This is a genomic window from Geomonas diazotrophica (assembly GCF_019063885.1).
GTDB classification, from domain to species: Bacteria; Desulfobacterota; Desulfuromonadia; order Geobacterales; family Geobacteraceae; genus Geomonas; species Geomonas diazotrophica.
Genome location: NZ_CP077684.1, coordinates 2,825,083 through 3,055,768 on the forward strand (window position 1 = coordinate 2,825,083; position 230,686 = coordinate 3,055,768).

The following is a 230,686-nucleotide window of genomic DNA, read 5'->3' on the forward strand; positions in this document are numbered from 1 at the left end:
AGGGTAAGCCGCTCTTCCCGCGTCGCTTAGTCACCCCCCCTTTGACTTTGGTATCTGTGCAGCAGTTCGGCTCAGGCTTCGCCGAGTTGCGGTACCAGGTCCCGAAGTGTGTCACATAAGGCTCTTCCTTTTACCTCACCACACTCACAGGCAAATGCCGGCTCTGTCACAGGCTGTTCCTGCGCCCATCAGATTCACACTGCCCACAGATTTAGCTTGAACAATAACATCGCATCCATTAAATTGGGCTTACCATCTTACCCAAGCATCCATCTCCCGATTAAGTTGCAGGCATCATGCGCTTACTGCTTACCATCATCTTCCTCTGCCTTGCGGTGCCTGCCCTTGCCGCAAATGATCGCCTGGTAAAGATTGAGACCAGGCCAGGGGTGTTCGTTCCCTTCTATTACATGAAACGCGAAGGAGCCAAGGCGACCGTCCTCTTGTTGACCGGAGGCAGCGGCGGCATCGCGGTAAAGAACGGCATCCCCACCTCCAACAACTTCCTGGTCAGAAGCAGGGACCTCTTCGCGGCCAACGGCTTCAACGTCGTCGTGGTCGGCAAGCCTTCCGACCACGACGATCTTGACGGAACCTTCCGAACCAGCCCGGAGCATGCCGAAGACCTGAGGCGGGTGATCGCCTTCGCGAAAGGCGATGCCGGTTCCCCCGTCTGGGTCATCGGGACCAGCATGGGGACTATTTCAGCCGCGGCACTGGCCACCGTCGCCGGCAAGGACGAGATAAACGGCATCGTGTTGACCTCCAGCGTCACCCGCAAAAAGGTTGGCGCCCTCCCCCAACAAAAGCTCGAACTGATAAAGCAGCCCGTACTGGTCGTGCATCATCAATCCGATGAGTGCAAGATCTGCGTCCCAGGCGACCTCCCCCAGATCATCCAGCAGATGAAAAACGCCCCCATCAAAAAGGAAGTCTACGTAAGCGGCGGCACCACCCCGACCGGGGACCCGTGCCAGGCGCTGCACCGGCATGGCTTCATCGGAGTAGAGAAAGAGGTCGTGGACCTTATTTCCGATTGGATCAAGAATCCAAAACCATAAGAGGCTGCAAAGGGAGTCACCTTATGATACGCCGTGAAGGAATAGCTATGGTGGATGTGAACGCATTCGATGCTGTTCAGGCGGGCTTGAACTGTGACCATCCGGAAGTCTGGCTGTTCCTACTGCGCGCCCTGAGTAAGGGACAGCCCGTCTCCCGTAAGAGCATAGCGGAGGCACTTGCGATGTCCCTACCCGACGTCGAAGTGGCGTTGGGGACTTTTGCAGATACCGTGTACGACGACAACGGAGACATAGTGGCCTGCGGCCTCTCGCTTCTTCCAACGCCGCACTCTTTTAAGGTTTGCGGCAAGGAGTTGTACACCTGGTGCGCCCTGGATGCTCTGATGTATCCCAGGGCACTGGACCAAGTGGTGCAGGTTGAATCGCGCTGCCCCGTCACGGGGAGTCGGGTTTGTTTGACGGTGGGTCCAACCGGAGTGAGCTACGTGTCACCGGCTGAAGTTGTCCTTTCCATGGTGATACCTGGAAAGAAGGGTGGCTGTTGCAATGTCCGTAGCAGTTTTTGCAGCGGGGTTCATTTCATCAGCTCAGAGGAAGCTGCCGCCACCTGGATGTCGCAACATCCTGACGCGTTCATTTTGTCAGTCCCTAAGGCATGGCAACTGGGAAATACAGTAGTGCAGCGAAGATTGGAAGGAGCCGCCGGCGTAACCGGTCACGATTGATTCTAATGCCGGCGAAGCGTTTGGGAATGAGGGGACCGGATGAAACTTAACATCACCACAACAACCATGCTTTGGCCTTTGATTGTTAGTTGCCTCCTCCTCGGCGGTTGCATCACATCCAGGGAAGAGTTCAACAAGGATCTCGACGCCATCGTCGAGAAGCCCGCGTCATTACACCAGTTGGTAACCGGCCCCGATCCCGATGGCGATATGTCAAGGCTCTACCGAGATCTGCTGCTCGATGACGCCGTACGAAAAGCCGTTTATGACGAGGCGGTGAAACAGGGGGTTAATTGGTCGACGGACAGGATGTTGGCTACTAACTGGTACAATACCCTCCATAGCCGCGGTCTCTCAAACTTGCCTCTCGCGCAGAAGCAGGCTATTCTCCGTGAAGTCAGCGGCGTGTTGAAAAGGCTGGACGACAACAGTTGCAACCCCCGCTCGTTTAAAATCGACGTAACGACCCTTCCTCCGGCGGAACGCAGGCGTTTCCTAGATTTTTTTGAATCAGCTATAAAGTTGGGAGCGACTTGCGAGGCACCCATTAAAGAGCCGAGCAAGGCTGAAATGATGGTGGCGATTGTAGCCTTAATTGCAAAGGGAAAAGAAAAGTATTCCGATCACGAGCTAGTTGAGATAATAACCCCCTTGTCAGAGCCGAAAGACGCAGTAAAGGGCGGGAAATGCAAATCCTTTGAGAAAATACTGGAGGCGCTACTTGAGCTGGACCCAAAGTATCAGCAGACTTTACTTGGCTTCATGAAGTAATCCCGCCCGACAGCAGGATCCTCGCTGAAAAGCCAGTCGGGGCCGAGCGGGACGCTGACCAGGTGGGAGAGGAACGGAAAAGCACCCCGATCCAAAGATACACCCGGGTGCCTGGAAGGCGGGTGACGCGTGTAAGATTATAAGACCATGAAAAACTTATATTCTTATGCATGTCCCCTTGGCTTGCGGCTAAAAAATCCAGTCGGGATGACGACAAAACGCCCCCGTCCAGAGATGGACGGGGGCGTCAACGTTTCGCAGCTAAAACTGTTCTTACAGGGACCTGATGCACACCGGCAGGCACCAGGGACCGCGGCCGTTGGAGGAGAGGATGCTGGCACGGATCCAGTACAGCTTGCCGGGCTCCCTGCCGGGAATGGAAATCTTCGAGGCCAGGGGAAAGTCATCTACATCTATCCATGTAGGATTTGTTGTCGGATCCTGATCGGTGATCTGTACCCGGTAGCTCTTGGCACCCGGGTACCTGATGATCTTGCCCAATAAGATCCCCGACTCCTTACCATGGCTAACCGTGAATTCCGGGGAAGGCGGAGGACCGGTAACGGTTTTCTTCACCTGCAGCGGACGAACCTTGAACCCCGCCCTCTGCAGAGCGTTGCGGTCGCTTTCGACAGCAAGTTCGACATACTTGCCGATCCTGGCCATCCGCTTCTTAGCCAACTCGTGAAACTCGTCCCTTTCCTTCACCATCGCCACATCATGGTTTTGCGCTCGGGCTATCGCGGCCTCTAAAAAATCCGCGTCCTCGCCCAACCCTTCGATCGACCTCAACCACGGTGGCCACGGCTTTAGGTTGGGGTGATCATGATTGAGCAGCATGACCTTGACGGTCCGCAGCATCTCCGCCGTCTCCTGGGGAGAAGAGCCGTATTGAGGGGCTAGCACTGTTTGCATAATTCCTCCTGGCTGGTGAAATCTCGTCTCCAGGAGAAGCATACATGAAACGAATCAAATTACAACAAACTAATTTTTTGTTTAGGCTTTCGAACAACATGCCACGCTTCGCTACCGGCCGCTGCAAAAGCCGGCCGGGTATGGATAAGGGCGGGCAATTCGCGCTGAGGCGGTCGGTCTTCTTGACCATCTTTGCCGCCCCCTTATCGGGCCCGCGAAAGAGTTGTGCAAGCATCGGCTATTTCTTTGCAAACATTGCGGATTGTTTCGCAAACTTCCCGCGAAAATTAAACTTTTCAACACACTGAAATAATATGAGTTTTAGGAAGATCGACAAAGGGTTGGTCAAAGTTGACGAATAGTTTGGCAAGGTTTCGGGAAAGTTTAACAAACTTCAGGCGAACCTATTAAAGGGTCCTGCCGAGTGGGCGAAGTCCGGCAGGATCCTTTTCAAACCTTCGCGCAGGCGTGTCGACATCCGCTGGAGGTGTATCAAAATCGGCGAATAGCGTCGCAAAGATCGCCCGCCGGTGTGAAAGGCTTATCGAATCCTGATCAAACTCTGCCCCTCGCTCGTCGACCTTCGGACGGGGTTTGGCAACATCTGCCGAAAGGTGCTCGAGGAATTTCTCCAATAAAGGTCAGCCACTTATCCGCCGAGTTGTGCGGCACCGATGCTGACTGCCCAGTCCACTCCCTCCCAATGTCCGGCCTCCAGCCAGTAAAACGTGAACCTTGCCTGTTTTCCTTCGGTTAGCGACCCGGTCGCCAGATCTGCTGAGTGAATCCCCAGCCCGGTATCGTTGGTTCGTATTTCCTGGGACGTGTTCCACTCATCAGGACTCCAGCGAATGACAGCGGGCGCCAGCGTCTCGATGCGCAGAATCTTGCCGGCTGGCAAGGAATGAATTTTGTGGTTGAAGCGCCACACCAGGCAAAAGGCCTCGGTATTTTCCGTCAGGTAACGGGCCACTGGCTGGGGCGGTATATCGAAGACCCGTCCGTCATTCAGTGAGCGGAGGAGCTTCAGGTATTCGGCGTGTGCCCAAACAAGCGGCATGGCCGAACCGGATGGCCGGCCGAAAAAAAGCTCCCGGTCCGGCAGGTCCGGCGCGTCCCAGATCTGCTCCGATAAAAGCCCGTCAGCGCTGGCAAAGGATTCTAAGGCTGCCTGAAGCCGCTTTGCCTCTTGCACCCGGCCTGCCGCCAGTTCGAAGTGGGCACGTTCGCCGGTCAGAAGCGGCCACACCCGGCCGATCCCGGTGCCATCAAAAGGTTCGCCATCTTCATGTTCGCCGTAGCCGTCACCATTGTACCGGTGCCAGATCGGGCCCTGCGGCGCCTCAACCTTGAGCAGCGCATCTACGACCTTGACCGTGTCCCGAATACGCGGGTCATCTGCTGCACGCAATCCGAATCTAACCAGTGCCAGGGCATCGGGGCTTACCAGGTGGCAGACAGGGCTTTCGGCCTGGTCCGTTGTCACGTTTTTTACAGCTATGCTCTCCAGGAACCGCGAAACACCCTCTTCTTTCACAACCGGCGCGATCCGGACGTAGTACCCAGCGACATCGTACTTGCGACACCAATCGGTGCCGCTCACGAACATCCAGCGATCAATCGATGCATGCCAGACATCGGCGGTCTCGCGCAGGTACCTTGCGATGCCAGGTTCATGGTGCAGATCGGCCAGGTCTGCCGCAGCCAGTAGCGCTGCGATTTCGGCGGCCACCGTGAACGGCGAATAGCCGGGATCTTCCTCCCACCGGTCCTGCGGGCTCACCGGTCCGTTGCGGACCAGGTAGGCGGCAGCCTGTCGCACCATCGGCCAGAACCTGGCCACGTCGGCGGTGTCCAGAGCCTTCTCGCGCCGGGCCAGGTCAACGAGCAGAACCGGCAGGGCTGTCTCGTCCATCTGGATGCCGTTCCAGTAGGGCGAACCGTCCAGCCACATGTTCTGGGCCCAGTGTCCGTCCGCCTCCTGGGTTGCCTGCAGATAGCAGAGCACACGGCGGACCTCCCCATGGGCGCCGGCAGCCAGGAGCCCCCCCGCCGACTCGGCCAAGTCGCGCGGCCAGGCGAGGTGATAGCCGCCCAGATCGTTATCCCCCTTGCTGAATCCCCACGGGATGGAAAGGCTCGCGATTATTCCGCCGGGGAAATTGAAGGCCTCGTGTGCGCGCACGACGGCCGTGCTGGTCCGGTAAAGATTTTGTCCATTATCCGATCGGTTCTTGTCGAGTTGCAGCAGAGTCGCCTGCCACCCGCTCCACTGCCGAACATACTTCGATTGTGCTGCTTCGAAGCCGTCCTGGAGTGTTGCGCGCGCGCGGTTTCCAGCTTCAGCTGCGTTACGCCCAAACCCCAAGGCCAGCACGAATTCTCCTCCGCCAGCTTGCAGGTCGACCTCTGCCGTCAGGTCGACATTGCCGTTTTCGGCCCGCGTGTAGTCCCATGCCATCTGTTGGTGAGAGGTGATGTCCTGCCAGCCGTCTGAGAATCCAACGAAGCCCACGGAGCGCTTCATCCATGGAACTGAACAGGCTAGCGCCAGCGCATTTCCGTCCCGTTCGGCGAACAACATGGGCTGGCCTTTATACTCGCCAATCCAGGCAGTATTGCCGGCACCGTGATTGCCCAGGTGCGGCGCGAGCAGCACATAGAGCCGATAATCGGAGACCTGCCCCTTTTGGGCAACGAATCGGGTTTGTTGCAAGACGGTGTCCCGCTGCGGGTCAGCCAAAATCTTCTTCTCTATCCGGTAGCGACCAAGTCTGCACGTGTTGAACAGATGGAACGCCGGCACCCCCTTGGCCAGCCAGCGGAGCTCGCTGGTAGTGTCGCGCTTTTCCTCGGAAAGGAACTCTGCTCCGTCAGTGACGATCAACCCCATGTCGCGTACACAGGCCTGATCAATGCGAGGGTAATAAATCTCGTTAAAAATCCCGTGGCTCAGGGTAAACCAGACCCGGCTCTTGTCGCTCAGTGCGGTGCCCATACCCGACTTGGCACTGGAGGTCCAGCGCGCTGGAATTCCGGGCCAGCCCGGTGCATGTCCATCTGGCGCATCCATAACGCCTCCTGTTTCTGGGTTTCGTGCCTATTCTATTCCCCGCTAACCGCCCTGGGCGAAGTCGGGATAATCTGTCATGCCCCCATCCACGAAGACCGTGCGACCGGTCACGTAGGAAGCGACGTCGGAGACCAGTACCACCACCATGCGGGCTACTTCCTCCGGATCGCCGAGCCGCCTCAAGGGAATCTTCTTTATCAAGTCATGCAGGTTCGCCGGATCGCTCCAAACGGAGCGGTTGATCGCCGTCTTGACCGCCCCGGGCGCAACCGACAACACCCGTATTCCGTGAGGAGCAGCCTCCTGGGCGAGGGTCTTGGTCAGCATGCTGATGGCAGCCTTACTGGTGGTATAGGCGCTATAGCCGGACCAGGCGATTTCTTCATGCACCGAGCTGATGTTTAGGATGACCCCGCTTTCCTGCGGCACCATCCGCTGCAGGGCTTCGCGCGCGCAATAGAAGGCTCCCATCAGATTCACCTCGATCACTTCTCGCCATGTTTCAATACCGGTCTCCCATCCCAGAGCGCGACCACCATCAATGCCCGCATTATTGACCAGTATATCAATCCCCCCCCAGGCAGCATCGATCCTTTGGAACATTTTCGCGACAGCCTCAGGGTTCGCAACGTCGGCTTTGATCGTAATGGCAACGCCGTGTTGCGACTGTATCCGTTGCGCGAGCGATTGCGCGACTTCGGGATGTGCAACGTAGTTGATCGCAACCCGCGCGCCCGCATCGGCAAGGCATAGTGAAATTGCCTCACCGATGCCGGAATTGCCGCCGGTGACAAGGGCACGCTTGCCGTCAAGCCTGATATTCATGGCACTCCTCCTCTTTGTGCAACGAATCAACCCTTCCAGCGAAAAACCCCGTATCGGTCGTGCCCAAAGTGGTAGAGCTTTGCGACCTCAACCGTGAGCCAAGCCGCCCCGGAAAACCGGTAAAAAGCTACGCCTAGAACAGCACCCAGCAATGGGCCCAACCAGTAAATCCACCAGCCATGCCAAGCGCCGGAGATCACCGCTGGGCCAAGGCTGCGGGCCGGATTAGTGCTAGTGCCGGAGATTGGCGCTTCCATGAAAACCATGGCGGCATACAAAATTGGAAATAAAGCAGGTGTGAAAGGCCGCAGTCGACGACGCCCGAGGAAGAAGAATAGCCCAACAATGAGGGCGCAAGTAGTGGCCACTTCTCCAAGCAATACCCAAAAGGCCCCGTAACCCGCACCGGGCAGGGTAGCACCGAACGCCACGCTGCGTCCCATCTCCCCCCACGCCATTAAGGGTAGCGCCCCGACCACTGCGCCGGTGAGCTGCGACAGTATATAGCCCAAAACATGACGAGCTCTCAGGGTGCCCATTAGCCAGAATGCCAGGGTGACAACCGGGTTGATGTGCGCTCCGCTTTCTTTGCCGAGCGGAGAGAGAGCAATCAGGGCGCCGGTGGTGCCGAACAGAAAGCCTGTGATAAGCCGACGCCAACCTGCGCTCGGAACGAGTTGAACCATGGGGCTATCTTGGCCAAAGGCCAGGATCACAATCGACAACCCAACTGCAACAAGCAACGCCGTGCCTATAAACTCCGCACCGAATAGCAGCCACGGAATAGGTCGATCATGCGTATCCATCCTGTTCCTTCTTTCCAGGCACATAAGGTGCGATATCGCTTTGATCTCATGCCGTCTCTGCTTTCCATCGTTAAACTTGAGTACAGGATAGCACTGGACAGGGCTATGTAAATCCGTTTTGAGACAGGGAGATGAGACAAGACAGTAGGACGGTGAAACTGAGGGGGGGGACTGAGAGGGGTCAGGGCTGCGATGTTGCCGGCGCCGGCTGATTGGCCTTCAACCATGCGACGAAACGCTCCCTGTTCCTTCTCGACAAGATGCGTGAAAACTTCTCCTGGTCGTAGAGATAGAGACAGTGCCTGATCGAGGTGTAGGCGCTGAAGGTCCTCTCCGGGTTTTCCGCGAGCACGTGGTCGCGATACTCCCTGACGACCTTCAGGTTCTCGTTCAGACACCTGTGCAGTTCAGCCTTTTGCAGGGTGCTGTTTTGCTCCAATATGTCCTGGACGAAATCATCCACCTTCTCGTCGTCGAACACGAAGTCACGGAAAAAGTGCCCGGCAATGGGCAAGAAGTTGAAGGCGTTCACCGTCCTCGTGCCTGCGGTAACCGCCTGGCCCGGCGCGTCCGGTTCAATCTGCGTCACCGTCGCCTGCTGCATCAGGTCGGAGGTCGCGTTCCGGATCTCTTTAAACTCACGGTCGGCGAGCTCGAAAAGGGCGGCGAGCACGTTGATCCTGCGCTTCAGATCCACCGGGATCGACTTCTTGTACTTGATCTTGTGGTCCAGCATGCTCCAGGCGTCCTGGATCAGGGACCGAATCTGCACCTCGAAGCAGAGATCAGCCGGCGGCAGGTTCCTGGTGACATAGACCACCTCAGGGTCCAGGGCCAGGTCCATGTGCAGCCCCTTGTAGCCGAAGGAGTCTTCCGTACTCTCCACGGCGGAAGTCTTGTCGGTGACGTTTAGTATCTTGAAGTTGCGCTGCAGCAACTCCGACACCACCGGGACCTCGTCTTCATAGAGGCAGACGATCCGCACGCCTATCAGGTCCGAGATGAAGTCCCTGATTTGGTAAGGCTGCTCGTCGGCCTCGAGTTTCCCTTGGTATTTGCGCTGGAACTTTTTTATGCACTCCTCTTTGTCCTTGACGCGCCCCTCGACCTTGGTGGTCGCCCCCGCTCCAGTCTGACTGACCAGGCTCCTGACGATGTCGACAAATGAGTCCTTCGCCGCAATCAACCGCTTCTCGTTGGTCTCGTAGTATTTCCTGAAAAGTACTTTTTCCCGCTCAAAATCGTGGGATGCCATATTTGAATTCCTTATGCCTCAAGAGCCGGAGTTCCTCCGTAGCCAGGGTTTCAGCGTCTTATCGGCTCTTGTGTATTCGCTCCTGCTCACGAATAGCACAGGCGGGCCTTTTCAAAAAGAGAATTCGCTCGAAAAGGATCGGGATCAGGCCGGGAAATGGACAAACGCTGGCGGGAAAATAAAACTGTCGGCGGAGAATTCGGGGAGCAACCTAAGGAAAAAGGAAGCGACGGGGACACTCGACTAAACGGCTCAAAAATGCCTTTCCTCAACCTCCTCCTGGGCTTTGTGGTGCTTCGCCGGGGGCTTCCAGAAGCTGGCCTGCCAGTTGTCCACCCCGTTTTCCCGCGCCACCCACGGAGGAAGACCGACCTTGAAATGCCGGGAGAGCGCGTTGACGTAGGGCTCGTACATGAGGCGCAACTCGGCAAGGTTCTGTTCCAGGACGTCCCTCTCCTTCAGCGTGTGGCCGCTGCGGCGAAGAATGTCGCAGATTTCGTCCAGCTTCGCCGACGGGAGCCGGTCAGCCCCCAGTTGCCGCGGCTGGGTCTTGAACACGAGCGCCAGATCGACTACCGCATGGCGCGACATGGCAAAGGTGAGCTCCGCCTGGCGGTTGCAGGTTCCCTCCACCCCCGCCATGATCAGGGCGCAGGTGTCCAAAATCGCGGTAAGCGCGGTCAGCCAGGACTGGTTGTCGTGTTGGGAACGGAAATAGGCGAGCACAGGATAGGAAAGATGCCCCTCGAGAAACTCCGCGGACCAGCGCTCCCATTCGTGCAGCAGCTCGCGAAGCGATTCCGCACCTCCGTGATGGCTGTGTCTGCGCAGCATCTCCGAAGCGGTGGGAGGTGAGCCGGCCCGGGCGTCGAGCAGGGAGATGCTCACCTCGCGTCGGGCGAAGGACTGGTTCAGAGCCGGCAGGTAGCTGATGACAAGGGCCAGGAAAGCGAACCCCATTCCCGATTCGACCACCACCAGCAGGCGTCCCAGGCTCGTTTTGGGCACCACGTCGCCGATGCCGAGGGTGAAGAAGGTGGTGCCGCTCAGGTAGAGGTCACTTATCAGTTCGGTGCCGCCGTCGCGATACAAAAGCCAGGAACCGCCCCAGTGGATGAGCGCGAAACCGGCGATCAGCACCGCCGCCCAGAGGCTCAAAAGAAGCAGCAGCGACAGCGGGCCGAAGTAGCTCAACCAGGTTTCCCGGCGCTTGGCCGGAACGAAGTTGTGGATGAGCCACGTCCAGGGACGCCAACTGCTGCGGTAGAAGACCCGCGTGATGCGGAAGCGGCGGGTCACCCGGCGCGGCAGGATGATGGTCTCGAATCCCTCCCAAAGCACCAGGAGCACCAGCACAGCCCCAAGAATCATCGCCACAATCGCCATAACCTTCCTCTCGCCCCACAGTCCGCGCTGCCGTTCACTCTCATAGCAGTATAACCCAGAACCATTGGCCACGGAGAAAATCTGAGGACTTCTGAGAAAAGCGGAAATCAAAAACAAAAAAAGAGGGGTTTCCCCCTCAAAGTGTCGTGCGGTTCTCAGATTTTCTCAGATTATCTCCGTGGCTAAGCGGTTTTTCCGTTTCGGGAGTCTACGCCACACATGCCTCCTGGCTCACCGGCAGCCTTACCTTGAAGATGGTACCGGCGCCGGGGGTACTTTCCACGGCGATCTCGCCGCTGTGCTTCCTGATGATGTCGTAACTGATCGACAGCCCAAGGCCGGTACCCTTGCCAACGTCCTTGGTGGTGAAAAAGGGTTCGAAGATCCGGTTGATGATCTCCTGGGGGATCCCCTTGCCGGTGTCGCTTACCGAGACGAAGACGTCCTCACCGTCGCTCCAGGTTCGGACTACGATCTCCCCGGAACTCTCTATGGCCTGCGAGGCGTTGATCAACAGGTTGAGAAACACCTGGTTGAGCTGCTGCGGGTAACAGCAGACTGGGGGGAGTACCCCGAACTCCCGCCTCAAGGTGGCGACGTACTTGATCTCGTTCCAGGCGATGCTGATGGTGGTTTCGAGACATTCGTTCAGATCGACCTGCGAGTATTGAACCCGGTCTACCCGGGAGAAGTTCTTCAGGCTCTGGACAATGTGCTGCACCCGCCCTCCCCCTTCCAGGGATTCCGCAATCAGTTGTTTGCCGTCATCGAGGATGTGATCGATCTTCAGCTGCTTTCGGGTTTGGGAGAGCGCATCGGAGCCGGCGTCGTCACCTCCTTTCCTGATGGCCTCGTCCTGCGCTGCGATGAATTCCTCCAGGCGTTGCAGGTACTTCCCGAGCGTGGACAGGTTGCTGGTGACGAACCCCATGGGGTTGTTTATCTCGTGGGCTACGCCGGCGGCAAGCTGCCCGATGGAGGCCATCTTCTCCTGCTGGGTGAGGTAGTTGTCCTTCTCCCGGTTCTTCGCCACCTCTTCCTGCACCCTGGACTCCAGGGTCAGATTCAAATCTTCGAGATCCCGGGCACGTTCCTGCAACGCTTCCTTGGCCAGGGTCAGCTCTCTCACCCGTTCCGAGATGGCGCGAGACATCATGTTGAAGGCCGCCCCCAGCCGCCCCACATCGTCTTGCCCCTCCCGCACCGGCGCCGGTGTCAGGTTGCCATTGGCAACCTCCAGGCTCGCCTTGGTGAGGGTGACCAGGTGCCGGGTCAACCAGTACCCGAGCAGGGTCAGTATCACCGTGGAAAGGAGCACCTCGATAATGGCGATGGTCCCGCCCTGCAGCAACAGGAGGTGCCGCGCGGAAACGATCTGCGAGAGATCCAGGCCGAATTGGAGGGTACCCAGGGGCTGCCCCGTCTGGGCAATGGGGACCAGCACGTCGTAGCGCGGAGCCTGGGTCTCCTGGAACAACTCGAACCGTACACTGGGGGGAGGAAGGGCCTGGTCACGCCCCCAGCCGCTGGAGGCGACCCGCCTCCCTGCGCTGTCCAGAATCACGATGTACTTGACCCCGCCGGCACGCCGGCTCTCGTCGATGACGGCCTGGACGGTGGCGAAATCCTGCTGTGCAAGGGGTGCGGTAAGGGCTGCGATGAGGACCGGCGACATCTGGTCGGCCTGCCACAGGGCCTGCTTGGTCATCGCACCGTGCAGAAGCCGTAAGCTGTTGAACACCATCACGAACAACATCAGAATTTCGATGCCGATGGCAAGCATCAACAGGCGCCCCCGCACCGTTGACCAGGGAGCGAGCGCTCTCATCTTTCTTCTTTTTTCAGCAGCCTTTTGACCTCGGCCGCATAGTGGTCCATACCTTCCAGTTCCCCATGGTGGAGCTTTCGGTAGCCGCCGAGCTTGTTGGTGTCGAAATAGCGTTTTCCCTCCGCCGTCTCCGCAAAGGTCCAAAGGGCTGCATTGATCGCCTTTTCACGAGCGGACCAGCGCTGGTTAAGCAGGTAGACCCTGCCGGCAAGGGGAGCGCTTTGGGCGATGATGCGCAACTGCCCTTGCACCTCCGGGCGCAGCTTCTGGAAGTTGGCCAGCGACGTGAAGCCGGCAGCGGCTTCACCGGTCAACAGTAACTGCGCCACGCTGTCCGAGGCGCTGACGAATTTCACCGGCAGCGAGGCAACGTGATTTTCGGCGAGCCAGTGCTCCCCCCAGAGGGTTACCAGCGATGCCGCGCTGAGCCCGAGGACCTTCCTCCCTTTCAGATCCGCCGGCTTGGTTACGTCGCTGTTTCGGGGGACGATGGTGACCGCCTTGAAGTCGGCCTTGTAGGTGAGTTGCGGCAGGTAGCCGGCGTCGACTTGCAGCAGCCGCGCCTGGTGACCGGTGGTGATGGCGAGGTCGTACTTCTGGGCCAAGGCGCGCCGGGCGAATTCGTCGAAGTCGGGTGCGGTAACCACCTCCACCGGCATGTTCAGGCTCTTGCCGAGGTAAAGCCGCAACGGCTGGTACATCTCGAGAATTACCCTGGCACTGGTGTGGGGAGCGACCCCGATCACGAAAGTTCCTTGGGCAGAGGCGACCCCGGGGAAAAGCGCCAGAAACAACACCAAGCCAAACAAACGGATTATGCTCCTCATTACTCCTCCTTGCTAACATGCCCGCTGCTTGTGATTGCCCGTTTGATGCGCCACGAGAGAGACGGGACCCGGCATCTCAAGCAATGCGTAATAGCCGCTTATGTTCTTTGCTACTCGTTGACCGTATCGGTGCAGGCGGCAGAAACTTGAATGGGTTACCGTGGAGGAGGGGGAGGAATGCGGATAGTACAAGACAGTGAACCGCTCTAATGAAAACGCCCGCCGGTCAGCACCAGCGGGCGTTTCTATGCTTTTATCACTTCGGGCTTCACCTAAACTACCTGCGCCCACCATACGGGCCGCGCCCGTAATGGCCGCCATAGTCATCGTAATAATATCCGTGGTGCCCGTAATAACCGTCCACCGGCACGATAATGCAGGCAGAGAGCAGTGAGGATAGCACCACTATTCCAACCAGATACCGGACTCTCGTTTTCATCTCTGTACTCCTTTTCACCGGGGCATGTCGTCTCCCCCTTTGATTATAAAGAGATTGAGGTGAAAAGTGGAAAAAGCCCGTCCGGTAACACCGGCGGGCCTTTCTCTTTGGAAACTCACGGAGCAAATACCTGCGTCAGACACCTGCTTTGCCTTTTGCTATCACCGCTTCCAGGGAGGTGGTCGGCCTGCCGATCAGGGAGCTCAGCTGACGACTGCCGTCGAAGAGGCCGCCCTTGGCGGCGCCGCTGTCGGAGTCGGCCAGAAGCGCTGCGAGGGGTTCAGGAAGTCCGACCGATACGAGGAGTTGTTTGTACTCGAGCTCGGGAAGGTTCACGTAGTTGACCGGCTTGCCATACTGGCGGGATATCTCCGCGGCGAACTCGGTGAGGGTGTAGGTGGTGTCGCCGGCCAGTTCGTAGACCCGCCCCCGATGCCCTTCCGTGGTGAGCACGGCAACGGCCGCTTCCGCGTAATCGGCGCGGGCGGCGGATGCAATCCGGCCATCGCCGGCGGAACCGTAGAAGGAGCCGTGTTCGACGGCTGGAGCAATGCTGGCGGCGTAGTTCTCGGTGTACCAGCCATTACGCAGGATAACGAAGGGGATGCTCGATTCGCGGATCAGCGTTTCGGTGGCGAGATGCTCGGCGGCCAGGCCGAGCGGAGAGCTGTCGGCGCGCAGCAGGCTGGTGTAGGCCAGGAGCTTCACGCCAGCCTTTTTCGCCGCTTCGATAACGGTGCGGTGCTGGCTGACGCGCTGCCCGACTTCGCTGGAGGAGATCAGCAGCAGCTTCTCGGCACCGGCAAGGGCGGATGCCCAGGTCTCGGGGGAGTTGTAGTCGGCCTGGCGCACATGTACCCCAAGAGAGGAGAGGTCCTTGGCCTTGTCGGGGTTGCGCACGGCGGCGACGATGCGGGAAGCGGGAACCTTCTTGAGCAGCGATGCGATGGCGAGGCGTCCTAACTGTCCGGTTGCTCCGGTAATGACGATCATGTGACTATCTCCTTTATGTCTGCGTTGGATCTATGTTACAGGTGGAGCATAGCAACAACGATTACAAAAAGTAAGTACGCACAAAAAGGTAAGTGTCATGAGTGAGCCGGAAGTAGTGAGCCTGTCGGACCAGATGCGCCGCGGGGAGCTGTTCTGCGTGCAGTGTCCGTCCCGGGAAATACTGAAGCATGTGACCAGTCAGTGGGGAGTTCTCGTGCTGGTCGCCCTGATGGAAAAGACGCACCGTTTCAGCGAGTTGCGGCGCAAGGTGGGCGGGGTGAGTGAAAAGATGCTGGCGCAGACGCTCCAATACCTGGAGAGGGACGGCTTTGTCGACCGGGTCTCCTTCCCGGTGGTGCCGCCCCACGTGGAATACTCGCTGACCCCGCTGGGGAGGGCCATCGGCGAGAAAGTCGAGTCGCTGGCCGACTGGATCGAAAGCAACCTGCCGAGCATCATGGCCGTTCAGAAGACAGTGCCCCCGGAAGTCGTCGAATAACAGACGAAGGGGGCTCAGGGGCTTCCGCTTGTGTTTTCACCCCCCCAGGGTGAAGTAGAAGGTGGCACCCTTGCCCACCGTACCTTCGCCCCAGATCCTGCCGCCGTGGCGCTCGACGATCTGGTGCGAGGTGGCAAGCCCTATCCCCATTCCGTCGAATTCGGAGCCGTGCAGCCGCTCGAAGGGCTTGAAAAGCTTGCCCCGGTAGCTCATGTCGAAGCCGGCGCCGTTGTCGGTCACGAAGAAGGCTTCTTCGCCAGAGACGGTGGACTTGCCCACGGCGATCCTCGGGAAAGGGGTCTTGGAGGTGTACTTCCAGGCGTTTCCCAACAGGTTGCCCAAAAGCTGGTTGATCAGGTGGGCGTCTCCATGGACGGTGAGGCCGGGCTCTACCTCCTGGCATACCAGACGATGCGGCTCGGTTTCCTGCAGCATCTGCAGGATGGCGGCCGCGGCGGCACTGAGGTCGACGGGTTCAGGCAGGATGGGTGCCCGCGCCACCTTCGAGAGTTCCAGCAGGTGGTCGATGAGCGCCCCCATCTGGTTGGCGGCGCCCCTCATCCGGTCCAGATAGGTACGGGCCTCGTACGGCAGCGCCTGCCCGTACTCCTCGATGAGGATCGAACTGTAGCTGCTTATGTGCCGCAAGGGCGCCCTGAGGTCGTGCGACACCGAGTAGCTGAAGGACTCGCGCTCCCGGATGGCCGCCTGCAGGTCGGCAGTGCGCTGGCTGACCCGCTGCTCGAGAAACTCGTTGGCCTGTTTCAGCTCCTCCGTCTTGGCGAGCAGCCTGTTCTGCATCTGCTTTTGCTGGGCGACGTCCCAGGTGAGGTCGGCGAAGAGGGTGACGGTACGGACGTCGGCTTCGGTGTAGTCGGTGGCCTTGTTGCCGACGCCGAGGATGGCGACCACCTCCCCGTTCCTTTTGACCGGCATCACCAGGATGCGCACGACCGGGGCGTGCCCGGCGGGGAGCCCTTTGCGGTGGCGGAGCCTTTCGTAGTCGTTGTAGATGGTGGCTTTGCCCAAATGAAGGCAATCGACCCAGACGCCGGCCTGGTCGATACTGTAGTGGCGATCCCGATCCTCGATGCCGCAGAACCTCTGCAAGGTGTTGGTGGACCAGGCTCTCAGTTCCACGCTTTTGCTCGCGGCATCGAAAAGGTGATAGAAGCCGATGCTGCTTTCGGTCAGCCTTTCCACCTCGTCGAGCGCTTCCACCATGAGCTCTTCCAGGGTATGCGCATCGGCGTACTGCATCAGGTTGATGCGGGAGAGATGGATGTCGTTGAGCCGTTTATGGCAGGAGATGTCGTGCATGGTCACGAAGACCTGGTACGGCGAGGACTCCCCGGGGTGGAACATAGGGATGGCGTTCAGGTTGAACCAGCAGAAATGTCTTTTTTGCGGGTTGAAGACGCCGGCTACGAAGTCGAGTACGGGACGGCCGCTTTTGAGGGCGACCATGGAGGGGTGCAGCTCGGGAGGAAGTTCGGACCCGTCCTCCGCGATGACGCGCCAGTCCGGGTTCATCGAGGTCCGCCCCAGGAACTCGTCGCGCGTCAGGCCGGACATCTCCAGGGCGGCCGGGTTGACATCGGTCAGGGCGCCGTCAGCCGACTGGAAGAAGGCGCCCTGGGCCATCCGGTCGAACAGGGCGTGGTACTTGGCTGCATCGTCTCCCATTGCGATCCCTTCCGGATGAGGTTGCCGCGAAACCGGTGCAGGCTATCACATTAACGGGAGATAAAAAAGATTTTTAACGCGGCGTTGGCAAATAACCCGTTTTCAGGGGCGCAGCCCCTCCGCCACGACCTCAGCCAGTTCTTTCACCCTCACCCCGCCCCCCTGCAGGTCCTTCAGGCCGTCCTCCATCATGGTGAGGCAGTAGGGACAGCTGACGCAGATGGTGTCCGGTTTCTGCCGCAGCGCCTCCCTCACCCGGTTCAGGTTTATCCTCTCCCCTTCCTGCTCCTCCTGCCACATCCGCCCCCCTCCCGCCCCGCAGCAGAAGGAGCGTTCCGTGTTGCGGTCGAACTCTGCAGGTGCGGCGCCGGTAACGGCCTGCAGGGCATGCCGGGGGGCGTCGTAGACGTCGTTGTGCCGCCCCAGGTAGCAGGAGTCGTGAAAGAGCAGCCGCCCCAGGTCGGAAACCTGCTTCTTCAGCTGCAACCGCCCAGCGGCGAGGAGTGCGGCTATCAGTTCCGAGTGGTGCACCACTTCCAGTTCGACGCCGTACTGGCGGTAATCGTTCTTGAGCGCGGAGAAGCAGTGAGGGCACTGGGTGACGATTTTCCTCACCCCGCGCTCGGCGAAGAGGCTGACGTTATCGCGCGCGGTCCGGTCGAAGACGTACTCGTTGCCCAGACGGCGCAGGCTGTCGCCGCAGCAGCGCTCATCCTTGCCCAAGGTGCCCCAGGAGACGCCGGCGGCGTCCAGGATCGTGGCCAGGGCAACCGTCACCTGCTTCTGCCGCGCATCGAAGGCTCCCGCGCAGCCGACGTAGAGCAGGTATTCGGTCTTACCCGCTTCGAACGGCCTGACCTCAAGGGCTGAGTGCCACTTGGTCCTCTCGGTGGGGGCGATCCCCCAGGGGTTGCTCCTCGCCTCGATGTTTTCGAAGAAGGTGGCCAACTCCTCCGGGAAGGCGGACTTCATCTGCACCAGGTGGCGGCGCATCTTGACGATCTTGGGCATGTGCTCGATGAGCACCGGGCAGACGTTCATGCAGGCCCCGCAGGTGGTGCAGGCCCAGATGCCCGGTTCGGTAGCGCTCCCCTCCCCTGCCGCTCCGATGAGCGGCAGCGCGGGCTCCTCCCCGGCCCGCAGAGCGGCGCCGTTGGCCAGGAGGTTGGTCTTCACGGCATGGATCACGGCGCGCGGGTTGAGCGACTTTCCCGTTGCGGCAGCGGGGCAGGCCTCCTGGCAGCGGCCGCACTCGGTGCAGGAAAAGGAATCGAAGAGGTCCTTCCAGGTGAACTGGTCCACCCGCCCGACGCCGAAGCTCATCCCCCTGGCGAACTCCTCGCGGGGCTGCGTGTTGGGGCGCTCCCGGCCGGCAAGGAAACAGTTGGGGATGGCGGTCAGGATGTGCATGTGCTTGCTCCGGGGGAGGTAGGCGAGAAAGGAGAGGAGCGCGAGGGCGTGCAGCCACCAGGACCCGGTTGCCAGTGCCGAGGGATCGGCCGCCAGCGCCGCCGGCAGGTGCCACGCGATGAAGGCGGAGACCGGCATGGCGGCGGGATCCTCGCTCCCCATGGCGATCCTCGCTGCGTGCAGGCCGAAGTAGGCCAGCATGAGCAGGGCGATCAGGGAGAGGATCAGGAACGCCTCCGGGCTGCGCGCCTTGACGTAGTCGCTGCTCAGGGAGGGTTCGGGGAAGAAGAGCCTGCGGGCGCAGGCGATGAGGACGCAGGCCAGGCTCAGGAGGGAGACCAGGTCGAAGAGCAGAAGCAGGGCGTGGTGGAGCGGCGCCGGGAGCACGGCGAAGGTTGCCTGCGGCAAAAGGCCGCTGGCCAGGAACTCGGCGTTGGCGAGGGCGAGGACGATGAAGGACCAGAAGATGACGAAGTGGTTAAGGCCGAAGGGTTTGCCCAGCACCCTCTGCTGTCCGAAGGCGAGCCGGAACATCCGTAGGCAGCGCGCACCCGGCGCATCGAGGCGCTCCTCGGGACGCCCGAGGGCCACGAGGCTGAACCGCCGGCAGCAGCCGAGGACGAAGACGGAGGCGGAGAGAAGCAGGAGTACGGCGAAGAGTTTCGGGTTCGGGGACATGGTCAATCCTTTAGATGCACAAAGGCTTTAACGCAAAGGCGCGGAGCCGCAGAGACGCAAGGAAAAAACTTATGAGGGGTAACCCTTTACTTCTTTGCGCCTTCGCGCCTTGGCGCCTTTGCGTTGGGGCTTTTTTGTTTGGTCTTTTAGCCGTTGCTGCAGACGGCCGTTTCCGGCGCCTTCTGCTTCAGGCTCCGCAGCCGCTCGGTGAGGGCCGGGACGACTTCAAACAAATCTCCCACGATGCCGAGATGGGCGACTTCGAAGATGGGGGCCTCGGGGTCACGGTTAATGGCGATGATCACGTCGGAGTCCTGCATCCCGACCAGGTGCTGAATGGCGCCGCTGATGCCGCAGGCGATGTAGATCTTGGGACGCACCGTCTTTCCGGTCTGCCCCACCTGCCGCTCGTGCGGCATCCACCCGGCGTCGACGGCGCTGCGCGAGGCGCCGACCACGCCGCCCAGCTCGTCAGCCAACTCCTGCAGCAGCACGAAGTTCTCCTTCCCCATCATGCCGCGCCCGCCGGAGACGATGAACTCGGCGCCGGCGACATCGACCTGGTCCTTGCTCCGGTCCGAGACAATTTCCAGCACCTTGGTGAGGATCTCTTCTTCCCGCACCTTGCTGCGCACCCTGATCACGGTGCCGCTGCTCCCGGCGACTCGCTCGGGTAGCGCCATGACGTGGGGACGGACTGTCGCCATCTGGGGCCGGAACTTGTCGCACATGATGGTGGCCATGATGTTGCCGCCGAAGGCGGGACGGGTCTGCATGAGGTTGCGGCGCTCGTCGATGCCGAGCCCGGTGCAGTCGGCGGTGAGCCCGGTGCCGACCACGGTCGCCACGGCTCCGGCCAAGTCCCGTCCCAGCCCGGTCGCTCCCATGAGCACGATCTCGGGGCGGTAGCTGTCGATCAGCCGGCAGACCGCCTTCAGGTATGCCTCGGTGCGGTAGTGCCGGAACACCGGCTCGTCGACGAGGTAGGCCTGGTCGGCACCGTAGCAGAAGGATTCGTAACAGAGCTCCTCGACCCGCGAGCCCACCACCACGGCGGAGAGAGGCACCCCCAGGGCGTCGGCCAGCTCCCTTCCCTTCCCTATCAGCTCCCAGGAGACCCGGGCCGGCTCTCCTTCGGTCTGCTCGACGAAGACCCAGACACCGCGATAGGCGGCGAGTCTTTCGGAAAGGGCCCGCGCCTCCGGATCGACTTCCTCCTCGCCTCCGGCGCGTTCCCCGGCCAGTTGCTCCAGGATGCGCCGCTCTCCCGCCGTGAAGACGATCTCCAGCGCCTGGGCCGGGCAGACCTTGACGCACTTCACGCAGCCTATGCAGCTCGCGGCAACGATCTCGGGCTCGCCGCCGTCGGTCATCTCGACGGCGTTGACCGGACAGGCGCTTTGGCAGCGCCCGCCGCAGGCGATACACCTTCCTTCCAAAAGCCGCGCCTTCCCTCGCGGCCTCTTCGTCCCTCCCTGCGCCTCGCTCATCACCTGGGCTCCCTATACGACGAGCAGATCCCTGCTCAAAAGTTTGTCTACCAGCAGGTCGGCGGCTCCTGCCGGGTCGGCGGCGCCATCGCCCACGATCTCCCCTTTCTGCCTTTCCGGGGAGAAGATGCGGCTCACCCAGGTCGGGGAGCCTTTCAGGCCGATCCCTTCCTGGTCCAGCTGCAGCTCCCGGTTGCTCCAGACCTGCACCGTCGCCTCCGCGGACTCCAGCCGCATGGGGACGGTCGGGTAGCGCGGGCGGTTCAGTTCGCGCACCACGGTGAGCAGCACCGGTAATGGTGCCTCCACGGTCTCGTGGCGCCCTTCCAGTTTGCGCCGCACCGTGATCCTCCCCTGCAGGGGATCGAGCTTCTCGATCCGGTCCACCAGGGTGAGCTGGGTGTAGCCGAGCCTGGTGGCGATACCGGGGCCCACCTGGGCCGTGTCGCCGTCGATGGTCTGCTTGCCGCAGATGACGATCCCCACTTTTTCCCGCAGGTTCAGCCTCCCGATCGCCTCGGAGAGCACCCGGCTGGTGGCCAGGGTGTCCGCCCCGCCGAAGACGCGGTCGGAGAGGAGGATGGCCTCATCCACCCCGAGGGCCAGCGCCTTCTTGAGGGTGGCCTCGGCATTTGGGGGCCCCATGGAAAGTGCCGCGACTCTGAAGCCGAAGCGGTCCTTCAGCCTGAGGGCCTCTTCCAGGGCGTGGGCGTCGTAGGGGTTGACGATGAAGGGGATCCCTTCGCGCACCAGGGTGTTGGTCACCGGGTCGATCTGTACCTGGGTTGTGTCCGGCACCTGTTTGATGCAGGCTACGACTAGCATTGCCAGCTCCATTGACGTTGACGTAAAATGCAAAACCTGGTCAAAAAAATTTCTACTTGTTCTTGATCCCCGGCCAGATACGTCCACATCCCCTCTCCCGGAGGGAGAGGGGACTAATGGAAGATCATCGCCTATGAGGAAATAGTTTTGGGTTACACCGGTTTTACCTTGGGAATGAAGATTTGTCCCGGATCGAGCACCTCGTGGATGAAGTGCAGCTCCTCCCTGGTGGGAGGGAGGGTCTCGCCGCTCACCCGCGTGATGTCGAGGTCGAACTGGCACATGTCCCGGATCTGCTCGGGAGAGTTGCCGGCGTGGCAGGTGTCGAGGTAGATCCGGCCGCTCTCGTCGTCGAAACGGAACACCCCGAGCGTGGAGATCACCGCCGAGGGGCCGCCGCGGTAGGCAGCGCCGTAGAGCTCGCGCCGGTGCACCGTCTCGCCTCCCGGCCACTTGCGCACCCGCCACCCGGGGCTCGTGATGTAGCTCACCTGCTCGGTGAAACGGCGCTTCTCGTGCACCATGATGAACACGGTGCGCCTGGCGAAGGAGTTGATGTCGGGGTTGCCGCCGCTGCCGGTCAGGCGCAGTTCGGGGTTCAGGTAGTCGCCGATGCAGGTGGTGTTCACGTTGCCGTACTGGTCCACCTCGGCCCCTCCCAGAAAGCCGAGGTCGACGTAGCCGCGCTGCGCGATGCTGAAGGCGTCGTGCAGCCCCGAGGAGCGCGAGGCGCCCATCTCGCAGCGGGCGTCGCCGACCGAGGTGGGGATCTCGGGGGGGCGGCCGTCGAGCGTCCCCGCCTCGAAGATCAGCTTGAGGTTGGGCGCGTGGGTCTTCTGCGCCAGCATGATGGCCACCATGGGGAGCCCGGTGCCGGCGAAGACGATCTCGTTGTCCTGCACCTCGCGGGAGGCGGCGCAGCAGAGGAGGTCGGCCAGCCCGTATTCTTCCGGTTTTGCGAACTCTTTGTCCATGTCACTGCCCCCTTTTCACGCCGGTGCTGTACTTGAGCGCGGTGTTCGCCTTCAGGTTCAGCATCTTCGGCCAGCCGAGTTTCTCCAGGTAGGCCAGGTGATCCAGGCCATGGATCCACTCCTTGGCGAAGTCGTCGAAACCTTCCTGGGTCCTGGTCCCGGCGTAGAAATCCTTCAAAAACGCGCCGTCCACGTCGTAGCGGCCGAACATGCCGGTTGGGTGTGCGCCGAAGGGGACCTCGAGGATGTGATCCACCTCGAAGCTGGTGATGGTGTTCAGGTCGCTCTCGCGTCGCAGGTACTCCTCCGGAACGATCTCCTCCGCCATGACGATGGTGACGTCGGCCGCCCTGGCCACCTCGGGGTCGGAGTAGAACTGGCCGTTCACCCGCACCGTCCCCTCCTCCCCCACCTGCTGCACGCAGAGGATGGCCACGTCCACCTTGGCCGCCGGGACCAGCACCTGCGCGCCCGCCCCGTAGAAGGGGTCCTCGGTGAAGCGGTACTTGTGGCTCGGGATGCGCTTGCCGTCGCGAAGCCCCGCGTTCCCCAGCGTGTCGTAGGCGGGGTTGTGGATGTCGGTGCCGAGCGAGGTCTGGGTCACGGCGTAGGGGGCGCCCGAGGCGGCCGCGCTGAAGCGGAAGAGCATCTCGGCGTGGCTGTAATCCTCGACCAGGATCTCCTTGTTGCCGACCTTCCTGGAGAGGTTCGCGCCGTACTTGCCGTAGAGCTCGTGGCCGACCCAGCACGACTCCCAGATGTCGACGCAACCGGCGCCGACCAGGAACTCGGTCTGCGGCCCGCCGTTCACCTCGATGAGGTGGAGCCCCTTCCTCCCCTGCCTGATCAGCTCGTAGACGAGCGCGAAGGGGCGCCGCCAGATGGTGAAGCCGGAAAAAGTCAGGCTGGAGCCGTTCTTCACGATCTCGGCCGCCTGCTGCAACGTGATCCGCTTGCCGCTACTCATGCGTCCCTCCTAAAGGCAGATTAAGACTAAGACAGAGATTAAGTTTTGGGGTAAGCAAGGGATCTTCTTAATCTTAATCTCTGTCTCAATCTGATTCGTTCAGCTGAGGTTCTTCAGAATCTCCCGTGCGATGATGAGCCGCTGGATCTCGCTGGTTCCTTCGTAGATCGAGGTGATCCTGACGTCGCGGGCGTATCGCTCGACCGGGAAGTCCGCGGTGTAGCCATACCCTCCCAGCATCTGCACCGCGTCGTAGCAGGCGCGGTTGGCGGCCTCGGTGGCGAAGAGTTTGGCCATGGACGCCTCCTTGGCGAAGGGACGGCCGCTCTCCTTACGGAAGGCGGCGTTCATGAGCAGCAGGCGCGCCGCCTCCAGTTCGGTGTAGCTGTCGGCGATCTTCCACTGGATGGCCTGGAAGCTGCTGATCTTCTGCCCGAACTGCACCCGCTCGGCGCTGTACCTGGTCGCGTAGTCCATGGCTGCGAGGCCGACCCCGAGCGCCAGGGAGCCGATACCGATCCTCCCCCCGCCCAGTTCGGCGACGGCGATCCGGAAACCGTCGTTCAACTTCCCCATCAGCGCGTCCTTCGGGATGCGGCAGTTGTCGAAGACCAGTTCGTTGGTCGCCGAGGCGTGCTGCCCGGTCTTCTCCTCCTGCTTGCCGATCACGAGGCCCGGCGTCCCCTGCTCCACCAGGAAGCAGCTGATCCCCTTCCCTTTGGGGGCCTCCCTGTCGGTCACGGCCCAGACCACGAAGACCCCGGCGTAGGGCGCGCTGGTGATGAATATCTTGGAGCCGTTCAGCACCCAGCTGTCACCGTCGAGGAGCGCGGTAGTGGTCATGCCGGCGGGGTCCGAACCGGCGCCGGTCTCGGTGAGGGCGAAGCTCCCTGCGGCGTAGACACCGGAACAGATGCGCGGGATGTACTTCTCCTTTTGCTCCTGCGATCCGATGGCCTGGATCACCTCGCAAACCATGTTGTTCACCGAGACGGTCACCGCGGTGGAGGCGCAGGCGCGGGCGATCTCGGTCATGGCGACGCTGAAGGCGACCACGCCCGCCTCGGAACCGCCATACTCCCCCTGGACGTTCAGCCCCATGAAGCCAAGCTCCGCCAGCTTCTTCAGGTTGGCGAGGAACGCGGGGCGGTCCCCCTCCCGGTCCAGCTTCGCCGCGAGCGGTTCCAGCTCGGAACGGGCGAAGTTGCGGGCGGTTTCCTGTATCAGCTTCTGCTCTTCGGTAAGATCGAGAAACATCGGTGTCTCCCCTTGGTTACCTGCTTAGGCAGGATCGGTTACTGCTTCATCTCGCGCACTTGGCGGTGAAGGCGGGGACGAACTGCATCACGTCCGCCACCACCAGGACGTCGGCGATCTCGCCGATCGGGGCGTCCTTGTCCTTGTTGATGGCAACGATGAAGTCGGCCTTCTTCATCCCCGCCAGGTGCTGGATGGCGCCGCTGATGCCGCAGGCGACGTAGAGCTTGGGGCTCACCGTCTGCCCGGTGGTTCCCACCTGGTGGCTGTGATCGACCCAGCCGGCGTCGACCACCGGGCGGCTCGCGCCGAGTTCGCCCCCAAGGGCGCTGGCCAGGGCGGCGATGACCGGGACGTTATCCTTCTTGCCCACGCCGCGGCCGGCGCTCACGATGACCTCGGCCTTACTGAGGTCGACCCCCTTCTGTTCGGCGGCCTCGTAGCCCACGAACTCGATGGCGGAGGCGGTCCCCGACAGCTCCAGCCGTTCCGGCTGCGGCGTACCCTGCGGCTCGCCGGACGGGGTGAAGGCACCCGCCTGGATGGTGAGGACGCAGCGGCCGCTTTTGGGCGTCACGGTCCGGCGCAGCTTCGCGTTGCAGGCATTCACCTCGTAGGCACCCTCGTTGAGCGCCACAATCTCGGAGACTTGGCCCGCCTTTAAAGCGACGGCGACGCGCGGGGCGAGGTCCCAACCGTAGGAGGAATGGACGAAGACGATGCAGTCCGGGTTTTCCTTCTCGACGGCCTGCAGCACCAGTTGCTTGTGCTGGTCGGGGTTGTACTCGCCGTATTTGGCGGCATCGGCCAGGTAAAGCTTGCCGTCATATTTCGGGAGTTCGCTATCGCTCCCCACCAGCAGCATCACGCTGTCGGCGCCGAGGCGGTCGGCGAAGGCCTTGAGTTCGTAGGTGGTGTCGAGGAGCTTCCCCTGGCGGTATTCCCCTATCAGTAACGCTTTCATGGTCTCCTCCTATCTGAGCACCGCGGTCTTTTCCTTCAAGATCCCCATGAGCCGGTCCACCTGGGCACCGATCTCCCCTTCCAGCACGAGGCCGCCCCCCTTCTTGGCCGGAGGGTAGATCGCCGCGGTGGCGGTCAACTCGGCCTCCCCGGTGAGCTCGGCCGCCGTCAGGGAGGCGATCTCCTTCTTCTTCGCCTTCATGATGTTGGGGAGCGTCGGGTAGCGCGGGGTGTTGAGCCCCAGTTGGCAGGTGACCAGCGCCGGGAGCTTCAGCTTCGCCACTCCCTTGATCCCACCTTCCAGCTCTCTCTTGACGGTGATGGTGCCGCAGTCGTAGCTGAAGCCGACCAGGGTGGTGGCGCAGGAGACGCCGAGGAGCTCCGCCACGATGACGCCGACCTGGGCCGAACCCCGGTCCTGGGACTGCATCCCGGTGAAGATCAGGTCGAAACCTTCCCCCTTGGCGTAGCTCGCGATCATCGAGGCGATCTGCCAGGGATCTTTCTGGTAGTACCTGTCGTCCCGGATGTGGACGGCGCGGTCCCCACCCATGGCAAGGGCCTTCTTGATCGCCTCCACCGTCCGCTCGGGGCCGATGGAGAGGACCGTGATCTCGGGCTCACCGCCCAGCTGCTCCTTGAGCTGCACCGCCTGCTCCACCGCGTACTCGTCGTATTCGTTCATGCGGAAGGCGAGATCGCTCTCGTCGTACCAGGTCTTTTCACCGTTGGGCCTGAAGCGGGACTCCATGTCCGGCACCTGTTTGATGCATACCAGTATCTTCATAGCTTCCTCCTCTGAATTCTTTGCGGCGTCATGCCGACACGCCTTCCGCAGCCGCCAGCCGCTGCTCTTCCGGCGACGCCGGCTCCTTTCTCCCGGACGCCTCGGCCAGCGAGACCACCGCGGCCAGGCTCACTTCCCTTTCCGGCGTCCCGAAGTTCACCGGCATGGCCAGCCGTTCCACCACGACTTCGGCCAGGTCACGCACCGCCAGCTTCCCTTCGCAGTCGCCTGTCTTGATGCCGTCCTCGAACATGGTCAGGCAGAAGGGACAGTTGGAGACGATCAGCGGCGCACCGGTCGCCTCGGCCATCCGGACCCGCTGCACGTTGATCCGGCTCCCCAGCTTTTCCTCGGCAAGGATCCGGCCGCCGCCGGCGCCGCAGCAGAAACTCTCCAGCCCCGACCTCTGCATCTCGTTGATCCTCCCCCCGGCGACGTGCAGCACGTTGCGCGGCTGCTCCATGATCCCCTGGTAGCGCCCGAGGTAGCAGGAGTCGTGGTAGGTGTAGTCGAACTGGTGCGGAGCAAGGGCGAGCGTCCCTTCCCCGATCAGCCGGTCGATGAAGACGGTGTAGTGTTCGACCTCGATGTCGAGCCCGAGGTCGCGGTAGTCGCGCCCCAGGGTGTTGAGACAGTGCGGGCAGGTGGTGACGATCTTTTTGACCCCGTATCCCTTGATCAGCTCGATGTTCTCCTGCGCGGTCATCTGGTAGAGGTACTCGTTGCCCAGCTTGCGCAGCGGTTCACCGCAGCAGCGCTCCTCCTTGCCCAGGATGCCGACGCTCACCCCGGCCGCGTTGCAGATCTTCACGAAGCTCTTGGCGACCTCCTGGTTTCTCTTGTCGAAGGAGGCGTAGCAGCCAACGAAGTAGAGGATGTCCGCCTCCTCCCCTTCGGAGAGGTGCCGTACCGCGAGACCGTCGGACCATTTGCCGCGCTCGGCGTAGGCCATGCCAAAGGGGTTGCCGTTCACCTCGACGTTGTTGGCCGCGACCATGACCTCCTCGCCGGGGAACTCCCCCTGCATGAGGACCAGGTTGCGCCTCATCTCGATCACCTTGTTGACGTGCTCCACCTGCGCCGGGCAGATCTCCTGGCAGGAGCGGCAGGTGGTGCAGGACCAGAGGGCGTCCCGTCCCACCGTCTCGATCAGGTCCGCCTGCGGCGCAGTACACGCGGTCTCGCCTATCTGCTGCACCATCTGCATGGGCGAGAGCGGCTTCTCGGTGTTGAAGGCGGGACAGCGGTCCTGGCACCTCTTGCAGCTGGTGCAGGCGTCGGCATCGAAGATGTCCTTCCAGGTGAGGTCGGCAACCTTGTCCGCCCCGAAATGCTCCACCCCTTCCGCCTCCAGGTCGATGGTGTCGATGCTCCCCTTTGGCCGGAGATCGACGAAGAGGTAATTGGCGGGGGTGGTGATCAGGTGACGGAACTTGGTCCAGGGGATGGCGGCGATGAAGCCGGTGACCAGCAGGAAGTGGCACCACCACCAGAGCCGGTGCAGCTCCTTGAGGGACTGGAGGTCGAGCGCGGCGAACTGGCCGGCGACCATGAGCCCTATGGGCGAGAAGCGGGCCAGCTCCGGATTCTGGTGCAACTCGGTGGCGGCCATGCGCGCGCCTTCGGCGAAAAAGCCGGTGACGATTATGGCGGAAAGCAGGCCGTGCATCAGGTAATCGTCGCGGGTGATCTTGAGCCCTTCCGGCCGGGCCACGAAGCGACGCAGCGCGAGACCGAAGAGGGTGACGAGCGCGGCCAGCCCGGCCAGGTCCAGCACCAGCGAGTAAGCCTTGTAGAAGGCGCCGGTGAGGATGACGACACCGAAGAGCGGCTGCGAGAAATCGGCCTGGGCCATGACCAGGAGCGTCCCGATGAAGAGGACGGCGAAACCCCAGAAAAAGAGCGCGTGCGGGATCCCCGGGCCGGCGACGCGCAGCACCCTGACCTGGCCGAACAGGTTCGTCGCCGTCAGCGCGATCCGTTCACGGAGGTTGTCCATGCGGTTCAGGGGCCTCCCCTGCCGGTAGACCTCGATCCGCTTCCAGCACCCGTAGGCACAGGCCGCGAAGGCCATAAGGGTGAGCAGGTACATCGGGAGCACCACGCCGTGCCCTACGTTCCAATAGATTTCCCTGGTAGCTTCCATGAAGTCACTCCTGCTTGTTAACCGATCGATGCCGATGCCCCCTCCCGGCCTCCCCCTCGGGGGGAGGAGCAGGCGGGTGTCACGAGACGGCGCCGTTAGGAGAGCAGTATCTTCGAGATGACCACCCGCTGTACCTCGTTGGTCCCCTCGTAGATCTCGGTGATCTTGGCGTCGCGGAACATGCGCTCCACCTCGTAGTCGCAGATGAAGCCGTAGCCGCCGTGGATCTGGATCGCCTCCTTGGTGACGTAGGTTGCCGCCTCGGAAGCGAGCATCTTGCACATGGCCGACTCCGCCGTGTAGTTCTTCTTGGCGTCCTTGAGGCAGGCGGCCTTGTAGGTCATCAGCTTGCTGGTCTCGATGCGGGTGTACATGTCGGCCAGCTTGAACTGGACCGCCTGCAGCTCGCAGATGGGATGGTCGAACTGCTTGCGCTCCTTGGAGTAGGCGAGGGCCCGCTCGAAGGCGCCCTCGGCGATGCCGAGCGCCTGGGAGGCGATGCCGATGCGCCCGCCGTTCAGGGTGTCCATGGCGATCTTGAAACCCTGCCCTTCCTGCCCCAGGAGGTTCTCCGCCGGGATGCGCACGCTGTCCAGCGCGAAGGCGGTGGTGTAGCTGCCGCGAATGCCGAGCTTTTTCTCGTTCTTGAGGATCTCGACCCCGGGTGAGTTGAGGTCGATGATGAAGGCGGAGACGCCCCTGTGCTTGAGGCTCTTGTCGGAGGTGGCGAAGAGGACGCCGGTGCCGCGATAGCCGCCGTTGGTGATGAAGATCTTGGAGCCGTTGATGACGAACTCGTCCCCCTCGCGCCGGTAGGTGGTCGAGATGGCCCCGGCGTCGCTGCCGGCATCCGGCTCGGTGAGGAGGAAGCAGCCGATCACCTTGCCGGTGTTCAGCGCCGGGAGCCATTTCTTCTTCTGGGCCTCGGTGCCGAAGGTGTAGATCGGGCCGCAGGCCAGGGAGGTGTGGGCCGAGATAAGTACGCCGCTGGAGCCGCAGGCCTTGGAGACCTCCTCGACCACGATGGCGTAGGAGAGCATGTCGAGGCCGGCGCCGTCGTACTCCTCGGGGAGGTAGCTCCCCAGAAAGCCCATCTCCGCCATCTTGTTGACCAGCGAGTCCGGGATCATGTGCTCCTCGTCGATCTGCATCGCGATCGGCTTGATCTCCTTCTCCACGAACTCGCGCACCGAATCCCTCAATACCTTGTGGTCCTGGCTCAATTCGAAATCCATCGCATCCTCCCTTTTGGTTACCTGTTTAGAGAACGACTCGTAACGGTTATTCCCCCTCTCCCTCTGGGAGAGGGGCAGGGGTGAGGGATCGCGACCCAGCAATTGCCCTGCAATCAGCAGCGCCCTCACCCGGCCTTCGGCCACCCTCTCCCGGAGGGAGAGGGAACGTGACCGCTCCCCGCTATTTCCCCTGGAACTGCGCCTTGCGCTTCTCCACGAACGCCCCCATCCCTTCCTTCTGGTCCTCGGTGGCGAAGAGAACCCCGAAGAGGGAACTCTCGTAGCGGAAGCCGTCTTCTTTGGTCATGTTGAGCCCGTTGACGATGGCGTTCTTGGCGTACCCGACACCCAAGCTGCCGTTCTTCGCGATCTCCCGCGCCAGCTCCAGGGCCTTCGCCGCAAGCTCGGCCTGGGCGACCACCTCGTTGACCACGCCCCAGGCGAGGGCTTTCTGGGCGTTGATCATCCTGCCGCTATAGACCAGCTCCTTGGCCCGGTTGGGACCGATGAGACGGGAGAGGTTCTGGGTGCCGCCGAAGCCGGGGATGATGCCCAGGGTGACCTCGGGGAAACCGAGCTTGGCGTTGTCGGAGGCGTAGATAACGTCGCAGGCGAGCGCCAGTTCGAGGCCGCCCCCCAGGGCGTAGCCGTTGACCGCTGCGATCACGGGCTTGCTCATCTTCTCCATGAAGAGCATGACCCGCTGCCCCTGGAGGGCGAAACGGTGCCCCTCGAAGGAGGTCATGTCCGCCATTTCCTTGATGTCCGCGCCGGCGACGAAGGCCTTTTCTCCCGCACCGGTGAGGATCACCACCCGCACGGCGGGGTCCTGCTCCAGTTTGTAGAGGGTGCACTCCAACTCGCCAAGGACCTGGCTGTTCAGCGCGTTCAGGCTCGCCGGCCGGTTCACGGTGACCGTCGCCACTCCCTCGACGATCTCGCAGAGGATGTTCTGGTTTTCCATGATGATCGCTCCCCGGGCCTAGCCCTGATAGTCGTAGAATCCCTTCCCCGATTTCTTGCCGAGATACCCGGCGTTCACCATGTTCACGAGGAGCGGGCAGGGACGGTACTTGGGATCCTTGAAGCCGTCGTGCAGGACGTTGCAGATGGCGAGCACGGTGTCGAGGCCGATGAAATCGGCGAGGACCAGCGGCCCCATGGGCTGGTTGGTGCCGAGCTTCATCCCCTTGTCGATGTCCTCCGCCGAGGCAATCCCCTCGTAGAGCGCGAAGATCGCCTCGTTGATCATCGGGATCAGCACCCGGTTGACGATGAAGCCGGGGTAGTCCTTGGCGACCGCCATCTCCTTGCCGAGCCGCGCGACCAGGGCGCCGATGGCCTGGAAGGTCTCCTCGCTGGTACCCAGCCCCCGGATCACCTCGACCAACTGCATGATAGGCACCGGGTTCATGAAGTGCATGCCGATCACCTTGTCCGGCCGCCTGGTGCAGGCCGCGATGCGGGTGATGGAGATGGAGGATGTGTTGGAAGCCAAGATGGCGTTCTCAGCAACGATCTCGTCCAGCTTCTTGAACAGCTCGAACTTGAGGTTCTCGTTCTCCGTCGCAGCCTCCACCACCAGGTCGCAGGGTGCGAAGTCCTTGAGCTCCTTGGTGGCGGTGATGCGGGCCATGATCCCTTCGATGCTGGTGGTGAAGATCACCCCCTTCCTGGCCTGCCGCTCCAGGTTCTGCTCGATCGATTTGAGCGCCTTGTCAAGCTGGGCCTGGGAGATGTCGTAGAGCAGGACCTGATACGCGTGCTGGGCGAAGACGTGGGCGATGCCGCTTCCCATCTGCCCTGCCCCTATGACGCCTACTACCTTGAACATGTGAACCTCCTGTGGAAAGTTTGGATTCTGGAAATGCGGGATCAGACCCTCTCGAACAGTACTGCGACCGCCTCGCCTCCGCCGATGCAGAGCGTTGCCAAGCCGTAGCGGGCCTGGCGCCGGTGCAGCTCGCGGACCAGCGTCGCGGCAAGCCTGCCGCCGCTGGCGCCGATGGGATGGCCGATGGCGCAGGCGCCGCCGTTCACGTTCACCTTTTCCGGGTCGAGGGCGAGGTCCTTGATGGCGATCATGGCCACCGTGGCGAAGGCCTCGTTGATCTCGAAGAGGTCGATGTCGGAGGTCTTCAACCCCGCCTTGGCGCAGGCGACCTCGATGGCGCCCACCGGGGCCTCGGTGTAGCGCTCGGGGTGGAGGCTGCAGGTGGCGTGGGCCACGATGCGCGCCTTAGGCTTCAGGTTCAGGCGCTTCACCGCGTCGACGCCGGCCAGCAGGGAAAACGCCGCGCCGTCGTTGATGGTCGAGGCGTTGGCCGCCGTGATGGTGCCGTCCTTTTTGAAGACCGGCTTCAGGGCGGTGAGCTTGCCGAAGTCGACCTTGAAGGGCTCCTCGTCCTCGGCCACCGTCACCTCGCCGCCGCGAACCTTTTTCAGCACCGGCACGATCTCGTCCCTGAAGATGCCGCCCCGGATCGCCTCCTGTGCCCTTGTGTAGGAGCGGATGGCGAACTGATCCTGGGCTTCGCGGGAGAGTGAGTGGCGGTGAGCGGCCTCCTCGGCAATGTCCCCCATGTGCCGCCCGGAATAGGGATCCTGCAGGCCGTCGTAGATCATCAGATCGATGAGCTCACCGTGCCCCATGCGGTAGCCGTAGCGGGCCTTCTTCAGCACGAAAGGGGCGAGCGACATGTTCTCCATCCCCCCGGCGATGACCACTTCGGAATCGCCCAGCATGATGGAGCCTGCGCCGAGCATGATCGACTTCAAACCGCTGCCGCAGACCTTGTTGATGGTCATCGCGTGGGCTGAGTCGGGGATGCCCGCGTAGCGCATGGCCTGGCGGGCGGGAGCCTGCCCCACCCCGGCGCTGAGCACCTGCCCCGCGATGACTTCGTCGACCTGGGCCGGGTTGAGGCCGGCTCGCTCCAGGAGCGCCTTTATCACGGTGCCCCCCAATACGGGCGCCTCCACCTCCGAGAGGGAGCCGCCAAAGGAGCCAAATGGGGTTCTCAGTGATTCCACAACGAAGACGTCTTGCATGATTTCCCTCCCGCGGTTGTTTGTGTTGTGTAGAACTTTATCTATCGTTTACGTAAAAGTCAAGCAAAAGTATAACAGGATTATAAACAGACGGAATCATTTTAACACATCAACGGCCCTACCGCAGCGAGACGCGGGGCAGACGGGACGTCACATACCATAACCCATCAACAATACACACTTAACGAATAGAGGCCACAAAAAAGGGGCTCGCTTTCACGAGCCCCACATTAAAACAAAAATTGTTTTCGAGCTCACACACAGACGATATCGTCCGCCAGATCGGTCAGTTTCACCCCGCCTTCCCGGGCCACGGCAAACGTGTTTTCGATACCGACCACGCCGAGACCGGGGAGAACGAACTTGGGCTCGATGGCGACGGTCTGCCCCTCCTGCAGCGGCGACTTGAACCCTTGGGCCAGCACCGGGAACTCGTCCAGTTCGAGCCCCACGCCATGCCCCACGAACTTGGCGTTCTCGCCGGGCGCGCCCATGAAGTTGCGCGCAAGCCCCGCGCTCTCGGCAATCCCGGCGGCCTGGGCGAAAAGCTCCTCGCACACCGCGCCTGGCTTCAGGTTCTCGGCCAGGTGCTGCTGGATCTGCAGCGAGGTGGCGAAGGCGCGCTCCAGCTCGGGTGCCAGTCTCCCCACCACGAACATGCGGGTCATGTCGACGATGTAGCCGTTGAAGACCCCGGTGTAGTCCACCAGCACCGGTACGTTCGCCTGGATGGTGTCGGTCGAGGCGCCGTGGGGAGAGGCGTTGGAGAGCCCCCGGCCGGTGACCGCGCCGTCGAAGAAACCGGGATTGCCGGCGCCGGAGCTGACGGCGAGCCCCTGGAACAGTTCCTGGTTGTAGGCGCGCATCCGGACATACCCTTCGCCCCCCGCCTTCCTCAGCCGGTATTCGAACTCGGCGGCGAGGTCCAGCTCGCGCATCCCCTCCTTCAGGAAACCGGGGATCTCTTTGAATACGCCGCAAAGCCGCGTCCCGCTTTCGCGCATCCGCTCCAGCTCCAGTTTCGACTTCACGCTGCGCAGCTCCCGGTTCAGGGAGGAGATGTCAACGAACTCCACCCCGGGCAGGAGCCTGGCGTAGTACTGGTATTGTTGCACCGGCGCCACGTCGAAGGTGAAGCCGATCCGCTTCACCTGGGGGGGAAACAGGGAGGGAAACTCCTTGCTGGAAGGAAAGGGGCGCGTGTCGTCGATGACGCTCTCCCCTTGGGCGCGGAAGTAGCTCTTGCGCACCATCAGGCGCGGCTTTCCCTCGGCGGGAACGAAGAGCACCGAGTTCTGGCGCGTGCCGGAAAAATAATAGATATCGATGGGATAGATAAAGAGGGCGGCATCCACCCCTTTCTCCTTCAGCCCGTCCTGCAGCCTGGCTATCCTTTGCTCCGATTCGGTCCTGGTCAGCATGCCTTCCCCCAGTCGTTGTGATAGGCGATCTCCGCCAGCTCCTTGCGCGGCCGCGCCTTGGGTTCCTGGTCCGGGTAACCCAAGGGCGTCACCCCGACCACCCGCATCCCTGCCGGGATGCCCAGCGACTCCTTCAGGGTCGGTTCGTCGAAGAGCCCCATCCAGCAGGTCCCGAGCCCCAGCCCGTGGGCCGCAAGGCAGATGTGCTCAAACGCTATCGCCGTGTCGGCCACGTAATACTCGATCCCGTTCTCCACCCCGGACTGGGCCGGGTCGGCACAGACCACGATGGTCACCGGCGCCTGTGCCAGTGCCTTCTTGCCCGGGTTGTCATCGGGAAAGGCGTCCAAAAGTGCGTTCCGCTTACCGGCGGCGGAAAGGACCAGAAAGCGCCAGCACTGCATGTTCTTCCAGGAAGGCGCCAGGCGCCCCGCATCGAGCACCTGGCTCACCTTGTCCCACTCGACCGGGGTGTCCCGGTACTTCCTGATGCTTCTTCTGTCGTTTATCGCTTGAAACACGTCCATGTTTTTCTCCTCTTCGTCTCCAACTCGATAGCGAAGGCGCCCCCCTCCCTGCCCCTTCGGGGGAGGGAGACGCCTGAACCGGGCGTGCCATTCGGCCCACATGGTGCGCCGGTGGCCCGGCTCCTCCGCGCCGACCCGGGCACTTCCGCGCTACATGTTGCGCCGGTACTCCCCTCCCACCTCGTAGAGCGCCCTGGTGATCTGCCCCAGCGAGGCGCACTGCACCGTTTCCATCAGCTCGGCGAAGATGTTGCCGCCGGCCACCGCCGCCTCCTGGAGCCGCTTCAGGGCGAGGGGCGCCTCATCCTTGTGCCGTTCCTGGAATGCGCGCAGGTTCCGGATCTGCTGTTCCTTCTCCTCCACGGTGGCGCGGGCCAGCTCCCCGGGGATCTGGTACCCCTCTTCGCCGGCGCGCGGGTTGAGGAAGGTGTTGACCCCGACGATGGGGAGCTCTCCGGAATGCTTCCTGGCCTCGTAGAGCATGGATTCGTCCTGGATCCTGCTGCGCTGGTACTGGGTCTCCATGGCGCCCAGCACCCCGCCGCGCTGGTCGATCCTCTCGAACTCGGCAAGGACCGCCTCCTCCACCAGGTCGGTGAGCTCGTCGATGATGAAAGCGCCCTGGAGCGGGTTCTCGTTCCTGGCGAGCCCGAGCTCCTTGGTGATGATCATCTGCACCGCCATGGCGCGGCGCACCGACGCCTCGGAGGGGGTGGTGACCGCCTCGTCGTAGGCGTTGGTGTGCAGCGAGTTGCAGTTGTCGTAGAGGGCCATCAGTGCCTGCAGCGTGGTGCGGATGTCGTTGAAATCCATCTCCTGGGCGTGCAGCGAGCGGCCGCTGGTCTGGATATGGTACTTGAGCTTTTGACTGCGGTCGTTGGCGCCGTACTTCTCCCGCATCACCACCGCCCAGATGCGCCGCGCCACCCGGCCGATCACCGTGTACTCCGGGTCGAGGCCGTTGCTGAAGAAGTAGGAGAGGTTCGGGGCGAAATCGTCGATATTCATGCCGCGCGAGAGGTAGTACTCGACGTAGGTGAAGCCGTTGGACAGGGTGAAAGCGAGCTGCGAGATCGGGTTCGCCCCGGCCTCGGCGATGTGGTAGCCGCTGATGGAGACCGAGTAGTAGTTACGCACCTGCTGCTCGATGAAGTACTGCTGGATGTCCCCCATCATCCTGAGCGCGAATTCCGTGGAGAAGATGCAGGTGTTCTGCCCCTGGTCCTCCTTGAGGATGTCCGCCTGGACGGTGCCGCGCACGGTCTGCAGGGTGCGGGCTTTCAGCTCGGCATACTCCGCGGGCGACGGCTCGCGCCCCTGCGCGTTTTTGAACTGCTCCAGCTGCTGCCTGATGGCCGCGTTGAAGAAGAAGGCGAGCATGATCGGCGCCGGCCCATTGATAGTGATGGAAACGCTGGTCGAGGGGGCGCAGAGGTCGAAGCCGGCGTAGAGCTTCTCCATGTCCTCGACGGTGCAGATGGAAACCCCGCTCTCCCCTACCTTGCCGTAGATGTCGGGGGGGTAATCCGGGTCCTCGCCGTAGAGGGTTACGCTGTCGAAGGCCGTGGAAAGGCGCTTGGCGCCGTCGTCCTGGCACAGGTAATGGAAGCGCCTGTTGGTCCGCTCCGGGGTCCCCTCCCCGGCGAACTGCCGCTTGGGGTCCTCCTCCACGCGCTTGAAGGGGAACACCCCCGCCGTGTAGGGGAAGAAGCCGGGGAGGTTCTCCTGCATGGACCACTTGACGATCTCCCCCCATTCCTCGTAGTCGGGGAGAGAGACCTTAGGGATCCGGGTCCCGGATAGGGATGTGGTGTAGAGTTCGGTGCGGATCTCCTTGTCGCGTACCTTGGTGACTTGGACGTCCTGGCGGTAGCACTCCTTGAGCCCCTTCCAGCCGTCGATGATGCGGCGCGGCTCTTCCTGCAGCCTGGCGGAGAAAGAACCGATCAGCTGCTCCAGTTCGGCGATGGTCCCCTCACTCTTCACCTCTTTCCTGGCCCCGGAGAGCTGGAACAGGGTCCGTGCCACGGCCGCCTGCTCCTCGACTCCCTTGCGGTAGCCGCGCACGGCCTGGACGATCTCGCCCAGGTAGTGCACCCGGTCCGGCGGGATGATGTACTGCTTCAGGCTCTCGCGCTCGGCGATCTGCAGGCGCGACTGCCATCCGCTCTCCTTCTTCTCGTTGACCCGGTCCAAGAGGGCACGGTACAGCACGTTGGTGCCGGGGTCGTTGAACTGCGAGGCGATGGTGCCGTAGACCGGGATCTCCGTGTCCGGGATGTCGAAGAGGTTCCGGTTGCGGCGGTACTGCTTGCGCACGTTACGCAGCGCGTCCTCGGCCCCCTTGCGCTCGAACTTGTTGAGCGCCACCAGGTCGGCGAAGTCCAGCATGTCGATCTTCTCGAGCTGGGTGGGGGCGCCGAATTCGCAGGTCATCACGTAGAGCGACACGTCGCAGATCTCCACCACCCCGGCGTCCCCCTGCCCGATCCCGGAGGTCTCCACGATGACCAGGTCGAAGCCCGAGGCACGCACCACGTCGATGGCGTCCCGTATCGCCGCCGAGAGTTCGGAGCGGGAATCGCGGGTGGCCAGGGAGCGCATGTAGATCCGGTCGCTGTTGATGGAGTTCATCCTGATCCGGTCCCCCAGGAGCGCGCCGCCTGTGCGCTGCCGCGAGGGGTCCACCGCCAGGATCGCCACGCTCTTCTCCGGAAAATCCCTGACGAAGCGGCGCACCAGCTCGTCGGTGAGCGAGCTCTTCCCGGCGCCGCCGGTCCCGGTGATCCCGACCACGGGGACGTCGCGCCCCATGCCCCGGATCCGCTCCCGTACCGCCCCGTACCCCTCGCTTTGGTCGTGGACCGCCTGCTCGGCGAGTGTGATCAGGGTGTTGACCGCGCGGATGTCCCGCTCCTTGAGCCGATCGATCTCCCGGTCCGTGTCGCGCTCGGGGCTGAAGTCGCACAGCTCCAGCATGTGGTTTATCATCCCCTGCAGCCCCATGCGCCTGCCGTCCTCGGGGGAGAAGATCTTGCTCACCCCGTACTCCTCGATCTCGCGGATCTCCTCCGGGACGATGACCCCGCCCCCCCCTCCGAACACCTTGATGTGGTCGGCGCCGCGCTCCTTGAGCAGGTCGCAGATGTACTTGAAGAACGGGACATGCCCTCCCTGGTAGCAGCTCACCGCGATGCCCTGCGCGTCCTCCTGGATGGCGGCGGTGACGATGACGTCCACGGAGCGGTTGTGTCCCAGGTGGATCACCTCCGCGCCCGAGGACTGGAGCATCCGCCTGATGATGTTGGTGGCGGCATCGTGCCCGTCGAAGAGACTGGTCGCCGTGACGAAACGGATCTTGTGTCTGGAGCGATAAGGCTCCGCAGCGGCTATGTGCATGTCGTTTCTCCTTGTAACGTGGTCTTTACGGCTGCCCGGGGTTCAAGGTGAACTCCCAGGCGCACCAGAACTCATCGGGGTGCGGGTCGGGCGGACAGGCGATGCAGCGGGTCGCGATGCGGGAATCGACGGTCCGGGCGAACTCGGAGTATTCGACGATCCCGACCGATTTGCAGGGGTGGTCCGGGAGTCCCTTGCGCTTTCGGGCCGACTGCACCCGGCAGTCGAGCATCCGGAACACGGCCCGGGAGTCGGTCACCTCGATGCTTTCCTGCAGGTTCAGCCTGGCGTAGAAGCGGTGCTTCAAGCACTCCACCAGGGCGGGGATGCCTCCGCCGGACTTGATGGAGAGCCGCTCCATGATCCTCTTGGCCTCGATGACCGTGAAGAGCCGCCAGGCGTCGGTGTCGATGTCCACCGCCACCTCCATGCCGTACTTCTTCTCCAGGGACTGGAACCAGACCCCGTCGTGGGCGAGCCAGTTCTTGGCGTCGTCGACGATGATCCTCACCAGCTCCTCCTTGCTGAGCGAGTAGAGGAGCCGGACCCCCTCGTCTCCCTCCGGCTGCGAAACGGCCGCGATCTCCTGCAGGTTGTTAACGTGTGTCACGGTTGCACCTCCTTGATGAGTTTGCTCGGCGCCAGTCGCGGCTGTTCCATTACACAACTCGCATGCAAGCGAGTCCTTCCCCCTCCCTGTCCCTCCCCCTCCGGGGGAGGGAACGCTGTGTGGACGCCCCCTCCCCTTGGAAGAGGGAGGGAACGCTGTGGTGGACGCCCCTTCCCCCGGGAGGGGGGAGGCCGGGAGGGGGACAGGTTTGGCAAACGGCTAATGATCGGCGGCGCTGGTGATGCCGATGCCGGTATTCTGGCGCACGTCGATCTCGTCGAACATCTCCTCGGCACGGCGCTCCCGGAACAGGAGACAGCCAAAGACGGCGGCCAGGAAGCCGAGCGGGACCGAGACGATCCCCGGGTTCTTGAGCGGGAAGATCGGGGCGTCCAGGCCGACCATGGACTTGCCGTCCTTGTTCTTCACGTACTCCGTCCGCGATTTCTCCAGGGCCTGCACCTCCTTCTCGGCCAGCACCGTCCCCCCGGCCTGCTTCTTCTCGAGGGTTTCCACCACCTTCTTGGCGTCGGCAGCGATCTTTTTCGGATAGGTCATCACCGGCGAAACCATGACCAGTGTCAGGGCGGAGATGGTACCTACCACCAGGCCGGAAACGATCCCCGCCGTGTTGAACTTGCGCCAGAACAGGGACAACATGATGACCGGGAAGTTGCCGGACGCGGCGACCGCGAAGGCCAGCGCCACCAGGGCCACCACGTTCTCCTTCTCCGCCATGAGCCCCATCACGATGGCCGAGGTTCCCACGAAGAGCGAGGTGATCCGGGCCACCTTCACCTGCAGTTGTTGATCCGCCTTGCCGTCCTTGATGATGTTCACGTAGACGTCGTGGGCGATGGCTGCGGAGGCGGCGAGCACCAGGCCGGAGACCACGGCGAGGATGGTGGCGAAGGCGACCGCGCAGATGAAGGCGAGGAAGATGTCGCCGCCGAGGCTCCCCGCGCCGCCGCCCATATGCTGGGCCAGGAGCAGGGTCGCCATGTTGCCTCCCTTGTCCACGGCGGAGATCGCCTGCGGGGTGAGGTAGAGCGCGGCGCCGAAGCCGATCACGCTGATCATGAAGAAGAAGCTGGAGTTGAGGAACAGGGCCACGATGATGGACTTCCTGGCATCCTTCGCGCTCGGGACCGTGAAGAAGCGCATCAGGATGTGGGGCAGGCCGGCAGCGCCCAGCGCCCAGGCGAGGCCCAGGGAGATCTGGTCCAGGGGGTTCTTCAGGAACAGGCCCGGCTCCAGGAACCGCTGGCCGTAGTCGACCCCGGGTTTGGCGATCACGTCCTTCAACACGTTCATGCGCACGTGCTCCTGGATGGCGCCGTTACTGACCACGTCGGTGAAGAAGCGGACCGGGTTGAAGCCGGCCTTGATGGCAACCAGCAGGCAGAGGACGGTGGTTGCGCCCATCAGCAGGGATGCCTTGATGATCTGCACCCAGGTGGTCGCCTTCATGCCGCCGAAGACCACGTAGGCCACCATCAGCGCGCCGACGCCGATAACGGAGACGCGGTACGGGATGTTCAGCAGCATCTGCATCAGTTTGCCCGCGCCCACCATCTGGGCGATCAGGTAGAAGATGGAGACGGTAACGGTCGACAGCGCGGCGACGCCGCGCACCACCTTGGGCGAACTCCTGAAGCAGAGGATGTCGCCTAATGTGTACTTGCCGGCGTTGCGGCAGGGCTCGGCGATGACCAGGAGGATGGCGATGAAGGAGAACATCGGTCCCACCGCGTACATGAAGCCGTCGATGCCGTAGAGGGAGATGAGCCCCGACATCCCCAGGAACGAGGCGGCCGACATGTAGTCTCCGGCGATGGCCCAGCCGTTCTGGAAGCCGGTGATCCCGCCGCCGGCGGTGTAGAAGTCCGAGGCGGTCTGGGTCTTCTTGGCCGCCCAGATCACGACGCCCATGGTGACGGCGATGATGAGGGCGAACATGCCGATGGTGATGCCGCGGTTGGGGGTGATCTTGGCCGGTGCGGCGCCCCCCTTGGCCGGTGCGACCGCGGCCTTGGCGGCGACACTCGCGGCGGGAGCCGCGACCTGAGAAGCTGCGGCGCTGGCGGGTGCGGCTGCCGGTGAGACTGCGGCGGCGGGTGCGGCGACCTGGGGAGCTGCGGCGGTGGCGGAAGCCTCGGCACACACGGCGGCCGCGCCGAACATCGATAGCGACAGTGCTACGGTTAAAGCGGCGATCCTCTTTTTCATACCTGGTCCCCCTCTTTGTTTGATGGACGCATCTATTGCAAAGCTTCCAGGAGCTGCTTGGTGAGCCGGTCAAAGGTCTTGTTGGCCACGTGGGCGTAATAGATCGCCACCCCGATGGCCATGACGAACTGGGACAGGATGAAAAGGTAGCCGAAGTTGATGGGGCCGATGACCTTGATCCTGAAGGCCTCGGGGAAGTAGCCGGAGATGACCGGGAGCAGGAGGTAGTAGATGGTCGAGATGATCCACCAGGTGAAGAGGAAGTTCCGTTTTTTGCGTTTCAGCTCGATGAACTTGCTGTGGTTGGCGATTGCTTCCCATTGCTGTTTGTCCGACATGGCCGTCACTCCTTCTGTTAGGGTTACCAGCGACTGGAAGCGGGGCCGCCGCTTCCTTGTTCATCCCCCGGCCTGTGCCAAGGGGGCCAATAGCTCCAGGTGAGGGTCGCATTCAGGGGCGGGCGTAGCCGAACCTGGCGGAGAGGAGTTCTGCGCTCAGGCGCAGGGAAGGGATGATCTCCTGCTCCAACCGGTCCCCCAGCAGCCGGAACGAGGGCCCGATCAGCATCAGGGCGCCCACCACCTTGCCGGCGTAGTCACGGACCGCCACCGCCACGGTTACCACCCCGTCCCCCATGCCGCTGCACTCCACGGCGACCCCGTCCTCCCTGATCTGCTCCAGCTCGACCCGCAGGACGGCGAGGTCCGGGTGCTCCCCCCTGCCGCCGCGCCACCTCCGGCCGATCTGCTCCAACAGGTCCCACGAATCGATGGCACGCATCACCTTGCCGGCGGCGTTGGCGAAGAAGGGGAAGCGCCGTCCGACCAGCTCCCCCCGCTCCTGCCGCGAGGGATCCACCATATCCAGCAGCAGCACCTCGTCCCCGTTGGGGATCGCCATGTAGATCGCCTCGTTGTGCCGGCGGGCGAGGGCTTCCAGTACCGGGCGGGCATCTTTCAGGATGGTCACCTTCAGATCGTCGTCGTGCTCGGACAGGAGCGGGCGGACTATCGGGGCGAGCACCCTGCTGTTGCGGGCGTTTTGCAGCAGGGTCCGGGCCAGTTTCCTGGCGCGGCTCTCGTCGTACTTCCCGCTCTGGATCGCACACTGCACCAGCCCCTTGTCCTCCAGAAGCGCCAACAGAAGCCGGGTACGGTACGGCGTGATCCCCGCCTCGCGCGCCAGCGCCGATAACGAATACCCCTTGCCCCGGGCCGCCACTATCTCGAGGAGCTCGACCGCCTTCTGCAACTCGTCACTGGACAGCTCTCCTTTGTCCCTTTGCATCCGTCCACCCTCTCTGGTTCAGCTTAGTTCCAGTTGTCGATCTTCATGGTCCCTTTCTCCGCGAGGTGCTGCTGCATCTTGAACACCTTGAAGAGCAGGTGCGGTTCGTGCCCCACGTTGAGCTCGCAGCACTCGCGCTTGGCCCTTTCGTAGTACTCCTGCATCAGCGGCTTGTAGTCGGGGTGGACGCAGTTGTTGATGATGGTTTTGGCGCGCTCCCGGGGGGAGAGCCCCCGCAGGTCCGCGAGCCCCTGCTCGGTGACCAGGACGTCCAGGTCGTGCTCGGTATGGTCGACATGGGGCGCCATGGGGACCACGCAGGTGATGCCGGTGGGATCGGTCTTCGAGGGGCGCGTCGACGGGGTGTGCATGATGGAGAGGTAGGCGTTTCTCAAAAAGTCGCCGGAGCCGCCGATGCCGTTGATCATCCGGGTCCCGCCGACCAGGGTGGAGTTGGCGTGGCCGTAGATGTCGAACTCGACCGGGGTGTTCATGGCGATCACCCCGAGGCGGCGGATCGGTTCGGGGTTGTTGCTGATCTGCATCGGGCGCAGCACGACCTTCTGGACGTAGAAATCCCAGTTGTCGTAGAGCCGCTTGAAGCCGTTCTCGGAGAGGGAGAGCGAGGTGGAAGAGGCGAAGTCGAGCTTCCCGGAATCGAAGAAGTCCAGCATGGTGTCCTGGATCACCTCGGTCCAGACCTTCACGTTGGAGAAGGGACCTTTGACCATGCCGCCTACCACCGCGTTGGCTATGTTGCCAACGCCCGACTGCAGCGGCAGGAGGTTTTTCGGCAGGCGCCCGGCCTTCACCTCGAACTGGAAGAAGTCGAGGATGTGGGCGGCGATCTGCTCCGAGGTCTCGTCGGGGTCGGAAAGGGCGCGCCCCTTGTCCGGCAGGCGCGACTCCACGATGGCGAGGATCTTGTCCGGGTCGCAGGGGACGTAGGGGGAGCCGATCCGGTCGTCGACCCTGCTGATCAGGTACGGTTTCTTGTAGGGAGGGCGCTCGGTCATGACGATGTCATGGATCCCCTCGAAGGAGGGAATGGCGGTGTTGATCTCGATGATGAGCTTGTCGGAGTGCTGGATCACCTCGGTGGCGCAGCCGATGGAGCCCCCGAGGATGATGCTGCCGTCCTCGGTGATGCCGCTCGCCTCGATGAGACCCAGGTCGAAGCCGCCCCCCCTCTCCTTGGTGTAGAAACCGTAGGCGAGGTCCTGGGCGTAGAGGGAGAGGTGCTTGTCCCCCATGCGCACTGTCCCGTTGTTCACCTGCTTTTGCACCACCTTCCCGGTCTGGTAGGGCCAGCGCTTGTCGGTCATCAAAAGCGACGCCCAGCGGTCCTCGATCTCGGCCCCGATGGAGGCGCCGATGAAGAGGTTGAAGCGCATCTTCCCCTGGAGGTTGTGCTTCTCCACGTAATCGGCCAGGGCGGCCGGCACCACCTTGGGATAGCCGACCGGGGTGAAGCCGGACCAACCGAGGTCCATGCCGTTGCGGAAAAAGGGGATGGTCTCCTCGGCTGTCATGATTCTCGAATGCAGGCTCGTCTTTCGGATCCTCTTGTGCAGCTCGCTCATTTCAACCTCCGTTATTTAATGAAAGAGACACAGGCGATTAGCCAGATTTAGCATTTGCATTAAGAATCGAAATAATTACGCAATTTACCGGACCAGACTAAGCAGAACATTAGTTTGAATCTGTAAATAAGCCCCTGGAAATTCTCGGGAGGTATAACGCGAATGGTGCGCCTCCAAGTGCCACCCAAGGCACGAGCCCACCAAACCAACGACTACCGATTTGACGCCTAGGGCAAATTCACACGAAAGTTGTTTTTCTCAACAGGGGATCAACATCTGCAAGTCGCTATTTTAACGTGACTAAACACCAGGAGGACCGGATTGCGGTAAAAAAGGTACCAGTCGTTTACGTTAATGTCAACGATAAATAAAACGGAATTATACGAAAGTTTATTTTTTGTTCCAGGACGCCCACTTCTGCCCGGTTTCCCGGCTCGGAGTATTGGTTGACAAAACCCGGTGCTTGGCTGAGAATGTGGAAATTTACGTAAAGGTGAAACGGATGACCAACGAGCAGAGAGAAGGCGAGACCATCGTATCTATAAGCGACCTGGCGAAGGATTTGGGGCTGACAACGAGGACCCTGCGCTACTGGGAAGAGGTGGGGATCGTAGAATCGGTGGAGCGGCAGGACGGCGCCACCAGGGGGTACACCCCCTACTATGTCAGAAGAATAAAGTTCATCATGAAGCTCAAAGAGTTGGGGCTGACCATCAAGGAGATGCAGGATCTCTATGCCGCGTACGGCGACGCCAAGCAGACGGAGAAGATGATCCCGCGTCTCATCGAGACCCTCGACCAGCATGTCGCCAAGGTGGATGAAAAAATGGCGCAGCTGGCGTCGCTACGACAGGACATCGTGGGGTATCGGCAGAAGATGATGAAGCAGTTCGCCATATTCAGCGCAGCCGAGCGATAAGGGGAACCCTTCCTACGTGGAAGTAAGACACCGCCACACGTCGCCGCAATCCCCTCCCCCCTGCGAGAGGTCATGGTGAGGGGCTTTGAGCCCCCTCTCCCGGGGCGAGAAGGCGGGACTCCCGCTACCTGTCCTGCAGCGTTTCCTTCAGTTTCCTCCCCAGCGACTGCAGGTCGAACGGCTTCTGGATGAAATGCCTCCCCTCGTCCACCACACCGCGCTGGGCCACGAGATCCCTGGTGTAACCGGACATGAAGAGCACCTTCAGGCCGGGACGGAAAGCCTCGATGGCGTCAACCATCTCCTTGCCGTTCATCCCCGGCATGACGACGTCGGTTAGGATGACGTCGATGCGCGTTCCCCCGTCCCTGCAGATCGTGATGGCCTCGTCGGCGCCGGAGGCATGGATCACCGTGTACCCCAGGTCCCTCAGGGCGCGCAGCGTCATCTTGCGAACCAGGGCATCGTCTTCGACCAGCAGCACCGTCCCGGAGCCGACAAGGGACGCCTCGAATTCCGCGCTCTCCCCGACCGCGGCGGCACCGGCGAACCTGGGGAAGTTGATCTGGAAGATGGTTCCCTGCCCCGGCTCGCTGTACACGTTGATGAAGCCGTTGTGCTGCCGCACGATCCCGTACACCGTGGCAAGCCCAAGCCCCGTCCCCTTCCCCACTTCCTTGGTCGTAAAGAAAGGCTCGAAGATGCGATCGATGGTGTCGCGGTCCATGCCGCAGCCGGTATCGCTCACCGAAAGCTGCACGTAGTCGCCGGGAGAGGCGTCGAGGTGGTACTGGCTGTAACTGCTGTCCACGGTAACGTTGGCCGTCGCCACGGTGAGCACCCCTCCGTTTTCCATGGCGTCGCGGGCGTTGACGGCCAGGTTGACCAGGATCTGGTCCAACTGGGTCGTGTCGGCGTTGACCTGCCAGAGGTCGGCGGCGGGGCTGAAGGTCATCTTGATGTCCTCGCCGATCAGCCGCCCCAGCGTCTTCTGCATCTCGGCGAAGTGCTCGTTTAGGTTCACTTCCCGCGGCGCGATCACCTCGTTGCGCGAGAAGGCCAGCAGTTGGCGGGTGATGTCGCTGGAGCGCTTGGCGGCGTGGATGATCTGGTCCAGGTCCTGCCAGAGGGGGCTCCCTTCCTGTGCGTCGCGCAGCGCCAGCTGGGCGCACCCCAGGATGACGCTCAGCATGTTGTTGAAGTCATGCGCCACGCCGCCCGCAAGACGCCCGATGGACTCCATCTTCTGAGACTGGAACAGCTGGGCTTCCAGCAGCTTGCGCTCGGTGATGTCCTCCTTCACCGCCAGGTAGTGGGTGATGGCGCCGTTTCGGTCCCGGATGGGGGAAATGGTGGCGTGCTCGGAAAAAAGCTCCCCGTTTTTCTTCTTGTTGAGAAACTCCCCCTCCCACACCTTGCCGCTCGTGATGGTCTGCCAGAGCGTCCCGGACTCCTCCGGCGCCGCTTTCCCCGACTTCAGGAAGCGCGGGTTCCTGCCGACGACCTCCTCCAGCGTGTACCCCGTCAACTGGACGAACTTCGGGTTCACGAACTCGATGCGGCCCGAGGTGTCGGTGATGACGATGGAGACCGGGCTCTGCTCGACCACCTGGGAGAGCTTGCGCAGGGAGTCCTCGTCCCGCTTGCGCTCCGTGATGTCCTGCATGATGCCGTCGATGTAGGCGAGCACGCCGCTGTCGTCGAAGGTGGGGCGGGTGCTCAGGTTGACCCAGATCTTGCTGCCGTCGTTGCGGTAGAATTCCACCTCGAAATTCTTCACGTTTTGCCGCTGGATCATCATGGCGTACAGCTCGTCGCGTCGTTTCGGGTCGACGTAGAGCTGCGGCCCGATATCCACCACGTTCTCCAGCACCTCTTCCGGGGTCTGGTAGCCGAGGATGGCGGCGGTTGCGAAGTTGCAGCTGAGAAACTTCCCCTCCGGGGTGGTCTGGAAGATCCCCTCCATGGCGTTTTCGAAGATGCCGCGGTACTTGGCCTCGGCGAGCCGCTCCTGCTCCAGCGCCTTCTTCATGCCGGCATAGTGGATCAGGTTCTCGATGGCCGAGGAGAGAAGCCCCTGCAGGTTGCCGATGCCGAACAGGGCCTCCTCGCTGTCGCTGACCCTGCGGTTGAACTCGGCGTTTTCCTCGGAGTTCCCCACCGCCACGAGGACCGGGGGATCGGACGGGTTCCCCAGCGCACAAAGGAGATACTCGTTCATCAGGAGCTTGGCGCGGTACTCGGAGAGCGCGTGCTGGCGGGAGCGCTCCGTGCAGATGCGGTAGTTTTCCCCGGCGAAGAGCGGGGAGAGGAAGGGGGCCTTCCTGGGGATGCTGAGGGAGCAAACGGCGCGTTCTTCCTCAAGATCGTAGTAGCCGTCGCAGGCGCAGACCGCATAGGCGGCGCCGTCGTCGCTTTTGTGGAAGAAGAGCACCCGCTCGTAGTTGAGGCTGTTGATGACGTAGCCGGCGGCGAGCTCGAAGATGGCGGTCAGCTCGGTGCAGGTGGAAAGCTTGCGGCTCAGGTCGTAGAGCTCGCTGTACTCCTTGACCTGGGCGTCGAGCTTCTCCTGGTAGTCGTAGAGCCTGCTCTCGGCCTTGACCAGCCTTTTCACCTGCTCCGACAGGATCTCGTTCTCCCGGCGCAGCTTCTCCAACTCGGCTTCCGGCGGCATGTCTTTTCCTGGTTCGCTCATACGCTGCGTTCTTTCGGCTTCAGTACACCACGGTGACCACTGAGGTGAAGTTGTGGAAGCAGTTGTACTTCCGGATCGGCCCGATCTCGCCGTAGGTGTAGAACCCGAGCCACGGCACCTTTTCCCCGAGGTCGCGCTGCAGCGACCTGACCAGTTCCATGCGCTCCTGCTCCTTGAACACCACCCTCCCCCGCCCCATGCACTCGAACTGCAGCACGAACTTGGGCGGGTCGCCGCAGAGCTGTTCCTTGATCTGGCGCGGTATGGAGCGCAGCCCGTTCATCATAAGCTCCTTGTCGCGGCGCACGATCCAGAGCTCGGTCCCCTCGCTGACGTCGGACTGGATGGTGACGGAACCCTCGTGCTCGTCCTTGTCCGTTATGTAACGGATGAAGTACTCCTCGTACCCCTGGCGCAGGTGTTCGGGGGTCTTGAAGCCCAGGCAGAGGTTCAGGGTGGCCTTGTTCCACTTGATGGCCCACTCCTCGTCGAGGTATTCCTTGAGGACCTCCAGGGCCGACACACCGTCGATCTCGTAGATGATGTTCCCCTTGCAGCGGGTTATGGTCCGCTTGGTGCCCACCGGGACGCAGCCGTGGTTGATCCCCCAGGCGACCTGCCCCTTGCCCGACATGACCACGCAGCAGGCCCCGTCACTGAGCACCTCGTCGTCGTGGTACTGGTAGGTCTTGCGGGAGGCCCAGTTGTCGGCTGCAAGCCCGCCGAAGATCGGGAGCCGCGCCGACGGGGAGAGGACCCCCTCGAAGGCCGCCACGAAGGGATCGAAGTCGAACCCAAGCCCGTCCGCCAACAGGAAGAAGGCGCGGCTGTCGGAAGCCATGAGCGGTGCGATCTTCGCCGCCAGCCGCTCGCCGGCGAGGTCGCCGGGCTCACCTATCCCCGATATCGAGGCGATCCCGAAGCGGATTTCGTCGGAGGCGACCGCCATGACCCCTACGGCGAAGTTGGTTTCGGCAACCTCCTCCTGTGCGATGATCCCTTCCCCCGAGCATCCGCACAGCGGTGCCCCTGAGGTCGCCTCCCGGATCGCGGCGATCAGCCTCTGCTGGTGGTACCCCACCGTGGCGAAAACCATCACGAAATCCGGCTTGGCGATTCCCGCCCGCTCCAGCGCGGTCCGGGCCGCCTCGTGCCCCGCCTCGACCGGGTTCTTCCGCATGCTGAACCCTATTCCTACCGACGTCCCCATCACATCCTCCTACCGCAGGGGTAAAGGCATAAAACGTTTCAGAACTGGTGCCCCAATCCCAGGTGCAGCGCGACGTCCGGCGATGCGCCGACGATGACGTCCTCGGAAAGGGCGATGTCCAGGGTGGTGCGCGACGAGAGAGCGACGGTCCCGCCGAAGATGAGCTGCATCCCCCCGGAGTTCAACTCCGAGAATTCGCTGTCCCTGTAGAAGGCGCTGTGCCCGGAGAGCTGGGCCTTCAGCGCGAAGCTGTCGGCCGGAGACCAGCCAGAGCCCAGGGTGCCGAAGCCGACCAGGTTCCGCCGCTGCTCCTTCAGCACCTGCCCGTCCGACATGGCGAGGCCGCCGGCGGCCGCGAAGACGGCAGCGTGCCCCCATTTGCCGGGCAGGGCGTAATCGCTGCTGCCGGTGAGCCACAAGGCGAGGTCGGTGCTGCCGCTGCCGGTCAGGCGGGAACTGCTTCCTGTGGGCGCCTTGAGGCTCCCCCGCAGCGCCAGGGCGACCGGGTTCTCGCCACCGTCGTGGTAAAGCTGCCACCCCCCGGTGAACCTCAGGTCGCCGATACCCAAGCCGGCTTGGTCCATCTCCAGGCGCTGGCGACCGTCCTTCGCGTACGCGAAGCGGAGCTGCCCCTTGGGAGCGTTGGGCCTTTGCCCCTGGGGGAGTCCGAAGAACTCGTGCCAGTCCTCGATGAAACCGTCGAAGATCCCGCCATTGTAGGCGACGAACGGCACGTCCACCCCAAGCTCCAGACTCCGGCCGACGCCGTAGCGAAGGGCGAGGGTGATTCGTTCCCCCTCGCCGTCCAGAAGGAGCGCCTCACGTGTCGTCTCCCGCTTCAGGTAGCTGTTCGCCACATCGACGGCAACCAGCGTCCAGCCCTTTCCCGACGGTTGAACCACGGCGCTTTCGGCAGCCGGAAGCCCGTAGATCTGGACCAGGGGACTCTGGTTGAAGGTATGGAAAGGGGTGATCGCCAACGGCTCTGCACGGCAGGGGCGACCGGCAAAAGCCACCAGTACCACCACGGTGAACAACATGGTCCTTATCGACAGCTCTCTGGTCAGGGAGAAGAGTCGGCTAGTCATAGAGAGTCCAGTGAACAGCTTGATATGTATGCAGTGCAACAGATGGTACATGAGCTTTGGGGCAATGGCAAACTAATGTGTCACAGCTCTACCGTCCCCGTCAACCGTTGCGGTTTCTGCCAATGCCCGCCCCTGAGACGCAAAAAGGCTGTCCGCTGCCGGACAGCCCTTCTCGATACTCACCCGCGCCAGGCACGGGGATTAGTGATACTGCTCCCTTTCCTCAATATTTGACGACAACTCCGACACTTTTCCCTCGGCGTAGTCGCGCCCCTTGGCTAGGTTCCTGTTCAGTTTGTCCTGGACTTCCTCGGTCAGCCCTTTCATCTTGGCGATGGCATCGCCGGTCACGTCGGAAACCTTCTCCCTCATATCGTGCCCGGTCTTCGGGGCGTAGAGCAGGGCAAGCCCGGCACCTACCAATGCCCCGGCAGAAAAGCTGACCACCTCGGCCGTCGTGCTCGCATGTCTTCTCATGATGTCCTCCTTTGCCACGGTCTGCTAGACCCTGCGGGTCTTGTGGGTGTACCAGTAGCTCCCCAGAGCCGCCCCGAGGCTCGTTGCCAACCCGCGCCAGGCGACCTTGCCCCCTTCCCTGGGGGTGCCGCCTTTTTCCGAGGCCCTTTTGCCCCCCAAGAACGCCTTGGCGGCAGTCGCTGCCAACGCCCACCCCGACACCGGCGTGCTCTCCGCACTTACTTTCCCGCCGCCGAACCTGCGCATCAATAGCCATAACGCGCTCGCCCCGGCCGCCCGGGCCACAGCCGCGCCCGGGTGCACCTCGATGGCCGGTTTGCGCGCCGTCCTCACGGTTACCCGCTCGCGCACCCGCCTGCTCCCCAACAACATCAGCAGCGCGCCCCCACCGACCAGCGAAACCTGCACCGAGGTCCGCTGGGCCAGATCGAGGGCCTTGGCGATTCCCTGCCAGGCGAACAGCTTCGCCTTACGCATCCCCTGGCGCTTCAGGTAGCGGGGGGAGAGTCTTTGCTCGAGGGTCTGCACCGTGTGCGTTATATCGCTTTCCGTATGCCGGATTTGCTCGCGGATCCTCTCCGGCGACTGCTCGTCAACCTTAACGTTTTCGCCCATTGTACCGCCTCCTTCAAAGCCCCCACCGTCTGTTCGGGCTTGGCATCCATCTCCCTGACGTCCTTGCCGCCTTTCAGGACCAGGACCGCTCCGATGGCGATCAAGCCTGCAGCCACCAAAAGCGCCGCCCCCCAGGCGGGCATCACGGTGGCAAGCCCCAGCACAACGGCCGCCAGGAGCACCAGGAACCCCGTGTAGATGAGCACCCCGCCTACCCCTATCGCGGCGGTGTCCTTGGCAACCTCCACCACCTTCTCTTTCATTTCCACCGTGAACAGGTCCAATTCCTGCCGGAAAAGCAGACGCACTTCCCCGGCCAGCTCGGACACCAGTTCGCCAATAGTCCTTTCACCCTTATCCGCCATGGCAGCCTCCTTTCGCCGCAGGAAGATCCTCGGGGTTCCCCCCAACACGCAAATCTTTGTACAAATTAATGTTAAGGAGTTTACCCTTTAATTGCAAGGTTATTGGCGGGAAGGCGCGGGGGTGCAAGAAGGCCCGAGGAGAAAGGGATCGGGGCGCTCCCTGAGGGGAGTGCGACGCACAACCGGCCAGAAGGATGGACTGTCCGGGGCAGCGGTCATGGTAATGGTAGCAATGGAAAAAGGGGGCGCACTGTGTTACTGTCGCCCCCCGTCAGCCGTATACACAATTTGCTGGAATATTTTCTCCAACTGGTTCACAATTAGAAAAACTCAATCAACACCACTGTCACAACTTTCATTGTTATGCAAGGAGAAGGAGCGTGTCATGAGTACCAAAAGAGAGTTTACAGCCTATACCCCCGACGAGTTGAGGGAGCTATATAAGGAGAATCCCGCCATGTTCGACGAACTGGCGGATGAAGCTTTGAAGAAAGCGTGCCGGGCGAGGACCCCGGAGAAGACCCTGAAGCTCCAGCAGATGCAGTGGTCGATGACCATGCAGATGCGCAGGGCAAGCAGCAACCTCGGGCGGATGCACGTCATGGAAAACATCTTTTACACCCAGGTCTACGGCAAGAACGGCCAGCTTGAGAAACTGGTCGACAGCTGCAACACCCTGCTGCGCGCCATAGGCAAGAAGCAGCAGATCATGGGAAAGGAAGAGGAGAGCGTCAAGCTGCGCAGGGTTTGACGGTGCTCTAACCCCGCCAAAAAAAGGAGCCGCAAAGCCTCAATATCCAGAGGCTCTTGCGGCTCCTTGTCTTTCCCCCTCCCCGCTCACCCCGGCTGTTGCGGCAGTAGTCCCGGCAGTTGCCCCCCCCCAAGCCTCAGGCAGGGTCCGCCGCCGCATTACCTGCCGGCGCAGCAGTCGGCGAAGAAGCAATCCAAAGCGGCGATCCAGCCCTCCCTGGTCTCATCGGCTACAAAGCTCGCCTCGAAGCTGTTGCGCGCCAAGAGGTACGCCTCCCTCGCACCGAGTTCGGGGAGCGCCGCGAAGGTCGCCGTGAAATTGTCGTTGAGATACCCCCCGAAGTAGGCGGGATCGTCCGAGTTGATGGTGGCGACGATCCCCTCTGCCAGAAGCCTGCCGAGGTTGTGCAGGCCCAGCTCCGGAAACACCGCCAGCTTGACGTTCGAAAGCGGGCACACCGTCAGCGCGACCCGCTCCGCCGCGAGCCGGGCGACCAGCTCCGGGTCCTCCAGGCAGCGCACGCCGTGGTCGATCCTTTCCGCATGCAACAGGTCGAGGGCGTCGCGAATGTACTGTGCCGGCCCCTCCTCGCCGGCGTGGGCCACCAGCCGGAGCCCCAGTTCGCGGCAGCGGCCGAAAACTGCGGCGAATTTCTCCGGGGGATTGCCGCGCTCGCCGCTGTCCAGTCCGACGCCGATGAACTTGTCCCGAAACGGCAGCGCCTGCTCGAGGGTGGCAAGGGCGTCCTCCTCGCTTAGGTGGCGCAAAAAGCAGAGGATCAGGGAGGCGGAAAGGCCAAGTTCCTCGCGCCCCCGCTGGACCGCGCGGTAAAGGCCGTTGACGACCGTTGCCATGGGCACGCCCCTGGCCGTGTGGGTCTGGGGGTCGAAGAAGATCTCGGTGTGAACCACGTTGTCAGCCTTGGCCCGGGCGAGGTAGTTCCAGGCCATGTCGAAGAAATCCTCTTCCGTCTGCAGCACGCCGGCGCCGGCGTAGTAGATGTCGAGAAAATTCTGCAGGTCGGTGAAGGCATATGCCGCGCGCAGCGCCTCGACCGACGGATAGGGGAGCTCGATGCCGTTTTTTTGGGCCAATCGGAAGATCAGCTCCGGTTCCAGGGAGCCTTCGATGTGGATGTGCAGCTCCGCCTTAGGCATGCGGCGCAGGATGGAGGCCAGCTCCTGACGTGGGATCGAATCCAGGTTCATACTCACTCCGTATCGGTTCTTTTTGTTACGCCCGAAGGCGCGGACCGGAGATATTGCCACAACCGTACATGCACGACAAACACCTTTCGCGCCTTGCGCAATTATAAAAAATCAACCGCTCCACCTGCAATGAAATGCCGAGCCTCTGGCACCCCCATTACTGGACCAGGAAGACGGTGTTTTGGGGGTTATCGTCCTTTGACATGCATTTTAAACTATTATACATTGCCGGTTAATTTGGTAAGGTCCATTCACAACCGTCTCAGGCGCGAAATGCATCTCGCGTTCCAGGAAACACGGAGTTGCCCCGCTTGACATCCTTCAGGTTGCAGCGGATCCGCGAGGGCCGCCGCTTCACTTAACCCTTTTTTAACCATAGTGGCAACGCGGTGAGATCGCCTCGCCGGTGCCCGAGGGGCCTGGAGACGGGCACCTCGCCGTTCCTCTCTCAAGAATCGCGCCGTTGTGCCGAAACTATCCATACGGGCGCGTTTTTTCACCTGTCGCCCCTGGTTCCGACAATGGGACCGCACGGGAAGCGGAGTTGCCTCCCCATGGAGAAAGCGATGTCCAGGGTTTTCTTTCTTAGCAGCCTGCTATGCATGCTGGTCGGCGTCTGCCTGCTGGGCACCGTGACAGGTGCCACCTGCGCCGAGACGCCCCTCGGGAAGAAAATCCTGATCCTCAATTCCTACCATTCGGGGTACAAGGGATCCGACGACGCCGTGGAAGGGTTTCGCGCGACGCTGCTAAAGGCACTGCCGGACACCGAGATTCAGGTCGAGTACCTGGACTCGAAAAACAACAGCGGCAAGGAATTCGACGCCAAAGTCATCGATCTGCTCAGGTTCAAATATCAAAAACGCCACTTCGACCTGATTTTCTCCACCGACGACTATGCCTTCAACATCATCGAACGGCACAGGGAAGACCTCTTCGGCGCCACCCCGGTGGTCTTTTGCGGCACCAACTCATTCGACCGCTCCAGGCTTTCCGGCCGGCACGGCATCATCGGCATCGACGAGCGCCCAAGCTTCAAGGCCACCCTCGACCTCATCTTCGACCTTCATCCCGCGACCAAGGAGATCGTCGTCATCCGCGACGACTCCGTTACCGGCCAGTTGAACGACATGGAGTTCCGCAAGGCCGCGGAGCAGTTGCAGGATAAAGCCACCTTCTCCGACTGGGCCGGGCTGCGACTGGACCAATTCATCAGTCGGGTCAAGCAGCTGCACCCCGGCAGCGTCATCCTCTATTTCGCTTCCTTTGTGCAAGACGAAAATGGCGACCGGGTCTCCAGCAACGAGGCTCTGCGCAGAATCTCCACCGTCAGTCCGGTCCCGGTGTACGGCGGCTGGGAATTCAACCTGGGCGAAGGAATCGTCGGCGGGCGGTTATTGAACCTTCACGAACACGGTGCCGCAGCGGCGGCGTTGGCCGTGCGGGTGCTTAAGGGCGAGTCCATAGACGCCCTCCCCCCCGTCACGCCGAGCCCAAACAAGGACATGTTCGACTATAACGAGCTGCGGCGCTTCGGGATCGCACAGGGGAAACTGCCGACCGACAGCATCATCGTCAACCAGCCCCCGGGCTACCTCTACAGTCACCGGGTCGAGATACTCTCCACCATATCGGTTCTGCTTCTGCTGGCCCTCACCATGAGCTTCACCAAGCTGATCAACAGCCGGAAGAACCTCCAAATCCACAGGGACGCCCTGGTGCAGCGCAACGAGGAACTGGAACAGGCCCTGTCCAAGGTGAAGGTGCTGGAGGGAATCATTCCCGTCTGCATGTACTGCAAGAAGGTAAGAAAGGACGAAAAAAGCTGGCAGCAGATGGAGTCCTACATATCCCAGCATACCGAAGCCCAGTTCAGCCACGGCATCTGCCCGACCTGCTTCGACGACAATTTCTCCGGCAAAAAGCCCAAGCAGTTGTAGGGACGGCGACCTCACCGGTGGTCAGTACGGTGAGTCGCGAGCGTCCCCCTCCCCCCTGAAGAGAACACTTCCCAAAAGCCCCGCGAGCAGGGCATTTCTTCGTACCCCCGTCCCCCAAAGGAGCCATCGCATCATCGGCAAACGGCTTGATGGAAACGTTCTCGATATTTCGGACGGAGCCGGCAGGGATGCGTCAAGATACCAAGAATTCCCTCTCACGAAACAGAGAAAAGGAGGATGTACTTGCCGCGCAACCAGCGCGGAAAAGACTATGAAGCATGTACTTTGATATGATATACGAATCGGTAACCACTGGGCATGCCAAAGATTGGATCAATCGCGCCCGCGACCCGATTGATCGGCGCCTGGTAAGCAAGGGCAGTCGATGCTGTATCAGAAGGAGAGTTTATGTTGTCGCGGCTCCGAAAAGGTCGCTGGTTTTCTATCGGCACGGGAAGCATCCTGATACTGGCGTCGTGGCTCACGGACAGCTTTCTCGATGCGGTGGTGTTTTCCGAAGGCAGCTTCGTTCAGCAGCTTCTGCACCCCGAGGCGCAGGAACTGACCTACCGCCTCCAAACCATCCTGTTTCTGCTGATTTTCATGACCTGTGCCTGGCGCAAGTCAAGAAGCGAGCAGGAAGCCACCTCGGCACTGGAAGATACCGTGGCCAAGCTGGCCCTGGAAAAAAGCCGCACGGAAGCCATCCTCGCCAGTGTGCCTGACGCGGTGACGGTCCAGGACCGGGACTTCAGGATCCTATACCAGAACCCCCCGGCCAGACAGTTCAAGGGAGAGCACCTGGGACAGCCCTGCTACAGCGCCTACCACGACCGCGATACCGTCTGCCCCGGCTGCGTCGTCAACGAATGCTTCCTCGACGGGCTGCCACACCGGCAGGAGTCAACCCATGTCATCGACGGTCAGACACGTCACATCGAGACGGCGGCCGCCCCGCTGATGGATGCCACCGGTGCCGTCACCGCTGCCATCGAACTCGTACGCGACGTCACCGAGCGAAAGACCAAAGAGATCATGCAGAAGCAGCACTCAGCTGCCATAGAAGCATCCATCGACGGCATCGCCTTGTTGAACCCTGACGGCGAATACCTCTACCTGAACAAGGCGCACGCGGCCATCTACGGCTACCCGTCGCAGCAGGAACTGATCGGCCGTACCTGGAAGAAGCTGTACACCGACGAGGAGCGCCAACGGCTGGAGCCGCTCATCTATGGTGCATTCCAGAAAGGGGACGGCTGGCGCGGCCAGGCGACCGGGCTCAAGAAGGACGGGTCCCTGTTCCCTCAGGAGATATCCCTTTCGCGTCTGGAGGATGGAGGCATCATCTGCGTGGTGCGGGACACCTCCGAGCGCCAGGAATCGGAGGAGGCGATCCGGAAATTGAACGGGAGCCTGCGTCAGCAGACCCTCGAGCTGCAGGCCACCAACCGAGAGCTGGAGGCTTTCAGTTATTCGCTGTCGCACGACCTGCGCACGCCGCTTACCACCGTCTACGGGGCCGGACAGGCCCTTGCCGACATCTACCGCGACCAACTGGACGAAACCGGCCAATGCCTCTTGAACGCCATCCATACCGGATGCGAGAACATGGAGGAGTTCATCGAGGCGATGCTGGTGCTGTTTCGGGTAACAAGGACGGAACTGAGTTGCGAGGAGGTGGACCTGGGCCGCATGGCGGATGACATTATCGCAGAACTGCGGTTGTACGACGTGGGACGCTCACTGAAATGGCAAAACGCTGCAGGTATGACCGCTTGGTGCGACCCCCATCTTGCCCGCGTTCTGTTGCAAAACCTGCTGGGCAACGCCTGGAAGTACACCTCCAGGAACGAACACACCTGCATCGAGTTCGGGCAGAGGATGCGCGACGGGGTGCGCGAGTTCTTCGTGCGCGACAACGGCATCGGCTTCGAGATGAGCGAAGCCGACAAGATCTTCAAGCCTTTCCAGCGCCTGCGCCCCTCAAGCGACTATCCCGGCACGGGGGTCGGGCTCGCCACCGTGTTCCGGATCGTCGACCGGCACGGCGGTGAGGTGCGCGCGGAGGGCGAGGTTGGCAAGGGCGCCTGCTTCTACTTCACCCTGCCAGGGCAGCAGCATCACATCTGAAAAGGTCGCATCCGCACACAACCGCCCGCGACCTCCCTCTTCCGCCTGGGGGACTCATGCCTTCTGCCAACCGGGGCAAAGATCGCCGCGTCTTTTGGGTCAGGCGTATCTTTCTACTCTCCTCGCAAATCATTCTTTACCGATTTGATGTATTTGCCGAAGTCTCGATCTTTCTTTCTCTTTTCAGCATATGACATCTGGTAGAACTCGGACTCCGCTTTCAGTTTTGTATAGTTCTTGTAGTGCTCTTCATCGACTTCACCGGCACTCAGCGCATCCAGGACCGCACAGCCCGGCTCGCTCGTGTGGGTGCAGTCGCGGTAGCGGCAACTGGATGCAAGGGCCTCTATGTCGACAAAGCTTCTACCTATGCCATTTTCCACACCAATGATGCCAAACTCCCGCATCCCCGGGTTATCGATTACCAGCGCACCGTTTCCCAGAAGTATCAGTTCCCGGCGTACCGTCGTATGTTTTCCTTCGCCGGTGGCGCTCAAGCCTTGAGTTTCCAGGCTACCCCCGCCGATCAGTTCGTTGATGATGGTGCTTTTGCCGACTCCGGACGACCCTACGAAGCAGTACGTCATGCCCGGCAACAAATTTCGCTTCAGCTCGTCGATCCCTTCTCCGGTCATATTGCTCAGGGGCAGCACCGGCGCGGTGATACCGGCAGCACGTATCTGAGAAAGTTGGGCCGTCAGCACGTCAGGTTCAACGAGGTCTGTTTTGGTAAGAAGCACGCAAGGGGTTGCGCCACCTTCCATAATCATAACCAGGTAGCGTTCCAACCGATTCAGATTGAAATCATAGTGACAGGACTGGACGACGATCACGTAATCGATATTTGCCGCGATCATCTGCGATTCGTTGACCCCGCCGACGGCTTTGCGGCACAGACTGGTTCTGCGGTCCAGCACGGTGTGAATAAGCCCGAAGTCATCATTGAGTCCCTTCTCGACGCAGACCCAGTCTCCCACGCACGGCAACTCTTCCGGCCGCCGGTGATGGTGCAGGTAACTGCCGGACAGCTTGGCCCGGAAGGTCCCCGTGTCGTTCAGGAGCAAGAGTTGATCGCGGTCCACCGCCGCCACGCGGGCCACCGTCTCAATCGACTCCCCCTGCAGTGCCGCGAGCCGCTCGAACCTTTCGTTCCACCCCAACTTTTCAAGTTCCGATTGCTTGTTTGACATTTCTTTCACCTTGAGAACAGCCATCGCTGAACAAGTCTCGTATAGCGAGGCATCACCACGTAGACCATAAGGAAAACGACCAGTCCGGTTACGGCCAATGTAGCCAATAAACGGTTATCTTGAATGCCAAGGTAGTGCAGAGTTGGATGAACGACCAATGGCATACCTAACGCCAGAGGGAAAATGGCTGACCATGTAACCAGAAACTGTTTCCAGCGCACCGGTATCCTGGCTTTCGCGCCCACCGGGGTAAACCAGAAATCCAGCCCGCTACTGATAAAAAAATCGTCGCCGGTTACTAACAGAGGCCGAACCTTTTCTATCAAACGGACGCGAGTCGGGGATTCCATCCATTCACGCAAATGCGCCTCAGTATCGAACCGAATGATGACGGTATAAGTTTCTGTCAACCCTGGTATCGGACGAACAATGTGCCAGTCCAAATGCCCCTGTGAAGCCTTGCAAAGAGGCGCAATTTCCTCAAGCCACTTTTCGTAATCTGTCTGCTTGTTTTCGCGCAACCTGTGAGTAATAACTACCGTCGCGCCCTCGTTGTTTTTTGTATCAGCAGTTGGCATTGTGCTCATGGTATTGCCCTCTCGTCGTTACTACTCCCAACGTGCCAAGACACAGCAGCGGCGCGAAGTTTTTCGCGCCGACGGTGTGCCACCGCGAGTTGGTGCTCATGCTATTTAGATTAATCCTTGGCGAAAATACCGACATCAACCTTACCGGCATCAATCATCTGCCAGAGTTCGATGGAGCTGTCAATAAAGCCCCTTAAAACAATTGATTTGTCGATAGCAACAATTCTTCCATGCCAGTAAAAAAACAGGTCTTCGCCTGTTGAATCAAGAACAATCCCATTCAACGGTGACTTAATTGCACTTATTGATAATTCATTGACCGGACTTCTTGTCAAACAGGCGCGAAGCTGGTGTGCTTCATCATGTCTATTCACGTAATTTATATTGGTGAGTGGATTACGATGTGTATGTACGCATTTCAGGGTTTCCGACAACCCCTTGCCGGAAACCTCGTCAATTATGGAAAACACAGGAAGCCACTTCGGGAGTTCCGGCCTAAGATGAATCACTGTCTGCCATGTCCCGAACCGACCGGTGGGAAGAACGAGAGTAAATATGGTTACGAAAAAATTTCCGTATTTCCCGCTATAGATTTCTCCAATTGTCGGGGAGTTGAATCGCGATCCGTCGAACATGGATTGCAGGCACGAGCAAGATGTTGCATTCAAATAACGCCCAAACTGATTCAGACTAATCCTCTTAAGTCCACATTCTGAAACTGCTTTTTCAATATTACTAGCTGACTTGGGTGCCAAGAAAATAATAGCCGTGGTAAAGGTGGCTAGAATCAGCATACCACTTGCAAATGGATTTAGATCCTTCAGCCAGTCCATCAAAGTTCCTCAAAATTTCTTTTCATCACGACAACGCATCACCGCGGCATCAGCGCAAACACGCCCCAGCCCAGGTATTCACGCGTGTAAGCGGCGTAGCGCTCGGGTCCCGAGGTCAGTTGGGCCCGGACCTCTTTGACTAACTCGTCTTCGGGATTTGCCTCAAGCCATCGGCGCATGGTGAGCCATTTGGCCGCCTCGTATCTGTCCCAGCTGTCTTGGTCAGCCAGGACCATTTCAACGACGTCGTAGCCAAGGTGGCCGAAAGACGCGAGAAGTTCCGGAAGCAGGAGAAAGTCGGAGATCGAGTTGGCAAGACACCCCTTGGCGACATCTTCCGTTGGCGGTAACTGCCGCCAGTAGGGCTCGCCGACGAGGATGATCCCTCCGGTGCGCAGGCTCCGCGCCAGAAGCTCGATAGTGCCGGCGACACCACCGGCGATCCAAGTGGCACCGACACAGGCTGCCACACTGACCTTCTCGTCAGAGACATAACCGGCAGCATCGCCATGGATGAACCTGACTCGATCGGCAACGCCGAGTTCTACAGCACGAAGTTTCGCTTGCTCAGTGAACAACTGGCTCATGTCGATGCCGGTACCGATGACGCCGTGATCGCGTGCCCAGGTGCACAGCATCTCCCCCGAACCACTGCCGAGGTCGAGCACTCGAGCCCCCGCTTCCAGACGCAGCGCTGCGCCAAGAGTGGTAAGCTTTTCGGGTGTGATCGGGTTGTGGATGCGGTGAGCACTCTCAGTGATATTGAATATCCGTGGAATGTCCATTGTGGGAAACGTCCTTTCTAGTCGGAATAGATTTGACACGTCCCTAGTCTCAAGGCGTCAGCGGAGGCAGCTGTCGCCGCTGGCTGCGTGTCACTCTTTATAATCAGCTGGCTTGCAGGATGGCACTACGTCATAGCCAAGATAGTAATATTCGTGCCACTGCCTTTTCGACTTTAGGTCCTCTCCAGCCCACACAGTCAAATGCAGCCCTTCATTGCTGGTGCATGAACGGAAAGACTCAGCGGCTCCATCACCGTCGAGATCAACTCTGACCTTATCTTTTACAATCTTGAAGCCGTCACTGAACCCGACAACTGCAATTGATGGCTCAAAATATTCACCTTCTGCCGCTGGGAACGAGTAAAACGATGCGCCTGCTGGGGGATCGGGATTTCTTGAACAGCTTGCCTTGAGTTTCTTGAGAATCTTCTTCTCCACAACCTTCTGCTGATTTCCGGCAATCACCAGCTTTATCTTCTGGTTTTCTCGTATGTACGGATTGCGTATGGTCAGACATCCGCCACTTGTCGGAGTGACCTCAGCGACGCCAATTTGAGAGCTGTAGTTGAAATTTTTCTTTTTCTCACCTGCAAGCGCTGAGGTGTTCACGGTGAATAGAGCGACTGCGACAAGCGATGCAACTTTTCGCATCATGTTTGTCTCCATTTCGTTGTTCAACGGGACCGGACTTTACCGGCGGCGTCAGCCGTCTGATGACGAAAAAACAGACCATATATCAGGAAGAGGTGCTTGGGTCTTAGGTATGAGCGTGCGAGAGTTGCAAAGCCTGCCCCCCCGTTTTTCCCTTGGAACTTCACTTCGGCGTTTTGATGGTTGGTGGGTTGCCTCTCTGTTTTCTTCGACGTTCAAATTTGACGTAATTGCTACAAACTTATTTACGTGCATCTTTAATGTACATGGCGGTTCCGTCTTTTCTCATTTCCACATCAAATAATTCGCATGCTCTTATTAAGTCGCCAAGTTTCTTATAGCCGTAGTTTATAGATGAGAACGAGCTGTTGTTTGATATGTAGTGGCCTACTCTGCTCAAATGAGCCCATCCATCATCCTCTGATGTTTGCTCAACAGCAGTTCTGAGCAACTTTACTAATGCAGTATCGTTTCTGAGTTCATTTCGATTTTTTTTAACTGGCTGTTTATGATTTTCCGATATTTCTTCCTTCTGAGCTACGAGATTTTCTGTGTAAATAAATGTAGAACAGGCATCTACAAATGGCTGAGGAGTCTTTGTTTCACCAAAACCATAAACCGGTAAACCGCTTTCCAGTATTCTCAACACTAAAGGAGTAAAATCACTGTCGCTAGTCATTAACGCAAATGCATCGACATTTTTACTGTAAAGGAGATCCATTGCATCAATAATCATTGCAGCATCAGTTGCATTTTTCCCTTTTGTATACGCGAACTGTTGCATAGGTCTAATTGCATGAGGGTGCAATCTATCTATCCAACCAGATAAGGACTGGTTTTTCCAGTCTCCATGCGCATGACGGACATTAACCATGCCGTGTTTTGCGAGTTCTTCTAATACACCTTCTATTGAATTATGGCTGACATTGTCGCAATCGATAAGAAGAGCAATTCTTTTCCGTTCAGGCACGTTTCCCTCCTAAATTCACAACGTCTCCAATCAGCCTCCACGGTGCCAGGTATTAAAAAACCACATTTTTCATACACAACCTTATAATTCTAGACCTGGCACACCCCCTCCCTCAATTGGACCATCTTATTCTTCCATATACTGCTCCAGCGCCTCCGGCGAAAACCCCCTCATTGTCTTGCTTCCGACGATTATCAGTGGAACGCCACTGCCGGGGTATTTTTCCGCCCGCTCTTTGGCCGCGCTGTCTTTTTGGACATCGTACTTCACGTAAGGGTAATTCTTCTTTTTCATATAACTCTCGGCATCTCTGCAGACAGGGCAATAGGACGCCCAATAGATCTCAATGGTGCCAGTGAAGCGCTTTGGTCCCGCTTGCGCCTGTTGTTTACCTCCCGACTTCCGGACAGATGCAGCGGGCGAGGATGATCCCATCACGCTGACTGCAGGAGCGTCATCCAAGCGTACCACCTTGGAGCGGTACTTTTTGGGCACTTTACCCAAATCGTCGACATAGGCGGGCACCCCCTTTGAATCCCTGTAGCTAAAGATTTCGCAGCGGGAAACATCGGGTGTAGTCGACAGCAGCAGTGCCAACAATATCCATAACAGGGGCCGCATTCCGAAAACCATTCTTACATTCATGTTTTCCCTCCAGACATTACATCAAAGCTGAGACGCACCAGCGAGGAAGCGTCCGTGGGCCGCCGAGTGGATACTGTGTAAGGCCCCCCTTGGGCATACTTCTTAGTGTATGCTCAGCTTTGCGAGAACCAATTCCAAAGGGAATCCAAAGGGGGCCTTACGCATGCGATTTTACACGAAATCACACAAGCACTACTGTGGAATCGACCTCCACGCAAAAAAAACGTTCGTTTGCATTCTCAATGCGGAAGGAGCAGTAGTTCTACACCGCAACATCAGCACGTCACCAGAAGATTTCCTCAGGGTTATCGCCCCGTTTCGAGAAGATCTTGTGGTAGGCGTGGAGTGCATGTTCGCCTGGTACTGGCTTGCCGACCTCTGCAGCCGCGAAAAGATCGAATTCGTCCTTGGCCATGCTCTGTACATGAAAGCAGTGCACGGTGGCAAGGTGAAGAACGACAAGATCGATTCTCAGAAGATTGCCGTCCTTCTGCGGGGAGGAATGTTCCCCATGGCTTATGTCTATCCACCAGAAATGCGGGCGACCCGTGACCTGTTACGGCGGCGCTGCTTTCTGGTCCGCCGCAGGGCCGACCTTTTCGGCCATGTACACAGTACCGCCATCCAATACAATCTGCCGGAGATCCCGGTCCGCCTATATAACGAAGGACCACGCAGCACAGTTCCCGATCACTTTCCAGATCCCGAGGTGCGAAAGATCGTGCAGATCGATCTGGCGATGATTGATGCCTACGACGACGTCATTGGTGCACTGGAATGGGAACTGGAGAAAACCTCCCGTCGACAGGACCGGCGCACGCTCATGCTCCTCAGTTCAATCCACGGCATCGGCAAGACCCTGTCAATGGTGTTCCTCTATGAGATCCACGACATCAACCGTTTCGAGTCGGTGCAGGACTTTGTCTCATACTGCCGCCTGGTAAAATGCCCCCATGAGTCGGCTGGCAAGAAAAAGGGAACCGGCGGCGCCAAGATCGGCAACGCCCATCTGAAGTGGGCTTTCTCAGAGGCGGCCGTATCGTTTCTGCGCCACAATCACCAAGGCAAACAACTGGTGGAAAAGCTGGCCCAAAAGCATGGGAAGGGTAAAGCCCTCTCTATTCTGGCCCACAAATTGGCTCGGGCCATCTACTACATGCTGAAAAACGGCGTGCCGTTCAACTTGGCAAAATTTACGGCAACGGCGTAGAGCTGGAGGGAACGGGAGCAGCCCGAATTCCAACTAGGGCCGACATGGGTGAGCATGACCTGCGACCGGCAATCTAACAGTGCGCCGAATCGAGCGCGGCGCGGTCGCTATGCCGATACTCCGGGAACTGAGGCGTTGATTGGGAGCCCCGTTCCGCTCCTTACATAGACGAATCGACTGCCTTCAATTTCATATGGTTCTGCCCCTCGCCGAGCCCGGAACCAACTGCGCCGTGCGCAAGTACGAGCCCGATCTTTGAATGGGACGGCATGAGGGTACGATATAGTTTCCAGGTCGCGCGGGTGATGCCCGCGCAACCGTTGCCAGTGTAAAAGCGCAGCGGTGTGAACCTCGATAAGTGTTTGGTGCAGGCCTTTTTCTTAAGAGAAAAACCTGATGCCGGGATGAGAAATACGAGTCGGGACCGAGAAACTGGAGCAGCGATTTACTTGATAAAGCGACCTCAAAATCGTCCGGGCACCATATTGCCTATTGACGGACGGGGGCCTTATAAGTGTTGGTGTTTTTACCTGCCTTTAATGACTTTTACTACAGGCTGATTCAACACCAGCTTTTTACCTTTATAAACTTCGATCTCTCCGGGCGGAGTGTCCGCGTCTCCGATCACCCATACAAAGCATCGATAGAGTACATCGCCACTCTTAAAATCATAATGGTGGTTCCCACCACTCCCGTCGAATATCAAAGTACCATTTCGTAGAACCAAGTCCGGCATTTCTGAGGTTTTCTTCCGAACCGGCCAAACGGCATATCTGAATTTATCGTCAGTGATTTGATCTATGCGAATTCGATACTTGGCAGTTTCCCACTCCAGGACAGGTCGTTTAAAATCACGCAGGCTGCCATGCAATTGTTTTTTGTCAGCTTCGATTAAATCAGCACGCTTACGTTTTCCCTTTTCTGTCTGATAATTGATTGCCGTTATTCTTCCGTCCTCGTCAAGCCACAACGAGCCGTTTTGAAACATAAAGCCTCTCCCCCCCATTTCTGACCAGTCGGCTGAAGCTCTAGAGGTTGAGATCGCTTTCAATATATTTTCGTCAAGGATTTCGTCGTAAGCGTCCAGAAATTGTTTCGGGCTGTCTATGCTTGGAAGGGGAACCCTCCGCTGTAGCGGGTACGAAACTGAATTAGCTAAAGCCTTTCGATCCTTACTGGCTACAACTTGTATGAATTTTTTGACCGTACTTTCAAAACTCGGTTCAGCACTCCAAAGAGGGCAGGAAAAGGAAAGGGTTATTGCACACGCGAAAATTGCTGCTGTAATCAATTTCATTCTTATCCTCACCAACGGCCGGCGGGGGAGCGGCGGAGCCGTTTCACTCTTTCCGGCTTTCACGAACTCTCATCAACCGCAGAGACCGTCTCCGCCTGTTATGGTTGGCATCCTTACCTGAATATCGGCATCTGGGGACCTTGGGAACCTGGGGACGCCCATGATTTCATGCTTTTCTTCTGAGGGCATGGCAATTTCATGGGCGTCCCCCTGCCCTTTACTTTACATTCTCCAGGTAGTGGTCTATCGCCTGTGCGGAAAAGCCCGAGATCTTGTTGGAGCCAATAATGATGAGCGGCACGCCGCGGCCTCCCAGCTCCTTGTGTCGCCGGTCGGCGGCGGCGTCTTTCTCGATGTCATACGCGACGTAAGGAACGCCCTTACTGTCCAGGTAAGCACGGGCCTTTTTGCAGTAACCGCACCATGAGGTGACGTACAATTCGACGGTGCCGTTGAACTGCTGCTTCGGCGGGGTCTGCTTTTCCGAAGGGACGGAAGCGGTCTTGCGCGGAGGGGTCTTGGCGGCCGGCTGCTGAGTTGGCGCAGGGTCGAAATCGGCGTCGGTGTAAGTTTTAACTTTTTTCTTCTTTTTCGATGCCGGCGGAGGAGTGTCCTTAAACGTCACGGCGCCGGTATCGTCGATCCATTTGTACATCTCCGCATGAATGACGAGAGGGAACGCAAGCAACACTGCAAACATGGCAACTAATGACCGCATCATCATTTTTTCTCCTGTTATAACGGGGTGCCCAGTTGACCCGGCGCATTTATCGCGACCGGGTCAACTGGCCTTGTTGGAGCTTCCTTTTCTGTCCTTTGTTCGCCTCTCCATGCCAAGCCAGTGTCCACACACGTGTTAGGGATTTGGCCGACTCTTGTCTAAAAATGGTGGGATTTGATCCTTATTTCTACCCTAACGCTAGCAAAAAATTTAAACCACCAAAGGTGAGAACGGTTGCCAACATCGCAATAAAGCCCTGAATGAACCAGAAACGAAAAGGATGTGCGGAGCGCGCAACCACTAACCCTCCAAATTTGTCACGGATTTCTCCAGTACTAAAATTCCATGCCACTGCTAGCCACAGAATGCTGGCAGTGCTTATCAGTGCCGAACCAATAGCGAGCTTTTGGAATTTCCCGCCTGTAACAAATATTGCAACAAACGAGAATGCTAATAAAATTACTGCCACTACAACGAGCATTGCTCTCAAATTTGAACGGTGAAACATCTTAATCTCCAGCTACTTATTGGCAATCACTTAGGATGCCGCCCCTAGTCACATTTGCCTGTCCATTTGTATCTCATGGTACCTTCATTTTCAGGAGCGTAACCCCAAAAACATCCTGATATCTGGGTAATTTGAGATTTCTTGCTTTGGACCCTATCTCCGATTAGATGGTATTCGTCCCAATTATTTCGCGTAGGTATCATTAGGGGCACTGGCACAGGGAAAAATACAGCTATGTATGGCATAACTCCAGTCCAGCCTAGTCCATTGTTATAAAAATATACTTCTTCGGTTTCTGCAATTTTTTCAATTTTAGTCGGTGTTCCGTGCCGGCGTAAAAGATCATCCTTGGTAAGGTAAGAGGTTTGATCGGTGAGAACGGTTTTTGAGCTAAACACTCCAACACCTGCTCCATAACAACCATTTAAAAGCAGACATACGACAATAATGAGTAACAATTTCATCGATTCCTCTTCCTGCGCCAACGGGGCGCCCGGTTGACCCGCAAGCCCGGCATTCATGGGCTGGCGGCGTCAAACCGGTTGATTGGGACGTTACTAATTTCCCATATTCAAGGGCAGACCTTTTAGCTTCTCCATGGTGCAATGAACCAGCCCGTTGACAAGGTGTGTAACCGACGTACAGTCGGTAACATGCAACCGCAAACGTACAGCTCGATATGGAGGTAAACCATGCGCTGGTCAGGTTCGGGTATTGTCATTACTGTCTTGGCACTGATAGCAGGCGGCTGTGGCAGCAACAACTTTCTCGTGTATAAGGATGGCAGCAACTTTTTCATCACCAGAAACTGCGAGGCACGGCAACGCCTGCTCTGCGATTCCGGCGATATCGGGCGCATCGTTGCCGGGTCAGCGCTTCCCCAATCGCTGCAAGACCGGATCAAAGAGGCGATATGTGCGCCAGGCGTGACGAAGACCAACATGCACGAAATCCTGGCTGAAATGACCGAAGAGCAGCTTTCCTCACTCAAACAGTCCTTCCGCGACAACAGCTACGAAATTAACAAACCGATCGATGCATGAGCGTAAGGGCCTGGTGTCCGGGTGACGCCAACGGAGCGTGGCAGTGGCGAAGCGCCAGCGGAGACCGGCTGCCGCCGCGTGGTTAGACGTTTTTCAATTATTTTCGGAGATCAGTGTCTTTGCGCCTTTAAGGTCGTTCTTCTTTGCTTTAGGCTGCATGCTAGGATTACCAGGGTATTTCTTGCCATTAAACCGCATCATTACTTGCCCTGCTTTAGCGCCACCACCGGCAACAAATACAGACAGCGTGTGCCATCCTTTTTTCTTTTCTGTCAGCAGAAGAATCGGTTCTCTAGTAATGGTGCTTGAGGAGACAAGCTTGAACCCACCGGCCACTCCTTGGAAAATCACAAAAGAGCATCCTCCTGATCCGCAGTACTGGTTATCGGTAATGAGGACTACTGCATCATCGATTCCATCATCGTTCAGATCGGCAAAGGCATGTTTGAAGGTCGGAGCCGTAGATTCCTCCGTCCATGCTTTTATTGCCTTTTCCAGTGCAGGGACATCGCCAGCGAGCGCAGGCGTTGCTGACACAAAAAGAAGTGCCCCCAAAAGGTAGGGCGTCATTTTTCTCATTTTTGTTTTTTCTCCTTCATGTCTAACGGGTCGCGGCGTGACCTGCGCAGCGGTTTCTTGCCGCGCCAGCGTCTACGCCGGTGTTGGCTGTCTCAATCGTAACATTTCATTGCCGCCCTTTTGAAACTCGTAGGCTACCCGCTCGACGCGCACCTCATACCCTTCAGATGCCAGTATGGATACCGCTGCATCGACATGCCGAGACCGCACGGATCCGAGTTCCATGATCGGGAAAACCCTCGCCTCACGCGCAACACGACAAAGCTCGCGCAGGGACAGAAGGTGAAACGTGAGATCAAGGTGCTCACTGTAGAGGAACAGGAAGTGGGAGCAGAGGGCAAGATCAAACGCATCGTCAGCAAAGGGGAGTGTCGGGAGCGCCCCGTTGATATACCTCCCATCTACTGTTCCTGCCAAATAGCCCGCAAGGAAATCGTTCATCGCACTTGTTCGGATGCGTCCCAGTTCTTCTACCGAGGCAATGCGCTGCCAGACAAATTCATGCCGGTTCTGTCGGGTCTGTTCCATCACGGTATCGTAGGTTTCGGCTATGCGATGGGCAATATCATCTGCCGTGAACTGGTAGATCGGGTCTACAGAAACAACAGAACCACCTCTTTTAGTAAGGACGCAATTAAAGCTTGCCGGTCCGTCGCCACAGCCGACGATCTTCTTTGCAAGGTCTTCGTCGCTTAGTGCAAACATGGTGACGTATTCGTTAAATGAACGCCCCCATGGCACCACATTTTGGAGACTGAAACTCATGTAATTCCTTTGGGTTAAGTTTACGCAGCCAACAGGACTTGGGTTCACCGGTGCCGCGTCTTTGCGGCAGAGTGAAACCCATGGTTGGCATTTTCAGTTTTCCACTTTCAAGGGCTGACCCCTCTTTCTTGCCTCAGAGTCAGCGATCGAAAAACCCGTTACAACATGCGGGCGAAGAGGTGCGCAAACCACTCACGCATCCTCGAGGCCCATGGCCTCTTTTCCCATTCTTCCTCTTTGATCGGGTCGGATTCGGCGAGGTCCCGGGTGAACATTTTCTCCATTTCAGTCGCGAAATCGCTGCTCACGATGACAGTATTTATCTCGAAGTTGTTGTAAAAGCTCAAAAAATCAAGATTGGTAGAGCCGACGGTCGCCCAGACGCCGTCGATAACCGCGGTTTTTGCATGCAGGATGGCGTTGCGCCGTTCATAGAGTTTAACGCCCGCCTCCAGCAGTTCGTCGTAATAGTATCGCCCTGCATAGAGGGCCATGCTCTGGTCGCTGGTTTTCGGCAGGAGGATCTTGACGTCCACGCCGCTTCGCGCGGCATCGCGGAGAGCCTCGATCATCTGCCGATCGGGGATGAAATACGAGGACGTCAGGTGGATCGATTTTTCGGCGAAGGCGACGGCGGAGACATACATGATGAAGGTGGTCCTCCCCGCTTCGCCGGGCCTGCTCTTGATGACCTGCACCAGGTTCTTCCCCGCTTCCTTCTGCTCAGGGAAGTACTCCTTTTCGTTCAGCGCCGGCCCCTTCTGTGCTTCCCAGGCATGGAGAAATATCTTCTGGAATTCGGAAACGGCCGGGCCTTCTACCAGAATGTCCGTGTCGCGCCAGGGGATGGCGAGCGGTCCCTTTCCTTCGCCGGAAAACTTGCTCGAATAAACCTGGCTGATGTTGACGCCGCCGGTAATCGCCAGCTTGCCGTCCACGACAAGTATCTTGCGGTGGTCCCGCAGGATCAGCCGCCATTTCTTGGCTGTTTTCAGCGGATTCACCGGGTTGAATTCTACGACGTTGACCCCCTTGTCCCTCAGACGCTTGAAAAAAGAGGCGGGCGTTTGCATGCTGCCAACGCTATCGTAGATGAGATTCACCCGGACCCCTTCCTCCCGCTTCCGAATCAGCAGGTCCGCTAGCCTGCGCCCCATTTCGTCGTCCTCGAAAATAAATGTTTCCATGTTTACCGAATGCCGGGCGCCCCCTATCGCCCTGAACATGGCGTCAATCGTGGCAGGCCCGTCAACGAGGAGATTTACACTGTTCCCCTTGATGAGGGGGCTGCCGCTCACCGCTTCGTTCACCGCGACCTGGCGCTCCAGGATTTCCGTCGGACCGGCCGCACGCTTCAGGCGGTCCATGATGTCGCTGCTCTGCTTCGGGGAGAGCACGCCATGGATCGAGGCTATCCGCGGGGGGGTGCCGTCGGATGGGACCCTGTCCATGAATACGGACGCCTTGGGGAGGGCTGCGCATCCGGATGCGAATATGACGCAAGCTATCAAAATGAACGATACGGCCAGTCGCATAGTGGGTCACGATTAAAACGGTAGTCGCTGAATTTCGTCAACGGTGGTGAGGCGCACCGGCGAAGCGTAGCGAAGTCCGAGTGCCGCCGAGTTGTTGAGCCTCATACGATCTTTTTCAATCACTGGTATTAAAATTGGCGATACCTATACTGAATCCTGAAGCAATAACAACCCTTAACTTGCCGAATCGGTCCAGATCATTAAATCTTGTCTTAACTTTATTGAGGACTTCCTGCCGAATTCGTTCCTTTTCCATTTTGTTTTCATAAGTGGCTAATGGAACATAGATAACAACAGCCAACGATACAGCCTTTCCATTAAAGATATTGGTTCTGACTTGAGGAACGTCATACTCCACTTCTAGTGACTTTTGAATTTCAGTCAACTTTGCCATGTCTCCTGAAAGACCGGACGTAAACTTCAATAAGCCCCAGATGCAAGCTCCAGCAAAAAAACAAGACCCTACGCTTAAGATGACCATGGCGCGCTTCACCTTAGCGGAATCCTCCATTTGGTCCAATGCCTCATTGTCAAAGCAATCCTTGTAGACGACCACGCTGTCAGCGGCTATATCATGCAAGCCACGTTTTAGAGGGTGGAGCGGGATCATCAGGAAACAAGCAAAGAAGGACCAGATAATTACTAAAAGATACACTGACCCTACTGCCATCATCGTGGACTGCGGAAGGTGATTGATGAGGCTGCCATATAGCCCGTTGTAAAATATGAATGAAACGACCAAATATCGTAGGAATGATTTCCCGAAACTCAAATACTGTCCGTCTCGACGCAGGACCTGAATACCAAGTAAACGTTTTCCGGGGGTCTGACCGCCTCCAAGGCGGGTATGCATAAGTCCGTAATAAAGGAAACTGCAGACCAGTCCAATCCATATGGCATGCATTCCCATAGCGCTAAATGTGTATCGGAATAGATATCCGATACCGTAACCAGGGATTCCCAAGATTAGTGCGTCCAGAAAGTCCGCAAAGAATCGTCGCCAAAAACCGACGACTATTTTGGAAGATTTTGTCATCTTTGTGTTCTCCCTTTTGGGCCAACGCCGTAAGGTGACCATCCCCCCTTCTCCTCCCTGCAGAGAGACGTCGGACCACCTATAATAACTTTCATTTGTCGAAACAAATCAATCGCAATATATAGAGATCCTGCATACATGTCAAAGGCGAAGTGATGAATGGTTGTGTAGGCGCCGAAGGCCCCTGGACTTGACCGCTCGACGGGGCATGCTGTTGGTCGTGTTTTGGGATTTGGCGGGCGTTTTTCCGATTCTACGTCGTACTTTGCGAATGTAGGGTCCTACTTTGCGAAAGTAGGGTCGTACTTTGCGAAAGTAGGGTCGTACTTTGCGAAAGTAGGGTCGTACTTTGCGAAAGTAAGGTCCTACTTTGCGAAAGTAAGGTCCTACTTTACGAAAGTAAGGTCCTACTTTGCGAAAGTAAGGTCCTACTTTGCGAAAGTAAGGTCCTACTTTGCGAAAGTAAGGTCCTACTTTGCGAAAGTAGTGACGTACTTTGCGAAAGTAAGGTCGTACTTTGCGAAAGTAGGTGCGTACTTTGCGAAAGTACGGTGGCACTTCGCGGTTTCGTAGTTACGTTTTGCAATTTTACCGGGACGTTTTTCGGATCTTGCAGGGAGGGTCTCGTTCACCCTTTTACCGGCTACTTCTCGATCCGTTGTCCAGGGGGGGAGATTGGGAGGGAGTGCCACCACCGGCACGGAACCGGACCGGACGGCGGTGGCACTTAGAGATGATCTAGATCGCCATCATGCTCACGAAGTTGGAGAAAGGCCCTGCGTCAACGGCACCCACGGCCCTGATCCTGAAGTAGTAGAGCCTGCCAGGGGTCAGACCGGTTATTTCGATCCGGTTGACTCGGCCTGAGGTCGTGAGGTGCCTCCAACTGGCCTCCGAGAGCGGATCGCCTTCACAAACCCATATTTCGTAACTTCTGGCCCCCTTTACGGCGGACGCGCGGGCGACGATGCTGTGCCCCTCGTATGCCATCCTGAAATTCCCCGGCACCAAGAGCCCCGCAGCCGAAAGACGCTTGCCGACGATCTGCTGAACGAGGCCCAGTTTCTGCGGAATGGTCGGGTCGTGTTTGCCGGTAAGGTGCGCCATACCGTTCACAAGGCTTATCTTTGTGGTTAAGTCGTTTCGGGCCGCCTCCAGTTCACCCTCCTTGTCATGGGCACCGTCCAGGACCTGGTAGAAGGCGTTGCGGTGCCGGTCATAGGCGCCCTGTATCTTCTCCAGGTTGGGCAACAGGGCATAGATGCTTTGCATGATGGAGGGATCCTTGATCAAGTTGGTGAGGAGGTCGCCGGTTGCGCGGATGAGATCCTCATCCTTTTCCCCGCCGTTACGATTTTTCCCCATGTCTTTGGCCTCCGCTTGTTAAATTAAAAAACACCAATACGTTAACACGCAGATCGGCCATTGCAAGAGCAAATGTTCAAGGGGCGAACCAAAATGTAATGTTTTTTTGGGTGCTCGGGTTGGGACGTCCAGGGAGGCTGATGCGCTGCCCGTACCGCTGCAAATGCGGTCGCCGTGGTGATGTCCCACCACCGGCCCGAGAATGCGGGATACTATTTAGAGGCGAAACATCGCTAGCTCCCGGATTCCGGGATCAGCGACGAAAAAAGCGGGGGACGAGTCTTCGACTCGCCCCCCGCCTTCCTTCGTGGGTGATGGAAATGGTGCCGGCAGGCCTAGAGCTTGAACTTGCCGACGATGCGCTGCAGTTCGGCTGACAACTCGGAGAGCCTTGAGGCGGACTGGGCCGAATCCTGGGCGCCGCTGGCGGTCTCCTGCACCACGGCGGTCACCTGCTGGATGTTGTTGGTGATCTCGCCGGTTGTGGCACCCTGCTCCTCGGCGGCGGTGGCGATCTGGCTCACCTGGGCCGTCACGTCGTTCACCTGCTCCAGGATCCGGTGCAAAGCACCCTCGAGCTGCTCCGCCTCGGCAGCTCCCTGTTCGGTGCCGCGCACCCCTTCCTCCATCGAGGTCATGGCGCCCTTGGTCTCCTGCTGGATCGCCTTGATCATGTCGCTGATCTCCTTTGTGGCGCGGGTGGTACGCTCCGCCAGGGCGCGCACCTCGTCCGCGACCACGGCAAAGCCGCGTCCCTGCTCGCCGGCCCGGGCGGCCTCGATGGCCGCGTTCAGCGCCAGCAGGTTGGTCTGGTCCGCGATGTCCTCGATGGTCGCCACGATGGCCCCGATCTGCTCGGAGCGCTCGCCCAGGGATGAGATCCGGTCGGCATTCTGGCGCGTCATCCGGCCGCGATGGCGGATCCCTTCCACGGTGCTGGTCACCACCTTGAAGCCGTCCTCGGTGGTGTCGGCGGCGCGCTGGGCGCTCTCCGCGGCGCGGTGGCAGTTGTTGGCGATGTCGGCGGCGGTGGCGGCCATCTCCTCGCTGGCGGTGGCCACGGTGGCGGTCTGCCCGGCTACCGACTCGGCGCCGACCGAGATGGACATGGAGGTGGAGGTGAGCGTATTGGACTCGGAGGCGAGAGACCTGGAGGCGGAGGCGATCTGGGAGATGATGCTCCCCATGTTCTCCACGAAAGTGTTCAGCTTTTCGGCCAAAAGACCGATCTCGTCGCTGCGGCTCCCGACGTCGACCCGCTTGGTCAGGTCCCCCTCCCCTTCCGCAAGGTCGGCTACGCGGTGACAGAGCACGCCCAGCGGGCTCAACAGCCTTCTCACGATGAAGAAGATCACCGCGATTCCCGCAGCCAGGAAGATGGCGCCGATGGCCAGCAGCGTCCGTACCTGCCTGTTGACCGGGGCGAAGACATCGGCCTTGTCGGCGGTGACGCAGAGGTACCAGTCCGCAGCGGGGATGCGAGCGTAGGAGGCTATCTTGGCGACATCCCCCATCTTGTATTCGAGGCTGCCGCTAGGAGTCGCGGCAATCCTGGCGCTCAGGTCGTCCATCCCGGAGGTGACCTCCTGGAACTTCTTCTTGAGCACGAGTTCCTTTTTCGGGTGCACCAGGATCTTGCCGCTCTTGTCCATGATGAAGGCGTACCCCGTGCTGCCGACCTTCACGTTCAGGACCTGCTTGATCACATCGTCGAGCATGATGTCGGAACTGAGCACGCCGGTGAAGCTCCCGCCGGCCGTGATCGGCGCGATGAAGGAAATGATGGTCTTGCCGGTCTGCGCGTCCACGTACGGCTCGGTCTGGGACACCTTCATCTCGGACTTCGCCTTCTCGTACCAGGGCCTCTTGCGGTGGTCCCAGCCGGCGTCGGGAACCCAGCCGTCCGATGAGACGAACAAGCCGTTCTCGTATCCGGGATAGACGGTGGAGAAGCCGCCGGCGGAGGCGAGGAGCCTCGCCAGGTTGCCCAGGTACTCCTTGGACTGCCCCGACTCCTTGGAAAGCTCCTTGGCGCCCGCGGCGATGATGGCCTGCTTGCCCAGCAGCCAGGAGTTGACGCTGGCGGCGTTGTCGCCGGCAAGCGACAGTTGGGAGGTGTTAACCATGCTCCCCATGATCTTGCGTGAACTGGTGGCGGCAGTGACGATCAGGGCAACGATCGCGATGGCAAATGCTATCACGACTGTCAGATTGACCTTGTTTCTCAGATTCATAAGGCACCTCTCATAGTCTCCCAGAAGGGATGTTTCATTCATATTGTTTCGGCGCAAAGTGAAATGTGCTTGAGTACTTTAAGGGACATGCATCAAGACATTAGTTTAAAATAATGTGCCAACAGACGTCTTATCATGCCGACCGCGTCGGATGGTCTTGCAACGCGCGAATTTGATGGATAAGCTGCATCCATGCCATCAGCGAGCGACAGTCACCGCCCAAATAACCGCATCCGACACCTCCCCCTTCTCTTCGCCGCCCTCCTCTCGCTCTGCGCCCTTTGCTGCGCAACACCGGCTCAAGCCGCCGATGCCGCGTCCTCACTGGTCATCGTCGGCGGCGACCGCAGCTACCCCCCCTATGAATTCCTGGACAAGGACGACAGGCCAAGCGGCTACAACGTGGAGCTGACCCGCGCCGTGGCCCGGGTGATGGGGCTGAAGGTCGAAATCCGCCTGGGGGCGTGGTCGGAACGGCGCCAGGACCTGGTCAGGGGGGACGTCGACCTCCTGGAGGGGATGTCCTACTCGGACGAGCGCGCCAAAAGCGTCGACTTCTCTCCGCCGCACACCATCGTGCACCACTCGATCTTCGCCCGCAAAGGGGGGAACAGGCACCCGACCCTGGCGGACCTGCGCGGCAAGGAAGTCCTGGTGCTGAACGACGGGATCATGCAGGAGTTTCTCGCGGCGCAGCGCACCGGCGCCAAGGTGGTGCCGGTCCCGACCCACGCCGACGTGCTGCGCGCGCTCGCCTCGGGCAAGCACGATTACGCGGTCATGGCCAAGCTCCCCGGCCTCTACCTGATCCGGGAACTGGGGCTCTCCAACCTGGAGGCGGTCGGGGACCCGGTATCGGCGCAGCAGTACTGCTTCGCGGTGAAAAAGGGGAACGCGGCGCTTCTGGCCCGCTTCAACGAGGGGCTCGCCATCTTGAAGAACACGGGTGAGTACCAGAAGATCTACAACCGGTGGCTGGGCGTCCTGGAACCGCCCGGGCTATCCTGGAGCGAGGTCTTCAGGTACGGCGCCGTCGTGGTGCTGCCGCTCATCCTGCTGGCCGGGGGGGCCGTACTCTGGTCGCGCACCCTGGGGCGCGAGGTGGCGGCACGCACGGCGGAGCTGACCCGCGAGGTGGAGGAGCGCCGCCATGCCGAGGAGGAGCTCAGAAACCGGCAGCAGCAGCTGGTCCAGGCGGACAAGATGGCGGCACTGGGGATCCTGGTGTCCGGGGTCGCGCACGAGATCAACAACCCCAACGGCCTGATCCTGCTGAACCTGCCGGTGGTGATGGAGGCATTTAGGGACGCGGAACCGATCCTGGAGGAGTACTACGAGAAGAACGGCGATTTCGAGTTCGGGGGACTCTCCTACTCGCGGATGCGCGAGGCGCTCCCCAAACTGATGCAGCAGATGCAGGAGGGGTCCCGGCGGGTGAAGCTGATCGTCGAGGACCTGAAGGATTTCGCCAGGCAGCAGGAACCGGGGCAGACGGCGGAGTTCGACCTGAACGAGACGGTGCAGGCGGCGCTGCGCCTGTTGGCGAACCTGGTCGAGAAGAGCACGGAACATTTCAGCGTGAGCCTCGGGGCCGGGATTCCGAGGCTCAACGGCAGCGCCCAGCGCATCGAACAGGTGGTGGTGAACCTCCTGGTGAACGCCTGCCAGGCGCTTCCCTCCCCGGAGCGGGGGATCGAGCTGGCGACCTGGTTCGACGCGGAGCACAGGCAGGTGGTCATGGAGGTGCGGGACCAGGGGACGGGGATCGCACCGGAACACCTGCCGCATCTCACCGATCCCTTCTTCACCACCAAGCGCGAGAGCGGCGGCACCGGCCTGGGGCTCTCGGTATCGAGCGGCATCGTCAAGGAGCACGGCGGCGAGCTCTCCTTCAGCTCCGCCCCGGGCGCCGGTACCACTGCGCGCCTCACCTTCGCCCTGCCCGACAAGGAGTCTCTATCATGACCACGACCCTCTACCCGGCCTTCGGCATCCTGCTGGTGGACGACGAACCGGACTGGCTCTATTCGATGAGCATCACCCTGGAGCGCGCCGGGCTCACCAACATCCTCACCTGCTCGGACAGCCGGGAGGCTCTCGGGATGATGACGGAGCAGACGGTGGGTGTGGTGCTGCTCGATCTCACCATGCCGCACCTCTCTGGGGAAGAGCTCCTGGAGCGGATCGCCGAGGAGCACCCCGAGGTGACGGTGATCATCATAAGCGGCCTGAACCAGCTGGAGACCGCGGTGAACTGCATGAGGAGCGGCGCCTTCGACTACTACGTGAAGACCTCGGAGGAGGGGCGCATCGTCAAGGGGGTGAAGCGGGCGGTCCGGGAGAAGGAGCTGCAGCTGGAGAACCGGGAACTGAGAAACCGGTTCCTCTACGACCGGCTGGAGCACCCGGAGGCGTTCCGGGAGATCGTGACCGGCGACAAGGGGATGCGCTCCATCTTCCAGTACGTCGAGGCGGTGGCGCTCTCCTCGCAACCCATCCTGGTGACCGGGGAGAGCGGCGTCGGCAAGGAGCTGATCGTCGCCGCCCTGCACCGGCTCTCGGGGCGCAAGGGTGAGCTGGTGGCGGTGAACGTGGCGGGGCTCGACGACGCCATGGTGTCGGACACCCTCTTCGGGCACCTAAAGGGTGCCTACACCGGCGCGGGGGAGGCGAGGAAGGGAATGATCGAGCAGGCCGCCGACGGGACCCTTTTCCTGGACGAGATCGGGGACCTGAGTCTGGGCTCCCAGGTGAAGCTCTTGCGGCTTTTGCAGGAGGGTGAATACTACCCGATCGGCAGCGACCGACCCCGGCGCATCCGGGCGCGGGTGGTGGTGGCGACGCACCAGGACCTGGCCGCGCGGCAGGCGGCGGGGGAGTTCAGGAAGGACCTCTACTACCGGCTGCGGGCGCACCACCTGCATATCCCCCCCTTGAGGAAACGAAAGGAGGACATACCGCTTTTGCTGGATCACTTCCTGGAGCTGGCGGCGAGGGAATTCGGCAAGAAGAAGCCTACCCTCCCCAAGGAACTCGCCGTGCTCCTCGCCACCTACGACTTCCCCGGCAACGTGCGGGAACTGAAGGCTATGGTCTACGACGCGGTGAGCCTGCACCAGGGGGGGGTGCTCTCCATGGAGGCGTTCGTGCGCGCCATAGGGGAGCGGCCGGTGCTGCTCGCTGCCGAACAGCCGGCGGAGCCTTCGGACAACCCCTTCTTCGGCATGGACCGGCTCCCGGGGTTCACCGAGGCGATCGATCTTCTGGTGGCCGAGGCGGTCAGGCGGGCCGAGGGGAACCAGTCCATCGCGGCGCGGCTTTTGGGGGTGTCGCAGCCGACCCTGAGTAAACGGCTGAAGCAGCAGCGGTCGTAAATGAACTGACGCCCCTGGACCAGGCGAAGCTGCTGCTTCAGCTCCCCTCCCCCGGAGGGGAGGAGAGGGCTTTTCAGGATAGCGAGGCGGGAGGCGCCCCCCTTCTCGCGAGACGAACGGGTTGCCTGTGGCACCCCGGTAGTGCTAGGATGACCGCCTTAAGGAGAGTGACCGATGGCGCACGACCACCAGAGCTTGACCGCTTCGACACCCCCGCACCGGATGAAACCGCTGCCGGCCGCGCTCGTTTTCTTCCTGCTCGCGCTATCCCTCCTCGGCTGCGCCACCACGTCCTCTTCCCCCCTCCGTGGGGAGGAGAAGGACGCCCGGCACTTTCCCGCCATAACCATCTACACCGGCAGCGGCTGAAGCTACTGCGCCGCGGTGGAAAGTTATTTCACCGAGAAGGGGATCCCTTATACCACCCGCGACATCCGGACGGACCACGCGGCGCACCAGGAATGGCGCGAGCGCTACCATGGCGACATCGTCCCGCTCATCGTCTTCGACAACGGCAAGAAGATCGTCGACGGGTGCGACGTCCGCGCCATCGAACGGGCGCTGCGTGAGCTTGAGGACGGGGGGGCGCCGGTCGGACGGGAGTAAACAAGGCAGATCTCCAAACAATCCAAGGCAAATCCCCGTACGTCCATTTCCCCTCTCCCCCAGGGAGAGGGTCAGGGTGAGGGAGTTGCTGAAGGCAGCATGACGGCACCAGCGCTCCACCCGCCCTTCTAGCCCCGTCTCCCGGGGGAGAGGGGACTAGAGTCAGACCATCGCTCGAAGGGGTATGCCCCAGGGCATAGTATGACGTTCGGCATAGTCCCACCTAACTCACCGTATCTACGCAAATCCCCGCGCCTTCCCCACTCCCCCCATAACCTGCGGCATACCCCCCGCCAACAAGAGCCACGCCCCCATTACGGCATAAGCTACCGATCCCACGACGATTAACGACATAACCGCCCCTTGGCATCGCCGATGCTATGTACCGGTCATGGGCGCAAAGGCCCGACCATCTCAGAGGGGAGAAACATCATGTTCTGGCTAGAGTTCGTAGTGGTACTGGCAGCTATCTTCGTCGGAGCCCGGCTGGGCGGCATCGGCCTCGGGGTGATGGGGGGGCTCGGCCTCGCCGTCCTCACCTTCCTGTTCCACCTGCAACCGACCGCTCCCCCCATCGACGTGATGCTGATGATCGCCGCAGTGGTCACCGCCGCGGGCGTCCTGCAGGCGGCCGGCGGGCTCGACTACCTGGTCTCCCTCGCGGAAAGGATCCTCAGGAACAACCCGGACCGAATCACCTTCCTGGGGCCGATGGTCACCTACTTCTTCACCCTCTTCGCGGGGACCGGCCACGTCGCCTACTCGGTCCTCCCGGTGATCGCGGAGGTGGCGCGCGAAACCGGCGTCCGCCCCGAGCGCCCCATGTCCATCTCGGTCATCGCCTCGCAACAGGCCATCACCGCGAGCCCCATCGCCGCCGCTACCGTGGCGCTTCTGGGCCTTTTGGGAGGTTCGGCCGCGAAGCTCGGCTTCAACGTGGAACTGATCGACATCCTCAAGGTCTGTATCCCCTCCACCCTCGTCGGCGTCATCATCGCCGCCTTCGTCTCCAACAAGCTCGGCAAGGACCTGGACAAGGATCCGGAATACCAGAAGCGCCTGCAGGAAGGGGTGGTGCCTGCGCCGCGCAACGCCGGCGCGGACAGCGTCAAGGTGAACGAGGCGATCAGGAACACGCCTGCCGGCGCCAAGGTGTCGGTGGCCCTGTTCCTCGTGGGGACCATCCTGGTGGTCCTGTTCGGTTCCTTCCCGCAGATGCGCCCCGAGTGGAGCGTGGGGAGCGACACCAGGATCAGCCACATCGTGGTGAAGAGCGAGACCGAGGCGAAGCAGGTGCTGGCCCAGATAAAATCGGGCGGCAATTTCTCCGACGTCGCGAAACAATGCTCCATCGACGCCGCCGCGGCGACCGGCGGCGACCTCGGCTGGCAGGCCAAGGGTAAGATGATCCCCGAGTTCGAGAAGGCCTGCGCCAAGCTGAAGAAGCCGGGCGACCTGACCGAGGTGATCAAGACCCCCTTCGGCTACCACATCGTGAAGTTCGACGACAAGCGTCCCGCCCAGAACAAGGAGAAGATGGGGATGCCGCACGTCATCGAGATCGTCATGCTGACCATCGCGGCGCTCATGCTCCTTATTTGCAAGGTGAAGGTCTCCCGCGTGGCCGAGGGGAGCGTCTTCATCGCCGGCATCCAGGCGGTCATCGCCATCTTCGGCATCGCCTGGATGGGGGACACCTTCTTCCAGGGGAACATGGAGTTTCTGAGCGGCTCCATCAAGGGGATGGTCACCACCGCCCCCTGGCTCTTCGCCTTCGCGCTGTTCGCCCTCTCCATCCTGCTCTACAGCCAGGCGGCCACGGTAAGGGCGCTCATGCCGCTCGGGATCAGCCTTGGCATCCCGGCACCGTTTTTGATCGCCATGTTCCCGGCGGTGAACGGCTACTTCTTCATCCCGAACTACCCGACCGTGGTCGCAGCCATCAACTTCGACCGCACCGGCACCACCGGCATCGGCCGCTACGTATTGAACCACAGCTTCATGATCCCGGGGCTCGTCGCCACCTCCTCGTCCATCGGGATCGGGTTTTTGCTGGTGAAGCTGATGTTCTAGGGTGAAAACTGACGGCAAACCTGTAGGGGCGAATGATCATTCGCCCGCCTTTACCGCATCTGTCACCTCGGCGTCTCTCGCCATCGGCAGTGATCGGGCAATGGTGCTGGGCAAATAATTATTTGCCCCTACAACAGCTCACCACCACAGGAAATACACAAGTGGCGAACAACCATTCGCCCGCCTTCAAAGGGAGCAACGAACAATGAAAACGAACACCGCAGAGTTCAAGAGACTGAGTGCCGCAACCATGGAGAACCGGGGCTGGCTCACGGAACAGTTCCCCCCGTACTTCTTCATCGCCATGAAGGACGAGCCCCGTGCGATGGCCTTGCTGGAGCGCGAGATGGGAAGCCTCGCCGACAACCGCCGGCTGGTGCTCTCCGACCGGGAGAAGTGTCTGATCCAGGCGCTCCCCAACATGCCGGGATCCCTCTACGACACGCTGCGCCGCATCCCGGAGCGGGAAATCTCCTACGCCATGATCGCCCACTCGGAGAGCCCCCTCCCCGGCAGCGACCGCACCCTCGAGATCCAGCGCTTCGAGTTCGACCGGAAGAACAACAAGGAGATCCAGGAAGGTGGCGACGTCGTCATCCCGCCGGGCATCCGCGCCAAGATCGTTTCGTCGCTGCGCCGGAGCTACCCCGACTTCGTCATGGGCGAACTGGACCGCCTGCTGCGCATGCTCTGGCTCAACAACGAGAAGTACGTCCGCATGGCCTGGCCGGAACGGGTGGCCCAGGTGCTCAACCTGTACCAGAAGGGGGGCAAGGCCGGGGGGCTCTACCTGGACGTCGAGGAGATGGAAGGGGGGAGGGAATCCCGCATCCATTTCGCGGTCGGCAACCCGCCGCAGCACGACTTCCTGCTCCAGGTGATGGAGGTATTCAACCGCCTCGACCTCGGGGTGAACCGCGCCTACTGCCTCACCATCTCCAACGGGACCCACCCCTACTTCCTGGGGACCTTCTACGTGCGCCGCCGCGACGGCGAGGTGCTCTCCCGCGGCAGCGAGCTCTTCAGCCGCTTGAAGGACGAGCTCTGCAACACCCAGATCCTCGCCACCACCTCGATCGCCTACCGCGACTTCGTCACCAAGGGGACCTTCAGCGGCAGGGAAGGGTCGCTCATAAACGCCTTCATCGCCTTTTGCCACACGAACCTGGCCCACAACCAGCCGGACCGCTTCGGCCTGGACGACGTGAAGAGCGCCTTCTTCTCGCACCCCGAGATCGCCCTGCAGCTGGCCGAGCTCTTCGCGGTCCGCTTCGATCCCGCCGTCGCCGAGCGCGAGCTCCGCTATGCGGCCAAGCTCGAGGAAACCGAGCGGATGGTCGGCGACTACAACACCGGCCACCGCTACCTGGACGAGGTGCGCCGCGCCATCTTCCGCTGCTGCCTCATCTTCATCAAGCACACGCTGAAGAGCAACTTCTACGTCCTCGAGAAGCAGGCGCTCGCCTTCCGGCTGGACCCCTCCTACCTCGCCGAGCTCGGGGCCGAGTTCACCTCCGACCTCCCCTGCGCCCTCCCCTTCCGGGTCACCTTCTTCTTCAGCCGCTTCGGCTTTGGCTACCACATCGGCTTCTCCGACATCGCCCGGGGCGGCTGGCGCACCGTCATCGCCCGCAACGGCGACGACTTCATCACCAACGCCAACACGATCTTCCGTGAGAACTTCGTCCTCGCCCACACCCAGCACCTGAAGAACAAGGACATCTACGAGGGGGGTTCCAAGCTGGTCCTTATCCTGGACGCGGGGGACCTGCAAAGAAGCGGCGAGCGCGACCAGGAGGTGCTGCGCCTGTACAAGCTGCAGTACGGGGTGGCCAACGCCTTCCTGGACATCTTCGTGACCGAGAACGGGGTGGCCAGGCTCCCGGCGGTGGTGGACTACTACCGCGAGGACGAGCCGATCGAGCTCGGGCCGGACGAGAACATGCACGACTCGATGATCGAGAGCATCGCCCGGATATCCAAGGCGCGCGGCTACCTCCTGGGGATCGGCATCATGTCGAGCAAGAAGGTCGGGATCAACCACAAGGAGTTCGGGGTCACCTCGACCGGCGTGGTCCGCTTCGCGGAGATCACCATGGCGGACCTCGGCATCGACATGGTCAACGACCCCTTCAGCGTGAAGTTCACCGGCGGCCCCAACGGGGACGTGGCCGGCAACGCCATGCGCATCATGCTGGAGCGCTACCCGAGGATGCAGATCCGCCTCATCCTGGACGGCACCGCGGCGCTCTACGATCCGCAGGGGGCGCGCCACGGCGAGCTGTCGCGCATGCTCCTCAGGGAGGACCTGGACGGCTTCAACCCGCAGGCGCTGCACGAAGGGGGCTTCATGCTCTTTAGAAGCGGCAGCAGGACCGAGGGGCTCAAAACCCTGTACCGCAAGGTGACCATGGGCGCCTCCGGGGTCTGCGAGCAGTGGATCTCCATCGACGAGTTCTCCCGCGAGTTCGGGGACCTGGTCTTCACCACCGAGGCAGACCTCTTCATCCCCGGCGGCGGTCGCCCGGAGACCATCGACGCCGGCAACTGGGAGCGCTTCTTCCTCCCCGACGGCACCCCCTCCGCCCGGGCCATCATCGAGGGGGCCAACTCCTTCATCACCCCGGAGGCGCGCACCCGGCTGCAAAAGCGCGGCGTCATCATCATGCGCGACGCCTCCGCCAACAAGTGCGGCGTGATCTCCTCCTCCTACGAGATCATCGCCAACCTGCTCATGAAGGACAGCGAGTTCCTGGCCGAGAAGAAGGAGTACGTGGCCGGGGTGATTTCCATCCTGGAAAAACGGGCGGCCGACGAGGCACGGCTCATCCTCAAGCGCCACCGCGAGAGCCCGACGCTTCCCTGCACCGAGATCTCCGACGCCATCAGCACCGAGATCAACGGATACTACGCGCGCCTGTTCCGCTTCTTCCAGGGGCGCCCGGAGCTCTTGGGGCAGCCCCCGTTCCGCCGGGTGATCCTGGCCCACCTCCCGGCCCTGGTGGCCGAAAAGGCGCTCTACCGCCGCAGGATCGGCTCCCTCCCCCAGAAGTACCTCTGCGCCATCCTGGCGGCGGAACTGGGCTCCTCCATGGTGTACCGCGGCGACCAGGAGACCGAATTCGAGGACATCCTGAGGCTGCACATAGACCGCAACTTCGCCTTCTGACACCCCCCTCCCCCTTCCCTCCCCTCCCCCTCCGGAGAGGGGCGGGGGCGAGGGAAGGGCGTCAAGTCAAAATGGGAAAACGAACGAGCCCGCCGGCAACGGCGGGCTCGTTCGTTTGAGGAAGACGATTTTGCTGCTACTATCATTAAGCTGGCCCGCCCCGGAACGAACCGGAATTCAACATTTGCGCCCCATTGCCGATGAGGAACACATCGTCACGCATCCTGTCGGAGGAAGTAGTGTCTTACCTCAAAGGTCAACATCAGCATCCACGCAACCGCTCCGCGGCAGTGCGCTACAGCGCCATCCTGTTCGCCGCCTTCCTGGTGGTGTTCGGGCTGATCGTGTGGTTTACCGAAGGGAACAACTTCAGGGCGAAGCAAAACGACCTGGCCAGCAGGACCAGGACCTTCAGCGGATCGCTGCAGCTCACCCTGGAAGGGGACGTCAGCTACCTGGAGCTGCTGGCGCTCGACCGCGCCTCGGGCAAACTCACCGCGCACCTTTTCCAGGAGCGTGCCGGCCAGTACGTGCAGGCGCACCCCCAGCTGATCAACATCACCTGGGTCGACGCGGACTTCCGTATCACCGACGTGGCGCCGCTGGCGCCGAACCGGCAGATCGTCGGGCTCCAGTTGAACCTGCCTGAACCGAAGCGGGTCTCCGCCCTGGCCCGTGAACGGCGCAAGCCGGTCTACACCCGCCCCTTCGAGGCGATCCAGGGTAGGCCCTCCTTCGAGGTCTGGGTCCCGGTATTCCGCGGGGACACCTTCCTCGGCCTCTTCGGAGGCGTCTACTCCTGCGACAAACTCCTGCAGCAGCTCGTCGCGCATACCCAGCCGCGCCTGTACCACCTGAGCCTCACCGACAGCAGCGGCAGCCTGCTGGCCACGATACCGCCCACGGGCCCCCTGGACCGGCAGTGCAGCAAAGAGATGGCCGTCACCGGCCCGGAGAGCGGGGTGATGCTGCGGGTCACCCGCTACCAGGGGCGCAGCGACTGGCGCCTGCACCTTTTGAAGGCGATCTCGCTTTTACTGATCTTGGGGATGTCCTATACGCTTTGGAACCTGAAGATGGAGATAGACGAGCGCAAGCGTGCCGAGGAGGAGATCAAGAAACAGGCCGCGCTTTTGGAGGAGGAGATCACCGAGCGCCAGGCGGCCCAGGAATCGCTGCAGGAACAGGCGACCCTTCTGGAGGAAGAGGTCTCCGAGCGCTGGCAGGCAGAGGAGGCCCTCAGGGAGAGCGAGGAACGGCTGCGCCTTCTGCTCGATTCCACCGGCGAGGCGATCTACGGCATAGACATCGAAGGCAACTGCACCTTCTGCAACCGCGCCTGCCTGAGAATGCTCGGCTACCAAAGCGACGCCGACCTTTTGGGAAAGAACATCCACGACATCATGCACCACAGCTACCCCGACGGCAGGCCCATGCCACAGGAAGAGTGCGGCGCCCACAACACCATGCTGCAGGGGAAGGGGAGCCACGTGGCAGACGAGGTGTTCTGGCGCGCGGACGGCAGCAGCTTCCCGGTGGAGTACTGGTCCTATCCCCAGGTGAAGGACGGCAAGGTGGTGGGTGCGGTGGTGGCCTTCATCAACACGACCGAGCGCAGGCACCTGGAGGAGCAGTTCCGCCAGTCGCAGAAGATGGAGTCGATCGGCCGGCTCGCCGGCGGCGTGGCGCACGACTTCAACAACATGCTGAGCGTCATCTCCGGCGCGGCCGAGCTGTCCAAGCGCAAGCTTGAGGACGGCGAGCCGATCGGACAGTACCTCGAGCTGATCATCAACGCCGCCCGGCGCTCAAGCGACATCACCCGCCAGCTGCTCGCCTTCTCCCGCAAGGAAGTGGTGTCACCAAAGCAGGTGCAGTTGAACGCTCTCATCGAGGACTCCCTGAAGATCCTGGCCCGGCTGATCAGCGAGGACGTGAAACTCTCCTTCCGACCCGCACCGGAACTCTGGAGCGTCATGATCGCCCCCTCGCAGGTGGACCAGATCCTGATGAACCTCGCGGTCAACGCCCGGGACGCCATGCCCGATGGCGGCAACCTCACCATCGAAACGGCCAACGTCCAGATCCCCAGCCACTACGCCTACCTCCACCCCGACGCGAGACCGGGGGACTACGTGCAGCTCTCGGTGAGCGATACCGGCCACGGCATGGACAAGACGGTCGCCGCCCACATCTTCGAGCCCTTCTTCACCACCAAGGGGCAGGGAAAGGGGACCGGCCTGGGCCTCTCCACCGTGTACGGCATCGTCACCCAAAACGGCGGCTTCATCAACGTCTACAGCGAACCGGGCGAGGGGGCGGTGTTCAGGATCTACCTGCCCCGCCTCCAGCAGAGCGACGCGCCGCCGCAGGGGAACCTCCCGGCGGAGCAGCGGATTTCCGGGACGGTCCTGCTGGTGGAGGACGAGGAGATGCTGCTCTGGCTCACCACGAGGCTCCTGGAGGAGATGGGGCTGAAGGTGATCCAGGCGCAGGACCCCCTGGAGGCCCTGGAGATCAGCCGGCAGCGGGGAGCGGAGATCGACCTGGTCCTGACCGACGTGGTGATGCCGGAGATGAACGGCAGGGAGCTCGCGGAGCGGATCCGGGAGAGCCGGCCGGACGCGAAGGTGCTCTTCATGTCGGGGCACACCTCGGACAACGTGATTCAGCGCGGCGTCATCGAAGCCGGCATGCACTACATCCAGAAGCCGCTGGAGATGGAGAAGCTCAACAGGAAGATCGCGGAGATGCTGGCGGAGCGGCAAAAGGGTTGAGGCAGATGGAGATGGCACCCAACGCGGCAGGAGCGGCATGAAGATCGAGAAATATCAAAACGGTGAGCGGGTCACCATCGCACCGGGGGAGTTCTACGTCACCGGCAAGCCCGGCGTGATCACCACCCTGCTCGGTTCCTGCATCGCCGCCTGCCTGTACGACCCGACCCGACGCCTGATCGGGATGAACCACTTCATGCTGAGCAACCCGCGCTACTCCAAGGAACTGCCGCTCAACATCACCGACGCGGGGCGCTACGGCATCCATGCCATGGACCTTTTGATCAACGCCATGATGGCCCAGGGAACCGACCGGTCCCGGATCAGGGCCAAGATCTTCGGGGGAGCCACCATCATCAACGCCGACGGCAACACGGACAACTTCTTCTGCGTGGGGCAGGTCAACTGCAGGTTCATCCTGCAGTACCTGGAGCAGGAGCGGATCCCGATCGATGCCATGGACATAGGGGGCGATTTCGGGAGGGTGATCCACTTCTCCAACGGCGACTTCGCGGTGCACCGCAGAAAGGTGGACTCAAGCCGCAGCAGCAAGCTGGCCCAGCGGGACCGCTACTGCTGGCAAAAGGCGATCGAGCAGCAGCAGGCGGCACTCCCCGAGGTCGATCTCTGGTGACGGAAAAGGCGGGTTGGCAATGAAGATGCACCTATTGAAGCAGGAACAACTGATGCCGCTGTCGCTGGAACAGGCCTGGGAGTTCTTCGTGCACCCGGGCAACCTGCCGCGCATCACCCCCCCCGACCTGGGCTTCAGGATCACGGGGGATCTCCCCGAGAAGATGCACGCCGGGATGATCGTGAGCTACACGGTGACCCCGTTCCTCGGGGTTGCGGTCAATTGGGTCACCGAGATCACCCACATGCGGGAACCGTACTTCTTCGTGGACGAACAGCGCTTCGGCCCGTACCGGTTGTGGCATCACCAGCACATCTTCGAGGAGACGCCGCGGGGGACGCTGATGACGGACCTGGTGCACTACGTCCTTCCTTTCGGCCCCTTCGGTGAAGTCGCCGCCCCCTTCGTGGCGCGCCGGGTGCGCAGCATCTTCGAGTACCGCCGGCAGGCGCTGGCCGGCGAGCTCGGGTTCACCCTCTAGTCGAGGTGCAGGAGCGGGTAGCGCTGCAGGAGCCTGCCCCCTGCACCTTTTTTAGGCAAAAAGGTAAAAAACCATGATCTTTGAGGAGAAACCGGCCCGATCCCGAAAGTTATCCACAGTGTTTTCCACGAAACTGTGTACAGCGAATCCGCGCCCAGCAGGGAGATAGCTTCAGTGGGCGGTTTTTTATGCACTTTCCCGGCATTTCGGGAAGCCGCGACACCGTATTGACGAAATATAACGCGACGTACTAACGGTTGTTGCCCCAGAGCGGGTCATCGAAGTACTGGCGCCTGAGACGTTCGTCCGGGTTCTGCTCGTAGAATTCGTCCTCCGCGAAGCAAAAGCGGTAGTCGGAGAGGTAGTCGAGCAGCACCCGGTAGGCGGCGTTCACCTTCCTCATCTCCTCGCTGTCTGCCGGCGCCCCCAGGTCGGGATGGTGTCTTTTCACCAGTTCCCGGTGCCGGCTCTTGATCTGCCTCAGACTGGCCCGCTCTTCGAGGCCGAAGACTGCCAGCGCCAGTTGCAACTCCCTGTAGGTCATAGCCTCCTCCCGGCCTCAACCGGGCGCCCCCATGCCATCCGGGGGCGCCGCCTCACCTTCCCGCCAACTGCAGGGCGAGCCTGCAGAGGTTCGCCACGGTGAAGCCGTACTCTTCGAGGACCCGGTCTCCCGGCGCGGAGGCGCCGTACCCCTCGACGCCGAGGACCACCCCGGCATCCCCCACGTAACGGTGCCATCCCTGGGGGCTCCCCGCCTCGACCGCCACCCTGAGCGGAACGTCCCGCGGGAGCACCGCCTCGCGGTACTCCCGTGGCTGCTCGTCGAAGAGCTCCCAACTCGGGAGCGAGACCACGCGCACCGCGAGCCCCTCCTCCTTAAGCCTCAGGCGCGCCTTCAACGCCAGGGGAACCTCGGAGCCGGTGGCGATCAGGATGAGGCGCGTCCCGTCCCCCTCGAAGTCGGCCAGCACGTACCCCCCCTGCAAAAGCCCTTGTGCCGGCGCGTAGCGTTCCCGGTCCAGGGTGGGGACGGCCTGGCGCGACAGCACCAGGGCGACCGGTCGGTTTCGTATGGAGAGCGCGGCACGCCAGGCAAAGGCGCTCTCGTTGGCGTCGCCGGGGCGCAGCACGATGAGGCGCGGTATGGCACGCAGGGAGGCGAGGTGCTCCACCGGCTGGTGGGTCGGCCCGTCCTCGCCGAGGGCGATGGAGTCGTGGGTGAAGACGTGGACCACCTTCAAATCCGAGAGTGCCGCCAGGCGCAGCGACGGCCGCAGGTAGTCGGAGAAGGTGAGGAAGGTGGCCCCGAAGGGGATGGTGCCGCCGTGGGCGGCCATGCCGTTCAGGATCGCGGCCATGCCGTGCTCGCGCACGCCGAAGTGGACGTTGGCGCCCCCCGCTCCCCACTCCCCTCCCACCGCCCCCTGGCGGTCCTCAGGCTGCCAGGACTCGCTCTGGAAGTCCCCCTTCCCGGCGAGCGCGGTGACGGTGGACGGGTTCAGGTCCGCCGAGCCGCCAAAGAGCTGCGGCAGGCGCCCCGCCAGCGCGTTAAGGACCTTCCCGGAGGCGGCGCGGGTCGCCATCCCCTTCTCGTCCGCGGGGAACTCCGGCAGGGCCTCCTGCCACCCCGCGGGGAGTTCCCCCGAGAGGGCAAGCTCGAGCTCGGCAGCCGGTTCGGGATACTCGACGGCGTAGCGGGCGCGCAACGCCTCCCACTCCCGCTGCGCGGCGCCCCCCTGCTCCAGCGCCCGCCGGAAATGTCCCAGCGCGGGCTGCGGAATGAGGAACTCCGGCTCGGGGGGCCACCCCAGCCGCTTTTTGCTGCGCAGCACCTCGTCCGCGCCCAGCGGCGCCCCGTGCGCCTCGAAACTGTCCTGCTTGCCGGAGCCGAAACCGATGCGGGTGCGCACCATGATCAGGCTGGGGCGTCGGGACTCGGCACGCGCCTCATCGAGCGCGCCCGCGATGGCCGCCAGGTCGTTGCCGTCCTCGACTTCCAGTACCTGCCAGCCGAAGGCGGCGAACCTCGCGGCGCGGTCCTCGGAAAAGCTCAGGGAGGTCGAGGCGGCCAGCGTGATGCGGTTGTCGTCGTAGAGGCAGATCAGCTTCCCCAGTCGCAGGTGCCCCGCCAGGGAGGCGGCCTCCGAGACCACCCCCTCCATCAGGTCCCCGTCGCCGGCGATCAGGTAGCTGTAGTGGTCGATGAGGCGAAAGCCGGGGCGGTTGAAGCGGGCCGCCAGGTGCGCCTCGGCCATGGCCATACCGACCGCGTTACCGAACCCCTGTCCCAGCGGCCCGGTGCTCACCTCCACGCCGGGGGTGAGGCCGCGCTCGGGGTGCCCGGGGGTGCGGCTCCCCCACTGCCGGAAGCGCATGATCTCCTCCAGCGGGAGGTCGTAACCGGTCAGATGCAGGAGGGAGTACAGCAGCATGGAGCCGTGCCCCGCGGAGAGCACGAAGCGGTCCCGGTCGAACCACCCCGGATCGGCCGGGTTGTGCTTCAGGAATCGGGTCCAGAGCTGGTACGCCATGGCAGCGGCCCCCATCGGCATGCCGGGGTGGCCGCTGTTGGCCTTTTGAATGGCGTCGACAGCCAGAAAACGCAGGGTGTTGATGCAGAGCTGGTCCAGGTCGGCGGCGGGGTCGGTAACGGGATGCGTGGTCATGGCGCTGCTCCTTCAGGTATGAGGTCCGGGAGCATCGCACCGTTTCCGCCACGCTTCTTTCATCGATCTCCGAGAAGCTTCTGAAGGAACTGTGGCAGGAAAAGCGCGATGCAGCCTGCCATGACTATAACAAGTGATAGGGCAAATAGGAACTGTGTCTGCCGACTCTATGACTTGGCGACGCTTTCCTGATACAGTTTTGCTCCCGGACTGTTTCCTTTCAGGGGCCGCCTACTCCGGGCCGTCGACGAAACGCAGCGCCGCCTCGGGGGAGCGCGCCCCCGCCACCCGGAAGCCGGAGACGGACTTGTCGAGGGTGCACCAGACGTCGTCGCACAGTTTCAGCCCCACGGACTGCGCATTCTCCTCCAGGTAGCGCAGGTGCCTTGTCCCCGGGATCGGGACGATGTCGCTGCCACGGCGCAGCAGCCAGGCGAGCGCCACCTGTGCCGGGGTGGCGTCGTGGGCGCAGGCGAGCTCGTTGACCATGGAGACCAGGGTGAAGTTGTGGCGCAGGTTCTCGGCGAGAAAGCGCGGGTTCTTGCGGCGCCAGTCGCAGGGCTCCAGGTCGTCCGGCGTGCGGATCTTCCCCGCCAGGAAACCCCTCCCCATCGGGCTGTAGGCCACGAAGCCGACGCCCAGTTCGCGCAGCACCGGCAGGAGCTTGTCCTCCACCCCCCTCTCCCACAGCGAGTACTCCGACTGCACCGCGGAAAGCGGGTGCACGGCGTGGGCCCGACGCACGATGCCCGGCCCCGCCTCGGAAAGGCCTATGTAACGCACCTTACCCTCCCGCACCAGCTCCGACAGGGCGCCCACCGTATCCTCGACCGGGACCGCGGGGTCCAGGCGGTGCTGGTAGTAGAGGTCGATGTAATCCGTCCCCAGGCGCTTCAAGGAGCCGTCGATCGACCGGCGTACCTGCGCCGGGCTGCTGTCGAGCCCGATCTGCCTGCCGTGCGGGCCGAAGCGCCAGGCGAACTTGGTCGCCAGCACCAGTTTCTGGCGCGGGACCTCCTTCAAGATGCGTCCCAGGAGCTCCTCGTTGCAGAAGGGGCCGTAGACCTCGGCCGTATCCCAGAAGGTGATGCCCAGTTCGATGGCGCGGCGCAGCACCCGGATCGACTCGGAGAGGTCGCCGCTACCGTAGCAGTAGGTCAGCCCCCGACAGCCAAGCCCAAGCGCCGACACCTCCAGCCCCTGTTGCCCCAGTTTTCGTTTGTGCATGGAAACCTCCCGCAAAACAGGCTCTATGTTCTTCGTTCTACGTTCCACGTTCTACGTGTCCACCATCCGGGTTGAATTAAACGTGGAACCTGGAACCGCCTGAAAACGCCGGCAACAAAAATAGCCCATATAGGATATGGGCTATTTTTGCGGCAGCACTGGTTAGGGTTGCCGAAGGCCAGGGTGCTGAAGGCGAGCGCTGGTGCCCTGGCCGCTCATGGCTACTTGTTGACGACGCAGTCGATGATGGCGTTGATCCTGCGGTTTTTCTGCCGCCCTTCCGCGGTGTTGTTGTAGGCGACGGGGCGGGTCGAGCCGAACCCCTTGGCGGAGAGACGGGAGCGCTCGATGCCGAAGTTCTTCACCATGTAGTCGACCACGTTCTGGGCGCGCTGCTGGGACAGCTTCATGTTGTGGGCGGCGTCGCCGGTGTTGTCGGTGTGACCTTCGATGACGGCGGTCGTTGTAGTGTAGCGTTTCATGTAGTCGGCCACCTTGGCGATCTCGTCGCGGTACTGCGGCTTGATCTCGGCCTTGCCCGGGTCGAAGTCAACCACGAGGGACATGCAGAGCCGCTCCGGCGGGGTGACCTGCTGCACGTCGAAGGCGCAGTCGATGATCGCCTCGATGCGGCGGTTCTTCTGCTTCCCTTCATCGGTCGCGTTGTCGGCGATGGGGCGGGTGAAGCCGTACCCCTTGGCGGCGAGGCGCGAGCGCTCGATGCCGTACTGCTCGGTCAGGACATCGACCACGGCCTGGGCGCGGCGCTGGGAGAGGTCCATGTTGTGGTTGTAGGAACCGACGTTGTCGGTGTGCCCCTCGATGACTGCCGTGGTGGTCGGATACTTCTTCATGAAGTTGCCGACCTGTGCGATCTGGTCGCGCAGTTCCTTGCGCACGATGGCCTTGTCGATGTCGAACTCGCCCTGCAGGGTGATGCAGTACTTGTAGTGCCCCGGGGTCGGCTCGGCGGCTGTCGGCTGCGGTTCGGGTGCCGGCGCAGGCGCAGGCGCCGGGGCCGGGGGCGGGGCTACGGTGCCACCGGGCTCGGCAGCGGCGGCCTTGGCAGGAGCGGCCTTCATGGTCCGGCCGCCCATCACGAAGGTGAGGCCGAGGCTGTATTCCCAGTTCCTGGCGATGTTTTCCCGGACGTGGTCGCTCTGGAAGTCGATGATGCGGCGGCCGTCGGCCCTGAGGGCGATGTTGTCGTTCAGGAAAATCTTGAAGCCGGCGCCGCCGTTGGCCGTGCCGTCATGGGAATTGGCGTGCTTGTACCTGATGGTGGTCCCGCCCCCCCCCAGGGCGAGGTAGGGGACGATGACGGACCTGGGCATGAAGTTCCAGATCAGGTCGAGACGGTAGGAGTACATGCCGTGTTCATCGTCGGTGGCGGCGTCTTCCACCTTGAGGTAGGTCCCCACCAGCTCGGTCGCGAAGTTGTCGGTCCAGTCGTAGCCGAGCCTCAAGCCGCCCAGCAGACGGTCCTGGGTGTAGTTGCGCTGCGGCAGCTTCGAGTCGTCAAAGATGTACCCGCCGACGAAGGGGGAGATGGAGAACGCCCCCGCACGTTCTCCGGCGTGCGCCGTGGCGGCCAGCGCCATCACGGCCAGGACCATGATGCAGATAAAGCCGGTGATCTTTTTCATCGTGGTAGCCTCCTTGTTGAGGAGGATCCCTCTCCGGGATCCTCCCGCTAATTTTTTCGAGCCGGCCTCTGTCCGGCCCATCCAGTCCCGGCCCTAGCCGGCGTGAAAGATCCCGCTAACTCCCTGATTCAGTACCCGCAGCGCCTCGTCTGCCACTGCCGGAAAAATTAACGTTTACCAATATAGCGTCATTCATCTGGCTGTCAACCCGCCCAAAACCGCGCTGGGAGCCGCTGCGCAAAGCATGCACAGTTTGCGGCTCACTCGCCCCGGGAGCGGGTCATGTCGCGGGCCGCCTTGACCTCCTCTGCCGGAAGCCCCGCCTCGAGGTACCCGGACACCCCTCCCTCGAGCGCCCGCGCCCGGACACCGTTGTCACCGAGGAAGGCGGCCAGCTCCAGGGCAGGCTCGTCGGTCGGCGCGGCCGAACAGACCACCACCAGGCGGTCGCGCGGCAGTTCCTGGAGGTGCCGCCTGGCGTCGTCGAAGTTGACCCGCAGCGCCCCCCGGACCCTCTGGACGGCGAAGTCGGCGTCGCCCGGGTGCCGCAACTCGACAAAAAAAAGCGGCTCCCCCTCCTTGATCCGCTCCCATACCCAATCCGTTGAAACCGCCAGATCGCGCTGCATGATCCCTCCGTGGTCAGTCCTCCCCCTCGTCGCCGGCCTTCTGGTCCACGTGTTTGCCGTCGACCTTCCTCCTCAAGGTGAGGTACACGAAGAGGGCGATGGCCAGTATGATGAAGAGGGTGACGCTCAGGGCGAAGGTTGCGAAGGAATGCTGCTTCACCGCCGGGGCGGGAACGGTCGACGGCGCCTGGGTTTGCGATTGCACAGTGGCCATGGCCTCCTCCTTTTGCCGGTCATCCCGCTGTTACCCGGCGGGCGGCACCCATCAAAAATAACTTAGTGCATTTTAATGTCAATACGACAATCTTTGTTTTTTACGGTGACTGGAGCAGAAGCAGGTAGCAGAGCACCCGGCGCAATCGTCAAGTCGACAGGGTACAACCGGGGGAAAGGATGCGGAGACGCCAGAGAGGAGTCGAAGAACAACGCTGCACTCAAGAGGGAGGGCAATGACTATCGGGGCGCGCCGGGTAGGCTGGCGAACGTCCCTGCGGGCGATGATCTGCCGCAATGATAATGAAATAAAAATCACTGGGCTTTATGCAGAAAAACAACTACCATTCAGTTAGTTCCCGCATACACACCTACAACGAGCAAAGAGCCGGAGATATGAACATCACCGATAAAATAGAGCAGGCCAAGCCTGCAATTCCCGTAGAGGGAAGGATGGATACCGCGCCGCGGACCCGGGCGCAGCAATCGGGCCGCCGCCCGGAACGCCAGCAAGACCTGGTTGAGCTTTCCACGTCCCTGTCCGAGATCTCCACCAAGGAGCTGGACCAGCAGCAGGCGCGGCGCGTAGCCGCCATCAAGGCGCAGATCCAATCGGGAGAGTATCGGGTGGATTCCCGGCAGGTGGCAGAGAAGATGCTCTCGGCAGAGACCGGCGTCTGAGCGGCAGCCTCCCTTGAAACGCCAAACGGCGCGTCACCCAACCGGTGACGCGCCGTTGTCATTTTGTACTTTCTTGCCGATGCAGCCCTTCCGCGCCCGGCGGGGCTAGGCGGCCCCGGAGAGCCGGAACCAGGCCGCCATACCGGAAAGTTCCTCCGCTATCTGCCGCAGTTCCACCGAGGCACGCCTGACCTCGCCGGTTGACTGCTCGGCGCGCCTGGTGATATCGGCCATGCCATCCACGTTGGCCGAGATTTCCACCATGGCGGTCGACTGCTGCTCGGCCGCCGCCGCGATCCGCTCCGCCATCTCGGCACCACGGGTCGAAACGGTGAGGATCTGCTCCAAGGAGCGGCTCGCCTCACCGGCGCAGCGCACCCCGTCGGAGACGTTCTGGGTGCCCGCCTCCATGGCGCGCACCGTGCGCGTGGTCCCCTCCTGGATCTCCCGGATCATGGCGCCGATCTCGGAGGTGGCCTCTGTGGTGCGGGAGGCGAGCTTGCGGACCTCGTCGGCAACCACCGCGAACCCCATCCCCATCTCGCCTGCACGGGCGGCCTCGATGGAGGCGTTCAGAGCCAGAAGCGAGGTCTGGTCCGCGATGTCGTTTATGATCCCCACGATGGAACCGACCTGTTCCGATCTCTCCCCGAGGCTGTGCACCTGGGCCGCTGCCTCCCGCACCGAGGCGGTGATCTGCTCCATCCCCCGGGCCGTGGTGGCAACCACCTCCCCACCCTGCCCCGCGGTTAACAGCACCTGCTGGCTGGCCTCCGAGGCCTGGGCCGCGCTCCCCGCCACCTCGTTGATGCTCTGCGACATCTGCCCCACTGCGTCGGCGGACTGTTCCGTCGCGATGGCCTGCTCACGCGCCCCCTGTGCCAGTTCCTCCGCGGTCACCGAGAGGTGGCGGGAGTGTTCCGCCAGTTTGGCGATGGCGCGGCTTAGCGCGCCGGTGATCTCGCCGAGTTTGACCGTGGTCTGGTTGAAGTGCCGTGCCACCTCGCCGAACTCGTCCTTACGCCGGGCGTCCAGTTGCGCGCTGAAATCGCCGTTGCCAAACCCGGTGGCCAGGACGATCAGTTCCCGGACCGGCGTCGTGATGGAGCGCGCCAGCAGGACGCTGGTGACCAGGCCGAAGATCATCATGGCCGCCCCCAGAAGGGACACCGCCACCACGAAGCTTCGCACCATGCGGTTCACCGAGGCGACCGCCTTCTCCTGTTCCCCCTGCGCCGCGGTGACCCCCTTTTTCCCCTGCTCGTTCTGCTGGGCCACCAACTCCTTGAGCTTCAGGTTCAGCGCGGCGGCCTGCGCGCGGACCTGCACCACCAGCTGCAGCTTGTCGATCACCCCGTCCCTGTTCATCAACTGCGACTTGATGGCCGCGAGCTTGGCCGCCACCCCGCGCAGGACCCCCGCCTCGGCCGTGTTCCTGGAACCGAGCGCGGCCGCCATGCGCCCCTCGATTCCTTCGGCGGTGGTGAATTTCTGCCGCAGCTCGCCGCTCACCTGGGCGATCTCCTCCCTGGTGCGGGCCGCGAAGAGCTCCTTGATGCCGCTTTTTATGTCCAGACCGAGCGACATCAGGGTCCCGTTCATGGCCAGGATGTCCCCCGCCATGTTCGAACCCTTCAAGGAATCGTCGTGGCTGCGGCTTTCCTGGTTGTACTTGCCCGTCGCCAGTGTCACCGACTGCTCGATCTCGATCACCGCTCCCGAAAGCTTGGCGGCCACGTTCTGCGCCATCTGTTCGTACTCGGGGGAAGGCTCTCCCCCCTTGGCCAGTACCCCCCCCTTCAGCTCGAGGAGTCCCTGCGGGCCGTTCACCAGCTTGCGCGCGTCGGCCGCCAGTTCCACCGGGGCCTTCACGCTGGGGTCCCCGGCGGTGACCAGCCGGTTCTTCCCGAACTCGTTGAGGGCCGCGTCCAGCTTGCCGCGGGCGATGATCACCCCTTTCTTGCCCGTCGCCTTGAGCAGCTCGGCAAGGGCAAAATTGGCGTCCTTGAGGAAGTCCCTCGCGGTGGTCAGGTTCATCAGCTTCTGGGTGATCTCGCTGGCGGAACCGCTGGAGACTGAGAGCTGGCGCGCCGAAGATTTCTGACGCTTCTGGATGGAAACATCCAGCTCGGAGAGTTTCCGGGTGATCTCGGTCAGTTCCGATTTCATGGCCAGGTCGGCCTGGCGCGCCCCCTCCTCGGCCTTGAGCCTTCCCTGGGTAGTGTCGAACATCTCCCGGGTCAGCCGCTCAAGACGCTCCACCTCCTCCACGTCGGCGGCGGCCCCCTCGTTCCCCTTCAGTGCCGCAAGCTCCCCCCCCGCCTTGTGCAGCTCCGACAGGGTGCGCTCCGCGTTGCTGCGGGCCGCGGCGAGGGAGTTGACGTTGGCAGCGACGGCGACCTCGGACAGGTTCGCGGTGTGCTCCTGCAGGGAGCGCTGCATCTCTATGGTCTTCAACTGGAACGGCGTGGAACGTTCGGTCAGTATGAAGAGCTTGCCCTGAACGAATTTCATGCCCAGGAGGCTCACCCCGCCGATGACGGCGATACCGGCAAGGGTGAGCAGGGCGTTGCAGATCAGCTTGGTCTTTATCGTCATAATGGCACCAGTTCAGGTTCGCGTCGTCGCGGTTACTTCTTCACGTACTTGTCGCCATCGCCCTTGATGTAATCGAGCACCTTCTGGAGCTTGGCCGACGGCTTGCCCTGGGTCACCACCAGGATCGGGCTGATGAGCGCCGGGGCCTCCACGACCTTCACCGAGGCGTCGGCCATGCCGAAGGGGTCGATGCCGATCGCCTCGGGGGTGGCGGACACACCTTCCTTGATCTTGGCGTAGTTGGTGGTGTCCAGGATGTCCTTGGTCACCCCGGCCCCGTCCAGGATCTCCTTCTGGAACTGGGCGTTCTGACCCGGGGTTCCCTTGCCCCATACCACGATGATGTCCTTGTCGTCGCCGCCCACCTCCTTCCAGTTGCCGATCTTCCCGGTGAAGATCCCCTTCAACTGTTCCTTGGAGAGCTTGGCGACCTTGTTGGAGGGATGCACGAAGATGGCGGTCCGGTTCTCTGCGATCTGCTGCACCACCAGGGCATCGCGGTTCACCTTGACCCCCTCCTTCTCCGCGCCCGATGCCATGGACTCGAAGGGGACCGCGCCGGTTGCCATCTCGACCTTCCCTTTGACCAGGTCGATCAGGCCGTCCTTGGGCGAGGACTGCAGGATGATCAGGGTGTCGCCGGTCGCCTTTTCGAAGGGGGCTTTTATCGGGTTGAACACCGCACTGATGGAGGCGCCACCGCCACCGACCTTGATATCCTCCCCGTAGGCTGTTGCCGATGCCAGCACCACGAGACCACAAACTGCCAGTTTCACCATCGCTTTCATTAAGTACCTCCGGGAATTTTTTTCTATGTATCGGTGCTGTTGATAAAACCATTAGAGATAAAAAAGCCGCATACGTATACGGCATCGGGCAGCTGGCGCTCGGTCGGTTGCGGCGACGGCATCGAGGTTGGAAGGGACGGGAGTCGAAGGCGAGAGCGACTGCGGGTGGTCTTGGTGCGGCAGAGGAGCAGAAGAGACGGGGAGAACTGAAATGGGCCTGTCATTCCTGGGTGTTGGGCCGCAACGGGAGAGGGGCATGGTGAGCGTTGGCATGGGGCAAATACCAGCAGCCGGCAGAGCCCTCGCCCGCCCCCCGGGCACCCTCTCCCAGAGGGAGAGGGACGAGCGGAACACCATGGTTAATCAAAAATAATGGGTCGACTCGACCGCTACGGCCCGGAAAGGAGCCTGCCGAGGTCGTATTCGAGGTGCTGGTAATCGGGGAAGCGCCAGCTCCCCCCCCAGGTGAAGCCGCGCTGGCGGAAGGGGGCGAGCATCGGGTCCCCCGGCTGGAGCATGCCGGGGCGCTGCTGCTGCCGGTCGAGGTGGTCGGCGGAAGCGGCGGGGAGCACGCGGCACAGGGCGGGGTTCCCCAGACAGAACTCGCGGGCGGCAGCGCCCCCCGTGATCCCTGCCGTCTGCGGCCGGGCCCCCTCCTCCAGCATCAGGTACGGGTTCTGCCGCGGGTTGATGTCGATGGCGGCGCCGTAGCTGTGCCTGGAGAAGACGCCGGGCCTGCCGGGAACCTCGCGGCAGTTGAAGGCCGAGCTGTTGTTGGCCGCCATGGAACGGAAGTCGTCGGCATCGTAGGCGTCGATGAGCTCCATCCTCTCGATCGGGAAACGGCCGTTGTAGGCGTGGTGCAGGGAGTCCATGAAGAAGGCGGAGAGTGCCTGGTGCACCACCAGTTCGCCGTAGTGCGGCTTGCCGTCGAAGCCCCAGAAGGAGGTGACCAGGTAGGCGAGCTGGTCCAGGGGGACCGGGCACTCCGGGCGCCAGGAGTTCTTCTCCTGCATCCGCCGTCCGACGCTTTCCGGCAGCGACACGGCGGCGGCGAAGAACCCCCCGGTGCCGTGACGCAGCGCGAGGAGGCGCCCCCCCTCGGCGAGCCTCCCCTTAAGCCCTGCCGGCAGGTCGGCCGGCAGCTGTCCCGCGATGCCGGCGGAAGCGGCCGCGACGGCGGAGGCGGTGCCGATCACCACCTGCGGGCGCTGCTCCGGGTCGAGCCACCCCATAAGCTGCACCAGCTCCTTTTCCGGCAGCGAGACGCAGCCGGCGGTGCCGGTCTCCGGCCCGCGCTCGACGTGGATGAAGATGGCGCTCCCCAGGTCGCGCACCACCGGTTCGCTGTTGTAGTCGAGCACCAGGGCGTACCGGTAGAGCGGGTCGGGACGCAGGAGCTCCTCGAAGGAGGCGGCCCTGGTCTCGCCGCGCCAGACCCAGCGGTTGTAGTCGGGGGATTGCGGGTCGTCCACCCAGAGGTCCTGGGTGTCGACCTGGCGGTAGGAGAACTTGCCGGGAAAGGTGGCCGGATAGCCAAAGGCGGTGCGCAGCGGGAAGATCCCGGCCGGGGTGCGCCCGTCCCCTTCCCGCTTCTCGAAGGGGGGCGCCACGCCGTTGCGCCCAAGGTTGACCGCGACCGGCGGGAAGGCGAGTTCCCACCCCAAAAGCGAGCGCCGCACCGGGTAGAGGGTCGCCTGCTGCAGCCCGGGGGTGCCGGGGTCGACGTAGAGGAACTGGCCGCTTTCGGAGTTGCGGGCGAGGCCGTCCAGGCTCTCGCCGATGCGCCGCGGCAGCTCCCCCCCGGAGCTGCACCCCATAACGAGGCCGACGGTTAAGAACACACAGCCGCCGAAGATGGATCGCCAAGTCCTTTTCATGCGCCGCTCCTGGTGGATAGATTAGAGACGTCTTTACGATGTTGGAGCGGGAAAGGCAAGGAAAAGTTCCTAAAAATGCAGCACCCCCACGATCCTCCTCAAGAGCACCAGGAGGTCCCCCACGTCGATGACACCGTCCGGCCGGGGCACCCCGTTCACCAGCGGGGCCAGGTCCCCGTGGGCCAGTGCCGCGGCGGTCGCCGGCTCCGCCCCCAGCGAGATCCTCAATAGCTGCAAGGCATCCCGGATATCGACGCTGCCGTTGCCGTCGAGGTCGCCGCCGATCAGCCCGATCCGCACCAGGTTCCTGTGCGCCACGCTGGTCGTCCCGTCGGCGGAGCTGGCCCGTACCGTGATCCGGTTTTCCCCCAGGGCAAGCGGCAGCTGTTGCTGGAAGAGTCCGGCGGCCACCTCGGGGGCGAACACGGCCCCTCCCGCCTCTATCTGCACCCTTCCCGCCGCCGCGCTCCCCGCCGTGCCGCGGATGGTGACCGACTCCGCCTCGGTCCTCAGGTCCTGCACCGGGTCGTTCACGGAGAGCGCCGGGGCTGCCGGGTTGAAGGTGACGCTCCGCTTGACCCTCGCGCTGCGTCCATCCAGTTCCGCGTTCAGCTCGATGGTGTTCACCCCTTCGGCGAGGAGGGCACTTCCCGTGAATCCCCCGCCGCCGACCTGGAGGAGCTGCAGGGCTGCGCCGTTCACCGCCATGCTCACGGTGCTCCCCGGGGGTGCGGTCCCCGTGACGGCGCAGCTCACGGCATCGGTGACGCTGTTGTCCGCGGGGACGCTCACCGCCAGGACCGGCGCCAGCGCGTCCAGCGTGACGCTGAAGGTGTGCGTGGTCGCGTTTCCGGCTCCGTCCCGGGCGGTCACCACGATGGAGTTTTCCCCGTCGGCCAACATGACGGCGGAACTGAAGAGCGCCGCGTCGGCGCTGCGTTCGCTGCCGGCCACCCTGAGGCTCGCGATGCCCGAGACGTCCGCGGCACTCCCCATGATGTTGAGAACCGGGTTGGCGGTGCTCGCCCCCGCGTTGAGGGTGGAGAGGGAGAGCTGCGGCGGGGTTCCCTCCTGGGCCACGGCGAGCGTCCTCGAAACCGGCAAGGCGGGGAGGTAATTGCCGCTTCCCTCCTGCAGCGCGCTGATGACCGTGGTGCCGGCGCCGACGACGGTCACCGTGCTCCCCTCCACCGTAGCCACGGCGGGGTCGGAACTGCGGTAGCTGAGCGGGAGCCCGCTGCTCGCGCTCCCCTCAAGGTCGAAGGGTGGGTCCCCCACCACCTTCTGGGCCGGCGAGGTGAAGCTCACCTGCTGTCCGCTTCTGTGCACCACGAAAGGCTGCGATTTCTCCGGGGCCGTTTCCAGGTCGCCGCCCCCCCCCTGTGAAGCGGTGATTACCGCGCTCCCCGCGCCGGTGATGGTGATGACGTCGCCGTCCACGCGGGCCACATCCGGGTTGGAACTGCGGAAGCCGAGCGGGAGCCCGCTGCAGGCGGAGGCGACGATCTGGAAGGGGGGATCGCCGAAGGTCCGTTCCGGGATGGCGGGGAAGGTGATTTCCTGGCACGACCTGTACACGGTCAGCGTGCCGTTCACCGGCACCAGCTGGTAGTTCGCCGCCTGCAGCGTGCCGGCGCCGGCCACGATGGAGTAGCTCCCGGCCGGGCTCGACAGGCTGGCGAGGGTTGCTAGCGCAGGGGCGCCGGTCAGGACGGAGTTCCCCTCCCCGTTCACGAACCCGAGGTAGGCTGCGGTCAGTTCGGGGTTCGGGGTGAGGTAGGCGCGGGACTTGTCCTCGGCCACCACCCGCAGGGGGGCCTTGGCGACGGCCAGGGTCACCGGGACCTCGGGGGCCGGATCCCAGAAACCGTCCCCCCCCTGGGAGGCGGTGATCACGGTGCTCCCCGCGCTGGTGATGCGGATCTCCCCGCCGACCACGACGGCGGCGGCCGGGTTGGAGCTGACGTAGCTCACGGGGAGCCCGCTGCCGGCGCTCCCCCCGGCTGCGAAGGGGGGGGCACCGTAGACCTTCGGGGGAGGTTGCGCGAAGGTGATGCTCTGGGGGCGCCCGGCGACGGTGAAGCTGCCGTCGGCGAAGCTGTAGCGGTAGTTTGCGCTGGTGATGTTCCCCAGCTCGGCGTGGATGGGGTAGCTCCCCCTGGGGGTGGCGGCATCGACCGCCGTGGTGATGAGCGGAGCTCCCCCGAGGCTGGCCGCGCTATCCCAGGGGGCGAGTCCGGAAAAGGTTGCTGTGAGCGGGGGATTGGCGAAGCCGGCGGTCTTTGCCTGGTCGTCGGCCTTCACCAGCAGCGGGGCCTGGGTGATGGTGAGGCTGGCGCCGTTGAAGACGAGGTCGTAGCCGCTTCCCAGGGCGAGGGTCCCCCGGGTGATGGCGTGGCTCCCGACGTTTTCGCCGGAGACCCGGGAGAGTTCCCCGCTGATCCGGTCGGCGCCGTTTAGTGGAGGGGCGAAGCTGTAGGTGAGCGGTGGGTCGGCCGCGCCGTAGATCTTTTCCTTTGCGTGGGCCGTGACGGTGACGGTGACCTTCTGGGGCCTGAGACGGTAAAGCCGCACCGACTCCACCAGGTCCCCGGCACTCCCCGCTTCCCCCGCCACCACCCCCCTGGCGCGCAGGTAGCGGTTTACGTCCGTGCCCAGCGAGGGAAGGTCGAGGCGGTCGAGCTGCCATCCCCCGGGAATGCGGTGCGCCTGCCCCAGCGGTATCCAGACCGGGGCGGCCGCGTCGGGGTTCTCGCTGTAGTCGAAGCTCACCCGCCAGAGCTCGGGTGCGCTCCCGGACCTGAGCCAGGTAACCGTGTCCCCGGCGGGGGAGACCGAGAGTTCCTCGGAGCTCCAGCCGTTGGCAAAGCGGGCCAGCTTGTTCCTTCCCCCCACCCCGACGAAATCGCCGGCCACCAGCATCTTGCCGTCGGGCTGCAGGGTCACGCTGTTCACGAGCCCCCCCGGCCCCCACCCCGGGACCGGTATGGCCAGGTCGAGGGAGGGGTCCAGGCGCCCCTCGGCGGTGACCCGAGCCAGGCAGGAGCGGTCGAGCACGGTCCCGAAGCCGTCGTAGAGCCGGTCGAAGATGCCGTAGACCAGCATGCCGCCGTCGGCCTGGAGGGTTACGTTGGTGATGAGGGAGGGGTAGACCGGGTTGCTGGAGCGGGCCTCGAACACGAACCCCTCGTCGACCGCCCCGTCGCCGCCCAGGCGCACCAGGTTCCTCCAGAGCGGCACCGGCAGGCCGGTGACGGGGTCGGTGACGCTGCCGGGGTATTTCAGGTTCCCCGCAACCAGGATCCCCCCGTCGGGCAGTTCCAAAAGGGTGTCCACCTCCCCCGGGAACTGCACCGGTGTGCCGCCGTTCCAGGCGGGGTCAAGGGAGCCGTCGGGCAGCAGCCGCAGCACCTTGCCGGTGTCGGTGCCGACCAGGAGCAGGTTGCCACGCTGGATGGCCAGGAAGGTCACCACCCCGTCCAGCTCGGCGGGGGGAACGAAGCTCTCGTCGCGCTCCCCCGACCCCTTGAACCGGGACAGGCAGCGCCAGGTCGAGACGGCATCGGAGTACCCCCCGACGTAGACCATGCCGTCCTCGGCGAGGGTGCCGTCGGCCGGCTGGACCAGCGCCGATATCCACCCCCACCCCGCGTCGAGGCGGGAATCGACCGCCGTGTTGAACGAGGCCGGCCCAGGCACCCCCGCCCGGTCCACCTGTACCAGCTCGCGCTGGGGGACGCCATTGACCGTCAGGAACTCGCCCGCAAGGAGCATCCCCCTGTCGGGGAGCTGCGCGATGCTGAAGACGCGCTGCTCTAACTCCAGCGGCCCGAAAGAGCGGTCCAGGGACCAATCCTGCTTAAGCCTTGCGTTGTAGGGAGCCGCATTCCCCATGAGCGTCGTGAACGTACCGGCAAGGTAGGTGCTGCCGTCGGTCCCAAGCGACGTCCTGACCACCATCTCCCACGGGTCGTCCACCAACTGGGGGAGGTCGTCGTCCAGCGCCCCCTGCTCGGGATAGAAACGCGCCAGCGAGGTGCGCGGGACCGCGCCGATGTTGGCGAAGTCGCCGCCGGCCAGGATCTTGCCGTCCCCCTGCCTGGCCAGCGCCCGGATCGCCCCGTCCGCCGGGGGGAAGGTCACCGCGGAGAGCGAGCCGTCCAGGTTCAGGCGGGCCAGGTTCCTGCGTTGGGCCAGGGGAGGTCCCACGGCGAACTCCCCCGCCACCAGGATCTTCCCGTCGGGCTGCGGCAGCAGCGAGGAGACCCGGGCGCCGGCTGCCTGGATAAAGCCGGCATCGAAGCCGTCGTCCCGGGTGCCGTCCTCCTTGAGCCGCGCCAGGTAGTCGCGGGCGAGGAGCCCTCCCGAGAAATCGCCCCCCACGAGGATATAGCGGTCCTCCTGCACGGCCAGGGCGCGCACCCCCCCTCCCGGCGCGGGAGGCCTGAAGCCGGCGTCGTACTCCCCGGAGGCGGAGAACCTGGCGATGTTGGCCGACCAAGGGGTGGCGAACTCCCCGCCGACCAGCACCGACCCGTCCTGCAGCGCCAGGGCGTGCACCGCCACGTTCCCCGCGTCGTTTCCGAGCCCGCCGAGATAGCTCCAGCTGAGCTCCCCGCTGGCCGCCCCCGCCACCGACACCCCGGCGAGGTTGCGGGTCGCTACACCGGCCTTGATCTCGGCGAAGGTCCCCCCCACCAGGATGCCGCTCCCTCCCGGCAGCAGGAGCATGGCGTTGACGCTCACCGGTGCCGGGGTGGTGACCGGGTCGAAGCCCGGGTCGAGGGAACCGTCGCCCCCCGACAGCCTCGCCACCCCCTTGCGGGAGGTGGCGCCGGCCGTGGTGAAGCCGCCGCCGATCAGCACGAGGTCCGGGTTGGCTGAGCTGACCGGGTCGGGCTGGAGCGCCAGGGCATGCACCGGGCCGTCCAGAAGGGGAGGAACGAAGGAGGTGTCCAGGGTGCCGTCGGGGTTGATCCTCGCGATATTCCTGCGGGTCTGGGCGGCGCCGGCGAGGGTGAAGTCGCCACCGATCACGATCTTCCCGTCCTGGCGCTGCTGCGCGATGGCGTGCACGGAGCCGCTGATGGCGACGCTGCCGCCGTTGTAGATGCCGAAACCGTCCAGGCCGGGCGAGATGGCAAGGGAGGGGGACGCCGTCAACGCCAGCAACAGCGATAACAGCACGATCGCAACGAGTGACCTCCTCGTCTCGCGGCCGGGCCCACGGGGCATCTCCCGCGCGTCCGGCACCGGGGCTCTTCTTGCCGCAGCCACCTCTCGCATAGCTAGCGCTCCTGGATGTGGATGATCTTTTTCAGAGGCTTCAGGCCGCTGTTGGTGACCAGCCGCGGCTTGAGCGCCTTGCCCGGCAGCGGGGCGCTGCGCCGCTTGCCCCGGTCGCCGAGGCTCCCCACGTCGATCTCGGCGCTGCTGCCGTTGGCGAGCGGGACCAAGGCCTGGGCCGAGACTAAGGGGATGCCGGCGCCCGAGCTGTAGTGCACCCCCCACAGGTAGGAGACCCCCTCCAGGCAGGGGTCCAGGGGGGGCTTGAAGGTCGGGAAGAAGACGGCGCCGCCGGTGACCGAGGCGGGGCTGTCCACGACGCGCTCGCTCCCGAGGGCGCCGGAGGCGGGGTCGAGGAGGATGCGCCACCCCTGGTAGCCGCTCCCCTGGTTCCGGGGGAGAACGGCGTTGGCGACGTCGCTTACGTCGTTGAGGTCGGACGGCTTGAGGGTGGGGGTGCTGCAGTCCCCCCGCAGGGTGTTGTCGCCGGCGTAGCAGGGCTCGCTCACGCCGTAGAGCGCGCGCTGCGGGTAGAGGTCGTCCTGGGTGTTGAAGTACCTCCCCCCCCCGAAGTAGAGCCAGAGCCTCTTGTACTGGCGGTCCTGGAGCTTGGCCACCGCACCGGTCACCGGCCCCACGTCGTCGATCACCCGGCTTGTCTTCCAGTTGCCCGGGTCCGGGTCATGCCCGGTGAAAAGGCGCAGCACCCCTCCGGTCCACCCCCCTCCCGCGGCGAGCCGGGTGTAGCCCAGGTAGAGGGCATCGTCCTCGTACTGCCCTACCTTGGCGGGGGAGCTGTCCCACTTGTCGGCATCGATCCCCGCGCCCGCCATGCTGCCGCCGAAGGCGTTGGCTATGCCGGTGTCGATGACCCAGAAGTTGCGCCCCTGGGTGAGCGGCGGTACGGCGTTCAGGTCGACCACGAAGAGCTTCAGGTTCTGGTCCGAGGTGCCGGTGAAGCTCCGGCTCTCCCTCTCGACCGCACCGGTTGGGCCCGAGGCGAAGACGGCGAACCAGCGCCCGTTCTTGTCGGGGTCGTGGACCAGGTCGGTTCCTTTCAGGGTGCGCGCCTTGATGCGCAGGACCGCCGCGCCGGAGGTCGCGAAACCGAGCTCCGGGTGGGAAAACTCCCAGAGGAGCCGCGGCGTGCCGCTGCCGTCCCCCCCCTGCCCGGTCACGTCCAGGGCGAAATAGCTGGAGAGCCCCCCAACGCCCGCCGCCGGGGCCTTGACGCAGGTGGCGGAGCTCCCCTGGTCGCTGCAGGAGGCCCCTGCCGGCCTGCTCGCCCCTCCCAGCCCCATCCCCCCGATCAGGACGGTACGCCAGCTCCCCCCGCCCTCCCTGAGGCAGTTCCAGTAGTCGTCGCGGCTGCAGCGCTCGGGATCGCCTATGCAGGCGTCGACGAGCGCCGTGGGGCCGTCCACGAAGTACAGATGCGGGTAGAGCGGCTCCTTCAGGTACCGGAGGTAGGGGAGCGCGTTTTTGGGGACGAAGGCCCACTCCTCCTCCCCCACCCCGCTGCCGAGCAGTACCGCCTTGCGATCTGCCGGCCAGGTCTCGGACCTGCCGGGACGTACCTTGAGCATCCCCAGCCGGAAGGCGTGCAGCATGCCGTCGTTGGCGCCGACGTAGACCGTGCCCCGGTTGGCGTAGGTCCCCTCGGGGTCGATGAACTGCAGATAGGAGCCGTCCCCGTAGCCGCGCGGGGGGGGAAGGTGGTAGCTCCCGAGGGGGACCGAGGTCTGCAGCACCGGCGCGGAGGAGACGATGTCCCCGAGCTTCCAGACCTTCTTGCCGCTGCCGCCGTAGGCCGCCACGCTGCGGTCCCTCGTGGGCGCCCCGCTCCTCCCTTCACTGTCGTCGATCCCCCGCACGAAGGCGACGATCTGCTCCGCCTCGGCCTGGTCCCGGGCCAGCAGCAACTGCCGGTTTCCCGCCACCGAGCCGTCCAGGAAGGGAACCAGGGAGGCGCCGTCGGTCTGCGTGTAGATGGTCCGGTCCGAAGCCCCCTTCTCCCGGAGCTGCCGCCCGGCGCGCCAAAGGCTCTGCACCGCCTCGGGCGCCACCTCCAGCGGGTAGCCGGCCGGCTGTCCCGGGTCGACGACCCCGTCGCCGTCGGCGTCCAGGTAGAGCCTGGCCCGGGCCTCGCCCAGCGCCGGGTCCGAGACGAACCGGACCGCCCGGTCCCGCTTCAGGTCGAGCGTCTTGTCGCCGTCGGTGTCCTCCCTGATGCCGCTCGCGGCGCCGCTGCTCCCCACGAAGGGGTCGATGTAGTACCAAAGAGCCTGCAGCTCCCCGATCCAGGCGGCCGAGCTCTGCCCCCCGTCGAAGCTCTTGTTCGGGTAGAACTGGGGCTGCAGGAACAGGGCGCCGTTTCCCTCCCCGGTTGCCAGTATCGAGCTGCTGGTCCCGGCGTTTGGGCCGCCGATCACCTGCTGGAACACCCCTTTCAGCGCGTTTTGCAAGCCGGCGGGATCCTGCACCGTCTTGATGCTCCCCCCTCCCTTGGCGGCGGTGAGCTGCATCATCTTCTCGGGGACCCCTTCGTCGCCGGTCGCGCAGCTGCCGTCCGCGTTGTACCCGGTCCCGGTCCCGGGGTCGCCGCAGGGGGGCCCGGTGTAGACCACGTGCGTGGTGATGTACTGCCTCTGCAGCTCGATGGGCTGAGCCGGGTCGATGATGTTGCGGTGCCGTGCGATCCAGGCGAGGTCGTCCAGGTTGTAGCTCCCCGCGTTTTCCGGGGCGGCCGTCGCCGCCGTGCCGGAGCCGGTGACCTGGCTCGCGGGCATGGGATCGCCCCCGCCCCCCCACCTCGCCACCGCCGCCTCCACGAAGCCGTTCGTGGCGGCAGCGCGGTCCGCCGTGGACATGCCGTCGCTCAGGATGAGGACGTTGTTCCTCTGGCAGCCGTACTTCGACGGCGGGTACGCCGTGTCGTAGTCCTCCGGCTGGAACCTGAAGGAGGGGTTGCCGGCGAAATAGCCGATGGCCTCGTAGAAGGTCTCGGCCAGCGGCGTCCAGGAGGTCCCCCTGACGGCGTCGATGGCCGCCACCAGCCCGCTGGAGTGATCCCCCAGCGGCGACAGGTTGAGGTAGGAGATGACCCTCCCCCCGTCTTTGCGGGGATCCGGGCGGCAGACGCCGGAGTTCGGGATAGCGCCGTCGCAGTCCACGTTGAAGTTGCATTCGCTGTGTGGCACGGGGTCGTTGGCGTTACTGCAGTGGCTCAAGCAGCCGATGGCGCCGCCGCACTCGGAACCGGCCCCGTCGTCGTTGAATACCATGGCGCCGAAATTGATGTCGGAGGCGAACTGCTGCACGAGCCCTGCGGGCGCCGCATCCGGGGCGAGGCGAACCTGGGCGGTCAGCGCCACGGCGCCGAGGCTCGTGATACCCGCGTCGAGGATGAAGGAGGGGAGGCTCGCCCTGCTCCCGGCCTGGTTCGCGTTGGCCGACGGGTCGGCCAGCCACGGGTCGGTGAGGTCGCTGCAGAAGTCCTCGATCACGTAGGGCGCGCACTGCGGGAGCCAGCCGCCGGTACCCATCTTGTAGCACTGCCCCAGGTACCCGAAGCTGAAAGTGATCCCCTCGTGGTTCCGCAGGTCGTGGAAGATCCCCCTGGCGCAGACGTCGTCGCCGGTGTTCTTGACGATCTTCATGAGGTTGGATCCGTACACCTTCAGGTAGCGGGTCGCGCAGTCCGCCTGCAGCAGGGTCACTTCGCCGGGAAGGATCGGGGCCCCCGCCCGATGGGAGTAACAAAGGCTCAGGGCCTGGGTGAAGATCTTGCCCGGCGTCGGCACGTTGTTGGCGTCGTACAGCGGCCCCAGGCACCTGCCGGCGGAATCGGCGAGGTCGGTCGCGCCGGCGCCCTCCTGCCATTTCCGCACCGCCGCGAGGCAGTCGTCCTTGTTGTACCTGGCCGGGTAGATGTCGATCCGGGTCGGGCCGCCGTGGCTGGACTGGGAAACGTACCCCGACTCGGAGGGGATCGGTCCGCGCACCCCGAAGGTCACCGGAAGCGGCACGCCGTTGCCGTCGTTGACTATCTTCACGTACCGTTTCCCCTGGCAGCCGCGCGACTCCGCCTGAAGCCTGCCGGTGGCCGGGTCGTACTTCCCCCCGGTGAGGGCCAGCTTTTCCAGGTCCAGCTTGCTCATGGCGAGCCAGTTCAGGAACTTACCGGTGGCGAGGAAGCGGTCCGCCTTCTTCTTGGCATCCACGTTGACGCAGAAAAAGGTGGTGCCGGCCAGGTTGCAGCTGCTCCCGTCGATGCCGGTGCCGGTGGCGACGGCGAAGCTGTCGCTGGCGACGACGTAGCGGTAGAGCTTGTCCTGCTGGAAATAGCCGGGGTAGTTGTGGGCAGGATCGAAGCTGTCATCCAGGCAGAAGGTGCCGGGGTCGGTGTAGGCGAGATCGTACATGCTGGCGGAGTTGTCGATCAAAAGGAGCAGGTTCGGCTTGATGCCCAGGCCGGGCAAGGGGGGGACGCTGCAATAGGCCGGCATCGAGACCGCGGCATCCTCTCCCCACGCCTGCAGCGGCAGCCAAAGCAGCACCTGCACCACAAAGCATACGACAGCCGGGGCGATCACCCGGGCGACCAGTACCCTACCCTTTCCCATCTCGGCCACCTCTCCCATTAAAGGCTCGCGTCGGGATGCCGGACGCGCCTCTTTTATTAGAAATTTTCAATCAGAGAAGTATAGCGTCGAGAGTGCGAAAAAAAAGTCCCCACACCTTTTAAGGAGTTCCGGCCGGGGAACCGGCCAAACCTCTAATTGACATCGTTTTTTATAGCGTTAATCTTTTCCTCGTGTTCATTGGAACATTCGACGGCACTCCCATCGGCCCTGGCGGTTCTCGCACCTGCCTTCCCCAGCGGGAAGGAAGCGGAGTTGGAGAACGGATATGAAAGATCCCGTGGAAGGCGGTTGGTCGCGCGGCGAGACCTTCGAGGAGTTTCTGTCGCGGCGCGGCGTCAGCAGGCGCGAGTTTCTCACCTTTTGCGGCAGGATGGCGGCGTGCTTCGCCGCCGCCGCGGCGCTCCCGGGGGGCTCCCATGCCCTGGCCGAGGAGATGGCGCAGAGGCTCTCGGGTGCCAGACGCCCAAGCGTCATCTACCTGCAGTTGCAGGAATGCACCGGCTGCCTGGAGAGCCTGCTCCGCTCGGGGAGCAGCCCCATCGACCGGCTGGTCCTGGAACAGGTCTCCCTGGATTACAACGAACTGCTGATGGCCCCTTCGGGAAGCGCCGCCGAAGAGGTCCTGCGTGAGGCGGCTGCGAAGCCGCACCTGCTCCTGGTGAACGGGTCGGTTCCCCTGGGATACGACGGGGCCTGCTGCACCATCGGCGGCGATTCGGCCGCCAATATCCTGCGCCGCGCGGCGCAGAAGGCTGACGCCATCATGGCCGTGGGCGCCTGCGCCGAGTACGGTTGCGTCCAGGCCGCCTCCCCCAACCTCACCGGCGCCGTCGGAGTCTCAGACGTCATCACCGACCGCCCCGTGGTCAACATCAGCGGCTGTCCCCCCATCGCCGAAACCATCACCGCCACCCTCACCTACTACCTCGCCTACGGACACCCCCCGCCCCTGGACGGCATGGGGCGCCCGCTCTTCGCCTACGGCCAGAGGATCCACGACAAGTGCCCGCGCCGGGCCAGCTTCGATGCCGGGCAGTTCGCCGAGCGCTTCGACGACGAGAACGCCCGTCGGGGACACTGCCTGTACCGCCTCGGGTGCAAAGGTCCCGCCACCTTCGCCCCCTGCGCGACGCTTGAGTGGAACCTGGGACAGAGCTTCCCGATCAAGGCGGGACATCCCTGCCTGGGCTGCACCGAGCGCCACTTCTACGACCGGATGACCCCCTTCTACCGCAGGCTCCCCGGTTTCGTGGTCCCCGGCCTGGGGGTCGAGGCAACCGCCAACACCATCGGCGCCGCCGCCGTGGTCGCCTCGGTGGGCGGCGTGATGGTCCATTCGGCCGCCACCGTGATCGCGAAGAAGAGGGCGAAGAAAGCCCAGCCGGAGACCCTGCCGCTCGCGGTACTCGGGGACAAGGAGAAGACGGAAGAAGAGGGAGACAAAAGGGCGTAACAGCTTTTAGAGCTGATATTCGGCGTCTTTGGTTTTGAACACCAAAAGGAGGTCGCGATGGCCCGCGAGCGTATCGTCATCGATCCCATCACCCGAATCGAGGGGCACCTGCGCATCGAGCTGGAGAGCGAGGGGGGGAGGATCGGCAACGCCTGGGCCTGCGCGACCCAGTTCAGGGGGATCGAAAGGGTGTTGCAGGGGCGCGACCCGCGCGACGCCTGGGCCTTCGCGCAGCGCATCTGCGGCGTCTGCACCGGCGTGCACGCCATCGCGTCGGTCCGCGCCGTCGAGGACGCCATCAAGTGCAAGATCCCCCCCTGCGCGGAACTGATCCGCAGCCTGGTCTCCGGGATGGCCACCCTGCAGGACCACGTGATGCACTTCTACCACCTGCACGCCCTGGACTGGGTCGACGTGATGAGCGCGCTCAAGGCCGACCCCGCCGCCACCTCCCGCCTGGCAGCCTCGCTCTCCCCCTGGCCCAACAACTCGGCAACCTGGTTCCGGGAGGTGCAAAAGCGGGTGGCTGATTCGGCCGGCGGGGGGCTCGGCATCTTCGCAGGGGGGTACTGGGGACACCCCGCCTACCGCCTCCCCGCCGAGGCGAACCTGATGGCGCTCGCCCATTACCTGGAGGCGCTCTCCTGGCAACGCGAGATCATCCGCCTGCACACCATCTTCGCCGGCAAGAACCCGCACCCGAACTACCTGGTGGGGGGCATGGCCTGTTCCATCAACCTCGACAACCAGATCGCCATCAACCGGGTGCGCCTGGACGAGATCGCCGGGATGATCGACCAGGCCAGGCGCTTCGTGCTCGAGGTCTACTACCCGGACGTCCTCGCCATCGCCTCCTTCTACCCGGAGTACGCGGCCATCGGCGTCTCCTCCCCCACCCTCCTCGCCACCGGGGAGAGCGCCTACTCCTGCTCGGGCGCCCCGGCGGGAGGGGTGGTCCCGGCCGGGCTGGTCTTGGACGGCGATTACGGCACGCCCCACCCCTTCGATCCCAAGAAGATCGCCGAGTTCATCTCCTCGGCCTGGTACAGCCAGCCCGAGGGGGACCGGCAGGGGCTCCATCCCTGGCAGGGGCGCACCGAGCCGAACTACACCGGCCCGAAGCCCCCCTTCAAAGAGCTCTCCGACCACCCCAAGTACACCTGGTGCAAGGCGCCGCGCTACGATGGGCGCGCCGTGCAGGTGGGACCAAACGCCCGCATCATGGTCGCCTGCGCGCAGGGACACGCCGAGACGGTCGGGCTCGCCGGCGAGGGGCTCGCCAGGCTCGGCGGCGGCGTCGCCGCGCTCAATTCCACCCTGGGACGGACCTACTGCCGGGCGCTGGAGTCGGTGCTCCTGGCCCGGCGCATGGACCAGTGGTTCGCCCAGTTGAACGAGAGGATCCGGTCCGGTGACGTGGCCACCTTCAACCCGGAACTCTGGGAGCCCTCGAGCTGGCCCCGCCAGGCCCAGGGAACGGGTTTCATGGAGGCGGCCCGCGGCACCCTGTCGCACTGGATCGAGATCGAAAACGGGCGCATCTCGCGCTACCAGGCAGTGGTCCCCAGCACCTGGAACAGCTCCGGCCGCGACCCCGGCGGCCAGATGGGGCCCTTCGAGCAGGCCCTGGCCGGCGACGGCAAGCACCCGCTCTCCGACCCCAAGCGCCCCATCGAGGTGCTGCGCACCATCCACTCTTTCGACCCGTGCGAGTCCTGCGCCGTGCACCTTCTGGTACCCGGTGGCGGCGGCGTGGAGGTAAAGGTGCAATGAGCCTCTACCAGATACCGGAATCCGAAATCCGCATCGAGCTTGGTGACCCGGTCCCCTTTGCCGGGAGGAAGCGGCGCGACCTGCTCATCGCCGCAGCCCTTGGGGCTCCCTTCGGGACCGCGGACCCGGTCGACCTGGCGCTTTTGAGCGCCGCCTCCAAGAAGGAGGACCTGCGTCACTACGAGCAGGCCGGCTTCACCCCGCTGGAGCCGCAACTGGCCCGGAGCGTGGCCCGGGTGCGGCGGGTGGATTCCGGCGAGGAGGCGCTCATCGCCCGCGGCGAGGTGGACACCATCCTCTACCTCTGCCACCCGGACGAGGCGACCCGCTACCGCGCGGAGCTCCAGGCGGAGATGCAGATGACGCACGGCTTCCGCGCGCTTGGCGTTGGGAGAGGGAGCATTGCCGCCGACGGCACAGAGCGGTGGGAATTCCTCGGCTACATCCCGGTGCGGGCCACCAGGCAGAAGAGCCGGCGCAGCGAGGAGCCTCGGGATTTCTACTACGTCCCGGTGTGGGACTGGCAGCTGCGCGTGCTGCACTGGCTGTCCGTGTTGTTGATCGTCATCCTCTCCCTGACCGGCCTGCTGATGGGGAGCAGCCGGTTCGTCTACGGGGTGACCGACGGCTACTCCAACTATCTGAGCTGGTTGCGGCTGACCCACTTCGTGGCGGGGTGGCTCCTTCTGTGCGCCGCCATCCTGCGCATCGCCGGGCTCTTCCTCGCCTCCAACCGGTTCCAGCGCTGGTACGCCCTGTTCCCGGTGCGGCTGCGCGACCTGAAGAACCTGCTCCAGGTGGCGCAGAACTACCTCTTCTGCCGCTTCGATCGTCCCCCGCACTACATCGGTCACAACCCGCTGCAGCAGGTCGCCTACACCGCCATCTTCGGGGTCGGGCTGCTGGCGCTTTTCACCGGGTTCGCCCTGTACGCGCTCTACTCCCCCGACAACTGGTTCTTCGGTTACCTGGTCCGGTTCGACAACCTGGTCGGGGTGCAGTATCTGCGCCTGGCCCACCAGCTGATCATGTGGATCTTCCTCGCCTTCATTCCCATCCACGTCTACCTTTCGGTCCGCGCCGACACGGTCGAGCGCGAAGGCGCCCTCTCCTCGATCGTGAGCGGCGGCCGCTGGTGCCGCAAGGGGACCAGGTTCGAAGACGCGGATGCAATTGACGATTGACGATGGACAATGGACAACGACAAGCGCCCGAGAAGCAGGTCCGCAGCATCCCCTCTCCCCACGGAGTCGGGGTGAGGGGTAACTAAAAAGGCCGCACCCCTTGGGGGTGCGGCCTTTTGGCTGCGTCCTTTGCTATCGGGGCATCAGCGCCAATGAATGCAGCTCACCGGGCAGACGTCGATGGCGTCACGTTGGATCTCGTCCTCGGAAGCGCCGGCCGGGTCATAGGCCTCTGCCTTGCCGTTGTCGGCAAACCGGAACACTTCCGGTACGTTGTCGGTGCAAAGACCACAGCTGATGCAGACGTCTTGGTCGACCCAGGGTTCTTTTGCCATGGTGATACCTCCTGTTGTTTGATTGTGAAGACCCCGCTAGATGCTATCCTCAAGCCTTTTCCTCTGCTCTTCCAGTTTCTCCTGTGCCTTTTCCAGCGCCGTCAGCAACATCTTCTTGGATTCCTTGGTCAGGCTTTCCTTCTCCTTCAGGAAATCCGCGGCGCGGTCGCTGGCACGCTCCACGAAGTCCGAAATCGTCTCCGCGAAGTCGCTCACCGCATCGTTGGCCTTGCCCCCGACGTCTTCGGCCAGGGAAGCGAGGTACTTCCGCGTCTTCTTGCCGGCCTGGGGAGCGAGTAACAGCGCGAGCCCGGCTCCGATCAGTCCCCCCACCACGAGCTTCACCATGCACCCTCCTTCGCAGCACTCTTTGTGTCCCATACCGTCTCCTCCGTCCGCTGGTTTTGACAACAGCCGTAATACTACCAACAAAATTAACTTCGTCCAACCGGGCTGCCAATTTCCCCTTCCACCTTCTCATGAATCTGTGTAAGATATCGTTTCGGCTCGAACTTCAGATGCAGGAAGGTGGCAAAGCCATGAACGTGGAACAGATGAAGATCGTGGTGAAGGAGATCCTCTCCAAGACCGACCTCACCCCCTGTGTGGTGGGACACCGCGGGGTGGGCAAGAGTGCGGGGATCCTCCAGGCCTGCCGCGAGCTGGACCGGCGCTACGTCTCGCTGCGCCTGGGGCAGATGGAAGTGGGCGACCTGGTCGGCATCCCGTTTCGAAGCGGCGACGTGATGCAGTGGTCGCGCCCGTCGTGGCTGCCGGGGGACGAGGAGCTCCCGACCGTGATCCACTGCGACGAGCTGAACCGGGCCCAGCAGGAGGACACCCTGCAGGCCATCTTCCAGTTCGTCGAGCCCCCCGGCGAGGGGATGCTGCGCGCCATCCACACCCATACCCTTTCGCGCCGCCACAAGGTGGTGGTCAGCATCAACCCTCCCGACGGGAGCTACCAGGTGGCGACCCTTGACCGCGCGCTCATCGACCGCATGGTGATGCTCTTCGTGGAGACCGACTACCAGTGCTGGGCACGCTACGCCCAGAGGCGGGAGTTCGCCGGCGAGGTGCGCCAGTTCCTCGCGGGAAACCACGGCTTCCTCGCCAAGCAGGGGATGCCGATGGATATGCAGGTGGAGCCGAGCGAGCGCGCCTGGGAGATGGTGAGCGTGCTCAAGAAGAACTGCCGCTTCCCGGCCGAACTGGAGATGGAGGTCTACTCCGGGATCGTCGGCAAGGAGGCCGCCATCGCCTTCATGCGCTGGCTTTCCGACCGCAAGGGAAGGCCGGTGACGGCGGACGAGGTGCTAAACGACTGGGCGGGCGTGGCCGGGCGGGCCGAGGCGCAGCGCGACGACGTGCAGGCGGCCACCATCAACGACCTCTCCGCACTGCTCCAGGTCTCCGACGGGCTAAGCGAAGAACAGGAGGAAAACCTGGTCTCGTACATCGCCGTTTTGCCGCGCGACCTCCGTTTCGGCTTCGTGAAGTCGCTGCTGAAGATCCCCGCGGTCGCGCTTTTGCTGGTGAAGGACAAGCACGACGCCGTCATCTTCGACGCCATGCAGGCGATCAGCGAACAGGCGGGGTAACCGGTGTCACCCGGCACGCTGCAAAACGCCGTGGTGCGGCTTTTGAAGGAGCGCCCCTTCTACGGCCACTTCCTGCTCAACCTGCGCCGCGAGGAACGCCCGCTCAACGGGAAGGCCGCCGGGGTCACCATCCGCAACGGCACCCCGACGCTCGCCGTCGATCCCGCCCCCTTCTCCCTCCTCAGCGCAACCCAGCAGCAGGCGCTGCTCGAGCACCTGGTGAAGCACCTTCTGCACCTGCACATGCTGCGCGGCAAGGGGAGGAACTCGCACGACTGGGACCTCTGCTGCGACTTGGCCATCAACCCGGACACCCCGGGACTCCCCGAAGACGCGATCTACCCGAACCAGTTCGACCTTCCCGACGGCCTCGCCGCCGAGGAGTACTACCGGCTGCTGGTGCGCCCCTTCGACGTCGGCAACCTCTCGGGAAGCGGTTTCGGCGACGAGGCGCAGGAGGTCGAGGGGGCCTCGGGGGCGGGCAGGGATCCCGCTGGGGCCTCGACGCTGGACGATCACGCCATCTGGAGCGACGCCGACAGCACGCCGCTGCCGCTGGCCGAGGAGATGCTGCGCGCGGTGACCCGGGAGAGCCTGCGCGGCAGCGACGGCGAGGCCCCGGCCGAGGTGAGGGGGGTGGTGGAGGCGATCCTGCGCCCCTCCCCCATCCCCTGGCGCCAGGTGCTCCGGCAGTTCGTCGCCACCGCGGGGAGGATCGGCAGGAAGAGCACCTGGATGCGCGAGCACCGCCGCTTCGAGCACGACACCCCCGGTTCGCGCAAGCGGCACCGCCTGACGCTCCTGGTCGGCATCGACGTGAGCGACTCCACCGACATCGTCGAGCTCAGGGAGGCGTTCGCCACGGAGCTGCTGCAGATCGCCCGCGGCCGCGACGCCGCCATCACCGTGCTCTACGCCAACAGCAGGATCCAGCAGGTGGAGGCGTTCAAGGGGAGCGCCTTCGTGCCGGAGCGCTACGACGGCGGCGGCTTCACCGACCTGCGCCCCGTCTTCGAGTACGCGAAGACCATGCATCCCCTCCCCGCCGCGGTGATCTACCTCACCGACGGCATCGGCCCGGTACCGGAGCAGATGGAGCTCCCGACCCTGTGGGTCCTGACCGCGGAGGGGGAGAAACCGGCCCCGTGGGGCATCGAACTGAGACTGGAGGTGTGACGGATATGGAAGAAACGACGCCGGTGCCGATGACCGCCGAATCGGTCGGAGAGATCCTGAGGGAGGCGGGCGCCCAGGTCATGGTGCGCTCCGGGCGCAGCGAGAACTACAGCGCCCCCAGGGAATTCTCCTTCGAGGTGAAGGCGATTTTCGAGAACGGAATGGGACTGCACGTGGTGGCGCGCCAGTTCAACTACCGCGACCCGTGGGAAGCCGAGGGAAGGATCAACGAGCTGGTCGACGTGATGCTCTTGCGCGACGGCGCGCTCACCCCGCTCCCCAAGGGGTACCCCTATTTCCAGGGGATCGACGAGGAGTGCGGGCTGGACGAGACGATGCTGCGCGAGGTGATCGACTGCGTGCGCAAGGTGAATCCCAAGCTGTACCTGTTGCAGGAGATGACCGGGGATCTGTAATAATGGCAGTGCACCGGTTTGATTACTCTGCCCGCGGTGTTAAACTGTGTCAATGATTCGTGACTCTGTCATAAAAAAGTCCTTTTGACTTTCCAGGGCATACAGATCTGCATCAGAAACAATCGGAATTTGCAGGAGGTACGCGATGAAGCTGGCCGCAGTCCTAGCTGCTCTTATCTCTACTCTTTGCGTTGCTGACGTTACAGCATCGTCAGCCGAACCGCTGAAGTTCGGCGTCGCGGCCATGATCTCGCCGCAGGAAACGGTGAAATACTACCGGCAGATCATCGAATACGTGGGCAAGCGACTGGGACGACCGGTCGAGATGGTGCAAAAGCAAAATTACGACGAGACGGACAGGCTGCTGGAAAAAGGCGAGCTGAAAATGGCCTTCGTCTGCTCGGGGCCTTACGTGATGGACAAGGAGAAGTTCGGCGTCGAGCTCCTCGTGGCGCCGCAATCGTACGGGGAGCCCTTTTACTACGCCTACATCATCGCGCACAAAAGCAGCAACGTCACCGACCTGGCGCAGCTCAAAGGAAAGAGCTTCGCCTTCACCGACCCCAAATCGAACACCGGCAAGATCGTCCCCACCTACATGATCGGCAAGAGATTCAACCTCCCCCCCGAGAAGTTTTTCGGCAGGATCATCTATACCAAGACCCACGACAAGGCCATCGAAGCCGTAGCGAAGAAAATCGTCGACGGCGCCAGCGTGGACAGCCTGATCTACAACTACGCCGCCAGCAAGGACCCGCGTTTCACCAGCCAGACCAAGATCATCGCGAGGTCACCCCGCTACGGCATCCCTCCCATCGTCACCCGCAAGGACATCGACCCCGCCTTGAAGGCGCGCGTCAGGGACATCTTCCTGAACATGCATAAGGACCCGGAGGGGAAAGCGATTCTCTCGGCCATCAAGATCGACAGGTTCATCGTCCCCAGGGATGCCGACTACGACTCGGTTCGCGAGATGGAGAAGTGGCTCAGGATGAACATCAAGTAGGTATCCGCCCACAAGGGAGCCCGCTTCGGAAACCGCAGGGGGCGCCGCCAGGGGAAGGCAGGTATTCATGGGGTGGTGGCAGATCAACAATCTGAGTCTGCGGCGAAGGTTTTTCCTCCTTTCCTTCAGCATCATCCTCGTTTTTTCAGTGGCCGTGGCGGCAACCCTGTTCGCCGCCCAGAAGAACAAGCTGGAGCGCTCGCTTGAGAACAAGGGGAGAGGGCTCGCGAGGTATGTCTCGTCGGTCTGCACCGACGCGCTCATCCTGAAAGACACCCTGCAGCTGGATGCCCTGGTCGCCGAACTGCACGACGACGAGATCATCTACACCGTGATCGAGGACGAACAGGGAAACGCCCTCACCACCGCAATCGCCAGCCTGAACAGCTCACGCGCCAAGCTCAAGCCCTACCTGGACAGGCTCCCCCCCGACGCTCCCATCGGCACCATCATCGCGGCACTGAAAAAGGACCTGGACGTCGTGGAGTTGTCCCAAACGATCATGGTCGATTCATCGGTGCAGGGGGCGGTGCGGATCGGGCTCAGCAAGCACAACATTCAGGCGCAACTGCTGCGGCAGACCGCCATCATCCTGGTGGGAATGCTCTTCATGTCGCTCACCCTCGCCATCGCCCTGAACGTTGCCGCGAACCGGCTGGTGCTGCGCCCGGTCAGCGAACTGGCCCGGGTCGCCGACCAGCTCACGGCGGGGAACATGGCGGCCAGGGTGACCTCCTCCTCGGTCGGCGAAATCGAAACGGTTTGCAGAAGTTTCAACCTGATGGCGCAGCGGCTGGAGGGCGACATCGCCGAGCTCAAGCGCGCCGAGGCGAGCGTGCGTCTCGCCCAGGAGTCTCAGGAAGCCATCCTGAACTCGATGCCGGACCTCATGTTCCGGACCGACCGGGACGGGGTGATAAAGGAGTTCCACTCATCGGCCATGAACCTCCTTTACCTCCCGCCGGAGCAGTTCATGGGGAGGAGCATCCCGGACATACTGCCGGAAGAACCGGCCCGGATCATCATGGCGGCCTTGGCGGAGGCGGAGAAAAACGGCTCTCACAGAGGGGCCGTATATTCCCTCGCCTTGCCGCAGGGGGAGATGTGGTTCGAACTTTCGGTCACCGCGATGGGGACCCCCTGCACCGGCTTCATAATGCTGGCCCGCGACGTCACCGAGCGCAGGCGCATGGTCGAAGAACAGCAGCAGCTGGAGAAACAGCTCCTGCATTCCCAGAAGCTGGAAAGCCTTGGGGTGCTGGCCGGAGGGATCGCCCATGATTTCAACAACATCCTCATGGCCATCATGGGCAACGCCGAACTTGCCCTCATGCGGACCAACAAGGAGTCGCCGGCCATAGGCAACCTGCGCAGCATAGAGCAGGCCTCGGCCCGCGCCGCCGACCTGGCGGCCCAGATGCTGGCCTACTCCGGCAAAGGCAAGTTCATCATCGAACATCTCGACTTGAACCGCCTCCTGCAGGAGATGCTGCACATGCTCGAGGTTTCCATCTCGAAGAAGGCGGTGCTGCAATTCGATCTCGCCGAGTCGCTTCCTCATATCGAAGCCGATACGACACAGATCCGCCAGGTCATCATGAACCTGGTCATCAACGCATCCGAAGCCATCGGGGAAAGAAACGGGACCATCTCGGTGAAAACCGGCAGCATCGAGTGCGACCGCAGCTACCTGAGGAACGTGTGGCAAAACGAGGAACTTCCGGAGGGGCTCTACGTATATTTCGAGATAACGGACACGGGCTGCGGCATGGATGACGACACCCTGGCCAAGCTGTTCGATCCCTTCTTCACCACCAAGTTCACCGGTCGCGGCCTGGGGATGGCGGCAGTCCTGGGGATTGTCAGGGGGCACAAGGGGGCCATCGTGGTTTACAGCGAGCCCGACCTCGGGACCACCATCAAGGTGCTCATACCGGCCAGCGACCAGCGGGCAGAGCCCGCAAGGCCCCAGCCCACCGCTTCCGTGCCGTGGCAAGGGGCCGGGAACGTCCTTCTGGTCGACGACGAGGAGACCGTGCGCAACATCGGGTCGGAGATGCTCAAAGAACTGGGCTTTTCCCCGATAACGGCCAACGACGGTAAGGAAGCGCTCGAGGCGTACCAGGCCACCCCCGACATCCGGTTGGTCATCCTGGACCTGACCATGCCCAACATGGACGGCGACCAGTGCCTGAACGAACTGAAAAAGATCGCCCCCGGCGTGAAGGTCGTCATGTCAAGCGGCTTCAGCGAGGTCGAGCTGAAACAGAAATTCCTGGGCAAGGAGGTCGCCGGGTTCATCCAGAAACCCTACAAGCTCTCGGAACTGAGGGAGATCCTGAGAAACGTCAGTCCAGGCACCTGAACACGCCGGAACTCCAGAGGCAGCTGCCGCAGGGCTCGGTGTTGACGTAGCAATCCTGGTCGAAACGCTCTGCCTGCACCAGGTCGCAGGGGGAGGTGTTGCACTCGGCGCAGGAAGGGTAGTCGTGACGCACGACGTTCTCGCGGTAGCCGCGGAACCTGGGGCTGTTCCAGATCTCCATCACGCCGCGTTCCTTCACGTTGCCGAACACCCAGGGGTGCACCGGGTGCTGCCAGCCGTTGGCGTAGGAACTGCAGTGGTGCCACAGGTGGTAGCAGGGGTGCATGCCGCCGTCCCAGGATATGAAGGCGCTCCCCTTCTCTATGAAGCTGCAGCCGCGCTTCTCGCGCCGGGCTATCTCCGGCAGCCGCAGGTCGATCCCGGTCCTGCGCGCAACTTGCGCCGCCTCCTCGAAGATATCCTGGCTGTGGTGGATCTTCGGCATATCCAGCGTAAAAAGCCTCTTCAGGTCCAGCGTGATCCCCCGCTGCTGGGCATCGGACTTCATGGCCGCCACGAAATCGATGATCTGCCTGTCCTTGTCGGTCTTGCGGTAATTCCAGAGAACCTCGAAATAACGGCGGATATCGACCCCCTTTAGGTCGGCCTTGCTCTTCCAGCTCTGGAACAGGGTGATCGCCTCGTCGGTGCAGATGTCGTAGCTGCACTGCTGCAGGTGCGGTTCGTCGAAGGGGTGCAGGTGGGAGACCAGCGCGAAGCTGACGCCGAACTCGGCCGCCCAGGAGAGCGCCGCGGGAAGCTGCCCCAGGTTGTCGCGCATCACCACGAACTCGACGCCGATCTCCATGTCGGGACGGCGGCAGGCGGTCTTGGCGGCGCCCAGGGCGTTGAGGGCGTGCTCCAGGTCGACCAGCTGGCTCCCCGAGCGGATGGAGCTGAAGGTGTTGGCGTCGACACCGTCCATCGAGAGGCAGATCCGGTCCACGCCGGCGTTCAGAAGCGACACGGCGCGCAGGTGCGACAAAAGCAGCCCGTTACTCTGGAAACCGATCCAGCTTCCTGCCGGCATGAGCTTCTTGGCGCGGCTTATGAAGTGCTCCAGGCGCGTGTTCAGTAGCGGCTCGCCCACGCCGTTCAAGACCAGCGATTCCAGGTTGGGGAGCGCCGGTTCCAGTTCGCTGAAGGTGGCGAGGTCGAGGTCGCCGTCCCTGTCCCGGCTGCCGTCACCGTTCTGCTTCATGCACATCACGCAGTTCAGGTTGCAGCGGCTGGTGGTTTCCACGAACAGCTTGGAAGGGTATTCCCGGAAGGCCGGCTCGTTGGCCGGCATGAATTCTGACAGCGCCGCTGCGTTGGTCTGCATCTATCGATCCTCGTCTTAGTCGCGTGTGTGCCTTCCCAGGTACGGGAGGAGGTTCGACTACCCCCTCGCCCCCCGGGAGACGACCGGACCGGGGAGGTGCCGCCCCAATCAAGACGTCCCGTCCGGCCGTTCCCGGGAGGCGAAGAGTTCGTGTGGAGCCGGTTGTCGCTGTTTTTGTTCCAGCCCGCCCCCCTAGCCCCTGCTTATCCCTAACCCAGGATTTTTCCTTAGGCTTTAAGCCCCTCGGCCACCAGCTCCGCGATGTCCTTCACGTTGGTGCCGCCGTTGGAGCGATCCTTCAGGCCGTCTTCCATCATGGTCATGCAGTAGGGGCAGGTGGTGCAGATGGTGCTCGGCTTGCCCGCCAGCGCCTCGTTGACCCGGTTCAGGTTGATCCTCTCGCCGAGATGCTCCTCCATCCACATGCGACCGCCGCCGGCCCCGCAGCAGAAGGAATTCTCGCGGTTTCTCTCCATCTCGGCCGGCGCGCTCCCGGTGGCCTGCGCGATCACCGTGCGGGGCGCCTCGTAGACCCCGTTGTGGCGGCCGAGGTAGCAGGAATCGTGAAAAACGATGTTGCCACCCTTCTTCTCGTGGTGGTCGAGCTTCAGTTTCCCCTGGGCCAGAAGCGACTCGATGAACTCGGCGTGCGGGATCACCTCCAGCTCCAGCCCGTACTGCCGGTAATCGTTCTTGAGCGTCGTGAAGCAGTGGGGGCATTGGGTGACCACCTTGGTCACACCCTTTTCCTGGAACTGCGCCACGTTCTCCCTGGCCATCTTGTCGAAGAGGTACTCGTTCCCCAGCCGGCGCAGGCTGTCGCCGCAGCACTTCTCCTCCTTGCCGAGGATGCCGAAGGAGACACCGGCCGCCTCCATGATCCGGGTCATGGCGAGGGTAACCTGCTTGCTGCGCGAGTCGAAGGATCCCGCGCACCCCACGAAGTAGAGGTACTCGGTCTTGCCCGCCTCGAACTGCTGCACGTCGCGGCCGCCGGCCCACTTGCCGCGCTCGCCGGGGGCGATCCCCCACGGGTTCGAGCGCTGCTCCATGTTCTCGAAGAGGTTCAGGAGCTCTTCCGGGAAATCGGCTTCCATCTGCACCAGGTGCCGGCGCATCTTGGTGATCTTGGGCATCTGCTCGATGAAGACCGGGCAGGCCGCCAGGCAGGCGCCGCAGCTGGTGCAGGACCAGAGAGCGTCGGGCTTGATGCTCCCCTCGGCGTCGCCGATCACCGGCACGGTGGGCTCGCCGCCGCGCTGCAACAGATCGCCGTTGGCCAGAAGGTTCACCTTGATGTCGTGCATCACCAGCCGCGGGTTGAGCGGCTTGCCGGTGCTGGCGGCCGGGCAGGATTTCTCGCAGCGGCCGCACTCGGTGCAGGAGAAGGAGTCGAAGAGATCCTTCCAGGTGAAGCGGTCGATGCTCCCGGCGCCGTACACGTTCCCCTCGACGAACTCCTCGCGCGGTTGCGTGTTGGGGGCATCGAGCCCCTTGAAGAAGCAGTTGGGGATCGCGGCCAGGATGTGCATGTGCTTGCTGTAGGGAAGGTAGTTCAGGAAGAACAGGAGCACGCCTGCGTGCAGCCACCAGGAAACCTGGGCCACACTCTTCAGCGTCTCACCCCCCTCCCCCGAAAGAAGCGAGGAGAGCGCCAGGGAGACCGGCATGGACTGGGCGGAGCCTTCCGCGCCCAGGGCGATCTCCGCCGCGTGGAGCCCGAAGTAGGCGAGCATCAGCGTGCCGATCATGGAGAGGATGCCGAAGGCCTCGCCAGTGCGGGCTCCCTCGTAGGGAGGCGCCACCGCCCTCCTCACCAGCGCGATCGCCACGGCGGTAAGGGCGCAGAGCGAGACCATGTCGAACACGAAGACCAGCGGCAGGTAGAGCGCCTGCGGCAGAACTGCCGAAAGCCTGGCCGCAGGAAATACCCCCGCCACCAGGAACTCCGTGTTGGCAACGGCCAGGATCAGGAACGACCAGAAGATGAAGAGATGGTTGACGCCGAAGGGACGGCTCACCACCCTCTTCTGGAGGAAGGCGAACTCGAACATCCCCTGCAGCCTTTCCGGGAGGCTCGAGAAACGGTCTTCGGCGGCGCCGACGGCGACGAGGCTGAAACGGCGGTAGCAGCTCCAGGCGAAGATCGCGCAGGCTGCGGCCAGAAGCGGTGTGAAGATGACAGGATCAGGTTGCATATGCGTGTCCTTGTAAGTGTGATGGTAAGCGGTGGCGGTCGCTTGCTCCATTCTCCCGAGGTCCACTCAGCCCTCGCCCCCCGGGCTCGCCCACCGTAGCGCGCCGTCCGGAGGTGGGAGAGGGTCAGGGTGAGGGGGATGCCTCAACCCCACGTCGACGCATTACCACGGCAAGCGGTCCCCTCACCCCTCCCCTCTCCCGCTTTGCGGGTCGAAACCCTACGGCGGGCGGAGGCCCGAAGGGCGAGGGAGAGTTCCTGTAAGCCGGCTGCGACGGGAGAAGCCGTCCGCTACGCCGCTTTGCTGTCCTTGACCTCGACGCTCCCCTTGCTCGCCTTCATCTCGCGCAGGGCGGCGACAAGGGCCGGGACCACGTCGAACAGGTCGCCCACGATGCCGTAATTGGCCACCTCGAAGATGGGGGCTTCCTTGTCGCGGTTGATGGCGACGATCAGGTCGGAGTCCTGCATACCCACCAGGTGCTGAATCGCGCCGGAGATGCCGCAGGCGATGTAGATCTTGGGGCGCACCGTCTTCCCGGTCTGCCCGACCTGGCGGTCGCCCGGCATCCATCCCGCGTCGACTGCGCTGCGCGAGGCGCCTACCACGCCCCCCAACTCGTCGGCCAGCTCCTGCAGGATGGCGAAGTTCTCCTTGGCCATCATGCCGCGCCCCCCCGAGACGATGAACTCCGCGCCGGCGATGTCGACGTCACCCGCCTTCTTGTCGCGGATCACCTCGAGCACCTTGGTGAAGATGTCCGCCTCGGAGATAGGGAGGGTGGCCGGTACGATCTTGCCGCTGCGACCCGGCATCTGCGCCGGCATCGGCATCACGTGGGAGCGCACCGTCGCCATCTGGGGACGGAAGCGGTCGCACATGATGGTCGCCATGATGTTGCCGCCGAAGGCCGGGCGGGTCTGCATGAGGTTGCGCTTGGCGTCGATGTCCAGGCCGGTGCAGTCGGCGGTGAGGCCGGTCTTGACCCGGGTCGCCACGGCGCCGGCCAGGTCGCGTCCCATGCCGGTCGCGCCCATGAGGACGATCTCCGGCTTGAACTTGTCGATCAGGTGGCACAGGGCGTCCAGGTACGGGTAGGTGCGGTAGTGCTTGAGCACCGGCTGGTCCATGAGGTAGGCCTTGTCCGCGCCGTAGCTGAAGGACTCGTGGCACAGGTGCTCCACCTGGTCCCCCATGACCACCGCGCAGAGCTCGACCCCCAGCTTGGCGGCGAGTTCCTTGCCCTTGCCCATGAGCTCCCAGGAAACGCGGGCCGCCTCCCCCTCGGTCTGCTCCACGAAGACCCAGACCCCGCGGTAGGCCGCCACCAGCTCGCGGCGCGCCAGCTCCTCCGGGTCCGCATCCTCTTCGGCCAGCTCCTGCTGCCCGGCGAGCTGCGCCAGGATCTCCAGTTCCTCGGGGGAGTAGAAGATCTCCAGGGCCGACCCCGGGCATGCCTTCACGCACTTCAGGCAGCCGATGCACTTGGAGAGCTCGATCTGCGGCTCGCCCCCCTCGCTCATCTGGATGCCGTCCACCGGACAGCTGCTCTGGCAGCGCGCGCCGCAGGCGATGCACTTCCCCTCGATCAGGCGAACCTTGCCCCGCGGCTTCTTCAGTTTGGTTTTGGCTTCAGCCATCAGCTCAGTCCTCTCGTTAATAAATTACACAGCGCCGACAGGTCCTCGTACCCTTCCCCGATGGGGAGGTTTTTTGGGGGGGAGCTCCTGCTCCGGTCGGCCTGGCGATTACACCGCCAGCATGTCGCTCGCCACCAGCTTCTCCAGCAGCAACCGGGCGGTCCCCGCCGGGTCGCCCATGCCGTCGCCGATGATCTCGCCCGCGGCACGCTGCGGCGAGAAGATCCTGCTCACCCAGGTGGGAGACCCCTTCAGGCCGACGCTGTTCGGGTCCAGCTTGAGTTCGTTGTTGTCCCAGACCTTCACCTCGGCCTTGGCCGCCTTGAGCCGCATGGGGACTGTCGGGTAGCGCGGGCGATTCAGCTCGCGCACCACGGTGATCATGGCCGGGAGCTTCGCCTCCACGATCTCGTAGCGCCCTTCCAGCTTGCGCCGGACCCTTATTTTCTTGGACAGGAAGTCCAGGTGCTCGATCCGGTCCACCAGCGTGAGCTGCGAGAACCCGAGGCGTATGGCGATACCCGGGCCCACCTGGGCCGTGTCGCCGTCGATGGTCTGCTTGCCGCAGAACACGATCCCCACCTCGTCCTCCTGGGCCAGCTTCCTGATCGCCGCGGCCAGCACGTTGCTGGTTGAAAGGGTGTCCGCCCCGCCGAAGGCCCGGTCCGAGCAGAGGATCGCCTCGTCGACGCCCAAAGCCAGCGCCTTTCTCAGCGTCGCCTCGGTGTTGGGCGGCCCCATCGAGAGAGCGGCGGCCTTGAAACCGTAGCGGGCCTTCATGCGCAGGCTTTCCTCGAGGGCATGGGTGTCGTAAGGGTTGACGATGAAGGGAATGCCATCGCGCACCAGCGTGTTGGTGACCGGGTCAATCTGCACCTGGGTCGTATCCGGCACCTGTTTGATGCAAGCAACTACGTACATGCGAACTCCTCTCCTTCACAAACAAACATTGACCGAAAAGCTTCCACCGACTTTCAGCCACAGTTCATCGGCTCCACCAGGTCCATTGCGTCCGCCGGGTCCATCAGGGTTCCGGTGGCAGTTCGGCGCGAGGCACTGGTGGCTGGCGGCTTACGCCTCCATCCGCCGGGAAAGTTCCCACTGCTCACGGAACAGAGCGAACGCCTCGCGCATGATGAAGGAAGCCTTCTTCCCCCTCTTGTCCATCAGCTTCTGGATTGCGTCCCGCTCGTCGTCGCTCATACGGATCGAGATGATGTTCACTTTTTTCTGGCTTCTGTCCTTCATGACTTCTCCCCTTCTTTAGACATCCTGAAAATATGCTGCGCTTAAAGCAGCTCGATCTTGTCGTCGGGGCGCACCACCCCGCCGCTTACCACCGTGGCAAAGACACCTTCCTTGGGCATGACGCAGTCGCCGGCCTGGTAGTAGATGGCGCAGCGGGTGTGGCAGACCTTCCCGATCTGGGAGATCTCCAGCACCACCGGCCCGATGCCGAGCCGCGCGCCGATCGGGAGGTGCATCAGGTCGATCCCCCGCGTGGTGATGTTTTCCGCGAAGTCCCCGGCGCCCACCGAAAGCCCCAGTTGCACCATCTTGTCGATGCTCTCCTGGGCGAGGAGGCTCACCTGGCGATGCCAATCCCCCGCGTGACCGTCACCGATGATGCCGAAGTTCTCCCGCAGGTGCACCTCCGGCGCCGCCTTCTTTCTCTCGCCCTTGTTGCGGCTTATGTTGACCGCCACTACCGATGCGCTCATAGCTTCCTCCATGTGAGCCGGGTAGTCAGGGGGACAGGCACCTGCGGAGCCAGTCCCCTGTACCCCGTTTTTTCGCTAGTCCCTGGCCCCTAGTCCCTAGCCCCTGCCTTTACCCGCCGATCCTCGACATGTTCACCACTGACTGCTCGGCCCCTTCTTCCGCGATATGGTGCCTTCCCGGCTTCTGGGTCACGATGCGACGCAGGGTCTGCTCAAGCGCTTCGGGGTCCCCGGAGGCCAGCAGCGGCTTAAGCTCCGTCCCCTGGTCCGAGAAGAGGCAGCCGCGCACCCGGCCGGTCGCCGTGATCCTGATCCGGTTGCAGCTCTCGCAGAAGTGGCCGGAGACCGGGGTGATGATCCCGATGGCGCCCGACGCCCCCTGTATCTTGTAGTTCCTCGCCGGTCCCGCCATCTCCGAGCTGACCAGCGGCAGGAGCGGATAGCGCTCGCCGATGGCTGCGAGGATCTCGCTTCCCGGCATGCTCTGGGCACCCCACCCCTCGTCCTTCAAGGTCGGCATGTACTCTATGAAACGGACCGTGAACGGCTTTTCCAGGGTGAGCGCCGCGAAGTCCAGGATCTCCTGGTCGTTCACGCCGCGCATCACCACCATGTTGATCTTGAGCGGGCCGAACCCCGCCTGCTCCGCCGCTTCGATCCCGGCCAGCACCCGGTTCAGGTCGGCGCCCCGGGTGATCCTGGCGAAGGTTTCCGGCTGCAAGGAGTCGAGGCTGATGTTGAGCCTTGCCACCCCGGCCTCTTTAAGCGGGCGGGCCAGCTCCTCGAGCAGCAGCCCGTTGGTGGTCAGCACCAGTTCCTTCAACCCCGGCAGCGCCGACAGGCGCCCCAGGAAATCGACCAGCCCCCTGCGCACCAGCGGTTCCCCGCCGGTCACCCTTATCTTCTCTATCCCCTGTGCCACGCAGGCAGCGGAGACGCGATAGAGCTCTTCGTAGCTCAGCATCTCTTTATGCTCGAGCTTCGCCACCCCCTGTGCCGGCATGCAGTAACAGCAGCGCATGTTGCAGCGGTCGGTGACCGAGAGTCTTAAGTAGTTGATCCGCCTGCCGTAGGTATCGATCAGTGCCATGCCTTACTCCCTCCGGAAACACGCCTCGCCGTATACAAAGGCAATATCGATACCAATTGTCCCGATTCGGAGCAAAAAGCGGGATCCGGCGCTAATGAGGGAGGAACTAAGCTGGTGAATACATGGGAAACGAACCGATTTTTGTCTTTTTGAATTCAACACGCGGGCGGGGAGTGCGAGCCTGGTCGGCGGATCAAAACGGCCGTTCCACAAAAGAGCAAATGTTCCATTGTGGAACGTCGCAACTGTTCGATTTGAGGACGCAACTTTGGAGGGGGCTAGCCGGGAGGTAAACAGAGCGATCGTTAAGTATACGGTATCCTGTGAATATTATTCAGTATCCCGAAAAATTGTGTTTACGGCAAATTCTGGTACGCCCCTTGCGATAGTGTAGAAAACCGTTTTAGGAAAGTGTATGCAACACCGCACCACCTTCTTAAAAACAAAAAGAACCGGGTCATCCCGGAAAAACAACAGGGGGAAATGAAAATGGCATTAGGAGAGCAGACTTACGGTTTCTTCATTCCGACGGTATCGCTGATGGGCGTTGGTTCCGCTAAGGAAACCGGCGAGCAGGTCAAGGCACTGGGCGCATCCAAGGCGCTGATCGTCACCGACAAAGGCCTCTCGGCCATGGGCGTTGCCGACAAGATCAAGGAGCAGGTGGAAGCTGCCGGCGTTAAAGCTGTCATCTTCGACGGCGCCGAGCCGAACCCGACCGACATCAACGTGCACGACGGCGTGAAGGCATACCAGGAAAACGGTTGCGACGCGATCATCTCCCTGGGCGGCGGCTCCTCCCACGACTGTGGTAAGGGCATCGGCCTGGTCATCGGCAACGGCGGCCACATCCGCGACTTCGAAGGCGTGAACAAGTCCACCAAATCCATGCCGGCATTCGTCGCTATCAACACCACCGCCGGTACCGCTTCCGAAATGACCCGCTTCTGCATCATCACCAACACCGACACCCACGTAAAGATGGCCATCGTCGACTGGCGCTGCACTCCGAACATCGCCATCAACGACCCGCTGCTCATGGTCGGCAAGCCGGCAGCTCTGACCGCTGCCACCGGCATGGACGCCCTGACCCACGCGGTTGAGGCATACGTCTCCACCATCGCCACCCCGATCACCGACGCCTGTGCCATCAAAGCCATCGAGCTGATCGCCGAGTACCTCTCCAAGGCTGTCGCCAACGGCGAAGACCTCGAGGCACGCGACAGGATGGCTTACGCCGAGTACCTGGCCGGCATGGCGTTCAACAACGCGTCGCTTGGCTACGTTCACTCCATGGCTCACCAGCTGGGCGGCTTCTACAACCTGCCGCACGGCGTCTGCAACGCCATCCTGCTGCCGGCCGTCAGCCAGTACAACCTGATCGCCTGCCCGAAGCGTTTCGCTGACATCGCCAAGGCTCTGGGCGAGAACGTCGACGGCCTCTCCGTGACCGAAGCCGGCCAGAAAGCGATCGACAGGATCCGCACCCTCTCCGCTTCCATCGGCATCCCGACCGGCCTCAAGGCCCTCAATGTCAAGGAAGAGGACCTGGCCATCATGGCAGAGAACGCAAAGAAGGACGCTTGCCAGTTCACCAACCCGCGCAAAGCGACCCTCGAGCAGGTCATCCAGATCTTCAAGGACGCAATGTAGTAGGCACTTGCCCCAACGTCCCTCCCCCTTGCGGGGGGGGGACAGGGTGAGGGGGAAGGCGCCACCGGCATCACTGATGGCACCCACCCCTCCAGGGGGAGCCAAAAGATCGCCTGCTGGCGGTCCGGCGGCAGATACCTGAACACCTGTAGGGGCGAATACTCATTCGCCCCGCTTCAAACCGCCTGCGGGCCCAACCGGCGCGCAGGCCCGAACACATGCAAGAGATGCGTAAGCGGTGTCGGGTCAGTCACGCATCAAAAAATCTCCGAGCCGTCGCAGCCTAAAAGGGCACGTCCCTCATGGCTCCAGGCCAACGGGTTTCGCTGGAAACGGCGGAGCCTCCCTCTTGGAAAGGAGTCCCGGCCGTCGGGTACCGCCGGTAGAACTAAATAAAAACAGGGAGCTTGAAAAGCATGGATAAGATTTTTCGCGTCAACATGACCGACCTCACCACCAAGATCGAAGAAGTCCCGGCAGCATGGGCAGGCCTGGGTGGCCGTGGTCTCACCTCCACCATCGTGGCCGCCGAAGTGCCGCCGACCTGCCACGCGCTTTCCGCCGATAACAAGCTGGTCTTCGCACCGGGTCTTCTGACCGGCACCCCGGCTGCCAACTCCGGCCGCCTCTCCGCAGGCGCCAAGAGCCCGCTCACCGGCGGCATCAAGGAGAGCAACGCAGGCGGCACCGCGGCCCAGATGCTGGCCAAACTCGGCATCAAGGCCCTGATCATCGAAGGCGCTCCGAAAACCGGCGCATGGTACAACCTGGCCGTGGGCGTAAACGGCGTCACCATCAGCGAGGAGAAGGAACTGCTCGGTCTTGGTAACTTCGCCGTCATCGACGCGGTCGAGGCGCGCCTGGGCAAGAAAACCGGCGTTCTCACCATCGGCCCGGCCGGCGAACTGAAGATGACCGCCGCCAACATCTCCGTCAAGGACCCGGACAGCAAGATCCGCAGCCACGGCCGTGGCGGCCTGGGCGCAGTCATGGGCTCCAAGCAGATCAAGTTCATCTCCATCGACGGCGAAGGCGCCCCGGGCGTGAAGATCGCCGATCCCGAGAAATTCAAGGGCGCAGCCAAGGTGTTCGCCAAGGCGCTCCTCGACCACCCGGTTTCCGGCGAGGGCCTGCCGACCTACGGCACCAACGTCCTGGTCAACATCCTCAACGAGGCCGGCGGCCTGCCGACCAAGAACTTCACCGTCGGCCAGTTCGAAGGCCACGACAAGATCTCCGGCGAGACCATGCACGACACCATCGCGGCGCGCGGCGGGAAGGTCAAGCACGGCTGCCACGCCGGCTGCATCATCCAGTGCTCGCAGGTCTACAACGACAAGGACGGCAAGTACGTCACCTCCGGTTTCGAGTACGAGACCATCTGGGGCCTGGGCGCCGACTGCTGCATCGACAACCTGGACGACATCGCCCGCGCCGACAACCTGATGGACGACATCGGGATCGACTCCATCGAGACCGCGGTCATGTTCGGCGTGGCCATGGAGGCCGGCATCCTTAACTGGGGCGACTCCAAGGAGATGCTCCGCCTGCTGACCGAGGAAATCGCCAAGGGGACCGCGCTGGGCCGCGTCCTGGGCGGCGGCGCCGGTTCTGTCGGCCGCACCTACGGCGTAACCCGCGTACCGGTGGTCAAGAACCAGGGCATCCCGGCCTACGATCCGCGCTCCGTCAAGGGGATCGGCATCACCTACGCCACCTCCACCATGGGCGCCGACCACACCTCCGGCTACACCATCGCCACCAACATCCTGAACGTCGGCGGCTACGTCGATCCGCTCAAGAAGGACGGCCAGGTCGAGCTCTCCCGTAACCTGCAGATCGCTACCGCAGCGGTCGACTCGACCGGTATGTGCATCTTCGTCGCCTTCCCGGCGCTGGACATCCCGGAGTGCCTGCCGGCCCTGATCGACATGATCAACGCCCGCTTCGGCATCGCCCTCACCGGCGACGACGTCACCAACCTGGGCAAGCACATCCTGAAACTGGAGCGTGACTTCAACCAGAAAGCCGGCCTCACCAGCGTCCACGACCGCCTGCCGGACTTCTTCAAGACCGAGCCGGTCGCACCGCACAACGCGGTGTGGGACTTCACCGATGCGGAAATCGACGAGTTCTGGAACTTCTAGGAACCACCATTACCCGGCGTGACGGAAGTCACGCCGGGTTTTTCCGTTTGAGCCAACAAGCAGGTGCCGCATGAAGATAACACTCAAGCTTTTCGCCACGTTCAGAAACGGCAGGTTCAAGGTCGCCGAGCAGGAATTACCCGAGGGGACCGACGTGCGCCAAGTAGTGCTGGGGCTGGGACTCACCGAGGAAGAGATCGGCATCGTGATGCTGAACGGCCGGCACGGTGAACTGGACAGCACGTTGAGCCACGGCGATACCCTCTCGCTCTTTCCCTTGGTCGGAGGAGGCTGATATGCGCAAGGTCATCACTTTTCTGAAAGAGCAGACCAATGACGGCCTGCTCCCCTGGAGTGCCCAGGACGCAACCGCAAAGCGCTTCAGCCTGAGCCACGCCGCGGTCGAACTGCTCGCCCTGCAAAACGGGATCTTCCCGGCCCGCTACCAGCGCAACAAGAACATGATCCAGATCGAAGAGCAGCTGCGCCTGTTCCAAAGCCGCGTTGCGGTGATCGGCTGCGGCGGCCTGGGCGGCTACATCCTGGAAGAGCTGGCGCGCCTGGGGGTGGGACAGATCGTAGCCATCGACCCGGACATATTCGAGGAACACAACCTGAACCGGCAGATCCTCTCCTCCCCCGCCAACCTGGGACAGCCCAAGGTGGCGGCAGCGGCCGAGCGGCTGGCACAGGTCAATCCCGCCGTCACAGTCACCGCCATCCAGGACGCCTTCTGCCTGGCCAACGGTTTCGAACTGCTGGCGGGAACGCACGTGGCGGTTGATGCCCTGGACAGCATCTCGTATCGGCTGCAGCTGGCCGAATTCTGCAACCTGGCCGGCATCCCCATGGTGCACGGCGCCATCGGCGGCTGGTACGGCCACGTCGCCTCCCAATTCCCCGGCGAGACCACCGTGCAGCAGATCTACCGCCACTGGGTCGCCGGCAAGGGAATCGAACAGCAACTCGGCAACCCCGCATTCACCCCGGCCGTCGTGGCAAGCCTCGAGGTAGCTGAGGTCTGCAAGATTCTCCTCGGCAAGGGTGAGCCGCTCCGAAACCGCAAGCTCTCCATCGACCTGCTGGAAATGGAGATGCAGGAAATCTCCTACGCTCCGGCCCCGGTCACCCTGGTGGACGCCGCCTGACAGTCCCGCTTCCCTCCTCGCCGTCAGGGCCTTCGTCCGCCGCGGACTCCGGTCCTCAGGCGGAATGGGGACTGGGGTAAGGGATACGCTTCAAAGCGGCAACGCTGCCGCTAAAAAAACAAGCGACGCCGTCGACGACGCCGCATAGAGCACTGAGGTGCATCATGCCAAGCTTTGAAGAAGCGCGAGGCATCATACTGGCCCACGTCGCCCCGCTGGGAGAAGAAAACGTACCGCTGTCCGACGCCCTGGGGCGCGTGGTGAGCAGGGACATCATCGCCCCGTGGGACCTGCCGCAGTACGACAATTCGGCCATGGACGGCTATGCCGTACACGCCGCCGACTGCACCTCGGTCCCCACCCGACTCATGATTACCGGCTTCCTCCCGGCCGGCGGCGAGGAATGCCCCGCCGTGACCGTCGGTTGCGCGGTGCGGATCATGACCGGCGCCCCCATCCCCCCCGGTTGCAACGCCGTGGTCCCGATCGAGGAAACAGAGCAGGCTGGGGACCAGGTTGTCATCAACCAGAAGGTGCTCCCCAAACAGCACGTCCGGATCAAGGGAAGCGACGTCGCCTCCGGCACCCAGGTCCTCCCGGCCGGCAGCCAGGTCCGTCCCGCCGAGATCGGCATGCTGGCGGCCATGGGGCAGGCGCTGGTGCCGGTGTACCGCAAGGCACGGGTAGCCATCCTCTCCACCGGAGACGAGCTCATCGAGCTGGGCGAAAGCCCGAGGTCCGGCAAGGTGATCAACTCCAACGCCCTGTCGCTCGCCGCCGCTGTGCGCGAGGCGGGGGCGGAACCGGTGCTGCTCGGAATCGCGCGTGACAACCTGGAAAGCCACAGCGACAAGATGCAGGAGGGGCTTTGCTGCGATGCCCTGATCACCTCGGCAGGCGTCTCCGCCGGTGACCGCGACCTGGTCCGGGAGGTTGCCGCAAGCCTCGGCGCCGAGGAGCAGTTCTGGAAGATAGGGATGAAGCCGGGCGGCCCCACCGCCTTCTCGGTATGGCAGGGAAAGCCGATCTTCTCGCTCCCCGGCAACCCGGTATCGACCATGGTGACCTTCGAGCTGTTGGTGAAGCCCGCCCTTCTGAAGATGATGGGACACAAAAGGGTGCTTCCCCCCTTCGTGAAGGGGATACTCGCCGAGGACGCCCACAAAAAACCCGGCAAGCTGCACTTCATCAGGGTGACGGTCAAGAAACGGCATGGCAGGCACGTCGCCTATTGCGCCGGCGAGCAACACACCGCCATCCTGAGCACCATGACCAGGTGCGATGCCCTGGCCGCCCTCCCCTGTGACGCCACCTTCATCCCGGCCGGGAGTGAAGTGGACTTGGCGCTGTTGAGGGAGGTGGACCTTTTGAGCGAGGCTGAAGTCGGCATAAGGTGCTGTGCCTGAAGCAGAACCAAAGCTGAACGGGTGATAATAATAATTAATTTGGTATATTTTCCTTCCCGAATATGCGATAAAGCGGATGGTAGGATTCGGGAGGTGAAATATGCAAGAGATGTTGATTTTAGGTGGGATCGTTGTGGGGTGGATCGTGTTGCAGCGCTTCATCCTGCCCCGCATGGGGATCGAGACTTGAATGTCTCCCGCATGCTCCGGGGACCGGGGTAAGAAGAAGGAAGAAGAGAAAGAGCAGGAAGGATAAGAAAGGGCGCCGCTAAAAGCAGGCGCCCTTTCTTTTTGTTGTGATGATATTTCCCCTCGCACCAACCGTAGGGGCGAATAATCATTCGCCCCCCTTACCGCACCTGCGCCTCTTTCACCATCGGCAGAGGTCGGGGCACCGACGGCTGGGCAAATAATTATTTGCCCCTACAAGGCCGTCACCTCATTCGCCCCCGCTGCGGTTGATGCCGGCAATGCCGCCACGTAGAACGTTGAACGTCCGTTGCCTTTTAATACCTGTAATGCTCCGACTTGTACGGTCCTTCCTTCTTGACGCCGATGTAGGCGGCCTGGGCGTCGGTCAGCTCGGTGAGCATGGCGCCGAGGGTCTTCAGCTGCAGGCGCGCCACCTTCTCGTCCAGCTCCTTCGGAAGGATGTAGACGCCGACGGGATATTTGCCCGGGTTGCAGAAGATCTCCATCTGCGCCAGGGTCTGGTTGGCGAAGGAGGAGGACATGACGTAGGAGGGGTGGCCGGTGGCGCAGCCCAGGTTCACCAGGCGCCCTTCGGCGAGGAGGATGATGCGCTTGCCGTCCGGGAAGATGACGTGGTCGACCTGCGGCTTGATGTTTTCCCACTTGTACTGCTTGAGCTTGGCCACCTCGATCTCGTTGTCGAAATGCCCGATGTTGCAGACGATGGCGTTGTGCTTCATCGCCTTCATGTGGTCGTGGGTGATGACGTCGATGTTGCCGGTGGTGGTGACAAAGATGTCGGCCTTGTCGGCCGCCCACTCCATGGTGACCACCTTGTACCCTTCCATGGCCGCCTGCAGCGCGCAGATCGGGTCGACCTCGGTGACCCAGACCTGGGCCTGCAGCCCGCGCATCGCCTGGGCGCAACCCTTGCCCACGTCGCCGTAACCGCAGATGACCGCCACCTTGCCGGCCACCATGACGTCGGTGGCGCGCTTGATGCCGTCCATGAGGGACTCGCGGCAGCCGTAGATGTTGTCGAACTTGGACTTGGTGACCGAGTCGTTCACGTTGATGGCCGGGAACTTCAGGGTGCCCTTCTCGTACATCTGGTACAGGCGGTGCACACCGGTGGTGGTCTCCTCGGTGACACCCTTGATGCAGGCCGCGGTCTTGGAGTACCAGCCAGGCTGCTCGGCAAGCCGCTTCTTGATGGCCGCGAAGAGGAACTGCTCCTCCTCGCAGGTCGGGTTGGCGATCACGGAAGGATCCTTCTCAGCGTCGCTCCCCAGGTGCAGCAGCAGGGTGGCGTCGCCGCCGTCGTCGAGGATCATGTTCGGGGAGCCGCCGTCGTGCCATTCGAAGATCTTGTGGGTGTAGTCCCAGTATTCGGCCAGCGTCTCACCCTTGTGCGCGAAGACCGGGATGCCTGCGGCGGCGATGGCCGCGGCGGCGTGGTCCTGGGTGGAGAAAATGTTGCAGGAGGCCCAGCGCACCTCGGCGCCCAGCGCGGTCAGCGTCTCGATGAGCATGGCGGTCTGGATGGTCATGTGCAGCGAGCCGGCGATGCGCGCCCCCTTGAGCGGCTGGGCGGCGGCGTACTCCTCGCGGATCGCCATGAGCCCCGGCATCTCGGTTTCTGCGATGATCATCTCCTTGCGGCCCCAATCGGCCAGCGACATATCCTTTACGATGTAGTCCTTGGTCACGTTACTTCTCCTTTCGATGGATTAGCTTCTGCGCTTCGTTTTGTACTTAGAGACTACCCTCGCCCTCCGGGAGAGGGGCAGGGGTGAGGGAGCTGCAATCTGCGCCATCCGTTGCAATAATGCCATCACCCGCCCTATCGGGCACCCTCCCCCAGGGGAGAGGGGCTACTTTTTCACCGCCCTCACCAGCAGCACGTCCTCGGCACCGTTTGCGGCGGCGACACGCTGCACGGCGATCTCGGAAAGCCCGGCCCCTGCCAGCCATGCCTTGAGCTCCTCCTCCTCGAAGCCCAGCCACTGGTCGGCCAACTGCTCCCGGGCCCACTCGCGCTCATGGCGCGCCAGATCGGCCAACACCACGATTCCCTGCGGCTGGAGCACCCGCGCCATCTCCGCCAGCACCGCCTGCGGGTCGGGGGCATGATGCAGCACCATGTTGGCTATCACGCACCCCACGCCCCCATTTGCGATGGGAAGATGGGTCATCTCGCCGAGCCGGAGTTCGGCTCCCGGGACACCGTCCTGGACCAGGCGCCGCCGCGCCTCCACCAGCATGGCAGGGGAATGATCCACACCGATCACCTGCTTTGCCTTGCGGGCCAGTTCAGCCATCAGGGTCCCGGTGCCAACACCGATCTCCAGCAGCACGGGGACCTCGGGAACCAGCGCGAGCAGCCCCTCCTGGTACTCCGGCACCGGCAGCAGGGTACGCGACAGTTCGTCCCACTGGGCGGCGTGCCGGTCGAAGAATTCGAGGCTCCGCTTGCGGCGTGCCTCCAGCGCCTGCGCCACGGCGGCAAGATCGTTGCGGCGTTCGGGAAGCTGTTCCAGCGCGCGCTCGAACTCGGGTCTTATGGCGCTGAAAAATGGGTTCTGTTCCCCTGCGCGGTAGTAGCTCCAAGTCCCCTGGCGCTTCACCGATAGCACACCCGCCTCCGCCAAAATCTTCAGGTGCCGGGAGATGCGCGACTGCCCCATCCCCATGATCTGGGTCAGTTCCTGGACGGTGAGTTCCGACTTGAGCAGCAGGGCCACCAGGCGTAGCCGGCACGGATCGGCCAGTGCTTTGAAAAGTTCCAGCATAGGGTATATCAACCTTGGCGATTATCTTAAATCAAATTTTCTTGATATACCACGACGCACTGCTGCTGGCAAGGCGAAAACCATATTATTTACCGCTCATTGGCCGGACGACTCCGCCGATGGGGTTTGCCCCCCTCGCCCGCCGGGAGAGGGGTCGGGGGTGAGGGGCGCCGCAAGGCAAGGGCGCAGGAGGCGCCATCGCCCCCCCCCTTCGGGCACCCTCTCCCAGGGGGAGAGGGGACGCTCCGACCTGTCGGCGATCCAGATTCGTTTTTTGCCCTTCTCAGACGTCCTCAGGGCTCCCCCTCGGGCCATGGTTCGGTTGGTGTTAAACGAAAAATCCCCCTGCAGCGTGAAGCTACAGGGGGATTGTCGACATTTCGGTGTAGGTTCCGTCAGGCGGCTTGGTCCTCGGCGACGGCGGCTACCTCGGCGAAGAGCTCGTCGAAGATCTCCTGGACCGTCTCCATGCGGGTTGCTTTCCAGGCGTTGGTGCCGCAGAAGATGAGGCCCGAGTCGACCTCGCCGCGCTGGGCGCGGTCCAGCGACTTGACGATGCAGAAACGCTCGCCGCTCTCCTTGAAGGAGCACTTCTTGAGACAGCCATACGAGCAGGCCGAGGCGTGGTCGCGGTCGTAGGCCATGATCCCTTCCTGGTTGGTGAGGATGGCGCGGCCGGGCAGACCGGCGGGGCTCATGATCAGGCCGATGTCCTCTTTCTTGCAGTCGAGGTAGGCCTGCTTGAAGGCATCCTCGGCATCGCACTCGACGGTGGTGACGAAACGGCTGGCCATCTGCACCCCATCGGCCCCTTCGGCCAAGGCGTGGAGCAGGTCGGCGCGGTCCCAGATGCCGCCGGCCGCGATGATCGGGATGTCCAGGCCGTACTCGCTGAGGAAGAACGCCTTAACGCCGCGCACGGTCTCGTACTGGTCGTATTCGCCGGTTCCGATGTTCTCCATCTTCTCGCCCAGGTGTCCGCCGGCGGTGTCCGGGTCCTCGACGACGACGGCATCCGGGAGGCGGTTGTAGGCCTTGTCCCACTTCTTGGCGATCAACTGGGCGGCACGTACGGAAGAGACGATGGGAACCAGCGCCACATCAGGCGCGTGTGCGGTCAGTCCGGGCAGGGTCATGGGCAGCCCGGCGCCGCAGACCAAGACCTTGGCTCCCGCCTCGACGGAAGCCGCCACAAGTTCCTCGAAGTCGGAAAGGGCGACCATGACGTTGACACCGATGATGCCGTCCGGGGCTATCTCGTAGGCTTTGCGGATCTCTTCTTTCAGGGCCAGACAGTTGCTTTTCAGGTAGTTCTTGCCGTTGAAAAACTCGCTATTCAAGGTTATGCCGGGGGATGCCACCAGCCCGACCCCGCCGCACTTGGCGACGTGCCCTGCCAGAGATCCTGCGGAGATCCTGACCCCCATGCCGCCCTGGATCAGCGGGTAACGTGCCTCGTGTTTGCCAATGCGCAACGGTTTGAACATATGCTTCCTCCTGACTGTCTGACTGCACCGTAAACACATTAACAGAGAACCTCAAATTCTTTTGTAATAGTACTGTAAAACAAAGGAGCCTCTCCCCCCACAGATACCCCTTGCAAAAAGCCGGCAGCGATGCTACCAGTGGGGCATGAAAATGAACCGGAAACTGTCCAACCCGTTGATTGCACTGATAGGGATCCAGCTGATCTGGGTGGTGATGGTCATCTCCTGGATCTACTGGTTCATCGGCAGGAGCAAAGAGTTCCGCAACCTGGCCTTGCGCTACAAACCGGAACTGCTGACCCAGGGGATGGAGTGGATCGTCCTGGTCGAGGGGCTCCTGATGGCGATCGCCATCTTGGCCGGGGTCTATATCATCTTTCTCTACTGGCGCCGCCAGGCCAAGCTCTACCTCCAGCAGCGCAGCTACATCTCCCAGTTGACCCACGAACTCAAGTCGCCGCTCGCCTCCATCCAGTTGCACCTGGAGACGGTGAAGATGAGGGACCTCCCCAAGGAAAAGCTGGACGGTTTCATCGACACCATGCTCGCCGATACCGAACGACTCAACGTGCTGACCAGCAACCTGCTCATGGCGACCAGGATCGAATTCCGCCAACTGAGCGACAAGGCGAAGAAGATCGACTTCTCCGAGTTCGTCACCAACTACCTGCAGGGCAAGAGCAGCGACCTCCCCGAGGGAGGAAAGCTCACCCTGGAAGTGGAACCCAACATCAACGCCACCATCGACGTCGAAGGAATGGAGATGGCGCTCAGGAACCTCTTCGAGAATGCGCTGCTCTACTCGCCGGTTTCCCCGGAGATCAGGGTTTCGCTCAAGCGCAGCGTAAGCGGCAGGCAGTGCCTGATCGAGTTCCAGGACAACGGCAAGGGGCTCAAGAAGAACGAACTGGAGAAGATCTTCGACATGTTCTACCGGGTGCGCACCCCCGGTGAGAACATCAGGGGGACCGGCCTGGGGCTCTATATCGTGAGATCCGTGGTGAACGCCCACGGTGGCAGGATCTCGGTCGAGAGCCCGGGGCTCGGCAAAGGGTGCACCTTCCACATCACCCTGCCGCTTCATGGCAGGCAGCAAAGAGGTTAGGCATGTCCGGCGAAAAACCGCACATACTGCTTGTCGAGGACGAGATGCACCTCGCGCGCGGCATCACCTTCAACCTGGAACAGGAAGGTTACCTGGTGAGCCACGTGGAGAGCGGCGAGGAGGCGCTCGAGAAGGTCACCATGGAGAAGTTCGACCTGATCATCCTGGACGTTATGCTCCCTGGCATCGGCGGTTTCGATGTTTGCCAGCAGATCCGGGGGCTCGATTCGAGGGTGCCGGTGCTGATGCTCACCGCGCGCTCCGCCGAGAGCGACCGGATCTCGGGCCTCGCCGCCGGCGCCGACGATTACCTGGTCAAACCATTCAACCTGAAGGAGTTCCTGCTAAGGGTTTCCGGGATGCTGCGGCGCAGCGCCTGGTATCGGCCGGAGCCGGTGGAGGAAGGGTACCGCTTCGGGGACAACGAGGTGTTCCTGCTTTCCTACCGGGCCAGGACCAGGCAGGGGGAGATCGATCTCACCGACCTCGAAGTGCGCATGCTGTCGCTGTTCTTCCATCGTGAAGGGGAAGCCATACCGCGCGGCGAGATCCTGGAAAACGTCTGGGGATATGCCACCGACGCCGAGACCAGGACCCTGGACAACTTCATCGTGCGGCTCAGGAAGTATTTCGAGCCCGAGCCCTCGCGTCCCGTGTTCTTCCAGACCGTGCGCGGCGTGGGGTATCGGTTCAGCAGGAAGAGCTAGAAACCGTCCTACGTTCTATGTTCTACGTTCTAAGTTCTAGGTTCTACCTTCTACGTTCTACGTTGAAATACTAACGGCAGCCTACGCAAAAGGCCCTCCGGAATCCGGAAGGCCTTTTGCTTTTTAAACGTAGAACGTAGAACTTAGAACCTGTTTTATTGAACCGGTTTTAGAGTCCCGCCTTCTCCCTGATGAGGGCGGCCTTGTCGGTGCGCTCCCAGGTGAACTCGGGGAGCTCGCGGCCGAAGTGGCCGTAGGCTGCGGTCTTCTTGTAGATCGGACGCAGCAGGTCGAGCTGCTCGATGATGGCACGCGGACGGAGGTCGAACACCTCGCGCACGATCTCGGAGATGCGCTTGCTCGGGATCTTCCCGGTGCCGTTGCAGTCAACCATGACGGAAACCGGCTCGGCGACGCCGATGGCGTAGGCCACCTGCACTTCGCAACGCTCGCAGACGCCGGAAGCCACCAGGTTCTTGGCGACGTAGCGCCCCATGTAGGCTGCGGAACGGTCCACCTTGGAGGGGTCTTTGCCCGAGAACGCGCCGCCGCCGTGGGCGCCGTGCCCGCCGTAGCTGTCCACGATGATCTTGCGGCCGGTGAGACCGCAGTCGCCCATCGGACCGCCGATGACGAAACGGCCGGTCGGGTTGATCAGGAACTTGGTGTTGGCGTCCATCAGGTTGGCCGGGATGATCTTCTTGACGACCTCCTCGATGATCCCTTCCTTGATCATCTCGTAGGAGACCTCGGGGGAGTGCTGCGAGGAGATGACCACGGTGTCGACGTGAACCGGCTTGTCATCGATGTACTGGATGGAAACCTGGGACTTGGAGTCCGGACGGAGGAAGTCGAGCACGCCGGTCTTCCTGACGTCGGCAAGCCTGGAAACCAGCTTGTGCGCCATGAGGATCGACATCGGCATCAGCTCAGGGGTCTCGTTGCAGGCGAAGCCGAACATGAGCCCCTGGTCGCCGGCGCCCTGCTCCTTGAACATCCCCTCGCCTTCGGTGACGCCCTGGGCGATGTCGGGGGACTGCTTGTCGATGGAGGTGAGCACCGCGCAGGTCTCCCAGTCGAAGCCCATGGCGGAATCGTTGTAGCCTATCTCGCGGATGGTCTCGCGGACGATCTTGGGGTAGTCGATTATAGCGTTGGTGGTGATTTCACCGGCGATGACCGCCATACCGGTGGTCACCAGCGTTTCACAGGCCACGCGAGACTTGGGATCCTGGGCCAGGATCGCATCGAGGATCGCGTCGGATACCTGGTCGGCAACCTTGTCCGGATGCCCTTCCGAAACAGACTCGGACGTAAAGATAAAGTCCTTCATTTCCATAAGGTAAAACCCCCTAACGAAGTGTGTAGCAGGTAGCTGTAAAGCTTGCAGATTGTATAGTTGGCGATTACCTTTGTCAATAATTGAATGCGACCAATATCAATCAGTTCCACGGCCCCGCACCCCGATACCAGACAACGTCGCTTATAATTAGTTGATTCCAATAAAACTCCCGATACAATCTTTTCCGTTGAGCCTGGCTGGCGCTGATTGCCCTATTCATGCGTCACCTTTGGCAGAATCGATGCTTCCGGAGGAGGATCAGATGAGAGTGCTTTGGCTGGCGATGCTGTGTCTGCTCCTTGGGGCTTGCGGCGGTGGCTCCGGCTCGAACGGCGCCTCCGGGGACGACGGCAACGTGCTGACACCGGAGCCCGCGGCCGGTACGGCGCGCCTCACCGTCGGCACGCTGGGACCTGCCGCTGATTCGGTCTTTTATGCCGCGCAATTCACCCTGCGCCTCCCCGCCGGAGCCTCGCTCCCGACCGCTGACGGCAGCAGTCTGCTCCCTGACGGGGTGCTGGCCCCTGCCGTCAGCGGCAGTTACGCCGGCGCCAGCTTCCTGCAGCCCGCCGGAGCGGGATCGGGCCCGCTGCTGCTGGTGAACGTGGCCCATCCCGGCGGGCTCACCGTCGGCCCCCTGGCGACCCTCACCTGCCAGGTCGCCGCGGGCGCGCCCCCCACGGCCGACGCCTTCACGCTGGAGAGCTTTTCCGCACGCGACGGCAACGGCGTCGTCATCCCCGGAATCACCGCGAGATTGACCCTGCAAACGCAATGAGCGGCTGACGGATTTCCGCCAGCCGCTCACCTCTTCGTCTTCCCCCGTGGGGGAGCCCGTTCCTTCCCTACTCGGCCAGCTTGAGGGAGTTGATGAAGACCGGCTCCACCGGCACGTCCTGGTGGCCTGCCTTGTTGCCGGTTTTCACTTCGCGAATGGCGTCGACCACATCCATCCCCTCGATCACCTGCCCGAAAACTGCATAGCCGAAACGATCCGGGGTCTTGCCGGCGTGGTCGAGGAACGCGTTGTCCACGACGTTGATGAAGAACTGGGAGGTGGCGCTGTCGACTACGGAGGTACGGGCCATGGCCAGGGTGCCGCGCACGTTCTTCAGGCCGTTGGTGGCCTCGTTCTTGATGGCGAACTTGGTCTTCTTAGGCTGCATGTTCTCGTCCAGCCCGCCTCCCTGGACCATGAAGCTCTTGATCACGCGGTGGAAGATGGTGCCGTCGTAGTAGGCGTCTTTCACGTAGGAAAGGAAGTTGCGCACGGAGATGGGAGCCTTGTCCTTGAAGAGCTCGATCTTAACGGTGCCCATCGAGGTCTCCATGACGACTACGGGATTTTTTTCTTCAGTCATTATGTTGCTCCTTTATAGTGGTTTGGATACATCTATTACGGGTTGCAGCGGTCTTGAATACCATACAACGGGCTGCCTGGGAAGTTTTTACTGGTTGGAGCGCTGTAGCTACGGTATCATGTACAGTCAGTGATTGTACCAGAACCAGTCTTGCAATGCAGCTTACGGCATTAAAATATTCACAGGAGCGGTCCGAATGAAACTCTCAACCATCACACTCTTGGCGGCACTGACACTCTCACTTTTCACCAGCGCGCTGCCCGCAGCCGCCGTAGATGACCTGCAGCAGGTCGCCAAGGTCGGCGACCCGGCTCCCAACTTCAGGCTGGACGCGTGGGTCGGCACCACCGCCGGCAAGGAGTTCAAGCAGATCTCCCTCGACGACTACCGCGGCAAGTGGGTGCTCCTCTTCTTCTACCCCATGGACTTCACCTTCGTCTGCCCCACCGAGATCAAGGGGTTCAACCAGGCGCTCCCCGAGTTCGAGAAACTGAACACCGTGGTCCTCGGCGCCTCGACCGACAGCAAGTACTCCCACCTGGCCTGGGTGCAGCGCGGCGACCTGGGCAACCTGCAGTACCCCCTGCTTTCCGACATCAAGAAGGAGGTCGCGCAGAAGTACGGCTGCCTGGACGATAAGGAAGGCGTCGCCCTGCGCGCCCTGTTCATCATCGACCCGGACGGCGTGCTCCAGTACCAGGTGGTGCACAACCTCGACGTGGGCAGGAGCGTGGAGGAGACCCTGCGCGTCCTCGAGGCGCTGCAGACCGGCTCGCTCTGCCCCCTGGGGTGGAAGCCGGGCCAGAAGACCCTTGGCAAGCCCCACCCCTAGCCCTCTCCGACGGGGGCGGGCTCCCGCCCCCTACCCCATCATGGCCCTCATCTTGGCGAAGAAATCCTCTGCGCTCTTCTCCGCCTCCTCCGGCGCCACTTCCTTGGCCACCCCGCTTTGCTGCACGTTCAGCACCGTGGCCGGGATCTCCTCCAGAAAGCGCGAGGGGACCCGCTCCTCGAGCTTGCCGTACTTCTTCCGGAAAAGCGTGCGCGTCATCACCAGCTGCTGCCGCGCGCGCGTGATGCCGACGTAGCACAGGCGGCGCTCCTCGTCGATGCTGTCGTCCTCGTAGATCGCCCTTCTGTGGGGCAGGATCTCGTCCTCCATCCCCACCAGGAACACGAAGGGGAACTCAAGCCCTTTGCTGGAGTGCAGCGACATGAGCGTCACCGCGTCCTTGCCGTGGTCCTTCTTGTCCTTGCCCGAGAAGCGGTCTTCGTCCATGAGCGACACCTTCTCGATGAAACCGCCCAGGGTCGCCTGCGGCACCCGCTCCTCGTAGGCGGCCATGGAGTTGATTATCTGCTCCACGTTCTCCACCTTGCGGCGCGCGGCCTTTTGGTCGTCGATGGTGCGGAAGATCTCCTCTTCGATCTTCAGTTTCTCGAAGAGGGTCTTCCCCTTCTCGGCCAGCCCCCCTTCCACCCGGAAGGAGTCGGCGGCTTCGAGCAGCGTCTGGTGAAAGCCGAGCACCTTGTCCCTGATCGCATCCGAGATCCCCTCGATCTCCCCCACCCGGCTGAACGCCTCGAAAAGCGGGATCTCCTTTTCCAGCGACCACTGGTTGATGCGGATCACGGTGCTGTCGCCGATGCCGCGCCTGGGGAAGTTGACGATGCGCAAAAGCGCCACCTCGTCCAGAGGATTCGCGATCACCTTCAGGTAGGAGAGGGAGTCCTTGACCTCCTTCCTTTCGAAGAACTGGGTCCCCCCCACCAGCACGTAGGGGATGTCCTCGAAGCGGAGCTGCTCCTCGAAGGCGCGGCTCTGGGCGTTGGTGCGGTACAAGATGGCGAAGTCGCTGTAGGGGATGTCCTTCTTGAAGCGCTCCAGCTGGATCCGCTCCACCACGCTGGTCGCCTCCTCCTCGTCGTCCTGCACGATGCAGAGGTCGATGAGCGCCCCCTGCCCCGAGGCGGTCCAGAGGCGCTTGGCCTTTCTCACCTTGTTGTTGCCGATCACGCTGTTGGCGGCTTCGAGGATGTTCCCGGTGGAGCGGTAGTTCTGCTCCAGCTTTATGGTGCGGCACCCCTTGAAATCCTTCTCGAAGTCGAGGATGTTGCCGACGTCGGCGCCGCGCCAGCCGTAGATGGACTGGTCGTCGTCCCCCACCACGCAGAGGTTGTTGCAGCCGGCGGCCAGGAGGTTCACCAGGAGGTACTGGGAGGAGTTGGTGTCCTGGTACTCGTCCACCATGATGTAGCTGAAGCGCTCCTGCCAGTGTTTGAGAACCGGCGGGTGGTGCTGCAAAAGTTCCGCCGTCAGCATGATGATGTCGTCGAAGTCGATGGCGTTGAACGCCTTCAGCGCGGACTGGTAGCGCGGGTAGACCAGCGCGGCCATCATGTCCACGTCGTCGACCGGGTTCGGCGCATAGCGGTCGGGAGGGATCAGCTTGTTCTTGGCGCCGGAGATGCGCCAGATGATGCTCTCCGCGTCGTATTTCTTGCTGTCGGTGTTCACCTCGCGCACGATCTGGCGCACCAGCCCCACCTGGTCGGCCGTGGAGTAGATGGAGAAGTTCTTCTTGTACCCGAGCCGCTCGATGTCCCTCTTCAAGACCCGGACGCCCAGGGAGTGGAAGGTGGAAAGCACGATCCCCTTGGATTCCTTGCGCCCCACCAGGTGCTCCACCCGCTCCTTCATCTCCTTCGCCGCCTTGTTGGTGAAGGTCACGGCGAGGATGCGGTCCGGCGGCACCAGCTTGTTCAGGACCAGGTGCGCGATGCGATAGGTGATCACCCCGGTCTTGCCGGACCCGGCGCCGGCAAGCACCAGCAGGGCCCCTTCCGTATGCTTCACGGCGGCGAGTTGTTCGGGATTGAGACGGGACAGGTCGAGCATGAAATCCTCATGAAGCGGATACTTACGCCAGAGCGGCGGCGCGTGTTTTTCCGCTGCGGGCCAAAAAAGAGCCGCCACCGGAAAGGTGCGGCCGGATATTGTTACCAGAAGCAAAAGGGCAATGCAAGGCGCTATATCCATGCCAGTTCCAAACTGCCGCGCGGTGTGATATAAAGCACCGTTCAAGACAAACCGCCACGAGGTTCACCATGGAAGCACAAGCCGCCGCCCAGCGCATCGCCTGGCTCTCGAAGGAGATCGAGCGCCACAACCGCCTTTACTACGAGCAGGACATGCCGGAGGTCACGGACGCCGAATACGACGCGCTGTTCCGCGAACTCCAGGGGCTGGAGAAAGAATTCCCGGAACTCGCCCTCCCCGATTCTCCCACCGGAAGGGTCGGCGGCCGGCCGCTCGCGAAATTCACCCAGGTGCGCCACAGCATGCCGATGCTCTCCCTGGAGAACGCCTTCACCGAAGAGGACATGGTCGACTTCGACGACCGGGTGAAGCGCTTTCTGGGGCTTGCCGCCGACACCTTGATTCCCTACGTCTGCGAGCCCAAGATGGACGGCGTCGCAGTGGAGCTCGTCTACCGCGAGGGGCTTCTGGCAATCGGCTCCACCCGCGGCGACGGCGTCGTGGGCGAGGACGTGACCCAGAACCTGAAGACCATCAAGGACGTGCCGCTGCGGCTGGAAACGATGGAGCCGCCGGAGCTCCTCACCGTGCGCGGCGAGGTCTATCTCCCCCTGGCCCCCTTTCGCAAGTTCAACCAGGAGCGGGAGGAGGCGGGCGAGGCACCCTTTGCCAATCCCCGCAACGCGGCGGCAGGCTCCCTGCGTCAGCTCGACTCACGGATCACCGCCAAGCGTCCCTTGAGCATCTTCTGCTACGCGCCCGGCGAGTTGGGCGGGGTGGAATTCTCGTCACAGAGCCATTTCCTCAGGACGATCCCCGAGTGGCGCCTGCCGGTCAACCCGCTGACCCGCGTGGTGAACGGCATAGCGGAGATGCTCGCCTACTACCAGGAGATGATGGAGAAGCGTGACGATCTTCCCTACGAGATCGACGGGGTCGTGGTGAAGGTGGATTCCTTCCAGATGCAAAGGGAGTTGGGGGAGAAAAGCCGCTCCCCGCGCTGGGCCATCGCCTGGAAGTTCCCGCCGCGCCAGGCGACCACCATCGTGGAGAAGATCTTCCACTCGGTCGGGCGCACCGGGGTGATCACGCCGGTCGCCTTCCTGAAGCCGGTGAACGTGTCCGGCGTCATGGTGTCCCGCGCCACGCTGCACAACTGGGAAGAGCTGGAGAGAAAGGACATCCGCGAGGGGGACACCGTCGTGGTCGAGCGTGCCGGCGACGTCATCCCGGCCGTGGTGCAGGCCCTCCTCGACCAGCGTCCGGAGGGTGCGGTCAAGCCGCAGGTGCCGGAGGTCTGCCCGGTCTGCGGCGGCGAAGTCGTGCGCCTGCCGGACGAGGTGGCGGTGCGCTGCGTGGGTCTTGCCTGCCCGGCGCAGCTTTTGGAGCGGGTGAAGCACTTCGCCTCCCGGCGCGCCATGGACATCGAGGGGCTGGGCGACAAGTTCATCGAGCAGCTTTTGAGCCTGAAGCTGATCCATGACGTGGCCGACATCTACTCGCTCAAGGAAGAAGACTTCATGCGGTTCGAGCGCATGGGGAAAAAGCTCGCGGAGAACCTGCTGAACGCGATCCAGGCGAGCAAGGAGCGCGACCTGTCGCGGCTCATCTTCGCGCTCGGCATCAGGCACGTCGGCGAGCACACCGCGAAGCTTCTGGCCGGCGCCTTCGGCAGCATCGAGAACCTGGCGCAGGCGAGCGAGGAGGAACTGACCAGCATCCGTGAAGTCGGTCCGCAGGTTGCGACCAGCATAGCCGACTTCTTCAGAAACGAAGAGAACCTGAAGGTGCTGGATCGGCTGAAGGAAGCCGGGGTCAGTCCCAAGGTCGAGGAGAAGCGGGTTGGCGGCAGGTTCACCGGCAAGACCTTCGTCTTCACCGGAGCGCTGGAGAAGTTCACCCGCGACGAGGCCAAGAAGATGGTTGAGCAGGAAGGGGCCCACGCCGCCGGGAGCGTCTCGAAGAAGACCGACTACGTGGTAGCCGGCGCCGACGCCGGCAGCAAGCTGGAGAAGGCGCGCCAGTTGGGCGTGCGGGTCTTGACCGAAGAGGAGTTTTTGGAGTTGATGCAGTAGAAGCTGCCGGCAGAAAAACCGGCAACAGATGAGCCTATACGGCAAGGGGCGCGGCAACCGCACGGTTGCCGCGCCTTTTTTGGGTCAGCGGTGGTACTCCGGTCCTTACTTCGCCAGCTTGGCGGTCAGCGCGGGCACGAACTGCATCACGTCGGCCACCACCAAGACGTCGGCTACCTCGCCGATGGGGGCGTCCTTGTCCTTGTTGATGGCCACGATGAAACCCGACTTCTTCATTCCGGCCAGATGCTGAATGGCACCGCTGATGCCACAGGCGACGTAGAGCTTCGGACTCACGGTCTGCCCGGTCACCCCAACCTGCGCCCCCGCCTCCATCCAGCCGCTGTCCACGACCGGGCGGCTCGCCCCAACCTCGCCGCCCAACACCCTGGCGAGTTCGGCGATCACCGGCAGGTTCTCCTTCTTCCCGACACCACGCCCGGCACTGACAATGATCTCCGCCCTGGTCAGGTCGACTCCCTTGCGGACCGCCGCCTCGTACCCCAGGAACTCACTCCTTGCCTCACCTTCCGCCTCCAGCGGCTGCTTCTGCGGCATCCCCCCCGGCACCAGCGCCGGGAAGGCCCCTCCCTGCAGGGTGACAACCACGGGAGCGCCCACCGGCTTCACGACCTGCCTCATCTTTTGACTGCAGCAGGGACGCTCGAAACCTCCCTCCGCCAGGGCAACCACCTCGGACACCTGCGGTGCCTTGAGCAGGGCCGCGACCCGCGGTGCGAGGTCCCAGCCGTAGGAGGTGTGCATGAAGACCACGTAGTCCGGCTTTTCCCGCTCCACCGCCGCCTGCACCAGCAGCTTGTGCAGGTCGGGGTTGTACTCCCCGTACTTGGCTGCGTCGGCCAGGTAGACGGTCCCCCCGTAGCTTGGCAGCGCCCCTTCGTTGCCGACCAGCACCATGGCGGTCTCGGCTCCCAATTGCGAGGCGAAACCGAACAGTTCATAGCTGTGCTCCAGCAGTCTTCCATCCCGGCATTCGCCGACGAGTAACGTTTTCATGGTGCCCCCCTTAACGCAACACGGCCGTCTTGTCCTTGAGTATCCCGATCAGCCGGTCGACCTGGTCCGCAACGTCTCCTTCCAGGACCACCCCGCCCCCCTTCTTGGCCGGAGCCCGGAACTGGGCCATCACCAGTCTGGCATCCTGCTGCAGCAACTGCTCCACGGGGATGACGCTCACCTCTTTCTTCTTCGCCTTCATGATGTTGGGAAGCGTCGGGTAGCGCGGCTGGTTTAGGCCAAGCTGGCAGGTCACCAGGGCCGGGGTCTTGAGCCGTACCGTCCCTTTCACCCCTCCCTCGAGTTCACGCTTCACGGTCACGGTACCGTCGGCGTACTCGAAACCGACCACGGTCGTGGCGCAGGGGTAGCCCAGCATCTCGGCGATGCCCACCCCCACCTGGCTCGAGCCGCGATCCAGGGACTGCATGCCGGTGAAGATGAGATCGAACCCCTCTCCCTTGGCATATGCAGCGATGATCGAGGCGATCTGGAAGGGATCCTTCAGATGGGAGGCCTGGTCCCGCACGTGCACGGCGCGGTCCGCCCCCATGGCAAGCCCCTTCTTGATCGCTTCCACCACGCGGTCCGGGCCCACGCAGAGCAGGGTTATCTCCGGTTCACCCCCCAACTGCTCCTTGAGCAGCACCGCCTGCTCTATGGCGTACTCATCGTACTCGTTGACGCGAAAGGCGAGGTCGGTCTCCGCATACCAGACGCCGTCCGCATCCGGCCGGAAACGCGATTCCATGTCAGGCACCTGCTTGACGCATACCAGGATCTTCATAATGAACCTCCTCCGGCGTTAAGGGCTGCTGCGTGCTTCGACACGCGTCGCCGGGAATGATATCGCTTACTTAGAGAATATAGGAGGAAGCAGAGGTGTCAAATTTTTTCATGAAAAGGCGAGGCCGCGATGGCAGGGGCAAACGCTTTCGCTGAGTTTTTTCGGGAGTTACGGGTGGGCGGCAAGGGAGCTAGAGCCAGTAGGCCAACTCCTCACGGCCGCCCCCCGGCATCCCTTTGTTCTTGAGCCCCAGCTCCAACTCGCACAACAACTGGGTGAGCTGGCGAAAGAGCAGGTTCTTCTCGGCGATATCTTCGGTCTTGTCAAGCCTTGCCAGCAGCTTCAGGTAGTTGGCATAAGCCTCGTCAAAGGTGTCCATACCAGTTCCTCCCGTATTGGCGCCTCGGGCGCAAAAAAACAGGAGGTTACCTTTACCCTTAAATTAAATTTTTTTCAAGTTATTTTCTTAAAAAAAATTAACATCCGTAAAGAGGGTGTCAGAGCGGCATGGTCTCCACCCTGTTGCGGCCGTTCTGCTTGGCGCGGTAGAGCGCCTCGTCGGCTTGGCGGAACAGAGAGTCGATGTTGTCGACGTGAGGGGACGGGTAGGTGGATACCCCGGCGCTGATGGTGACCGTGAGGTCTTGCAGGGGTGGCGGGAAGGTGAAATCGAGCACGGCCTGCCGCAGGCGGTCGGCGGCAACCACCCCACCCTCGAGCGAGGTGCCGGGGTAGACGACGACGAACTCTTCGCCGCCGTAGCGCGCGGCGCTATCGTAGGCGCGCATCTGCTGCTGCACCACGTTGGCCACGGAAGCAAGGACTATGTCGCCGTTTTGGTGGCCATAGGTGTCGTTGACCTGCTTGAAGAAGTCGATGTCTACGATGACCAGGGAAAGGTTTTCGCGGTTGCGTCTGGCCCTGAAGAACTCCGCCTCCAGCACCTCGGCCAGGTAGCGCCGGTTGAAGAGCCCGGTGAGGTGGTCGACGTTGGTGAGACGCTTGAGCTGCTCATTGGCCTTTTTGAGCTCGTCCTGCAGGGACTTGATCTTGAGCTGCACCTTGACGCGCGCCACCAGTTCGCCGGCGTCGAAGGGCTTGGTGAGGTAGTCGCTGGCGCCCTGTTCGAGACCCTTGATCTTGGAGTTGAAGTCCTGCTTGCCGGTCAGCATGATGATGGGAAGACCCTGCAGGTCGGGGCGCGAGGCTACCAGTTGCAGGAACTTGTACCCGTCCATGCGCGGCATCTCGACGTCGCAGATCACCAGGTCGGCCTTGGAGTCGATGAGGGTCTTGAAACCTTCCATCCCGTCCTTCGCTTCCCGGTACTCTTCGAAAAGCCCGACATCCTGCAGGGTCCGTATCACCTGCTCACGAATAGCGGCCGAGTCATCGATCACGAGTGCGCAACTGGACATGAGGTCTCCCATCGGTATAACTCAAACGGCTGCCGGCAGTGCCAACCACGCGCATCGGTCGCCCCGGCGCCGGCGCCGCCGGCAGGGGTGATGAGGTGGCAGCAACCGTGCGGCTTTCCGCGTCATGAATTGCGGAATGGCTTGATGAAAAAGTAGATGATCAGCAGGAACGGAACGGAAGAAAAAGCCGCCTCAAGGTTCCCTTTGAAAAGCTGCCAGGTGCCGAAACTTATCACTGCGATGGTAAATATAAAAAGCAATACTGCTGCGGTCTTTTTCATAGCGGGATAGTTACTAAAGTTTCAGGTGCTTGTCCAGTCATTTCAGATCGGCAGTTGCACAAGCGGGTTCTGCCGTGACTGCTGGTCAGGGCGTGTTCCAGTCCCAGCAGAATTTGAGTTCGTCCTCGGTTACGAAGAGTTCGCAGCAGGTCTTCTGGAAGGCGGCCTGGTTGGCTGCGCTATCCACCTCCTCCTGCACGGTCGCCTCGATCACGGAGTCGGGAAGATCGAGGTTCTTCTCGAACGCCCCTTCCACGAGCCCCGGGCGCCACCCCGCCTCCTTGAGCCGGATCTTGAACAACCCGATGTGAATGCTGTTGTTGACGCCGTAATCGACCAGCAGGAGCACATTCTTGGCCATGTCACACCCCCCTTTATGAGCCAGCGGCTTTGCCAGAGAGTCCGCGAACCGTTCTAGATTACCACAAAAGCTCCCTATCAGACTGGAACTCCAGCAATTCCCCGCTGACGGGATCCCTGAAGCGCAGCCGATGTGCCAGAAGTTGCAACGGCCTTTCGAAGTCATCCGGCTGCCGCGGCTGCAGTTGAGGGTAGAGCCTGTCGTTAAGGATCGGCACGCCCTGCGAGCTCAGGTGCACCCGCAGTTGGTGGGTCTTCCCGGTGAGCGGGCTAAGCCAGAACAGGGAGCGGCCCTCCCGCTCCTCGAGCAGCCGGATCTGCGAGCGCGCGTTGGGAACACCCGGTTCGGTGCCCATCACGAACCAGGGATCCCCCGGCACCAGCCTGCTCTCCACGAGCCAACTCTCCCTGCCGTCGGGCACCCGCCCCATGCCGACCGCCCGGTACTCCTTCTCGATGCGGCCGTCCCTGAACAGCCCGCAGTAGCGGCCGCGCGTCTTCGGGTTCACCGAGAAGAGCACGAGTCCGGCCGTTTCCCGGTCGATCCGGTGCAGCGGCACCAGATGGTGGATGCCGGTCCGCTCCCGGAGTCGGTGCAAGAGGCTTTGGTTCAGGTAGGCACCACCGGGGGTAACCGGCAGGAAATGAGGCTTGCACGCGACCAGCAGTTCGTCGTTTTGAAACAGGATCCGTTCCGGGAAAGGAATCACCCTCTCCTCGTCCATCTCCCTGAAGTAGAAGACCCGCTTCTGGGGAGCGTATGGCGTGCTGCTGTCGACTGGCGCCCCGTCCTCGCCAAGCACCTTTCCCTGGGCGACGCGCGCCTCCCACACCTCCCGGGGAATCCTCGGGAAACGGTCCACCAGAAACGCCAGCACGGTGGGATAAGGCTCTTCGAGCCTGGGCATGGTCACCTTGGCCGGGTACAGCGAGATCGACATGGCGGGCCTTTCGAAAGGGGTGGCAGGCGTTGCGAGAGGCAACGGGCTGTGGCCGAGAAACCGGCACCGACGGCAGGATAGCACGGACCGGCCGTGCAGGCAATCGCGCCGCCCACCCGCCGCGGACGTAGGGGATGCGGCGGCGGGGACAAAAAAAGAGGGGCAACCCGTCGATTGCCCCTAGTGTTGGACGGCCGGCAGAAAGGGCCGATCACAAACCGGTGCAGGCGCTCAAGCGCCTGTTGCTGCTGTGAGCACATGTTTTATTCTCGACCCACCTAACGAACACAAGCTCACGCTTTGGATGCTGCGAGGGACCGCCGAGCCCCCGGCAGTCGTCCGTTGTCCGACACATCTTCTCTGCTGCTGCCTCATTTGATACACCAAAAACAGTGTTTTGTAAACGAGCATTTTATATGACCGGCTTTTCACTCTCGCGGGGGTCCCCTGCCGGAAAGCGATTGACACTCAGAACGCCATGTTCTAGATTAGCTGGGAATTTATCTACCACCGAGAGGTTTTCATGGACATGATCAAGGACGGCGAAGAGATAACCTCGATCGGGGACGTCGCCGCTGCGCTTGGCCTCACCACCAGGACCATCCGCTATTGGGAGGAAGTCGGCATCATCGAAAGCGTCCCGAGAAGCGACGGCGCTACGCGCGGCTTCACCCCGTACTACGTGCGCCGCATCAAGTTCATCATCAAGCTCAAGGAACTGGGGCTCACCATCAAGGAGATGCAGGACCTCTACGCTGCGTACGGCGAGGCCAAGCAGACCGAACGCATGGTGCCGCGGCTGGTGGAAATCCTGGACGAGCACATCGAGAAGATCGACGAAAAGATGGCCAAGCTCGCCTCGCTGCGCAGCGAAATCGTCAGCTACCGGCAGCACATGGTCAACAAGTTCGGCGCCTCCCAAGCCAGCGGCGCCTGACGGCGCCGCCCCTTCGACCCTTTGCGCCCCTCACCGACGGCGCAAGGCGCACCCTTGAGCGCACACCCCACATGAGATTCACAGCAGACCTGCACATCCACTCCCGTTTCTCCAGGGCGACCAGCCGCGACCTGAATCTCGACCAACTCTGGCGCTGGGCGCAGTTGAAGGGGATCCGGGTGGTCGGCACCGGCGACTGCACCCACCCCGGCTGGCTCGCCGAACTGGAGCAGGAGCTGGTCCCCGCCGAGAACGGGTTACTGCGCCTGCGCCGTGAGCCTCCCGACGGCCAGGTGCCGGATAGCTGCCGCGCCCCGGTTTCCTTCCTGCTCAGCGGCGAAATCAGCTGCATCTACCGCAAGGGTGGACGCACCAGGAAGGTACACTGCCTGGTACTGCTCCCCGACTTCGAAGCGGCGCACCGGCTGAACCTGGCACTCTCCCGCGTCGGCACCCTTGCCTCCGACGGCAGGCCGATCCTGAAGCTCGACGCCAAGGACCTCCTGGCCATGGTGCTCCAGGCCTCCCCCCGCGCGCTCCTCGTTCCCGCCCACGCCTGGACCCCCCACTTCTCCATCTTCGGCGCCTGTTCCGGTTTCGAGTCCCTGCAGGAGTGCTTCGAGGAGCTCGCCCCCGAGGTCCACGCTATCGAGACCGGCCTCTCCTCCGATCCGGCCATGAACTGGCGGCTGTCGGTCCTGGACGGCATCACGCTCATCTCCAACTCGGACGCGCACTCGGCCAGTAAGCTCGGACGCGAGGCGACCCTTTTCGACGCGGGGCTTTGCTACCAGGGGATCTACCAGGCCATAGTCGGCGGGAAGGGAGTGGCGGGCACCATCGAATTTTTCCCGGAACAGGGGAAGTATCACGCCGACGGCCACAGATGCTGCGGGGTGAGGCTCTCGCCTGAGCAGACCATCGCGCACGGGTACCGCTGTCCTACCTGCGGCGGAAAGCTCACGGTGGGGGTGCTGCACCGGGTGGAACTGCTGGCGGACCGCGCGGCAGGGGCCAGACCTGAGCAGGCCCCCCCCTTCTGGTCGGTGATACCGCTCATCGATCTGATCGGGGGGGCGCTACGGGTGGGGAGTTCCAGCAAGAAGGCAGAGACGCTCTACTTCGAGCTCCTCGAGCGGTTGGGGAACGAGTTCCACATCCTGCTCGATGCATCCTTGAACGAAATAGCCGCCAGGTCGACGGCGACTCTGGCGGCGGGTATCGGCAGGATGCGTGCGGGTGAGGTGGAGATCGAACCGGGTTATGACGGCAAGTTCGGCACCGTCTCGGTCTCCGCTTCGGAAGAGGATACTACTTGAGCAGCTCGTCCAGGCGGTTCACGTCGGCGCCCACCACCATCTGGCCGTTGATGAAAAAGGTGGGGGTTCCGGTGACGCCGGCCTTCTTGGCCAGCTCCATGTGCTCCTGGGCCAGCCGCTTGATCTCAGGGGAGGCGGGCTTGGCGTTGGCCGGGATCTCCTGCCCCAGCATCATGGCGTCGTAGGCCTGGACCTTGTTCTCGGCCGAGAGGATGTACTCGATCTTGGTGATCGCCCCCGGATGGGCCAGCGGCGCGAAGAAGATGTACTGCGTCACGTCGGTCCTCTTGGTGAAATACTCGGCGCCCCTGCGGCAGAAGGGGCAGTCCGGGTCGGTGAACTCGATGACCACCTTCTTGCCGTCGCCTATCTTGAGCGCCTTGTCCAGCGGCAGGTCCTTTGCCACCTTGGCCATCATGGCCCCTTTGCGCTCGGCGGTGCGGCTCTTCAAGTCCTTGCCCACGATCTCGCCGGTCAGCACCAGCTCCTTGTCCGGGTAGTAGTAAAAGATGCGCTGCCCGGTGACGACTTCGTACAGCCCGGGGATCTCCGTCGGCGTCATGCTGTCGAAGGGAACCTGGGGGAATGCGTTGCGGAAAGACTCCTCCGGTTTGACCGGGGGTGCGGCGAACGAGGTGACCGCCAGGGCGAGCAGAACGCACGCGGTGAAAAGAGCTGTGTAAATCCTTCTAAACGACATGGGCGCCTCCAGAGATCAGTTTGAAGCCCCGCCCTGCGGGACAGCGGTAACTATAGCATAGGTTCGCCGCAAACGGCGCCTGAATAATGAGAGTTTGTTCTAAAAAACGGTGCCGAAGGCGGCCACCGCCGCACCAAGGACTCCGGCGTCGTCCCCCAGTTCCCCCGGCGCGACATGCACCCGGCCGCCCGAAAAGGAAAAGGTCCGTGAAACCAGTTCCCGGCGCAGGGCGGGCGCCAGCAGGTCGAAGCTCTGCGCCACCCCGCCGCACAGGATGACCGCCTCCAGGTTCAACAAATTCACCACGCCCGCCGCGGCGATGCCGAGATAACGACCCGCTTCGGCAAAAGCCGCCAGCGCCGCGGCATCCCCCAGCCGTGCCCGGCGGGCAACCGCGGCGGCATCCTCCCCATCCCGGGCGATGGCCCCAGCGGAGGCGTACTGTTCCAGGCAGCCCCGGCTGCCGCAGCCGCAGGGCCGCCCCTCCGGTTCCACCGGGATGTGACCGAACTCCCCCGCCGCACCGTCGACCCCGGTCCAGAGTTTACCGTCCAGGATCAGCCCTGAGCCGACCCCCGTCCCTATGGTGAGGGCGATGAGGGAGCGGTAGCCCCGTCCCGCGCCGTAGCCCTGTTCTCCCAGGGCGCAGGCGTTGGCATCGTTGAGCACCGCGACCGGCATCCCGGTCGCCACGGAAAGCTCCCGGGCCAGGGGCACCCCCTCGAGAGCCGGGACGTTGACGCTGGCGCGGACCACACCGTCGCTGCAGACCAGACCGGGAACCCCGACGGCGAGTGCGGCGAGGGGGGCCCCGATGCGGGCGGCCTCCTCCTGCAACCGCTCGACCCGCGACAAAAGCCGACGGAGCAGGGAGTCGAGCCCGGCCGCCGGCAGGGTCGGCTCCGCGCTGCGCGCCAGCACCCTCCCCTGCCGGTCCACCAGGGCAAACCTCAGGTTGCTCCCGCCGAGATCCACGCCGATACACAGTTCGCGCCTCACGCCCCCTCCGCTTTGGGGAAGAAGGGGAGCAGCCGGTCGTAGGTCACCAGCAGGGCCTCGGGAAGCACCCGAAGATCCGCCACCACCGACATGAAGTTGCTGTCGCCGTTCCAGCGCGGCACCACGTGCAGGTGGAGGTGGTCGATGACGCCTGCTCCGGCCGCCTTGCCCAGGTTCAGCCCGACATTGAAGCCGTCGGGACGGCTGGCGCGGGTCAGCACCTCCTTGCACAGGGCCACGGTACGGAAGAGCTCCTGCATCTCTTCGCCGGAAAGCTCGTTCAGCTCCGCGGTGTGACGGTGCAGGGAAACCAGCAGGTGGCCGTTGCAGTACGGGTAGCGGTTCAGCATGACGCGGGCCAGCGGGGTCCGGTGGATGATCAGAAGCTCCCGGTCGTCCCCCTCGGTGCAGAAGATGCAGCCCGGCGCCGGCGGCTGCGTCAGGTACTCCATCCTCCAGGGCGCCCAAAGCCTGTCCATGACATCCTCCCCACTCGTTTCCTGTTATAGCCGCGAAGATTATCAACCAGATTGTCTCAATTTACAACCACGACCTGACATTGCAAGAAAGGAGCAGCGGCTTGGGCAGGAAATGAGATCGATCTGGCAGCAAGGCCGGAGATTGATCAGGCGAGGCGACATGCTATAATTTCGCATCCCCTTCTACAACTTCCGTTTTCTGACGAACCTCGATGTGGCAGCACTGTTTCCATCTTTTGCACGCACATGTCGCTCCAGCCGTATTTCCAGTCCGATAGCTCGCCGTCACCACCTGTTTCGAGGAGGAAATCATGACGAAGAAGATAGACGCGCTCGAATATCACGCCAGCGGCCGCAAGGGAAAGATCGAAGTGGTCTCCTCCAAGCCCTGCCTGACCTCCCTCGACCTGTCCCTCGCCTACACGCCGGGAGTCGCCGAGCCCTGCCTCGCCATCGAGCAGAGGCCCTCGGACGCATATCTCTACACGGCCAAGGGGAACCTGGTCGCGGTCGTTTCCAACGGCACGGCCGTACTGGGGCTGGGCAACATCGGGGCCCTGGCCGGCAAGCCGGTCATGGAGGGGAAAGGGGTCCTCTTCAAGCGCTTCGCCGACGTCGACGTCTTCGACCTCGAGGTGAAGTCGGAGGACCCGGACGACGTGATCAAGGTGGTGCAGCTTCTGGAGCCGACCTTCGGCGGCATCAACCTCGAGGACATCAAGGCGCCGGAATGCTTCTACATCGAGGAAAAACTGAAAGAAACCATGAACATCCCGGTGTTCCACGACGACCAGCACGGCACGGCCATCATCTGCTCGGCGGCGCTCATAAACGCGCTGCAGCTGGTGGGAAAGAGAATCGAGCAGGCGCGCATCGTGGTGAACGGGGCCGGCGCCGCCGGCGTCGCCTGCGCCAACCTGGCCATATCGCTCGGGGCGAATCCGGAAAACCTCTGCATGTGCGACACCAAGGGGGTGATCTACAAGGGAAGGAGCGAGGGGATGAACCCCTACAAGGAGCGCCTCGCGCTGGACACGGATCTGCGCACCCTGGAGGAGGCGATGCGCGGCGCCGACGTCTTCATCGGCGTCTCGGCCAAGGGGGCGGTGACCCCGCAGATGGTGCGGGAGATGGCCAAGGATCCCATCATCATGGCCATGGCCAACCCGGACCCGGAGATCACCCCGGAAGAGGCGCTCTCGGTCCGCTCCGACGTGATCATGGCCACCGGCAGGAGCGACTACCCGAACCAGGTGAACAACGTGCTCGGCTTCCCCTTCATCTTCAGGGGCGCCCTCGACGTCAGGGCCAGCACCATCAACGAGGAGATGAAGAAGGCGGCAGTGTTCGCCCTGGCGCAGCTGGCGCAGGAGGAGTGCCCGGACTCGGTCTGCCGCGCCTACGGCAACGAGAGTTTCTCCTTCGGGCGCAACTACATCATCCCCAAGCCGTTCGACCCGCGTGCCCTTTTGCGGGTGGCACCGGCCGTGGCCAGGGCGGCCATGAAAAGCGGCGTGGCCCGCACCCCCATCGAGGACATGGACCGCTACGTCGAGTGGCTGGAGACGCTGCAGGGGCGCGCCAAGGAGACCATGCGCGCCATCATCAACAAGGCCAAGTGCGATCCGAAGAAAATCGTCTTCCCCGAGGGGGACAACGAGAAGATCCTCAAGGCGGCCTACCACCTGGTGGAGGAAGGGATCGCCAAGCCGATACTGATCGGCAACCGGAACAAGGTGCTGGAGAAGATGTCCGAGTTGGGAATGGAGCTGAACGTCACCATCGTCGATCCTGAGGACTCCGAGCTCACCGAAGCCTACGCCCAGGAACTGTACCGCCTGAGGCAGCGCAAGGGGATCACGCTCTCCGAGGCGCAGCGCATCGTGCGCCGCAAGTCGCGCAACCACTTCGGCTCCATGATGGTGCACATGGGGGACGCCGACGCCCTCCTGGGAGGTATCGACACCCACTACCCGGACACCATCAGGCCGGCGCTGGAGGTGATCGGCAGGCAGCCGCAGCTGTCCGGCGTGCACGGCATGTACATGATGGTATTCAAGAAGGGGATCTACTTCATGGCCGACACCACGGTGGAGATCGAGCCGACCGCGGAGGAACTGGCGGAGACCGCACTCCTGGCGGCGGAAAAGGTGCAGTTGCTGGACATCGTGCCGAGGATCGCCATGCTCTCCTTCGCCAACTTCGGGTCGGTGAATCACGCGCTGACCCAGAAGGTGAAGCGTGCGGTGGAGATCGTGAAGGAAAGGGCGCCCGAGCTGGAGATAGACGGGGAGATGCAGGCGGACACGGCGGTGACGCCGGAGCTTCTCGCCAACTACACCTTCTCCACCCTGACCGGCCCCGCCAACATCCTGATCTTCCCGGACCTGAACTCGGGGAACATCTGCTACAAGCTGTTGCACCGCTTGGGAGGCGCCGAGGCGATCGGGCCGCTGTTAATGGGGATGAAGAAACCGGTGCACGTGCTGCAAAGAGGCGACGACGTCGCCACCATCGTCAACATGGCCGCCATCGCCGTGGTGGATGCCCAGAGCATGTAGCGGGACAGCACCGGGTTGCCGGCCAGAGCTCCCCCTTCCTTGACGGGGGGGAGTGTTGCGAACGAACACAAAAGGGACCTTTCCGGGTCCCTTTGCTTTTTCCGTAAACGTCTTTCTTTGGTTGCCAGGGCCGTCGCTAATTTGCTATACATGACGGACACTAACCACGCGGCACGCCCCGCTTTCGGGGCCGGAGAAGGACGGGCAACAGACATGCAAGACGCGTTAGATCCGCTCGAGGAAGAGGAATACCCCACCAGCCTCAACAGGCAGTTGCTCACCGGGCTCACGGTCTCGCTGGTTTTGCACCTGGTCTGCGCCGCGCTCCTTCTGGGCATCCCGGGAGGGGGTGAGCCGGCGCGCCCCGCCGTGACCTACGTCGACCTCAACACCATCCCCGCACCCGTCCCGGCCGCCCCCGCGGTCCAGCCCCAGCCTCAGCCAGAACCCGACCCGGAACAGGCCGAGGAAGAGGCTGAGCCGCTGCCGCCAACCCCTCCGCCACAGCAGGTGCAGGCCGCGCAGCCCGCCGCCCCCGCGCCGCAGCCCGCGAAAACCCAGACGGCCGCCGAGGAACGCTCCCACACCACCTTCGGGATGGGGCTCACCAAGGGATACTTCAGGACGCTAAGCGACGGCGAGACGCTCCGCCCGGAGATCAAGGAGTACTACATCAGGCTGCTGCAGGGGGTCAACGAGAAGTGGTGGTTGGAACAAAAGGATCAGAAGGTGGCGCCGATCGTGGTGAACATCACCATCACCCGTAGCGGCGAGATCATCGGCAGCACCATTTTGGAAAGTTCGGGAAACATCGTCTACGACCGGGCCGTGCAGAAGACGCTGGAATCGGCCGGTCCGCTTCCCCCGGTCCCCCCCGACTACATCGGGGACTTCTTCCAGGCGCCGGTTCGCCTGGTCCCACCGCTCAACCTCTTATCTTGGTAGGGGTCAGGCCCCCTCTTCCAGCTCCAGGTCGATGATGTCCGGGACCTCCTCGCCCGAGAGGGCGGAGAGCCTGCTGGAAGCATCCTGGTAGGCGGGATTGGCGCGCATCACCTCCCGGTACAGCTCGATCGCCTTTTCCACCGCGCCGCTTCCCTCCGCAAGCACGGCCAGCTCGTAGTTGAGACAGGTCCGCTCGTCCTTGGAGATCACGTCCAGGTCCAGCCCGCGCCGCAAGAGTTCCTCGGCCTTGGCCGGCTCCCCCTTGTCGCGGTAGCAGATCGCCTGCAGGGTGAGGCAGTCGAAACGGCGCTGCGGGTTCGCCGCGGCGATCTCGAACTCCTTGATGGCACCGGCGTACATCCCCATCTCCTTGTAGCCGATCCCCAGATCGTAATGCGACTCCAGCTCCTCGAGGTCGAGGTCGGCGGCGCCGGCCTCCGCTTGCGGGAAGATCTCCTCCCAGCCGCGCGGCTGGACCTGCTCCGGGGCGGTTAACGCTTCCGCCCCCGGAGACGTCTCCGCCTCCAGATCAATCTCAGCGACCGGCTCCAGCTCCAGCTCGACCTCCTCGATCTCGGTCGGTTCCGCGGCTTGCTCGGGTTCGGCGGGCTCTTGCGGCAGTTCCGCCTCTTCTTCCCAGGAGAATTCGCCGATGGGGGCTTCCTGGTCCGGCAGGGTCAACTCCAGCTCCCCTCCCTGCTCCAGGTCGAGCTCGACCACCGAAGCGGTGGCCTCTTCCGGCTCGGCCTCCTCCAGTTTCTCCTCGACCTCGTCGAAGTTCAGCTCCAGCGAGAAATCGAGCGGGAGCTCCACCTCGGCCGCTGGCGGGGCTGCGGGCTCCGGCGACGGCTGGGGAGCCTCGACGACGGCCGCCGCTTCGGGAGCCGGTGCCGCTTCGAAGAGATCATCGTCCAGGTCGAGTTCGATTTCCTCTTCCCAGGCTATGGAGCCCGCCGTCTCGGCGTCTTCCTCTTCGGTGTCCCACGGGGCAGGGGCCTCGTAGGAGGCCGGGGATGCCTCCACGGGTGCGGGTTCGGGGTGCGGCGTCGCGGCGGGCGCCGCGAAGGGGTCGGGGAGCTCAGCCGCGGGAGCGTCCCAGTCCGGGAGCACCGGCTCCTCGACGGGAGCCTCCCAGTGGGCCGCCGGCGCCTGTACTCCGGGCACCTCCTCACCTGACTCAAAGCCGGTCAGGGAAAGCCCTTCATTTTCAGACAGAGGTGCCGGCTGGGCCTCTTCCTGTTCCGGGAAGAGCTCGTGGGCACGCGCGGCGACCGAGGCTGCCTGGTCCGCAAGGCCGCGGCTGCGCAATCCGGCAGCCAGAGCGGCAAAGGCCTCCCTGGACTGCTCCTGTGCACCGGTCGCATAGAGCAGTTCCGCATACTTCAGCTTGGTGGCGGCGTGCTCGGCGTCTACGCCCAGCATCTTTTCCACCACTTTGAGAACCTCTTTCAAGGCTCCTTCTTTCTCGTACTGCGCCGCCACCTGACTGTATTCGGCCATCGCGTTGCCGATCAGCCCCTGCTGGTGATTGAGGTGGGCGATGGTGAGCGCGGTGGCGAGATTGCCGGGGTTGAGACGCTGGATCTGCTTGTAGATGGCGATCGCCTTGAGGAAATAGCCGTTGTCGGCGTAGTGCTTGCCGATGTCCTCGTACTGCTGGATCGCCTCATCCTTGCGGTTGTCGCGCACGAGGAGCTCGGCCAGGCGCTGGCGATAGCGGATGTCGTTGGGCTCCATGGCCACCACCTGCTGGTAGTCCTTGATTGCCTTGTCGATCTGCCCCTTCAGCACGAACCGCTGTGCACTTTCCAGAATTTTTTCTTTTTTGGAAGCCAAGTTATCGCCTCGTAACCCCTGAAAATACGGAAAGCTAAAACTAAATCAAAGCCGGTCCCGTGTCAAGGACGATCCTGGGATGCTTCCCGGACGATTTCCTCGAGTTCTGCCGCCTCGGCGCGGCTCAGGGGACGGTCGCGGTAGACGGCGGAGCCGTACACGGCGACGAACCGGGCCAGGTGCCGGTCGTGCAGCCGGGCGGAGAGCTCGAAGAGCCCTTCGTTCCCGCTTATCTCGCCGGGATAGCGCTTGGCCAGCAGGCGGAGCATGCGCCGTAAAAGACGCGCCTCGACGGTGGGGGGGCGCCGCCTGCGCCAGAAAACCCAAAGCAGCAGCGACGCCAGCGCCGCCAGGGCCAGGAGCATCCCCCTCCCTAACCAGGGAGGCAACCGCAGGTTGCGGGCCTTGCTCCCGGCATTTCGCACCAAGGCCATCTGTTTGTCAAGGTCATAGGTGACCACGGCCTTGTCCCAGTAGAACCCGACCATGTCGAGGTACATGGCAACGCCCCGCGCCTGCGTGCTCCGCACCGTCCCCAGGGCCCAGGCGCTCGGGTCCACCGTCCGCCACCCCACCCCGTCCAGGTAGGCCTCCACCCAGACGTGCGCCATGTCCTCGGTGACCAGGTAGTACCCCCCCATGGCGTTGTAGGTCCCGCCGCGGTACCCCCCGACCAGGCGCGAGGGAACCCCGGCCAGGCGCAGCAGTATGGCGTAGCAGGAGGCGAAGTACTCGCAGTTGCCGCGCTTCTTCTTGAAGAGGAAGGAGTCGAGCGGGTCCCCCCCCACCGGGAGGCCGGTATTGGCGTAGGTGATGCGCTGCCTCCGGAAAAATGCCTCCAGGGTCCTCATCTTGTCGACGGCGCTGCGCCCGGACTGCGCCACGTCCCGCCCCTGCGAGCGGATGCGCTCGGAGATGTGTACCGGAAGCCTCAGGTAGAACTCGCGGTCGATGCGCGGCACCGTGACGGTGTCGGCGAGAGCGGAGTCGGCCAGGTACCTGACCTTCTGGTCCAAGGGGCGGCGCGCCTGGAAGACGCCGTCACTGGCGGGCTCGTTGCGAAGCCCGGTGATGGAGCGCGTCACGTTGAGAGCCGGGAGGTAGGGGTTGTCGGAGCGCTCCGGGTAGATCTCCTGGAGCACCACTTCCCCCCTGACCCGCGCCGGGGCATCCTGCGGCACGGGCTCCCGCACCCACGCCTCACCCTTGAAGGCGTTCAGCACCACCGCGCGCCAGTAGAGCCTCTGCTCCGGCACCCTCGGGGTGACCGCGCGCAGCACGACCCCTTTCACCTCCGCGACTGCGGGGGCGGTCCCCGGCTGCACCGTGTCGGAGAAGCCGGTCTTCTTGCCGACCGGGGGGTTCATGAAGTTCCAGATCGGGAACTGGGTCCTGGGGAGAAAGAAGAAGAACAAGAGGAGCAGCGGCAGCGAGGCAACCGGGATGAGCGCGGCGACGCCCAGCACCCTCTTCGCCTCTTTTCGGGAGAGGACGCTGGCCGGGTCGTCGGCATGGAAGGTCAGAAGCACCAGGGCCACCGCCAGCAGGAGCAGCAGGGAGAAGAGGTAGGCCAGGAACAGGGCGGAGATCTCGTAGAGCGAGGAGGCGGACAGGCAGAACAGCGCCAGCGCGAAGGCCTGCAGGTAGTTGCGCCCGGTCCGCTCGCCGAGGAGCCTCACGCCGAGAAAGACCACCAAGAGGTCTGCGGTCACCGGGACCAGGCGGCTCAGGGAAAACCCCGAGGCGAGGTACGCAAAGAGCAGTATCGACGCCGGCGTCAGCACCCGCGGCGGCAGGGCGCGCCCCCGCACCTGGAGGAAGGCGGCCAGGGCGAGAGCCGCCGGGAAGAAAAAGCGCGCGAAGGGATCGAGGTAGGCCTGCAGCGGCAGGTATCCGATCAGCGCGACGCAGGCGGTGAGCCCGCTCAACAGGAGGTCAATCTTTACCATAGCCGGCAAGCTCCGTGAGCAGTCTGAGCCGATGGGCCCTCGTATTGGCCGGGGAGATCACACGCGCCCCAAGCTTCAGGCCGACCGGGCGCCCACCCTTGATGAGGCGGTTCACCAGGAAACTGCAGAAGGAAAGGCGCTGTTCCAGGTCGCGCCCCGGGATCAGGTCCAGGTCGAGTAGCAGCGGCTCGGCGGCCGTCGCCGTCAGTTCCTTTACCTTGAGCACCTCGTGCTTGGCGGAGAGGCGCCAGTGGATCAGCTTCAGGGGCTCTCCGCCACGGTAGTCGGAGATCTTGGCCAGCTCCCCGTCGTAACCGGCGACAGCCACGGAAGCGGCCTCCCCGGCGTCCGGCTTCCCGCCGGGAGCCGGCACCGTCAGCGCACGCGGCGCGGGGAACACGGTGCAACGCTCGGCAACGGGGAGCGCGGCGGCACGGACGAAGAAGTTCACCGGAAAGGGGGAACTCACCGATGCCGTAAGCGGCTGCAGGGGGCCACGCACCGGGAAGCAAAGCAGCAGCGAACCCGACTGCGGCCGATCTTTCTCGATCAGCAGGAAGGTGGTGGAACTCCCCGAGAGGGTGACCCGGATCAGGAAGGAAGGGAGGAACTTCTTGGCGTTGGCCAGGGTGACGGAGACGAAGGTTTCGCCGCCGGCATATACCTCGTCGGGCAGATGCACGCTGAGTGCGAGCCCACGGATGTTGAGCCACCCCAGGACCCCCGTGGTCGCCATGAAAGCGAGCATGGCGGCGACGATGAGAAAGAGGAGGTTGTTGCCGGTGTTGACCGCGGACACCCCCAAGAGCAGCGTCGAGGCGACGTACAGCCCGCCCCCCTTGGTGAGCCTTATGTGAGCGGGAGAGGGATCTCCTTTAAGATCGCGTTTAATACGTGCTCCTTGTCCACCCCTTCGTGCTCAGGGCGGAAGATGAGGCGATGCGGGCAGACGGCATGGACCACGTCCCTGACGTCCTCGGGCGCCACGAAGTCGCGGCCGTGCAGGTAGGCGGCCGCCTTGGCGGCATCCACCATGCCGATGCCGCCGCGGGTGGAGAGACCTGCCTGGATCAGCGGGTGGTTGCGGGTCGCCTTGATGATGGCGTAGACGTAGTCGGTCACCTTCTCGCCGACGTACACCTCGCTCTTGACGGTCCTTATGGCGGTCACCAAGTCGTCGATCCGTACCAGAGCCGGAATCTGCAGGATCTCGTCGCGTATGCTCCCCTGCCTCAGGATCCCCTTCTCGATCTCCTCGGGGGGGTAGCCGATGCCGGTGCGGATCAGGAAGCGGTCCATCTGCGACTCGGGGAGCGGGTAGGTCCCGACCTGCTCCACCGGGTTCTGGGTCGCCAGCACCAGGAACGGCTCGGGGAGCTGGTAGGTGACCCCCTCCACCGTGACGCGGCGCTCCTCCATCGCCTCCAGGAGCGCGCTCTGGGTCTTGGGCATGGCGCGGTTGATCTCGTCGATCAGGACGATGTTGTTGAAGATGGGGCCCCGGATGAAGTTGAAGCGTCCTTCGGTGCGGTCGAAGACGGAGAGGCCGGTGATATCGGAGGGGAGCAGGTCGCTGGTGCACTGGACCCGGCCGAAGGAGAGCCCGAGGGCGCTGGCAAAGGCAAGGGCCATGGTGGTCTTGCCCAATCCCGGGATGTCCTCAAGGAGGATATGGCCGCCGGTCAAAAGGGCCATGAGGCTCAGGCGCAAGGCCCTCACCTTTCCCTTCAGGTGCTGGCTGGAGAGCTCTTCCAACACCGCGTTCATCTCGTCTACCTTGGCTAGCCTCTGCACGTGGGAAACCTCCTGGGGGGATGCCACAGCCACTCATTATAACGGCCACCCCGTGAAAAGGAAAGGGCGCCCGGAACGGGCGCCCTTAACTTCTGTCGTTATGTTCCTGTCGTCATGCTCCCCTCTCCCCCCGGGAGAGGGTGGCCGCAGGCCGGGTGAGGGAAGTGACCGCGGGAAGAGCTGCGACAATCGGGAATCGGAGCAGCAGCGCCTCCGCCCCTCTCCCGAAGGTGGAGGGAGGCCGGAGGAGTACCGGCCGGGGATGGCTACAGCTGCCCCATAAACTTGTGGGTCTGCGGGATGACCCGCACCTCGCTGAGCGAGGAGCAGAGTTCCTGGAGTTCCAGGGTCCGCAGGGCATCGATGCCGATGCTCCCGTCGGCGCGGGTCATCGGCTGCAGGATGAGCGGGATGGACGGATCCACCGCGGCGATCATGGCGCAGGAGCGCTGGATCTCCCAGTCCTCGGTACCCTGGTCCACCACGATCTTGACGAAGACTTCCTTCATGGCCGCCAGCTCCAGAAAGGCGTGGTGCTGATCCCACAGCTCGGGGCAGCCGGACGAAGAGGGAAGCTTGATGTCCATGCCGATGCTGTCCAAGTGCGGGATGAGCGGCGCCAGCGCCTCGGGGAGGGTGCCGTTGGTCTCCAGGTAGATCGGAAGGAGCCTTTTCAAGACCGGCAACCATTCCTCGAGCAGCGTGCCGAAGAGAAGCGGCTCGCCCCCCGTGATGCTGATGGAGTGGTGAATCCCCGGCCAGGCGGCGGTCCAGCTTTCGATCAGCGTGGCGACGCGCTCCAGCGGGACCGGGTTGGGCACCTTGAAGAAATCGCGCCGTCCCGGGGTCAGCTCCAGCAGGCAGTCGTCGGGAACGGCGCTCATGCCGGGGGTGTCGCAGAAGCTGCAGTTCAGGTTGCAGCCGGAGAAGCGGAGGAAGACCTGGCGCAGGCCGACCAGCACCCCTTCCCCCTGGATGGAGGAAAAACATTCGACCAGGGGCGCCTGCAGTTTACTCATAGTAGCTCGCCGCCGCGAAGTCCGATTCCCAGACGGTGACCATCTCCACCTTGACCTTTTCCGAGCCGAAGATCTTGGTCAGCTCATGGTAGAGGTACCGGGCGATGTTCTCGGAGGAAGGGGAAACATCGGCGAAGGGGGCCAATTCGTTGAGGTACTTGTGGTCCAGCGTCTTCAGGAGATCGTTGGTCTCCCGCTTGAGGATCTTGAAGTCGATGCCCAGGCCCGCCTTGTCCAGCTCGTTGGTGGTGATGGAGACTTCGACTTTCCAGTTGTGGCCGTGCAGGTTTTCGCAGTCACCCTGGTAATTGATCAGATTGTGGGCCGCGGCAAACGCAGTGTGAATGGTGAGACGGAACATGCCACCCTCCCTTTTCATTATTTTCATTCCGGCCAATATATCATGAAAACCAGGCCGAGGTTAAGGTTAAGGTTTAGGGGAACCGAAAAAACCGGATCTCGACCTGAACCTCGACCTGCTTCTAGATGTTGATGCTCTCTCCCGGCGGAAGGGCCGGAGGGGGTGGCGAGGTGATCCAGGTGTAGGTGAAGACGAAGAAGAGGACGACCAGGGAGAAGAGGAGGAGGAGACTTGGAAAAAGGCGCACCCGCGGCTGTGCCACACCGCTTTGCAAAAGCCCCAGGGCGGCAACCAGCACCCCGAAGCCCCCGAGCATCCCCGACAGGAAGAAACCGAGGAAGGTGAGGCGTGCCTCCCCCTCGATGCCGAGCCTCAACAGGGCGGAGAGCTCGCTATGAAAGAAGGTGGCGACGATCAGGGCGACGATGCCGGCGCAGATGGCTCTGATGCCGCGGCGTACCGTGGTTTTACGCATGGGACATAACCTCGGGTCGGGACGGTCCTATTCGCACCAGCTCACGTCCCCGACGCCCTTTCTGAGCACTTCGGGACTGTCGCCGATCAGGCTGACCACGGAGCTCACGTCGGCGGAAAGATCGCCGCCATCAACCACCAGGTCGAGCTGCTTCCCGAGTTCGTGTTCGACGGCCCAGGGGTTGCCGATGGGATCCTCACCGGAGAGGTTGGCGCTGGTGGTCACGATGGGAGCACCGAGTTCCCTCACGATGGCGAGGCAGATCTCGTTGTCCGGGATACGGATGCCAACCGTCTTCTGCTTGGTCTGCAACAGGTCAGGGACCACCGTGGCCGCCTCCAGGACGAAGGTGTACGGCCCGGGAAGCAGGCGGCGCAGCTGTTTGAAGGCGTAGTTGGAGACGCGCGCGTAGCGTGCGATCTCGGACATGTCGGTGCAGATGAAGGAGAAGGGCTTCTTGCGGTCGCGCTGCTTGATCTGGTAGATCCGCTCGATCCCCTTCTTGCTGAAGATGGAGCAGCCGATGCCGTAGGTGGTGTCGGTGGGATAGGCCACGACGCCGCCGTTTTTCAGGATCTCCACCACCTTGGCGACGAGCCGTGGTTGCGGGTTATGGGGATTGATCTCAAGCAGCATGTCTAATCACCCGGGTTTAGTCCCAGAAGCGGCTCGTGCACGAAGCGGCCGTCCTTCTGGATCAGGATGTCGTCGAACCACAGTTCACCGTCTCCGGCCAGGATCTTCACCATGTCCCAGTGCACGGCGGAGCGGTTGCCGTTGTCGCACTCGTCGTAGGCCTGCCCGGGGGTGAAGTGGATGGAGCCGAAGATCTTCTCGTCGAAGAGGATGTTGCGCATCGGCACCCGGATCTTGGGGTTCACGCCGACGGCGAACTCCCCCACGTAGCGCGCCCCCTCGTCGGTGTCGAGGATGCGGTTCAGCTCCGCGTCCATGCCGGGCGAGGTGGCCTTGACGATGCGCCCCTTCTCGAACTCCAGGCGGATGTTGTTGAATTCCTTTCCCTGGTACACGGTGGGACAGTTGTAGGTGATGTACCCTTCCACCGAGTCGCGCACCGGCGCGGTGAAGACCTCGCCGTCGGGGATGTTCAGGCGCCCGTCGCACTTGATGCCGGGGAGCCCCTTGATGCTGAAGGAGAGGTCCGTGTCCGAGGCCTTGATGCGCACCCGGTCGGCGGCGTCGACGCACGCCTTCAGCGCGTCCTGCTTCCTCGACTCCTCCTCCCAGTCCATGCAGCAGGCGGCGAAGAGGTAATCCTCGTACTCGTCCAGGCTCATGCGCGCTTCCTGCGCGGCGCCGTGGGTCGGGTAGCGGGTGACCACCCAGCGGGTCCCCTTGACGCGCTGGTCGATGATGGGGCGCACCACCTTGGACCAGGCGATCATGCTCTGCTGGTTCGCCTTGGCCATCACCATGGAGTTGTCCGCGGCGGAGAGGCCGAAGTAGACGTCCACCTCTTTCATGAAGTCGAGTTTGTGCTGCGGGAAGTAGGAGAGCTGGTCGGGGTTGGCGAGGTTGTAGAAGTAGCGTCCGATGTCCGGGATGCTGAACTCGTACTCGACGTACTTGGCCCCCTTCTCCAGGCACAGGGCGTAGAGCTCCTTGACCAGCGGCGCACCTTCCAGGCCGGCGCAGGAGATCAGCACCACGTCGCCCGGCTGAACGCGGGCCGAGTAGTTGACCAGGACTTCGGCGAATTGTCTGACGCGAGGATCTTTCATATGCGTGCCCCCGTAAGGTGGTTTCAGGATGGGTGACGCGGCTGCCCGGCTTAAGGTGGCCGGCAAGCGATGACCGATTCTGTAGGGGCGAATAATCATTCGCCCTAATCAGCAAGAGCCACCTCACCCGCCCCTTTCCCCCAGGAGAGGGGGGACGGTCAGGGCGAATATTTATTCGCCCCTACAGTGGACATCTTATCTGCCGGTGTGCCCGAACCCGCCTGCGCCGCGGCCGGTTTCGCCCAGCTCGTCCACCTCGATGAACTCGGCGCGCTCGCAGCGGGCGAAGACCATCTGGGCGATGCGCTCCCCGTTTTTGATGGCGAAGGGTTCGTTGCCGTGGTTGATAACTATGACGCCGATCTCGCCGCGGTAGTCGGCGTCGATGGTGCCGGGCGAGTTGACCAGGGCGATGCCGTGCCTGAGCGCGAGCCCGCTTCTGGGGCGCACCTGCGCCTCGAACCCGGCAGGGATCTCGACGGCGATCCCGGTGGGCACCAGGGCCCGCTCGCCAGGATGCAGCACGAAATCCTCATCGAGCGCGGCGTGCAGGTCGACGCCCGCCGCCTGCTCGGTCATGTAGCAGGGGAGAGGGGCTGACCGCAGGCGCTTTATCCGTATCGGGATCGTTTTCATCAGACGTTTATGTCGGAATTCGAGAAGGCGGGCGTGCCGATCCGGCCCAGCATGACCAGGGTCAGCGCGGAGTTGTCCAGGATCTCGTTGGCGAGTTGCTGGATGCTTTCGGAGGTGACACGGTCGAAACCTTCCATGATCTCGGAGAGCGGCAGCGGCGTGCCGAAGTAGATCTCGTTCTTGGCCAGGCGGGACATCCTGTTGTCGCTGGACTCAAGCGACAGGAGGAGGTTCCCCTTCAGTTGCTCCCGGGCAGCCTCGAGCTGGTCGACGGGGACGGGCTCGTTCTTGAAGCGCCCGATCTCGCGCAGCATGATCTCGAGGAGCTCCTTGGAGTTTTCCGGGCTGGCGCCGGCGTAGACCACCAGGGAACCGGCGTCGGCATGTGAGGCGATGTAGGAGTAGACCGAGTAGGCAAGCCCGCTCTTCTCGCGCACCTCCTGGAACAGGCGCGAGCTCATGGAGCCACCGAGGATGGCGTTCATGATGAAGGCGTCGTAGCGCTGAGGGTGGCTCTGCTGCACCCCCTTGAGGCCGAGGCAGACGTGGATCTGCTCCAGGTCCTTCTCGACCAGCTCGATCCTGCGCTCGTAGACCGGAGGAGTCGATTCGCTCCTGCCGTGTCCCGGTTCCACCCCCTGCAGGAACTCCTCCAAAAGGACGGTCAGTTTCTCGTGGGTGACGTTGCCGGCGGCGGTGACGATGACGTCGTCGGCGCGGTACATCCGCTCCTTGTAGGCGATGATTGCGTCGCGGGAGAGCCCGGTGACGCTCTCGGCATCACCCAGGATGGACATCCCCAGCGGATGCCCCTTCCAGAAGTGCTGGTGGAACAGGTCGTGGATCAGGTCGTCCGGGGTGTCCTCCATCATGTTGATCTCCTGGAGCACCACACGGCGCTCCTTTTCGATCTCTTCGCTGTCGAAGGTGGAATGGAGGAAGATGTCGGTCAGAAGGTCGACCGCCCGGGGGAGGAACTTGTCCAGGACCTTGGCGTAGTAGCAGACGTATTCGCGGCTGGTGAAGGCGTTCAGGACGCCGCCCACGGAGTCGATCTCGCGGGCGATATCCAATGAAGAGCGGCGTTGCGTCCCTTTAAAGAGGAGATGTTCGATGAAGTGGGCGACGCCGTTCGACTCCCGCCGTTCGTGGCGGGAGCCGTTGGCGACCCATATGCCGATGGAAACTGAGCTGGCATACGGTATCCGCTCGGTGATGACGCGGATACCGTTATTTAGCGTGGTCTTTTTAATCATGGCTAGAACTATACCGGGAAAGCCGAAAATTGCCAGCTCTCACATGAGAGATGTTATTCGGTGAAGGTCTGGCCCAGAGCCTCTTTGCGGGAGAGCTTGATCTTGCCCTGCTTGTCGATGCCGATGCACTTCACCAGCACCTTGTCCCCTTCCTTGAGGATGTCGCTCACGTTCTTCACGCGCTCGGTGTCGAGCTCGGAGACGTGCACCAGACCGTCGGTTCCCGGGAAGATCTCGACGAACGCGCCGAACTCCATGATCTTCTTGACGGTGCCCATGTAGAGCTTCCCTTCCTCGGCCTCGGCGGTGAGGTTGCGGATCATCTTGATGGCGAGGTCGCATGCTTCCTTGTTGTTGGAGGCGATGTTGATCTTGCCGGTGTCCTCGATGTCGATGGCCACGCCCGTCGCCTCGGTGACGCTCCTGATGTTCTTGCCGCCGCTACCGATGACGTCGCGGATCTTGTCGACCTTGACCCAGATGGTGGTGATGCGCGGTGCGAAGGAGGAGAGGTCGCCGCGCGGGGTCGCGAGGGTTTTGGCCATTTCACCCAGGATGTGGACGCGGCCTGCCTTTGCCTGTGCCAGCGCGGCACCCATGATCTCGCGGGTCACGCCGCCTATCTTGATGTCCATCTGCAGCGCGGTGACGCCTTCGGCGGTACCGGCCACTTTGAAGTCCATGTCGCCCAGGTGGTCTTCGTCACCCAGGATGTCGGAGAGGATGGCGTACTCGTCGCCTTCCTTGATGAGGCCCATGGCGATACCAGCGACCGGTGCCTTGATCGGGATGCCTGCGTCCATCATGGACATGGAGCCGCCGCAAACGGTGGCCATGGAGGAGGAGCCGTTGCTCTCGGTGATGTCCGAGACGATGCGGATGGTGTAGGGGAAGTCGTCGTGTTTCGGGAGCACCTGCTGCAGCGCGCGCTCGGCGAGCATGCCGTGGCCGATTTCGCGGCGGCCCGGGGCGAGGCGGAAGCTGGTCTCACCGACGGAGTACGGCGGGAAGTTGTAGTGCAGGAGGAACTTCTTCCTGGAATCGCCGTAGAGCGAGTCGATGCGCTGCTCGTCGACCGAGGTGCCCAGGGTGGCGGCCACGATGGACTGGGTCTCGCCGCGGGTGAACAGGGCGGAACCGTGGGCGCGCGGCAGGAAGCCGACCTCGGTGGCGATGTTACGGATGGTCTTGGTGTCGCGGCCGTCGATCCTGGAGCCGTCCTTGATGATGTGCTCGCGCACCAGGTTGTACTCGAGGTCTTCGATGAAGGCCTTGACCTCTTTCTCGGAGCCTTCGAACTCCTCGGCCAGTGCCGCCACGGTCTTCTCGGTGATGGCGTCGATGGCGTCGTGACGCTCGCCTTTGGCCTTGATGCGAACCGCAGCCTTCATCTCTTCCTTGGCGAGCGCGTCGACGCGGGCTTTCAGGGCCTCGTTCACTACCGGCGCCGGGACGTCGCGCTTCACGACGCCGACCTTGGCAGCCAGTTCTTCCTGCGCTGCCAGGATACCCTGCACCGCTTCCTTGCCGAAGAAGATCGCTTCGAGGAGGTCGTCCTCGGAGACCTCGGAGGCGCTCCCTTCCACCATCAGGATCGCGTCCTTGGAGGCTGCGATCACGATCTCCATGTCGCTCTGCTCTTCCTGCTCGGCGCTCGGGTTGGCGATGAACTTGCCGTCCACGCGGCCGACCTTGACGCCGGCGATCGGGCCCGCGAAGGGCGCGTCGGATACCATGAGCGCCGCGGAGGCGCCGATCATGGCGAGGATGCCGGGATCGTGGTCCTTGTCGGCCGACATGACGGTGGCCATGATCTGGGTGTCGTTAAGGAACCCTTCCGGGAACAGCGGACGGATGGGACGGTCGATGAGACGGCAGGTCAGGGTTTCGCTGTCGGAGGGACGCCCTTCGCGCTTGAAGAAGGAGCCGGGGATGCGGCCGCCCGCGTACGCTTTCTCCTGGTAGTTGACGGTGAGCGGGAAGAAGCCCTGCCCTTCCTTGGCGGTTTTCATGGCGACGGCGGTGACGAGCACCATGGTGTCGCCGCTTTTGATCATGACCGCGCCGCTTGCCTGCTTGGCGATCTTGCCTGTTTCGATAGTGATAGTTTTGCCACAGCACTCTGCTTGTACAGTGTGTACCATTGTTACGGCCTCCATTTGGCTTTGTTCTGGTTGGTGTTGGGGCCGCCGAGAAAAGCGCCTTGCGGGCGTAAAGGTGCGCCGCAGGGCAGTTTTATCCACGCCCCCAACAAAGAAAAGGGCACGAGGCCCTTACATGATAAAAAAGAGGAAAGGCAATATACCCCAGTGAGGTATACTGCCTTTTCTTACCTTCTGATGCCGAGTTTAGCGATGATCGCTTTGTACCTTTCGACGTCTTTCTTCTTCAGGTAGTCAAGCAGACCCCTTCTCTGACCGACGATCTTCAGCAGACCGCGACGGCTGTGATGATCCTTCTTGTGAGTCTTGAAGTGCTCAGTCAGATAGGTGATACGCTCCGAAAGAATTGCAATCTGCACTTCCGGCGAACCCGTGTCGGAATCGTGCAGCTTATGAGCTGTGATGATTTCCTGCTTCTTTTCCGTTTGCAGCATGTGGTTACACCCCCTTCCGCTTCCTAGTTATTTTACTTATTTATACCTGCCCGCTAAGCTTGTCGCCGCGGAATAGATCAAGACCTTTAACTCTTATCACAAAAGCAAGTACGTGTAAAGAAGGAATACTAATTGAATACGCGTGCCAGACGCAGCCCTTTGAGCTTGTCGTACTCCGCTACTGCAGCGAAACGCTCCCCCAGATAGAGCCGCACCTGTTCCCCTTGGGCCAGTTCACCCGGAGCTTCAATGAAATCATGGGGCTGCGGTACCACGCCGTTCAACACCTTCCTCCCACCTGCCTCGGTGAGAAAAAGCGCCTTGAGGTGCTCGAGCGCACGGTCGAGGGGCATGAGTAGCGCCTGCTGGTCAGCGGCTCCGGCCAGCGTCTCGATGCTGATGGCGTCGGCCTCCCTGAAGAGCCCGCTCCTGGTGCGCCGCAGCTCCAGGAGATGCGCGCCGCAGCCGAGCGCCTCGCCGATGTCGCAGGCGAGCGTCCTCACGTAGGTGCCGCGCGAGCAGCGCACGGTGAAGCAGGCTTCGGGGAGACGGATCCATTCGAAGACGAGCGAGTGGATCTCCACCTCGCGCGCCTCGCGCTCGACCTCGATTCCCTTCCGGGCCAGCTTGTAGAGCGGCACGCCCCCCTGTTTGATGGCGGAGAACATGGGAGGAAGCTGTTTCTGGAGCCCCAGGAACTGCGGCACCAGCCGCTCCAGGTCGGCAGGGGCGAGGTGCGACCACTCCCGCTCTGCGATCACCTCTCCGGTGAGATCCTGGGTATCTGTGGCGACCCCCAGCCGCAGGACGGCCCGGTATTCCTTCTCCGCTTCGTCCAGGAACTGGATCGCCTTGGTCCCCTCCCCCACCGCGACCGGCAAGACGCCGGTGGCGAAGGGATCGAGGGTCCCGGTGTGCCCGACCTTCTTCTGATTGATGGCGCGACGGACCTTCGACACGATGTCATGCGAGGTGACACCGGCCGGCTTGTCGATCACGAAAAAGCCGTTCAGCATCAGCGCATCTGCTCCAGCCGGTCGAAGACCTGCGCCTTCACCTCGGCGAGGGTCCCGCGCACCATGCAGCCGGCGGCGTTGTGGTGCCCGCCGCCGCCGAAGGAGGCGGAGACGGCCGAGACGTCCACCTTACCCTTGGACCGGAAGCCGACCTTGAAGAGCCCCTCCTCCACCTGGCGGAAGAAGAGCGCCACCTGCACCCCCTTGATGGAACGCGGGTAGTTGATGAAGCGGTCGGTGTCCTGGGCGGTGGCGCCGGTCTTTTGGTACATGTCCAGGGTCACCGTCACCGAGGCGTACTCGCCCGAGGGGGAGACGGTCAGGTCCGAGAGTGCCAGCGCGAGGAGCGCGATCCTCTGCAGAGGCTCGCTCTCGTAGAGGTTCTCGTTGACGCTCCACGCGTTCACCCCCTTGCCGATCATCTCGCCGGCAATGGCGAAGGACTCTGGGTCGGAGTTGGAATAGTGGAAGCTCCCGGTGTCGGAAAGGATGGCGGTGTAGATGCAGAGCGCGGTGGGAAAATCCACCTCGTCGCCGGCGGCCCTGATGATCCGGTAGATGAGGGCGGCGGTGGCGCTCGCCTTGGGGTCGATCAGGTTGCAGACGCCGAAGTTCTCACACCCCAGGTGATGGTCGATGTTGATGAAGCGGCCGATCCGCATGTTTTCGGTGACCGCCTTGCCGGCGCGCCGGAACTCGCCGACGTCGAGCACGAAGCAGACGTCGAAGTCGCGGTCCGGCATCTCGCCGTAGACCTGATCCGCCATGGGGAGGAAGGAGCAGTTGTCCGGGACGGGGTCGCTCAGGTAGACGGTGACGTCCTTGCCGCGCGCGGTGAGGTAGTTGGCCAAAGCCAGGGAAGAACCGACCGCGTCGGGGTCGGGGCTCTCGTGGCTGGTTACCAGGAAGCTCTGCGCCTGGTCGATCTCCGCCACTATCCGCTTAATCTCAGCTGTTGTCGCCGTCATCCGTAGCCCCAATCTCCTTCAGAATCGATTCGATATGCTGGCCGTAGTCCAACGAGGTGTCGTACTTGAAGGTCACCTCGGGGGTGAAACGCAACTTGAGGGCCTGACCGATCTCTTTGCGGATGAAGCCCTTGGCGGAGTTGAGTCCCGCCTCACTGTTCTTCTTGGCGGCATCGTCGCCGTGCACCGTGAAGTAGACGGTCGCCTGCCTAAGATCGGCGGTGACCTTGACTCCGGTGATGGTGAGAAAGCCTATGCGGGGGTCCTTGAGACCCTTTATCAGGAGTTCCGAGATGATCTTGTGGATCTCTTCGGCAACCTTGTCGGAACGCTTTACCATGATTGTTTCTCTCTTGTCAGTCGGGGAAGTGCCATTGTCATGGACCACTCACCCGTAGGGGCGAATAATCATTCGCCCTGCCTTGCCCGCCCACCTTGCTCCGGGCGGAAAACGGGCTGAATCATAAAACGATAAGGGGAGAGGGCCTACCGCGGCCGGGATGCCGGACGCGGGACGCCGCTCCCCCCGTGTGTTCGTCGGTTACAGTTTGCCGGCCACCTTCTCCATTTCGAAGCACTCGAAGATGTCGCCGACCTTGATGTCGTTGTAGTTCTCGAGGCTCATGCCGCACTCGTAGCCGGTAGCGACTTCCTTCACGTCGTCCTTGAAGCGGCGCAGGCTCCCCAGTTTTCCTTCGAAGACCACCACGTTGTCACGCAGCAGGCGGACCTGGGCGTTCCTGATGATCTTGCCGTCGGTGACGTAGGAACCGGCGACCATGCCCGCCTTGGGCACCGAGAAGACTTCCCTGATCTCGGCACGGCCAAGGTATTTCTCCTTGAAGGTCGGCTCGAGGAGGCCTTCCATCGCCTTCTTGATGTCGTCCACCGCGTCGTAGATGATGTTGTACAGCCTGACGTCGACCCCTTCCTTCTCGGCGAGCGCCGCCGCCTTGACCTCGGGGCGGACGTTGAAGCCGAGGATGATGGCGTTGGAGGCGCTGGCCAGGTTGACGTCGGTCTCGGTGATGGCACCAACGGAGGCGTGCAGCACGTTGAGACGGATGGCGTCGGTGGTGAGCTTCCTGAGGGACTCGGCCACGGCCTCGACGGAACCCTGCACATCGCCCTTGACGATGGTGTTGAGGTCCTTGACCTCGCCCTTCTGGATCTTCTCGTAGAGCTGCTCCAGGGAGAGCTTGCTGTGCTTGGCCAGTTCGGATTCGCGCAGCTTCATCTGGCGGTGGTTCGCGATCTCCTTGGCCTGCTTCTCGTCGGTCATGGCCACGAAGATGTCGCCCGCGTCGGGCACTCCGTTGAAGCCGATGACCTCGACCGGCATGGCCGGTCCGGCGGCGTTCACCTTCTCGCCGCGGTCGTTCTGCATGGCGCGTACGCGGCCGAAGTGGATGCCGGCCACGAAGTAGTCGCCTGCCCTGAGGGTACCCTCCTGGACCAGGACGGTCGCAACCGGGCCGCGCCCCTTGTCCAGTTTGGCCTCGACCACGGTGCCGCGTGCGGTCTTGTCCGGGTTGGCCTTGAGCTCGAGGACGTCGGCCTGCAGGAGAACCATCTCGAGCAGCGACTCGAGGTTGATCCGCTTCTTGGCGGAAACCTCGACGAAGATGGTCTCGCCGCCCCATTCCTCGGAAACCAGGCCGAACTCCATCAGTTCCTGCTTCACCTTGCTCGGGTTGGCCTCCGGCTTATCGATCTTGTTGATCGCCACGATGATCGGGACGCCCGCAGCCTTCGAGTGGTTTACCGCCTCGCGGGTCTGCGGCATGACGCCGTCATCGGCCGCGACCACCAGGATGACGATGTCGGTGACCTTGGCACCCCTGGCGCGCATCGCGGTGAACGCCTCGTGGCCCGGGGTGTCGAGGAAGGTGATCTTCTGACCCTTGAGTTCCACGTCGTAAGCGCCGATGTGCTGGGTGATGCCGCCGGCCTCGCCGGCGATGACGTTGGCCTGACGGATGGCGTCCAGGAGCGAGGTCTTGCCGTGGTCGACGTGACCCATGATGGTGACGACCGGCGGACGCTTCTGCATTGCCTCCGGCGCATCGGGCTCCGCCTCGAGCAGTTCGTCCACGTCCAGCGCCACGTTCTCGATCTCGTAGCCGAAATCGGTTGCGAGGAGGGTTGCGGTGTCGAAGTCCAGCGGATGGTTGATGGTCGCCATCACCCCGAGCTTCATGAGGGCGCGGATCAGGTCGGTGGCCTTGATGCCCATGCGCTTGGCCAGTTCGCCAACGGTGATGGACTCGCTGATCTTGATGATCCTCTTGATGGCCTTCGGGACCGTGATCTCGGTCTTCCTGCCGACCTGGACCTTCTCGACGTACTTGCCCTTCTTCCCCTTGGAGCGGGGACCGGGCTCAAAGACCCGCTCGCGCTTGTCGAGCATGTCCTTGAAGCTGTCCTTTTTCCCCTTGCCGGCAACTGCGGCGCCCTTCTTGCCGTTCTTGCCGAAGTCGGTGCCGCCTGCGGGGGCAGCCTTTCTCCCCTTGCGGCCGCGATCGTCCAACAGCGGCGGCGGCTCGATCGGGGTCAGCGGTGCCGGACGGTCGGGGCGCGGCCCGGTGGGGCGCTCGCCGGGACGGCCTGCACCCGGGCGGGGTGCCGGACGCTCGGTGCCGGGGCGCTCGACGCCGCGGGGCATCCCTGGGCGCGGCGCGGGGCGCTCACCCTGCGCGGGACGCTGGTACTCGCGACGCTCGGCCGGGCGCTGGGTCGGGATCGGGATCTCGACACGGCCGAGGATCCTGGCGCGGGTCGCGGTCGGCTTGTCCGGTTCGGGCTCAGGCTTGGCTGCAGCGGCCTCGGGCGCCTTGGCCGGTGCGGCCTCGACAGGCTTCTCAGCTGCCGCGGGTTTGGCGGTCTCCGGCGCTGCGGGAGCGGCCTCTGCTTTCGGCGCTTCCGGGGCGGGTTTCTCGAGCACGGCCGGGGCCTCCGGGGCGGGCTTCTCGGCTGCCGCGGGCTTCTCTTCCTTCACGGCCGGGGCCGGGGTGGCCTGCACCTCGGGCTTTGCCTCCGGCTTGGGAGCCGGAGCCGCCTCGATGATCCTGGCGCGGACCGGTTCCGGTCGCTTGGGAACCTCTTCCACCGGAGGCGCCTTCTCGACCGCCACGGGCTGCGCGGCCTCTGCCTTCTCCGGCTCGGCCGGCTCGGCTGCCGCTGCCGGGGCTTCCGGCTCGACCGCCTTGGCGCGACGGCGGATCAGGGTCGGTTTCACCCTCACTTCTTCCTGGGACACTTCTTTGTGGGGGGTCTGCGCAGGGGCGGATACCGCCTTGATATCCGAATCCTCAAGGACAGCCATATGGTTCTTGACCTGCACGCCTGCCTCGGCCAATCTTGCCATAAGCTCCTTATTGTCGATCCCCATCTGCTGCGCCAGCTCATATACGCGGGTTTTGCTCATCTACTCACGCTCCTCCTCAAAGAAGTTCCTGTACTTTTCCATTTCCAATCCAATCGATCCCACGAAGCCGCTTTCCATAACAATCAGGACGCTTCTGAGTTCCTTTCCCAGCAATTCCCCAAGACGCTCCTTGGTGAACAGGGAGATGCAGGGGACCTCCTTGAGCTGCGCCAGCCCCCTGAACTTGTCGCCGATATCGGGCGAGATGTCGGTGGCGACGAACAACAGGCCGGCACCCCCCTTTTTCAACTTTTCCTGAACCTGGTCGGAGCCCGACACCACCTTGCCCGCCTTGTTGGCCAGGCTGATGTAGGAGGCGATGCGCTCCTCGAGCTTGCGGACCACCTGCTGCACCAGCCCCTCGGGGTCGGCGCCCAGCACCTCCCCCTTGAAGCCGCGGGAGAACTGCTTTTTCTGGGCCGCCTGCCTCAGGCAGGAGGCTTTCAGGCAGGTGTACGCCCCGCGTCCGGGGAGCTTGCTTTGCAGGTCGGGGACCAGGGTCCGGTCCGGGGCCAGCACGAAGCGAAGCAGTTCCCCCTTGTCCTTGGTCTCGCGGCAGGCAAGGCAGCTTCTCTGTGGTGTGGCCTTGGGCATCTTAATCCTCTTCGGTCGCCTCTACTACTGCTGCCGGCTCGGCGGCCTCGACGGGCTCGGCGGCCTCCTCTTCGACCTCGGTGCCGTCGTAGGAGGCGAACTGCTGCAGCTCGGCCTCGGCCATGCGGGTCTCGCTCTTGATGTCGATCTTCCAGCCGGTCAGCTTGGCGGCGAGACGCACGTTCTGGCCGCGCTTGCCGATGGCGAGCGAAAGCTGGTCGTCCGCCACGATGACTTCCATGGCGTAGTCCTCCTCGTCCACGTACACCTTGGTCACCACGGCCGGGGCGAGGGCGTTGCAGGCGAAGCGGGCGATGTCCTCGCTCCAGGGGATGATGTCGATCTTCTCGCCGCGCAGCTCGGACACCACGTTCTGGACGCGGGAACCGCGCATGCCGACGCAGGCGCCGACCGGGTCGACGTCGCCGTCGTGCGAGTAGACGGCGATCTTGGCGCGTCCGCCCGGCTCGCGCACGACGCTCTTGATCTCGACGATACCTTCCGCGATCTCCGGCACCTCGGCCTCGAACAGCTTGGCCAGCATGGTGGGATGGGTGCGGGAGAGCATGATCTGCGGCCCCTTGGTGGTCATGCGGATCTCGGTGATCAGGGCCTTGACGCGGTCGCCCTGGCGGTAGACCTCGCGCGGGGCCTGCTCCTTGTGCGGCAAGAGCGCCTCGGCACGTCCCAGGTCCACGATCAGGTCACCCTTCTCGAAACGGCGCACCACGCCGTTCACGATCTCGCCCTGGCGCTCCTGGAACTCGTTGAAGATGGTCTCGCGCTCGGCCTCGCGCACACGCTGGATGATCACCTGCTTTGCGGTCTGGGCGGCGATCCTGGAGAAGCCGGAGGCGTCCATCTTCATGCCGATGGAGTCGCCGATCTCGACCTCGGGGTCTTCCTCGCGCGCCTCCTCCAGCTCGATCTCGCGGTAGGAATCCTCCACCTCGTCTACGACAGTAACGAACTCGAACAGCTCAACCTCGCCGATCTCGGGGTTGTAGTGCGCCTCCAGATCACGGGTATTGCGAAATTTCTTGTTGGCAGCGGTGAGAACGGCCTGTTCCAGCGCCTCTACCACAATACTTTTATCGATGCCCTTCTCTTTTACGATCTGGTCGATCGTGTGCTTGAGGTTAAAGCTCGTTTCCACGTGACTGTCTCCTTCTGCTTGCTGATAATTGCAAAGTAAAATTTAGAATTCGAATTCGAGGTTGGCCTTGGCCACCTTGTCCAGCGGGATCGAGGCGTGCTGTCCCTCGGTGAGGTCGATGCCGATCACCCCGTCCTTGACCCCGACCAGTTTCCCGGTGAAGGTCTTGCGCTTGTTCCCCGCGTCGTCGGTGAGCGTGTCGAAGGTCTTCACCTTCACCAGATGCCCCTGGAAGCGCTCGTAATCGGCGAGCTTCTTGAGCGGGCGGCAGATCCCCGGCGAGGAGACCTCCAGGTTGTAGTGATCCGGCATGAAGTCTTCCACGTCCAGGATGTCGGAGAGCTGCCGGCTCACGTCGGCGCAGTCATCCAGGGTGATGCCCCCTTCCTTCTCCAGGAAGACCCGCAGCACCATGTCGCGCCCCTCGCGCTTGTATTCCAGATCCACCAGGCCGATACCGAGCGGTCCCCCGATCTCGGCGACAATTTCCGTGACTCTCTCTACTACATCAACCTTGGCCATCTCTAGGTTTTCCCATAAAAAAAAGCGAGCCGGAGGAGCTCACTTTTGAGTGAACGTTAACATGTGACCCATTATGTAGCATGGAAGAGTTGTTTATGCAAGCGCTTTTTTTGCGAAAGTAAGCCGTTTTTCAAGCATTCACGCCGGTTACCCCCCTGCTTCAGAGGCTGATTTTCTTCTCTCCCTAGGACAGCAAAACAACTCCGCTCCGCTGCCGCATTGGGGCAATTTAACAGCACCGCGTTTATTTTCCTGCCAGGGGCAAATTTTATCCTGCCAATGGAGCGGCGGACGGTGCAGGCAAATGCTCCTGGTTCAAGCAGAGTCCCAGCATTCTCTTCACTTTTGCAGCATTAGCTGCTATATATTGGCGTTGCAGCAATGACATCGAAAACAGCACCAGGAAAGAGAACTGACATGAAATACATAAGCACCAGGGGAAACATCGCGCCGATCGGGTTCAAGGAAGCAGTGATGATGGGACTTGCCACCGACGGCGGCCTGATCCTCCCGGAGAGCATCCCGCAGATCGCCCCTGAAACCCTTGCCGCCTGGGCCAGGCTCCCCTACCGCGAGCTCGCCTTCAATATCATTTCCCTCTTCGCCACCGACATCCCGTCGGCCGACCTCAAGGCGCTCATCGACCGCTCCTACGGCAGCTTCGAGCACCAGGAGACCACGCCGCTGGTGAAAAAGGACGGCGTCTATATCCTGGAGCTGTTCCACGGCCCCACCCTCGCCTTCAAGGACGTGGCGCTGCAGCTTCTGGGCAACCTCTTCGAGTACCTCCTGAAGGAGCGCGGCGAGAAGATGAACATCCTGGGCGCCACCTCCGGCGACACCGGCAGCGCCGCCATCGCCGGCGTGCGCGGCAAGGAGAACATCAACATCTTCATCCTGCACCCGCACCTGAAGACCTCGCCCATCCAGGCGCTGCAGATGACCAGCGTGCTCGACGCCAACGTGCACAACGTCGCCATCGAGGGGACCTTCGACGACTGCCAGAACATCGTCAAGACCCTGTTCAACGACCTGGAGTTCAAGAAGGAGTACGCGCTGGGCGCCGTGAACTCGATCAACTGGGCGCGCGTGCTGGCGCAGGTGGTCTACTACTTCTACGCCTGGGGGCGGCTCCCCGAGCAGGGCAAGGTGGTCTTCTCCGTACCGACCGGCAACTTCGGCGACATCTTCGCGGGATACCTCGCGAAGAGGATGGGGCTCCCGATCGAGAAACTGCTGCTCGCAACCAACGAGAACAACATCCTCTCCCGCTTCGTGCAAAACGGCGACTACTCGCTGGGCCAGGTGGTGCAGACGGTCTCCCCGTCCATGGACATCCAGCTTGCCTCCAACCTGGAGCGCTACCTGTACTACCTCTTCAACCAGAGCCCGGAGCGGGTGAGAAGCGCCTTCGCCGAACTGCAGCAGACCGGGAAGATCGTCTTCACTGCCGAAGAGGTGCAGCGCGTGCAGAGCGAGTTTTTGAGCTGCACCGTCAACGAAGAGATGACCCTGGAGACCATCGCCTCCTTCAACAGGGAGACCGGCTACCTGCTCGATCCGCACACCGCGGTAGGCGTGCGCGGGGCCCTGGAGTGCGTCAAGGGGCATCCCGCCGTGGTCTGCCTGGCCACCGCCCACCCCGCCAAGTTCGGCGAGGCGGTCGAGCGCGCCATCGGTGCTCCCGCGCCGCTGCCGCCCCAGCTGGCCGCCCTGCAGGGAAAAGAAACCCGCTGCGAGATCATGGCCGCGGACAAAGACAAGGTGAAGCAGTTCGTGATAGCAAAAGCAAAGGCTTAGTCCGACGTCGGACCTGTCGGGCTAGTCAGACTAGTCGGGCAGGTCCGCCCCAAAAGAGACCCCTTCAATGCCTCTCCCCCCCCTGAAAGTAGACTGGACCCTCATCGACACCGTCCACCTCGACATGGACGGCACCCTGCTCGACCGGCACTTCGACGACCACTTCTGGCTGGAACACGTCCCCAGGCGCTACGCGGAAAAGAACGGCATCAGCGAGCACGCCGCCCAGGAGAAGCTGTACCGCATGTTCCGCTCCCAGGAGCAGACCCTCAACTGGACCGACCTCGACTACTGGTCGGCACAGCTCGGTCTCGACATCCCCGTGCTCAAGGAAGAGGTGAACCACCTGATCGCGGTGCACCCCTTCGTGATCGAGTTCCTCCTCTTCCTGCGCCAGCATGGCAAGAAGATCTACCTGGTGACCAACGCCCACAGCAAGACCCTTAACATCAAGCTGCGCCTGACCAGGATAGGGAGCTACTTCGACGGGATCATTTCAGCCCACGATCTGGGACTGCCTAAGGAGGATCCGCTTTTCTGGGGGAAGCTGCAGCAGAAGGTGCCCTACGATCCGGAGCGGACCATGCTGGGAGAGGACAGCGAGACCAACCTCGAGACCGCGCGCCGCTTCGGCATCCGCTACCTGATCCACGTCGGACGCTTCAGCTCGACGGCGACGCCGGCCCAATCGGAGAGTTTCCACTCCATACATTACTTCGGTGAACTGATCCCGCGCGACGGGGGCATGAGCGTCGAACTCGCCCCTAGCCGCGGGATTTGACCCGGCACAGTCCGTACTTCTTGGCCAGATCGTAGAGCGCGGGGCGGCTCACGCCGAGCACCTCGGCCGCCTTGCTCATGTTCCCACCCGAAGCCTCGATGGCATCGTGCACCATGTGGCGCTCCACCCTGTCCCGGGCTTCCCTGAGCGTCAGTTGACCGGAAACGAAGCCCGCCATACCGCAGACCGTCTCGCCGCCTGGTGCGAGCTGCCCCCCGGACAAGGTCATGTCGTTTCGGTACGAGAAAAGTCGCTGCAACACCACGCATTGAGCCCCCGGCCACCCGACAGGGTGGGACTCGTTGCCACCCCCCGAAGGGAGCCGGCAACCCGCATCTTCAACTACCCGACGCTTTTTCATGACGTCCATCCTCGCCTGCTAGCGGTTGACCAAGGAACCACTCGCGGAAGCGGAGCATTCGCTTCCCACCCGGAAGAACAGTCGGCGGCTAACCCTTTGCATAATTATATTTTTTTAACATTTGCTAGTTCTATCGCACCCCCCCTGGTTGTCAAGGCGAGTTGAGAGGCCGATCTGTGCCGGGCATAGCCCTTGCGGGCATCCCCCTTCCTTGACACCATGCACCCCATGCATTACTATCGGTTCCATTCATATGAAATCATTGAATAATCCATAGCTTCGAGGAGGAGCAATGAGCAGCGACCTCAATTGGGACACCACACCACTTTACCCTTCCCCTTCCGCTCCCGAACTGACCAAAGCCTTCGAGGACGCCACCACGCAGGTAGCCGAATTCAGGGAACGCTACCGCGGCAAGGTCGCCGGACTTTCCGCGGCAGAGCTACTCGAGGCGCTGAAAAGCTATGAGAAATTGCAGGAGGAGCTGGCGGTGCCACAGCTTTACTCCCACCTTCTCTTCGCCGCCGACAGCGAGAGCGACCTGCACAAGCGCCTCTCCCAGAAGTCCCAGGAGTTCGGCAACGCCATGGGGCGCGAACTGCTCTTCTTCGATCTCGAAATAATCCAGATGGATGAGGAGCCATTCCAGCAGCTGATGCAGGCCAGCCTCCTCGACAACTACCGCCACTTTCTGACGGTGCTGCGCAAATTCAAGAAGCACACGCTATCCGAGCGCGAGGAAAGCCTCCTCACCCAGAAAAGCCTCACCGGTGTCCAGGCCTTCTGCCGCCTGTTCGACGAGGTCTCCGCCTCCCTGCGCTATACGCTGGAGATGGACGGCGAGACCCGGGAGATGACCGGAGAGGAACTCCTGTCCCTGCTGCACCACCCCGACGCTGAGCTGAGGGAGCGGGCGTTCGGCACCTTCCTCAAAAAGCACGAGGAGCACAGCATCCTCTACTCGGCGGTGTTCAACAACGTGGCGCTGGATCACTCCCAGGAAATGGAGCTCAGAAACTACAGCCACCCGATGGAGCCGACCAACCTGGGCAACGAGATTCCCAACGAGGTGGTGGAGAGCCTGATGCAGGTCTCCGAAAAGAACTACCCGCTGGCCCAGGAATACTTCCGCCTCAAGGCCAAGCTGCTCGGCATCCCCAAGTTGAAGAACACCGACGTGTACGCGCCGCTCACCGAGAGCGACCGCAAGTATAGCTTCGAAGAGGCGCGTGCCATGACCGTCGAGGCCTACCGCGGCTTCTCTGAGGAGTTCGCGGAGCTTGCCGACTCCTTCTTCACCGGCAAGCGCGTCGACGTCATGCCTCGCCCCGGCAAGAGCGGCGGCGCTTTCTGCATGGGGATGACCCCGACGCTCCCGCCGTACCTGCTGTTGAATTTCACCGGCAACCTGCGCGACGTCGCCACCATCGCCCACGAAGTCGGCCACGGCATCCATTACCAGCTGGCCCAGCGCCAGACCATGCTGAACTACCACCCGCCGCTCCCCTTGGCGGAGACCGCGTCGGTGTTCGGCGAGATGCTGCTGACCCGCCAGCTCCTGGAGCGGGAGACCGATGTCGAGGTGAAGAAGTCGCTTCTGTGCGCGAAGATCGAGGACATCATCGCCACCACCTTCCGGCAGAACGTGCTGACCAGGTTCGAGGAGCGGATGCACCTGGAGCGGGTGAAGGGGCTTTTGACGGCGAGCGAGCTCGCCGAGCTTTGGTGGCAGGAGAACGCGAAGCTCTACGGCGACTCGGTCGACATGATCGAGCCCTACCGCTACGGATGGAGCTACATCTCGCACTTCATCCACGCCCGGTTCTACTGCTACTCCTACACCTGCGCAGAATTGGTGGTGCTGTCGCTGTTCCAGCGCTACCTGAAGGAGCGGGAGAGCTTCGTCCCCATCTACCGCGACATCCTCGCCGACGGCGGGTCCAAGTCCCCCGGCGACACACTCGCACCGGCCGGCATCGTCTTCAGCGATCCCGGCTTCTGGCAGGGAGGGTACGACCTCTTGGCCGACCTGATCGCAGAGCTGAAGGCGCTGCTGTAGGTCCGACTCAGACCATGTCTGACATGTAACCGCAAAAAGGCCCGCCGGTTTCCCGGCGGGCCTTTTTGTCGTGCTGCCTTATGCTGCCAGTCCGATTACATCTCGTCGAACTGGAGGTACTTGTACACGTTGGCCTTGTTCGGCTCGACCTTCTCCTTGTACACGGCCAGGTACTCGGCCGGGGTCGGGAGCTTGCCCAGGTTCACGGTGACGGCACCGAGCTCTGCGGAGCCCAGGAACACCTTGGCGCCATTGCCGATCCTGTCGTCGAAGTTACGGGTCGAGGTGGAGAACATGTTCACACCGTCGGGCACGCGTGCCTGGTTACCCATGCAGAGCGAGCAGCCGGCGATCTCGACGCGTGCGCCCATGGCGCTGTAGACGGAGAAGTAAGCCTCGTCTTTGAGCTTAGCCTGATCCATGCGGGTCGGCGGGCAGATCCAGGTGCGGACGTTGGGGTTGAACTTCTGCCCCCTCCAGATCTCGCCGGCAGCGCGGAAGTGACCGATGTTGGTCATACAGGAACCGAGGAACACGTCCTGGATCGGGGTGCCGGCAACCTCGGAGAGGAGCTTGACGTCGTCCGGATCGTTCGGGCAGGCGAGGATCGGCTCGGTGATCTCGGCGAGATCGATCTCGATGACCGCGGCGTACTCGGCGTTGGCGTCGGCTTCGAGGAGCTTCGGTGCCTTCAGCCACTCGTTGGCGGCATCGATCCTGTTCTGCAGGGTCTGCGCATCCTGGTACCCCTCGGCGATCATCTGCTTCATGAGGGCCACGTTGGAACGGAGGTAGGTGGCTACCGACTGCTCGGAGAGCTTGATGCAGCCGGCGGCGGCGCTACGCTCGGCGGCGGCGTCGGTCAGCTCGAAGGCCTGCTCGACGGAGAGCTCCGGAAGGCCTTCCATCTCGAGGATGCGGCCGTTGAAGATGTTGACCTTGTTCTTCTTGGGCACGGTGAGGAGCCCCTGCTTGATGGCCCAGTACGGGATCGCGTTCACCGCGTCGCGCAGGGTGATGCCCGGGTTGAACTTGCCCTTGAAGCGGACCAGTACCGACTCAGGCATGTCCAGCGGCATGAAGCCGAGGGCGCCCGCGAAGGCGACCAGGCCGGAACCCGCCGGGAAGGAGATGCCGATCGGGAAACGGGTGTGGGAGTCGCCGCCGGTACCGACGGTGTCCGGCACGAGGAGACGGTTAAGCCAGGAGTGGATGACGCCGTCGCCCGGCTTCAGGGGCACGCCGCCGCGCTCGATGATGAACTGCGGCAGGGTCTTGTGCATCTTGACGTCGGCCGGCTTCGGATAGGCTGCGGTGTGGCAGAAGGACTGCATGAACATCGGCGCCTGGAACTTCAGGCAGGCGAGTTCTTTCAGTTCGTCGGCGGTCATGGGGCCGGTGGTGTCCTGGGAACCGACAGTGGTCATCTTCGGCTCGCAAGCGGTGCCCGGCAGGACGCCGGTGACGCCGCAGGCCTGACCGACCATCTTCTGTGCCAGGGAGTACCCCTGGCCCGGCTTGGCAACCGGGTTGACCGGCAGGGTGAAGACGTCGGTCGGCGCGAGGCCGAGGGCCTTCCTGGCGCGGTCGGTGAGGGCGCGGCCGATGATCAGCGGGATGCGGCCGCCGGCGCGGAACTCGTCGAACAGGGTGTTCGGGGCCACGGTGAAGGTGGAGAGGACCTCGCCCCCCTCGGTGGTGATCTCGCCCTTCTTGGAGTTGATCACGATGACGTCGCCGGTCTTCATCTTGGTCACGTCGGTCTTGATCGGGAACGCGCCGGAGTCCTGCGCGGTGTTGAAGAAGATCGGGGCGATGACGCCGCCGATGATGATGCCGTCGCGACGCTTGTTGGGAACGGCCGGGATGTCCTGGCCGATGTGCCAGAGCACGCTGTTGCAGGCGGATTTACGGGAGGAACCGGTACCGACGACGTCGCCCACGAAAGCGACCTGGAACCCTTCGGCCCTGAACTTGGCGATGGTGGCGTTGCCGTCGGGGAAGCGGGTCTTGCCCATGGCGAGCGCATGCAGCGGGATGTCCGGACGGCTCCAGGCGTCGCCCGCCGGGGAGAAGTCGTCGGTGTTGATCTCGCCCTCGACCTTGTAGACCTTAACCTTCACGGTCTCCGGCAGGCCCGGCTTGGAGGTGAACCACTCGGCGTTGGCCCAGGAATCGAGGACCTTCTTGGCGCCGGCGTTAGTCTTGGAGAGCGCGAGGACGTCATCGAAGGCGTCGTACACGAGGGTGGTGCCGCAGAGAGCCTTGACGGCCTCGTCGGCAACTTCGGCGTCCTTCAGGGCTGCCACCAGCGGGGCCACGTTGTAGCCGCCCAGCATGGTGCCCAGGATCTGGACCGCGTCTTTCTTGGAGACCAGCGGGGACTTCTTCGCACCGGAGAGGATGGCGGCCAGGAAGCCTGCCTTCACCTCGGCGGCCGGGTCGACGCCCGGGGAAACCCTTTCCTTCAGGAGGTGGAGCAGGAACTCCTCCTTGCCTGCCGGCGGCGCTTCCAACAGTTTGCAAAGATCCGCGGTCTGCTCAGGGTCGAGCGGCTTCGCAGGAATCCCAAGTGCCTTTCTTTCTGCCTCTTGCTTCAAGTACGCTTCGATCATGATTCCTCCTAGATAATGTGCAGCTATTTACGGAAGTTATCAAAATTCTTCTGTCAGCCGGTGCTTCATTTGAACGGATACTGTATACAATTTTTACCCTGTTTTGTCAATTGTTGAAAGCACCAATAAAATGGGGCAGTTTCTCCCGGAAAGAGCTGTTACTGTGGCGTTTTATCTGCAGTCAGTGGAGGTGGTCGACTGTGACAAAGGGGGGGATATTAAGGAAATAAAATGTATTCCTGGTGAGTGTAGGCGGTGAACCTGGTCCCGCGCAGGTAACCGACCAGGGTAATGCCGGCCTCCTCGCAGATGCGGATGGCCATATCGGTGGGCGAGGTGCGGGAAACGATGACAGCGACGCCAAGCTGCGCCGCCTTTGTGGCCATCTCTGCGGAAACGCGTCCCGAGGTGGCCATGGTGGTGCCGGAGAGAGGCATCTCCCTGAGCAAGGCCTCTCCCGCCAGGCGATCGACCGTGTTGTGCCTGCCGATGTCCTCGGCGTGCAAGAGCAACCTGCCAGCGGCATCGCCGACGGCCGCGGAGTGGACGCCGCCGTGGCTTTTATACTTGGTCGAGCAAAGCGCCAGTTGCTTCATCAGCTCGAAGATCGCCGCGACCGGAACCTGCTCACGCACGGCAGCAGGCAGCTTGCCGCCGGCTTGCGGCAGGGAAAACGTGATGCCGGTGCCGCATCCGGAGGTGAGCACCGGCTTCAGTTCCTGTGGCACCTCTCCCTTGATGCGGACGTTGGCGATGCCGTAATCGTTGCAAACGCTCAGCACCAGGAAATCGTCGGCACGGGAGACGAACCCCTGGAGCCGCAGGAAACCGGCCACCAAAAAGCGCAGGTCGTGAGGCGAGGCGACCAGGGTCACGATCTCCCGGTCGTTGACCCGCAGTACCAGGGGGAATTCCCGCACCACGTCGACCTCGCCGCGCAGCACCTTTCCGTCGTTGTAGGTGGTGACTTCTGTCATGGTCTATCTGCTTATCCTCTCTGCCCAGCGATCATCGGTCCCCTGCCCGGTCAAAAGCGGGCGAATGACTATTCGCCCCTACGTTATACCGCCGATGCAAAGGTACTTCACTTCCAGGAACTCATCGATGCCGTACTTGGAACCTTCCCGGCCGACGCCGGACTCCTTCATGCCGCCAAAGGGAGCAACCGCGGTGGAGATGAGGCCGGTGTTGATGCCGACGATGCCGTACTCCACCGCTTCGGCCACCCTCCAGACCCGCGCCATGTCGCGGCTGTAGAAGTAGGCGGCCAGGCCGAACTCCGTGGCGTTCGCCAGTTGGATCACCTCCTCCTCGGTATGGAACCGAAACAGCGGTGCCACAGGACCGAAGGTCTCTTCCCTGGCGAGCAGCATGTCGGGCGTCACGCCGGTGAGCACGGTCGGCTCGAAGAAGGAACCTCCCAGCGCATGCCGCTTGCCGCCGATAACGACCCGCGCCCCCTTGGCAACGGCGTCAGCGATGTGCTCCTCGACTTTCTCCACCGCAGCCATGTCGATGAGCGGCCCCTGCTGGGTCTCACCCTTCAGCCCGTCCCCCACCTTCAACCCGGCGACGGCCTGCGTAAGCCTTTCGGCGAAGCGGTCATGGATGCCGTCCTGCACCAGGAACCGGTTCGAGCAGACACAGGTCTGACCGGCGTTGCGATACTTGGAAATGACCGCACCCTCGACGGCGGCATCCAGGTCGGCGTCGTCGAAGACGATGAAGGGTGCGTTGCCGCCGAGTTCAAGAGACACCTTCTTGACCGTCCCCGCGCACTGCGCCATCAGCTTCTTGCCGACGTCGGTGGAGCCGGTAAAGGTGAGCTTGCGGACCAGCGGGTTGGCGGTCATCTCCCCGCCGATGCTGGCAGCGGAGCCGGTGATCACCGAGAACACCCCCGCCGGCACTCCCGCTCGCCGCGCCAACTCGGCCAGGGCCAGCGCCGAATATGGGGTCGCGGTGGCAGGCTTCACCACCATGGTACAGCCTGCGGCAAGCGCGGGTGCAGCCTTCCTGGTGATCATTGCGGAGGGGAAATTCCAGGGGGTGATGGCGACGCAGACACCAACCGGCTCCTTGAGGACCACGATGCGCTTGTCATTTTGATGCGAAGGGATGACATCACCGTAGATCCTCTTCCCCTCCTCGGCGAACCATTCCAGGAACGAGGCGGCGTACACCGTCTCGCCGCGGGCCTCGGCAAGCGGCTTTCCCTGCTCCGCGGTCATCAGCACGGCGAGGTCGTCCTGATGCTCCAGAAGCAGTTCGGACCACCGCCTTACGATCACAGAGCGTTCCTGGGCAGTCCTGGCGCGCCAGGCCGGCAACGCGGCATGGGCCGCCTCGATGGCGCGGCGGGTCTCGGCGCCTCCCATCTTGGGAACGGTGCCCAGCTTTTCTCCGGTGGCCGGGTTGATGACGTCGACGGTATCGCCGCTATCGGCCCCGCCCCAGGCGCCGTTGATAAAGCAAAGCTGCTGGAAAAGACTTTTGTCCTTGAGAATCAGCATATGCTCCTCCCGTCAAAAGTTATCCAATCCGCGGCAGACGTTGTGTATACCCCATAGCCACCTCTGCAGCAACAGAAACCTGCCCTCCCCTCCCCCTCCCCTCCCCCTCCGCGCCCCGGGAGGGAACTACCTATGACAATGCCCCCCCCGACTGTACGTCGAGGAGGGCACCTCGCCGCTCACAGTGGCCATCATGGTACAGCGCTCAAGGCACCTGCAGCCCGGTCCGCACCAGGTAGTTGACGGCATAGATGTAGTCGTCTACGTAATCGCGGCGACCGTCTTTGTTGAGATCGAAGCGCGGGCGGGACGGCGTTCCCCGATCCTTCAGGAAACGCTCGAAATCTGCCTCCTTCACCGGCCGCGTCATCCCGGACACCAATGACGCCCTCGGGGCCACCGCCAACGGCATCTGTTGCCGCAGCCCGCCGTAGAGCATCGTGATGTCGGCCTTTACCACATCACGCTTCGGCCGGGCTTGAATCTCCCAGCCGGCCTCGGTCCGTCGGTGCGCGACGTAGGTGCATCCGCTGAAGGTGAAGCTGGGAGTCGCCTCGCCGGTCACCGTGCCGATCACCAGCGTCACCGTTGCCTTGCCGTCGGCAAGGGCGACCGGCGGGAGTTGCCGGAAGGGAACGGGGGCGTCCTGGCGAAACAGGGCGATCAGGTTTGCCGGGGTGCGCTCCCCCTGGAAAGCCTTGAAACGGTCGAGGACGCTGGTGACGGCAACCGGCTGGGTCACCTGGGGCCGCGGCGCGCTGGCCTCGGCTGCCGGAGTCTCCTGCTCTGGAGGAGGCGGGGTCTCTCCCCGGTCCAGCGGCGCCTCCTCCCCTTCCAGTTGCGCATTTTTGGTGCGCAGCCGCTTCTTCACGGCCGGCACCCCCTCCTGGGACAAGGGAGCATCGATCCGCGCGGGGGTCTCTTTGGCCGGCACGTCCGCCTGGCCGGTTGCGGTCTCCTGGCCGGGCATGGTCACGGTCCCCCCGACCGGCAACGGGCGCGGCACCGCGATCGGAAGCGCGGTACCTCCCGAAGGGGTGCCACTTCTTGCCTCTTCCCCGGGCTGCGCTGCGCCGGTGCCGCCGTCGGCTGCGCCGACCACGGCCGAGGGGTTGACGATGACGGGCTGCGCCATGGCGACCTTCTTGCCTCCGGCATCGATAAGCGTGCCGGCGACCAGGGTGATGACGCCGGGTGAGTTGCCGGTCCGGTCGAAGGCGACGCTGGCGATGATGCCGCTGCCGGCGAGCCCGCGCGTGCCGACGATGGCCAACCTGATGGGGTTTCCGGGGTTGGCTGCGCTCATCATCCCCTGCACCATATTCCCCATGGTGACCCGCGGGTTGGAGAGCGTGGCGGAATCGTAGCCGATGCTGAGGTCGAGACCTGCGACGCCGTCCATCTGGTCGCCGCGTAGGAGGAAGACGCCATCGGATCCGGGCGAGGATATGGAAAGAGTGGGCAAGGCAAAGGCGGTAGCCGGCAGGACCAGCAAGAGGAAAAAAAGCAGCCTATACCAGGGACAGTGACTCTGCCTGATCATGATGACCTCTATGCCTGGGGGATAAAACAGCAGGAACGGACCGGTTTACTTTACTGACCCCCCCGGGGGCTGTCAAGCAAGCCCCCCGTGACAAGGTCGACCTGTAAAAGGAAAAGGGGTGGCCGCCCGGCCACCCCTCCCCTTTACTGTTCCGCACGAAAACCCGCCTCCCTTAGGAGGGGAGTTTTCCCATGCTCTTCAGGATGTCCCACCCCTTGAGGAGGTCGAGAGCGCGCAGCACCTGCGAGTCGCTCTTGATCATCTCGTCGGTCTTGTAGGGAGCCGGCTTCGCCTTCTTCTCGTCCTGCTCGTCCTTCTTGTCCCCTTCGAAATGGTTCTCGAGGTCCTTCTCGCGGATGTGCATCCCTTCGCGCTTTTCGCTTGTCGCGGCGATCTCCACGCGCTCGGCCACGATGTCCGGGGTGATCCCCTTGGCCTGGATGGAGCGGCCGCTCGGGGTGAAGTAGCGGGCGGTGGTGAGCCTCAGGCCCGAGTTGTCGGAGAGCGGGATGATGGTCTGCACGCTACCCTTGCCAAAGCTCTGGGTGCCCATGATGACCGCGCGCTTGTGGTCCTGCAGGCAGCCGGCCACGATCTCGGAGGCGGAGGCCGAACCGCTGTTGATCAGCACCACGATGGGGTATTCGCCCTGCTTGTGGCTCTTCCTCGAGGTGAAACGCATCTGGGAGTCCTTCTCGCGCCCCTCGGTGTAAACGATCAGCTTCCCTTCGGGGACGAAGTGCTCGCAGACGCGGACCGCCTGATCGAGAAGCCCGCCGGGATCGTTCCTGAGGTCCAGCACCAGCCCCCTGAGCTGCTTCTTGTCGGCCTGCAGGCCCTGCAGCGCCTTCTCCAGGTCGTCGTCGGTCTTCTCCTGGAACTGGGCGATTCGGACGTAACCGTAACCGTCGTCGAGGACCTTGTACTTCACGCTCTTGACCTGGATTATGTCGCGCTCCAGGACGAAGTCCTTGGTCTTATCGAACCCTTCGCGCATGATGGTCAGGGTGACCTTGGTCCCCTTCACGCCGCGCATCCTCTTCACCGCGTCGGTTATGGTGAGGTCCTTGGTGAACTTGTCGTCGATCTTCAGGATCTGGTCGCCCGCCTTGATACCCGCACGGAAGGCCGGGGTGTCCTCGATCGGGGAGATGACGGTCAGGATCCCTTCCTTGACGGTGATCTCGATGCCGAGGCCGCCGAAGGCGCCCTTGGTGTCGATCTTCATCTCCTTGTAGGTCTCGGGGGGCATGAAGGAACTGTGCGGGTCGAGCGAGGTGAGCATGCCGTTGATGGCGCCGTAGACGAGCTTCTTGGTGTCCACTTCCTCGACGTAACTCTTCTTCACTATGGCGAGCACGTCGGTGAACAGCTCGATGGACTGGTAGTCGCTGCCGCCCCCCTGGGCGGCACATCTGCGTTGCACGCCGAACGCTATGACGAGCGTCAGCAGTGAAACGGTAGTGACAAACAGGGTTGTCTTCTTGAACTTGCTACCCTTGAACATTTTGCCTCCCTGGATTTTTCTTGCGATGCCCTGCTTATCTGAACCAGGGGGAAGGATCTACCGGTTTCCCCTGGTATCTGATCTCGAAATAGAGCATGGGTCCTTTAGTCGAGTCGACATCGCCCACGCTGGCAAGTACGTCGTTTTTGGACACCTTCGAACCGACCCTTTTGGCTATGGACGAAGCGTGGGCGTAGAGACTGAAGAACCCGTCGCCATGATCGACGATGATCATATTACCATAGCCTTTGAAATAGTCGGCAAAAATCACTTCGCCGTCATATATTGCATGGATGGCGCTACCGGCGGGGGCTGCCACTGAGATCCCGTTACTGACAGTAAAGGAATCAAACTCTGGGTGCTTATGCCTTCCGAAACGGTCGATGACGTTGCCTCGTACCGGCAGCGAGAGCCGCCCTTTCTGGGCACCCAGCCCCTGGTTGGGAACCGGGGTGGCCTTGGCGGTCACGCCGGGGCGGGCCGGTTCGCTCCCCTTGCCGGGACGACCCTTGGAACTATACGCTTTTCTACTTTTGGCTTCAAGCCTTTGAATCATGCTTTGCAGGCGGCTGGCGTTGGCCTGCAGCTCTTTGAGCGAGGCGAGGTAGCTTTGCTTGTCCTGGCGCACCTTGACCAGGTAGGTCGCCTTGCGGCTCTTTTCCTGCTCGATCTCGCGCTTCTTCGCCTCGATGGAACGCCGCAGCCCCTCCTTCTTGACCGCCTCCTGCTCCAGGCGTTCCTTGAGCCGGTTCAGCCGCTCCAGGTTTTCGTTGTACTGCTGGAACAGCTTCTTGTCGTTGGCGAGGATGCTGCGCATGTAGCGCAGGTTCTCGCTCATCTGCGGGAAGGACTCCGAGGAGAAGAAGACGCGCAGGTTGCCGGTGTCGCCCCCCTTGTAGAGCGCGGCCACGCGGCGGTTGATCTGCGCCTTCTTGCGCTCGGCCTCCTGCCGCTCGCGCTCGATGTCGTCGTGGGTCTGGTCGATCCCCTTCTCGACGCCGGCGAGGTCGCGCCCCAGGGCGGCCAGGTTTGACTGCTTTTCGGCAAGCGACTTCTGGATCTGCACCAACTCCCCCGAGACCTTGGTCTCCACCTTCTGGGTCTTGGAGATGAGCCGGTTCTTCTCCTTGATCTGCTTCTTGATGTTCTGCAGCTCCTCATTGGCGCCGGCGCGGCAAAGCGCGGGTGCCAGGAGGGCGAGGACGAGCAGGATTGTGGCGGTAAGATGGCGCATGCTAGACGTTTATGAACCTCTTGAGCGAGGTCGCGCTGCCGATGAACCCGAGCAGCACCCCCCCGAGGACCACCCCGGCCAGGTGCGTGGCGGGGAGGAAGGAGAGCCCCGCCGAAGCCGGGTTGATGCCGAGGAAGTCGCCGGCGTTTTTCAGGAAGGCGAAGTAGCACCCCAAAAGCGCCAGAAGCGAAATCACCGCCCCGGCGGCCCCCTGCAGGACCCCCTCGATCAGGAAGGGTGCCTTGATGAAGAAGCGGGTCGCTCCGACCAGCCCCAGGAGTTCCAGTTCGTCCTTCCTGGCGTAGATGGTCAGCTTTATGGTGTTGGAGACGATGAAGAGCACGGTGATGGTCAGGAAGCTCCCCAGGAGCGCCCCCATGAGCCGGAACAGGTTCATGAAGGAGTTGAAGCGCTTCACCCACTCCTCGCCGTACTGCACCTCGCTGATCCCCTGGATCTGCTTCAGCTTCTTCACGTAGGCGGCCACGGAGTCGGTGTCGCGGTGTTCGCGGTCCAGCCTGATCTCCAGCGAGGCGGGGAGGACGTCCGGCGTGATCCCCTCGAGAAGCGACTCCTGGCCCTTCAGGCGGCTTCTCAGCCTCTTCTCGGCCTCGGCCTGGCTCACGAAGAGCACCTTGGAAGTGCCGGGAATCGCCTGCACCCTCCCCTTCAGCGCGGCGACCGCGAGCGGCGCCGGTTCCTGGTCGAAATAGGCGGTCACCTGCACCTTGTCGCTCCACCCCTCCGCCATCCCATCCAGGTTCACGTAGACCAGGAGAAAAAGCGAGGCGATCAGAAGCGCCAGCGCGATGGTTCCCACCGTAACGGCGCTGACGAAGACGTTCTGGCGCAGGTTCGCGAAGGCGCGGCTGGTGAAATAGGAGAGCCTGCCGAAGAAACCTTCCTGCTCAAGCTTGGGGCGAACCGCACCCTTGTTATTCTTGGACATCGGGCACCTCCAGCATGGTGGCCTCGGTTGCCGCCTGCCCCACGAAAAGATCGGGCGTATCGACGATGGCCCCCTTGTCGAGCCTGATCACCCTGCGGTGTGAGTTCTCGATCACGCGGCGGTCGTGGGTCGCCACCACCACGGTGGTGCCGCGGTTGTTGGCCTCCTTGAAGATGGAGAGGATCGCCTCCTTGTTCTCGTCGTCCAGGTTGCCGGTCGGCTCGTCCGCCACCAGGATCTTCGGATCGTTCACGAGGGCGCGCGCCAGCGCCACTCGCTGCTGCTCGCCGCCGGAAAGTCTCAGAGGCGTCGCGTTGATCTTGTCCTCGATCCCCATCCTTTTCAGGATGTGGTAGACCTTCTTGCCGATGTCGCGCTTGCCCCATCCCAGCACTTCCAGGGTGATGGCCACGTTCTCCAGCACGGTCCGGTTCGGGAGCAGCTTGTAGTCCTGGAACACCACCCCGATGGAGCGACGCAGCAGGGGAACCTGCGAGCGGGAGAGCCGGGTCAGGTTGACCCCGTCGATCAGCACCTGCCCCCGGGTGGGGGTCAGGTCAGCGTAGATCAGTTTAAGGAGCGTGGACTTCCCCGCCCCCGACTGCCCGGTCAAAAAAACAAAATCCCCTTTGGGGATCTTGAGGTTTATGTCGGACAGCGCGCTCGACTCCGGCTGGTACGACAAGAAAACGTTATGCATTTGGATCATGGGTTTGTAAGCCTCGTAACTACCATTCGTTGTACGGCTTGCCGTCGCTGCCGACCAGCGCGGAACCGCTGTGCACGTCGTAGACCCCGCCGGTCGCCCCCTCGGAGGGGGTGTCGGTAGCGGGAGGCGCGGTGACTACCCAGGTGTCCTTGGACTTGGTGAAGGGATCCTTGGGTATCTCCCTGAGGTACCTGTTCTTGTTGTCGACGAGTTCCTGCAGCGTCTCGGGGTACTTCCCCTGGTCCGCGTAGTACTGGTCGATGGTGGAGCGCATGGTGTACAGGTCTTCCCGCAGCACCGCCTCGCGGGCCCTGATGATGCCCCACTGGTAATTGGGAGCGCTGATCGCCGCGAGAATGCCGATGATGGTCACCACTATCATCAGCTCTATCAGCGTAAACCCCCGCTGACTCTTCACTATCCTCTTCAACATGAGGTTCACCAGTCCTTGTATTTCGTACCGTCTATGGCGACGCCGTCGCTCAGGGAATGGACGTCGAAGACGTCCTCGCCTCCCCACTTGGTGCTGTCGAACTCGTCGGCATGGGAACGCAGCCCCCACCCGGTATTGTCATCCCCTTCGCCCTTGAAGAAGGGGTCCTTGGGAATGCGGCGCAGGAACTTCTTCTTTTCCTTGACCAGCCCGCCGAAATCATCTCCCTCCACCAGCACTCCCAGCTTCTTGGGGTAACCGGTGGCGTTGAGCACCTGCACCGTTTTCTGGTCCGACAGCGCCTTGTCGTAGTTTTTCTTGTATTCGTCTATGGCGGTCCTGATCTCGCGCAGGTTCCTTCTGAGCTCGAGCTCCTTGGTCCGCTTGGCGGCCATCTGGGCCGACGGGACGATCAGCGAGGCGAGCAGGGTGAGGATGACCATGGTCACCACCATCTCGATCAGGCTGAGCCCCCGTTTATCTCTAAGGATCTTCCACATCGCGGCGACAGCCCGGAGGGGCTACTTTACCTCCACTACTGACTTGAATGGGGTCACGGCGATCTGCTCGCCCCCTTTCTTCGTGAAGCTGGTGTTGGAGAAGGAAAGGGGCGTGCTCCCCTGCCCGATCGCCTTGAAGGTGACCTGGGCCAGCACGCCGTTGGCGAGTCCCCCCTCGCTCCTGCTGCCGGACATCCAGAGCTCCCCCTTCTTCTTGTCGGCGAAGGCTTGGAAGGTCGACGGCTTTCCGGTCTCCTTGAGGAGCGGCCCTTCGGTCTGTGCCACCACCTCGAGGATCTTGGGATCGTAACTCAGCACGAACACCGCCTTCTCAAGGTCCATTATCCCGGAAACGTTTATCTGCACCGCGAACTGGTCGTTCAGCTTCACCGAAGAAGGGAGGCTGAGGGCGAGCAGGGCCTTCTCCAGAGGGACCGGCGAGACGGTGGGCTTGGGCGGTTCCTTGGCCGCGGCAGCGGCGGCGGCAGCGGCGGCAGCGTTTGCGGCAGCTCCCAACTCAGCGGGTGACGGGCCCTGAGCCGGGATGGCGGTTGCGGCAGCTTCCGCGCCTTGTTCAGCGGGAACTTCGACAGCGGCTTCGCCCCCGGCGGCGCTTGCCGGTGCCGGGGCACCCGGTGCGATCCCATCCTCTGCGCCAGGAGCGGCAGCGACCGGAGCGGCAGCGACCGGAGCCGGGGCGACCGGAGCCGGGGCGACCGGAGCCGGGGCGATCCTTTTAGCCGGAGCCGCCTTGGCGGGCGCTGCCTTGGCCGGAGCAGCGGTATCGGCAAACTCGGGCTCGATGAAGGACTGGTACGGCTTGTTGGTGGAGGGCTCGTCCTCGCGACCGGACCAGAAGGCCGCCACATCGCTGTCGGGCACCGTCACGCCACGCACGATCCTCGGCGTGATGGCCAGCAACAGTTCGCTCTTGTCATTCGACTTGCCGGTGTTGGAGAAGAGGTTGCCGAGCACGGGGATGTCTCCCAGCAGGAACACCTTTTTCTTGCTGTCGGTGTCGTTCTTTTGCATCAAGCCGCCGATGATGCTGGTCTCGCCGTCCTTCAAGGACAGGACCGTGTCGAGGTTTCTGGTCCCGATGGTGACCACCGTGGTGGCCTGGTCGGTGCCAACCTTCTCCCGACCGAGGATGGAGCTCACCTCGAGGCCGAGCTTGATGGAGACCTCGTTGTTCAACTGTATGGTCGGCTCAGCGTTCACCTTCACCCCGACGTCCACGTACTGGACGTTGACGCTCGTGCCGGTGGAGGTGGAAGAGGTGGTCGTGATCGGCACCCTGGTGCCGACGTTGAACTTCGCCTTCTCGCGGTTCTTCACCCTGATCTTCGGATTGGAAAGCGTCTCGCCGTTAGAGAGCGTCTTACCGAAGTTGAAGGTGGCGTTGGGCACGGTGAGGTAGCCGTTGTACCCCCTCATCTTGAAAACGTTGAGCAGGTTGCTGACGTCGGCGGCCGTGGTGGTGGTGCCAGAGGTGGTCGACGTTGTCGTGGTGGTGCTCAGGGCATCGGAGAGGAACTTACCCTGGGGCCCGGTCACCCCGAGGGAGGCGGCATAGCTGGAGAGGGCAAGGCCAAAGGTCTCGGTACCCGCCTTGGAAAGCTCGAAGACCTCGACATCGAGGAGCACCTCAGCATCGGGAACGTCGTTGGCCTCCAGGATCTTGCGCGCGACCTCCACCACTTCGGGGGTGTCACGGATCACCAGGGCGTTGGCTTCCTCGTTCACGTAGATCTTCTTCACCTGGAGCATGGTGCGCACCAGGTTCACCGCCTTCTTGGCATCGAGCTTGTTCAGGTAGAAGGTCTGGACGAAGAGTTCCTCGTACTGCTTGATCTTGTCCGGGGTCTTGGGATAGATGATGATGGTGCTCTCGTTCAGCACCTTCTTGTCCAACTTCTGCATCCCGGTCAGGAGTTCCATGGCCTGCTGGAAGCTCCCGTTTTCCAGGTGCAGCGAGACGTTGACGTCCTTTACCCCGTCATCGAAGACGAAGTTGATCCCGGAAAGCTGGGTCAGTATGTTGAAGATGTCCTTGAGCTTGGCGTCCTTGAACTTCAGCGTGATCGGCTTGGTCGACTTCAGGTTCAGCTCGAAGCCGTCCAGCTTCTGCTTCTTGCCGGCCAGGATGCGGTCCAGCCCCTCCCTGGCCGCCTTGTTGGAGGGCTCGAACTGGAGCACGTGCTGGTAGGAGGTCATCGCCTCGCGCAGCTTGTGGTCCCTCTCGAAGTCCGCCCCCTCCTGGAGGTAGGTCTGGGCGTTTCTCAGCTTGAGCGTATGGTCCGCACGGCTCTTCGCCTCGACGTAGGTCGGGTCCATGGCGTAGGCGGTCTGGAACTCCCTTAAGGCCTCGTCGTAATTCTTCTTCTCGAAGAACGCCTCACCCTTCTTGAAATGCACCTTGCCGGCCGCCTGGGTGATGTTCAGAAGCTTCACCCGGTATTCCCCTACCTCGGGGTGCTTGGCCGCGACCTCGGCATACTTCACCAGCGCGGCGTCCAGGTTCCCCTCGCGCTCGAGCTGCTCTGCCTTACTAAAAGCGGTGCGCCCGGCCGCGCAGCCGGAAAGGGCCAGGGTCAGCAGCATCAGGGTTGAGATCGATCTTAGTCTATGCATGAAGTTGCTCCTTAAGGCCTGGGACTGGTACTGGTGCGGCGCATGCTGAGCGACCTGTTTTCTACCAGCGGAATCACCAGCTGCCGGTCGGTCTGGATCGACTTGATGGTGATGGCATCATCGGTCACGTTTGAGACCTGGAACCTCGGGCCCACCTGGCCTCCCTTCTTGGCGAGGAAGATCTCGCCTCCCTTGGAGAGGAACACGGTCCTCTCGGCCCCCTTCTTGAGGAAGCCCAGGAACACGAACTTGCCGAGTTCGGCATCATCCAACTGCTCCTGGGTCGGCGGAGGAGGAGGGGGAGGAGTTACCTGCGCCGTCGGCAGCGGTTGCGGGAGGGGGGGCAGTTTCTTGGGTGGCGGTGGCGGCGGCGGCAGCTTGAGAGCCATCTGCTTGCTCTCGTCTTTGTAAAGCGGCGAGAAGATGTTGCGCCTGAAGCCGCCGGACGCCGGCATTTCGCGCTGCAGCTGGTCGAGGTGCACCACGCCCGTGGCGGACGGAGCGGCCGCCTTGGGTGCAGCGGGGCTCTGTTTCCGGAGCACGGTCGCCCTGGCACCCGGCTGGTTCTTCAGGGTGACCACCTGCTGCTGCCTGGGGGAGCGTACCACCGCGTAGACGATGGCCCCTGTCAGCACGACCAGCAGCAGAAAAAGTGCAAGTTTCTGGCGGTTCATGCCCCCTCCGTAAGCAGGTAGACCGTGGTCTGAATCTTCAGGTTCACGCTCTCCTGGGTCATGCTCTGGTTACTGAGGGAGATGCTGTCGACGGTCACCATATCCGGGTAGCGCACGAGGTCGGCCAGAAAGCTCTTCACCGCCGAGTACTTGCCCGCCACGGTGAAGGAGACGTCGTAGGTCATGATCTGGGTTGCCTTGTTCTTCTTGCCCGGCTTGTAGGTGATCCCCTGCAGGGCCAGGGAATTGCTCTTGGCGGTATCGTACAGCCGGCTCAGCACCCTGGCGAAGTCCTTCTTGGGGATGAAGCGCTTCTTGAATTCGTCCAGGTCGCGCACACCGCGCTGGTACCTGGTGGCGTCGGCCTCCGTCTCCCCCCTGGCCATGGCGCCGCGCTTGGCGAACCACTCCGTCTGGACCTGCTCCAGTTGGGGCCGCTGGTACCCGGAGAGGTAGAGTTGGATCCCCAGGGCAAGCAGCGCCAGGAACCCCAGGAAGGTGAACGATTTGCGCCTGGCGGCGAACATGTCGAGTAGCGTCTGGAAGTTCATCGATAGCTCACCTTGCACGAGAGGGTGAAGCTGTACCCCTGCTGGGTGGTGCCCACCTTGCGATCGCTCTGGCTCAAGAGGTACACCTCCGAGAAGCTGGGGGACCTCTCCATGTTCTCCAGCAGGACGCGCAGGTTGTCGAAGTTGAGGGCCATGCCGGTAAGCTTGATCACCTGGGGGTCCTGCGCCGTCGGTTCGACCTGGTTCAGCGCCACACCTGCCGGCACCACCTGTTCGAGCTTGTCCAGCAGGGAGATCCAGTTGACGGTCTTGCGGTCGATCAGGGCGTTGGCGAAGGCGATCTTGCCGTCCAGCTCCCGCATCTGCTCCGCCGGGACGGGAGGGGCGTCGGCGGGACCGCGGCTCGCCGCGGCGCTCTGGCTCTTGATCTTGTTGATCTCGACCTGGTTGTTGGCCACCTCGCGCACCAGGTACACAAGGAACAGCGCCATGATCGCGAAACATGCGGTCAGCACGGTGTTGAGCTGGCGCAGGTTTACGTAGCGCTTGGTGGCCAGGTTGATGGTCAGTTTCATATCACAGGCTCCTCAGCGCGGCGCCGACGGCGCCGGCCAACGCGTGCAGCCCAGGCCGGTCCAGTCCCAGCGTGGAGCCCTGCCGGAGCAGGCGCTCCGGGTCGAGCAGCACCGGCTCCAGACCGCTCGCCTCCGCCACCAAGGCGCGGAAGGACTCGGCATCGCCGGGAGAGGCGGCACAGAAGACCTCGCCCACGTTCTGGCCGGGGTTCTGGTCCCGGTAGACCAGGAAGGAGCTGTTCACCTCGCGGAACAGGTTCTGCACGTCCGCCACACCCTCCTTGGTGCGGTAGAAGCCGAGCACGCCGCCGTTGAAGATCAGCACCGTCATCGCCCCCTGGTAGAAGGTGACGAAGGCGCCGTCCTCGGAGAGTTCGAGCCTGGGGGCGAACAGGCGGTACAGGTTGAAGGAGGTGAAATCGATCAGCTTGGGCTCCAGCCCCGCCTCGTTGATGAGGTCCTCGTACTGTTGCACCACCGGACGGGAGATCAGCGACACCAGAAGCGACACGGCGCCGTTTTCCTTCTCCTCCAGGGTCTGGTAGTCCAGATGAACCGCGCCGATCTCGAAGGGGAGGCTTTTCTTGAGCTTCCAGCGGATCACGTCCAGCCCCTCTTCGCGGTTCTTGAAGCGCGCCTCCAGGTCGAGGAGCACCACGCGCCCCACCGCGTCCGGCAGGGAAACGCAGACGCTGCGCTCCTTGGTCAATAGGCGCAGGTGCGCCTCCCTGAGCGCGGCCACGAAGGCCTTCGCATCGGTGACGTTGGGGTCTCGGCGCGAGAGGGCCAAAAGCCCCGGCGCAAACGGCAGCGACAGCCCCGCCTCGACCCGGGGGGTCTTGCCGCCGCCGACCAGGGCGAAACTGAACCCGGCGGCGGAGAGTTCCAGTCCGAGACTTTTCCTGGACATTAGCATATCTGGCACCTACTCCACAAAGGTGACACGGTTGATTTCCTTAAGCGTCGTCTCGCCGGCCAGCACCTTGGCCACGGCCGATTCCCTGAGGAACATGGTCCCCGCCGCCTTGGCCGCCTTCTTGAGGGCGGCGATCGGGGCCTTGGAGATGATCAGCTCCCGTATCTCGTCGTTGAGATCGAGGAGTTCCACGATGGCGGAACGCCCCCGGTAGCCGGTACCGTTGCAGTCGTCGCAGCCGCGGGCCTCGTACAGGGTCAGGCCGCGGGCGCGCTCCGGGTCGATGGCGCACTCGCGCAGCTCGTCGTCGGAGACGGCAACCGTCTTCTTGCAGGAGGGGCAGATCTTGCGGACCAGGCGCTGCGCCATGACGCAGTTGAGGCAGGCGACGAAGTTGTACGGGTCGATCCCCATGTGCGTGAAGCGCCCGATCACGTCGAAGACGTTGTTGGCGTGCACGGTCGTGAACACCAGGTGACCGGTGAGAGCAGACTGCACGGCGATCTGGGCGGTTTCCGAGTCGCGGATCTCGCCGACCATGATCTTGTCCGGGTCGTGGCGCAGGATCGAGCGCAGGCCGCGGGCGAAGGTGAGCCCCTTCTTCTCGTTGACCGGGATCTGCGTGATGCCGGAGAGGACGTACTCGACCGGGTCCTCGATGGTGATGATCTTCTCGAGGCCGGTGTGGATCTCGGTGAGCGCGCCGTAGAGCGTGGTGGTCTTGCCGGAACCGGTGGGGCCGGTCACCAGCACCATGCCGTAGGGTTCCTTGATCATCTTGCGGAAGCGCTTGATCTCGTGGGACGCCATGCCGAGCGTCTCCAGGGTGAGCCCCCTGAGGTCGCTGGCGATGCTCTCCTTGTCGAGGATACGGATGACGGCATCCTCGCCGAAGGCGCTGGGCATGATCGAGACGCGGAAGTCGATGGACTTGGCGCCGATCCTGACCTTGAACCTGCCGTCCTGCGGGATGCGCCGCTCCGAGATGTCCAGTTCGCTCATGACCTTGAGCCTGGAGATGAGCGGACCCTGGAAATGGTTGTCGATCGGGTCGGTTGCCTTGTAGAGCACGCCGTCGATGCGGTACTTGATGACGACCCCTTCCTGGGCGGTCTCGATGTGGATATCGGAGGCGCGCCGGGTCAGGGCGTCGAGGATGGTGGAGTTGACCAGCTTGATGATCGGGCTGGTGTCGGCGGAGACGTTCTCGACGGAGAGGACCTCCTCCCCCTTCTCGGTCTCGGTCACCAGCTGCAGCATGAAGTCTTCGGAGACCTCTTTGAGCACCCGGCTGGTCCCCTCGCCCCGCTTCAGGTGCTGGGCGATCTCCGAGTCCGCCGCCACCTTGTATGTAAGCGGCCGCTCCAGGAGCAGGGCCATCTCGTCCAGCTGCAGCACGGCGGTCGGGTCGGAAATGGCCACCACCAGGAGGTCTCCCTGCAGTTCCAGGGGGACGAAGTGGTAGCGGAACATCACCTCGGGCGGGACGATGTTGAACAGCGACTCGTCCGGGCGCACCCCTTTCAGGTCGACGAATTCCAGCCCGAACTGCTGCGCCAGGGCCTGCGCCAGGGCGACGTCAGTGATCAGCCCGTCGGCGAGGCAGATGACGCCCAGGCGCTCCTTGGTGCTCTGCTGCTTGTCCAGAGCATAGGCGAGCTGGTCGTTGGTAAGTTCACCCTGCTCCAGGAGGATGTCGCCCAGCCTTTGTCTTTTGAACGGCTTCAGCATGTTCCCTCTAGGTAACGGTGCTGGCGATCTTGAAGATCGGCAGGTACATGGTGATGATGATGGTGCCGATGACCACCCCCATGACGATCATGATGGCGGGTTCGATCGCGGTGGTCAGCACCTGGAGACTCCTCTCGATCTCGTCCTCGAAGTAGTCCGAGATGTCCCCGAGCATCTCCTCGAGGGCGCCGGTGGTCTCGCCCACCGAGAGCATGCGCAGCGCCAGGGGGGGGAGGAGCTTCATGTTCTCCAGCGCCGTGGAAAGCTTGCTCCCCTCCTCGACCCGGTGCACGGCCATGAGCAGGCCGCGCTCCAGCACCTTGTTGTTCAAGGTCCCAACCGACATCCGCATCGCCTCCACGATCGGGATACCGGAGCCGAGGACCGTGGCGAGGGTCCGGGTGAAGCCGGCCAGCGCGTAGCGAACGACCACAGTCCCGACCAAAGGGGTTTTGATTTTCATGCCGTCCACGGTGTAGCGCCCGGACTCGCTCTCCTTCCAACGTTTGAAGATGGTCACCGCACCGAAGATGAGCGCCACGAAAACGAGCAGGTAATGGCGCAGGAACACGGTGAAGTTGATCAGCATCTGGGTCGGCACCGGCAGTGCGTTGCCGGAATCGGCGTAGATCGTGCTGAAGGTCGGCACAACGTAGATCAGGAGCACGGTGATGGCCACGAAGGCGACCGAAACGAGAATGGCCGGGTAGAACATGGCGCCGATGATCTTGCCGCGGAACCCCTCGGTCCTCTTCAGGAAGGCGATGTAGCGCCTGATGGTCTGCGGCAGATCGCCGGTACGCTCGCCGGCACGGATCGAGGCGATGTAGAGCTGCGGGAAGACCCTCGGGTACTTCTCGAGGGCGGCTGACAGCGCGAGTCCTCCCTTGATGTCCTCCCTGACGGCGTTAAGGATCTCGTTCAGCTTCCCGGTCCCGGACTCGAGGATGGTGTCGAGGGCCTGGATGATGGGAAGACCCGCCTTCAGGAGCACCAGGAGTTCCTGGTTGAAGAGCAGCAGTTCCTTGTTGCCGATCTTCTTCCGGCCGATACCGGACTCCAGCAGGAACTGGAACGGCTTCTTGCGGACCTCGAATACCGCATACCCCTGTTCCTCCAGACTCTGACGCAGCAGAGCCTCACTGACAGAATCCAGTTCCTTGGTGAGGATTCGGCCGTCGGAAGATCCTATTTTACAGGTATAAAGGGGCATAAGACACTATGAGTACCACAAATATGAGAGAATTAAAACTCTAAAAGGGGAGCAGATACTGTCTACGACGGCGTCAGGCCTGCATCATGCCGAGGATCCAGACGACGAAGAACAGAAGCACCCCTGCCCCCCACCTGAGGGCCGCTTTCCCCTCGAAACGGTCCCGGGCCGGAAAGGCGCGCAGGATGAAGAAAACGGTGCAGATCACGAAGCCCCAGATCCCGCTTACGCAGACGATCGACCATAGCGTCGAGGCCATCAGTCCCTCCCCTTGGGGAGCACCGCGCGCAGCAGCGACCCCAGCTTGAGTTTCCAGACCATGAGCACCGCCTCGCGCACGATCTTTTTGGACATCTTCGAGGTGCCGGCATGACGGTCGATGAAGATGATGGGGACCTCGCTGATGCGGAACCCCTTCTCCTTGCAGCGGTAGTTCATCTCGATCTGGAAGGAGTAGCCGTCCGAGCGGATGTTGGTGAGGTCGATGGCCTTGAGCGTCTCGGCGCGGAAGCACTTGAAACCGCTGGTGCAGTCGGAGATGGTGAGCCCGGTGATCACCCTGGTATAGACGCTGGCGAAGTAGCTCAGCATGAGCCGGCGCAGCGGCCAGTTCACCACGCTCACCCCGTTCAGGTAGCGCGAACCGATCACCAGGTCGGCATTGCGGGTTTCCTCGAAGAAGTAGGGGATCATGGCCGGGTCGTGGGAGAAATCCGCGTCCATCTGCACCACGAGGTCGGCCCCCATGGCAAGCGCCTTGGCGAACCCCTGGCGATAAGCGGAGCCAAGGCCGAGCTTGCCGCTGCGGTGCAAAACGGAGACCCGCCCCGTTTCCGCGGCCAGGCGCTCGGCGAGCTCGCCGGTGCCGTCGGGGGAGTTGTCGTCCACCACCAAGAGCTCCAGCGCGGGGTTCAGGGCCAGAACCTGCCCGACCAGTTTTTCCAGGTTGTCTCTTTCGTTGTAGGTGGGGATCACCACGATAGGCTTGATGGGTTTCAAGGGGGGCTCGCTTTCCGTTTACATTGAACGGCTAAAACCGCAAAATCAGGGCCGCTTGGGGAGTTGAACGTCCCGAAAGTGGACCTCGCAGAGGATAAATGATTTTCATCGGGCAAGTCAAGCTAAAGGGATCGCGGCAAAGGCGGGAGGTGCGGCGGGAGCCCCCCCCCGACCAAGGGCGCGGAATGAAAAAAGGAAAGGCCGCCTGACTTGGCGGCCTTTCCTTTTGATGGCGGGGTTGACGGGGCTCGAACCCGCGACTTCCAGCGTGACAGGCTGGCACTCTAACCAACTGAGCTACAACCCCCAACTTATAAACCGGTTGAGAATCGGTTCTACGTTCTAAGTTCTACGTTTAAACCAGCACTAAGACGTAGAACTTAGAACCTAGAACGTAGAACTTGTCTTGTGGTGGGTGAAGAGGGGATCGAACCCCCGACATCCAGCTTGTAAGGCTGGCGCTCTCCCAGCTGAGCTATTCACCCATTAAATTTTATATGGCGGGGTTGACGGGGCTCGAACCCGCGACTTCCAGCGTGACAGGCTGGCACTCTAACCAACTGAGCTACAACCCCGCATCTACTGATCCCGGAGACCGGGACCTTGTTAAGCGTTGATCAGTTCCTTCAGGGTGTTGCCCGGCTTGAATTTCGGAGCGGTGGAAGCCGCGATCTCGATCTTCTTACCGGTCTGCGGGTTCTGACCGGTGCGGGCGGCGCGCTCGGCGACGCTGAAGGTGCCGAAGCCGACCAGGGTGAGCTTGTCGCCGGCGGCGAGGCAGTTGGTGAGTGCATCAAGAATCCCAGTGAGAGCCTTGTCAGCATCAACCTTCGTCAACTGTGCTTCTTCGGCAATGGCGCTTACCAATTCTGCCTTGTTCATTAGCTCCTCCTAGGTATGCATCGCAAAAGTGAAGACACTATATACCAGAGCATCGTTCGGGGTGTCAACCTTTTTTCTAATTTTTTTTCTAGTGCGGAACCACCGACGCCTCGGTTCCTTTTTGCGCCGCATCGGCGTAGAGAGCGGCGGCAGGGATGCCGACCGGGGCCAGCAGTGCGTGGCCGAGCACTTCGTCCATGTGGGCAACCGGGTGCACGGTGAGCCCGGCCAGGATCTCCTTGGGAACCTCGGCCAGGTCCTTTTCGTTCTCCTTCGGTATCAGCACGGTGCGGATACCGCCCCGCCCCGCTGCGAGGAGCTTCTCCTTCAGCCCCCCTATGGGGAGCACGGTGCCGCGCAGGGTGACCTCGCCGGTCATGGCGATGTCGCGCCGCACCGGCCTCCTGGTGAGCGCAGAGGTGAGCGCGCAGGCCATGGCGATACCGGCCGAGGGGCCGTCCTTCGGGATCGCCCCTTCCGGGACGTGGATGTGGATGTCGAGGTGCTGGTAGAAGTCCTTGGCGAACCCCAGGAGCTCCCCGCGCGAGCGGACATAGGTCATGGCGGCCTGGGCCGACTCTTGCATCACCTCGCCCAGCTTGCCGGTCACGGTGAGCTTACCCTTGCCCGGCAGCGAGACCACCTCGATATTGAGGAGTTCCCCCCCCACCTCGGTCCAGGCCAGGCCGGTCACGAGGCCGATGGCGTCCTCCTGCGCGATCTCCCCGTACTTGTAGCGGGGAGGCCCGAGGTAGCCGGCGATCTGCTTGGGCTGCACGGTACGGCGCAGCTTCCCCCCTTCGGCCAGTGCGAAGGCGATCTTGCGGCAGACCGAGCCGATCTCGCGCTCCAGGTTCCTCACCCCCGCCTCGCGGGTGTAACGGCGCACCAGTTCCAGGAGGGACTGGTCGGTGAAGGTGACCCCCTTGCCGGCCAAGCCGTTGGCCTCGGCCTGTTTCGGGATCAGGTACTCGCGGGCGATGGCGAGCTTCTCGTGCTCGGTGTAGCCGTCCAGCCGCACCACCTCCATGCGGTCCAGAAGCGGCCGCGGGATGGAGTGGCTGGAGTTGGCCGTGGTGATGAACATGACCTTGGAGAGGTCGTAGTCGAGGTCGAGAAAATGGTCGTTGAAGCAGGCGTTCTGCTCCGGGTCGAGCACCTCGAGGAGCGCAGAGGCGGGATCCCCACGGAAATCGGAACTCATCTTGTCGATCTCGTCCAAAAGGAATACGGGGTTGGACGAGCCGCACTTCTTGAGCGACTGGATGATGCGTCCCGGCATGGCACCGACGTAGGTGCGCCTGTGCCCGCGAATCTCGGCCTCATCGCGCACCCCCCCCAGCGAGATCTTCACGAAGTCGCGTCCGGTCGCCTTGGCCACCGAGCGCGCCAGCGAGGTCTTGCCGACGCCGGGAGGGCCGACCAGGCAGAGGATGGGCCCCTTCATGCCCGGCACGAGGGCATTCACCGCCAGGAACTCCAGGATCCTCTGCTTCACCTTCTCAAGGCCGTAGTGGTCGCCGTCCAGGCGGGCGCGCGCCTGCCGGATGTCGCGGTTTTCCTCGGCGTAGGCGCCCCAGGGGAGCGCCAGGAGCCAGTCCACGTAGTTTCTCACCACAGCCGCCTCGGCGGACATGGGTGACATAAACTTCAGCTTCTTGATCTCGCCCTGGACCTTCTGCTTGGCCTCGGCCGACAGCGGCAGCTTGGCGGCCTTCGCCTCCAGGTTCCTCAGCTCCTGCTTGAACTCGTCCTTGCCCCCCAGTTCCTTCTGTATGGCGCGGATCTGCTCGTTCAGGTAGTAATCCTTCTGGGTCTTCTCCATCTGCTTCTTGACCCGGGCGTGGATCTTCTTCTCGATCTGCAGGATCTCGATCTCGGCCCCCATCAGCGACAGCAGGCGCTCCATGCGCCGGGCCGGCTGCACCGCCGCCAGAAGCTCCTGCTTCTGGGCCACCTTCAGGTTCAGGTGCGGAGCGATGGTGTCGGCCATGCGGGAGGCATCGGCGATCACCTGCACCGACTGCAGGATCTCGGCCGGCACCGAGCTGTTCAGCTCGACGTAGCTCTCGAAGGAGGCGAGCACGCCGCGCTTCAGGGCCTCTACCTCGGTCACGTTGGAGCTCTTCTCGGCGAGGGTCTCCACCTCGACCTCGAAGTAATCGGTCCGGTCGCTGAAGGCGACGATGGAGCCGCGCCTTTTCCCCTCCACCAGCACCTTGACCGTGCCGTCAGGGAGCTTGAGGAGCTGGATCACCTGGCAGAGCGTACCGACCGTGTAGATGTCGGCAGGCTCGGGATCCTCGGTCTTGGCGTTTTTCTGGGTGGCGAGCAGGATCAGCTTGTCGTTCTGGGCCATGGCGGCCTCCAGGGCGAGCACCGACTTCTCGCGCCCCACGAACAGAGGTATCACCATGTGCGGGAAGATCACTATGTCCCGTAAAGGAAAGAGAGGGAACCTTTCCGGATTCCCTCTCTTTTTGCGTCTGCTGCTGGTTTCTTCAGTCATATGTCCCTGTTAGGCGCTTTCGGCCACGTTCTCGTAGACGATGATCGGTTTTTCCTTGCTGTAGATCACCTCTTCGCTGATCACCACTTCTTTGACCATGCTCTGGGACGGGATCTCGTACATGATGTCGAGCATCGCGTTTTCCAGGATGGAGCGCAGGCCGCGGGCGCCGGTCTTTCTCTTCAGCGCCTCGCGGGCGATGGCGATCAGGGAGCCGTCGGTGAACTTGAGCTTCACGTGCTCCATCTCGAACAGCTTCTGGTACTGCTTGATCAGCGCGTTCTTGGGTTCCTTGAGGATCTGCACCATGGCCTCCTCGTCCAGCTCGGAAAGCGAGGCCAGCATGGGGAGACGCCCGACGAACTCGGGGATGAAGCCGAACTTCAAGAGGTCTTCGGGGGTGACGCCGGCCAGGAGCTCCCCGGCCCTCTTCTCCACCTTCTTCTTGACGTCGGCGCCGAAGCCCAGGGTCTTCACCCCGATCCTCTGCTGGATGATGTTGTCCAGCCCCGGGAAGGCACCGCCGCAGATGAAGAGGATGTTGGTGGTGTCGACCTTCAGGAACTCCTGCTGCGGGTGCTTGCGCCCCCCCTTGGGAGGAACGCTCGCGATGGTCCCCTCGATGATCTTCAGAAGGGCCTGCTGCACCCCTTCACCGGAAACGTCCCGGGTGATGGAGGGGGAATCGGACTTCCTGGCGATCTTGTCGATCTCGTCGATGTAGATGATACCCTTTTGCGCCTTCTCCACGTCGTAGTCGGCCGCCTGCAGCAGGGTCAGGATGATGTTCTCGACGTCCTCGCCGACGTAGCCCGCCTCGGTGAGGTTGGTGGCGTCCGCCATGGCGAAGGGAACCTTGAGGATGCGGGCCAGGGTCTGGGCCAGGAGCGTCTTCCCCGAGCCGGTGGGGCCGAGTAGCAGGATGTTGCTCTTCTGCATCTCGACGTCGCCGGGCTTGGCGGGCGCCTCGACGCGCTTGTAGTGGTTGTACACCGCAACGGCCAGGACCTTCTTGGCGCGGGACTGCCCGATGACGTACTCGTCAAGGACCTCCTTGATCTCTTGCGGCTTGGGGAGCTTGCGGACGTCCGGTCCGGAGGTGTCCTCGAGTTTGGACTCCTCCGCGATGATGTCGTTGCAAAGTTCGATGCACTCGTCGCAGATGTAGACCGTAGGCCCCGCAATAAGCTTCTTCACCTCTTCCTGGCTCTTCCCGCAAAAGGAACAGATCAGCGTATCGGAACGGTCATCTCTTCTGCTCAATTGGCACCTCCGGTGACGACGTTTCTAGTCACAATGGCATCTATAATACCATATGTCTTCGCCTCTTCGCCCGACATAAAATAGTCGCGCTCAGTATCGGCAGCCACTTTCTCGACATTCTGACCGGTGTGCTCGGCCAAAAGTTCGTTCAGCTGGTCCTTCATGCGCAGGATCTCCTTGGCGTGGATATGGATATCCGTCGCCTGCCCCTGGAACCCTCCCAGCGGCTGGTGGATCATGATGCGCGAGTTGGCGAGGGAAAAGCGCTTTCCCTTCTCCCCGCCCGACAGCAGGAAGGCGCCCATGGAGGCCGCCTGCCCGATGCAGATGGTCGACACCGGGGCCTTGATGTAGCGCATGGTGTCGTAGATCGCCATCCCGGCGGTGACCACACCGCCGGGAGAGTTGATGTAGAGATGGATATCCTTGTCGGGATCCTCGGCCTCCAGGAAGAGGAGCTGCGCGATCACCAGGTTGGCGACGTTGTCGTCGATGCCACCCCCCAGGAAGATGATCCTGTCCTTCAGAAGGCGCGAGTAGATGTCGTACGACCTCTCGCCCCTGCCAGTCTGCTCCACTACTATCGGTACCAGCATGGAATCTCCTATTTAGCTTTCCGCCTTGGGAACCTCGGTCACCTTGGCGCGATCGATGATGAACTGCACCGCCTTGTCTTCCCGCATCTGGGCCATCAGGCTGTCCTTGGCGCGCTCGTTGGTCTTGTACAGCTGCGCCACCTTCTCCAGCGGCTGACCGGTCTGGCCGGAGATCTGGGCGATCTGCCCCTGGAACTCCTCCTCGGTCACCTCGATGGATTCCTTCTCGGCCACGGCGTCCACGATCACGGACCCTTTTACCTGGTCGCGGGCCACGTCGCGGAACTGGGCCTTGTAGCTGTCGTCGGTCATCCCCATCATCTCAAGGGACATCCGCTGGGAGGCGAGACGCTGCTTGGTGTTCTCCAGCATCATGGTGACCTGGCGGTCGACCAGGGCCTCGGGGACCTCGACCGGGTTCTTCTCGATCAGCGCCTTGAAGACGTTCGCGCGCAGGTCGTTGTTGATGCGGGACTCTTCCTGGGCCTGGTTGATCTCGGCCAGTTTCGCCTTCAGCAGGTCGAGGGTCTCGAACTCCTCGCCGAACTCCTTGGCGAACTCGTCGTTCAGCTCGGGGAGCTCCTTGATCTTGATCTCCTTGACGGTGATCTCGAAGTCGGCGGGCTTGCCGGCCAGCTCCGCGGAACCGTAGTTCTCAGGGAAGGTCACCTTGATGGTGCCGCTGGTCCCCACGGTCATGCCGACCATCTGGTCCTCGAAGCCCGGGATGAAGCGACCGGAGCCGAGTTCGAGCTGGAAGTCCTCGGCGGCACCCCCCTCGAACGGAACGCCGTCGATGGAGCCCTTGAAGTCGAAGGTGACGAAATCGCCCAGTGCCGCGGCATGCCCTTCCGGAGCCGGCGCGAGCTGCGCCATGCGCTCCTGCATCTCCTTGAGGCGGGCGTCGACCGCTGCAGGGTCGAGCACCAGCTGTTCCTTGGTCACCTCGAGACCGAGGTATTCCTTCAGTTCGACTTCGGGGAAGACTTCGATGGTCGCCGAGTACTTGAACGGCTCCCCCTTCTTGAGCAGCTCGCTTTCGATCATCGGGTAGGATACCGGGTTGAGGCCCTGCTCGGTGACGGCCTTGAAGTAGGTATCGTTAACGAGGCTCTTGGTCACATCCTCGGCCATCTTCTCGCCGTAGTGCTTCTCGATCAGGCTCATCGGGACCTTGCCCTTGCGGAACCCTTTGATGGCGGCATGCTTCCTTATTTCGGCATAGGCCTTGTCAACTTCAGCGGAAACTTTGTCTGCCGGAATTTCGAAGTTCAACTTCTTCTTGATGCTGTTGACCGATTCAACACTAATCTGCATGGAAAGTCCTCTCTTTGTTCACTTTATATGGCAGGCTCTCTGCCGTAATGCCTCGTGCATGATTGTCTGGGCGGGGGTTGTGGTGACGGGTCTGTCGGGGCATCCGCTAGTAAAAGCTGCCTCCCGGGAAGGGCTATGGCACCGGCGCTGTTCGCTTAGGGCGCGCGACAAGAGGGTAAAGTAGCAAAGAGGAAGGGAACTTGTCAATATAGAATTGGTTTCGCTTTAATCGCTTACGGCCGCGGCGGCCGGTCGGCGGCGGCGCCCGGAAACGAAAAAGCCGCCCCCCGGGTGGGGGGCGGCGGCAGGCAAGGGCAGACTAGTACGCCTCGTGGTCGGCGGCCACCGCCTCGGCGGTAACCCTCCCCCTGAAGAGCCGGTACACCCAGATCTTGTACAGGATCACGACCGGCACGAAGGTGAAGGCGACCCCGGTCATGATCTGCAGGGTGTACTCCGAGGAGGAGCTGTTGTAGATGGTGAGGCTGTACAGGGAGTCCATGCTCGAGGGGATCAGGTTGGGAAACAGCCCGATCACGCCGGTCCCCACCACGCCCAGGATGGTGACGCAGGAGGAGGCAAAGGCGGCGAGGGTGTTGCCCATGCCCAAAAGCGTGCGCACACCGACCAGGGCCGCCACGGCCAGAAGCGGCACCACCAGGAATACCGGAGCCTTCAGGTAGTTGTCGTAGAGCTTGGTCGCGAAGTTCGTGTAGCCCAGGAAGACCACAGCCACCACGAGGAGCGGGATCCACAGGGTGCGGGCCAGGGATTCGGCGCGCCGGCTCAGGTCGCCGGTACTCTTCACCGCCACGTAGAGGGCTCCGTGCTCCAGGAAGAGCATCACGAAGAGCAGGCCGCTCACGATGCCGTAAGGGTTCAACAGGGCGACGAGTGAGCCGTGGTACCCCGCCTGGTCCATGGGGAGACCGGAGAAGATGTTGCCGAAGGCGACGCCGAAGAGAAGCGCCGGCACAAAGCTCGAGATCACGATGGCCCAGTCCCAGCAGCCGCGCCAGGTGGCCCCCTCCTCCTTGCTGCGGAACTCGAAGGAGACCCCGCGCACGATCAGCGCGAAGAGAAGGAGGAGAAGCGGCGTGTACAGGTAGCTGAACATGAGGGCGTAGGTGGTCGGGAAGGCGGCGAACGTGGCGCCCCCGGCGGTGATCAGCCAGACCTCGTTACCGTCCCAGACCGGGCCGAAGCTGTTGATGACAACGCGCCGGTCGAGGTCGTTTTGGCCCAGCACGCGGTGCAGCATCCCCGCCCCGAGGACGAAACCGTCCAGCATGAAATAGACCGCCCAGAGAACACCCCAAAGTACAAACCATACGATATGCAGATCCATTGTCCCCCCCTAGTTTCTGAAGGCGTTGGTAGCGCCGACGTGAGTTTCTTCAGGCCCTTTGCGGGCAAATTTGGCCAACAGGTAGATGTCCACGAAGCCCAGCAGGCCGTAGAGAAGCGTGAAGCCGAGCAGCGAACCGATTACCTGGGACAGTTCCAGGGATTTGGAGACGGCGTCCGAGGTCTTCATGATGCCGTAGACGATCCAGGGCTGGCGGCCCACTTCGGAGACCAGCCAGCCAAGTTGGTTGGCGATGTAGGGGAGCGGAATGCAGAGTACCAGCAGCTTCAGGAACAGGGGGTACTTCTCAAGCAGGCCGTTTTTGGAGAGAAAGAGGCCGGCCGCCGAGAGGATGATGAACAGGGTGCCCAGCCCGACCATCAGGCGGAAGCTCAAAAAGACCGGGAGCACCGGCGGACGCTCGTCCTTCGGGAAGGAGGTGATGCCGCGGATCTGGGCGTTGGTGTCGTGGAAAGCAAGGAAGCTTAAAAGGCCGGGTACCGGGAGCGCGGAAACCAGGTTGCACTCGTTTTTCTCGTCGGGGAAGGCGATCAGGTGCATGGGAGCGTTGTTGCAGGAGTTCCAGACCGCCTCCATGGCGGCGAACTTGGCGGGCTGGGTCTTCGCCACGTCGGCTGCATGGAAGTCGCCGATGACGCCGACCATGATGGAGGCAACCAGCGCGAAGACGGCGGCCATGCCGAAGGAGGCCCTGAAGAATTCGCGGTTACGCGCCTTGAGCAGGTGGTAGGCGGAGATCCCCATCACGAAGAAGCCGGCCACCGTGTAGCCGGAGACGATCTGGTGCCCGAATTTCAGGAGCCCGAAGGGGTTAGTGACCAGCGCCATGAAGTCCACCATCTCGGCGCGCCCGTTGCGAAGCACGTACCCCACAGGGTGCTGCATCCAGCCGTTGGCCAACAGAATCCAAAGCCCCGAGAGGTTGGTCGCCAGCGCCACCAGCCAGATGGAGACGGCGTGGAACCGTTTGCTGACCTTGTCCCAGCCAAAGGCCCAGACCCCGATGAACACGGACTCCATGAAGAAGGCCACGGTTGCCTCGATGGCAAGAGGCGCTCCGAAGATGTCGCCGACGTAGCGCGAGTACTCGGCCCAGTTCATGCCGAACTGGAACTCCATGGTGATACCGGTCACCACGCCGAGGGCGAAGTTGATCAGGAACAGCTTGCCCCAGAACTTCGCCATCCTCTTGTACATCTCGTTGCCGCTCAGCACGTAGCGGGTCTCCATCATGGCCACCAGGACCGACAGCCCCAGGGTCAGCGGGACGAAGATGAAGTGGAACATGCTGGTGATGGCAAACTGCAGCCTGCTCAGGGTTAGTACATCCATTGTTTCGCTCCTTGAATAGAATTGAACAGTTGGCCCTCCCGGGCCCTTCTCGACGGTACTTGATATTAGCGGTCACAAAAGACTAACAGGACCTTCTTTATCTTAATTATGGGCAAATTTTTTTTGCTGGCTCAGGAATCCTGGTTGCGGGCCAGTGTGTCGATAGTGACGCCGTCGAGGATATGGACCACCTCGGTCTGTACCTGTTTCCAGACAGCGTGCACGCGGCAGGGGCCTCCCCTGTCGCAGGCGCTGCCCAGAAGGCAGCGGTTGGGGAGAATCGGTCCCTCTACAGCCTCGACCACCTCACGCAAGGTGATGGCGGACGCAGGGCGCGCCAGGACGAAGCCCCCGCCGGTACCGCGGGAGGAGGTGACCAGGCCCAGCTTGGCGAAGCTTTGGAAGATCTTGGCCAGGAAGGTCTGCGGCACCTCGGCAGCAGCGGCGATCTCGCTGATAAGCGAAACACGTCCCGGTGGTTGCTGGGCCAGGTAGATGATGCCACGGATTGCGTATTCGCCCTTGCGGGTCAGTTCCATCATAAAAACACCTTTAGGACCAATTTGATCCCCTTTATAACCGACCCCCCGGATGGTGTCAAGACAAAATCTGATATCCACAACTTTCTGTAGAGGCGGTGGCAGTTCGAGGTTCGAGTCAGACCGCTGGGCAGACCGCTGGGCAGACCGCTGGGCAGACCGCTGGGCAGACCGCTGGGCAGACCGCTGGGCAGACCGCAGGGCAGACCGCTTGGGCAGACCGCTTGGGCAGACCGCTGGGCGTGCGCAGGACGGGCGGGCAGTACAAGGAATGGGTAAGCACGGGACATAAAAGGGGGGGGCCGGAGACGCCCCCCCCTTCGAATCGGTCTGTGATTTGGATCAACCCAGGAGGCTGTTGAAGTTCCTTGCTCTGTTGGCGAGGATGGTGGGATCGAGCACCTCGCCGCAGCAGGTGCATTTCCAGGCGTCGAACGATCTCACGAAGTCGTAATATTTTTCCGCAAACATCCTGCCTTTGCATTTAGGGCATTTCATAAGCCGTACCTCCCAACAAAAAGTTGATTAAAGAACTTCATGTGGGATCGTATAATTCACCGAACATGCCAACGGGGACAACATGAGGAAGTTGTAATCTCACACACGCTCCTTTTCGAAGCAACCTTCGCAAAAAAGCCCCCTTAGCGACCATTAGAAAAATTTTCGAATCACGGCAAGTTTCCCCTCGCCGATGCCCGGCACCCGCAGCAGTCCCTCCACCGATCCAAAAGCGCCATTTTCCTGACGGTCAGCAACGATGCGTCGGGAAAGTGCGGCTCCGATGCCTGGGAGGAGGCTCCACTCGGCCTCATCGAGCAGGTCGGGATGCAGCGGTATCTTCAGGAGCATCCGCTCCTTGGCAGTCATCTTAGTGATAGAAATCAATGCGTTGCCGTTAGCATCCTCGGTCACGCAGACCACGTCGCCGCTGGCCAGTCGTCGAGTGTCGGGTCCCCTGACACTCGACGTGCCCCCCACGCCAGGGAGCGTCATTTTAATGGCGGCGCCGGCCACGGCCCCCTCCGGCAGGCGGTAAACGCCGGGATAGCGCACCTTTCCGGTCACCCGCACGGTGATCCCCCGCCCCGTGAAATTGGAAAAGGCCGCCCCCCCGCCTTTTTCAGCGGGAGTGCGGCCTTTCATGTACAGCGAGAGGGTGAGGAGCAGGGCGAGACACCAGAGGGCGAGTCGCCGGCTCCTGGGGATCATTTCTTGGGTGCCGCCGTCTCCTCATCCTTGTGCAGCTTGAACTCGATGGCGTCGACCAGGGCCTGGTAGGAGGCCTCGATGACGTTGCTGGAGACCCCGACGGTGCCCCAGCGTGCTTCCTTGTCGCCGCTTTCGATGAGAACGCGGATGGAGGAAGCGGTCCCCTGCCCCGCCGGGAGCACGCGGACCTTGTAGTCGTGCAGCTTGACGTCCTTGAGCTTCGGGTAGAACTTCTCCAGCGCCTTTCTGAGGGCGTTGTCCAGGGCGTTTACCGGGCCGTGCCCCTCGGACGCGGTGTGTTCGATCTTCCCCCCCACCTTGACCTTGATGGTCGCCTCGGAGATGGGCTGATCGTCCTCGGTGCGTTTCTCGTCGATGACGCGGAAGCCAATCACCGAGAAGAACTTGCGGTGCGTGCCCAGAGCGCGCTTCATGAGGAGCTCGAAGGAAGCCTCCGCCCCCTCGAACTGGTAGCCGCGGTTCTCCATCGACTTGATGTCTTCCAGGATCTCGAGGGTGACCGGGTCCTTGCTGTCCAGGTTGATGTTGAACTCGGTCGCCTTGGCCAGGATGTTGGCCCGCCCGGAAAGGTCGGAGACCAGCACGCGGGTGGTGTTGCCCACCAGTTCCGGCCTCATGTGCTCGTAGGTCTCCGGGTGGCGCTGGATCGCAGAGACGTGCACCCCCCCCTTGTGGGCGAAGGCGGAGTTGCCGACGTAAGGCTGGTGCTTGTTGGGAGCGAGGTTCGCAAGCTCGTAGACGTAGCGGGAGAGTTCCCTCAGCGTCCGCATCTGCGCGTCCGAGATGCAGTCGCGCTTCATCTTCGCCTTGAGGGCCGGGATGATGGAGCAGAGGTTCGCGTTGCCGCAGCGCTCGCCGAAGCCGTTGATGGTCCCCTGTACGTGCACGATCCCCTGCTGCACCGAGATGATGGAGTTGGCCACGGCGCACTCACCGTCGTTGTGGGCGTGGATGCCGAGCGGGGTAGTGATCGATTTCTTCACCTCGTCCACGATCGCGGCGATCTCGTAGGGCATGGACCCGCCGTTGGTGTCGCATAGGATGATGCAGTCGGCACCGGCCTGCTGGGCGGCCTGCAGCGTCTTGATAGCATACTCGGGGTTGGACTTGTAGCCGTCGAAGAAGTGCTCGGCGTCGTAGAACACCTCGGGCATGTTCTTCTTGAGGAATTCCAGCGAGTCGAAGATCATCTCGAGGTTCTCTTCGAGCGGGATCCTGAGCGCCTCGTGCACCTGGAAGTCCCAGCTCTTGCCGAAGATGGTGGCGGCGTCGGCCTTGGAGTCGACCAGGGTACGCAGGTTCTGGTCCTTGTCCGGGGTGATCTTGGCGCGGCGGGTGGAGCCGAAGGCGGCGATCTTCGCCTGGGAGAGCGGCTCCTTCTTGATATCCTTGAAGAAGGCGACGTCCTTGGGGTTGGAGCCGGGCCATCCCCCCTCGATGTAGTGAATGCCGCACTCGTCCAGCTTGTGCGCGATGCGGATCTTGTCCTCGACCAGGAAAGAGATGTCCTCCGCCTGCGTTCCGTCCCTAAGCGTCGTATCGTAAAGTTTGACCAGGCTCATATCACCACCTTAAAGGCTGTTCTACGTTCTATGTTCTAGGTTCTACGTTAACTGCAAAAGCTAACCAGAACTGCCTGCAGTCAACCGCCAGTCGCTCCGTTCCACGTTCCACGCCCCACGCAACCCCCAAAGGTTTCAACGTAGGACATAGAACGTAGAACTTAGAACGTGTCCCTTATTTCCCGGCCAGCCCGAAGGCGTCGTGCAGCACGCGGACGGCGAGCTCGGTGTACTTGGCATCGACCACGACGGAGATCTTGATCTCGGAGGTGGAGATCATCTGGATGTTGATACCCTCCTTGGCGAGGGCCTGGAACATGGTGGTCGCCACGCCGGCGTGGCTCCTCATCCCGAGACCGACGATGGAGACCTTGGTGACGTTCTCGTCGGAGAGGACTTCCTTGGCGTGGATCGCCTCGGCGGTCTCCTTGGTGATGGAGAGCGCCTTCTTGAAGTCGGCCTGCGGCACGGTGAAGGTGAAGTCGGTGGAACCGGCTTCGCTCACGTTCTGGACGATCATGTCGACGGAGATGTTGGCGTCGGAAAGCGGCGACAGGATCTGGGCTGCGATCCCGGGCTTGTCCGGCACCTGCATGACGGCGATTTTCACTTCATCCTTGGCGTAGGCGATACCCGAGACGAGCACTGCTTCCATTTCTTTATCCTCCTTGGTAACCATGGTTCCGAGATTTTCGTTGAAACTCGAGCGGACGTGGACGTCCACGTTGTACTTGCTGGCGAACTCCACGGAGCGAATCTGCAGCACCTTGGCTCCGAGGCTGGCCAACTCCAGCATCTCCTCGTAGGAGATGCGCTCGATCTTCTTGGCGTCCTTGCAGATGTTGGGGTCGGTGGTGTAGACGCCGTCCACGTCGGTAAAGATCTCGCAGACGTCTGCCTTAAGCGCCGCGGCGAGGGCGACCGCCGAGGTGTCGGAGCCGCCGCGCCCCAAGGTGGTGACGCTGCCGAACTCGTCGACGCCCTGGAAACCGGCAACGATCAGGATGGTCCCTTCCTTCAGGTCGGCACGCATCTTCTTGTCGTCGATGCTCTCGATCCTGGCCTTGCTGTAGGAGGTATCGGTGAGGATGGGAACCTGGAACCCGAGGTAGGACTTCGCCTTGTACCCCATGGCTTTCAGGCACATGGCCAGCAGTGCGATGGAGACCTGCTCCCCAGCCGCAACAAGCACGTCGTATTCACGGTTGTCCGGGAACTCGCACACCTCGTTGGCAAGCGCGACCAGCTTGTTGGTTTCGCCTGCCATGGCGGAGACAACCACCACCATGTCGTTGCCGGCGTCATAGGTTTTTGCCACCCTCTTGGCGACGTTGCGAATTCGTTCGACGGACCCCATCGAGGTGCCGCCGTACTTTTGGACCACCAAAGCCATGTCAGTCCTCCTTGTACTCTACTGATTGATCCACCCGAACCGCGATCCGGGCGGTAGGAACCACTTTATTAGCACATTAGCGTGTACGGTCAAAACATTTTTTTAAGTAATCACGGCCAAGACTGCCTATTCCTTCATTTTTCCGGCCCGACCTGTTTACAGTATAAAAAAACGCCCCTTCTCATGCAGAGAGAGGGGCGTTTGGTACTTGCCGGGTCGCCATCGGGGGGAGCCGGCAACCCGCTGTTTGATATGGCGCCGGCGCTATGCCGGTCGCTGTGCCAGAAGGGCATCGGCGAGGGAACGCCCCCTCGGCCCGGCGGCCTCGAAACAGACGGAGCGCTCGTCGACCCCGGCGTGGTTGAGGGTAACGGTGAGGAGGTCGGCGGGAAGCTCATCCTCGAGGCGCTCGGCCCACTCCACGACGCAGGCGCCGTCTCCGGAGAAGTACTCCTCGAACCCCAACGCCTCAACGTCCTGCGCCCCCTCCAGCCGGTACAGGTCGAAATGGTACAGCGGGATGCGTCCCTCGTAGATGTTGAGGATGGTGTAGGTCGGGCTCGTGACCGGGGTCTCCGGGTCCACCTCCAGCCCGAGGGCGATTCCCTTGGCGAACTGGGTCTTGCCTGCCCCAAGCTCCCCCACCAGGGCGACGAAGTCCCCCGGCCGCAAAAGGCGCCCAAGCCTCGCTCCTAGTTGCACCGTCTCTTCCTGGCTCTTGGTCCGCACGCAGGACATCGGGCCGCCTAGGCTATCATGGTGCGCACCATGTCGATGCGCCCGATGATGCCGACCACGCGGCGCCCTTCCACCACGGGAACGGCCTGGACCTTCCTCTCGGTCATGATCTCGGCCACCTCGGAGACCGGCGCATCCGGCCCCACGCTGGCAACCTCCTCTGAGTAGATGTCGCGGACGGTCTGGCCGGTCATCTTCTGCAGTTCCTTCTCGAAGCGCTTGTCGCTCTCGAGGTAGATGACCCAGTCGAAGATGGAGATGACGGTCGGGATGTGCAGCGGCTTGTCCCGCTCGATCAGGTCGCTTTCCGAGACGATGCCGATCAGGAGCCCCTCGTCGTCCACGACGGGGACGCTGGAGATGCGGCGTTCGGCGAAGAGCTTGGCGAGATCCCTGACGGTGGTGTCGCGGCGCACGGTGATGACGTCTGTGGTCATGATCTCTTTTGCTTTCATCATGGTCATTCTCCCTGTTGGTTGTTCGTTGCGGTGGTTCGGGACGCGGCCAGGCTGGCAAGTGCCGCGGGGAGCTTCTCCTGCACGTCGGTGGCGCTCATCCCCTGGGTGCCGAGCCTTTCCGCCAGCAGGTCGGCGGCGTGGCCATGCACGAAGGCGCCCAGCCGGCAGGCGGTGAAGGGATGGTACCCCTGCCCCAGGAAGGCGGCGACCACCCCGGTCAGGACATCGCCCATACCGCCGCTGGCCATACCCGGATTGCCGCTGCCGTTGATGGCGATGGTTCCGTCTGGCGCGGCGATGACGCTGCGTGCCCCTTTGAGGATCAGGTGCACCCCGTACTGCATGGCGAAGGCGCGGGCGCAGCCGATGCGGTCGGCCTCCACCTCCGGTACCGAGCACCCCGCCAGGCGCGCCATCTCCCCCGGGTGCGGGGTGAGCACGGTGACGTGGTCCTTCCTGGCCAGCAGGAGTTCGGGCTTAAGCGCCACGGCGTTCAGGCCGTCTGCATCCAGCACCAGCGGCCTGGCGAGCACGGCAAGCAGCGAATGCACCAGGTAGACCGTGGAGGGGGCGGTGCCGATGCCCGGTCCCAGGGCGACCACATCGCGGGCCGCCGCGGCGGCAACGAGGGCGGCGAGGGCTCCGGCCTTCAGATGCCCGGCCTGGTCCGGCCCCATCGGGATGGTCATGGCCTCGGTCGTCTTCTGTTCCAGTATCGGGTTCAGAGCGGCGGGCACGGCGAGGGTGACGAGCCCCGCGCCGCTGCGCTGCGCGCTGTTGGCCGCCATGGCCGCGGCGCCGGTCTTCCCGGTGCTCCCGGCGACGATGAGGCAGTGGCCGCCACTTCCCTTGTGGGCGGTGGCGCAGCGGGGACGGAACAGCCCGGCAGCGCAGGCGAGGTCGACGAATTCCACCCCCTCGGCCTCGGCAACCACCGCGTCGGGCATGCCGATATCGGCCACGACCAGCCGCCCGCAGAGCCCGGCGCCCGGGTAGAGGACGTTTCCCAGCTTGGCCAGTGCGAAGGTGACCGTGATGTCGGCGCGCACCGCCCGCCCCAGCACCTTCCCGGTGGCGGCGTCGACGCCGGAAGGGATGTCGACGGAAACGACCGGTGCCCCGGCCGCGTTGATGAGATCGATGGCCTCGCCGTAGACCCCGGTGACCTCGCTGTTCATGCCGGTGCCGAGCAGCGCGTCCACGATGACCGTGGCGCCTTCAAGCAGCACCTCTTCCCCGGAAAGCCCCTGCGGCACGCTCTTCACCGTCGCGGGGTCCAGGCGCGCAAGGTTGGCAGCCGCATCCCCCGCCACCGCCTCCGGCGCAGCCAGAAGCAGCACCGGCGCCTCCCAGCCACGCTCCGACAGAAGCCTCGCGATCACGAAGCCGTCGCCGCCGTTGTTCCCCTTGCCCGCCACGATGACCGCGCGGCGCCCGGTTCCTTCCCCGAAGGCCTCCAGGATCGCGTCGGCGCAGCCGCGCCCGGCGCGCTCCATGAGCTCCACCCCCGGCACAGCAAACTCGCCGATGGCCCGGCGATCCATAAGCTGCATGACCTGCCCGCTCACGACCTTCATCTAACGCTCCAGTACCACCATCGCCACGGCGCAACCGGCGTCGTGCGACAGCGACAGAAAACAGGCGCACAGCTCCGCTTCCCGGAACAGTACTTCCGCCCGCCCGCCAAGCCTCAACGCCGGTTTCCCCAGGGAGTCGTTGACCACTTCCATGTCCTGCCAGGAAAGGCCGTCACGCAGCCCAGTCCCCAGCGCCTTCAAAAAGGCCTCCTTGGCGGCAAAGCGCAAGGCATAATGCTGGGCCGAAAACTTCTTCGTGGAGCAGTAATCTATCTCGCCGCGGGTGAAGATACGCTGAAACAGGGCGTCGTTCCCCTGTTTCAGGAACTTCTCGAAGCGAGCGATCTCCACGATGTCAACGCCGGTTCCGTAAATCAAGAAAGACTCCCCTTTTGTTGCTGGAGCTCGGCCGGATCAGTCAGATCAGGCCGCCCCCACTGATACTATACCACTCACTGGACGGAGTCGCCCGTGCCGGCACCCGGCAGCGACTCGCGCCACTCGCGCACCACGGCGTTCAGGTCCAGCGAGTAATCGGATAAAGCCTTGGCGACCGCAGACTCCATGCTGTTCCGCTCACCGAGATACTTAAGGACCTGCTGCATCGCGTACCAGCCGTAGCGGTCGACCATGAAACGGGTCATCAGGTAGCTCTGCTGGTAGGCAAGCCCCGCCTCGCTCCCCGCCATCCCCGTGAACCCCTTGGAGAGCGTGGCCACGGAGAGCAGGTGGTTGCCGCGCAGTTCGGGGACGCGCGGGGTGTACTCCCGGCGTCCCTCGATCTCGGCCAGCCCCTCGTTGAGCCAGGTGGGGACGTTGCCGCGGGTGAGCTCCACCACCAGGACGTGGGTGAACTCGTGGAAGACGATGGCGCGCAGTTGCGGGGTCAGCTTGGTGATCCCCCCGACCGGGAGGCGGATCTTGCCGTCGTAGAGCCCGCCGGACCAGTCCGGCCCGGCGGTCACGCTGCTGTAATCCTTCTTGGTGTAGAGGAGCACCGGGATGCGGCTGGTCGGAAACAGCCCGAGATCGGAGCCTACCGTGTTGTAGGCGCTCTCCAGGGCGTCCAGCACCTCCGCGGAGAGCCCCGGGGGAAGCTCGGCGTCGAAGCTCAGGTCGAACATGGAGCTGTACCCCTTGTCCATCCTGGACTCCACGGGCAGCTCGCGCTCGGCCTTCACGATCAAGCCCGCGAGCGCCTTGTTGGCGGGGTCCTGCTCCTTCGCGCGGCGCCAGAGGTCCAGGGCGCCGGGGAGGTCGCCGGTGTCGTAGCTGATCTTGCCGAGATAGACGAGCGGCTCGCTCCCCTCACCCGCCTGGAGCAGCTCGTCCCGCGCCGCCGCGTAATCCTTGTTGAGGTACAAGGCGATGCCGCGCATGAGAACGAGCTCCTTGCTGTCGGGCAAGAGCTCGCTGGCCTGCCCGAAGTTTTCCGCCGCCTGTGCGAAACGGCCCGACTGCAGGTCGCGCTTGGCGAGCTCCGTGTAGGTGAAGGCGAGCTGGCGCCGCAACCCCTCGTCGTAGGGGAATCGCGAGGTCGCCGCCTTCAGCTCTTCGAGCGCCTGGACGAAGTCCCCCTTGGTGATCAGTTGCTGCGCTTTGGTGCCATAGGTGAGAGGATCGGCGGCGAGAGCGGTGCCGGCGCAAAGAAGCAGGGCGAGAAGCAGCGCGCGGGGATCAGGCATGCGGCTGTTCCGGGACGGCCGGCTGTTCCGACCGCTTGGCCGGCGCGGGAGCCCGGAGCCCTTGGCAGGCCTCGCGGACGGAACGGGCGATACCGGCGGCGTCGAGGCCGTAGGCGGCCTTCAGGTCGGCCTGCTCCCCCTGTTCCACGAAAGAGTCCGGATAGCCAAGGCGCACCACCCGGACCCCGGTCATCTCGTACTGTTCGAGGAGTTCCAGGATGGCGGTGCCGAAGCCGCCCTGCACCACGTTGTCTTCCACCGTGATCAAGAGGCCGGTCCGGGCCAGCTCCAGGATGAGCTCGGCGTCGAGCGGCTTCACGAAGCGGGCGTTCATAACGGCGACCTCGATCCCCTCGCCGGAGAGGGCCGCCGCTGCCTCGCGTGCCGGCTCGACCATGGTGCCGACCGCGATGATGGCGCCGTCCCTGCCGTCCTTCAACCGCTCCCCTTTCCCGATGGGAAGCGGTGCGAGGAGTTGGTCCATCGGGACCCCCAGGCCGTTGCCGCGCGGGTAGCGCAGCGCCGCCGGACCTTCCAGGGAGAGGGCCGTCATCAGCATGTGCTGCAGCTCGTTCTCGTCCTTGGGGGCCATCACCGTGAGGCCGGGGAGCGCGCGCAGGTAGGAGAGGTCGAAGACGCCGTGGTGGGTGGGGCCGTCGCTGCCGACCACGCCGGCGCGGTCGATGGCGAACACCACCGGGAGTTCTTGCAGGCAGACGTCATGGCAGAGCTGGTCGAAACCGCGCTGCAGGAAGGAGGAGTAGAGGGCGACCACCGGCTTGAATCCTTCGGCGGCAAGCCCGGCGGCGAAGGTGATCGCGTGCTGCTCCGCGATCCCCACGTCGAAGAAGCGCTCGGGGAATTCCTTGGCGAACGGGGTGAGGCCGGTGCCGTCGGGCATGGCGGCGGTGATGGCGACGATGCGCTCGTCCTCCTGGGCCAGCCGTTTCACGGTCTCGCCGAAGACGCCGGTGTAGGAGGCGGCGCCCCCCTTTCCCTTGTGCACCTTCCCGGTCTTGATGTCGAACGGACCGACGCCGTGGAACAGCGACGGGTTCGCCTCGGCGGGGGGATACCCCTTCCCCTTCCTGGTCAGCACGTGGATCAGCACCGCGTCGTCGAAGCGCTTCACGTTCTCCAGCGTCTCCAGAAGTTTCGGTATGTCGTGACCGTCGATGGGGCCGATGTACTCGAAGCCGAACGCCTCGAAGAGCATCCCGGGCGTGAACAGGGTTTTGAGCGACTCCTCCGCCCGCTTGGCGATCTTCAGCACCGACTTCCCGAACATGGGGACCCCCTCCAGGAAGGCCTCCAGGTCCTTCTTGGCGCGGTGCACGTACTCGCTGGTGATGGTGCGCGAGAGGAGGTTGGAGAGGGCGCCGACGTTCTCCGAGATGGACATCTCGTTGTCGTTCAGGATCACCACCAGGTCCTTGTTAAGCTCACCCGCATGGTTCAGCCCCTCGAAGGCGAGGCCGCCGGTCATGGCGCCGTCGCCGATCACCGCCAGCACCTTGTTGCGCCCCTTTTTC

The 230,686-nt window shown here is 62.6% G+C and carries 195 protein-coding genes, 3 tRNA genes and 1 riboswitch (2 of these 199 running past the window's edge); of the genes, 47 read left to right on the forward strand and 151 right to left on the reverse strand.

Annotated elements, in window-relative coordinates; all coding sequences use genetic code 11:
- The 4 genes from KP003_RS12315 to KP003_RS12330 form a co-directional block, all read left to right on the forward strand.
- Positions 1-119: the end of a dihydrofolate reductase family protein gene (locus KP003_RS12315; RefSeq protein ID WP_216497862.1), read on the forward strand. 442 nt of this gene lie to the left of the window's left edge; only the last 119 of its 561 coding nucleotides appear in the window; the start codon falls outside the window, past its left edge; the stop codon is at positions 117-119.
- A gap of 177 nt (positions 120-296) precedes the next feature.
- On the forward strand, positions 297-1,061 hold the full coding sequence (locus KP003_RS12320) for an alpha/beta hydrolase (protein WP_216497863.1): 765 nt from the start codon (positions 297-299) through the stop codon (positions 1,059-1,061).
- 23 nt (positions 1,062-1,084) lie between these two features.
- Entirely contained in the window at positions 1,085-1,747 is a 663-nt protein-coding gene (merB, locus tag KP003_RS12325) for an alkylmercury lyase MerB (protein ID WP_216497864.1), read from the forward strand.
- Between the two features lie 39 nt (positions 1,748-1,786).
- Positions 1,787-2,518 carry a hypothetical protein gene (locus tag KP003_RS12330; protein WP_216497865.1) on the forward strand — a complete coding sequence of 244 codons (732 nt, stop codon included), beginning with the start codon at positions 1,787-1,789 and terminating at the stop codon, positions 2,516-2,518.
- Positions 2,519-2,791: 273 nt separating this feature from the next.
- On the opposite strand, the gene KP003_RS12335 is transcribed toward KP003_RS12330, so the two are convergent.
- Entirely contained in the window at positions 2,792-3,433 is a 642-nt protein-coding gene (locus KP003_RS12335) for a hypothetical protein (protein WP_216497866.1), read from the reverse strand.
- Positions 3,434-3,477: 44 nt separating this feature from the next.
- Between KP003_RS12335 and KP003_RS12340 the strand changes: the two genes are divergently transcribed.
- Entirely contained in the window at positions 3,478-3,741 is a 264-nt protein-coding gene (locus KP003_RS12340) for a hypothetical protein (RefSeq protein WP_216497867.1), read from the forward strand.
- Positions 3,742-4,082: 341 nt separating this feature from the next.
- Here the strand turns inward: KP003_RS12340 and KP003_RS12345 are convergent, their stop codons facing one another.
- The 8 genes from KP003_RS12345 to KP003_RS12380 form a co-directional block, all read right to left on the reverse strand.
- Positions 4,083-6,506, reverse strand: coding sequence for a glucan 1,4-alpha-glucosidase (locus tag KP003_RS12345; protein WP_217299640.1), 2,424 nt, complete (start codon positions 6,504-6,506; stop codon positions 4,083-4,085).
- Positions 6,507-6,548: 42 nt separating this feature from the next.
- Positions 6,549-7,331, reverse strand: coding sequence for a 3-oxoacyl-ACP reductase FabG (gene fabG, locus KP003_RS12350; RefSeq protein ID WP_217299641.1), 783 nt, complete (start codon positions 7,329-7,331; stop codon positions 6,549-6,551).
- A 26-nt stretch (positions 7,332-7,357) separates the two neighbouring features.
- Positions 7,358-8,137: an MIP/aquaporin family protein gene (locus KP003_RS12355; RefSeq protein WP_216788584.1), complete on the reverse strand. Its 780-nt coding sequence runs from the start codon at positions 8,135-8,137 to the stop codon at positions 7,358-7,360.
- A 181-nt stretch (positions 8,138-8,318) separates the two neighbouring features.
- Positions 8,319-9,392: a GTP pyrophosphokinase gene (locus tag KP003_RS12360; protein ID WP_216788586.1), complete on the reverse strand. Its 1,074-nt coding sequence runs from the start codon at positions 9,390-9,392 to the stop codon at positions 8,319-8,321.
- A 252-nt stretch (positions 9,393-9,644) separates the two neighbouring features.
- Positions 9,645-10,778, reverse strand: coding sequence for a potassium channel family protein (locus KP003_RS12365; RefSeq protein WP_216788588.1), 1,134 nt, complete (start codon positions 10,776-10,778; stop codon positions 9,645-9,647).
- Between the two features lie 208 nt (positions 10,779-10,986).
- The gene (locus KP003_RS12370) at positions 10,987-12,606 is read right to left on the reverse strand and encodes a sensor histidine kinase (protein WP_216788590.1); all 1,620 of its coding nucleotides are present in this window, start codon (positions 12,604-12,606) and stop codon (positions 10,987-10,989) included.
- Positions 12,603-13,433, reverse strand: coding sequence for a phosphate/phosphite/phosphonate ABC transporter substrate-binding protein (locus KP003_RS12375; protein ID WP_216788591.1), 831 nt, complete (start codon positions 13,431-13,433; stop codon positions 12,603-12,605). Before KP003_RS12375 ends, KP003_RS12370 begins: the two co-directional genes overlap by 4 nt.
- 574 nt (positions 13,434-14,007) lie before the next feature.
- Positions 14,008-14,865, reverse strand: coding sequence for an SDR family oxidoreductase (locus tag KP003_RS12380; protein WP_216788593.1), 858 nt, complete (start codon positions 14,863-14,865; stop codon positions 14,008-14,010).
- A gap of 97 nt (positions 14,866-14,962) precedes the next feature.
- Here KP003_RS12380 and KP003_RS12385 point away from each other — a divergent pair, with 97 nt between their 5' ends.
- Positions 14,963-15,364 (forward strand): winged helix-turn-helix transcriptional regulator, encoded by a 402-nt coding sequence (locus KP003_RS12385; protein WP_216497876.1) that lies wholly within the window; start codon positions 14,963-14,965, stop codon positions 15,362-15,364.
- Between the two features lie 36 nt (positions 15,365-15,400).
- Here KP003_RS12385 and KP003_RS12390 read toward each other — a convergent pair whose 3' ends face one another.
- From KP003_RS12390 to scpC, 22 genes are all read right to left on the reverse strand, one after another.
- Positions 15,401-17,050, reverse strand: a complete 1,650-nt coding sequence (locus tag KP003_RS12390) for a PAS domain-containing sensor histidine kinase (protein WP_217299642.1) — start codon at positions 17,048-17,050, stop codon at positions 15,401-15,403.
- 102 nt (positions 17,051-17,152) lie between these two features.
- Entirely contained in the window at positions 17,153-19,138 is a 1,986-nt protein-coding gene (locus tag KP003_RS12395) for a (Fe-S)-binding protein (RefSeq protein ID WP_216788597.1), read from the reverse strand.
- Positions 19,139-19,284: 146 nt separating this feature from the next.
- Positions 19,285-20,628, reverse strand: a complete 1,344-nt coding sequence (locus tag KP003_RS12400) for an electron transfer flavoprotein subunit alpha (RefSeq protein ID WP_216788599.1) — start codon at positions 20,626-20,628, stop codon at positions 19,285-19,287.
- A gap of 12 nt (positions 20,629-20,640) precedes the next feature.
- A complete protein-coding gene (locus KP003_RS12405; protein ID WP_216788601.1) occupies positions 20,641-21,453 on the reverse strand; it encodes an electron transfer flavoprotein subunit beta/FixA family protein in 813 nt (270 codons plus the stop codon).
- A gap of 152 nt (positions 21,454-21,605) precedes the next feature.
- The gene (locus KP003_RS12410) at positions 21,606-22,427 is read right to left on the reverse strand and encodes a CoA-transferase subunit beta (RefSeq protein ID WP_216497881.1); all 822 of its coding nucleotides are present in this window, start codon (positions 22,425-22,427) and stop codon (positions 21,606-21,608) included.
- Position 22,428: 1 nt separating this feature from the next.
- A complete protein-coding gene (locus KP003_RS12415; protein WP_216497882.1) occupies positions 22,429-23,394 on the reverse strand; it encodes a CoA transferase subunit A in 966 nt (321 codons plus the stop codon).
- Positions 23,395-23,493: 99 nt separating this feature from the next.
- A complete protein-coding gene (locus KP003_RS12420; protein WP_216788603.1) occupies positions 23,494-24,651 on the reverse strand; it encodes an acyl-CoA dehydrogenase family protein in 1,158 nt (385 codons plus the stop codon).
- 46 nt (positions 24,652-24,697) lie between these two features.
- On the reverse strand, positions 24,698-25,615 hold the full coding sequence (locus KP003_RS12425; protein WP_216788604.1) for an electron transfer flavoprotein subunit alpha/FixB family protein: 918 nt from the start codon (positions 25,613-25,615) through the stop codon (positions 24,698-24,700).
- A gap of 9 nt (positions 25,616-25,624) precedes the next feature.
- Positions 25,625-26,401, reverse strand: a complete 777-nt coding sequence (locus KP003_RS12430; protein WP_216788606.1) for an electron transfer flavoprotein subunit beta/FixA family protein — start codon at positions 26,399-26,401, stop codon at positions 25,625-25,627.
- Between the two features lie 28 nt (positions 26,402-26,429).
- Positions 26,430-28,547, reverse strand: coding sequence for a heterodisulfide reductase-related iron-sulfur binding cluster (locus tag KP003_RS12435; RefSeq protein WP_216788608.1), 2,118 nt, complete (start codon positions 28,545-28,547; stop codon positions 26,430-26,432).
- A gap of 95 nt (positions 28,548-28,642) precedes the next feature.
- Entirely contained in the window at positions 28,643-29,782 is a 1,140-nt protein-coding gene (locus KP003_RS12440; protein WP_216497887.1) for an acyl-CoA dehydrogenase, read from the reverse strand.
- A gap of 181 nt (positions 29,783-29,963) precedes the next feature.
- The gene (locus KP003_RS12445; RefSeq protein WP_216497888.1) at positions 29,964-30,746 is read right to left on the reverse strand and encodes an enoyl-CoA hydratase/isomerase family protein; all 783 of its coding nucleotides are present in this window, start codon (positions 30,744-30,746) and stop codon (positions 29,964-29,966) included.
- An 18-nt stretch (positions 30,747-30,764) separates the two neighbouring features.
- Positions 30,765-31,616 carry a 3-hydroxybutyryl-CoA dehydrogenase gene (locus tag KP003_RS12450; protein ID WP_216497889.1) on the reverse strand — a complete coding sequence of 284 codons (852 nt, stop codon included), beginning with the start codon at positions 31,614-31,616 and terminating at the stop codon, positions 30,765-30,767.
- Positions 31,617-31,657: 41 nt separating this feature from the next.
- Complete coding sequence (locus KP003_RS12455) at positions 31,658-32,833, reverse strand: thiolase family protein (RefSeq protein WP_216788609.1); 1,176 nt, start codon at positions 32,831-32,833, stop codon at positions 31,658-31,660.
- A 254-nt stretch (positions 32,834-33,087) separates the two neighbouring features.
- Complete coding sequence (locus KP003_RS12460; RefSeq protein ID WP_216788610.1) at positions 33,088-34,254, reverse strand: M24 family metallopeptidase; 1,167 nt, start codon at positions 34,252-34,254, stop codon at positions 33,088-33,090.
- Positions 34,248-34,781 (reverse strand): nitroreductase family protein, encoded by a 534-nt coding sequence (locus KP003_RS12465; RefSeq protein ID WP_216788611.1) that lies wholly within the window; start codon positions 34,779-34,781, stop codon positions 34,248-34,250. Before KP003_RS12465 ends, KP003_RS12460 begins: the two co-directional genes overlap by 7 nt.
- A gap of 150 nt (positions 34,782-34,931) precedes the next feature.
- Positions 34,932-38,180 carry a fused isobutyryl-CoA mutase/GTPase IcmF gene (gene icmF / locus KP003_RS12470; protein WP_217299643.1) on the reverse strand — a complete coding sequence of 1,083 codons (3,249 nt, stop codon included), beginning with the start codon at positions 38,178-38,180 and terminating at the stop codon, positions 34,932-34,934.
- A 25-nt stretch (positions 38,181-38,205) separates the two neighbouring features.
- Positions 38,206-38,790 carry a DUF6125 family protein gene (locus KP003_RS12475; protein WP_216497894.1) on the reverse strand — a complete coding sequence of 195 codons (585 nt, stop codon included), beginning with the start codon at positions 38,788-38,790 and terminating at the stop codon, positions 38,206-38,208.
- Positions 38,791-39,009: 219 nt separating this feature from the next.
- Positions 39,010-41,019, reverse strand: coding sequence for a solute symporter family protein (locus KP003_RS12480; RefSeq protein WP_216497895.1), 2,010 nt, complete (start codon positions 41,017-41,019; stop codon positions 39,010-39,012).
- A gap of 32 nt (positions 41,020-41,051) precedes the next feature.
- The gene (locus KP003_RS12485) at positions 41,052-41,357 is read right to left on the reverse strand and encodes a DUF485 domain-containing protein (protein WP_216497896.1); all 306 of its coding nucleotides are present in this window, start codon (positions 41,355-41,357) and stop codon (positions 41,052-41,054) included.
- Positions 41,358-41,469: 112 nt separating this feature from the next.
- On the reverse strand, positions 41,470-42,306 hold the full coding sequence (locus KP003_RS12490; protein WP_216497897.1) for an IclR family transcriptional regulator: 837 nt from the start codon (positions 42,304-42,306) through the stop codon (positions 41,470-41,472).
- Positions 42,307-42,329: 23 nt separating this feature from the next.
- Positions 42,330-43,889: a succinyl-CoA:acetate CoA-transferase ScpC gene (gene scpC / locus KP003_RS12495; protein ID WP_216497898.1), complete on the reverse strand. Its 1,560-nt coding sequence runs from the start codon at positions 43,887-43,889 to the stop codon at positions 42,330-42,332.
- Positions 43,890-44,391: 502 nt separating this feature from the next.
- On the opposite strand from scpC, the gene KP003_RS12500 reads away from it, so the two are divergent.
- The gene (locus KP003_RS12500) at positions 44,392-44,808 is read left to right on the forward strand and encodes a MerR family transcriptional regulator (protein WP_216497899.1); all 417 of its coding nucleotides are present in this window, start codon (positions 44,392-44,394) and stop codon (positions 44,806-44,808) included.
- A gap of 124 nt (positions 44,809-44,932) precedes the next feature.
- On the opposite strand, the gene KP003_RS12505 is transcribed toward KP003_RS12500, so the two are convergent.
- The 6 genes from KP003_RS12505 to KP003_RS12530 all read right to left on the reverse strand — a co-directional run bounded on the left by KP003_RS12505 (position 44,933) and on the right by KP003_RS12530 (position 51,258).
- Positions 44,933-47,482, reverse strand: coding sequence for a hybrid sensor histidine kinase/response regulator (locus tag KP003_RS12505; RefSeq protein ID WP_236026762.1), 2,550 nt, complete (start codon positions 47,480-47,482; stop codon positions 44,933-44,935).
- Between the two features lie 40 nt (positions 47,483-47,522).
- Positions 47,523-48,713, reverse strand: a complete 1,191-nt coding sequence (locus KP003_RS12510; RefSeq protein ID WP_216497901.1) for an FIST signal transduction protein — start codon at positions 48,711-48,713, stop codon at positions 47,523-47,525.
- A gap of 38 nt (positions 48,714-48,751) precedes the next feature.
- Positions 48,752-49,801, reverse strand: a complete 1,050-nt coding sequence (locus tag KP003_RS12515; RefSeq protein WP_216788612.1) for a DUF3187 family protein — start codon at positions 49,799-49,801, stop codon at positions 48,752-48,754.
- 201 nt (positions 49,802-50,002) lie between these two features.
- Positions 50,003-50,278: a YtxH domain-containing protein gene (locus tag KP003_RS12520; protein WP_236026763.1), complete on the reverse strand. Its 276-nt coding sequence runs from the start codon at positions 50,276-50,278 to the stop codon at positions 50,003-50,005.
- A gap of 24 nt (positions 50,279-50,302) precedes the next feature.
- Complete coding sequence (locus KP003_RS12525) at positions 50,303-50,893, reverse strand: DUF3618 domain-containing protein (RefSeq protein WP_216497903.1); 591 nt, start codon at positions 50,891-50,893, stop codon at positions 50,303-50,305.
- Positions 50,815-51,258 (reverse strand): phage holin family protein, encoded by a 444-nt coding sequence (locus KP003_RS12530; protein ID WP_216497904.1) that lies wholly within the window; start codon positions 51,256-51,258, stop codon positions 50,815-50,817. Before KP003_RS12530 ends, KP003_RS12525 begins: the two co-directional genes overlap by 79 nt.
- Positions 51,259-51,643: 385 nt before the next feature.
- On the opposite strand from KP003_RS12530, the gene KP003_RS12535 reads away from it, so the two are divergent.
- Complete coding sequence (locus tag KP003_RS12535; protein ID WP_216497905.1) at positions 51,644-52,009, forward strand: DUF3135 domain-containing protein; 366 nt, start codon at positions 51,644-51,646, stop codon at positions 52,007-52,009.
- 158 nt (positions 52,010-52,167) lie between these two features.
- Here the strand turns inward: KP003_RS12535 and KP003_RS12540 are convergent, their stop codons facing one another.
- On the reverse strand, positions 52,168-53,217 hold the full coding sequence (locus KP003_RS12540; protein WP_216788613.1) for an adenosine deaminase: 1,050 nt from the start codon (positions 53,215-53,217) through the stop codon (positions 52,168-52,170).
- 566 nt (positions 53,218-53,783) lie between these two features.
- Between KP003_RS12540 and KP003_RS12545 the strand changes: the two genes are divergently transcribed.
- Both KP003_RS12545 and KP003_RS12550 read left to right on the forward strand, forming a co-directional pair.
- Positions 53,784-55,157 (forward strand): ABC transporter substrate-binding protein, encoded by a 1,374-nt coding sequence (locus KP003_RS12545; protein WP_216497907.1) that lies wholly within the window; start codon positions 53,784-53,786, stop codon positions 55,155-55,157.
- Between the two features lie 408 nt (positions 55,158-55,565).
- Entirely contained in the window at positions 55,566-57,287 is a 1,722-nt protein-coding gene (locus KP003_RS12550) for a PAS domain S-box protein (RefSeq protein ID WP_216788614.1), read from the forward strand.
- A gap of 113 nt (positions 57,288-57,400) precedes the next feature.
- Here KP003_RS12550 and rsgA read toward each other — a convergent pair whose 3' ends face one another.
- The 7 genes from rsgA to KP003_RS12585 form a co-directional block, all read right to left on the reverse strand.
- The gene (rsgA, locus tag KP003_RS12555) at positions 57,401-58,501 is read right to left on the reverse strand and encodes a ribosome small subunit-dependent GTPase A (protein ID WP_239027524.1); all 1,101 of its coding nucleotides are present in this window, start codon (positions 58,499-58,501) and stop codon (positions 57,401-57,403) included.
- Complete coding sequence (locus tag KP003_RS12560; protein WP_216497909.1) at positions 58,483-59,064, reverse strand: antibiotic biosynthesis monooxygenase; 582 nt, start codon at positions 59,062-59,064, stop codon at positions 58,483-58,485. The genes rsgA and KP003_RS12560 overlap by 19 nt, the downstream gene beginning before the upstream one ends.
- Positions 59,065-59,174: 110 nt before the next feature.
- Complete coding sequence (locus KP003_RS12565; protein WP_216788615.1) at positions 59,175-59,897, reverse strand: hypothetical protein; 723 nt, start codon at positions 59,895-59,897, stop codon at positions 59,175-59,177.
- Between the two features lie 38 nt (positions 59,898-59,935).
- Entirely contained in the window at positions 59,936-60,682 is a 747-nt protein-coding gene (locus KP003_RS12570) for an SAM-dependent methyltransferase (RefSeq protein WP_216497911.1), read from the reverse strand.
- 90 nt (positions 60,683-60,772) lie between these two features.
- Positions 60,773-61,336, reverse strand: a complete 564-nt coding sequence (locus tag KP003_RS12575) for a hypothetical protein (protein WP_216788616.1) — start codon at positions 61,334-61,336, stop codon at positions 60,773-60,775.
- A gap of 238 nt (positions 61,337-61,574) precedes the next feature.
- On the reverse strand, positions 61,575-62,303 hold the full coding sequence (locus tag KP003_RS12580; protein WP_216497913.1) for an NYN domain-containing protein: 729 nt from the start codon (positions 62,301-62,303) through the stop codon (positions 61,575-61,577).
- 126 nt (positions 62,304-62,429) lie between these two features.
- Positions 62,430-62,948: a glutaredoxin family protein gene (locus tag KP003_RS12585; protein WP_216497914.1), complete on the reverse strand. Its 519-nt coding sequence runs from the start codon at positions 62,946-62,948 to the stop codon at positions 62,430-62,432.
- Between the two features lie 163 nt (positions 62,949-63,111).
- On the opposite strand from KP003_RS12585, the gene KP003_RS12590 reads away from it, so the two are divergent.
- The gene (locus KP003_RS12590) at positions 63,112-64,158 is read left to right on the forward strand and encodes an IS110 family RNA-guided transposase (protein ID WP_216788621.1); all 1,047 of its coding nucleotides are present in this window, start codon (positions 63,112-63,114) and stop codon (positions 64,156-64,158) included.
- A gap of 526 nt (positions 64,159-64,684) precedes the next feature.
- Here KP003_RS12590 and KP003_RS12595 read toward each other — a convergent pair.
- From KP003_RS12595 to KP003_RS12610, 4 genes are all read right to left on the reverse strand, one after another.
- Entirely contained in the window at positions 64,685-65,455 is a 771-nt protein-coding gene (locus tag KP003_RS12595; protein WP_216788623.1) for a hypothetical protein, read from the reverse strand.
- A 217-nt stretch (positions 65,456-65,672) separates the two neighbouring features.
- Positions 65,673-66,179 (reverse strand): glutaredoxin domain-containing protein, encoded by a 507-nt coding sequence (locus tag KP003_RS12600; RefSeq protein ID WP_216497916.1) that lies wholly within the window; start codon positions 66,177-66,179, stop codon positions 65,673-65,675.
- Between the two features lie 184 nt (positions 66,180-66,363).
- On the reverse strand, positions 66,364-66,684 hold the full coding sequence (locus KP003_RS12605; protein ID WP_216497917.1) for a hypothetical protein: 321 nt from the start codon (positions 66,682-66,684) through the stop codon (positions 66,364-66,366).
- A 44-nt stretch (positions 66,685-66,728) separates the two neighbouring features.
- Positions 66,729-67,148 (reverse strand): hypothetical protein, encoded by a 420-nt coding sequence (locus tag KP003_RS12610; protein ID WP_216497918.1) that lies wholly within the window; start codon positions 67,146-67,148, stop codon positions 66,729-66,731.
- Positions 67,149-67,376: 228 nt separating this feature from the next.
- Between KP003_RS12610 and KP003_RS12615 the strand changes: the two genes are divergently transcribed.
- On the forward strand, positions 67,377-67,727 hold the full coding sequence (locus KP003_RS12615; protein WP_216497919.1) for a hypothetical protein: 351 nt from the start codon (positions 67,377-67,379) through the stop codon (positions 67,725-67,727).
- A 93-nt stretch (positions 67,728-67,820) separates the two neighbouring features.
- Here KP003_RS12615 and KP003_RS12620 read toward each other — a convergent pair whose 3' ends face one another.
- From KP003_RS12620 to KP003_RS12645, 6 genes are all read right to left on the reverse strand, one after another.
- Complete coding sequence (locus KP003_RS12620) at positions 67,821-68,306, reverse strand: COG3650 family protein (protein WP_216788625.1); 486 nt, start codon at positions 68,304-68,306, stop codon at positions 67,821-67,823.
- Positions 68,307-68,378: 72 nt separating this feature from the next.
- Positions 68,379-69,071, reverse strand: coding sequence for a class I SAM-dependent methyltransferase (locus KP003_RS12625; protein ID WP_216788626.1), 693 nt, complete (start codon positions 69,069-69,071; stop codon positions 68,379-68,381).
- A 158-nt stretch (positions 69,072-69,229) separates the two neighbouring features.
- Positions 69,230-70,522, reverse strand: a complete 1,293-nt coding sequence (gene cls, locus KP003_RS12630) for a cardiolipin synthase (protein ID WP_216788627.1) — start codon at positions 70,520-70,522, stop codon at positions 69,230-69,232.
- 199 nt (positions 70,523-70,721) lie between these two features.
- On the reverse strand, positions 70,722-71,642 hold the full coding sequence (locus KP003_RS12635; protein ID WP_216497925.1) for an RDD family protein: 921 nt from the start codon (positions 71,640-71,642) through the stop codon (positions 70,722-70,724).
- 738 nt (positions 71,643-72,380) lie between these two features.
- Complete coding sequence (locus KP003_RS12640; protein WP_216499353.1) at positions 72,381-73,007, reverse strand: fibronectin type III domain-containing protein; 627 nt, start codon at positions 73,005-73,007, stop codon at positions 72,381-72,383.
- Positions 73,008-73,342: 335 nt separating this feature from the next.
- Positions 73,343-75,241, reverse strand: coding sequence for a methyl-accepting chemotaxis protein (locus tag KP003_RS12645; protein WP_216499354.1), 1,899 nt, complete (start codon positions 75,239-75,241; stop codon positions 73,343-73,345).
- 192 nt (positions 75,242-75,433) lie between these two features.
- On the opposite strand from KP003_RS12645, the gene KP003_RS12650 reads away from it, so the two are divergent.
- The 9 genes from KP003_RS12650 (at position 75,434) to KP003_RS12690 (ending at position 88,355) form a co-directional block, all read left to right on the forward strand.
- Entirely contained in the window at positions 75,434-77,206 is a 1,773-nt protein-coding gene (locus tag KP003_RS12650) for a transporter substrate-binding domain-containing protein (protein WP_239027525.1), read from the forward strand.
- Complete coding sequence (locus KP003_RS12655) at positions 77,203-78,615, forward strand: sigma-54-dependent transcriptional regulator (RefSeq protein WP_216788629.1); 1,413 nt, start codon at positions 77,203-77,205, stop codon at positions 78,613-78,615. The genes KP003_RS12650 and KP003_RS12655 overlap by 4 nt, the downstream gene beginning before the upstream one ends.
- A 174-nt stretch (positions 78,616-78,789) precedes the next feature.
- A complete protein-coding gene (locus KP003_RS12660; protein WP_216499357.1) occupies positions 78,790-78,984 on the forward strand; it encodes a hypothetical protein in 195 nt (64 codons plus the stop codon).
- 15 nt (positions 78,985-78,999) lie between these two features.
- Positions 79,000-79,221, forward strand: coding sequence for a glutaredoxin family protein (locus tag KP003_RS12665; RefSeq protein ID WP_216499358.1), 222 nt, complete (start codon positions 79,000-79,002; stop codon positions 79,219-79,221).
- Between the two features lie 432 nt (positions 79,222-79,653).
- A complete protein-coding gene (locus KP003_RS12670) occupies positions 79,654-81,294 on the forward strand; it encodes an anaerobic C4-dicarboxylate transporter (protein WP_216788632.1) in 1,641 nt (546 codons plus the stop codon).
- Positions 81,295-81,499: 205 nt separating this feature from the next.
- Positions 81,500-84,463 carry an NAD-glutamate dehydrogenase domain-containing protein gene (locus tag KP003_RS12675; RefSeq protein ID WP_216788634.1) on the forward strand — a complete coding sequence of 988 codons (2,964 nt, stop codon included), beginning with the start codon at positions 81,500-81,502 and terminating at the stop codon, positions 84,461-84,463.
- A 239-nt stretch (positions 84,464-84,702) separates the two neighbouring features.
- The gene (locus tag KP003_RS12680) at positions 84,703-87,240 is read left to right on the forward strand and encodes a hybrid sensor histidine kinase/response regulator (protein WP_239027526.1); all 2,538 of its coding nucleotides are present in this window, start codon (positions 84,703-84,705) and stop codon (positions 87,238-87,240) included.
- Positions 87,241-87,277: 37 nt separating this feature from the next.
- Positions 87,278-87,874: a chemotaxis protein CheD gene (locus KP003_RS12685; protein ID WP_216499362.1), complete on the forward strand. Its 597-nt coding sequence runs from the start codon at positions 87,278-87,280 to the stop codon at positions 87,872-87,874.
- A 19-nt stretch (positions 87,875-87,893) separates the two neighbouring features.
- Positions 87,894-88,355, forward strand: coding sequence for an SRPBCC family protein (locus KP003_RS12690; RefSeq protein ID WP_216788638.1), 462 nt, complete (start codon positions 87,894-87,896; stop codon positions 88,353-88,355).
- Between the two features lie 250 nt (positions 88,356-88,605).
- On the opposite strand, the gene KP003_RS12695 is transcribed toward KP003_RS12690, so the two are convergent.
- From KP003_RS12695 to KP003_RS12720, 6 genes are all read right to left on the reverse strand, one after another.
- Positions 88,606-88,899: a J domain-containing protein gene (locus KP003_RS12695; RefSeq protein WP_216788639.1), complete on the reverse strand. Its 294-nt coding sequence runs from the start codon at positions 88,897-88,899 to the stop codon at positions 88,606-88,608.
- A 52-nt stretch (positions 88,900-88,951) separates the two neighbouring features.
- Positions 88,952-91,024, reverse strand: a complete 2,073-nt coding sequence (gene tkt, locus KP003_RS12700; protein ID WP_217299644.1) for a transketolase — start codon at positions 91,022-91,024, stop codon at positions 88,952-88,954.
- A 231-nt stretch (positions 91,025-91,255) separates the two neighbouring features.
- Positions 91,256-92,251: an aldo/keto reductase gene (locus KP003_RS12705; protein WP_216499366.1), complete on the reverse strand. Its 996-nt coding sequence runs from the start codon at positions 92,249-92,251 to the stop codon at positions 91,256-91,258.
- A gap of 221 nt (positions 92,252-92,472) precedes the next feature.
- A complete protein-coding gene (locus KP003_RS12710) occupies positions 92,473-93,897 on the reverse strand; it encodes an OmpA family protein (RefSeq protein ID WP_217299645.1) in 1,425 nt (474 codons plus the stop codon).
- 260 nt (positions 93,898-94,157) lie between these two features.
- Positions 94,158-94,526 (reverse strand): rhodanese-like domain-containing protein, encoded by a 369-nt coding sequence (locus KP003_RS12715; protein ID WP_216499368.1) that lies wholly within the window; start codon positions 94,524-94,526, stop codon positions 94,158-94,160.
- 13 nt (positions 94,527-94,539) lie between these two features.
- Complete coding sequence (locus KP003_RS12720) at positions 94,540-94,740, reverse strand: hypothetical protein (protein ID WP_216788643.1); 201 nt, start codon at positions 94,738-94,740, stop codon at positions 94,540-94,542.
- A 395-nt stretch (positions 94,741-95,135) separates the two neighbouring features.
- Here KP003_RS12720 and flgM point away from each other — a divergent pair, with 395 nt between their 5' ends.
- Entirely contained in the window at positions 95,136-95,420 is a 285-nt protein-coding gene (gene flgM / locus KP003_RS12725) for a flagellar biosynthesis anti-sigma factor FlgM (RefSeq protein ID WP_216788645.1), read from the forward strand.
- Positions 95,421-95,525: 105 nt separating this feature from the next.
- Here flgM and KP003_RS12730 read toward each other — a convergent pair whose 3' ends face one another.
- The 5 genes from KP003_RS12730 to KP003_RS12750 all read right to left on the reverse strand — a co-directional run bounded on the left by KP003_RS12730 (position 95,526) and on the right by KP003_RS12750 (position 110,597).
- On the reverse strand, positions 95,526-98,018 hold the full coding sequence (locus KP003_RS12730; protein ID WP_217299646.1) for a methyl-accepting chemotaxis protein: 2,493 nt from the start codon (positions 98,016-98,018) through the stop codon (positions 95,526-95,528).
- A 32-nt stretch (positions 98,019-98,050) separates the two neighbouring features.
- The gene (locus KP003_RS12735) at positions 98,051-98,806 is read right to left on the reverse strand and encodes a substrate-binding domain-containing protein (RefSeq protein ID WP_216499372.1); all 756 of its coding nucleotides are present in this window, start codon (positions 98,804-98,806) and stop codon (positions 98,051-98,053) included.
- Between the two features lie 389 nt (positions 98,807-99,195).
- On the reverse strand, positions 99,196-100,686 hold the full coding sequence (locus tag KP003_RS12740) for a M15 family metallopeptidase (RefSeq protein ID WP_217299647.1): 1,491 nt from the start codon (positions 100,684-100,686) through the stop codon (positions 99,196-99,198).
- A gap of 69 nt (positions 100,687-100,755) precedes the next feature.
- Entirely contained in the window at positions 100,756-105,972 is a 5,217-nt protein-coding gene (locus KP003_RS12745; protein WP_217299648.1) for an MBG domain-containing protein, read from the reverse strand.
- Between the two features lie 2 nt (positions 105,973-105,974).
- On the reverse strand, positions 105,975-110,597 hold the full coding sequence (locus KP003_RS12750; RefSeq protein ID WP_216788653.1) for a pilus assembly protein: 4,623 nt from the start codon (positions 110,595-110,597) through the stop codon (positions 105,975-105,977).
- Between the two features lie 286 nt (positions 110,598-110,883).
- Between KP003_RS12750 and KP003_RS12755 the strand changes: the two genes are divergently transcribed.
- From KP003_RS12755 to KP003_RS12765, 3 genes are read left to right on the forward strand one after another with little or no spacing between them, the layout of a single operon-like run.
- Positions 110,884-112,071, forward strand: coding sequence for a hydrogenase small subunit (locus KP003_RS12755; protein ID WP_216788655.1), 1,188 nt, complete (start codon positions 110,884-110,886; stop codon positions 112,069-112,071).
- 57 nt (positions 112,072-112,128) lie between these two features.
- Complete coding sequence (locus KP003_RS12760) at positions 112,129-113,844, forward strand: nickel-dependent hydrogenase large subunit (protein ID WP_216788656.1); 1,716 nt, start codon at positions 112,129-112,131, stop codon at positions 113,842-113,844.
- Positions 113,841-115,028, forward strand: a complete 1,188-nt coding sequence (locus KP003_RS12765) for a cytochrome b/b6 domain-containing protein (protein WP_216788658.1) — start codon at positions 113,841-113,843, stop codon at positions 115,026-115,028. The genes KP003_RS12760 and KP003_RS12765 overlap by 4 nt, the downstream gene beginning before the upstream one ends.
- 143 nt (positions 115,029-115,171) lie before the next feature.
- Here KP003_RS12765 and KP003_RS12770 read toward each other — a convergent pair whose 3' ends face one another.
- Together KP003_RS12770 and KP003_RS12775 are read right to left on the reverse strand one after the other, a co-directional pair.
- Complete coding sequence (locus KP003_RS12770) at positions 115,172-115,363, reverse strand: ferredoxin (RefSeq protein ID WP_216499379.1); 192 nt, start codon at positions 115,361-115,363, stop codon at positions 115,172-115,174.
- Between the two features lie 36 nt (positions 115,364-115,399).
- A complete protein-coding gene (locus KP003_RS12775; protein WP_216788660.1) occupies positions 115,400-115,744 on the reverse strand; it encodes a YtxH domain-containing protein in 345 nt (114 codons plus the stop codon).
- A gap of 158 nt (positions 115,745-115,902) precedes the next feature.
- On the opposite strand from KP003_RS12775, the gene KP003_RS12780 reads away from it, so the two are divergent.
- The 5 genes from KP003_RS12780 (at position 115,903) to KP003_RS12800 (ending at position 121,927) form a co-directional block, all read left to right on the forward strand.
- A complete protein-coding gene (locus KP003_RS12780; RefSeq protein ID WP_216788668.1) occupies positions 115,903-116,964 on the forward strand; it encodes a hypothetical protein in 1,062 nt (353 codons plus the stop codon).
- 3 nt (positions 116,965-116,967) lie between these two features.
- Positions 116,968-118,140, forward strand: coding sequence for a vWA domain-containing protein (locus tag KP003_RS12785; protein WP_216499382.1), 1,173 nt, complete (start codon positions 116,968-116,970; stop codon positions 118,138-118,140).
- A gap of 5 nt (positions 118,141-118,145) precedes the next feature.
- Positions 118,146-118,556 carry a hypothetical protein gene (locus KP003_RS12790; protein ID WP_216499383.1) on the forward strand — a complete coding sequence of 137 codons (411 nt, stop codon included), beginning with the start codon at positions 118,146-118,148 and terminating at the stop codon, positions 118,554-118,556.
- 145 nt (positions 118,557-118,701) lie between these two features.
- Entirely contained in the window at positions 118,702-119,562 is an 861-nt protein-coding gene (locus KP003_RS12795) for a substrate-binding domain-containing protein (protein ID WP_216499384.1), read from the forward strand.
- 67 nt (positions 119,563-119,629) lie between these two features.
- On the forward strand, positions 119,630-121,927 hold the full coding sequence (locus KP003_RS12800) for a hybrid sensor histidine kinase/response regulator (protein ID WP_216788670.1): 2,298 nt from the start codon (positions 119,630-119,632) through the stop codon (positions 121,925-121,927).
- Here the strand turns inward: KP003_RS12800 and KP003_RS12805 are convergent.
- The 7 genes from KP003_RS12805 to moaA form a co-directional block, all read right to left on the reverse strand.
- Entirely contained in the window at positions 121,911-123,251 is a 1,341-nt protein-coding gene (locus KP003_RS12805; protein ID WP_216499386.1) for a radical SAM/SPASM family putative metalloenzyme maturase, read from the reverse strand. The two genes, KP003_RS12800 and KP003_RS12805, sit on opposite strands and share 17 nt — an antisense overlap.
- Positions 123,252-123,478: 227 nt before the next feature.
- On the reverse strand, positions 123,479-125,449 hold the full coding sequence (locus KP003_RS12810; RefSeq protein WP_216788672.1) for a (Fe-S)-binding protein: 1,971 nt from the start codon (positions 125,447-125,449) through the stop codon (positions 123,479-123,481).
- 290 nt (positions 125,450-125,739) lie between these two features.
- Complete coding sequence (locus KP003_RS12815; RefSeq protein WP_217299649.1) at positions 125,740-127,089, reverse strand: electron transfer flavoprotein subunit alpha; 1,350 nt, start codon at positions 127,087-127,089, stop codon at positions 125,740-125,742.
- A gap of 108 nt (positions 127,090-127,197) precedes the next feature.
- A complete protein-coding gene (locus tag KP003_RS12820; protein WP_216499389.1) occupies positions 127,198-128,010 on the reverse strand; it encodes an electron transfer flavoprotein subunit beta/FixA family protein in 813 nt (270 codons plus the stop codon).
- Between the two features lie 150 nt (positions 128,011-128,160).
- Positions 128,161-128,337 (reverse strand): hypothetical protein, encoded by a 177-nt coding sequence (locus KP003_RS12825; protein WP_216499390.1) that lies wholly within the window; start codon positions 128,335-128,337, stop codon positions 128,161-128,163.
- A gap of 41 nt (positions 128,338-128,378) precedes the next feature.
- Complete coding sequence (locus tag KP003_RS12830; RefSeq protein WP_216499391.1) at positions 128,379-128,810, reverse strand: MOSC domain-containing protein; 432 nt, start codon at positions 128,808-128,810, stop codon at positions 128,379-128,381.
- A gap of 109 nt (positions 128,811-128,919) precedes the next feature.
- Positions 128,920-129,900 (reverse strand): GTP 3',8-cyclase MoaA, encoded by a 981-nt coding sequence (gene moaA, locus KP003_RS12835; RefSeq protein ID WP_216499392.1) that lies wholly within the window; start codon positions 129,898-129,900, stop codon positions 128,920-128,922.
- A gap of 489 nt (positions 129,901-130,389) precedes the next feature.
- Here moaA and KP003_RS12840 point away from each other — a divergent pair, with 489 nt between their 5' ends.
- The 5 genes from KP003_RS12840 to KP003_RS12860 all read left to right on the forward strand — a co-directional run bounded on the left by KP003_RS12840 (position 130,390) and on the right by KP003_RS12860 (position 136,254).
- Complete coding sequence (locus KP003_RS12840) at positions 130,390-131,553, forward strand: iron-containing alcohol dehydrogenase (RefSeq protein ID WP_216499393.1); 1,164 nt, start codon at positions 130,390-130,392, stop codon at positions 131,551-131,553.
- 254 nt (positions 131,554-131,807) lie between these two features.
- Positions 131,808-131,929: riboswitch (molybdenum cofactor riboswitch) on the forward strand.
- Between the two features lie 40 nt (positions 131,930-131,969).
- The gene (locus KP003_RS12845) at positions 131,970-133,700 is read left to right on the forward strand and encodes an aldehyde ferredoxin oxidoreductase family protein (protein WP_216499394.1); all 1,731 of its coding nucleotides are present in this window, start codon (positions 131,970-131,972) and stop codon (positions 133,698-133,700) included.
- 70 nt (positions 133,701-133,770) lie between these two features.
- Positions 133,771-133,995 (forward strand): MoaD/ThiS family protein, encoded by a 225-nt coding sequence (locus tag KP003_RS12850; RefSeq protein WP_216499395.1) that lies wholly within the window; start codon positions 133,771-133,773, stop codon positions 133,993-133,995.
- Position 133,996: 1 nt separating this feature from the next.
- Positions 133,997-134,848: a HesA/MoeB/ThiF family protein gene (locus KP003_RS12855; protein ID WP_216788675.1), complete on the forward strand. Its 852-nt coding sequence runs from the start codon at positions 133,997-133,999 to the stop codon at positions 134,846-134,848.
- Between the two features lie 164 nt (positions 134,849-135,012).
- Positions 135,013-136,254 (forward strand): molybdopterin molybdotransferase MoeA, encoded by a 1,242-nt coding sequence (locus tag KP003_RS12860; protein WP_216788676.1) that lies wholly within the window; start codon positions 135,013-135,015, stop codon positions 136,252-136,254.
- 506 nt (positions 136,255-136,760) lie between these two features.
- On the opposite strand, the gene ahcY is transcribed toward KP003_RS12860, so the two are convergent.
- From ahcY to KP003_RS12875, 3 genes are all read right to left on the reverse strand, one after another.
- Positions 136,761-138,128 (reverse strand): adenosylhomocysteinase, encoded by a 1,368-nt coding sequence (ahcY, locus tag KP003_RS12865; RefSeq protein ID WP_236026957.1) that lies wholly within the window; start codon positions 138,126-138,128, stop codon positions 136,761-136,763.
- Positions 138,129-138,320: 192 nt separating this feature from the next.
- A complete protein-coding gene (locus KP003_RS12870) occupies positions 138,321-139,238 on the reverse strand; it encodes an ArsR/SmtB family transcription factor (RefSeq protein WP_216788678.1) in 918 nt (305 codons plus the stop codon).
- Positions 139,239-139,633: 395 nt separating this feature from the next.
- The gene (locus tag KP003_RS12875) at positions 139,634-140,725 is read right to left on the reverse strand and encodes an NAD(P)H-dependent flavin oxidoreductase (protein WP_216499400.1); all 1,092 of its coding nucleotides are present in this window, start codon (positions 140,723-140,725) and stop codon (positions 139,634-139,636) included.
- 145 nt (positions 140,726-140,870) lie between these two features.
- Between KP003_RS12875 and KP003_RS12880 the strand changes: the two genes are divergently transcribed.
- Both KP003_RS12880 and KP003_RS12885 read left to right on the forward strand, forming a co-directional pair.
- The gene (locus tag KP003_RS12880; RefSeq protein WP_216788680.1) at positions 140,871-141,830 is read left to right on the forward strand and encodes a sensor histidine kinase; all 960 of its coding nucleotides are present in this window, start codon (positions 140,871-140,873) and stop codon (positions 141,828-141,830) included.
- A 2-nt stretch (positions 141,831-141,832) separates the two neighbouring features.
- The gene (locus tag KP003_RS12885) at positions 141,833-142,537 is read left to right on the forward strand and encodes a response regulator transcription factor (RefSeq protein WP_216499402.1); all 705 of its coding nucleotides are present in this window, start codon (positions 141,833-141,835) and stop codon (positions 142,535-142,537) included.
- A gap of 169 nt (positions 142,538-142,706) precedes the next feature.
- Here KP003_RS12885 and metK read toward each other — a convergent pair whose 3' ends face one another.
- On the reverse strand, positions 142,707-143,876 hold the full coding sequence (gene metK, locus KP003_RS12890) for a methionine adenosyltransferase (RefSeq protein ID WP_216499403.1): 1,170 nt from the start codon (positions 143,874-143,876) through the stop codon (positions 142,707-142,709).
- 265 nt (positions 143,877-144,141) lie between these two features.
- Between metK and KP003_RS12895 the strand changes: the two genes are divergently transcribed.
- Entirely contained in the window at positions 144,142-144,657 is a 516-nt protein-coding gene (locus KP003_RS12895) for a hypothetical protein (protein WP_216788683.1), read from the forward strand.
- A 67-nt stretch (positions 144,658-144,724) separates the two neighbouring features.
- Here the strand turns inward: KP003_RS12895 and KP003_RS12900 are convergent, their stop codons facing one another.
- Positions 144,725-145,240 carry a peptidylprolyl isomerase gene (locus tag KP003_RS12900; RefSeq protein WP_216499405.1) on the reverse strand — a complete coding sequence of 172 codons (516 nt, stop codon included), beginning with the start codon at positions 145,238-145,240 and terminating at the stop codon, positions 144,725-144,727.
- A gap of 196 nt (positions 145,241-145,436) precedes the next feature.
- On the opposite strand from KP003_RS12900, the gene KP003_RS12905 reads away from it, so the two are divergent.
- Positions 145,437-146,072, forward strand: a complete 636-nt coding sequence (locus KP003_RS12905) for a peroxiredoxin (RefSeq protein WP_216499406.1) — start codon at positions 145,437-145,439, stop codon at positions 146,070-146,072.
- A 30-nt stretch (positions 146,073-146,102) separates the two neighbouring features.
- Here the strand turns inward: KP003_RS12905 and KP003_RS12910 are convergent, their stop codons facing one another.
- Positions 146,103-148,139 carry an ATP-dependent helicase gene (locus KP003_RS12910; RefSeq protein WP_216788685.1) on the reverse strand — a complete coding sequence of 679 codons (2,037 nt, stop codon included), beginning with the start codon at positions 148,137-148,139 and terminating at the stop codon, positions 146,103-146,105.
- 209 nt (positions 148,140-148,348) lie between these two features.
- Between KP003_RS12910 and ligA the strand changes: the two genes are divergently transcribed.
- Positions 148,349-150,355, forward strand: a complete 2,007-nt coding sequence (gene ligA / locus KP003_RS12915) for an NAD-dependent DNA ligase LigA (RefSeq protein ID WP_216788686.1) — start codon at positions 148,349-148,351, stop codon at positions 150,353-150,355.
- A 105-nt stretch (positions 150,356-150,460) separates the two neighbouring features.
- On the opposite strand, the gene KP003_RS12920 is transcribed toward ligA, so the two are convergent.
- From KP003_RS12920 to KP003_RS12945, 6 genes are all read right to left on the reverse strand, one after another.
- A complete protein-coding gene (locus KP003_RS12920) occupies positions 150,461-151,372 on the reverse strand; it encodes an electron transfer flavoprotein subunit alpha/FixB family protein (RefSeq protein ID WP_216499409.1) in 912 nt (303 codons plus the stop codon).
- 10 nt (positions 151,373-151,382) lie between these two features.
- Positions 151,383-152,159: an electron transfer flavoprotein subunit beta/FixA family protein gene (locus KP003_RS12925; protein ID WP_216499410.1), complete on the reverse strand. Its 777-nt coding sequence runs from the start codon at positions 152,157-152,159 to the stop codon at positions 151,383-151,385.
- Between the two features lie 190 nt (positions 152,160-152,349).
- Positions 152,350-152,538, reverse strand: a complete 189-nt coding sequence (locus tag KP003_RS12930) for a hypothetical protein (protein ID WP_216499411.1) — start codon at positions 152,536-152,538, stop codon at positions 152,350-152,352.
- Between the two features lie 118 nt (positions 152,539-152,656).
- Positions 152,657-153,577, reverse strand: coding sequence for a diguanylate cyclase (locus KP003_RS12935; RefSeq protein WP_216499412.1), 921 nt, complete (start codon positions 153,575-153,577; stop codon positions 152,657-152,659).
- Positions 153,578-153,943: 366 nt separating this feature from the next.
- A complete protein-coding gene (locus KP003_RS12940; protein ID WP_216499413.1) occupies positions 153,944-154,219 on the reverse strand; it encodes a hypothetical protein in 276 nt (91 codons plus the stop codon).
- 58 nt (positions 154,220-154,277) lie between these two features.
- Positions 154,278-155,159: a pseudouridine synthase gene (locus KP003_RS12945; protein ID WP_217299650.1), complete on the reverse strand. Its 882-nt coding sequence runs from the start codon at positions 155,157-155,159 to the stop codon at positions 154,278-154,280.
- 523 nt (positions 155,160-155,682) lie between these two features.
- Between KP003_RS12945 and KP003_RS12950 the strand changes: the two genes are divergently transcribed.
- Both KP003_RS12950 and KP003_RS12955 read left to right on the forward strand, forming a co-directional pair.
- Entirely contained in the window at positions 155,683-156,096 is a 414-nt protein-coding gene (locus KP003_RS12950) for a MerR family transcriptional regulator (RefSeq protein ID WP_216499415.1), read from the forward strand.
- 71 nt (positions 156,097-156,167) lie between these two features.
- Positions 156,168-157,415: an endonuclease Q family protein gene (locus KP003_RS12955; protein WP_216499416.1), complete on the forward strand. Its 1,248-nt coding sequence runs from the start codon at positions 156,168-156,170 to the stop codon at positions 157,413-157,415.
- Here the strand turns inward: KP003_RS12955 and KP003_RS12960 are convergent.
- From KP003_RS12960 to KP003_RS12970, 3 genes are all read right to left on the reverse strand, one after another.
- On the reverse strand, positions 157,408-158,115 hold the full coding sequence (locus KP003_RS12960; protein WP_216499417.1) for a DsbC family protein: 708 nt from the start codon (positions 158,113-158,115) through the stop codon (positions 157,408-157,410). The two genes, KP003_RS12955 and KP003_RS12960, sit on opposite strands and share 8 nt — an antisense overlap.
- A gap of 99 nt (positions 158,116-158,214) precedes the next feature.
- Complete coding sequence (locus KP003_RS12965; protein WP_217299651.1) at positions 158,215-159,114, reverse strand: ROK family protein; 900 nt, start codon at positions 159,112-159,114, stop codon at positions 158,215-158,217.
- Positions 159,111-159,593 (reverse strand): HIT family protein, encoded by a 483-nt coding sequence (locus KP003_RS12970; RefSeq protein ID WP_216499419.1) that lies wholly within the window; start codon positions 159,591-159,593, stop codon positions 159,111-159,113. The genes KP003_RS12965 and KP003_RS12970 overlap by 4 nt, the downstream gene beginning before the upstream one ends.
- Before the next feature lie 311 nt (positions 159,594-159,904).
- Between KP003_RS12970 and KP003_RS12975 the strand changes: the two genes are divergently transcribed.
- Both KP003_RS12975 and KP003_RS12980 read left to right on the forward strand, forming a co-directional pair.
- Entirely contained in the window at positions 159,905-162,154 is a 2,250-nt protein-coding gene (locus KP003_RS12975) for an NADP-dependent malic enzyme (protein ID WP_217299652.1), read from the forward strand.
- Between the two features lie 213 nt (positions 162,155-162,367).
- Positions 162,368-163,099 (forward strand): energy transducer TonB, encoded by a 732-nt coding sequence (locus KP003_RS12980; RefSeq protein WP_217299653.1) that lies wholly within the window; start codon positions 162,368-162,370, stop codon positions 163,097-163,099.
- Between the two features lie 3 nt (positions 163,100-163,102).
- Here the strand turns inward: KP003_RS12980 and KP003_RS12985 are convergent, their stop codons facing one another.
- From KP003_RS12985 to rimP, 20 genes are all read right to left on the reverse strand, one after another.
- Positions 163,103-164,935: a tetratricopeptide repeat protein gene (locus KP003_RS12985; protein ID WP_217299654.1), complete on the reverse strand. Its 1,833-nt coding sequence runs from the start codon at positions 164,933-164,935 to the stop codon at positions 163,103-163,105.
- Positions 164,936-164,997: 62 nt separating this feature from the next.
- Positions 164,998-166,884 carry a transglutaminase TgpA family protein gene (locus tag KP003_RS12990; RefSeq protein WP_217299655.1) on the reverse strand — a complete coding sequence of 629 codons (1,887 nt, stop codon included), beginning with the start codon at positions 166,882-166,884 and terminating at the stop codon, positions 164,998-165,000.
- Positions 166,871-167,683, reverse strand: coding sequence for a DUF58 domain-containing protein (locus tag KP003_RS12995; RefSeq protein ID WP_367620869.1), 813 nt, complete (start codon positions 167,681-167,683; stop codon positions 166,871-166,873). Before KP003_RS12995 ends, KP003_RS12990 begins: the two co-directional genes overlap by 14 nt.
- Positions 167,684-167,733: 50 nt before the next feature.
- On the reverse strand, positions 167,734-168,651 hold the full coding sequence (locus tag KP003_RS13000) for an AAA family ATPase (protein WP_216499552.1): 918 nt from the start codon (positions 168,649-168,651) through the stop codon (positions 167,734-167,736).
- A 293-nt stretch (positions 168,652-168,944) separates the two neighbouring features.
- A complete protein-coding gene (locus tag KP003_RS13005; protein ID WP_216499424.1) occupies positions 168,945-169,697 on the reverse strand; it encodes a 7-carboxy-7-deazaguanine synthase QueE in 753 nt (250 codons plus the stop codon).
- A complete protein-coding gene (queD, locus tag KP003_RS13010) occupies positions 169,690-170,058 on the reverse strand; it encodes a 6-carboxytetrahydropterin synthase QueD (RefSeq protein WP_216499425.1) in 369 nt (122 codons plus the stop codon). Before queD ends, KP003_RS13005 begins: the two co-directional genes overlap by 8 nt.
- A 121-nt stretch (positions 170,059-170,179) precedes the next feature.
- On the reverse strand, positions 170,180-170,533 hold the full coding sequence (locus KP003_RS13015) for a hypothetical protein (protein WP_217299656.1): 354 nt from the start codon (positions 170,531-170,533) through the stop codon (positions 170,180-170,182).
- A gap of 27 nt (positions 170,534-170,560) precedes the next feature.
- Positions 170,561-171,169 (reverse strand): L-threonylcarbamoyladenylate synthase, encoded by a 609-nt coding sequence (locus tag KP003_RS13020; RefSeq protein WP_217299657.1) that lies wholly within the window; start codon positions 171,167-171,169, stop codon positions 170,561-170,563.
- Between the two features lie 2 nt (positions 171,170-171,171).
- A complete protein-coding gene (locus KP003_RS13025; RefSeq protein WP_216499428.1) occupies positions 171,172-172,275 on the reverse strand; it encodes an aminopeptidase in 1,104 nt (367 codons plus the stop codon).
- A 195-nt stretch (positions 172,276-172,470) separates the two neighbouring features.
- On the reverse strand, positions 172,471-172,911 hold the full coding sequence (gene dut, locus KP003_RS13030) for a dUTP diphosphatase (RefSeq protein ID WP_216499429.1): 441 nt from the start codon (positions 172,909-172,911) through the stop codon (positions 172,471-172,473).
- A complete protein-coding gene (locus KP003_RS13035; RefSeq protein WP_217299658.1) occupies positions 172,911-174,167 on the reverse strand; it encodes a M16 family metallopeptidase in 1,257 nt (418 codons plus the stop codon). Before KP003_RS13035 ends, dut begins: the two co-directional genes overlap by 1 nt.
- Before the next feature lie 53 nt (positions 174,168-174,220).
- Positions 174,221-176,311: a polyribonucleotide nucleotidyltransferase gene (gene pnp / locus KP003_RS13040; protein WP_216499431.1), complete on the reverse strand. Its 2,091-nt coding sequence runs from the start codon at positions 176,309-176,311 to the stop codon at positions 174,221-174,223.
- Between the two features lie 185 nt (positions 176,312-176,496).
- Entirely contained in the window at positions 176,497-176,763 is a 267-nt protein-coding gene (gene rpsO / locus KP003_RS13045) for a 30S ribosomal protein S15 (protein ID WP_129127510.1), read from the reverse strand.
- Positions 176,764-176,891: 128 nt separating this feature from the next.
- Entirely contained in the window at positions 176,892-177,776 is an 885-nt protein-coding gene (gene truB, locus KP003_RS13050; RefSeq protein WP_216791974.1) for a tRNA pseudouridine(55) synthase TruB, read from the reverse strand.
- A 2-nt stretch (positions 177,777-177,778) separates the two neighbouring features.
- Entirely contained in the window at positions 177,779-178,747 is a 969-nt protein-coding gene (locus tag KP003_RS13055) for a DHH family phosphoesterase (protein ID WP_217299659.1), read from the reverse strand.
- Positions 178,728-179,087 carry a ribosome-binding factor A gene (locus KP003_RS13060; RefSeq protein WP_216499434.1) on the reverse strand — a complete coding sequence of 120 codons (360 nt, stop codon included), beginning with the start codon at positions 179,085-179,087 and terminating at the stop codon, positions 178,728-178,730. The genes KP003_RS13055 and KP003_RS13060 overlap by 20 nt, the downstream gene beginning before the upstream one ends.
- Positions 179,088-179,288: 201 nt before the next feature.
- Positions 179,289-182,174: a translation initiation factor IF-2 gene (infB, locus tag KP003_RS13065; protein WP_216499435.1), complete on the reverse strand. Its 2,886-nt coding sequence runs from the start codon at positions 182,172-182,174 to the stop codon at positions 179,289-179,291.
- Entirely contained in the window at positions 182,175-182,768 is a 594-nt protein-coding gene (locus tag KP003_RS13070; RefSeq protein ID WP_216788701.1) for a DUF448 domain-containing protein, read from the reverse strand.
- Between the two features lies 1 nt (position 182,769).
- Positions 182,770-183,924, reverse strand: coding sequence for a transcription termination factor NusA (gene nusA / locus KP003_RS13075; RefSeq protein WP_216499437.1), 1,155 nt, complete (start codon positions 183,922-183,924; stop codon positions 182,770-182,772).
- 42 nt (positions 183,925-183,966) lie between these two features.
- Complete coding sequence (gene rimP / locus KP003_RS13080) at positions 183,967-184,446, reverse strand: ribosome maturation factor RimP (RefSeq protein WP_216499438.1); 480 nt, start codon at positions 184,444-184,446, stop codon at positions 183,967-183,969.
- A gap of 417 nt (positions 184,447-184,863) precedes the next feature.
- Here rimP and thrC point away from each other — a divergent pair, with 417 nt between their 5' ends.
- The gene (thrC, locus tag KP003_RS13085; RefSeq protein ID WP_217299660.1) at positions 184,864-186,246 is read left to right on the forward strand and encodes a threonine synthase; all 1,383 of its coding nucleotides are present in this window, start codon (positions 184,864-184,866) and stop codon (positions 186,244-186,246) included.
- A gap of 67 nt (positions 186,247-186,313) precedes the next feature.
- Entirely contained in the window at positions 186,314-187,027 is a 714-nt protein-coding gene (gene yrfG / locus KP003_RS13090) for a GMP/IMP nucleotidase (RefSeq protein WP_216499440.1), read from the forward strand.
- On the opposite strand, the gene KP003_RS13095 is transcribed toward yrfG, so the two are convergent.
- The gene (locus tag KP003_RS13095) at positions 187,011-187,388 is read right to left on the reverse strand and encodes a helix-turn-helix domain-containing protein (RefSeq protein ID WP_239027527.1); all 378 of its coding nucleotides are present in this window, start codon (positions 187,386-187,388) and stop codon (positions 187,011-187,013) included. The genes yrfG and KP003_RS13095 overlap by 17 nt on opposite strands.
- Positions 187,389-187,680: 292 nt before the next feature.
- Here KP003_RS13095 and KP003_RS13100 point away from each other — a divergent pair, with 292 nt between their 5' ends.
- Entirely contained in the window at positions 187,681-189,447 is a 1,767-nt protein-coding gene (locus KP003_RS13100) for a M3 family oligoendopeptidase (protein ID WP_217299661.1), read from the forward strand.
- A gap of 95 nt (positions 189,448-189,542) precedes the next feature.
- Here the strand turns inward: KP003_RS13100 and acnB are convergent, their stop codons facing one another.
- From acnB to dxs, 40 genes are all read right to left on the reverse strand, one after another.
- Positions 189,543-192,062: a bifunctional aconitate hydratase 2/2-methylisocitrate dehydratase gene (gene acnB / locus KP003_RS13105; protein WP_216788706.1), complete on the reverse strand. Its 2,520-nt coding sequence runs from the start codon at positions 192,060-192,062 to the stop codon at positions 189,543-189,545.
- A gap of 218 nt (positions 192,063-192,280) precedes the next feature.
- Positions 192,281-193,039, reverse strand: a complete 759-nt coding sequence (gene fdhD, locus KP003_RS13110; protein WP_216499444.1) for a formate dehydrogenase accessory sulfurtransferase FdhD — start codon at positions 193,037-193,039, stop codon at positions 192,281-192,283.
- Positions 193,040-193,117: 78 nt separating this feature from the next.
- Positions 193,118-194,575 carry an NADP-dependent succinate-semialdehyde dehydrogenase gene (gabD, locus tag KP003_RS13115; RefSeq protein ID WP_239027528.1) on the reverse strand — a complete coding sequence of 486 codons (1,458 nt, stop codon included), beginning with the start codon at positions 194,573-194,575 and terminating at the stop codon, positions 193,118-193,120.
- A gap of 205 nt (positions 194,576-194,780) precedes the next feature.
- Positions 194,781-196,118: a cohesin domain-containing protein gene (locus KP003_RS13120; protein WP_217299662.1), complete on the reverse strand. Its 1,338-nt coding sequence runs from the start codon at positions 196,116-196,118 to the stop codon at positions 194,781-194,783.
- Positions 196,119-196,290: 172 nt separating this feature from the next.
- Positions 196,291-197,625: a S41 family peptidase gene (locus tag KP003_RS13125; RefSeq protein WP_216788712.1), complete on the reverse strand. Its 1,335-nt coding sequence runs from the start codon at positions 197,623-197,625 to the stop codon at positions 196,291-196,293.
- 34 nt (positions 197,626-197,659) lie between these two features.
- Positions 197,660-198,859, reverse strand: coding sequence for a murein hydrolase activator EnvC family protein (locus tag KP003_RS13130; protein WP_216499447.1), 1,200 nt, complete (start codon positions 198,857-198,859; stop codon positions 197,660-197,662).
- A 1-nt stretch (position 198,860) separates the two neighbouring features.
- The gene (gene ftsX / locus KP003_RS13135) at positions 198,861-199,808 is read right to left on the reverse strand and encodes a permease-like cell division protein FtsX (protein ID WP_216499448.1); all 948 of its coding nucleotides are present in this window, start codon (positions 199,806-199,808) and stop codon (positions 198,861-198,863) included.
- On the reverse strand, positions 199,795-200,517 hold the full coding sequence (ftsE, locus tag KP003_RS13140; protein ID WP_216499449.1) for a cell division ATP-binding protein FtsE: 723 nt from the start codon (positions 200,515-200,517) through the stop codon (positions 199,795-199,797). The genes ftsX and ftsE overlap by 14 nt, the downstream gene beginning before the upstream one ends.
- 19 nt (positions 200,518-200,536) lie before the next feature.
- Positions 200,537-200,950: a type IV pilin protein gene (locus KP003_RS13145; RefSeq protein WP_216499450.1), complete on the reverse strand. Its 414-nt coding sequence runs from the start codon at positions 200,948-200,950 to the stop codon at positions 200,537-200,539.
- Positions 200,951-200,955: 5 nt separating this feature from the next.
- Positions 200,956-201,450, reverse strand: a complete 495-nt coding sequence (locus KP003_RS13150; protein ID WP_216499451.1) for a type II secretion system protein — start codon at positions 201,448-201,450, stop codon at positions 200,956-200,958.
- A gap of 21 nt (positions 201,451-201,471) precedes the next feature.
- Complete coding sequence (locus KP003_RS13155; protein WP_217299663.1) at positions 201,472-204,084, reverse strand: secretin GspD/PilQ domain-containing protein; 2,613 nt, start codon at positions 204,082-204,084, stop codon at positions 201,472-201,474.
- An 11-nt stretch (positions 204,085-204,095) separates the two neighbouring features.
- Positions 204,096-204,758 (reverse strand): type II secretion system protein PulP, encoded by a 663-nt coding sequence (locus KP003_RS13160; RefSeq protein ID WP_216499453.1) that lies wholly within the window; start codon positions 204,756-204,758, stop codon positions 204,096-204,098.
- A complete protein-coding gene (gene pilO / locus KP003_RS13165; RefSeq protein ID WP_216499454.1) occupies positions 204,755-205,309 on the reverse strand; it encodes a type 4a pilus biogenesis protein PilO in 555 nt (184 codons plus the stop codon). Before pilO ends, KP003_RS13160 begins: the two co-directional genes overlap by 4 nt.
- Entirely contained in the window at positions 205,306-205,845 is a 540-nt protein-coding gene (locus KP003_RS13170; RefSeq protein WP_217299664.1) for a PilN domain-containing protein, read from the reverse strand. The genes pilO and KP003_RS13170 overlap by 4 nt, the downstream gene beginning before the upstream one ends.
- Before the next feature lies 1 nt (position 205,846).
- Entirely contained in the window at positions 205,847-206,761 is a 915-nt protein-coding gene (pilM, locus tag KP003_RS13175; RefSeq protein ID WP_217299665.1) for a type IV pilus biogenesis protein PilM, read from the reverse strand.
- Positions 206,762-206,770: 9 nt separating this feature from the next.
- Positions 206,771-208,492, reverse strand: coding sequence for a GspE/PulE family protein (locus KP003_RS13180; protein WP_217299666.1), 1,722 nt, complete (start codon positions 208,490-208,492; stop codon positions 206,771-206,773).
- A gap of 7 nt (positions 208,493-208,499) precedes the next feature.
- Positions 208,500-209,705, reverse strand: a complete 1,206-nt coding sequence (locus KP003_RS13185; protein WP_216499458.1) for a type II secretion system F family protein — start codon at positions 209,703-209,705, stop codon at positions 208,500-208,502.
- 73 nt (positions 209,706-209,778) lie between these two features.
- The gene (locus KP003_RS13190) at positions 209,779-209,964 is read right to left on the reverse strand and encodes a hypothetical protein (protein WP_216499459.1); all 186 of its coding nucleotides are present in this window, start codon (positions 209,962-209,964) and stop codon (positions 209,779-209,781) included.
- Complete coding sequence (locus tag KP003_RS13195) at positions 209,964-210,704, reverse strand: polyprenol monophosphomannose synthase (RefSeq protein WP_236026947.1); 741 nt, start codon at positions 210,702-210,704, stop codon at positions 209,964-209,966. Before KP003_RS13195 ends, KP003_RS13190 begins: the two co-directional genes overlap by 1 nt.
- A 230-nt stretch (positions 210,705-210,934) precedes the next feature.
- A tRNA-Asp gene (locus tag KP003_RS13200) sits at positions 210,935-211,011 on the reverse strand.
- Between the two features lie 102 nt (positions 211,012-211,113).
- Positions 211,114-211,189: transfer RNA gene (locus KP003_RS13205), tRNA-Val, on the reverse strand.
- Positions 211,190-211,202: 13 nt separating this feature from the next.
- Positions 211,203-211,279: transfer RNA gene (locus tag KP003_RS13210), tRNA-Asp, on the reverse strand.
- Positions 211,280-211,310: 31 nt separating this feature from the next.
- The gene (locus KP003_RS13215; protein ID WP_216499460.1) at positions 211,311-211,586 is read right to left on the reverse strand and encodes an HU family DNA-binding protein; all 276 of its coding nucleotides are present in this window, start codon (positions 211,584-211,586) and stop codon (positions 211,311-211,313) included.
- Between the two features lie 88 nt (positions 211,587-211,674).
- Positions 211,675-214,095 (reverse strand): endopeptidase La, encoded by a 2,421-nt coding sequence (gene lon, locus KP003_RS13220; protein WP_216499461.1) that lies wholly within the window; start codon positions 214,093-214,095, stop codon positions 211,675-211,677.
- A gap of 9 nt (positions 214,096-214,104) precedes the next feature.
- Positions 214,105-215,358, reverse strand: coding sequence for an ATP-dependent Clp protease ATP-binding subunit ClpX (gene clpX / locus KP003_RS13225; RefSeq protein ID WP_216499462.1), 1,254 nt, complete (start codon positions 215,356-215,358; stop codon positions 214,105-214,107).
- Entirely contained in the window at positions 215,355-215,954 is a 600-nt protein-coding gene (gene clpP, locus KP003_RS13230; RefSeq protein WP_199387858.1) for an ATP-dependent Clp endopeptidase proteolytic subunit ClpP, read from the reverse strand. Before clpP ends, clpX begins: the two co-directional genes overlap by 4 nt.
- Before the next feature lie 12 nt (positions 215,955-215,966).
- Positions 215,967-217,271 carry a trigger factor gene (gene tig / locus KP003_RS13235; protein WP_216499463.1) on the reverse strand — a complete coding sequence of 435 codons (1,305 nt, stop codon included), beginning with the start codon at positions 217,269-217,271 and terminating at the stop codon, positions 215,967-215,969.
- A 319-nt stretch (positions 217,272-217,590) separates the two neighbouring features.
- On the reverse strand, positions 217,591-218,619 hold the full coding sequence (gene cydB, locus KP003_RS13240) for a cytochrome d ubiquinol oxidase subunit II (RefSeq protein WP_217299667.1): 1,029 nt from the start codon (positions 218,617-218,619) through the stop codon (positions 217,591-217,593).
- A gap of 9 nt (positions 218,620-218,628) precedes the next feature.
- Positions 218,629-219,972, reverse strand: coding sequence for a cytochrome ubiquinol oxidase subunit I (locus KP003_RS13245; protein ID WP_217299668.1), 1,344 nt, complete (start codon positions 219,970-219,972; stop codon positions 218,629-218,631).
- A 131-nt stretch (positions 219,973-220,103) separates the two neighbouring features.
- Positions 220,104-220,514 (reverse strand): RrF2 family transcriptional regulator, encoded by a 411-nt coding sequence (locus KP003_RS13250; RefSeq protein WP_216499466.1) that lies wholly within the window; start codon positions 220,512-220,514, stop codon positions 220,104-220,106.
- Positions 220,515-220,853: 339 nt separating this feature from the next.
- Positions 220,854-221,009, reverse strand: coding sequence for a hypothetical protein (locus KP003_RS13255; RefSeq protein ID WP_012529698.1), 156 nt, complete (start codon positions 221,007-221,009; stop codon positions 220,854-220,856).
- Between the two features lie 153 nt (positions 221,010-221,162).
- Complete coding sequence (locus tag KP003_RS13260) at positions 221,163-221,720, reverse strand: ComEA family DNA-binding protein (RefSeq protein ID WP_217299669.1); 558 nt, start codon at positions 221,718-221,720, stop codon at positions 221,163-221,165.
- Positions 221,717-223,303, reverse strand: coding sequence for a citramalate synthase (cimA, locus tag KP003_RS13265; protein ID WP_217299670.1), 1,587 nt, complete (start codon positions 223,301-223,303; stop codon positions 221,717-221,719). The genes KP003_RS13260 and cimA overlap by 4 nt, the downstream gene beginning before the upstream one ends.
- A 175-nt stretch (positions 223,304-223,478) precedes the next feature.
- Positions 223,479-224,696: an aspartate kinase gene (locus KP003_RS13270; RefSeq protein ID WP_216499469.1), complete on the reverse strand. Its 1,218-nt coding sequence runs from the start codon at positions 224,694-224,696 to the stop codon at positions 223,479-223,481.
- Positions 224,697-224,960: 264 nt separating this feature from the next.
- The gene (gene tsaE / locus KP003_RS13275) at positions 224,961-225,434 is read right to left on the reverse strand and encodes a tRNA (adenosine(37)-N6)-threonylcarbamoyltransferase complex ATPase subunit type 1 TsaE (RefSeq protein WP_217299671.1); all 474 of its coding nucleotides are present in this window, start codon (positions 225,432-225,434) and stop codon (positions 224,961-224,963) included.
- Positions 225,435-225,442: 8 nt separating this feature from the next.
- The gene (locus KP003_RS13280; RefSeq protein ID WP_216499471.1) at positions 225,443-225,892 is read right to left on the reverse strand and encodes a CBS domain-containing protein; all 450 of its coding nucleotides are present in this window, start codon (positions 225,890-225,892) and stop codon (positions 225,443-225,445) included.
- 2 nt (positions 225,893-225,894) lie between these two features.
- Positions 225,895-227,469: an NAD(P)H-hydrate dehydratase gene (locus tag KP003_RS13285; protein ID WP_216499472.1), complete on the reverse strand. Its 1,575-nt coding sequence runs from the start codon at positions 227,467-227,469 to the stop codon at positions 225,895-225,897.
- Positions 227,470-227,847: a holo-[acyl-carrier-protein] synthase gene (locus tag KP003_RS13290; protein ID WP_216499473.1), complete on the reverse strand. Its 378-nt coding sequence runs from the start codon at positions 227,845-227,847 to the stop codon at positions 227,470-227,472.
- 74 nt (positions 227,848-227,921) lie between these two features.
- Positions 227,922-229,154, reverse strand: coding sequence for a peptidase MA family metallohydrolase (locus KP003_RS13295; protein ID WP_217299672.1), 1,233 nt, complete (start codon positions 229,152-229,154; stop codon positions 227,922-227,924).
- Positions 229,147-230,686, reverse strand: partial view of a 1-deoxy-D-xylulose-5-phosphate synthase gene (gene dxs / locus KP003_RS13300; protein ID WP_217299673.1) — the 3' portion only. It continues 398 nt past the right edge of the window; the window shows 1,540 of its 1,938 coding nt (coding positions 399-1,938); its start codon lies off the right edge, out of view; the stop codon is at positions 229,147-229,149. Before dxs ends, KP003_RS13295 begins: the two co-directional genes overlap by 8 nt.

Bases quoted from the DNA above. Each gene is read 5' to 3' on its own strand.
- KP003_RS12320 (WP_216497863.1), top strand. From the start codon at position 297: ATGCGCTTACTGCTTACCATCATCTTCCTCTGCCTTGCGGTGCCTGCC.
- merB (WP_216497864.1), top strand. From the start codon at position 1,085: ATGATACGCCGTGAAGGAATAGCTATGGTGGATGTGAACGCATTCGAT.
- KP003_RS12330 (WP_216497865.1), top strand. From the start codon at position 1,787: ATGAAACTTAACATCACCACAACAACCATGCTTTGGCCTTTGATTGTT.
- KP003_RS12335 (WP_216497866.1), bottom strand. From the start codon at position 3,433: ATGCAAACAGTGCTAGCCCCTCAATACGGCTCTTCTCCCCAGGAGACG.
- KP003_RS12340 (WP_216497867.1), top strand. From the start codon at position 3,478: ATGAAACGAATCAAATTACAACAAACTAATTTTTTGTTTAGGCTTTCG.
- KP003_RS12345 (WP_217299640.1), bottom strand. From the start codon at position 6,506: ATGGATGCGCCAGATGGACATGCACCGGGCTGGCCCGGAATTCCAGCG.
- fabG (WP_217299641.1), bottom strand. From the start codon at position 7,331: ATGAATATCAGGCTTGACGGCAAGCGTGCCCTTGTCACCGGCGGCAAT.
- KP003_RS12355 (WP_216788584.1), bottom strand. From the start codon at position 8,137: ATGGATACGCATGATCGACCTATTCCGTGGCTGCTATTCGGTGCGGAG.
- KP003_RS12360 (WP_216788586.1), bottom strand. From the start codon at position 9,392: ATGGCATCCCACGATTTTGAGCGGGAAAAAGTACTTTTCAGGAAATAC.
- KP003_RS12365 (WP_216788588.1), bottom strand. From the start codon at position 10,778: ATGGCGATTGTGGCGATGATTCTTGGGGCTGTGCTGGTGCTCCTGGTG.
- KP003_RS12370 (WP_216788590.1), bottom strand. From the start codon at position 12,606: ATGAGAGCGCTCGCTCCCTGGTCAACGGTGCGGGGGCGCCTGTTGATG.
- KP003_RS12375 (WP_216788591.1), bottom strand. From the start codon at position 13,433: ATGAGGAGCATAATCCGTTTGTTTGGCTTGGTGTTGTTTCTGGCGCTT.
- KP003_RS12380 (WP_216788593.1), bottom strand. From the start codon at position 14,865: ATGATCGTCATTACCGGAGCAACCGGACAGTTAGGACGCCTCGCCATC.
- KP003_RS12385 (WP_216497876.1), top strand. From the start codon at position 14,963: ATGAGTGAGCCGGAAGTAGTGAGCCTGTCGGACCAGATGCGCCGCGGG.
- KP003_RS12390 (WP_217299642.1), bottom strand. From the start codon at position 17,050: ATGGGAGACGATGCAGCCAAGTACCACGCCCTGTTCGACCGGATGGCC.
- KP003_RS12395 (WP_216788597.1), bottom strand. From the start codon at position 19,138: ATGTCCCCGAACCCGAAACTCTTCGCCGTACTCCTGCTTCTCTCCGCC.
- KP003_RS12400 (WP_216788599.1), bottom strand. From the start codon at position 20,628: ATGAGCGAGGCGCAGGGAGGGACGAAGAGGCCGCGAGGGAAGGCGCGG.
- KP003_RS12405 (WP_216788601.1), bottom strand. From the start codon at position 21,453: ATGCTAGTCGTAGCCTGCATCAAACAGGTGCCGGACACAACCCAGGTA.
- KP003_RS12410 (WP_216497881.1), bottom strand. From the start codon at position 22,427: ATGGACAAAGAGTTCGCAAAACCGGAAGAATACGGGCTGGCCGACCTC.
- KP003_RS12415 (WP_216497882.1), bottom strand. From the start codon at position 23,394: ATGAGTAGCGGCAAGCGGATCACGTTGCAGCAGGCGGCCGAGATCGTG.
- KP003_RS12420 (WP_216788603.1), bottom strand. From the start codon at position 24,651: ATGTTTCTCGATCTTACCGAAGAGCAGAAGCTGATACAGGAAACCGCC.
- KP003_RS12425 (WP_216788604.1), bottom strand. From the start codon at position 25,615: ATGAAAGCGTTACTGATAGGGGAATACCGCCAGGGGAAGCTCCTCGAC.
- KP003_RS12430 (WP_216788606.1), bottom strand. From the start codon at position 26,401: ATGAAGATACTGGTATGCATCAAACAGGTGCCGGACATGGAGTCCCGC.
- KP003_RS12435 (WP_216788608.1), bottom strand. From the start codon at position 28,547: ATGGAAGCTACCAGGGAAATCTATTGGAACGTAGGGCACGGCGTGGTG.
- KP003_RS12440 (WP_216497887.1), bottom strand. From the start codon at position 29,782: ATGGATTTCGAATTGAGCCAGGACCACAAGGTATTGAGGGATTCGGTG.
- KP003_RS12445 (WP_216497888.1), bottom strand. From the start codon at position 30,746: ATGGAAAACCAGAACATCCTCTGCGAGATCGTCGAGGGAGTGGCGACG.
- KP003_RS12450 (WP_216497889.1), bottom strand. From the start codon at position 31,616: ATGTTCAAGGTAGTAGGCGTCATAGGGGCAGGGCAGATGGGAAGCGGC.
- KP003_RS12455 (WP_216788609.1), bottom strand. From the start codon at position 32,833: ATGCAAGACGTCTTCGTTGTGGAATCACTGAGAACCCCATTTGGCTCC.
- KP003_RS12460 (WP_216788610.1), bottom strand. From the start codon at position 34,254: ATGCTGACCAGGACCGAATCGGAGCAAAGGATAGCCAGGCTGCAGGAC.
- KP003_RS12465 (WP_216788611.1), bottom strand. From the start codon at position 34,781: ATGGACGTGTTTCAAGCGATAAACGACAGAAGAAGCATCAGGAAGTAC.
- icmF (WP_217299643.1), bottom strand. From the start codon at position 38,180: ATGCACATAGCCGCTGCGGAGCCTTATCGCTCCAGACACAAGATCCGT.
- KP003_RS12480 (WP_216497895.1), bottom strand. From the start codon at position 41,019: ATGAAAAAGAGGATCGCCGCTTTAACCGTAGCACTGTCGCTATCGATG.
- KP003_RS12485 (WP_216497896.1), bottom strand. From the start codon at position 41,357: ATGTCGGACAAACAGCAATGGGAAGCAATCGCCAACCACAGCAAGTTC.
- KP003_RS12490 (WP_216497897.1), bottom strand. From the start codon at position 42,306: ATGCAAAGGGACAAAGGAGAGCTGTCCAGTGACGAGTTGCAGAAGGCG.
- scpC (WP_216497898.1), bottom strand. From the start codon at position 43,889: ATGAGCGAGCTGCACAAGAGGATCCGAAAGACGAGCCTGCATTCGAGA.
- KP003_RS12500 (WP_216497899.1), top strand. From the start codon at position 44,392: ATGACCAACGAGCAGAGAGAAGGCGAGACCATCGTATCTATAAGCGAC.
- KP003_RS12505 (WP_236026762.1), bottom strand. From the start codon at position 47,482: ATGCCGCCGGAAGCCGAGTTGGAGAAGCTGCGCCGGGAGAACGAGATC.
- KP003_RS12510 (WP_216497901.1), bottom strand. From the start codon at position 48,713: ATGGGGACGTCGGTAGGAATAGGGTTCAGCATGCGGAAGAACCCGGTC.
- KP003_RS12515 (WP_216788612.1), bottom strand. From the start codon at position 49,801: ATGACTAGCCGACTCTTCTCCCTGACCAGAGAGCTGTCGATAAGGACC.
- KP003_RS12520 (WP_236026763.1), bottom strand. From the start codon at position 50,278: ATGAGAAGACATGCGAGCACGACGGCCGAGGTGGTCAGCTTTTCTGCC.
- KP003_RS12525 (WP_216497903.1), bottom strand. From the start codon at position 50,893: ATGGGCGAAAACGTTAAGGTTGACGAGCAGTCGCCGGAGAGGATCCGC.
- KP003_RS12530 (WP_216497904.1), bottom strand. From the start codon at position 51,258: ATGGCGGATAAGGGTGAAAGGACTATTGGCGAACTGGTGTCCGAGCTG.
- KP003_RS12535 (WP_216497905.1), top strand. From the start codon at position 51,644: ATGAGTACCAAAAGAGAGTTTACAGCCTATACCCCCGACGAGTTGAGG.
- KP003_RS12540 (WP_216788613.1), bottom strand. From the start codon at position 53,217: ATGAACCTGGATTCGATCCCACGTCAGGAGCTGGCCTCCATCCTGCGC.
- KP003_RS12545 (WP_216497907.1), top strand. From the start codon at position 53,784: ATGTCCAGGGTTTTCTTTCTTAGCAGCCTGCTATGCATGCTGGTCGGC.
- KP003_RS12550 (WP_216788614.1), top strand. From the start codon at position 55,566: ATGTTGTCGCGGCTCCGAAAAGGTCGCTGGTTTTCTATCGGCACGGGA.
- rsgA (WP_239027524.1), bottom strand. From the start codon at position 58,501: ATGGCTGTTCTCAAGGTGAAAGAAATGTCAAACAAGCAATCGGAACTT.
- KP003_RS12560 (WP_216497909.1), bottom strand. From the start codon at position 59,064: ATGAGCACAATGCCAACTGCTGATACAAAAAACAACGAGGGCGCGACG.
- KP003_RS12565 (WP_216788615.1), bottom strand. From the start codon at position 59,897: ATGGACTGGCTGAAGGATCTAAATCCATTTGCAAGTGGTATGCTGATT.
- KP003_RS12570 (WP_216497911.1), bottom strand. From the start codon at position 60,682: ATGGACATTCCACGGATATTCAATATCACTGAGAGTGCTCACCGCATC.
- KP003_RS12575 (WP_216788616.1), bottom strand. From the start codon at position 61,336: ATGATGCGAAAAGTTGCATCGCTTGTCGCAGTCGCTCTATTCACCGTG.
- KP003_RS12585 (WP_216497914.1), bottom strand. From the start codon at position 62,948: ATGAATGTAAGAATGGTTTTCGGAATGCGGCCCCTGTTATGGATATTG.
- KP003_RS12590 (WP_216788621.1), top strand. From the start codon at position 63,112: ATGCGATTTTACACGAAATCACACAAGCACTACTGTGGAATCGACCTC.
- KP003_RS12595 (WP_216788623.1), bottom strand. From the start codon at position 65,455: ATGAAATTGATTACAGCAGCAATTTTCGCGTGTGCAATAACCCTTTCC.
- KP003_RS12600 (WP_216497916.1), bottom strand. From the start codon at position 66,179: ATGATGATGCGGTCATTAGTTGCCATGTTTGCAGTGTTGCTTGCGTTC.
- KP003_RS12605 (WP_216497917.1), bottom strand. From the start codon at position 66,684: ATGTTTCACCGTTCAAATTTGAGAGCAATGCTCGTTGTAGTGGCAGTA.
- KP003_RS12610 (WP_216497918.1), bottom strand. From the start codon at position 67,148: ATGAAATTGTTACTCATTATTGTCGTATGTCTGCTTTTAAATGGTTGT.
- KP003_RS12615 (WP_216497919.1), top strand. From the start codon at position 67,377: ATGCGCTGGTCAGGTTCGGGTATTGTCATTACTGTCTTGGCACTGATA.
- KP003_RS12620 (WP_216788625.1), bottom strand. From the start codon at position 68,306: ATGAGAAAAATGACGCCCTACCTTTTGGGGGCACTTCTTTTTGTGTCA.
- KP003_RS12625 (WP_216788626.1), bottom strand. From the start codon at position 69,071: ATGAGTTTCAGTCTCCAAAATGTGGTGCCATGGGGGCGTTCATTTAAC.
- cls (WP_216788627.1), bottom strand. From the start codon at position 70,522: ATGGACAGGGTCCCATCCGACGGCACCCCCCCGCGGATAGCCTCGATC.
- KP003_RS12635 (WP_216497925.1), bottom strand. From the start codon at position 71,642: ATGACAAAATCTTCCAAAATAGTCGTCGGTTTTTGGCGACGATTCTTT.
- KP003_RS12640 (WP_216499353.1), bottom strand. From the start codon at position 73,007: ATGGGGAAAAATCGTAACGGCGGGGAAAAGGATGAGGATCTCATCCGC.
- KP003_RS12645 (WP_216499354.1), bottom strand. From the start codon at position 75,241: ATGAATCTGAGAAACAAGGTCAATCTGACAGTCGTGATAGCATTTGCC.
- KP003_RS12650 (WP_239027525.1), top strand. From the start codon at position 75,434: ATGCCATCAGCGAGCGACAGTCACCGCCCAAATAACCGCATCCGACAC.
- KP003_RS12655 (WP_216788629.1), top strand. From the start codon at position 77,203: ATGACCACGACCCTCTACCCGGCCTTCGGCATCCTGCTGGTGGACGAC.
- KP003_RS12660 (WP_216499357.1), top strand. From the start codon at position 78,790: ATGGCGCACGACCACCAGAGCTTGACCGCTTCGACACCCCCGCACCGG.
- KP003_RS12670 (WP_216788632.1), top strand. From the start codon at position 79,654: ATGTTCTGGCTAGAGTTCGTAGTGGTACTGGCAGCTATCTTCGTCGGA.
- KP003_RS12675 (WP_216788634.1), top strand. From the start codon at position 81,500: ATGAAAACGAACACCGCAGAGTTCAAGAGACTGAGTGCCGCAACCATG.
- KP003_RS12685 (WP_216499362.1), top strand. From the start codon at position 87,278: ATGAAGATCGAGAAATATCAAAACGGTGAGCGGGTCACCATCGCACCG.
- KP003_RS12690 (WP_216788638.1), top strand. From the start codon at position 87,894: ATGAAGATGCACCTATTGAAGCAGGAACAACTGATGCCGCTGTCGCTG.
- KP003_RS12695 (WP_216788639.1), bottom strand. From the start codon at position 88,899: ATGACCTACAGGGAGTTGCAACTGGCGCTGGCAGTCTTCGGCCTCGAA.
- tkt (WP_217299644.1), bottom strand. From the start codon at position 91,024: ATGACCACGCATCCCGTTACCGACCCCGCCGCCGACCTGGACCAGCTC.
- KP003_RS12705 (WP_216499366.1), bottom strand. From the start codon at position 92,251: ATGCACAAACGAAAACTGGGGCAACAGGGGCTGGAGGTGTCGGCGCTT.
- KP003_RS12710 (WP_217299645.1), bottom strand. From the start codon at position 93,897: ATGAAAAAGATCACCGGCTTTATCTGCATCATGGTCCTGGCCGTGATG.
- KP003_RS12715 (WP_216499368.1), bottom strand. From the start codon at position 94,526: ATGCAGCGCGATCTGGCGGTTTCAACGGATTGGGTATGGGAGCGGATC.
- KP003_RS12720 (WP_216788643.1), bottom strand. From the start codon at position 94,740: ATGGCCACTGTGCAATCGCAAACCCAGGCGCCGTCGACCGTTCCCGCC.
- flgM (WP_216788645.1), top strand. From the start codon at position 95,136: ATGAACATCACCGATAAAATAGAGCAGGCCAAGCCTGCAATTCCCGTA.
- KP003_RS12730 (WP_217299646.1), bottom strand. From the start codon at position 98,018: ATGACGATAAAGACCAAGCTGATCTGCAACGCCCTGCTCACCCTTGCC.
- KP003_RS12735 (WP_216499372.1), bottom strand. From the start codon at position 98,806: ATGAAAGCGATGGTGAAACTGGCAGTTTGTGGTCTCGTGGTGCTGGCA.
- KP003_RS12740 (WP_217299647.1), bottom strand. From the start codon at position 100,686: ATGAAAAGGACTTGGCGATCCATCTTCGGCGGCTGTGTGTTCTTAACC.
- KP003_RS12745 (WP_217299648.1), bottom strand. From the start codon at position 105,972: ATGCGAGAGGTGGCTGCGGCAAGAAGAGCCCCGGTGCCGGACGCGCGG.
- KP003_RS12750 (WP_216788653.1), bottom strand. From the start codon at position 110,597: ATGGGAAAGGGTAGGGTACTGGTCGCCCGGGTGATCGCCCCGGCTGTC.
- KP003_RS12755 (WP_216788655.1), top strand. From the start codon at position 110,884: ATGAAAGATCCCGTGGAAGGCGGTTGGTCGCGCGGCGAGACCTTCGAG.
- KP003_RS12760 (WP_216788656.1), top strand. From the start codon at position 112,129: ATGGCCCGCGAGCGTATCGTCATCGATCCCATCACCCGAATCGAGGGG.
- KP003_RS12765 (WP_216788658.1), top strand. From the start codon at position 113,841: ATGAGCCTCTACCAGATACCGGAATCCGAAATCCGCATCGAGCTTGGT.
- KP003_RS12770 (WP_216499379.1), bottom strand. From the start codon at position 115,363: ATGGCAAAAGAACCCTGGGTCGACCAAGACGTCTGCATCAGCTGTGGT.
- KP003_RS12775 (WP_216788660.1), bottom strand. From the start codon at position 115,744: ATGGGACACAAAGAGTGCTGCGAAGGAGGGTGCATGGTGAAGCTCGTG.
- KP003_RS12780 (WP_216788668.1), top strand. From the start codon at position 115,903: ATGAACGTGGAACAGATGAAGATCGTGGTGAAGGAGATCCTCTCCAAG.
- KP003_RS12790 (WP_216499383.1), top strand. From the start codon at position 118,146: ATGGAAGAAACGACGCCGGTGCCGATGACCGCCGAATCGGTCGGAGAG.
- KP003_RS12795 (WP_216499384.1), top strand. From the start codon at position 118,702: ATGAAGCTGGCCGCAGTCCTAGCTGCTCTTATCTCTACTCTTTGCGTT.
- KP003_RS12800 (WP_216788670.1), top strand. From the start codon at position 119,630: ATGGGGTGGTGGCAGATCAACAATCTGAGTCTGCGGCGAAGGTTTTTC.
- KP003_RS12805 (WP_216499386.1), bottom strand. From the start codon at position 123,251: ATGCAGACCAACGCAGCGGCGCTGTCAGAATTCATGCCGGCCAACGAG.
- KP003_RS12810 (WP_216788672.1), bottom strand. From the start codon at position 125,449: ATGCAACCTGATCCTGTCATCTTCACACCGCTTCTGGCCGCAGCCTGC.
- KP003_RS12815 (WP_217299649.1), bottom strand. From the start codon at position 127,089: ATGGCTGAAGCCAAAACCAAACTGAAGAAGCCGCGGGGCAAGGTTCGC.
- KP003_RS12820 (WP_216499389.1), bottom strand. From the start codon at position 128,010: ATGTACGTAGTTGCTTGCATCAAACAGGTGCCGGATACGACCCAGGTG.
- KP003_RS12825 (WP_216499390.1), bottom strand. From the start codon at position 128,337: ATGAAGGACAGAAGCCAGAAAAAAGTGAACATCATCTCGATCCGTATG.
- KP003_RS12830 (WP_216499391.1), bottom strand. From the start codon at position 128,810: ATGAGCGCATCGGTAGTGGCGGTCAACATAAGCCGCAACAAGGGCGAG.
- moaA (WP_216499392.1), bottom strand. From the start codon at position 129,900: ATGGCACTGATCGATACCTACGGCAGGCGGATCAACTACTTAAGACTC.
- KP003_RS12840 (WP_216499393.1), top strand. From the start codon at position 130,390: ATGGCATTAGGAGAGCAGACTTACGGTTTCTTCATTCCGACGGTATCG.
- KP003_RS12845 (WP_216499394.1), top strand. From the start codon at position 131,970: ATGGATAAGATTTTTCGCGTCAACATGACCGACCTCACCACCAAGATC.
- KP003_RS12850 (WP_216499395.1), top strand. From the start codon at position 133,771: ATGAAGATAACACTCAAGCTTTTCGCCACGTTCAGAAACGGCAGGTTC.
- KP003_RS12855 (WP_216788675.1), top strand. From the start codon at position 133,997: ATGCGCAAGGTCATCACTTTTCTGAAAGAGCAGACCAATGACGGCCTG.
- KP003_RS12860 (WP_216788676.1), top strand. From the start codon at position 135,013: ATGCCAAGCTTTGAAGAAGCGCGAGGCATCATACTGGCCCACGTCGCC.
- ahcY (WP_236026957.1), bottom strand. From the start codon at position 138,128: ATGTCGCTGGCCGATTGGGGCCGCAAGGAGATGATCATCGCAGAAACC.
- KP003_RS12870 (WP_216788678.1), bottom strand. From the start codon at position 139,238: ATGCTGGAACTTTTCAAAGCACTGGCCGATCCGTGCCGGCTACGCCTG.
- KP003_RS12875 (WP_216499400.1), bottom strand. From the start codon at position 140,725: ATGTTCAAACCGTTGCGCATTGGCAAACACGAGGCACGTTACCCGCTG.
- KP003_RS12880 (WP_216788680.1), top strand. From the start codon at position 140,871: ATGAAAATGAACCGGAAACTGTCCAACCCGTTGATTGCACTGATAGGG.
- KP003_RS12885 (WP_216499402.1), top strand. From the start codon at position 141,833: ATGTCCGGCGAAAAACCGCACATACTGCTTGTCGAGGACGAGATGCAC.
- metK (WP_216499403.1), bottom strand. From the start codon at position 143,876: ATGGAAATGAAGGACTTTATCTTTACGTCCGAGTCTGTTTCGGAAGGG.
- KP003_RS12895 (WP_216788683.1), top strand. From the start codon at position 144,142: ATGAGAGTGCTTTGGCTGGCGATGCTGTGTCTGCTCCTTGGGGCTTGC.
- KP003_RS12900 (WP_216499405.1), bottom strand. From the start codon at position 145,240: ATGACTGAAGAAAAAAATCCCGTAGTCGTCATGGAGACCTCGATGGGC.
- KP003_RS12905 (WP_216499406.1), top strand. From the start codon at position 145,437: ATGAAACTCTCAACCATCACACTCTTGGCGGCACTGACACTCTCACTT.
- KP003_RS12910 (WP_216788685.1), bottom strand. From the start codon at position 148,139: ATGCTCGACCTGTCCCGTCTCAATCCCGAACAACTCGCCGCCGTGAAG.
- ligA (WP_216788686.1), top strand. From the start codon at position 148,349: ATGGAAGCACAAGCCGCCGCCCAGCGCATCGCCTGGCTCTCGAAGGAG.
- KP003_RS12920 (WP_216499409.1), bottom strand. From the start codon at position 151,372: ATGAAAACGTTACTCGTCGGCGAATGCCGGGATGGAAGACTGCTGGAG.
- KP003_RS12925 (WP_216499410.1), bottom strand. From the start codon at position 152,159: ATGAAGATCCTGGTATGCGTCAAGCAGGTGCCTGACATGGAATCGCGT.
- KP003_RS12930 (WP_216499411.1), bottom strand. From the start codon at position 152,538: ATGGACACCTTTGACGAGGCTTATGCCAACTACCTGAAGCTGCTGGCA.
- KP003_RS12935 (WP_216499412.1), bottom strand. From the start codon at position 153,577: ATGTCCAGTTGCGCACTCGTGATCGATGACTCGGCCGCTATTCGTGAG.
- KP003_RS12940 (WP_216499413.1), bottom strand. From the start codon at position 154,219: ATGGCCAAGAATGTGCTCCTGCTGGTCGATTACGGCGTCAACAACAGC.
- KP003_RS12945 (WP_217299650.1), bottom strand. From the start codon at position 155,159: ATGTCGATCTCGCTGTACCCGGCCAAGGTGACCATGCCCAGGCTCGAA.
- KP003_RS12950 (WP_216499415.1), top strand. From the start codon at position 155,683: ATGGACATGATCAAGGACGGCGAAGAGATAACCTCGATCGGGGACGTC.
- KP003_RS12955 (WP_216499416.1), top strand. From the start codon at position 156,168: ATGAGATTCACAGCAGACCTGCACATCCACTCCCGTTTCTCCAGGGCG.
- KP003_RS12960 (WP_216499417.1), bottom strand. From the start codon at position 158,115: ATGTCGTTTAGAAGGATTTACACAGCTCTTTTCACCGCGTGCGTTCTG.
- KP003_RS12970 (WP_216499419.1), bottom strand. From the start codon at position 159,593: ATGGACAGGCTTTGGGCGCCCTGGAGGATGGAGTACCTGACGCAGCCG.
- KP003_RS12975 (WP_217299652.1), top strand. From the start codon at position 159,905: ATGACGAAGAAGATAGACGCGCTCGAATATCACGCCAGCGGCCGCAAG.
- KP003_RS12980 (WP_217299653.1), top strand. From the start codon at position 162,368: ATGCAAGACGCGTTAGATCCGCTCGAGGAAGAGGAATACCCCACCAGC.
- KP003_RS12990 (WP_217299655.1), bottom strand. From the start codon at position 166,884: ATGGTAAAGATTGACCTCCTGTTGAGCGGGCTCACCGCCTGCGTCGCG.
- KP003_RS13000 (WP_216499552.1), bottom strand. From the start codon at position 168,651: ATGAACGCGGTGTTGGAAGAGCTCTCCAGCCAGCACCTGAAGGGAAAG.
- KP003_RS13005 (WP_216499424.1), bottom strand. From the start codon at position 169,697: ATGAGTAAACTGCAGGCGCCCCTGGTCGAATGTTTTTCCTCCATCCAG.
- queD (WP_216499425.1), bottom strand. From the start codon at position 170,058: ATGTTCCGTCTCACCATTCACACTGCGTTTGCCGCGGCCCACAATCTG.
- KP003_RS13015 (WP_217299656.1), bottom strand. From the start codon at position 170,533: ATGCGTAAAACCACGGTACGCCGCGGCATCAGAGCCATCTGCGCCGGC.
- KP003_RS13020 (WP_217299657.1), bottom strand. From the start codon at position 171,169: ATGCTGCTTGAGATCAATCCCCATAACCCGCAACCACGGCTCGTCGCC.
- KP003_RS13025 (WP_216499428.1), bottom strand. From the start codon at position 172,275: ATGAAAGATCCTCGCGTCAGACAATTCGCCGAAGTCCTGGTCAACTAC.
- dut (WP_216499429.1), bottom strand. From the start codon at position 172,911: ATGAAAACGATCCCGATACGGATAAAGCGCCTGCGGTCAGCCCCTCTC.
- KP003_RS13035 (WP_217299658.1), bottom strand. From the start codon at position 174,167: ATGATTAAAAAGACCACGCTAAATAACGGTATCCGCGTCATCACCGAG.
- pnp (WP_216499431.1), bottom strand. From the start codon at position 176,311: ATGGTACACACTGTACAAGCAGAGTGCTGTGGCAAAACTATCACTATC.
- rpsO (WP_129127510.1), bottom strand. From the start codon at position 176,763: ATGCTGCAAACGGAAAAGAAGCAGGAAATCATCACAGCTCATAAGCTG.
- KP003_RS13055 (WP_217299659.1), bottom strand. From the start codon at position 178,747: ATGACGGCGACAACAGCTGAGATTAAGCGGATAGTGGCGGAGATCGAC.
- KP003_RS13060 (WP_216499434.1), bottom strand. From the start codon at position 179,087: ATGGTAAAGCGTTCCGACAAGGTTGCCGAAGAGATCCACAAGATCATC.
- infB (WP_216499435.1), bottom strand. From the start codon at position 182,174: ATGAGCAAAACCCGCGTATATGAGCTGGCGCAGCAGATGGGGATCGAC.
- KP003_RS13070 (WP_216788701.1), bottom strand. From the start codon at position 182,768: ATGCCCAAGGCCACACCACAGAGAAGCTGCCTTGCCTGCCGCGAGACC.
- rimP (WP_216499438.1), bottom strand. From the start codon at position 184,446: ATGGCCAAGGTTGATGTAGTAGAGAGAGTCACGGAAATTGTCGCCGAG.
- thrC (WP_217299660.1), top strand. From the start codon at position 184,864: ATGAAATACATAAGCACCAGGGGAAACATCGCGCCGATCGGGTTCAAG.
- yrfG (WP_216499440.1), top strand. From the start codon at position 186,314: ATGCCTCTCCCCCCCCTGAAAGTAGACTGGACCCTCATCGACACCGTC.
- KP003_RS13095 (WP_239027527.1), bottom strand. From the start codon at position 187,388: ATGAAAAAGCGTCGGGTAGTTGAAGATGCGGGTTGCCGGCTCCCTTCG.
- KP003_RS13100 (WP_217299661.1), top strand. From the start codon at position 187,681: ATGAGCAGCGACCTCAATTGGGACACCACACCACTTTACCCTTCCCCT.
- acnB (WP_216788706.1), bottom strand. From the start codon at position 192,062: ATGATCGAAGCGTACTTGAAGCAAGAGGCAGAAAGAAAGGCACTTGGG.
- fdhD (WP_216499444.1), bottom strand. From the start codon at position 193,039: ATGACAGAAGTCACCACCTACAACGACGGAAAGGTGCTGCGCGGCGAG.
- gabD (WP_239027528.1), bottom strand. From the start codon at position 194,575: ATGCTGATTCTCAAGGACAAAAGTCTTTTCCAGCAGCTTTGCTTTATC.
- KP003_RS13120 (WP_217299662.1), bottom strand. From the start codon at position 196,118: ATGATCAGGCAGAGTCACTGTCCCTGGTATAGGCTGCTTTTTTTCCTC.
- KP003_RS13125 (WP_216788712.1), bottom strand. From the start codon at position 197,625: ATGTTCAAGGGTAGCAAGTTCAAGAAGACAACCCTGTTTGTCACTACC.
- KP003_RS13130 (WP_216499447.1), bottom strand. From the start codon at position 198,859: ATGCGCCATCTTACCGCCACAATCCTGCTCGTCCTCGCCCTCCTGGCA.
- ftsX (WP_216499448.1), bottom strand. From the start codon at position 199,808: ATGTCCAAGAATAACAAGGGTGCGGTTCGCCCCAAGCTTGAGCAGGAA.
- ftsE (WP_216499449.1), bottom strand. From the start codon at position 200,517: ATGATCCAAATGCATAACGTTTTCTTGTCGTACCAGCCGGAGTCGAGC.
- KP003_RS13145 (WP_216499450.1), bottom strand. From the start codon at position 200,950: ATGTTGAAGAGGATAGTGAAGAGTCAGCGGGGGTTTACGCTGATAGAG.
- KP003_RS13150 (WP_216499451.1), bottom strand. From the start codon at position 201,450: ATGTGGAAGATCCTTAGAGATAAACGGGGGCTCAGCCTGATCGAGATG.
- KP003_RS13155 (WP_217299663.1), bottom strand. From the start codon at position 204,084: ATGCATAGACTAAGATCGATCTCAACCCTGATGCTGCTGACCCTGGCC.
- KP003_RS13160 (WP_216499453.1), bottom strand. From the start codon at position 204,758: ATGAACCGCCAGAAACTTGCACTTTTTCTGCTGCTGGTCGTGCTGACA.
- pilO (WP_216499454.1), bottom strand. From the start codon at position 205,309: ATGAACTTCCAGACGCTACTCGACATGTTCGCCGCCAGGCGCAAATCG.
- KP003_RS13170 (WP_217299664.1), bottom strand. From the start codon at position 205,845: ATGAAACTGACCATCAACCTGGCCACCAAGCGCTACGTAAACCTGCGC.
- pilM (WP_217299665.1), bottom strand. From the start codon at position 206,761: ATGCTAATGTCCAGGAAAAGTCTCGGACTGGAACTCTCCGCCGCCGGG.
- KP003_RS13180 (WP_217299666.1), bottom strand. From the start codon at position 208,492: ATGCTGAAGCCGTTCAAAAGACAAAGGCTGGGCGACATCCTCCTGGAG.
- KP003_RS13185 (WP_216499458.1), bottom strand. From the start codon at position 209,705: ATGCCCCTTTATACCTGTAAAATAGGATCTTCCGACGGCCGAATCCTC.
- KP003_RS13190 (WP_216499459.1), bottom strand. From the start codon at position 209,964: ATGGCCTCGACGCTATGGTCGATCGTCTGCGTAAGCGGGATCTGGGGC.
- KP003_RS13215 (WP_216499460.1), bottom strand. From the start codon at position 211,586: ATGAACAAGGCAGAATTGGTAAGCGCCATTGCCGAAGAAGCACAGTTG.
- lon (WP_216499461.1), bottom strand. From the start codon at position 214,095: ATGACTGAAGAAACCAGCAGCAGACGCAAAAAGAGAGGGAATCCGGAA.
- clpP (WP_199387858.1), bottom strand. From the start codon at position 215,954: ATGCTGGTACCGATAGTAGTGGAGCAGACTGGCAGGGGCGAGAGGTCG.
- tig (WP_216499463.1), bottom strand. From the start codon at position 217,271: ATGCAGATTAGTGTTGAATCGGTCAACAGCATCAAGAAGAAGTTGAAC.
- cydB (WP_217299667.1), bottom strand. From the start codon at position 218,619: ATGGATCTGCATATCGTATGGTTTGTACTTTGGGGTGTTCTCTGGGCG.
- KP003_RS13245 (WP_217299668.1), bottom strand. From the start codon at position 219,972: ATGGATGTACTAACCCTGAGCAGGCTGCAGTTTGCCATCACCAGCATG.
- KP003_RS13250 (WP_216499466.1), bottom strand. From the start codon at position 220,514: ATGATGGAACTGACCCGCAAGGGCGAATACGCAATCCGTGGCATCATC.
- KP003_RS13255 (WP_012529698.1), bottom strand. From the start codon at position 221,009: ATGAAATGCCCTAAATGCAAAGGCAGGATGTTTGCGGAAAAATATTAC.
- KP003_RS13260 (WP_217299669.1), bottom strand. From the start codon at position 221,720: ATGATCCCCAGGAGCCGGCGACTCGCCCTCTGGTGTCTCGCCCTGCTC.
- cimA (WP_217299670.1), bottom strand. From the start codon at position 223,303: ATGAGCCTGGTCAAACTTTACGATACGACGCTTAGGGACGGAACGCAG.
- KP003_RS13270 (WP_216499469.1), bottom strand. From the start codon at position 224,696: ATGGCTTTGGTGGTCCAAAAGTACGGCGGCACCTCGATGGGGTCCGTC.
- tsaE (WP_217299671.1), bottom strand. From the start codon at position 225,434: ATGTCCTGCGTGCGGACCAAGAGCCAGGAAGAGACGGTGCAACTAGGA.
- KP003_RS13280 (WP_216499471.1), bottom strand. From the start codon at position 225,892: ATGATGAAAGCAAAAGAGATCATGACCACAGACGTCATCACCGTGCGC.
- KP003_RS13285 (WP_216499472.1), bottom strand. From the start codon at position 227,469: ATGAAGGTCGTGAGCGGGCAGGTCATGCAGCTTATGGATCGCCGGGCC.
- KP003_RS13295 (WP_217299672.1), bottom strand. From the start codon at position 229,154: ATGCCTGATCCCCGCGCGCTGCTTCTCGCCCTGCTTCTTTGCGCCGGC.